The 230,686-nt window shown below is 50.4% G+C and carries 214 protein-coding genes, 2 tRNA genes, 1 other RNA gene, 4 pseudogenes and 1 other annotated feature (2 of these 222 only partly in view); of the genes and pseudogenes, 102 read left to right on the forward strand and 119 right to left on the reverse strand.

All coding sequences use genetic code 11. The features are described from left to right. The 6 genes from On2M_RS15820 to hrpA form a co-directional block, all read right to left on the reverse strand. Positions 1–546 carry the start of a Y-family DNA polymerase gene (locus On2M_RS15820; protein ID WP_151219298.1) on the reverse strand. It extends 723 nt beyond the left edge of the window, so only the first 546 of its 1,269 coding nucleotides appear in the window; it begins with the start codon at positions 544–546; its stop codon lies beyond the left edge, outside the window. Between the two features lie 2 nt (positions 547–548). After that, positions 549–968: a translesion error-prone DNA polymerase V autoproteolytic subunit gene (locus On2M_RS15825; RefSeq protein ID WP_005126708.1), complete on the reverse strand. Its 420-nt coding sequence runs from the start codon at positions 966–968 to the stop codon at positions 549–551. A gap of 171 nt (positions 969–1,139) precedes the next feature. After that, complete coding sequence (gene cybB, locus On2M_RS15830; protein ID WP_151219299.1) at positions 1,140–1,670, reverse strand: cytochrome b561; 531 nt, start codon at positions 1,668–1,670, stop codon at positions 1,140–1,142. 147 nt (positions 1,671–1,817) lie between these two features. Then, on the reverse strand, positions 1,818–3,257 hold the full coding sequence (aldA, locus tag On2M_RS15835; RefSeq protein ID WP_210905126.1) for an aldehyde dehydrogenase: 1,440 nt from the start codon (positions 3,255–3,257) through the stop codon (positions 1,818–1,820). A gap of 200 nt (positions 3,258–3,457) precedes the next feature. Next, complete coding sequence (locus tag On2M_RS15840) at positions 3,458–4,255, reverse strand: YdcF family protein (RefSeq protein ID WP_187252375.1); 798 nt, start codon at positions 4,253–4,255, stop codon at positions 3,458–3,460. Between the two features lie 79 nt (positions 4,256–4,334). Further along, positions 4,335–8,237, reverse strand: a complete 3,903-nt coding sequence (gene hrpA / locus On2M_RS15845) for an ATP-dependent RNA helicase HrpA (RefSeq protein WP_210905127.1) — start codon at positions 8,235–8,237, stop codon at positions 4,335–4,337. A gap of 200 nt (positions 8,238–8,437) precedes the next feature. Between hrpA and azoR the strand changes: the two genes are divergently transcribed. Continuing rightward, a complete protein-coding gene (gene azoR, locus On2M_RS15850; RefSeq protein ID WP_151219302.1) occupies positions 8,438–9,043 on the forward strand; it encodes an FMN-dependent NADH-azoreductase in 606 nt (201 codons plus the stop codon). A gap of 44 nt (positions 9,044–9,087) precedes the next feature. Here the strand turns inward: azoR and On2M_RS15855 are convergent, their stop codons facing one another. The 10 genes from On2M_RS15855 to On2M_RS15900 form a co-directional block, all read right to left on the reverse strand. Further along, a complete protein-coding gene (locus On2M_RS15855; protein ID WP_151219303.1) occupies positions 9,088–9,279 on the reverse strand; it encodes a hypothetical protein in 192 nt (63 codons plus the stop codon). Positions 9,280–9,377: 98 nt separating this feature from the next. After that, on the reverse strand, positions 9,378–9,779 hold the full coding sequence (locus tag On2M_RS15860) for a hypothetical protein (protein WP_210905128.1): 402 nt from the start codon (positions 9,777–9,779) through the stop codon (positions 9,378–9,380). Continuing rightward, positions 9,755–11,059: a phosphatase PAP2/dual specificity phosphatase family protein gene (locus tag On2M_RS15865; RefSeq protein ID WP_255588568.1), complete on the reverse strand. Its 1,305-nt coding sequence runs from the start codon at positions 11,057–11,059 to the stop codon at positions 9,755–9,757. The genes On2M_RS15860 and On2M_RS15865 overlap by 25 nt, the downstream gene beginning before the upstream one ends. Then, positions 11,049–12,809: a bifunctional alpha/beta hydrolase/class I SAM-dependent methyltransferase gene (locus On2M_RS15870; RefSeq protein WP_210905130.1), complete on the reverse strand. Its 1,761-nt coding sequence runs from the start codon at positions 12,807–12,809 to the stop codon at positions 11,049–11,051. Before On2M_RS15870 ends, On2M_RS15865 begins: the two co-directional genes overlap by 11 nt. Next, the gene (locus On2M_RS15875) at positions 12,802–13,443 is read right to left on the reverse strand and encodes a lysophospholipid acyltransferase family protein (RefSeq protein WP_151219306.1); all 642 of its coding nucleotides are present in this window, start codon (positions 13,441–13,443) and stop codon (positions 12,802–12,804) included. The genes On2M_RS15870 and On2M_RS15875 overlap by 8 nt, the downstream gene beginning before the upstream one ends. Positions 13,444–13,446: 3 nt before the next feature. Beyond that, positions 13,447–14,364: a phosphatidate cytidylyltransferase gene (locus tag On2M_RS15880; protein WP_187259612.1), complete on the reverse strand. Its 918-nt coding sequence runs from the start codon at positions 14,362–14,364 to the stop codon at positions 13,447–13,449. Further along, on the reverse strand, positions 14,361–14,966 hold the full coding sequence (locus On2M_RS15885; RefSeq protein ID WP_210905131.1) for a CDP-alcohol phosphatidyltransferase family protein: 606 nt from the start codon (positions 14,964–14,966) through the stop codon (positions 14,361–14,363). The genes On2M_RS15880 and On2M_RS15885 overlap by 4 nt, the downstream gene beginning before the upstream one ends. Before the next feature lie 109 nt (positions 14,967–15,075). Continuing rightward, positions 15,076–15,402 (reverse strand): YdbL family protein, encoded by a 327-nt coding sequence (locus On2M_RS15890; RefSeq protein WP_210905132.1) that lies wholly within the window; start codon positions 15,400–15,402, stop codon positions 15,076–15,078. Positions 15,403–15,409: 7 nt separating this feature from the next. Further along, entirely contained in the window at positions 15,410–15,601 is a 192-nt protein-coding gene (locus tag On2M_RS15895; RefSeq protein ID WP_003020350.1) for a YnbE family lipoprotein, read from the reverse strand. Beyond that, entirely contained in the window at positions 15,598–18,237 is a 2,640-nt protein-coding gene (locus On2M_RS15900) for a YdbH family protein (RefSeq protein ID WP_151219309.1), read from the reverse strand. The genes On2M_RS15895 and On2M_RS15900 overlap by 4 nt, the downstream gene beginning before the upstream one ends. Before the next feature lie 690 nt (positions 18,238–18,927). Here On2M_RS15900 and On2M_RS15905 point away from each other — a divergent pair. Both On2M_RS15905 and hslJ read left to right on the forward strand, forming a co-directional pair. Beyond that, the gene (locus tag On2M_RS15905) at positions 18,928–19,917 is read left to right on the forward strand and encodes a 2-hydroxyacid dehydrogenase (RefSeq protein WP_210905133.1); all 990 of its coding nucleotides are present in this window, start codon (positions 18,928–18,930) and stop codon (positions 19,915–19,917) included. Between the two features lie 112 nt (positions 19,918–20,029). After that, complete coding sequence (gene hslJ / locus On2M_RS15910; RefSeq protein WP_210905134.1) at positions 20,030–20,449, forward strand: heat shock protein HslJ; 420 nt, start codon at positions 20,030–20,032, stop codon at positions 20,447–20,449. A 13-nt stretch (positions 20,450–20,462) separates the two neighbouring features. On the opposite strand, the gene On2M_RS15915 is transcribed toward hslJ, so the two are convergent. Next, positions 20,463–20,729, reverse strand: a complete 267-nt coding sequence (locus tag On2M_RS15915; RefSeq protein ID WP_151219313.1) for a DUF333 domain-containing protein — start codon at positions 20,727–20,729, stop codon at positions 20,463–20,465. Positions 20,730–21,005: 276 nt separating this feature from the next. Between On2M_RS15915 and nifJ the strand changes: the two genes are divergently transcribed. From nifJ to ttcA, 5 genes are all read left to right on the forward strand, one after another. Next, the gene (gene nifJ, locus On2M_RS15920; RefSeq protein WP_210905135.1) at positions 21,006–24,530 is read left to right on the forward strand and encodes a pyruvate:ferredoxin (flavodoxin) oxidoreductase; all 3,525 of its coding nucleotides are present in this window, start codon (positions 21,006–21,008) and stop codon (positions 24,528–24,530) included. A gap of 364 nt (positions 24,531–24,894) precedes the next feature. Continuing rightward, positions 24,895–26,019 carry a porin OmpC gene (ompC, locus tag On2M_RS15925; protein WP_151219315.1) on the forward strand — a complete coding sequence of 375 codons (1,125 nt, stop codon included), beginning with the start codon at positions 24,895–24,897 and terminating at the stop codon, positions 26,017–26,019. A 145-nt stretch (positions 26,020–26,164) separates the two neighbouring features. Further along, the gene (locus tag On2M_RS15930) at positions 26,165–26,377 is read left to right on the forward strand and encodes a KTSC domain-containing protein (protein ID WP_005126657.1); all 213 of its coding nucleotides are present in this window, start codon (positions 26,165–26,167) and stop codon (positions 26,375–26,377) included. A gap of 81 nt (positions 26,378–26,458) precedes the next feature. Continuing rightward, positions 26,459–26,893 carry a universal stress protein UspF gene (gene uspF / locus On2M_RS15935; protein WP_003020369.1) on the forward strand — a complete coding sequence of 145 codons (435 nt, stop codon included), beginning with the start codon at positions 26,459–26,461 and terminating at the stop codon, positions 26,891–26,893. A 198-nt stretch (positions 26,894–27,091) separates the two neighbouring features. Further along, a complete protein-coding gene (gene ttcA, locus On2M_RS15940; RefSeq protein WP_016156617.1) occupies positions 27,092–28,027 on the forward strand; it encodes a tRNA 2-thiocytidine(32) synthetase TtcA in 936 nt (311 codons plus the stop codon). A gap of 105 nt (positions 28,028–28,132) precedes the next feature. Here ttcA and dbpA read toward each other — a convergent pair whose 3' ends face one another. The 4 genes from dbpA to On2M_RS15960 form a co-directional block, all read right to left on the reverse strand. Next, a complete protein-coding gene (gene dbpA, locus On2M_RS15945; RefSeq protein WP_210905136.1) occupies positions 28,133–29,506 on the reverse strand; it encodes an ATP-dependent RNA helicase DbpA in 1,374 nt (457 codons plus the stop codon). Positions 29,507–29,534: 28 nt separating this feature from the next. Further along, positions 29,535–29,702 carry a hypothetical protein gene (locus On2M_RS15950; RefSeq protein ID WP_187252367.1) on the reverse strand — a complete coding sequence of 56 codons (168 nt, stop codon included), beginning with the start codon at positions 29,700–29,702 and terminating at the stop codon, positions 29,535–29,537. A gap of 275 nt (positions 29,703–29,977) precedes the next feature. Then, on the reverse strand, positions 29,978–30,961 hold the full coding sequence (gene zntB, locus On2M_RS15955) for a zinc transporter ZntB (RefSeq protein WP_151219316.1): 984 nt from the start codon (positions 30,959–30,961) through the stop codon (positions 29,978–29,980). Between the two features lie 155 nt (positions 30,962–31,116). Continuing rightward, positions 31,117–32,226 carry a methyl-accepting chemotaxis protein gene (locus On2M_RS15960; RefSeq protein ID WP_187252366.1) on the reverse strand — a complete coding sequence of 370 codons (1,110 nt, stop codon included), beginning with the start codon at positions 32,224–32,226 and terminating at the stop codon, positions 31,117–31,119. A gap of 411 nt (positions 32,227–32,637) precedes the next feature. Here On2M_RS15960 and On2M_RS15965 point away from each other — a divergent pair, with 411 nt between their 5' ends. Continuing rightward, positions 32,638–34,752, forward strand: coding sequence for a bifunctional diguanylate cyclase/phosphodiesterase (locus On2M_RS15965; protein WP_210905137.1), 2,115 nt, complete (start codon positions 32,638–32,640; stop codon positions 34,750–34,752). Positions 34,753–34,818: 66 nt separating this feature from the next. Beyond that, positions 34,819–36,051 carry a sensor domain-containing diguanylate cyclase gene (locus On2M_RS15970; protein ID WP_187252364.1) on the forward strand — a complete coding sequence of 411 codons (1,233 nt, stop codon included), beginning with the start codon at positions 34,819–34,821 and terminating at the stop codon, positions 36,049–36,051. Positions 36,052–36,063: 12 nt separating this feature from the next. Here On2M_RS15970 and smrA read toward each other — a convergent pair whose 3' ends face one another. Next, complete coding sequence (gene smrA, locus On2M_RS15975) at positions 36,064–36,627, reverse strand: DNA endonuclease SmrA (RefSeq protein ID WP_210905138.1); 564 nt, start codon at positions 36,625–36,627, stop codon at positions 36,064–36,066. Positions 36,628–36,840: 213 nt separating this feature from the next. On the opposite strand from smrA, the gene ogt reads away from it, so the two are divergent. From ogt to uspE, 8 genes are all read left to right on the forward strand, one after another. Next, the gene (ogt, locus tag On2M_RS15980; protein WP_210905139.1) at positions 36,841–37,356 is read left to right on the forward strand and encodes a methylated-DNA--[protein]-cysteine S-methyltransferase; all 516 of its coding nucleotides are present in this window, start codon (positions 36,841–36,843) and stop codon (positions 37,354–37,356) included. A gap of 194 nt (positions 37,357–37,550) precedes the next feature. Next, positions 37,551–38,303: a fumarate/nitrate reduction transcriptional regulator Fnr gene (fnr, locus tag On2M_RS15985; RefSeq protein ID WP_003020397.1), complete on the forward strand. Its 753-nt coding sequence runs from the start codon at positions 37,551–37,553 to the stop codon at positions 38,301–38,303. Between the two features lie 416 nt (positions 38,304–38,719). Further along, positions 38,720–39,376 carry a thermostable hemolysin gene (locus tag On2M_RS15990; RefSeq protein ID WP_151219320.1) on the forward strand — a complete coding sequence of 219 codons (657 nt, stop codon included), beginning with the start codon at positions 38,720–38,722 and terminating at the stop codon, positions 39,374–39,376. Beyond that, on the forward strand, positions 39,357–40,799 hold the full coding sequence (locus On2M_RS15995) for an AMP-dependent synthetase/ligase (RefSeq protein ID WP_210905140.1): 1,443 nt from the start codon (positions 39,357–39,359) through the stop codon (positions 40,797–40,799). The genes On2M_RS15990 and On2M_RS15995 overlap by 20 nt, the downstream gene beginning before the upstream one ends. After that, positions 40,796–41,461, forward strand: a complete 666-nt coding sequence (locus tag On2M_RS16000; RefSeq protein WP_210905141.1) for an iron-containing redox enzyme family protein — start codon at positions 40,796–40,798, stop codon at positions 41,459–41,461. Before On2M_RS15995 ends, On2M_RS16000 begins: the two co-directional genes overlap by 4 nt. Then, positions 41,448–42,254 carry an SDR family oxidoreductase gene (locus On2M_RS16005; protein ID WP_210905142.1) on the forward strand — a complete coding sequence of 269 codons (807 nt, stop codon included), beginning with the start codon at positions 41,448–41,450 and terminating at the stop codon, positions 42,252–42,254. The genes On2M_RS16000 and On2M_RS16005 overlap by 14 nt, the downstream gene beginning before the upstream one ends. Further along, on the forward strand, positions 42,251–42,871 hold the full coding sequence (locus On2M_RS16010) for a hypothetical protein (protein ID WP_151219324.1): 621 nt from the start codon (positions 42,251–42,253) through the stop codon (positions 42,869–42,871). The genes On2M_RS16005 and On2M_RS16010 overlap by 4 nt, the downstream gene beginning before the upstream one ends. Before the next feature lie 279 nt (positions 42,872–43,150). Then, complete coding sequence (uspE, locus tag On2M_RS16015; RefSeq protein WP_151219325.1) at positions 43,151–44,101, forward strand: universal stress protein UspE; 951 nt, start codon at positions 43,151–43,153, stop codon at positions 44,099–44,101. Between the two features lie 46 nt (positions 44,102–44,147). Here uspE and On2M_RS16020 read toward each other — a convergent pair whose 3' ends face one another. Beyond that, a complete protein-coding gene (locus On2M_RS16020) occupies positions 44,148–44,408 on the reverse strand; it encodes a DUF2534 family protein (protein ID WP_210905143.1) in 261 nt (86 codons plus the stop codon). Positions 44,409–44,652: 244 nt separating this feature from the next. On the opposite strand from On2M_RS16020, the pseudogene On2M_RS16025 reads away from it, so the two are divergent. Next, positions 44,653–45,683, forward strand: a pseudogene (locus On2M_RS16025) (mechanosensitive ion channel family protein). A gap of 38 nt (positions 45,684–45,721) precedes the next feature. On the opposite strand, the gene On2M_RS16030 reads toward On2M_RS16025, so the two are convergent. Next, entirely contained in the window at positions 45,722–46,105 is a 384-nt protein-coding gene (locus On2M_RS16030; protein WP_151219326.1) for a VOC family protein, read from the reverse strand. 118 nt (positions 46,106–46,223) lie between these two features. On the opposite strand from On2M_RS16030, the gene On2M_RS16035 reads away from it, so the two are divergent. Further along, a complete protein-coding gene (locus tag On2M_RS16035) occupies positions 46,224–46,994 on the forward strand; it encodes a DeoR/GlpR family DNA-binding transcription regulator (RefSeq protein WP_151219327.1) in 771 nt (256 codons plus the stop codon). Between the two features lie 8 nt (positions 46,995–47,002). Here On2M_RS16035 and On2M_RS16040 read toward each other — a convergent pair whose 3' ends face one another. After that, positions 47,003–47,293, reverse strand: a complete 291-nt coding sequence (locus On2M_RS16040) for a Rho-binding antiterminator (protein ID WP_151219506.1) — start codon at positions 47,291–47,293, stop codon at positions 47,003–47,005. Positions 47,294–47,357: 64 nt separating this feature from the next. Next, positions 47,358–48,971, reverse strand: a complete 1,614-nt coding sequence (gene mppA / locus On2M_RS16045; protein ID WP_210905144.1) for a peptide ABC transporter substrate-binding protein — start codon at positions 48,969–48,971, stop codon at positions 47,358–47,360. A 184-nt stretch (positions 48,972–49,155) separates the two neighbouring features. Here mppA and mpaA point away from each other — a divergent pair, with 184 nt between their 5' ends. Next, positions 49,156–49,884, forward strand: a complete 729-nt coding sequence (mpaA, locus tag On2M_RS16050) for a murein tripeptide amidase MpaA (RefSeq protein WP_151219328.1) — start codon at positions 49,156–49,158, stop codon at positions 49,882–49,884. Here the strand turns inward: mpaA and ycjG are convergent. Next, on the reverse strand, positions 49,859–50,824 hold the full coding sequence (gene ycjG, locus On2M_RS16055) for an L-Ala-D/L-Glu epimerase (protein WP_210905145.1): 966 nt from the start codon (positions 50,822–50,824) through the stop codon (positions 49,859–49,861). The genes mpaA and ycjG overlap by 26 nt on opposite strands. A gap of 115 nt (positions 50,825–50,939) precedes the next feature. On the opposite strand from ycjG, the gene tpx reads away from it, so the two are divergent. Continuing rightward, the gene (gene tpx / locus On2M_RS16060; RefSeq protein ID WP_210905146.1) at positions 50,940–51,446 is read left to right on the forward strand and encodes a thiol peroxidase; all 507 of its coding nucleotides are present in this window, start codon (positions 50,940–50,942) and stop codon (positions 51,444–51,446) included. Between the two features lie 52 nt (positions 51,447–51,498). Here the strand turns inward: tpx and tyrR are convergent, their stop codons facing one another. The 4 genes from tyrR to pspE form a co-directional block, all read right to left on the reverse strand. Further along, positions 51,499–53,043, reverse strand: a complete 1,545-nt coding sequence (gene tyrR / locus On2M_RS16065; RefSeq protein ID WP_187252357.1) for a transcriptional regulator TyrR — start codon at positions 53,041–53,043, stop codon at positions 51,499–51,501. 147 nt (positions 53,044–53,190) lie between these two features. Further along, entirely contained in the window at positions 53,191–54,252 is a 1,062-nt protein-coding gene (locus tag On2M_RS16070; protein ID WP_008322369.1) for a YcjF family protein, read from the reverse strand. Then, positions 54,249–55,646 (reverse strand): YcjX family protein, encoded by a 1,398-nt coding sequence (locus On2M_RS16075; RefSeq protein ID WP_151219333.1) that lies wholly within the window; start codon positions 55,644–55,646, stop codon positions 54,249–54,251. The genes On2M_RS16070 and On2M_RS16075 overlap by 4 nt, the downstream gene beginning before the upstream one ends. A 142-nt stretch (positions 55,647–55,788) precedes the next feature. Next, positions 55,789–56,106, reverse strand: coding sequence for a thiosulfate sulfurtransferase PspE (gene pspE, locus On2M_RS16080; protein ID WP_210905147.1), 318 nt, complete (start codon positions 56,104–56,106; stop codon positions 55,789–55,791). A 228-nt stretch (positions 56,107–56,334) separates the two neighbouring features. Here pspE and On2M_RS16085 point away from each other — a divergent pair, with 228 nt between their 5' ends. Continuing rightward, a complete protein-coding gene (locus On2M_RS16085) occupies positions 56,335–57,345 on the forward strand; it encodes a LacI family DNA-binding transcriptional regulator (protein ID WP_187252355.1) in 1,011 nt (336 codons plus the stop codon). 30 nt (positions 57,346–57,375) lie between these two features. Here On2M_RS16085 and On2M_RS16090 read toward each other — a convergent pair whose 3' ends face one another. The 15 genes from On2M_RS16090 to pspA form a co-directional block, all read right to left on the reverse strand. Continuing rightward, positions 57,376–58,281: an OmpG family monomeric porin gene (locus On2M_RS16090; protein ID WP_210905148.1), complete on the reverse strand. Its 906-nt coding sequence runs from the start codon at positions 58,279–58,281 to the stop codon at positions 57,376–57,378. Between the two features lie 68 nt (positions 58,282–58,349). Then, a complete protein-coding gene (locus tag On2M_RS16095) occupies positions 58,350–59,432 on the reverse strand; it encodes an ABC transporter ATP-binding protein (protein ID WP_151225504.1) in 1,083 nt (360 codons plus the stop codon). Positions 59,433–59,442: 10 nt separating this feature from the next. Further along, positions 59,443–60,111, reverse strand: coding sequence for a beta-phosphoglucomutase (gene pgmB, locus On2M_RS16100; protein WP_210905149.1), 669 nt, complete (start codon positions 60,109–60,111; stop codon positions 59,443–59,445). Continuing rightward, entirely contained in the window at positions 60,108–62,384 is a 2,277-nt protein-coding gene (locus On2M_RS16105; protein ID WP_210905150.1) for a glycoside hydrolase family 65 protein, read from the reverse strand. Before On2M_RS16105 ends, pgmB begins: the two co-directional genes overlap by 4 nt. After that, complete coding sequence (locus tag On2M_RS16110) at positions 62,381–63,436, reverse strand: Gfo/Idh/MocA family oxidoreductase (RefSeq protein ID WP_210905151.1); 1,056 nt, start codon at positions 63,434–63,436, stop codon at positions 62,381–62,383. The genes On2M_RS16105 and On2M_RS16110 overlap by 4 nt, the downstream gene beginning before the upstream one ends. Positions 63,437–63,446: 10 nt before the next feature. Further along, positions 63,447–64,235, reverse strand: a complete 789-nt coding sequence (locus On2M_RS16115) for a sugar phosphate isomerase/epimerase (RefSeq protein ID WP_151225507.1) — start codon at positions 64,233–64,235, stop codon at positions 63,447–63,449. A gap of 16 nt (positions 64,236–64,251) precedes the next feature. Further along, the gene (locus On2M_RS16120) at positions 64,252–65,304 is read right to left on the reverse strand and encodes a zinc-binding alcohol dehydrogenase (protein WP_210905152.1); all 1,053 of its coding nucleotides are present in this window, start codon (positions 65,302–65,304) and stop codon (positions 64,252–64,254) included. 27 nt (positions 65,305–65,331) lie between these two features. Continuing rightward, entirely contained in the window at positions 65,332–66,174 is an 843-nt protein-coding gene (locus On2M_RS16125; protein ID WP_003020474.1) for a carbohydrate ABC transporter permease, read from the reverse strand. Then, on the reverse strand, positions 66,161–67,042 hold the full coding sequence (locus On2M_RS16130; RefSeq protein WP_151219342.1) for a sugar ABC transporter permease: 882 nt from the start codon (positions 67,040–67,042) through the stop codon (positions 66,161–66,163). The genes On2M_RS16125 and On2M_RS16130 overlap by 14 nt, the downstream gene beginning before the upstream one ends. A gap of 20 nt (positions 67,043–67,062) precedes the next feature. Beyond that, positions 67,063–68,355, reverse strand: coding sequence for an ABC transporter substrate-binding protein (locus On2M_RS16135; RefSeq protein WP_187252351.1), 1,293 nt, complete (start codon positions 68,353–68,355; stop codon positions 67,063–67,065). Between the two features lie 16 nt (positions 68,356–68,371). Further along, positions 68,372–70,078, reverse strand: coding sequence for a sugar phosphorylase (locus On2M_RS16140; protein WP_247604999.1), 1,707 nt, complete (start codon positions 70,076–70,078; stop codon positions 68,372–68,374). 163 nt (positions 70,079–70,241) lie between these two features. Continuing rightward, positions 70,242–70,472 carry a phage shock protein PspD gene (gene pspD / locus On2M_RS16145; RefSeq protein WP_151219344.1) on the reverse strand — a complete coding sequence of 77 codons (231 nt, stop codon included), beginning with the start codon at positions 70,470–70,472 and terminating at the stop codon, positions 70,242–70,244. A gap of 8 nt (positions 70,473–70,480) precedes the next feature. Continuing rightward, positions 70,481–70,840, reverse strand: a complete 360-nt coding sequence (gene pspC, locus On2M_RS16150) for an envelope stress response membrane protein PspC (protein WP_151219345.1) — start codon at positions 70,838–70,840, stop codon at positions 70,481–70,483. Continuing rightward, positions 70,840–71,064 (reverse strand): envelope stress response membrane protein PspB, encoded by a 225-nt coding sequence (pspB, locus tag On2M_RS16155; RefSeq protein ID WP_151219346.1) that lies wholly within the window; start codon positions 71,062–71,064, stop codon positions 70,840–70,842. Before pspB ends, pspC begins: the two co-directional genes overlap by 1 nt. Before the next feature lie 54 nt (positions 71,065–71,118). After that, positions 71,119–71,787: a phage shock protein PspA gene (pspA, locus tag On2M_RS16160; protein ID WP_151219347.1), complete on the reverse strand. Its 669-nt coding sequence runs from the start codon at positions 71,785–71,787 to the stop codon at positions 71,119–71,121. Positions 71,788–71,942: 155 nt separating this feature from the next. Between pspA and pspF the strand changes: the two genes are divergently transcribed. Beyond that, positions 71,943–72,932, forward strand: coding sequence for a phage shock protein operon transcriptional activator (gene pspF / locus On2M_RS16165; RefSeq protein WP_210905154.1), 990 nt, complete (start codon positions 71,943–71,945; stop codon positions 72,930–72,932). A gap of 95 nt (positions 72,933–73,027) precedes the next feature. Then, the gene (locus tag On2M_RS16170) at positions 73,028–73,672 is read left to right on the forward strand and encodes a quinolone resistance pentapeptide repeat protein QnrB97 (protein ID WP_187259598.1); all 645 of its coding nucleotides are present in this window, start codon (positions 73,028–73,030) and stop codon (positions 73,670–73,672) included. A 91-nt stretch (positions 73,673–73,763) separates the two neighbouring features. On the opposite strand, the gene On2M_RS16175 is transcribed toward On2M_RS16170, so the two are convergent. Next, complete coding sequence (locus On2M_RS16175) at positions 73,764–74,672, reverse strand: SDR family oxidoreductase (protein WP_151219349.1); 909 nt, start codon at positions 74,670–74,672, stop codon at positions 73,764–73,766. Positions 74,673–75,030: 358 nt separating this feature from the next. Here On2M_RS16175 and On2M_RS16180 point away from each other — a divergent pair. From On2M_RS16180 to sapF, 6 genes and pseudogenes are all read left to right on the forward strand, one after another. Beyond that, a pseudogene (locus On2M_RS16180) lies at positions 75,031–75,423 on the forward strand (YdeI family stress tolerance OB fold protein). 340 nt (positions 75,424–75,763) lie between these two features. Then, entirely contained in the window at positions 75,764–77,407 is a 1,644-nt protein-coding gene (gene sapA / locus On2M_RS16185) for an ABC transporter substrate-binding protein SapA (protein WP_151219351.1), read from the forward strand. Then, positions 77,404–78,369 carry a peptide ABC transporter permease SapB gene (sapB, locus tag On2M_RS16190; protein ID WP_151219352.1) on the forward strand — a complete coding sequence of 322 codons (966 nt, stop codon included), beginning with the start codon at positions 77,404–77,406 and terminating at the stop codon, positions 78,367–78,369. Before sapA ends, sapB begins: the two co-directional genes overlap by 4 nt. Then, positions 78,356–79,246 carry a peptide ABC transporter permease SapC gene (sapC, locus tag On2M_RS16195; RefSeq protein WP_151219353.1) on the forward strand — a complete coding sequence of 297 codons (891 nt, stop codon included), beginning with the start codon at positions 78,356–78,358 and terminating at the stop codon, positions 79,244–79,246. Before sapB ends, sapC begins: the two co-directional genes overlap by 14 nt. Beyond that, positions 79,246–80,238, forward strand: a complete 993-nt coding sequence (gene sapD, locus On2M_RS16200) for a peptide ABC transporter ATP-binding protein SapD (RefSeq protein ID WP_003020556.1) — start codon at positions 79,246–79,248, stop codon at positions 80,236–80,238. Before sapC ends, sapD begins: the two co-directional genes overlap by 1 nt. A gap of 1 nt (position 80,239) precedes the next feature. After that, the gene (gene sapF, locus On2M_RS16205; protein ID WP_151219354.1) at positions 80,240–81,046 is read left to right on the forward strand and encodes a peptide ABC transporter ATP-binding protein SapF; all 807 of its coding nucleotides are present in this window, start codon (positions 80,240–80,242) and stop codon (positions 81,044–81,046) included. Between the two features lie 40 nt (positions 81,047–81,086). On the opposite strand, the gene On2M_RS16210 is transcribed toward sapF, so the two are convergent. Continuing rightward, entirely contained in the window at positions 81,087–81,776 is a 690-nt protein-coding gene (locus tag On2M_RS16210) for an EAL domain-containing protein (RefSeq protein WP_210905155.1), read from the reverse strand. A gap of 449 nt (positions 81,777–82,225) precedes the next feature. Between On2M_RS16210 and fabI the strand changes: the two genes are divergently transcribed. The 7 genes from fabI to osmB all read left to right on the forward strand — a co-directional run bounded on the left by fabI (position 82,226) and on the right by osmB (position 90,340). Then, entirely contained in the window at positions 82,226–83,014 is a 789-nt protein-coding gene (gene fabI / locus On2M_RS16215; RefSeq protein ID WP_187252345.1) for an enoyl-ACP reductase FabI, read from the forward strand. A 199-nt stretch (positions 83,015–83,213) separates the two neighbouring features. After that, positions 83,214–84,359, forward strand: coding sequence for a carboxymuconolactone decarboxylase family protein (locus On2M_RS16220; protein WP_210905156.1), 1,146 nt, complete (start codon positions 83,214–83,216; stop codon positions 84,357–84,359). Between the two features lie 89 nt (positions 84,360–84,448). After that, complete coding sequence (locus On2M_RS16225; RefSeq protein WP_210905157.1) at positions 84,449–86,383, forward strand: exoribonuclease II; 1,935 nt, start codon at positions 84,449–84,451, stop codon at positions 86,381–86,383. A 266-nt stretch (positions 86,384–86,649) separates the two neighbouring features. After that, complete coding sequence (gene pdeR / locus On2M_RS16230; RefSeq protein WP_210905158.1) at positions 86,650–88,641, forward strand: cyclic di-GMP phosphodiesterase; 1,992 nt, start codon at positions 86,650–86,652, stop codon at positions 88,639–88,641. 173 nt (positions 88,642–88,814) lie between these two features. Further along, positions 88,815–89,006 carry a hypothetical protein gene (locus tag On2M_RS16235; RefSeq protein ID WP_187252343.1) on the forward strand — a complete coding sequence of 64 codons (192 nt, stop codon included), beginning with the start codon at positions 88,815–88,817 and terminating at the stop codon, positions 89,004–89,006. 95 nt (positions 89,007–89,101) lie between these two features. Beyond that, positions 89,102–89,854: a DNA-binding transcriptional regulator YciT gene (locus On2M_RS16240; protein ID WP_151225515.1), complete on the forward strand. Its 753-nt coding sequence runs from the start codon at positions 89,102–89,104 to the stop codon at positions 89,852–89,854. A gap of 267 nt (positions 89,855–90,121) precedes the next feature. After that, entirely contained in the window at positions 90,122–90,340 is a 219-nt protein-coding gene (osmB, locus tag On2M_RS16245; RefSeq protein WP_003020583.1) for an osmotically-inducible lipoprotein OsmB, read from the forward strand. Positions 90,341–90,447: 107 nt separating this feature from the next. On the opposite strand, the gene yciH is transcribed toward osmB, so the two are convergent. The 5 genes from yciH to pgpB form a co-directional block, all read right to left on the reverse strand. Continuing rightward, positions 90,448–90,774, reverse strand: a complete 327-nt coding sequence (gene yciH / locus On2M_RS16250) for a stress response translation initiation inhibitor YciH (protein WP_151219360.1) — start codon at positions 90,772–90,774, stop codon at positions 90,448–90,450. After that, positions 90,775–91,512, reverse strand: coding sequence for an orotidine-5'-phosphate decarboxylase (gene pyrF, locus On2M_RS16255; protein ID WP_151225517.1), 738 nt, complete (start codon positions 91,510–91,512; stop codon positions 90,775–90,777). Positions 91,513–91,702: 190 nt separating this feature from the next. Then, entirely contained in the window at positions 91,703–92,872 is a 1,170-nt protein-coding gene (gene lapB / locus On2M_RS16260) for a lipopolysaccharide assembly protein LapB (RefSeq protein ID WP_151219362.1), read from the reverse strand. A 6-nt stretch (positions 92,873–92,878) separates the two neighbouring features. After that, on the reverse strand, positions 92,879–93,187 hold the full coding sequence (locus On2M_RS16265; protein ID WP_210905159.1) for a LapA family protein: 309 nt from the start codon (positions 93,185–93,187) through the stop codon (positions 92,879–92,881). 149 nt (positions 93,188–93,336) lie between these two features. Continuing rightward, entirely contained in the window at positions 93,337–94,101 is a 765-nt protein-coding gene (gene pgpB, locus On2M_RS16270; RefSeq protein ID WP_151219363.1) for a phosphatidylglycerophosphatase B, read from the reverse strand. 202 nt (positions 94,102–94,303) lie between these two features. Here pgpB and ribA point away from each other — a divergent pair, with 202 nt between their 5' ends. Beyond that, on the forward strand, positions 94,304–94,894 hold the full coding sequence (gene ribA / locus On2M_RS16275; protein WP_003020601.1) for a GTP cyclohydrolase II: 591 nt from the start codon (positions 94,304–94,306) through the stop codon (positions 94,892–94,894). Positions 94,895–94,943: 49 nt separating this feature from the next. Here ribA and acnA read toward each other — a convergent pair whose 3' ends face one another. From acnA to topA, 5 genes are all read right to left on the reverse strand, one after another. Further along, positions 94,944–97,619, reverse strand: a complete 2,676-nt coding sequence (gene acnA, locus On2M_RS16280; protein ID WP_210905160.1) for an aconitate hydratase AcnA — start codon at positions 97,617–97,619, stop codon at positions 94,944–94,946. A gap of 304 nt (positions 97,620–97,923) precedes the next feature. Continuing rightward, positions 97,924–98,094, reverse strand: coding sequence for a hypothetical protein (locus On2M_RS16285; protein ID WP_187252339.1), 171 nt, complete (start codon positions 98,092–98,094; stop codon positions 97,924–97,926). 3 nt (positions 98,095–98,097) lie between these two features. After that, positions 98,098–98,259, reverse strand: a complete 162-nt coding sequence (locus tag On2M_RS16290; RefSeq protein WP_247605000.1) for a YmiA family putative membrane protein — start codon at positions 98,257–98,259, stop codon at positions 98,098–98,100. Between the two features lie 293 nt (positions 98,260–98,552). Beyond that, entirely contained in the window at positions 98,553–99,527 is a 975-nt protein-coding gene (cysB, locus tag On2M_RS16295; protein WP_151219365.1) for an HTH-type transcriptional regulator CysB, read from the reverse strand. Between the two features lie 208 nt (positions 99,528–99,735). Next, positions 99,736–102,333 (reverse strand): type I DNA topoisomerase, encoded by a 2,598-nt coding sequence (gene topA / locus On2M_RS16300; RefSeq protein WP_151219366.1) that lies wholly within the window; start codon positions 102,331–102,333, stop codon positions 99,736–99,738. Between the two features lie 398 nt (positions 102,334–102,731). Between topA and On2M_RS16305 the strand changes: the two genes are divergently transcribed. Then, the gene (locus On2M_RS16305) at positions 102,732–102,983 is read left to right on the forward strand and encodes a YciN family protein (RefSeq protein ID WP_003020616.1); all 252 of its coding nucleotides are present in this window, start codon (positions 102,732–102,734) and stop codon (positions 102,981–102,983) included. Between the two features lie 107 nt (positions 102,984–103,090). On the opposite strand, the gene sohB is transcribed toward On2M_RS16305, so the two are convergent. Next, entirely contained in the window at positions 103,091–104,137 is a 1,047-nt protein-coding gene (sohB, locus tag On2M_RS16310) for a protease SohB (protein ID WP_151219367.1), read from the reverse strand. A gap of 219 nt (positions 104,138–104,356) precedes the next feature. Between sohB and On2M_RS16315 the strand changes: the two genes are divergently transcribed. Together On2M_RS16315 and cobO are read left to right on the forward strand one after the other, a co-directional pair. Beyond that, a complete protein-coding gene (locus On2M_RS16315) occupies positions 104,357–105,118 on the forward strand; it encodes a YciK family oxidoreductase (RefSeq protein ID WP_151219368.1) in 762 nt (253 codons plus the stop codon). Next, complete coding sequence (gene cobO / locus On2M_RS16320; protein WP_187252337.1) at positions 105,115–105,705, forward strand: cob(I)yrinic acid a,c-diamide adenosyltransferase; 591 nt, start codon at positions 105,115–105,117, stop codon at positions 105,703–105,705. Before On2M_RS16315 ends, cobO begins: the two co-directional genes overlap by 4 nt. 42 nt (positions 105,706–105,747) lie before the next feature. On the opposite strand, the gene rluB is transcribed toward cobO, so the two are convergent. From rluB to rnm, 3 genes are all read right to left on the reverse strand, one after another. Then, the gene (gene rluB, locus On2M_RS16325) at positions 105,748–106,623 is read right to left on the reverse strand and encodes a 23S rRNA pseudouridine(2605) synthase RluB (RefSeq protein WP_187252336.1); all 876 of its coding nucleotides are present in this window, start codon (positions 106,621–106,623) and stop codon (positions 105,748–105,750) included. Positions 106,624–106,723: 100 nt separating this feature from the next. Further along, positions 106,724–107,344, reverse strand: a complete 621-nt coding sequence (locus tag On2M_RS16330) for an L-threonylcarbamoyladenylate synthase (RefSeq protein WP_187252335.1) — start codon at positions 107,342–107,344, stop codon at positions 106,724–106,726. After that, on the reverse strand, positions 107,341–108,219 hold the full coding sequence (rnm, locus tag On2M_RS16335; protein WP_151225520.1) for an RNase AM: 879 nt from the start codon (positions 108,217–108,219) through the stop codon (positions 107,341–107,343). Before rnm ends, On2M_RS16330 begins: the two co-directional genes overlap by 4 nt. Before the next feature lie 135 nt (positions 108,220–108,354). On the opposite strand from rnm, the gene trpL reads away from it, so the two are divergent. The 6 genes from trpL (at position 108,355) to trpA (ending at position 115,023) form a co-directional block, all read left to right on the forward strand. Further along, entirely contained in the window at positions 108,355–108,399 is a 45-nt protein-coding gene (trpL, locus tag On2M_RS16340; RefSeq protein WP_133087228.1) for a trp operon leader peptide, read from the forward strand. Beyond that, positions 108,376–108,470, forward strand: a sequence feature (Trp leader region). It overlaps the preceding gene by 24 nt. Positions 108,471–108,493: 23 nt before the next feature. After that, the gene (locus On2M_RS16345) at positions 108,494–110,056 is read left to right on the forward strand and encodes an anthranilate synthase component 1 (RefSeq protein WP_187252333.1); all 1,563 of its coding nucleotides are present in this window, start codon (positions 108,494–108,496) and stop codon (positions 110,054–110,056) included. After that, a complete protein-coding gene (gene trpD / locus On2M_RS16350) occupies positions 110,056–111,651 on the forward strand; it encodes a bifunctional anthranilate synthase glutamate amidotransferase component TrpG/anthranilate phosphoribosyltransferase TrpD (RefSeq protein WP_151219371.1) in 1,596 nt (531 codons plus the stop codon). The genes On2M_RS16345 and trpD overlap by 1 nt, the downstream gene beginning before the upstream one ends. Positions 111,652–111,654: 3 nt before the next feature. Further along, a complete protein-coding gene (gene trpCF, locus On2M_RS16355; RefSeq protein WP_210905256.1) occupies positions 111,655–113,013 on the forward strand; it encodes a bifunctional indole-3-glycerol-phosphate synthase TrpC/phosphoribosylanthranilate isomerase TrpF in 1,359 nt (452 codons plus the stop codon). A gap of 10 nt (positions 113,014–113,023) precedes the next feature. Then, positions 113,024–114,217: a tryptophan synthase subunit beta gene (gene trpB, locus On2M_RS16360; RefSeq protein ID WP_149281027.1), complete on the forward strand. Its 1,194-nt coding sequence runs from the start codon at positions 113,024–113,026 to the stop codon at positions 114,215–114,217. After that, on the forward strand, positions 114,217–115,023 hold the full coding sequence (trpA, locus tag On2M_RS16365; RefSeq protein ID WP_151219372.1) for a tryptophan synthase subunit alpha: 807 nt from the start codon (positions 114,217–114,219) through the stop codon (positions 115,021–115,023). The genes trpB and trpA overlap by 1 nt, the downstream gene beginning before the upstream one ends. Positions 115,024–115,055: 32 nt before the next feature. Here the strand turns inward: trpA and On2M_RS16370 are convergent, their stop codons facing one another. Beyond that, a complete protein-coding gene (locus tag On2M_RS16370; RefSeq protein WP_210905161.1) occupies positions 115,056–116,525 on the reverse strand; it encodes a GGDEF domain-containing protein in 1,470 nt (489 codons plus the stop codon). Between the two features lie 186 nt (positions 116,526–116,711). After that, positions 116,712–116,987: a hypothetical protein gene (locus On2M_RS16375; RefSeq protein ID WP_151225522.1), complete on the reverse strand. Its 276-nt coding sequence runs from the start codon at positions 116,985–116,987 to the stop codon at positions 116,712–116,714. A gap of 544 nt (positions 116,988–117,531) precedes the next feature. Between On2M_RS16375 and On2M_RS24270 the strand changes: the two are divergent. Further along, positions 117,532–117,672: pseudogene (locus tag On2M_RS24270) on the forward strand (DinI family protein); the annotation flags it as partial. A gap of 461 nt (positions 117,673–118,133) precedes the next feature. Here On2M_RS24270 and ompW read toward each other — a convergent pair. Continuing rightward, entirely contained in the window at positions 118,134–118,787 is a 654-nt protein-coding gene (gene ompW / locus On2M_RS16380; protein ID WP_210905162.1) for an outer membrane protein OmpW, read from the reverse strand. Positions 118,788–119,071: 284 nt separating this feature from the next. Here ompW and On2M_RS24275 point away from each other — a divergent pair. From On2M_RS24275 to yciA, 4 genes and pseudogenes are all read left to right on the forward strand, one after another. Continuing rightward, a pseudogene (locus On2M_RS24275) lies at positions 119,072–119,158 on the forward strand (YkgJ family cysteine cluster protein); the annotation flags it as partial. A gap of 28 nt (positions 119,159–119,186) precedes the next feature. Further along, positions 119,187–119,930: a YciC family protein gene (locus On2M_RS16385; RefSeq protein ID WP_151219376.1), complete on the forward strand. Its 744-nt coding sequence runs from the start codon at positions 119,187–119,189 to the stop codon at positions 119,928–119,930. 54 nt (positions 119,931–119,984) lie between these two features. After that, positions 119,985–120,524 (forward strand): septation protein A, encoded by a 540-nt coding sequence (locus On2M_RS16390; protein ID WP_151219377.1) that lies wholly within the window; start codon positions 119,985–119,987, stop codon positions 120,522–120,524. A gap of 165 nt (positions 120,525–120,689) precedes the next feature. After that, positions 120,690–121,091: an acyl-CoA thioester hydrolase YciA gene (yciA, locus tag On2M_RS16395; protein WP_151219378.1), complete on the forward strand. Its 402-nt coding sequence runs from the start codon at positions 120,690–120,692 to the stop codon at positions 121,089–121,091. An 87-nt stretch (positions 121,092–121,178) separates the two neighbouring features. On the opposite strand, the gene tonB is transcribed toward yciA, so the two are convergent. After that, positions 121,179–121,904, reverse strand: coding sequence for a TonB system transport protein TonB (gene tonB / locus On2M_RS16400; protein ID WP_210905257.1), 726 nt, complete (start codon positions 121,902–121,904; stop codon positions 121,179–121,181). A 223-nt stretch (positions 121,905–122,127) separates the two neighbouring features. Between tonB and On2M_RS16405 the strand changes: the two genes are divergently transcribed. Next, complete coding sequence (locus On2M_RS16405) at positions 122,128–122,424, forward strand: YciI family protein (RefSeq protein ID WP_151225523.1); 297 nt, start codon at positions 122,128–122,130, stop codon at positions 122,422–122,424. 52 nt (positions 122,425–122,476) lie between these two features. Here the strand turns inward: On2M_RS16405 and On2M_RS16410 are convergent, their stop codons facing one another. After that, a complete protein-coding gene (locus On2M_RS16410) occupies positions 122,477–122,650 on the reverse strand; it encodes a YciY family protein (protein WP_016153268.1) in 174 nt (57 codons plus the stop codon). A 142-nt stretch (positions 122,651–122,792) separates the two neighbouring features. On the opposite strand from On2M_RS16410, the gene cls reads away from it, so the two are divergent. Beyond that, on the forward strand, positions 122,793–124,253 hold the full coding sequence (cls, locus tag On2M_RS16415) for a cardiolipin synthase (RefSeq protein WP_151225524.1): 1,461 nt from the start codon (positions 122,793–122,795) through the stop codon (positions 124,251–124,253). 34 nt (positions 124,254–124,287) lie between these two features. After that, positions 124,288–124,617: an HI1450 family dsDNA-mimic protein gene (locus On2M_RS16420; RefSeq protein WP_151219379.1), complete on the forward strand. Its 330-nt coding sequence runs from the start codon at positions 124,288–124,290 to the stop codon at positions 124,615–124,617. A gap of 37 nt (positions 124,618–124,654) precedes the next feature. Here the strand turns inward: On2M_RS16420 and On2M_RS16425 are convergent, their stop codons facing one another. From On2M_RS16425 to ychE, 7 genes are all read right to left on the reverse strand, one after another. After that, positions 124,655–125,491 (reverse strand): ion transporter, encoded by an 837-nt coding sequence (locus On2M_RS16425; protein WP_151219380.1) that lies wholly within the window; start codon positions 125,489–125,491, stop codon positions 124,655–124,657. A 46-nt stretch (positions 125,492–125,537) separates the two neighbouring features. After that, positions 125,538–126,542, reverse strand: coding sequence for a murein tripeptide/oligopeptide ABC transporter ATP-binding protein OppF (oppF, locus tag On2M_RS16430; protein WP_151219381.1), 1,005 nt, complete (start codon positions 126,540–126,542; stop codon positions 125,538–125,540). Next, positions 126,539–127,552, reverse strand: a complete 1,014-nt coding sequence (gene oppD / locus On2M_RS16435; RefSeq protein WP_003833364.1) for a murein tripeptide/oligopeptide ABC transporter ATP-binding protein OppD — start codon at positions 127,550–127,552, stop codon at positions 126,539–126,541. Before oppD ends, oppF begins: the two co-directional genes overlap by 4 nt. A gap of 11 nt (positions 127,553–127,563) precedes the next feature. Further along, positions 127,564–128,472 carry an oligopeptide ABC transporter permease OppC gene (oppC, locus tag On2M_RS16440; RefSeq protein ID WP_151225527.1) on the reverse strand — a complete coding sequence of 303 codons (909 nt, stop codon included), beginning with the start codon at positions 128,470–128,472 and terminating at the stop codon, positions 127,564–127,566. Between the two features lie 14 nt (positions 128,473–128,486). After that, positions 128,487–129,407 (reverse strand): oligopeptide ABC transporter permease OppB, encoded by a 921-nt coding sequence (gene oppB, locus On2M_RS16445; protein ID WP_003020708.1) that lies wholly within the window; start codon positions 129,405–129,407, stop codon positions 128,487–128,489. A 121-nt stretch (positions 129,408–129,528) separates the two neighbouring features. Next, positions 129,529–131,160: an oligopeptide ABC transporter substrate-binding protein OppA gene (gene oppA, locus On2M_RS16450; protein WP_210905163.1), complete on the reverse strand. Its 1,632-nt coding sequence runs from the start codon at positions 131,158–131,160 to the stop codon at positions 129,529–129,531. A 773-nt stretch (positions 131,161–131,933) separates the two neighbouring features. Further along, the gene (gene ychE, locus On2M_RS16455; protein WP_003020714.1) at positions 131,934–132,581 is read right to left on the reverse strand and encodes an NAAT family transporter YchE; all 648 of its coding nucleotides are present in this window, start codon (positions 132,579–132,581) and stop codon (positions 131,934–131,936) included. 489 nt (positions 132,582–133,070) lie between these two features. Here ychE and adhE point away from each other — a divergent pair, with 489 nt between their 5' ends. Further along, entirely contained in the window at positions 133,071–135,749 is a 2,679-nt protein-coding gene (adhE, locus tag On2M_RS16460) for a bifunctional acetaldehyde-CoA/alcohol dehydrogenase (protein WP_151219386.1), read from the forward strand. 235 nt (positions 135,750–135,984) lie between these two features. Here adhE and tdk read toward each other — a convergent pair whose 3' ends face one another. Further along, a complete protein-coding gene (gene tdk, locus On2M_RS16465; protein WP_151219510.1) occupies positions 135,985–136,602 on the reverse strand; it encodes a thymidine kinase in 618 nt (205 codons plus the stop codon). A 622-nt stretch (positions 136,603–137,224) separates the two neighbouring features. Here tdk and hns point away from each other — a divergent pair. After that, a complete protein-coding gene (gene hns / locus On2M_RS16470; RefSeq protein WP_003020723.1) occupies positions 137,225–137,638 on the forward strand; it encodes a histone-like nucleoid-structuring protein H-NS in 414 nt (137 codons plus the stop codon). A gap of 137 nt (positions 137,639–137,775) precedes the next feature. Here hns and galU read toward each other — a convergent pair whose 3' ends face one another. From galU to rssA, 3 genes are all read right to left on the reverse strand, one after another. Further along, on the reverse strand, positions 137,776–138,684 hold the full coding sequence (galU, locus tag On2M_RS16475; protein WP_187252329.1) for a UTP--glucose-1-phosphate uridylyltransferase GalU: 909 nt from the start codon (positions 138,682–138,684) through the stop codon (positions 137,776–137,778). Between the two features lie 204 nt (positions 138,685–138,888). Continuing rightward, positions 138,889–139,902, reverse strand: coding sequence for a two-component system response regulator RssB (gene rssB, locus On2M_RS16480; RefSeq protein ID WP_151219387.1), 1,014 nt, complete (start codon positions 139,900–139,902; stop codon positions 138,889–138,891). 90 nt (positions 139,903–139,992) lie between these two features. Beyond that, complete coding sequence (rssA, locus tag On2M_RS16485; protein WP_210905164.1) at positions 139,993–140,904, reverse strand: patatin-like phospholipase RssA; 912 nt, start codon at positions 140,902–140,904, stop codon at positions 139,993–139,995. A gap of 111 nt (positions 140,905–141,015) precedes the next feature. Between rssA and On2M_RS16490 the strand changes: the two genes are divergently transcribed. The 5 genes from On2M_RS16490 (at position 141,016) to On2M_RS16510 (ending at position 142,904) form a co-directional block, all read left to right on the forward strand. After that, the gene (locus On2M_RS16490; RefSeq protein ID WP_151219389.1) at positions 141,016–141,471 is read left to right on the forward strand and encodes a YchJ family protein; all 456 of its coding nucleotides are present in this window, start codon (positions 141,016–141,018) and stop codon (positions 141,469–141,471) included. Between the two features lie 55 nt (positions 141,472–141,526). Continuing rightward, positions 141,527–142,369: a formyltetrahydrofolate deformylase gene (gene purU / locus On2M_RS16495; protein ID WP_151219390.1), complete on the forward strand. Its 843-nt coding sequence runs from the start codon at positions 141,527–141,529 to the stop codon at positions 142,367–142,369. Positions 142,370–142,524: 155 nt separating this feature from the next. Continuing rightward, positions 142,525–142,609: transfer RNA gene (locus tag On2M_RS16500), tRNA-Tyr, on the forward strand. Between the two features lie 34 nt (positions 142,610–142,643). Then, a tRNA-Tyr gene (locus On2M_RS16505) sits at positions 142,644–142,728 on the forward strand. 45 nt (positions 142,729–142,773) lie between these two features. Further along, positions 142,774–142,904, forward strand: a non-coding RNA gene (locus On2M_RS16510) — RtT sRNA. A gap of 93 nt (positions 142,905–142,997) precedes the next feature. Here the strand turns inward: On2M_RS16510 and narI are convergent. The 5 genes from narI to On2M_RS16535 all read right to left on the reverse strand — a co-directional run bounded on the left by narI (position 142,998) and on the right by On2M_RS16535 (position 151,446). Further along, entirely contained in the window at positions 142,998–143,675 is a 678-nt protein-coding gene (gene narI / locus On2M_RS16515) for a respiratory nitrate reductase subunit gamma (protein WP_187259584.1), read from the reverse strand. After that, the gene (gene narJ / locus On2M_RS16520; RefSeq protein WP_210905165.1) at positions 143,675–144,385 is read right to left on the reverse strand and encodes a nitrate reductase molybdenum cofactor assembly chaperone; all 711 of its coding nucleotides are present in this window, start codon (positions 144,383–144,385) and stop codon (positions 143,675–143,677) included. The genes narI and narJ overlap by 1 nt, the downstream gene beginning before the upstream one ends. Then, positions 144,382–145,920, reverse strand: a complete 1,539-nt coding sequence (gene narH, locus On2M_RS16525; protein ID WP_151219393.1) for a nitrate reductase subunit beta — start codon at positions 145,918–145,920, stop codon at positions 144,382–144,384. The genes narJ and narH overlap by 4 nt, the downstream gene beginning before the upstream one ends. Beyond that, on the reverse strand, positions 145,917–149,660 hold the full coding sequence (locus tag On2M_RS16530; RefSeq protein ID WP_151219394.1) for a nitrate reductase subunit alpha: 3,744 nt from the start codon (positions 149,658–149,660) through the stop codon (positions 145,917–145,919). Before On2M_RS16530 ends, narH begins: the two co-directional genes overlap by 4 nt. Before the next feature lie 394 nt (positions 149,661–150,054). Beyond that, positions 150,055–151,446, reverse strand: coding sequence for a NarK family nitrate/nitrite MFS transporter (locus tag On2M_RS16535; RefSeq protein WP_151219395.1), 1,392 nt, complete (start codon positions 151,444–151,446; stop codon positions 150,055–150,057). A gap of 336 nt (positions 151,447–151,782) precedes the next feature. Here On2M_RS16535 and narX point away from each other — a divergent pair, with 336 nt between their 5' ends. Together narX and narL are read left to right on the forward strand one after the other, a co-directional pair. After that, complete coding sequence (gene narX / locus On2M_RS16540) at positions 151,783–153,579, forward strand: nitrate/nitrite two-component system sensor histidine kinase NarX (RefSeq protein WP_151219396.1); 1,797 nt, start codon at positions 151,783–151,785, stop codon at positions 153,577–153,579. Further along, positions 153,572–154,222 carry a two-component system response regulator NarL gene (gene narL / locus On2M_RS16545; protein WP_045443652.1) on the forward strand — a complete coding sequence of 217 codons (651 nt, stop codon included), beginning with the start codon at positions 153,572–153,574 and terminating at the stop codon, positions 154,220–154,222. The genes narX and narL overlap by 8 nt, the downstream gene beginning before the upstream one ends. Before the next feature lie 7 nt (positions 154,223–154,229). Here the strand turns inward: narL and On2M_RS16550 are convergent, their stop codons facing one another. Then, a complete protein-coding gene (locus On2M_RS16550) occupies positions 154,230–155,615 on the reverse strand; it encodes a YchO/YchP family invasin (protein WP_210905166.1) in 1,386 nt (461 codons plus the stop codon). Between the two features lie 175 nt (positions 155,616–155,790). On the opposite strand from On2M_RS16550, the gene On2M_RS16555 reads away from it, so the two are divergent. Then, the gene (locus tag On2M_RS16555; RefSeq protein ID WP_151219398.1) at positions 155,791–156,144 is read left to right on the forward strand and encodes a DsrE/DsrF/TusD sulfur relay family protein; all 354 of its coding nucleotides are present in this window, start codon (positions 155,791–155,793) and stop codon (positions 156,142–156,144) included. Between the two features lie 262 nt (positions 156,145–156,406). Next, a complete protein-coding gene (locus tag On2M_RS16560) occupies positions 156,407–156,652 on the forward strand; it encodes a DUF1883 domain-containing protein (protein ID WP_003020763.1) in 246 nt (81 codons plus the stop codon). A 54-nt stretch (positions 156,653–156,706) separates the two neighbouring features. Here On2M_RS16560 and On2M_RS16565 read toward each other — a convergent pair whose 3' ends face one another. Continuing rightward, positions 156,707–157,402, reverse strand: a complete 696-nt coding sequence (locus On2M_RS16565; RefSeq protein ID WP_210905167.1) for a gamma-glutamylcyclotransferase — start codon at positions 157,400–157,402, stop codon at positions 156,707–156,709. 402 nt (positions 157,403–157,804) lie between these two features. Between On2M_RS16565 and chaA the strand changes: the two genes are divergently transcribed. After that, positions 157,805–158,905, forward strand: coding sequence for a sodium-potassium/proton antiporter ChaA (gene chaA, locus On2M_RS16570; protein ID WP_187252326.1), 1,101 nt, complete (start codon positions 157,805–157,807; stop codon positions 158,903–158,905). A gap of 97 nt (positions 158,906–159,002) precedes the next feature. On the opposite strand, the gene kdsA is transcribed toward chaA, so the two are convergent. Genes kdsA through hemA form a run of 6 tightly spaced genes read right to left on the reverse strand, consistent with a single transcriptional unit; the run spans position 159,003 to position 164,307 of the window. Beyond that, a complete protein-coding gene (kdsA, locus tag On2M_RS16575) occupies positions 159,003–159,857 on the reverse strand; it encodes a 3-deoxy-8-phosphooctulonate synthase (RefSeq protein WP_210905168.1) in 855 nt (284 codons plus the stop codon). A 35-nt stretch (positions 159,858–159,892) separates the two neighbouring features. Beyond that, on the reverse strand, positions 159,893–160,702 hold the full coding sequence (gene sirB1, locus On2M_RS16580) for an invasion regulator SirB1 (protein ID WP_187252325.1): 810 nt from the start codon (positions 160,700–160,702) through the stop codon (positions 159,893–159,895). 2 nt (positions 160,703–160,704) lie between these two features. Continuing rightward, the gene (gene sirB2 / locus On2M_RS16585; protein WP_187259580.1) at positions 160,705–161,097 is read right to left on the reverse strand and encodes an invasion regulator SirB2; all 393 of its coding nucleotides are present in this window, start codon (positions 161,095–161,097) and stop codon (positions 160,705–160,707) included. After that, positions 161,094–161,927 carry a peptide chain release factor N(5)-glutamine methyltransferase gene (prmC, locus tag On2M_RS16590; RefSeq protein WP_187259579.1) on the reverse strand — a complete coding sequence of 278 codons (834 nt, stop codon included), beginning with the start codon at positions 161,925–161,927 and terminating at the stop codon, positions 161,094–161,096. Before prmC ends, sirB2 begins: the two co-directional genes overlap by 4 nt. Beyond that, a complete protein-coding gene (gene prfA, locus On2M_RS16595) occupies positions 161,927–163,009 on the reverse strand; it encodes a peptide chain release factor 1 (RefSeq protein WP_210905169.1) in 1,083 nt (360 codons plus the stop codon). The genes prmC and prfA overlap by 1 nt, the downstream gene beginning before the upstream one ends. Before the next feature lie 41 nt (positions 163,010–163,050). After that, entirely contained in the window at positions 163,051–164,307 is a 1,257-nt protein-coding gene (gene hemA / locus On2M_RS16600; protein WP_151219403.1) for a glutamyl-tRNA reductase, read from the reverse strand. Between the two features lie 211 nt (positions 164,308–164,518). On the opposite strand from hemA, the gene lolB reads away from it, so the two are divergent. The 4 genes from lolB (at position 164,519) to dauA (ending at position 169,011) form a co-directional block, all read left to right on the forward strand. Beyond that, positions 164,519–165,142 carry a lipoprotein insertase outer membrane protein LolB gene (gene lolB, locus On2M_RS16605; RefSeq protein ID WP_210905170.1) on the forward strand — a complete coding sequence of 208 codons (624 nt, stop codon included), beginning with the start codon at positions 164,519–164,521 and terminating at the stop codon, positions 165,140–165,142. Continuing rightward, positions 165,139–165,990 (forward strand): 4-(cytidine 5'-diphospho)-2-C-methyl-D-erythritol kinase, encoded by an 852-nt coding sequence (gene ispE, locus On2M_RS16610; protein ID WP_151219405.1) that lies wholly within the window; start codon positions 165,139–165,141, stop codon positions 165,988–165,990. The genes lolB and ispE overlap by 4 nt, the downstream gene beginning before the upstream one ends. 266 nt (positions 165,991–166,256) lie before the next feature. Next, entirely contained in the window at positions 166,257–167,204 is a 948-nt protein-coding gene (gene prs, locus On2M_RS16615) for a ribose-phosphate diphosphokinase (protein ID WP_001518537.1), read from the forward strand. A 124-nt stretch (positions 167,205–167,328) separates the two neighbouring features. Then, complete coding sequence (gene dauA / locus On2M_RS16620; protein ID WP_187252322.1) at positions 167,329–169,011, forward strand: C4-dicarboxylic acid transporter DauA; 1,683 nt, start codon at positions 167,329–167,331, stop codon at positions 169,009–169,011. A gap of 96 nt (positions 169,012–169,107) precedes the next feature. Here dauA and On2M_RS16625 read toward each other — a convergent pair whose 3' ends face one another. Next, entirely contained in the window at positions 169,108–170,571 is a 1,464-nt protein-coding gene (locus tag On2M_RS16625; protein ID WP_210905171.1) for an aspartate aminotransferase family protein, read from the reverse strand. 15 nt (positions 170,572–170,586) lie between these two features. Continuing rightward, positions 170,587–171,972 (reverse strand): diaminobutyrate--2-oxoglutarate transaminase, encoded by a 1,386-nt coding sequence (locus On2M_RS16630; protein ID WP_210905172.1) that lies wholly within the window; start codon positions 171,970–171,972, stop codon positions 170,587–170,589. Between the two features lie 608 nt (positions 171,973–172,580). On the opposite strand from On2M_RS16630, the gene lysC reads away from it, so the two are divergent. Continuing rightward, the gene (gene lysC / locus On2M_RS16635; RefSeq protein ID WP_210905173.1) at positions 172,581–173,942 is read left to right on the forward strand and encodes a lysine-sensitive aspartokinase 3; all 1,362 of its coding nucleotides are present in this window, start codon (positions 172,581–172,583) and stop codon (positions 173,940–173,942) included. Between the two features lie 113 nt (positions 173,943–174,055). On the opposite strand, the gene ychH is transcribed toward lysC, so the two are convergent. Continuing rightward, entirely contained in the window at positions 174,056–174,337 is a 282-nt protein-coding gene (ychH, locus tag On2M_RS16640; protein WP_003020810.1) for a stress-induced protein YchH, read from the reverse strand. Positions 174,338–174,612: 275 nt separating this feature from the next. Here ychH and pth point away from each other — a divergent pair, with 275 nt between their 5' ends. Continuing rightward, positions 174,613–175,197, forward strand: a complete 585-nt coding sequence (gene pth, locus On2M_RS16645; protein WP_016153302.1) for an aminoacyl-tRNA hydrolase — start codon at positions 174,613–174,615, stop codon at positions 175,195–175,197. Between the two features lie 115 nt (positions 175,198–175,312). Then, positions 175,313–176,407 (forward strand): redox-regulated ATPase YchF, encoded by a 1,095-nt coding sequence (gene ychF / locus On2M_RS16650; protein WP_016153303.1) that lies wholly within the window; start codon positions 175,313–175,315, stop codon positions 176,405–176,407. A 172-nt stretch (positions 176,408–176,579) separates the two neighbouring features. Here the strand turns inward: ychF and On2M_RS16655 are convergent, their stop codons facing one another. From On2M_RS16655 to On2M_RS16670, 4 genes are read right to left on the reverse strand one after another with little or no spacing between them, the layout of a single operon-like run. Continuing rightward, complete coding sequence (locus On2M_RS16655) at positions 176,580–176,846, reverse strand: YkgJ family cysteine cluster protein (RefSeq protein ID WP_003020821.1); 267 nt, start codon at positions 176,844–176,846, stop codon at positions 176,580–176,582. Beyond that, complete coding sequence (locus tag On2M_RS16660) at positions 176,843–178,414, reverse strand: cobalamin adenosyltransferase (RefSeq protein ID WP_210905174.1); 1,572 nt, start codon at positions 178,412–178,414, stop codon at positions 176,843–176,845. Before On2M_RS16660 ends, On2M_RS16655 begins: the two co-directional genes overlap by 4 nt. A gap of 46 nt (positions 178,415–178,460) precedes the next feature. Beyond that, a complete protein-coding gene (locus On2M_RS16665) occupies positions 178,461–179,558 on the reverse strand; it encodes a chemotaxis protein (protein ID WP_151219412.1) in 1,098 nt (365 codons plus the stop codon). Between the two features lie 38 nt (positions 179,559–179,596). Further along, on the reverse strand, positions 179,597–180,517 hold the full coding sequence (locus On2M_RS16670) for a WYL domain-containing protein (protein WP_151219413.1): 921 nt from the start codon (positions 180,515–180,517) through the stop codon (positions 179,597–179,599). Positions 180,518–181,063: 546 nt separating this feature from the next. On the opposite strand from On2M_RS16670, the gene On2M_RS16675 reads away from it, so the two are divergent. After that, positions 181,064–181,720, forward strand: a complete 657-nt coding sequence (locus On2M_RS16675; protein ID WP_151219414.1) for a GntR family transcriptional regulator — start codon at positions 181,064–181,066, stop codon at positions 181,718–181,720. 52 nt (positions 181,721–181,772) lie between these two features. On the opposite strand, the gene fucO is transcribed toward On2M_RS16675, so the two are convergent. From fucO to On2M_RS16710, 7 genes are all read right to left on the reverse strand, one after another. Beyond that, on the reverse strand, positions 181,773–182,924 hold the full coding sequence (gene fucO / locus On2M_RS16680) for a lactaldehyde reductase (RefSeq protein ID WP_151219415.1): 1,152 nt from the start codon (positions 182,922–182,924) through the stop codon (positions 181,773–181,775). A 79-nt stretch (positions 182,925–183,003) separates the two neighbouring features. After that, positions 183,004–183,900 (reverse strand): dihydrodipicolinate synthase family protein, encoded by an 897-nt coding sequence (locus On2M_RS16685; RefSeq protein ID WP_210905175.1) that lies wholly within the window; start codon positions 183,898–183,900, stop codon positions 183,004–183,006. 29 nt (positions 183,901–183,929) lie between these two features. Then, complete coding sequence (locus On2M_RS16690) at positions 183,930–185,030, reverse strand: mandelate racemase/muconate lactonizing enzyme family protein (RefSeq protein WP_151225538.1); 1,101 nt, start codon at positions 185,028–185,030, stop codon at positions 183,930–183,932. A 48-nt stretch (positions 185,031–185,078) separates the two neighbouring features. Continuing rightward, positions 185,079–186,074 (reverse strand): aldo/keto reductase, encoded by a 996-nt coding sequence (locus tag On2M_RS16695; protein WP_151219418.1) that lies wholly within the window; start codon positions 186,072–186,074, stop codon positions 185,079–185,081. 32 nt (positions 186,075–186,106) lie between these two features. After that, positions 186,107–187,483: a PTS transporter subunit IIC gene (locus On2M_RS16700; RefSeq protein ID WP_151219419.1), complete on the reverse strand. Its 1,377-nt coding sequence runs from the start codon at positions 187,481–187,483 to the stop codon at positions 186,107–186,109. Positions 187,484–187,496: 13 nt separating this feature from the next. Further along, on the reverse strand, positions 187,497–188,351 hold the full coding sequence (locus On2M_RS16705) for an amidohydrolase family protein (RefSeq protein WP_210905176.1): 855 nt from the start codon (positions 188,349–188,351) through the stop codon (positions 187,497–187,499). Between the two features lie 516 nt (positions 188,352–188,867). Then, positions 188,868–189,863 (reverse strand): LacI family DNA-binding transcriptional regulator, encoded by a 996-nt coding sequence (locus On2M_RS16710; RefSeq protein ID WP_210905177.1) that lies wholly within the window; start codon positions 189,861–189,863, stop codon positions 188,868–188,870. A gap of 173 nt (positions 189,864–190,036) precedes the next feature. On the opposite strand from On2M_RS16710, the gene On2M_RS16715 reads away from it, so the two are divergent. From On2M_RS16715 to On2M_RS16725, 3 genes are all read left to right on the forward strand, one after another. Beyond that, the gene (locus On2M_RS16715) at positions 190,037–191,473 is read left to right on the forward strand and encodes a glycoside hydrolase family 32 protein (RefSeq protein ID WP_187252317.1); all 1,437 of its coding nucleotides are present in this window, start codon (positions 190,037–190,039) and stop codon (positions 191,471–191,473) included. Positions 191,474–191,503: 30 nt separating this feature from the next. Beyond that, the gene (locus tag On2M_RS16720) at positions 191,504–192,145 is read left to right on the forward strand and encodes a PfkB family carbohydrate kinase (RefSeq protein ID WP_151219422.1); all 642 of its coding nucleotides are present in this window, start codon (positions 191,504–191,506) and stop codon (positions 192,143–192,145) included. A gap of 65 nt (positions 192,146–192,210) precedes the next feature. Next, entirely contained in the window at positions 192,211–193,470 is a 1,260-nt protein-coding gene (locus tag On2M_RS16725; RefSeq protein ID WP_210905178.1) for an oligosaccharide MFS transporter, read from the forward strand. A 78-nt stretch (positions 193,471–193,548) separates the two neighbouring features. Here the strand turns inward: On2M_RS16725 and On2M_RS16730 are convergent, their stop codons facing one another. From On2M_RS16730 to ycgZ, 5 genes are all read right to left on the reverse strand, one after another. Beyond that, complete coding sequence (locus On2M_RS16730) at positions 193,549–194,097, reverse strand: LuxR C-terminal-related transcriptional regulator (protein WP_210905179.1); 549 nt, start codon at positions 194,095–194,097, stop codon at positions 193,549–193,551. Between the two features lie 32 nt (positions 194,098–194,129). Continuing rightward, complete coding sequence (locus tag On2M_RS16735) at positions 194,130–194,345, reverse strand: hypothetical protein (protein ID WP_151219424.1); 216 nt, start codon at positions 194,343–194,345, stop codon at positions 194,130–194,132. Between the two features lie 122 nt (positions 194,346–194,467). Next, complete coding sequence (locus tag On2M_RS16740) at positions 194,468–194,734, reverse strand: biofilm/acid-resistance regulator YmgB/AriR (protein ID WP_151219425.1); 267 nt, start codon at positions 194,732–194,734, stop codon at positions 194,468–194,470. Positions 194,735–194,768: 34 nt separating this feature from the next. Next, positions 194,769–195,041 (reverse strand): hypothetical protein, encoded by a 273-nt coding sequence (locus On2M_RS16745; RefSeq protein ID WP_210905180.1) that lies wholly within the window; start codon positions 195,039–195,041, stop codon positions 194,769–194,771. 42 nt (positions 195,042–195,083) lie between these two features. Continuing rightward, positions 195,084–195,320 (reverse strand): regulatory protein YcgZ, encoded by a 237-nt coding sequence (ycgZ, locus tag On2M_RS16750; protein WP_151219427.1) that lies wholly within the window; start codon positions 195,318–195,320, stop codon positions 195,084–195,086. 321 nt (positions 195,321–195,641) lie between these two features. On the opposite strand from ycgZ, the gene On2M_RS16755 reads away from it, so the two are divergent. The 11 genes from On2M_RS16755 (at position 195,642) to On2M_RS16805 (ending at position 209,732) form a co-directional block, all read left to right on the forward strand. Further along, complete coding sequence (locus tag On2M_RS16755; protein WP_151219428.1) at positions 195,642–196,853, forward strand: diguanylate phosphodiesterase; 1,212 nt, start codon at positions 195,642–195,644, stop codon at positions 196,851–196,853. A 222-nt stretch (positions 196,854–197,075) separates the two neighbouring features. Next, positions 197,076–197,807 (forward strand): MerR family transcriptional regulator, encoded by a 732-nt coding sequence (locus On2M_RS16760; protein WP_187253008.1) that lies wholly within the window; start codon positions 197,076–197,078, stop codon positions 197,805–197,807. A 373-nt stretch (positions 197,808–198,180) separates the two neighbouring features. Then, positions 198,181–198,711 carry a spore coat protein U domain-containing protein gene (locus On2M_RS16765; protein WP_151219429.1) on the forward strand — a complete coding sequence of 177 codons (531 nt, stop codon included), beginning with the start codon at positions 198,181–198,183 and terminating at the stop codon, positions 198,709–198,711. A 14-nt stretch (positions 198,712–198,725) separates the two neighbouring features. After that, the gene (locus tag On2M_RS16770) at positions 198,726–199,448 is read left to right on the forward strand and encodes a molecular chaperone (RefSeq protein ID WP_210905181.1); all 723 of its coding nucleotides are present in this window, start codon (positions 198,726–198,728) and stop codon (positions 199,446–199,448) included. A 55-nt stretch (positions 199,449–199,503) separates the two neighbouring features. Next, positions 199,504–201,789: a fimbria/pilus outer membrane usher protein gene (locus On2M_RS16775; RefSeq protein ID WP_210905258.1), complete on the forward strand. Its 2,286-nt coding sequence runs from the start codon at positions 199,504–199,506 to the stop codon at positions 201,787–201,789. Positions 201,790–201,802: 13 nt separating this feature from the next. Next, positions 201,803–202,771: a spore coat protein U domain-containing protein gene (locus On2M_RS16780; RefSeq protein ID WP_210905182.1), complete on the forward strand. Its 969-nt coding sequence runs from the start codon at positions 201,803–201,805 to the stop codon at positions 202,769–202,771. A 321-nt stretch (positions 202,772–203,092) separates the two neighbouring features. After that, on the forward strand, positions 203,093–204,367 hold the full coding sequence (locus tag On2M_RS16785; protein ID WP_151219432.1) for a Glu/Leu/Phe/Val dehydrogenase: 1,275 nt from the start codon (positions 203,093–203,095) through the stop codon (positions 204,365–204,367). Positions 204,368–204,692: 325 nt separating this feature from the next. Next, positions 204,693–205,763, forward strand: a complete 1,071-nt coding sequence (dhaK, locus tag On2M_RS16790) for a dihydroxyacetone kinase subunit DhaK (protein ID WP_151219433.1) — start codon at positions 204,693–204,695, stop codon at positions 205,761–205,763. Positions 205,764–205,774: 11 nt separating this feature from the next. Then, a complete protein-coding gene (gene dhaL, locus On2M_RS16795; protein ID WP_020996617.1) occupies positions 205,775–206,407 on the forward strand; it encodes a dihydroxyacetone kinase subunit DhaL in 633 nt (210 codons plus the stop codon). Positions 206,408–206,417: 10 nt separating this feature from the next. Then, on the forward strand, positions 206,418–207,848 hold the full coding sequence (gene dhaM, locus On2M_RS16800; RefSeq protein ID WP_151219434.1) for a dihydroxyacetone kinase phosphoryl donor subunit DhaM: 1,431 nt from the start codon (positions 206,418–206,420) through the stop codon (positions 207,846–207,848). Between the two features lie 171 nt (positions 207,849–208,019). Continuing rightward, the gene (locus On2M_RS16805) at positions 208,020–209,732 is read left to right on the forward strand and encodes an alpha,alpha-trehalase (RefSeq protein ID WP_210905183.1); all 1,713 of its coding nucleotides are present in this window, start codon (positions 208,020–208,022) and stop codon (positions 209,730–209,732) included. Between the two features lie 45 nt (positions 209,733–209,777). On the opposite strand, the gene On2M_RS16810 is transcribed toward On2M_RS16805, so the two are convergent. Beyond that, complete coding sequence (locus tag On2M_RS16810; protein ID WP_151219512.1) at positions 209,778–210,032, reverse strand: GlsB/YeaQ/YmgE family stress response membrane protein; 255 nt, start codon at positions 210,030–210,032, stop codon at positions 209,778–209,780. A gap of 201 nt (positions 210,033–210,233) precedes the next feature. On the opposite strand from On2M_RS16810, the gene ycgR reads away from it, so the two are divergent. Next, positions 210,234–210,968 carry a flagellar brake protein gene (ycgR, locus tag On2M_RS16815; protein WP_210905184.1) on the forward strand — a complete coding sequence of 245 codons (735 nt, stop codon included), beginning with the start codon at positions 210,234–210,236 and terminating at the stop codon, positions 210,966–210,968. 11 nt (positions 210,969–210,979) lie between these two features. Here the strand turns inward: ycgR and emtA are convergent, their stop codons facing one another. After that, on the reverse strand, positions 210,980–211,591 hold the full coding sequence (emtA, locus tag On2M_RS16820; protein WP_151225551.1) for a membrane-bound lytic murein transglycosylase EmtA: 612 nt from the start codon (positions 211,589–211,591) through the stop codon (positions 210,980–210,982). 98 nt (positions 211,592–211,689) lie between these two features. Here emtA and ldcA point away from each other — a divergent pair, with 98 nt between their 5' ends. Next, positions 211,690–212,604, forward strand: coding sequence for a muramoyltetrapeptide carboxypeptidase (ldcA, locus tag On2M_RS16825; protein WP_210905185.1), 915 nt, complete (start codon positions 211,690–211,692; stop codon positions 212,602–212,604). A gap of 97 nt (positions 212,605–212,701) precedes the next feature. Continuing rightward, positions 212,702–214,435, forward strand: coding sequence for a potassium/proton antiporter (locus On2M_RS16830; RefSeq protein ID WP_151219438.1), 1,734 nt, complete (start codon positions 212,702–212,704; stop codon positions 214,433–214,435). Positions 214,436–214,539: 104 nt separating this feature from the next. Here On2M_RS16830 and dadX read toward each other — a convergent pair whose 3' ends face one another. Both dadX and On2M_RS16840 read right to left on the reverse strand, forming a co-directional pair. Further along, positions 214,540–215,610 carry a catabolic alanine racemase DadX gene (dadX, locus tag On2M_RS16835; protein WP_151219439.1) on the reverse strand — a complete coding sequence of 357 codons (1,071 nt, stop codon included), beginning with the start codon at positions 215,608–215,610 and terminating at the stop codon, positions 214,540–214,542. A 12-nt stretch (positions 215,611–215,622) separates the two neighbouring features. After that, on the reverse strand, positions 215,623–216,921 hold the full coding sequence (locus tag On2M_RS16840; RefSeq protein ID WP_043016065.1) for a D-amino acid dehydrogenase: 1,299 nt from the start codon (positions 216,919–216,921) through the stop codon (positions 215,623–215,625). A 322-nt stretch (positions 216,922–217,243) separates the two neighbouring features. Here On2M_RS16840 and On2M_RS16845 point away from each other — a divergent pair, with 322 nt between their 5' ends. Then, positions 217,244–218,776: a SpoVR family protein gene (locus On2M_RS16845; RefSeq protein ID WP_187252304.1), complete on the forward strand. Its 1,533-nt coding sequence runs from the start codon at positions 217,244–217,246 to the stop codon at positions 218,774–218,776. Between the two features lie 31 nt (positions 218,777–218,807). On the opposite strand, the gene fadR is transcribed toward On2M_RS16845, so the two are convergent. After that, positions 218,808–219,527, reverse strand: coding sequence for a fatty acid metabolism transcriptional regulator FadR (gene fadR / locus On2M_RS16850; RefSeq protein ID WP_151225556.1), 720 nt, complete (start codon positions 219,525–219,527; stop codon positions 218,808–218,810). A 236-nt stretch (positions 219,528–219,763) separates the two neighbouring features. On the opposite strand from fadR, the gene nhaB reads away from it, so the two are divergent. The 6 genes from nhaB to On2M_RS16880 all read left to right on the forward strand — a co-directional run bounded on the left by nhaB (position 219,764) and on the right by On2M_RS16880 (position 226,775). Then, entirely contained in the window at positions 219,764–221,308 is a 1,545-nt protein-coding gene (gene nhaB / locus On2M_RS16855) for a Na(+)/H(+) antiporter NhaB (protein WP_151225557.1), read from the forward strand. Positions 221,309–221,449: 141 nt separating this feature from the next. Beyond that, positions 221,450–221,980, forward strand: coding sequence for a disulfide bond formation protein DsbB (gene dsbB, locus On2M_RS16860; protein ID WP_151219442.1), 531 nt, complete (start codon positions 221,450–221,452; stop codon positions 221,978–221,980). A 491-nt stretch (positions 221,981–222,471) separates the two neighbouring features. Continuing rightward, on the forward strand, positions 222,472–223,866 hold the full coding sequence (locus On2M_RS16865) for an MFS transporter (RefSeq protein ID WP_151219443.1): 1,395 nt from the start codon (positions 222,472–222,474) through the stop codon (positions 223,864–223,866). 106 nt (positions 223,867–223,972) lie between these two features. Continuing rightward, positions 223,973–225,004, forward strand: coding sequence for a LacI family DNA-binding transcriptional regulator (locus tag On2M_RS16870; protein WP_151219444.1), 1,032 nt, complete (start codon positions 223,973–223,975; stop codon positions 225,002–225,004). Further along, positions 224,979–225,998, forward strand: coding sequence for a nucleoside hydrolase (locus tag On2M_RS16875; RefSeq protein WP_247605002.1), 1,020 nt, complete (start codon positions 224,979–224,981; stop codon positions 225,996–225,998). The genes On2M_RS16870 and On2M_RS16875 overlap by 26 nt, the downstream gene beginning before the upstream one ends. A gap of 63 nt (positions 225,999–226,061) precedes the next feature. After that, positions 226,062–226,775: an MgtC/SapB family protein gene (locus On2M_RS16880; protein ID WP_210905186.1), complete on the forward strand. Its 714-nt coding sequence runs from the start codon at positions 226,062–226,064 to the stop codon at positions 226,773–226,775. Positions 226,776–226,917: 142 nt separating this feature from the next. Here the strand turns inward: On2M_RS16880 and kch are convergent, their stop codons facing one another. Continuing rightward, on the reverse strand, positions 226,918–228,090 hold the full coding sequence (gene kch / locus On2M_RS16885) for a voltage-gated potassium channel protein (protein WP_151219445.1): 1,173 nt from the start codon (positions 228,088–228,090) through the stop codon (positions 226,918–226,920). 184 nt (positions 228,091–228,274) lie between these two features. Between kch and On2M_RS16890 the strand changes: the two genes are divergently transcribed. Further along, positions 228,275–228,616 carry a DUF1971 domain-containing protein gene (locus tag On2M_RS16890; RefSeq protein WP_187258841.1) on the forward strand — a complete coding sequence of 114 codons (342 nt, stop codon included), beginning with the start codon at positions 228,275–228,277 and terminating at the stop codon, positions 228,614–228,616. A gap of 29 nt (positions 228,617–228,645) precedes the next feature. Here On2M_RS16890 and On2M_RS16895 read toward each other — a convergent pair whose 3' ends face one another. The 3 genes from On2M_RS16895 to On2M_RS16905 form a co-directional block, all read right to left on the reverse strand. Then, positions 228,646–229,092: a YcgN family cysteine cluster protein gene (locus On2M_RS16895; RefSeq protein ID WP_151219447.1), complete on the reverse strand. Its 447-nt coding sequence runs from the start codon at positions 229,090–229,092 to the stop codon at positions 228,646–228,648. Positions 229,093–229,184: 92 nt separating this feature from the next. Next, positions 229,185–229,844, reverse strand: a complete 660-nt coding sequence (locus On2M_RS16900) for a fumarylacetoacetate hydrolase family protein (protein ID WP_151219448.1) — start codon at positions 229,842–229,844, stop codon at positions 229,185–229,187. Positions 229,845–229,913: 69 nt separating this feature from the next. Then, a complete protein-coding gene (locus On2M_RS16905) occupies positions 229,914–230,207 on the reverse strand; it encodes a YcgL domain-containing protein (protein WP_151219449.1) in 294 nt (97 codons plus the stop codon). 126 nt (positions 230,208–230,333) lie between these two features. Here On2M_RS16905 and minC point away from each other — a divergent pair, with 126 nt between their 5' ends. Next, positions 230,334–230,686 carry the beginning of a septum site-determining protein MinC gene (gene minC, locus On2M_RS16910; protein WP_187252302.1) on the forward strand. 355 nt of this gene lie beyond the right edge of the window, so only the first 353 of its 708 coding nucleotides appear in the window; its start codon is at positions 230,334–230,336; its stop codon lies off the right edge, out of view.

Consider the following 230,686-nt stretch of genomic DNA (forward strand, 5'->3'; position numbering starts at 1 on the left):
ATCAACCGGAAGTGCGGCCATTAGTTTACGCTGACGTTCAATATTTGAGAGATCCACGACTCCGCCGGTTTGCTCCTGCCACTTTTTGGCTGCATGATTCGCCAGTTTGGCCAGCGTTTTGGTCTGGGCGATGCCAACCCCAACCGTGAGACGTGTTTTCTGTAAAATGGTAGCTCTGATTTCCCGACCAAAATTCGTAAGATCCCGGCAGTTTCGCACCCCCGTTAAATCGCAAAAGGCTTCATCAATACTGTACATCTCCACACGCGGCGACAACTCCTCCAGAATCGACATCACCCTGCTGCTCATATCCGCATACAATTCGTAGTTCGAACTAAAACAGAACACGCCATAACGCCTGAACAGATCTTTCTGTTTGAAATACGGTGCGCCCATATTAACGCCAAGCGCTTTTGCTTCCGCACTACTGGCAATGACACAGCCATCATTATTTGAAAGAACGACAACGGGTTTGCCTTTCAGATCGGGCCGGAATGCCGACTCACAGCTGGCATAAAATGAATTAACATCCACCAGAGCAAACATAATCAGCCCGCGGCTTTAACGATAAATGTCACCACGCCAAATATATCCAGCGTGTCCTCGCTGCTAATCATGATCGGCGCGTAGGCGCTGTTCTCTGGCTTCAGCATGATAACTGGGTGTAATTGCAGACGTTTAACGGTGAATTCACCCTCAATAGCGGCAATAACGATATCTCCATGGGCAGGCTTTCTGGCGCTGTCGACAATCAGCAAATCGCCCTCGCCGATCCCCGCTCCCCTCATGGAGTCGCCAGATGATTTAACAAAATAGGTTGCGCTGGGATGCCGTACCAGCAGGTCATTAAGGTCGATACGCTTCTCAACGTAGTCCTGTGCCGGAGATGGAAAACCACAGGGTACAAGATCGCTAAATAGCGGAAAGTGTTTAATTTCGCGGCGTTCCGCAGGCTGGAAAAACAACATAATAATCTGCCTCTCATTAACTGTGTTTATATACAGTGGTTTTAATAAGGACAGCGATCAAGTGACAAGAGTGGCGAATTGAGCGTTGTTTAACCATCTTGTCGATAAGCTTTTATGATGTCTGGAAAAATAATTGGCTAAAAAAATGCCCCACATTTGTGGGGCATTACCTCAGGAGCGTTTTCGCGGCATCATGCGCAACAACGTATTGTCCTTCCAGAAATAGTGGTGCATCAGGGCCGCTGCGGCATGCAGAGCAATGACAAAATAGCCCAGGTTGGCCAGCGTCACGTGCCAGGACTTCAGCATATCCACTACATCAAAGTTGGCCTCTGCTGCATGTGGCATAACGATGCCAAATGCAATCCACGGGTTACCCCGGTTGTACATCATTACCAGGCCAATAATCGGCAGCACAATAAACAACAGATAGATAACCAGATGCCCGAGATGCGCCATCCCGGTCATCATCGGCTTCGGTTTTGGCACAATCGGCGGTGCTGGATATTTGAGCCTGACCAGCAAGCGCGCCACCATCAGCGTTAAAATGGTGATACCGCAGGAGACGTGCACCATATTGAACACGGGGCGATAGCTGCGCGGGAAAAATCCGCGAAACTCCATGGCGCTGTAGGCCACAATGACCAACAAAAAGACCAGCCAGTGAATACCAATTTGCAGGCCAGAATACTTATTCCCCATAACATTTCCTGAATAAAAACAATAATGCGTCAACATAACGGGCTTTTGTTAAAAATTCATTAAGTTTTGTTCACCTATTTTCAGTCAGTTGCGTTTAACCTCAAAACAGCTATTGGCGCGGATGCACCGCCAGGTGTAGAGTAAAACTCAGGACTGCAGATAGACCACCTGCGTTTGCAGATATTCACTCAGACCATGTTTACCGTCTGCCCCGCCAATCCCTGACTTGCGCCAGCCCGCGTGGAACCCCTGCATCGCCTCGAAGTTTTCACGATTAATGTAGGTTTCGCCAAACTTCAGCCCTTTAATCGCCTTCATCGCCGTGTTCAGGTTTTGCGTGTAAATCGATGAAGTCAGACCATAGTCACTGTCATTGGCCATCGTCAGCGCTTCTTCCAGCGTATTAAACGCCACCACCGGCAGCACCGGACCAAACGTCTCCTCGTGCATAATCGCCATCTCCTGGCGCACGTCTAACAGTAACGTCGGCGGATAGTAATAACCTTTGCCGGCAACGGCTTTACCGCCCAACACCACTCTGGCTCCTTCCTGCACCGCGCGTGCAACTTTCTGCTCAACACGCGCCAGCGCAGCAGCGTTAATCAGCGGTCCCATTGCAATGTCATTGCGCTCCGCCGGATTGCCAAACTGCACAGCTTTCATCGCCTCACCCAGACGATTGACGAACTGGTCATAGATGCCTTTCTGCACGTACACACGCTCTGCACAGTTGCATACCTGTCCGGTATTGATCACTCGCGAATCAACAATCGCCTTCACGGCCAGTTCAAGGTCAGCATCATCCATTACTATTGCAGGCGCTTTGCCACCCAGCTCCAGACAAACTTTAGTGATGTTTTTAGCCGCCGCGGCCATAATTTTCTCGCCCGCGCCGACGCTGCCGGTCATACTCACCATCGCTACCTTCGGATTTCCAGCCAACTCCTGACCGACCGTTTCACCGCGTCCGAGCACCAGATTAAATACGCCGCGCGGCAAGCCGATATCATCAACAATTTTGGCAAAGGCGATGGCGTTATTCGGTGTGAATTCACTCGGTTTAATAACAATGGTATTCCCCGTCAGCAATGCGGGAGCCAGCTTGCGGGCAATCAGGAAAAACGGAAAGTTCCACGGCAGAATGCCCGTGGTCACGCCCAGAGCGCGCTTAAACAACAGAATATTCTCGCCCGGACGATCGCTTTGCAGGATCTCGCCTTCATAGCGACGCGCCCATTCCGCCATGTAATCGATATAGTCGGCGGTAAATGAGACTTCAACCTCAGCCAGTTGCTGGATCTTTCCACCTTCCGCCACAATCAACGCACTGATTTCATCGGCTCGCTGGCGGATGCCCGCAGAAATTTTGCGTAACCAGTTCGCCCGTTCAATGGCAGGCAGGGCTTCCCATTGCGGTTGAGCACGCTGCGCGGCATCGATCGCTTTACGCGCATCTTCGGCACGTCCATCGGGAATACGTGAGATTACCTCTTCCGTGGCCGGATTGACGACATCAATCCAGGCGTCATCGTGCCAGGTCACAAACTGCCCATCGATATACATAGGATGTTGTACGGGTACTGACATGCGGTTCTCCTGTGATTGATTTGTTTTTAACAAGTGAAACTATTGTTAATTAATATCAATCATGCATGTCAGATTATGGCTGTCATCGCTGTTCTGTGAGCGGCTTCATAAAAGCGTTTGGTAAAGTGATGATAAAGGGAAAAAAACAGTCGGGATTTCTGCCCGTTTGCCGCAAAACGCCGACAAACGGGCAGCAGGCGTTACAGAGAGCGGCTCTCCAGTAAGTCAGTCAACGCAGTGTCATTTCGCAACTGCTGCCAGGCTTGCTCAATATTCTGAGGAATATCAACATGGGCGATAAAATCGCGGCCGCAAGGCCCATAACCATCGGCATCGTCACGCAGGCGCGGAAGCTCACCGGTAATGAGAGACAGGTAGCGATCCACCGACCAAAGGCCTTCTGCGGCGGGTACAAAATCCACGCCGTTTTGCTGTTGGACCAGTTCGGGGCTGAAACCAGGGAAACTCAGCCAGCGCGGCGCATGCAGATCATCACGGGTTACGCGCTCAAACGTCGCCATCGTGCGACGTTGCATAGTAGGATCCTGCACCACAATAACGGTATGAATGTTTTCTGCCGCCTGATTCAACAATGCACAGCTAAACCGGGCATTCTCACCGCAGTTTGTTGACTGGTCTTCCACCCAAATCTTCTCACCCGGAATCAGCCAGAACTGGTGAGCGATATCGGCAAGGATCGCGGCTTCAGCGCGTCCGGTAGTGCGAATGATGTTATAGCGAGGATGCTGAGCAATCGCGTCATACAGAAAGCGCGTAGAATGACCGATGCCACCGCTAATCAATAAGGGAACCTGTTGTTCTTTCGCGATCCGACAAGCAGCGTCGATGGTCGGAATAACCGCGTTGCCCGCCAGAATCACGCAGTCTGACTGAACGGTGACATTTTCCATAAAATCATTCTGCGCCAACCATTGCCCTACGGTATTTATAGCCGCAAGGGTGGCTGCGGAAAGTATCGGAAACTGACTCATACTCATACTCCTGGTGTTTATTCTTTACCGGGTACAGATGCCGGATGGCGACTATGCCTTATCCGGCCTAAGGTCCAGCACCGTGTCACCCCGTAATCTGCTCCATCGCTTGCAGAATACGTTTATCGGAGATCGGATACGGCGTACCAAGCTGCTGGGCAAAATAGCTGACGCGCAGCTCTTCTATCATCCAGCGGATCTCTTTGACATCATCATCTTCACGCCGCGCGGGAGGTAGTTTATTGAACCACTGCTGCCAGGTCTGCAGCACGCTATCTACTTTCAGCATCTGTGCGCGATCGCGATGCGGATCGATAGCCAGCTTTTCCAGACGTTTTTCAATAGCCTGCAAATAACGCAACGTATCGCCCAGACGTTTGAAACCGTTGCCAGTAACAAACCCACGGTACACCAGCCCACCCATCTGTGATTTGATATCCGCAAGTCCCAGCGCCATGGTCATATCCACGCGCCCTTTCAGACGTTTATTGATATTAAACACTGCAGTCAGGATCTGTTCGACCTGCTTCGCAATATCCACCACCGTATCGTTCAGTTCAGCCCGAACTTTTTCATGCAGTGCCGCAAACCCCTCTTCGGTCCACACCGGACCGCCGTTAGCGTCAATCAGTTGATCCACACCGCAGGAGATACAGTCGTCAATCAAATCCAGCACTTTACCGTACGGGTTAAAATACAGCCCCAGCTTAGCTTTATTAGGCAGCTTCTCATGCAAATATTTGATTGGAGATGGAATATTCAACAACAACAGGCGGCGTAAACCGCACCACATCGCCTGCTGTTGCTCCAGCGGATTATCAAACAGTTTGATGGCAACGCTGTCACGCTCATCTACCAGCGCTGGCCACGCTTTTACCTTATAGTTACCGCGTTTTTGCTCGTAACTTTCCGGAAGGTGGCCGAAGCTCCAGATGTGCAATCCGCTCTGCTCGATACCGTCATCTGCCACCGCAGACAATGTTTCCTGAACTTTACCCTTTAGCGCATCTTTCAAATCCTGCAGCGAACGCCCTTCCTGCAGCTTCTTGTTCTTATCATCCACTACCCGGAAGGTGATTTTTAGGTGATCGGGCACCTGATCCCAATGCCAGTCTTCACGGTCAACGGTAACGCCCGTCATTCGGCGCAATTCACGCTCCAACGAGTCCAGTAACGGCAATTCCAGCGGCGTCACTCGGGCTAAAAACGCTTCCGCATAGTTCGGTGCAGGCACGAAGTTACGTCGAACGGGTTTCGGCAGCGATTTAATCAGGGCGATCACCAGCTCGCGGCGCAGCCCCGGAATTTGCCATTCAAAACCGCTCTCTTCGATCTGGTTAAGCAGCGGCAACGGAATATGTACGGTCACGCCGTCCGCATCGGCTCCGGGTTCGAACTGATAACTCAGGCGCAGTTTGAGATTGCCCTGATGCCAGAAGTTCGGGTAATCCAGCTTACTGATCTTTTCCGCACCCTCTTTGATGAGCATACTTTTTTCAAAGTTGAGCAGATCGGGCGTTTCACGGCTGACCTTTTTCCACCAGCTGTCAAAGTGACGAGCGGAGACCACATCATGGCTGATGCGTTGGTCGTAAAACTCAAACAACGTCTCATCATCGACCAGAATGTCGCGACGGCGTGATTTGTGCTCTAACTCTTCCACCTCAGCCCGTAGCTTCAGATTGTCACGGAAAAACGCATGGCGCGTTTGCCAGTCGCCTTCCACCAACGCATGGCGGATGAACAGTTCACGCGACAGCACTGGATCAATCTGGCTGTAGTTCACCTTACGGGCGGCCACAATCGGTAAGCCGTAAACGGTGACCTTTTCTGTCGCCATCACTGCGCCCTGCGCGCGTTCCCAGTGAGGTTCACTGTATGAACGTTTGATCAGATGCTGGGCAACCGGCTCCACCCACTCGGGATCGATACGTGCGGCAATACGTCCCCACAGGCGGCTGGTTTCCACCAGCTCGGCAACCATCGTCCATTTCGGTGGTTTTTTAAACAAACCAGAACCAGGGAAGATCGAGAAGCGTGCGTTACGCGCCCCGGTAAATTCTTGTTTATCGGCATCTTTCATCCCGATATGTGAGAGTAATCCGGTCAACAGCGCAACGTGAACTTCCCGATACTCAGCAGGTTCGCTGTTAACCGGAATACCCAACTCTTTCACTACCTGGCGCAGTTGCGTGTAGATATCCTGCCACTCTCGCACGCGCAGGTAGTTCAGAAAATCAAGTTTGCACTGGCGACGGAACTGGTTTGACGACAGCGCTTTTTGCTGCTCGCCGAGATAGTTCCACAGGTTTACAAACGCAAGGAAATCAGACTCTTTGTCGTGGAAACGGCTGTGCTTCTCGTCGGAAGCCTGCTGCTTATCCATTGGACGCTCGCGCGGATCCTGAATCGACAGCGCCGAGGTAATGATCATCGCCTCACGTACGCAGCCATGCTTTTGCGCTTCCAGCACCATGCGCGCCAGACGCGGGTCGACCGGCAGTTGCGACAGCTGACGCCCCAACGGCGTTAACTTATACGCGGTTGCCTGTTCATCGGTGGTTATCGCCCCCAACTCTTCGAGCAGGCGTACCCCGTCCTGAATATTGCGTTTATCCGGTGCTTCAACGAACGGGAATGCCGCGATATCACCCAGCCCCAGCGCAGTCATCTGCAAAATAACGGATGCCAGGTTGGTACGCAGGATCTCCGGGTCGGTAAACTCCGGGCGTGACAGGAAATCGTCTTCGGAATACAGACGAATACAGATCCCTTCCGAAACACGACCGCAGCGGCCTTTACGCTGGTTGGCAGAAGCCTGCGATACCGGCTCAATCGGCAAACGCTGAACTTTAGTACGGTAGCTGTAACGGCTGATACGCGCAGTGCCCGGGTCGATCACATATTTGATCCCCGGCACGGTTAGCGAGGTTTCCGCCACGTTGGTCGCCAGCACGATACGGCGGCCGCTGTGCGACTGGAATACGCGGTTCTGCTCACTGTTGGAAAGACGCGCATATAGCGGTAGCACTTCGGTATGGCGCAAATCCAGCTTATTCAGCGCATCGGCAGTATCGCGAATTTCGCGCTCGCCGCTCATGAAGATCAGAATATCGCCCTGGCTTTCACGGCCTAACTCATCTACAGCATCAAAAATTGCCTGCAGTTGGTCACGTTCCGTGTCATCTGCATCTTCAACAATCGGGCGATAACGCACTTCTACCGGGTACGTTCGACCGGAGACTTCGATAATCGGCGCGTTATTGAAATGCGTTGAAAAACGCTCCGGGTCGATGGTCGCCGAAGTGATAATAATTTTTAGATCCGGACGGCGCGGAAGGAGTTCTTTCAAATAGCCGAGCAGAAAATCGATATTCAGACTGCGTTCATGTGCTTCATCGATGATGATGGTGTCGTACTGCATCAGCAGCCGATCCTGCTGGATTTCCGCCAGCAGGATACCGTCGGTCATCAGCTTAACCATGGTGTTGTCACTGACATGATCGCTGAAACGGACTTTATACCCGATACAGCCGCCCGGCTCAGTTTGCAACTCTTCCGCAATGCGGTTCGCCACGGTGCGCGCCGCCAGACGACGCGGTTGGGTGTGGCCAATCAGCCCTTTCACCCCGCGCCCCAGCTCCATACAGATTTTCGGCAACTGAGTGGTTTTACCAGAGCCGGTTTCCCCGGCAACAATCACCACCTGATGGTCGCGAATGGCTTCCAGAATATCCTGCTTTTTCTGACTAACAGGCAGGTTTTCCGGATAGGTAATCTTCGGACGAGCCGCTTCGCGCAGCACGACTTTACCTGCTGCCTGCGCGATCTCTTTTGCCATCTCCTGGTAAATGGCCTGTTGTGCATCAGGATTTTTAACCTTCTTCACGCCGTGGAGGCGGCGAGCAAAACGCTGTCTGTCGCGCAGCATCAGTGAGTCCAGCTGTTGCTGCAGCATGTTGAAGGTTAATTTTTGTTGTTCTGTCATAGCGTTAAAAGGCAGTGTTCTGCCGGGTTAAATCTCTTGTAGATGATAGGTATAGAGTACCACATCGGCGCTTTTCATGTGTTGTTCAATAATTTCGAACATAGAATTCGATATATTGCGCTATCACTGCGACAGGATTGTGAATAAAGTGTCAACAAGCAACGGGGCCTCCCCCTTCAAACACATAAAAGGAAACACCCATGAGCAAGGTATTAGTTCTTAAATCCAGTATTCTGGCAGGGTACTCTCAGTCTGGTCAGTTGTCTGATTATTTTGTTGAGCAGTGGCGTGAAAAGCATTCCGCTGATCAAATCACCGTCCGTGACCTGGCTGCAAATCCTGTTCCGGTGCTGGATGGCGAACTGGTGGGTGCGATGCGCCCGAGCGATACGCCGCTGACGCCACGCCAGCAAGAAGCGCTCGCGCTGTCCGATGAGCTGATTGCAGAACTGAAAGCGCATGATGTGATTGTTATCGCCGCGCCGATGTATAACTTCAACATACCAACGCAGCTGAAAAACTATTTCGACCTGATTGCCCGTGCTGGCGTGACTTTCCGTTATACGGAGAAAGGTCCGGAAGGTCTGGTGACCGGCAAACGTGCGGTGATCCTCTCCAGTCGCGGCGGTATTCATAAAGATACCCCAACCGATCTGATCGCTCCGTATCTGAAAGTTTTCCTCGGCTTCATCGGGATTACCGATGTGAACTTCGTGTTCGCCGAAGGGATTGCTTATGGCCCGGAAGTGGCATCCAAAGCACAATCCGATGCGAAAGCCGCTATCGACAGCGTCGTCACTGCCTGATAACTCACCCTCTCACCATGCGGTGGGAGGGTTTTCATCTGTAGTTACTTCTTTACCTGCACTCGAACCTGCTTGCCGTGAATGCGGTTAATATCACGCCAGATGGTTGCATAATCCCTGCACTTTGCCAGATTCTCTTCCCAGCAATGGCGCAAAAACTGTTCCGGTTCAGCGACATCCCGGCTTAACAGCTTGAATACCCAACGATTCCAGACATACCACTTGAAAAGCCACATGATGTCACTCCGCGACGCGATCGGTGTTGAACTATATCAGCCTCAGTTTGATGCCGTGTGGCAACTATTGCGATGTCGATGAATAATCCTGACGAACGCTACATCAATAGCGCCAACCAGACAGCCCACAGAACCACAACCAGAAACAGTGTTTTTCGACATTGCTGCAACGCACCAGACTGGCGTTCAGCCAGCGTTAACGTTTTCAACCGTTCGCGTCGCCAGATAAAACACAGCGCGCTTCCGGCCAGCTCATTGTTTTGCGTATTAATCAGCGAAAAATAACGCTCATCGAGCCACAGTCGCCAACAACTAAACCAGACTACAGCACATAGCAACGCTATGATGGCACGCAGTACACCTGATGGAGCAACAAACAGCACCCACACCATCGGCGGGAGGGAAAACAGCAGAATAAACCGCCAGCTTGCCAGCGTATGTCGGAGCAAACCATGCTGAAGTGCTTCACTATTTGTTACGTTGTCACTTTCCGTTGCCACTGTTGCAGCATCTCCAGATGTTTATCAGTCAGTACCACTTGCGGTCGACTCGTCCGAATCTGCGCTACTGCCTGCTCTACCGTTGTCGAATGACCATAGTGTAACAGCCACGCCGCTATCACCATTGCGCTGCGCGACAGTCCTAACGCACAGTGAACCAATACCGTGCCCTGTGCCTCACGCAGAGTCTCCAGAGTGCCTACCGCCTGCTGAAGTTCAGCTTCATCCGGGATCACTAAATCCAGCATCGGTACACAGTGATACATACGCGAGGCCGTCGCCCGCCCACGCGAAAACTCAAAAGTCACGTCGAGCACCGCTTTTTGCGCGGGCACAAAGCGCGGAAAACTACCAAGATAGACGCCATGTGCTACCGAACATGCCGCGGGCAAATGGCGGGTAAACCAGCGCATTGACAGCCACATTCCTGCACGCCACGGTAATGACAGCCAGTAAACGGTACAAGGCAGTCGGCCCTGCGAATTTTTAGCCATCACGGCCGCGCCGAATCCAGCGTAACCACAGCCGACCATCAAGAGGGCCAGTGCAGGCCATAACAACCATGCCGTCAGCGACACTGCGGCAATAGAACATAATGCCGAGCCCAACAGGTACCGGCGCATCAGCCTCAGACGCGCGGCATCCGGCTTACACCAGCGCCAGCGACGCTGTTCCGGTACCAGCCAGTCAATCAGCATTCCTGCCGCCAGCCCGGTGATAACGTCAATAAAATGGTGCTGCCAGGTGGTCAGCACCGATATCGCGATCAGTAAAGACCAGCCATCGCACAGTCTGCGCCAGCCGCCGGTCAGGTGGCGATTGAAATGCCGCCACAGTAGCCAACAGAGAATGATATGTAGCGACGGCGACTGGTTATAGGGCAAATCGAACTGTTCAAGCTGTGCAAATAACCACCCCGCAGCCCCCGTCACTTCGGGGCGGGTAAAGCTAAACTGTAGCGGGAACAGTAAAAACCCCGCGCAGGCAATCACCGATGCCAGTACCAGCCTGAGCACCAGCCGACGCTGTTCGAAACGCGTGGTGCAAATAAACAGGGATAACCCGTAAAACAGATCCAGACTCCAGTAAGGGAGAATAGTCCACGGAATAAACGGAATGGCAGACTCCCAGCCGAAAACGATACTGCCAACGTTCTGATACTGAGCGTCCTGCCAGGCGGTAAACTCATTCACCTGGCCGTACGTAAGGAAAAAAAAAGGTGCCAGCAGCAATAACCAACCCACGGCCTGCACCATGACTTTACGCTGTTCAGGAAGCACGACGCACCGCCATGGAAACGGTGAAAATACCCCACTCATCAATCAATTGTGTGCACTTATCAAAGCCCGCTTCTCGGACCAACGCATCCATTTCGCCCTGCGTACGCACGCGCATCACCCACGCTTTGCCATCTTTATGACTGGTCAGCGACCAGGCAATCGTTTTAAGCTGCGGATGCCACGGCTGACCGGTGTAAATCAATATGCCCCCAGGCGCTATCGCATCAGCCAGCCCGGCCAGAGAGTTTTTAACCAGCGAATTCTCAGGAAAGAGCTCGTACAAACCGGATACAATCCCCAAACCGGGACGAGGTTCCAGCGCAGCCAGTTGTTCACGGTTGAAGGCATCGCCCTGTTCAAAACGCGCGATGTCAGTCATACCTCTGCTGGCGATCATTTCGCGCCCCTTAATCACGTTCAGCTCGCTGTAATCACGCAGTAAAATTGAACGTACAGCCTTTTCACCTTCCAATGCATCAAGCACATATCGTCCATGTCCGGCAGCAATATCCACTACATGTACCGGCGTGCCCTGCTCCGCCAGTTGCGCGACCGCCTGACCGATCCGCATCTGCAGATGGATCTTACGCTGACGGATCCCTTTCCAGCCCACGCTATTGAGGTAGTTTTTGTCAATCAAACGTCCCAGCGCGCTGCTGCCCTGCGGCTGATTACGGTAGACGTAATCCAGCGTGCTACCGGAATCAAAACCGGTTTCGAATCCCAAACGAACGCCCGTCGATTGTGTGCCCAGGAGCTTCATTCCATAGCGCAAGCCACGGTATGCAATGTCGTCGAGAGAATACGGCGCGGGTCCCCCGCTGAGCATCCGCCAGGTATCAGCACCAGGGCTCCAGCGATCTTCATTGCTATAATCAAAACGCTGTGGCGCCATAGCGTAAAGCGTGGTGATAAAATCACGCATTTTATCGAACGCCAGATGCCGGTCTTTTTCTCCCAACGTATCGTGGTAAAACCCTGGCAACACGTGCAGCTCTTTGAGCGGATTCCTCAAGCGCTGATAAAAATCAATTTGCGGCTGGCGATGCACAACAAAATCATCTCCGGATACCAACAACTGCACAGGCATCGTAATGGCGGCGGCATCACTGACAATGCGTTCTGCCGTTTTGTAGAGATCCAGCAGAATGTTCACCGCAATGGCCCGGGTAATCTGAGTATCAAGATTAAAGCTCGCCACACGCTCGGCATCGTGCGTCAGGTATTTTCCCTTAACATAAGAGTTAACAAAAAACAGGCCGCGCAATCGGTGCATTAACGCCAACCCCTGGCGCGCAAACGGCACATACAATTTTACTTTAAACGCCGGTGACGCCAGCACTAACCCGCGAATGGTGGGCGCATAGTCGTGAGCCCAGGTCGCAGCCAATACCGCGCCTACGCTCTGAGCTACCACCACCACATCTTCCATTGCTGCATGACTGTCAGCGGCGGCAAAACGCACAAACTCTTCAACATCCTGCACCGAACGCGCCAGCGAAGGACTGTAGCCACGCTGGCCCGGAGAGTGGCCGTGACCGCGCGCATCCCAGGCATAGAATGCGGTGTCAGGCATCGCCAGCTCATCGACGATATGTTGCAGTCGCCCGGAGTGTTCGTGACCGCGATGGAACATGACAATCACTTTCGGTGTCGCACCCGGCGCAGTTGCCGGCCAGTGACGGTAAAACAGCTCGGTGCTGTCGCTGGTTACAAATTGTTGTTCCTCAGGTACTCGAATATTACTCATGAGAATGCATTCCTTTAGTTTGTTGCTCCAACAGCAACAGTTGTTGCTTTAGTTCATCCATGAAGAGGTGTTTATCACCATGAAAATTCAACGTGCAGCCAATATTGACGTCTATAAACAGCGGCAGCGGTATGCGATTCCCTTTCGCCATGACAGATTCAGTGCCACGTAGCCAGACGGGAATGATCGGTACCTCCGGCACACGCTGACTGAGATGCCACAATCCAGATTTCAACGGCGACAATATTCCTGGCTCGCCCCGCGTACCTTCAGGAAAGAGGATCAGGATCTTACCGTTGCGTAATGCCTGTTCACACTGCGCCAGCGGATTGATTTCTCCGCCCTTTCGCGAAATGGGAATAATGTTGAGAATATTTAGCGCAAACCAGGCCATTGCTTTATTACGCAGAAAATAGTCTGCGGCAGCCACTGGATGAACTGACGACTGACGGCGCAGCGGAAAGAGCGAAAGCAACGCAAAAACATCCATATGGCTGTTGTGATTGGCGACAATAATTGCCGGGCCTCGTGTGGGCAAACGCTCTTTATGCCTGATACGCAGCCCAAGCCACAGCCAAATCACCGGCCAGACGATGCATAACGTAAACAGCATTCTCAGAATTGAGTTCAGCATAAGTTAATAGCAAAAGTAGCGAATGAAATGGAAAAATACCGGCGCGGTGAAGATCAGAGAATCCAGCCGATCAAGGATCCCGCCATGACCTGGCAGCAATGTTCCGCTATCCTTCACGCCAATATCGCGCTTGATTGCCGACATCACCACATCGCCACAAAAACCACTGATGCCGATAATCAAACCCGCTAACAGCGACAGCGGAATGCTTAGTGGTGTCATCAACGGCCCAAGCAGCGACGCCACCAGCGTGGTAGTCGCTACGCCGCCAACCAATCCCGCCAGCGTCTTATTAGGACTGACTCTGGGCGTTATTTTGATGCGCCCAATCGATTTACCCCACAGATACTGCGCAATATCGTTGAATTCCGTTAAGCCAACCAGAAACAGCACCAGCAATGCGCCAGTTTGCATGCCATCATCAGGCAGAACCAGTAAAAAAGCGACATGACTGAAGGCAAAAACGGTGGTCATCAGGCTCCAGTGATGCTGCGAAGCATAGCGCAAGAAACCCTGGGTATCGCCCGCAATGACCATCCGCACGGGTAAGAATAAAAATGCGTAGACCGGGATAAACACCACAAACATGCCATACCAATTGATGCCAATCAGCCAGTAGTTAATCGGAATAGCAATGAACATCCACAGCAGAGGCATGCGATCGGTCTGACGCGACGGCGCCAGCGTCAAAAACTCCTTTAACGCCATAAAGCTCACCAACGCAAAAAAGGTCAGTGCCAGCCAGTGTGGACTTAAAATAGCCAGAGAAAACAGGATGATGATGATCCACCAGGTACGAATACGTAACGTCAGTTCCCGCCAGTCTTTGTCCGGTCGTCGCCACACCAGTAATCCATTCACTGCCGTTGCAACCAGCAGCAATGCAAAAATGACTGCGAGCGACTTCTCCAGCAGCATCATTTCCCCTCCGCTTCGCGTAATGCACTTTTACAGCGATTAATTACCGTCCATAGCAGCAGGAGCGTAGCAACGCCCCACACCAGATTGTTCCATTGCACAAGCTGCGGCCACAGAACCAACGCCAGACCCCAAGCGCCAAATACCAGCGCTCGATCACTTTTACCCAACGGCCCGGCATAGCTGCGAACGCCATTAATCGTTTGTGCCAGGACGCCGCAAAACTCAGTCATTACTGCAGAGAACAACATCACCATAACCAGTATTACGTTACTGTCTGGGAGCAGCATAAACGGCAGATAAAGCGCCAGATCGGACAGAATATCCCCACTCTCGTTCAGAATAGCCCCAAGGCGTGATTGTTGGTGACATTCACGTGCCAGCATGCCATCGAGTGCATTAAGCGCCATTCGAATAAACAATACGATTGGCAGGAGAACAAAAAATTCAGGTTGGGAGAAAATCGCCAGTACGACACCGGTCACAATAGAAAGCGCCATCGCGGCGAGGGTAACGTGATTTGCTGTGACGCCTTTCTTATGGAGCCAAAACATCAATGGACGTAACAGCGCTTGAAAGGCGGGTTTGATCTGATAAAGCGTCATCATCATTCCTTGATAATATGTCTGTTTGACTATAGTAGATTAATCACTCCCCGCCTGCCTGATAGTTTTTTCGACTGAACTCAAAATCAGACTTTACTAACAAGTCAGGTTATTCTTTCCGTAACCACTTACCATTGATGCCCTGGACGTACTCTCCCGGTTTAGCGCGGGCAACCAGCTTTTGTCCGGCCATTTTCGCCACTTCATCAGCCGGAATGTTGTTGCTTTCAGCCAGTTGCTGATAGCTGGCGCTTCGCGCTTTATTAATTTCACTCACCAGCGCCAGCGTTTCGGCATCGGTTTTCAATGCCACCAGATAACCATTAAGCGTTTCGCCAACCCGCCCCTGAGTTCTGGCTTCATTCAGAGTTAAGGCCCACACATTGCCGCTGAGTAAACTCAGAGCCACCAGGATCACTGCAAGCTGTTTTTTCATCGTAACCTCAGAACAGATCGCTGCGCGATTTCAACAAGCTCTCAACGTCTTTATCGACTTTGATATGGATCTCGTGTTCGATTTTGACGTTCATATTAATCGTGATCGGTTCTTTTGGCGCAGCCACTTCGATTCTGGGTGTGCACCCGACCAGCAGAGATGACGCCAGCAAACCCAGCATCGCAGCTATCGTTTTCATTGTTGCTCCTCACATTCCTTGCCTTCCGTGCAATGGTTTTTCGGCAGCGCTGCATTTTGTTCAAGCCATGCCTGTAAATTGTCGCCAAAACGCAAACTGCGCCATAGCGTAAAGACATTTTCCTCGTGGGTGTAATTCAAATTAACCGTTCCCACTTTGCCATCCACCCGACTGTTGCCGGTCACCGTTGCCTGCATAGTTAAAACACCGAGGTTATCCAGATTTATTTTCGTCCAGGAATGGCTTATTTCCATATAACGCAGCCAGTTAATGGCCGCACCCGCCGTCATATTATCTTTGACGACGGCATCCGCCGTGTCCTTGTCAATACGCAGCGTCATGGGGCCGGGGTTGGTCAGCCAGCCGTCTTTGATGATCCACTTTTCGTTATCCAGCCATAACGGCAACGCGCCGCTGACTGGGCCAGACATGGCGAATTGTTTGGGATTAACCGCGCTGATAAGCTCGCTGGAGGATATATTCTGCACCCGCAATAATGCCGGATCGTGCTGCGGCATTCGCAGTTGTTGCATGATGACTTTGCCCCCCAGCAGTTCAGCGCTGACATCGCTTAACAGCAACGGATTGTCTTCACTCCAGGGATACGCCCCCTGCAGATCGGCGGCAATATTTTTCACCGTCACCTGATTCACCACTTCCGCGATACGCAGTGAAATAGGTCCACGGGTGCCAAGTTGCCACGCGCTTTCACTAAATCGAAACGGCAACACAAAATCGACGCCATTGATTTGGTTATCGGGCATCCAGGCGCTACCGCCTTTTAATACCCCATGACCACCCGCTTCAAAACCCTGCTCCGGCGCCGCTGAAAATGCGACCTGAGCATACAGCTCACCTTCGCGCAGCTTCATTTTCCAGTCAGGTGGGATGAGCGGTTGGAAAACGGTGAGCGATTGTTTTGGCCACCAGGCCTGACCGCGCAGGCGGATCCCGTCCCAGCGGCCATTAAGTTGTACGGGTCCAATCGCCCCCGCGTGAAGCTGGCCTTTGAACTGGAAAACTGTCGGGTCGGTACCTTCCACGCTAAATTTCAGAGTTGATGGCGGTAATACGCTTCCTCCAGTGAAGGTGGTGTTTCCTGCATCCAGCGACAGCGCGCCACTGAATGTCGGTTTGCTGGCATCTCGTACCCACACGATCGGCTCATCCATCACCAGACGCGGATTTTCCACCTGCATGGTGCCGTATTGCAGATGGTCAAAGCCGGTGGAGAGATCAAACAGCTTCAGGGTGTTGTCATGCCATTCCCCTTTACCCGCCACATCCCAGCGGGCATGCATCGGCGTAAAACTGCCTTCGCCCCAGTATCGCCACTGCCAGCGCCCCGCGTCAGGAAGAAAATCATTGGCCAGACCATCCAGATGCAGCTCAAAACCGCCCATCTGATTTTCATGCGCGCGCAAAATAGCCTGCAGACGGCCATCCACACCGCGTTGCGTTACTTTTACGCCCGCCAGCGGCCAGCGAATTTCGTCAATATCCAGCGAGTCAATCACACGTCCACTCGAACGCAGCAATGCTCCTGGCTCGAAAGCCAGCTGCGGATCGCTCAGGCTTCCGGTGAGTCTGGCAGGTAACTTGGCGTAGAAGATCAGGTCATCCTGTTTCGCCTCGCCGATCAGCTGCAACGGCATGTCGCTACTATCCACACCGAGCTTACCCGGTCCCAGAGTTAATACGGCGTTTCCTTTACCAGCATCGCCTTGCGTCAGAATGTTCAGTCGCCCGCTCACCATCGCATTTTCCAGCCCGGCCTGCCAGTTTTCAACTTTCATTCCCAACCGTCCACTGAGCGGGAATCCTTGATAAGGCCAGTTCCAGCGACCGTCGCTAATGGTGAGTTGCTGACGGGTTATTTCCCACGGAAGATCGAGCAGCGGATCGGCATTATCGCGGGCCATGACGATCAATTGCCCGCTGTTTTCTTGCCACTCCAGTTCGACGTCAACCAACGAAGGTTCCTGCGGCAAACTCAGAGAAGCAACCGCATGACCGCTCACCGGTAGTCCATCAGGAACCAGCGGCATAGTAAATTCACCGACCAGTTTTACCGGCGGCTGGCCTTCAAATGCTGCGATATCCAGCGCATTTACCGTGAGATTTTGCCCGTGCAGACGCCCCTGAAATTTAACTTTTTCACCCTGATAGCGTAGTTGCTGGGTCGAAGGCGTAAGCGAGAGAGACAGTTTCCCCTGCCACTCCTGCCAGGGAGAAAGAATAACGTTGTCGATGTTAATCCAGGTATTAGGTAGCATCGATTGCCATTCTGCCAGCGTTTTTGGCGCAACCGGAGAAGGCTCAGCCTGCGGCAATTTGGCCAGGCAAGCCGAGTCGAGCTCAATTGTCCCGACATTAAGCAACCAGCGGCTGGGATGAGAAAGATCCGCCTGAGTAACACGCGCTAGTGGGCAATCATCGACCAAATAGCGAAGTTCCGGGATATGCAGCCCATGCCGTGTCAGCCGTGGGCTCTCATCCAGCGCGATGCGCGTGCCGACAGGCAACCAGACGCCCACCAGCGTGGGAACCCACAGGCCAAGCGTCATGACCAGCGTCAACGGCACGAGAATCAATAATAAGAGAAGTGCCAGAACGGCTTTATATTTACCCTTCATGGGTAGTTAATATCCTGATTTAGCAAAAATTTAAGCCGGTTTAGGCCAGTATTGTGGCATGTTTACCTGGATATGCCCACATTAAGAATAGATGCCTAAGAGACATATGTATTATCTATGACTTTTTGGATCGCTAAGGAAATTGATAATTATTCAATAAGATAGACTATTATTTCATATGGCACGCTGTCACACGTGCCGTCTGACAGATAAAGATTCGGACTTAATGAGGCCTCAGTTGTCCATCGCTATGTTTAGGTCCTATACGGCCCGCTTCGATCAGAATTTCCTCAATAAGTTCTTCCAGGCACTCCCTACCGTGATGATCGCAGACCAGATGTACCTGTCGGGAAATCTCGTCAGGTTTCATACCATCACATAATGCCGCCTTCAGCATTAAGGTGGCCCATCGTTTTGCTTCAGAGTGAGTTAACATGACTCCTCCCGATATTTGCTACCTGTATAAGCGTAGCTGCCTGGATGTGATTCGGCTGGCTTTTTAACCACGTTGTATTGACCGTCATGAGCTGGATGAAAATTCTCCAGTTGTTGAAAACGCGTAATCTGCCCACACTAACCAGATATGCGTTGGAATTATTCATTACGTCCATGACTATCAATAATTTTTTATATTTTGTAAAATAATTTTAATTGAATTAATGTGACGTCAAAATCACTGGAGAAAGTCTTATGAAACTCGCCATCTATAGTACAAAACAGTACGACAAGAAGTATCTGCAGCAGGTTAACGAGACTTTTGGTTTTGAACTTGAATTCTTTGACTTTCTGCTGACGGAAAAAACAGCTAAAACCGCCCATGGCTGTGAAGCCGTGTGCATTTTCGTCAACGATGATGGCAGCCGCCCTGTTTTGGAAGAGCTGAAAAAGCATGGCGTGAAATATATCGCGCTGCGTTGTGCCGGGTTCAACAACGTCGATCTCGACGCGGCAAAAGAGCTGGGTCTGCAGGTAGTACGTGTACCAGCCTATTCACCGGAAGCCGTCGCTGAGCATGCGATTGGCATGATGATGACGCTGAATCGCCGTATTCACCGTGCCTATCAACGCACACGTGATGCCAACTTCTCTCTTGAGGGGCTGACCGGTTTTACCATGTATGGCAAAACGGCTGGGGTGATCGGTACCGGTAAAATCGGTATTGCGGCCCTGCGGATCCTGAAAGGTTTTGGTATGCGCCTGCTGGCGTTTGATCCCTACCCAAGCGCTGCTGCGCTGGAGTTAGGCGTTGAATATGTCGATCTGAAAACGCTGTTTGCGGCGTCCGATGTTATCTCCCTGCACTGTCCATTAACGCCAGAGAATTATCATTTGCTCAATCACGAAGCCTTTGAGCAAATGAAAAATGGCGTGATGGTTATCAACACCAGTCGCGGGGCGTTGATCGATTCGCAAGCCGCTATCGATGCGCTGAAAAACCAGAAAATTGGGTCTCTGGGTATGGACGTGTATGAAAACGAACGCGATCTGTTCTTTGAAGATAAATCCAATGACGTGATTCAGGATGATGTGTTCCGTCGCCTGTCGGCCTGTCATAACGTGCTGTTCACCGGGCATCAGGCGTTCCTGACAGCCGAAGCTCTAACCAGTATTTCTGAGACTACGCTACAGAATCTGGCACAAATCTCCAAAGGCGAAACCTGTCCAAACGCCCTCTCCTGATTTCCGTGCTCCCCTGGCTTCAGGGGAGCATTTTCAGACAATCACCGATGATAAAACACACAGTATCATTATTATATTGAATGTTTCCCCGTCACAAACCCAGAGAAATACAATGAAGAAAGTTGTCACGTTGATTGCGCTCAGCATGCTGATGGCTGGCTGTGTGAGCAATGGAAAAGTTTCCGTCAATCGCGAACAGTTGCAGCACCACCGCTTCGTTTTGCAGAGCGTGAATGGTAAAGCCGTCACCATCGCTAATAATCCACCCGAATTAAGTTTTGGCGAAAACATGACGGTATCGGGAAAGATGTGTAATCAATTCCACGGTCAGGGCAAGCTGTCCGACGGCGAGTTGAAGGTCAAAGATATGGCAATGACCCGCATGATGTGCGCCGATCCACAGCTTAACGCGCTCGACGGGATCGTCAGCGACATGTTTAAGCAAGGCGCACAGGTCGATCTGACAGCTGACCAATTAACGCTGGCGACAGCGGAACAAACGCTGACGTATAAACTTGCGGATTTAATGTAGGAAACGCGGTGGCTTAATAGTTGCCACAGCTTCCGGCGGCAAGCGACTGCTCACTACAGCGTTTGCCGTTGGGTAACGCACACATGCCGATGGCTGAACCATCCAGTTGGCGTGCAACGGAGAGCGAACCTCCAATCATGGCGCAATTTGCCTCTCCAGAACTGGACATTGCGGCCTTCATTCCCGGTGCGACATGAGCGGCGGTCGCCTGTTGAACAGGTTCATTGCTACAAGCCGATAATAATAACGCGGCACACCCTACCCAAAACGCTGCGCGCATTTTACTCCCCTCTGAATATTAACCAAACGACACAGCCATAAATAATAGGCAGCGGAAACACTGCCGTCGAGAGGCAAAATGCGCATTTATGCGCGTTGTTTACATTTTCTGGCAATTTTTTGGCTGCTCCTTTGATCAAACCATTCATTCTGATTATTCCCAGGACACAAAAGCGAAAATCTGTCTTTAGCGCTTTTGCTAAAATAGAAAGATATAACTACAGGATTCGCCGCGGTTATGCGGGTCCCTCTTTTTGCGCAATGTAAGGGTGTCAGTATGATCACAATTGACGGTAATGGTGCGGTTGCTTCGGTCGCATTTCGTACCAGCGAAGTTATCGCCATCTACCCGATTACGCCCAGTTCGACGATGGCTGAACAAGCGGATGCCTGGGCCGGGAACGGGCTTAAAAACGTCTGGGGGGATACTCCTCGCGTCGTAGAAATGCAGTCGGAAGGCGGTGCGATCGCGACCGTTCACGGCGCATTGCAGACCGGCGCGCTCTCTACATCGTTTACTTCATCGCAGGGCCTGTTGCTGATGATCCCGACGCTGTACAAACTGGCCGGCCAGTTGACCCCGTTTGTACTGCACGTGGCGGCACGTACGATTGCCACTCACGCGTTGTCGATCTTTGGCGATCATTCCGATGTAATGGCGGTGCGCCAGACGGGTTGTGCGATGCTGTGTGCCAGTAGCGTGCAGGAAGCACAGGACTTTGCGCTCATTTCGCAAATGGCCACCCTGAAAAGTCGGGTTCCGTTCATTCATTTCTTTGATGGTTTCCGTACTTCGCATGAAATCAATAAAATTGTGCCGCTGGCCGATGACACGATCCTCGGACTGATGCCGCAGGCGGAAATCGATGCTCACCGCGCCCGCGCGCTTAATCCGGAGCATCCGGTTATTCGCGGTACATCTGCAAACCCGGATACCTACTTCCAGTCGCGCGAAGCGACAAACCCCTGGTACAACGCGGTTTACGAAAACGTCGAACAGGCGATGAACGACTTCGCCGCGGCGACGGGCCGCCAGTATCACCCCTTTGAATATTACGGTCATCCGCAGGCAGAACGCGTCATTATTTTGATGGGCTCGGCAATTGGCACCTGCGAAGAAGTCGTCGAAGAGTTGCAGGCTCGCGGCGAGAAAGTCGGCGTACTGAAAGTGCGTCTATTCCGCCCATTTTCTGCCAGACATCTACTGCGCGCCCTGCCGGAAACCGTACGGAGCATCGCCGTTCTGGATCGCACCAAAGAGCCGGGTGCCCAGGCAGAACCACTGTATCTGGATGTGATGACCGCGCTGGCGGAAGCCTTTAATTGCGGCGAGCGGGAAACCCTACCACGCGTGATTGGCGGACGTTATGGACTTTCTTCCAAAGAGTTTGGACCGGACTGCGTCATGGCGGTCTTTAATGAGTTGACTAGCGCGAAGCCGAAACCTCGCTTTACGGTCGGTATCTATGATGATGTCACCAACCTGTCACTACCACTACCGGAAAACACCCTACCCGGTACCGCGAAGCTTGAAGCACTGTTTTATGGGCTGGGCAGTGACGGTAGCGTGTCGGCCACCAAAAACAATATCAAGATTATCGGTAACTCGACACCGTGGTATGCGCAGGGTTATTTCGTCTATGACTCGAAAAAAGCAGGCGGTCTGACAGTTTCTCACCTGCGCGTCAGCGAGCAACCTATTCGCTCTGCTTATCTTGTGTCACAGGCCGATTTTGTTGGCTGTCATCAGTTGCAATTTATCGATAAGTATCAGATGGCCGAGCGCCTGAAACCGGGCGGTATTTTCCTGCTAAATACGCCGTACAACGTGGATGAAGTCTGGGCGCGTCTGCCACAGGAAGTTCAGGCGGTTCTGAATCAAAAGAAAGCACGTTTCTACGTTATTAATGCGGCGAAAATCGCCCGCGAGTGTGGTCTGGCTGCGCGTATTAACACCGTGATGCAGATGGCATTTTTCCATCTGACGCAAATCTTACCAGGTGACAGCGCGCTGATTGAATTGCAGGGGGCGATTGCCAAAAGCTATAGCAGTAAAGGTCAGGACCTGGTTGAACGTAACTGGCAGGCGCTGGCCCTGGCGCGTGAGTCGGTCGCCGAAGTGGCGCTGCAGTCGGTTGATCCACATAGCGCTAACCGCCCACCGGTGGTTTCTGATGCCGCGCCTGATTTCGTGAAAACCGTCACCGCGGCAATGCTCGCCGGCCTGGGCGATGCCCTCCCCGTTTCAGCGCTGCCGCCAGACGGCACCTGGCCGATGGGCACCACGCGTTGGGAAAAACGCAATATCGCCGAAGAGATCCCCATCTGGAAAGAAGATCTGTGTACTCAGTGTAACCACTGCGTTGCCGCCTGTCCGCACTCGGCTATCCGCGCCAAGGTCGTCTCACCAGAAGCGATGGAAAACGCCCCTGCCAGCCTGCACTCTCTGGATGTGAAATCACGCGATATGCGCGGTCAGAAATATGTTCTGCAGGTTGCGCCAGAGGATTGCACCGGCTGTAATTTGTGCGTCGAAGTGTGCCCGGCGAAAGACAGGCAAAACCCGGAGATCAAGGCCATCAATATGATGTCGCGGCTTGAGCATGTTGAAGAAGAAAAAGTTAACTATGACTTCTTCCTTGATCTGCCTGAGATTGATCGCACTAAACTGGAACGCATTGATATTCGTACCTCGCAGTTGATAACGCCGCTGTTTGAATATTCTGGTGCCTGCTCCGGTTGTGGTGAAACGCCGTATATCAAACTGCTTACGCAGCTTTACGGCGACCGCATGCTGATCGCCAATGCGACCGGCTGTTCATCGATTTATGGTGGTAACCTGCCCTCAACACCGTATACCACCGACGCCAACGGCCGTGGACCCGCGTGGGCAAACTCACTGTTTGAGGATAACGCCGAATTCGGTCTGGGCTTCCGTCTGACGGTGGATCAACACCGTGTGCGCGTTATGCGCTTACTGGAACAGTTTGCCGATAACATTCCGGCTGAACTGAATGACGCCCTGCACGCCGAAGCAACGCCAGAAGTACGTCGTGAACAAGTTGCCGCGCTGCGCCAGCATCTGAAAGATGTCGAAGGCGCGCAGCAACTGTTAACCGATGCCGACGCACTGGTCGAGAAATCCATCTGGCTGATTGGCGGCGATGGCTGGGCTTACGATATTGGTTTTGGCGGCCTGGATCACGTCCTGAGCCTGACCGAGAACGTCAATATTCTGGTACTGGACACCCAGTGCTACTCCAACACAGGTGGACAAGCGTCGAAAGCCACACCGCTCGGAGCCGTCACCAAATTTGGTGAACACGGCAAGCGCAAGGCACGTAAAGATCTTGGCGTCAGTATGATGATGTACGGGCACGTGTATGTTGCACAGATTTCTCTGGGGGCGCAGTTGAATCAGACGGTGAAAGCGATTCAGGAAGCGGAAGCCTATCCAGGTCCGTCGCTGATTATCGCCTATAGCCCATGTGAGGAACATGGCTACGACCTCGCGTTAAGCCACGATCAGATGCGCCAGCTCACGGCAACCGGATTCTGGCCACTGTATCGCTTTGATCCTCGCCGTGCAGACGAAGGTAAACTGCCGCTGGCGCTGGACTCTCGCCCGCCGTCAGACGCGCTGGCTGAGACATTGATGAACGAGCAGCGCTTCCGCCGTCTGAACGCACAGCAACCGGAAGTGGCCGAGCAATTGTGGAAGGATGCGACCGCTGATTTGCAAAAACGCTATGACTTCCTGGCCCAACTGGCAGGGAAAGCGGAAAAAAGCAGCACCGATTAATACGTGTCGTTAAGTATTAGTCGAGGATAAAAAAAAGCCCGAACAGTTTGTTCGGGCTTGTCAATTTATTCGCTGGCTAATCAGTCCTGAGACAAATCCTCCAACGAAAAACAAGAAGTGACAATAAAGGCATATAACCCGCGCAGAATAACTCAACACAATTCACTTGTATAATTTTTATTTTATATATATCCATTTTATATATTCATCGTAATTATCACCATTTCTGTAGAATTATTTATTTAAGGTTATACTTAAGGCGTAACAATTCATATTTATCCCTTTACGGAACTTATCCTTTAGCATGCTTTTACTCCCCGTATGGGTAGTCACAGGTAAATAAAAAAACTAAAGGATTATTTCAATGAACAGAAAAGTACTGGCTCTCGTCATTCCTGCCCTGCTGGCTGCAGGCGCAACTCACGCTGCTGAAGTTTATAATAAAGACGGCAACAAATTAGATCTCTACGGTAAAGTAGATGGTCTGCGTTATTTCTCTGATGACGCCAACAAAGATGGCGATCAGACCTATGTTCGTGGCGGTTTCAAAGGCGAAACTCAGATCAACGATATGCTCACCGGCTACGGTCAATGGGAATATCAGGTCAATGCCAACACCACTGAAAGCAACCGCAACAACAACTTCACACGTCTGGCCTTTGCAGGTCTGAAATTCGGCGACTACGGTTCATTCGATTACGGTCGTAATTATGGCGTACTGTACGACGTAGAAGGCTGGACCGATATGCTGCCAGAGTTTGGCGGCGACTCCTACACCTATGCTGATAACTTTATGACTGGCCGTGCTAACGGCGTAGCAACTTATCGTAACACTGACTTCTTCGGTCTGGTGAACGGCCTGAACTTTGCATTGCAGTATCAGGGTGCGAACGAACAAGCGGGTGATGAACAGGAAGGCACCGGTAACGGCAGCGATCGTAACGTTCAGAACTCTAACGGTGATGGCTTCGGTATCTCCTCTACTTACGATCTGGGTATGGGTGTAAGCTTCGGTGCGGCATACTCTACTTCTGACCGTACTAACGATCAGGTTAACGCAGGTAAAGCTGGTGGCAACGTTGCCGGCGGGGATACAGCTGACGCGTGGACGACCGGCCTGAAATACGATGCCAACAACATCTACCTGGCAACCATGTACTCCGAAACCCGTAACATGACACCGTACGGCGACAGCGGCGTAGCCAATAAAACCCAGAACTTCGAAGTCACTGCACAATACCAGTTCGACTTCGGTCTGCGTCCGGCTGTATCTTTCCTGATGTCTAAAGGGAAAGACCTGAACGCTACCGACGGTGACAAAGACCTGGTTAAATATGCTGATATCGGCGCTACCTACTACTTCAACAAAAACATGTCCACCTATGTTGATTATAAAATCAACCTGCTGGACGAAGATGACAGCTTCTACACTCGTAACAACATCTCTACTGATGATGTTGTCGCATTAGGTCTGGTTTACCAGTTCTAATCCGTCAGCCCGCTGGCAACAGCGGGCTATTCTTTCTTTGGTAACCAATCTGTTTTATTCAGATCGAAATATTATATCTATTGTATTAAAACACCTCTTTGATAGATGATATCTTCATTAAGACCTGTAGTAGAGGATACCTGCAATGAATCATCATCCTGTAAAATCATCCCGTATTGCATCCGTCGGCTATGACGAATCCTCTCACACGCTGGAAATTCGCTTTCACCAATTGGCTACCCTGCAATATCAGCATGTCCCTGCGCGTATTTTTCGTGATTTCCTGAGCGTGGTCTCTAAAGGTCGATTTTACGACGGCGTAATAAGAGGCAAGTTTCCTGAAATCAAAATAAAGTGATGCCAAAATGTGATCTTTGTCATTGTACATAAAGTGCCATTACGCGGTAAGCTTTAGGTGGATGCTTAAACAGGAGGTTTTATGAACAGAACGATTCTTGTACCCATCGATATTTCAGACTCAGAATTAACTCAACGCGTTATTGCCCATGTTGAAGCGGAGGCCAAAATTGACGATGCGCAGGTCCATTTTCTGACCGTTATTCCGTCACTGCCCTATTACGCTTCCCTGGGTTTGGCCTACTCAGCAGAGTTACCGGCCATGGACGATCTGAAAGCCGAAGCAAAATCTCAACTGGAAGAGATTATCAAGAAGTTCAATATCCCAACGGACAGAGTGCACATTCATGTCGCAGAAGGTGCACCGAAAGATAAGATTCTGGAGATTGCTAAAAAATTACCGGCTGATATGGTCATTATTGCCTCACACCGACCTGACATCACCACCTACCTGCTGGGCTCTAACGCCGCAGCGGTGGTACGTCACGCGGAGTGTTCGGTACTGGTAGTCCGCTAAGCTGTCTGGCCCGCACATCGCTGCGGGCTTTTTATTTCTACCACTTATACCTCACGATTCCTGCCCTAAATGTGCTGACATTTTTCCCGCTTATCCGTACCATACACGCCACTGTTTTCATATCAGACTTTTTTTGCCGGACTATCCGGCGTGATGCATACTCTTCTGATGCCACACTATGAATTGAGCCTCTATTAAATGTCGCAAAATCAAGATATTAGCAAGAAAGAACAATACAACCTGAACAAGTTGCAAAAACGTCTGCGTCGTAACGTGGGCGAAGCCATTGCCGACTTCAATATGATCGAAGACGGCGATCGCATTATGGTGTGCCTTTCCGGAGGGAAAGACAGCTATACCATGCTGGAGATCCTGCGCAATTTGCAGCAAAGTGCCCCAATCAGTTTTTCCTTAGTTGCGGTTAACCTCGATCAGAAACAACCCGGTTTCCCGGAGCACATCCTGCCAGAGTACCTGGAACAACTGGGCGTTGAGTATAAGATTGTCGAAGAAAACACTTACGGGATCGTCAAAGATAAAATCCCTGAAGGCAAAACGACCTGCTCACTCTGCTCTCGCCTGCGTCGCGGTATTCTGTATCGCACGGCAACTGAGTTAGGCGCCACCAAGATCGCGCTCGGGCACCATCGTGACGACATCCTGCAAACGCTGTTTTTAAACATGTTCTACGGCGGGAAAATGAAAGGCATGCCGCCGAAGCTGATGAGCGATGACGGTAAGCATATCGTTATTCGTCCACTGGCTTACTGCCGCGAGAAAGATATCGAGCGCTTCTCCGAAGCGAAGGGTTTCCCGATTATTCCGTGCAACCTGTGCGGCTCACAGCCGAACCTTCAGCGTCAGGTCATTGCCGACATGCTGCGCGACTGGGACAAACGCTATCCAGGGCGCATTGAAACCATGTTCAGCGCGATGCAGAACGTTGTACCTTCACATCTAAGCGATATCAATCTGTTCGATTTTAAAGGCATCAGGCACGGTTCAGAGGTTGTGGACGGTGGTGATTTAGCGTTCGATCGTGAAGAGATCCCGCTGCAGCCTGCGGGCTGGCAACCAGAAGAAGATGATGCTCAACTGGATGAGTTGCGTCTGAACGTGGTGGAAGTGAAGTAAGTCGAGAATGCCGGATGGCGGCATAAACGTCTCATCCGGCCTACAATGTGCATACGCGCCTGTAGGCCTGATGAGCAAAGCGCCACCAGACATTTCAGTGGGCGTTTATTTCAATAAACGAACCCGGCAGGTTTTGCCTTTAATTTTACCATTTTGCAATTGCTTCCATGCCTTATGCGCTACAGTCTGACGAACAGCGACATAAACATGCGCCGGATGAACGGCAATCTTACCGATATCGGCACCATCCAGTCCAATATCACCCGTCAGTGCACCCAGAACATCGCCGGGACGCATTTTAGCTTTTTTACCGCCATCAATGCATAACGTCGCCATCTCTGCTTCAAGAGGCAGAACCGAGACGTTAGCGGGCGCAGGCAGCCAGTTCAGCTTCAGTTGCAGCATTTCTGAAAGAATATTGGCTCGCTGGGCTTCTTCTGGCGCACAGAAACTAATCGCCAGACCGCTGTTGCCGGCACGCGCGGTACGTCCGATACGATGGACATGAACTTCCGGATCCCACGCCAGTTCGAAGTTAACCACCAGCTCGAGTGATTTAATATCCAGGCCACGCGCAGCGACATCGGTGGCAATCAGAACGCGTGCGCTGCCGTTGGCAAAACGCACCAGCGTCTGGTCGCGATCGCGCTGTTCCAGATCGCCATGCAGTGAAAGAGCACTTTGCCCCGCCGCATTCAGTGCGTCACACACGGCCTGACAGTCTTTTTTGGTGTTGCAAAAAACGACACATGAAGCAGGCTGATGCTGGCTGAGCAATTTTTGCAGCAGCGGAATTTTGCCGTGGCTGGAGGTTTCGAAAAACTGCTGCTCAATCGCCGGTAGCGAATCAACGGTATCAATTTCAATGGTTAATGGATTTTGTTGCACCCGGCCACTGATGGCGGCAATGGCCTCCGGCCAGGTCGCAGAAAACAGCAAGGTCTGGCGAGAAGCAGGCGCAAAGCGGATAACATCATCAATCGCATCGCTAAAACCCATATCCAACATACGGTCGGCTTCATCCATGACCAGTGTATTCAAAGCATCCAGAGAAACGGTGCCTTTTTGCAGGTGGTCGAGTAAACGCCCCGGCGTGGCGACAATAATATGAGGCGCATGCTGCAGAGAATCACGCTGTGCACCAAAAGGCTGCCCACCGCACAACGTTAAGATCTTGGTGTTTGGCAGAAAGCGGGCTAAGCGACGCAGCTCACCCGCCACCTGGTCGGCAAGCTCACGCGTCGGACACAGCACCAGCGATTGTGTCTGAAACAGCATGGCATCAATATGCTGTAATAATCCGAGACCAAAAGCCGCCGTTTTGCCACTGCCGGTTTTAGCCTGCACGCGAACATCTTTACCTGCCAGGATTGCCGGTAATGCAGCAGCCTGAACAGGCGTCATTTCAAGATAACCCAGCTCGTTAAGATTCTCGAGTTGGGTAGCAGGTAGAACATTCAGGGTTGAAAAAGCAGTCACAATTTAATCTCGCGATAAAAACTTACATTCAGCAGGCGCGTATCCTCGCAGATCTGCGCCCACGATGCGACAATTTAATCGGCTCTTCGTCCGGTGGCGGATCCGGCATTGGCTGCGGACGAGGAATGGGATCGGGAATGGGAACCGGATCGGTCGGTAGTGAATCAGTGTGTGGCGATACAATCAGACAACTCATATACCCCTCCAGTTATTGAGACTGACTCTTTTAGGGTAGACGTTGATTTCCTGCAGGCAAAAAAAAGCCGACTAATCTAAGTCGGCGTCGTACGAATCAATTGTGCTATGCAGTAATTCAAAAAAGGAAGTAAGACAATATGGAGCGCAACGCCCATCGCTTGACGTTGCATTCACCTGCGAGAGAGATATTGCCCCGAATAGGTAGATGGTTTATTGACTTCGCTCAAAAACCAGCACGTTTTCATGCGCAAAAGTCACTAAAAAACGTTGTTGTTACAACCATTTACTACGATGCAACCATAAAGTAACACCACCAATCAGGACCACTAACAGAATACAAAAAAGTGAGAAGCCAAATTGCCAGCCACCACCAGGGATACCGCCGAGGTTAACGCCAAACAACCCGGTTAAAAAAGTGCTGGGAAGAAAAACCATTGCCATCAATGACATTGTATAAGTTCGGCGAGCCAGAGACTCCTGCATCACCTGCGCAATTTCATCTGCCATAATACCGGTCCTGGCAATACAGGCATCGATTTCATCCAGCCCTCTCCCCAGCCTGTCAGCAATATCCTGCATCCGTCGCCGATGGTCGTCAGTCATCCAGGACAACCGTTCGCTCGCCAGACGGGCATAGACATCACGCTGTGGTGCCATATAACGGCGCATCACAATTAACTGCTTACGCAGTAATGCCAAGAAGCCACGCGGCGGGATCTGCTGATCGAGCAGGTTATCTTCCAGATCGATAATTTTGTCGTGCAACTGTTCGATAAATTCGCTGGCATGATCGGTCAGTGCATCACAGACATCCACCAGCCAACCGCCACAATCAGCTGGCCCTGTACCTTCCTGGAGGTCGCTGACTACGTCATCCAGTGCCAGCACTTTGCGCTGACGCGTTGAGACAATCAGACGTTCATCCATATATAAACGCATCGCTACCAGTTGGTCAGGCCGCTCGTCTGTACTGCCATTGATACACCGCAGCGTGATTAACGTACCTTCTCCTACTCTGCTGACGCGCGGACGCGTGCTTTCACCCGCCAGCGCATCACGCACGTTATTGGGAAGTAAAGGCGTTGTCGCCAGCCATTGCGCACTTTCAGGATGAGTATAATTAAGATGCAGCCAGCAGGCATGCTGAGTGTCGATAACATCGTTATCTTCCAGTGGTTTCACCCCACCACGGCCATCCAACAGCCATGCAAATACGGCATCCGGCACATTAACATCCGTTCCCTTAATGGCTTCCACAGCGCCTCCACAAACATTCAGCTTTTTTCGTTAGTCTAGCCGTCAGAATATGTTAAGCAATATCTCATTGTCCCATTGTGCTGAAATGACTCATAAAAGTATCTGATAATAAGTAAAGCGCCGACAAATGCGGCGCTTGTTGCGAGGCGATTCTGTTAAGCCCGTTGGCGTCTCTCAGAATCAAAAGCGTGACTTAAGCGAAACTTGTGCGTTCGAGACTGGAGGTCTGTCACTTGATTTTTCAGAATATCCGAAGAGTCTGACAGTTCATCCACCATAATGGCGTTACTCTGAGTCACGTTTTCCAGTTCCGCGAGAGCATGAGTAATACTGATGATCCCTTTCTCTTGCTCCTGCGTAGTGGTTAATATCTCGCTCATCAGTTGGTTTAATTGCCCGGCACCACCAACAATATCCTGCATATTTTTTTCAGCTTCACGCACAATAGCCGCACCTTGCTGAACGTTTTCATGAGTTTGGGCAATCAGATGTTTAATATTCTTCGCGGCATCTGCGCTACGATGCGCGAGCATTCGCACCTCTGCGGCTACCACGGAAAAACCTTTGCCATGCTCTCCCGCTCTCGCCGCTTCTACAGCGGCATTCAATGCCAGAATATTTGTCTGGAATGCAATACCATCTATCATGGTAATAATTTCTGTCATCTGCTGCGCACATTCGGTGATCGACTGCATATTGGTTGCGACCTGCACCATTAAATCCCCCCCCTGCTGGGCAGATAGCGTTGCAATATTGGCCTTAGCACTCGCCATTTGCGTATTCTCTGCATTGTTACGCGTGCTGACCGCTATTTCATCCATGTTAGCAGCCGTTTGCATTAATGCACCGGATTGCTGCTCTGTCTTTACTGATAACTCAGCGCTGCGTTCCGCGAGCTGTTCAGAAAGCGCCATAGCCGTTTGCGAGGATGTTCTGATCTCATTAACCAGTGTTGAAATATTACTTGATAAACTATTAATGCCGGGTATTAATCTCCCCGCACAGTTATTGCCAAACTCTGGAATACTGATCGCCAGATTCCCGGACGTCACTTCCTCAATGCTTCTTTTAACCGTATTAATTGGCATGACCAAATATTTCGTCATGTACCACCATAGACATAATATAGAAATTAAGCTTACTGAGTTAGTCCCAATGATAATCTCTGGGGGGGCCGAAAGAAATATTTCAACGACATTTAGAAAAAACGCCGTAATGAGCAGAAATAAAATAATAAAGGTTCTGACACTAATATCATTTAACATTTTAGTCCTGTGTGCCAAGAAATAACATGGATATTATTTTTTATAGCATCTGCAATCAAGATTTCCATAGCGCTGAGACGAAAGACGAACTTTCAATGAGAGTTTGTAATCCTTTCACTTAAGGCAGGCAATTATACTGGTAGTTTTTATTAATTAAGTATTTTACCCTACAAAAAATGAGGCTGAAGCTTGTCGTTAGATTATTGTGATGGCAAGCACGCCGTGCGCACAAAATGCACAGAATCATAAACCCGATGAATATTTGTATAAGTAAAGGACTGTCATTTTCAATGTTCGCCCCTTCCCTCTAATAGTCATTGTAAAAATACAAGGACATTCCCGGTTTTATCAGGTTAACTGGACAAAACCTGCTAAATTTATCATCACGTCTTTTTTTCGATAGGTAGTAAGATGTTGCACGTGTCGTGGGACCCTGTATTGATTGGGATTTCCTTTGTGGTCGCGTTTATTGCCTCCTTTATTGCTCTCGACAGTGCGGGCAAAGTGGCAATTTCCAGCAGACGTGAATCTACCTTCTGGCGACTCTCTGGCGGCGCTACGCTGGGTATGGGGATCTGGTCGATGCATTTTATTGGTATGCTGGCCATGAAAATGAGTATGCCAATAAATTATCATTTATCCCTCACAGCGTTTTCGTTCTTTATTGCGCTCATTTCTGCGACAGTCGCCATCAATATCGCTATTTCTGGTAATACACTATCAACAAAACGCCTGATCATTGCTACCAGTATATTAAGCGCTGGTGTTGTCACAATGCACTATGTTGGCATGTATGCCATTATCGAACATGTGGCTATAACCTGGGATCGCTCACTAATCCTGCTCTCTGTGATTATTGCCGTCGCTGCATCTGGGGTCGGTTTGTGGCTGGCCTTTCATTTACGCCAAAATAACCGTCGAGCGCTAATAAATCGGCTTATTGCTGCTTTTATTATGGCGGTGGCAATAGCCTCTATGCATTACACCGGTATGGGAGCTGCTACGTTCACCCACTTTGGACACACTGCGCACGATGGTCTCAGCACGCTGGAGCTTTCTATCTGGGTCTGCGCCGTCACGCTTGTTATATTGGGGATCATGCTGGTGGTTTCGATGGTGGATTCGCAACTCCGTACCTCCCGACTGGCTGACAACCTGCATCAGTTGAACTGCCAGCTTGAGCATCAGGTTCACTTCGACGCGCTGACCGGTCTCGCTAATCGTACGCAAATAGACACCTGTTTAGTGGCCTGCCTTCGGCATTCTAAACTGCATCAACAGCATTTCGCGTTGGTATTTATCGACCTCGATCGTTTTAAAGTCGTTAACGATACCTGGGGACATCACATTGGCGATCAGCTACTGATTGCCAGTACACAGCGAATCTTCAGCTGCCTTGATGACTCAATGACGCTGGCAAGACTGGGGGGAGATGAATTTATCTTGCTGGTCCCTGACTGCAACCAGCAGGTTATCTCCACCCTGCTGACGCGGATTGCCGATGTGATCGGTGAGCCCTTTAGCTTGTTCGGGCATACCATTCGGGTTTCGCTAAGTGCTGGGAGCAGCATTTATCCTGAACATGGCTCAACGCTGCATGAGCTAAAAGTGAAGGCCGATATGGCGATGTATCATGTCAAACAGACGGGCAGAAACGGCTGGGCTATTTATCATCCTGAAATGGAAGCTATCGCGGATACGCCGCCGACATTTTTACAGGAACTGTCACAAGCGCTTGAACGCAACCAGTTTGAGCTATGGTATCAGCCCAAATATACCGCTGGAGATCATTCCCTGACCGGTTTTGAAGCATTATTACGCTGGCATCATCCGGAACGCGGCATGCTGCTGCCAGCCGAATTTCTTCCTGCGTTGGAAGATACGGGCCTGATTATTCCCGTTGGGAAATGGGTTATCCAGCAGGCATGCTTGCAGTTGTATCAATGGAAATTACAAGGGAATACAGAATGGACGCTCGCCGTTAACCTCTCACCCGCCCAATTTGAACAGCATGATATTATTGATGTTGTTTGTAATGCCCTGGCACAATATCAGCTACCACCAGCCTGTCTCACGCTGGAACTCACTGAAAGCACCGCCCTTAAAAATTTAAAACGCAGCGTTGAAGTCCTGAATGCTTTCTCTACTTTGGGGATCACCGTTTCTATTGATGATTTCGGTACGGGTTATTCAAATATATTGATGCTGAAGTCTCTTCCAGCGCGAGAATTAAAAATTGACAGGATATTTGTCAAAGATATTAGTGAGAACAGCAAAAACACAAAAATTGTGTCTACCATTATTGACATAGCTCACTCCATGAATATGCGTGTGGTGGCAGAAGGAATAGAAACCCAGGAACAGGAAATACTCCTTACACAGATGGGTTGTTGCATGCTGCAAGGTTTCTTGTTTGCAAAACCGCTACCAGCACATAAGATTCATGAACTGATACAACCAGAAACCAGCATCAAACAAATGCCAGTCGTACAACCCTTGTCTCACCGACAATCAATAACATTGTGAGACGCAATATCTAAAATATTCGCCTTTTAACGGGCAACACAGCAGATAAAGATAACGGGATTATCGATGAGCACAACCGAGCTGCATTCACTGGATTTATTAACCTTTCCGGTATGGATTGTTTTGCCACATACCGAAGAGCTGGTATTCGCTAATAACGTTGCACGGGAGCTAATGCATGATCTCTGTTTTTCCCCGCTCCGCATGGGAACATTTTCAGCGCATGTTCAAAATGATTTAACCATGTATCTCAGCGACTTGCGAAATCTTCACCATATTGTGGAAATTCTCACGGTTTATCGCGAGGGTGAGGAGGCCGCGATGGCAAGTCGCCTCTCCATTAAAGCCCTGCCGGGTATGGGTGAAGTCATCCTTTTCGAAGGTATTGAAACACCTACTGCGCAGGGTCTGAAGGCGAGTCGTTCAGCAACCTACCAGCGGAAAAAACAGGGATTTTATGCACGTTTTTTCCAGACCAACTCCGCGCCAATGTTACTTATTGATCCGTCCCGCGATGGGTTGATCGTTGATGCGAATCTCAGTGCGCTCAATTTTTATGGATACACTCATGATGTGATGTGTCAGAAACATACATGGGAAATCAATATGCTGGGCCGCCGTATACTTCCGGTGATGCATGAGATCGCCCATCTACCCGGTGGCCATAAGCCTTTGCATTTTGTCCATAAACTGGCTGATGGGACTTCCCGTCATGTACAAACTTACGCCGGACCGATCGAAATATACGGTAATAAACTCATGTTGTGCATTATTCATGACATTACCGAGCAAAAGCGGCTGGAACAGGAGCTTGAGCGTGCGGCCATGCGAGATGTTTTAACGGGATTATTTAACCGCCGACATTTTTATCAGGTAACCGAGCCGGAGCAAACGCATGCGATATCATTGACGCAGGACTACAGCCTGCTGTTGATCGATACTGATCGCTTTAAAAGCATTAACGATCTGTTTGGCCATTTGAAAGGCGATGAAGTACTTTGCGCGCTGGCACGCACACTGGAATCCTGTGCACGAAAAGACGATCTTATTTTTCGCTGGGGTGGTGAAGAATTTGTGCTGCTTCTGCCGCGAACGTCGCTGGATGTTGCTCTCAACCTTGCAGAAGTGATCCGCGCGACGGTCGCAAAGGTGACTCTCCCTGGCCTTCCCCGCTTTACCGTCAGCATTGGCGTTGCCCGACATGAAACGAACGAAAGTATTGATGAATTATTCAAACGCGTTGACGACGCGCTATACAAGGCCAAGCACGAAGGCAGAAACAGAGTCTTGGCCGCCTGATGTATACGTTGATTAGCGATTGCGCTTCGCGTGACGCTCCCAGTTTTCCTGTTTTGCCTGCGCTGTTTTACGTAATGCCACATAGCATGCCCCGCTGCCGCCGTGATGCGGCAATGCGGTGCAGTAGGCCTGCACATCGTCAAATTCTGTCAGCCAGCGCGCCACATAACTGCGAATAATATTGGCATGAGCGTTATCGTCACGCCCCTTGCCATGTATCACTAACACGTTACGTAACCCATCCTGCCGTGCCTGCAAAATAAAACTGAAGAGCATCTGACGGCATGTTTCAACGGGTTGGCGGATGAGATTAAGGCTCGCCTGCTGCGGATATTTTCCGGTTCGCAGTTTATCTGTCACACCGTGCTGCAAACCTTCGCGCCGAAAAGCCAGCGGCTCGCTCAACGGAACAATATCGAGAAACCCCGTAGAGAGAAAGTTATCCAGTTGAAGCGTGTCGATACGCGCCGGGGTGCGAATATTACGCGTTGGCTGCCAATGTACATCGGCGGAGCCCTTCAGCGGTTGAACATCCCCCATCGCATCAAGAAACAGCGAATTATCATCCAGGTTCATGTTTCATCCTCCAGCGAATTACGACGAACGTTATCATAACCGCGCACTATTATACCGACAACGGTTTACGATTATTTCCAGTAATTCACCCGCTTGACTCCACTGAAAAGATCTACTCATAACATGCAGATATCCGTTTTTAGGGGTATAGCTGCAACGGTCAATGGCGTGATAATGTGTCACCTCGCCTGAACGCTGTAATGAGAGATACGGATGCTTAACTTACTGGAAGACATCATCGACACACCGCTTGGCCCGCTATGGGTTATTTGTGATGAGCAATTTCGCCTGCGCGCGGTGGAATGGGACCAACACAGCGATCGCATGGAACAATTGCTGGATATTCATTACCGCACAGAAGGCTATCAGCGTATGGCCGTCAAAAATCCTGGCGGACTAAGCGATAAGCTGTCGGAGTATTTTGCCGGGAACCTCAGCATTATTGATTCGTTGGAAACAGCAACCGCTGGCACGCTTTTCCAACGCGAAGTCTGGCAAGCATTGCGCACTATCCCCTGTGGACAGGTCATGCACTACGGTCAACTTGCCGAACAACTGGGACGTCCAGGCGCCGCCAGAGCTGTCGGAGCGGCTAATGGTTCAAACCCGGTGAGCATTGTGGTCCCCTGCCATCGCGTCATTGGACGTAACGGCACCATGACCGGATATGTCGGCGGCGTGCAACGAAAAGAGTGGTTATTACGTCACGAAGGCTATTTGTTACTCTAGATCCCAGGCAATTAATGCCTTATTCATCACACTTCCGTACAATGCGATCCTAAATTAAGTGTTTTCAATCAATAAGATACAATCATTTATCTCAGTTATGCCTGAATTATTCTCTCTTGGGAGTAGCTCAGACTTACGCGCTCACCAAAAAGATGTTAAAATTGACAAATATCAATTACGGCTTGAGCAGACCTATGATCCCGGAAAAGCGAATTATACGGCGCATTCAGTCTGGCGGTTGTGCTATCCATTGCCAGGATTGCAGCATCAGCCAGCTTTGCATCCCGTTCACACTTAACGAGCATGAGCTTGACCAGCTCGATAACATCATCGAGCGCAAAAAGCCTATCCAAAAGGGGCAGACGCTCTTTAAAGCAGGTGATGAGCTAAAATCACTCTATGCTATCCGCTCCGGAACGATTAAAAGCTATACCATTACCGAGCAAGGTGATGAGCAAATTACCGGTTTTCATCTGGCAGGCGACCTGGTTGGCTTTGATGCGATTGGCAGCGGCCATCACCCGAGCTTTGCCCAGGCGCTGGAAACCTCAATGGTATGCGAAATTCCTTTCGAAACCCTTGATGACCTGTCCGGTAAAATGCCGAACCTGCGTCAGCAAATGATGCGTCTGATGAGCGGCGAGATCAAAGGTGACCAGGATATGATCCTGCTGTTGTCAAAGAAGAACGCAGAAGAACGCTTAGCGGCCTTCATCTATAACTTGTCCCGTCGTTTCGCCCAACGCGGATTCTCCCCGCGCGAATTCCGTCTGACGATGACCCGTGGCGATATTGGTAACTACCTCGGTCTGACGGTTGAAACCATCAGCCGACTACTAGGACGTTTCCAGAAAAGTGGCATGCTCGCAGTGAAAGGTAAATACATCACTATTGAGAATAGCGATGCACTGGCCGTTCTTGCTGGCCACACGCGTAACGTTGCGTAATCTTTTCGCAAGCATCGCAATTATCCTTCTGTCAAATCGCTAAATTTCCTGATTTACCGATCTGGCAGAAGGTTCTCCCCTCTTTCAATGATTTACCGATTATTTGATACACATAAATTTCGATGGGCTCAGACAATAGTGCTATTGTTTCGCCCAAAACCCGCCCCTACGTCTCAAAATGCACCCAAAAGTACCGTTAATTATTTCCTGTCAGCTTGACGTAATATCTTGCAGTTAAAGCACCGAAATCATGACTACCCATTTACAGAATGTACTTCCGCATAAATACATTCTGTTTATTCGGGTTCTACACATTATTGTCGCGGTATTGGATTCAATTACCAGGTTCATGCTCAACTTAATGTTAACATAATGTTGACTCGCCATACTGATAAGACGCTAAAAGAGGTCTTCCTATGCGAATCTTATCTCCTTATACGTTGCGCTGGCTTCCTGGTGAACGTGAGCAGAATGATATTTCAGTGTTTATTCGTGAAAGTTATTCTCAGTTTTATCATGCATCTCTTCCGCGTTGCATGCCATGGTTACTTGGAATGTTCGATGCCAACGGAGAATTAAAAGCAGCATGTGGCGTCCAGCCAGCCTCAATGGGTACGCTATACCTCGAACATTATCTTGATGTCCCGGTTGAAGCCGTGCTGTCTGCACGATTGTTACATCCCGTTTCACGTGACTCAATGGTTGAAATTGGTAATTTTGCCGCGAGCGACGGGGCTAGCGCCCGAATAATGTATGCGGCGCTATGCCTGCTTCTCAATCAATACTGCTATTCGTGGATTGTCTTTACCGGAACTAAAAAAATACGCAATACCTTTTTCCGTCTGAATCTTCAGCCAGTCACATTGATGCCTGCTGACCCGACAAGGCTTGGCGAAGCTGCGCGTGAATGGGGGAGCTATTACGAACATGACCCACAAATTATGGCGGGAGAGTTACATGGTGGGCAAACCACACTGAGTCAGACCAGCCTGTTGCTGGGAATGTTTGCTGATCCGCCTGCTGCTCCCTGGATAACCCCTTCCGGAGGATCTTATGTTTCTGAACATGCTTGAGAAACAGGTTACGCTTCAGCCAAATGCCCTCGCCCTGCAGGGAGACTCTCGCTCGTGGAGCTGGCAGCAATACCATGAAGCCGTTAAGGCAGTGGCCGAACAATTATCTTCCCTCAAGGTAAAACGGCTGGCACTTGAAATGGATAACAGCCCTGAATGGGCGATCATCGATCTCGCATGCCTGGTAAGTGGAGTGGTAATCATCCCTGTCCCCTCCTTTTTCAGCGGGCAACAGAAAGCCTGGGTACGATCATCAGCCTCTGTGGATGCACAAATCGGTGGGGAAATCCTGGCGGATTGGCAGGAACACGATTTTGTACTCGGAAGACTGCAAATCCGTGCAGTAAAGGACCCCGTGACTCTGCCGGCAGGAACGGCAAAGATAACGTATACCTCCGGTACAACCGGAGAGCCAAAAGGCGTCTGTCTGAGTCTGGATGGTATGGTATGGATGGCTCAAACGTTAGCAGGCGCACTGCAACCCCTGAATCTGGAAAAACACCTGGTGACACTGCCCCTCAGTATCCTGCTGGAGAATCTGTGCGGCGTTTACATCCCTCTGCTACTTGGCGTTGAGACGGTGATTATCCCGCCCTCCCGGATTGGGTTTGAAGGTTCCAGCCGCTTTAATCCAGTCCAGTTTCTTCAGGCGCTGACCACCTGGAACCCACAAAGCCTGGTGCTGGTACCGGAGTTGCTACGGGTGTTACTGCATCTGCACAAGCAGGTACCGGGCAGTACGCAATCTTTACGTTTTGTCGCCGCAGGTGGCGGCAAGGTTCCGGCTTCATTGCTGACAATGGCGATATCGAGTGGCTTACCAGTATATGAAGGGTATGGCCTCTCCGAATGTGGCTCTGTCGTTGCCCTCAATCTTCCCGACGCCATAAAAGAGAACAGCGTCGGTCGGCCATTGCCTGGTATCCAGATCCATGTTGATGACCAGCAACAATTGTGTGTCACCAGCCCGGCCAACGCGTTGGGGTATCTGGGAGCCGCGCCCGCCTCCCCCACAGTTGCTACCGGCGATCTTGGCAGTGTTGATGACCACGGGTTTGTTAGTATTCAGGGACGCCTGAAGAACGTGCAGATAAACGCCTTTGGTCGTAATTTTTCACCTGAATGGCCTGAGGCAGAGGCCATGGCCTGCCCGGCTGTACGCCGAATCGTGATTTTTGGCGAAGGCTTAAGGCATAACGTTGCACTCGTCGATGCCGTCGACGGGCAACAGACGCAGGCCCGCGAGCAACTACTGGCCGTTTCTGCTCGACTGCCTGATTATGCGCAGTTCCATCGTTTGTTATTCACTTCAGCTATTTCAGAGCCTGGCATGCTCACTGCAAATGGCCGCCCACGCCGGGAACTCATCCGGCAATCCCTCTGGCAACATATTCTCACCTGTAGTGAAGAGGAGTCATCATGAGCTTTTATAACATATTACAACAACAGACTGAGGCCGAACGCCGAAGTTTACTCTCCTCGCCTGTCATCGCGCGCTGCCAGGCTGGTGATATCTCGCGCGACCTGTATATCGCTTTTCTGACACAGGCTTACTATCACGTCAGCCATACCGTCCCCCTGTTGATGAGTGCTGGCAGCCGCTTGCCAGCCTCACATGAAGCTGTTCGGGGCGCGATTGCTGAATATATTGACGAAGAGTACGGGCATCAGGAATGGATCCTGAACGATATTCAGGCTTGCGGCGGTGATGCGCAAAGCGTTCGCAATGGCACTCCAGGGATACCGATAGAAATGATGGTTGCCTGGCTCTACTACCGCATTGAACGGATCAATCCTATGAGTATTTTTGGCATGGTACAGGTACTGGAGGGAACCAGCGTATCTATTGCTACCGCGATTGCAGCCCAGGTGGAACGGACACTGGGGCTGCCAGAACAGGCGACAACCTACCTGCGTTCACACGGTGAACTTGATCAGGGGCATCTTAAGTTTTTCGCTTCACTTATGGATACCGTGACTGACGAAGCCGATCAGGCAGCCATTATCTATGCCGCTCGTCGCGTCTATCACCTGTACACAGAGATGCTTAATCAACTGGAGCAGACCACGCATGAACCTGCATGATAAAACCGTTCTGCTGACTGGCGCCAGCGGTGGTATCGGACAAGCGCTGGCGCAAAGGCTGGCGCACAAAGGAGCCAGACTGTACCTGGTAGGACGAAATGCGCAGGCAATGATGTTTCTGAAAGAAACGCTTCCCAATCCGGAACGGCATCATATTGCGCTGATGAACAGTTATACTGATGAGGAAATCGTCGCGCTGGCCAGCAGATTCAAAGATGAGAACAAACTGGATATCCTGATCAACAATGCCGGAACCAGTCGTTTTGCACTGTTTGAACAACAGTCTTTTGAGGATATTCGGGAACAGATTAGAACCAATATCGAAATCCCCACCCTGTTAACCCGCGCCATGCTGGATAAGTTTAATCCGCAGGGCATCGTCCTGAACATTGGTTCGATATTTGGTGAAATTGGTCACCCTGCCTGGAGCGTGTATAGCGCCACCAAGGCAGCCACGCATCGTTTCTCGGAGGCGCTGGGGCGCGAATTAAAGGGGAATGGTATCTGCGTACTGTATGCCGCGCCGCGCACCACCGAAACTACGCTCAACAGTGACGAGGTTTACGCGCTTAACCGCAAACTGGGTAATGGCAGTGATTCCCCGCAATTTGTCGCCATACGTCTGGTGCATCTCCTTGAGACAGAGCAGAAACTCTACCGCTTCGGCGTGATGGAGCGTCTGTTCGTAAAAATCAATGCCTGGTTTCCCGGTATAGTAGACAACGCGTTGGGTAAAAAATTACCCGTGATCCAATCCTATACCCAGGGCTTATTCAAAGGTGAAGACAAATGAAAATTTTGAAAACGTTGCTGCTGACGGCAGCTTTTCCCGTCTCTGCCATGGCGACTACCACACTGGAAAATCTCCAGCACGACTGGTCAGTTTGCCAATATCAAACCCTTGAAGCGAAAAAAGAGAGCTGCTTTACCGCACTGAGTCAGCGGGCCCATAGTGCGAGTCAGGCGAAAAATAATGCTGATGCATCATTGCTTATCTGGTCGGCGATTATCGACAGTAGCTGGGCGGGGGCTAAAGGAGGGCTGGGTGCATTGAGTCTGGTCAAACAGGCACGTAGCGATTTGGAAAAAGCGATCAGCATCGACCCCAATGCTTTACAGGGATCTGCCTGGACCAGCCTTGGGGCGCTGTATTATCAGGTTCCCGGCTGGCCGATTGGGTTTGGTGATAAAAACAAAGCCGACGAAATGCTGAAAAAAGCACTGGCGATCAATCCTGATGGCATCGATCCAAACTATTTTTATGGCGACTTTTTGCTAAAAGAGAAAAAGACTGACGAAGGAAAACGCTATCTGGAAAAAGCGCTTAAAGCACCGCCTCGCCAGGGGCGTGAGATTGCCGACCAGGGACGCCATCGTGATATAGCAAAAGACCTGGAAAGTATTCAGTAAATATACAAACCCTTGCCTTCTATACCCTCCGGCGGACTACGCTACAACAGAAGGATCAGATCATTATGCTAAATAACCGTATGCCGACAGCGCTACACCAGGATGCCTAAAACGGACACAAATTCGGAGGAAAGTCGTTTAGTTTTAGCAAGATGTGAATAAAATATATAAATTTTCCCAATTTATTGATCTGGCAGGAGGTTATCCCCTGTTTCAATCCACATTATTGGGTTACTCTTTTAGTTACAAACTGCGATGACAGTTGTAAGGAGACCCTGTATGGCTATGTACAAAAATATGCTGGTCGTCATCGATCCAAACCAGGACGATCAACCAGCATTAAGGCGAGCTGTTTATCTGCATCAACGGATTGGTGGCAAAATTAAGGCCTTTTTGCCGATCTATGACTTTTCCTATGAGATGACTACGCTGCTGTCGCCCGATGAACGTACGGCAATGCGTCAGGGAGTTATCAGCCAACGAACGGCATGGATACGTGAACAAGCGAAATACTATATCGAAGCAGGGATCCCTCTTGAGATAAAAGTGGTCTGGCACAACCGTCCCTTTGAAGCCATCATCCAGGAAGTTATCAGTGCTCAGCATGACCTGGTCCTCAAAATGGCGCACCAACACGACCGCCTCGAAGCCGTAATTTTCACCCCCACAGACTGGCATTTATTGCGTAAATGTCCAAGCCCGGTATGGATGGTCAAAGACCAGCCATGGCCTGAAGGGGGTAAAGCTCTGGTTGCGGTCAACCTCGCCAGTGAAGAGGCTTATCACAACGCGCTCAATGAAAAACTGGTCAAAGAGACGCTGCAACTGGCAGAACAGGTTAACCATACCGAAGTACATCTGGTGGGGGCCTATCCCGTGACGCCAATCAACATCGCGATTGAACTGCCTGAGTTTGACCCCAGTGTTTACAACGATGCGATCCGCGGACAGCACCTGCTGGCGATGAAGGCGTTACGTCAGAAATTCAGTATCGATGAGAAAATGACGCATGTTGAAAAAGGTTTACCTGAAGAAGTTATTCCTGATTTAGCCGAGCACTTGCAGGCAGGTATTGTCGTGCTGGGTACCGTCGGTCGTACCGGTATTTCGGCCGCGTTCCTTGGTAACACCGCGGAACAGGTTATCGATCACCTACGCTGCGACCTGTTGGTTATCAAGCCGGATGAGTATCAAACACCTGTTGAACTGGACGACGAAGAAGACGATTAACCGCGCAACACATGCCGGATGACGATATCATCCGGCATTTCAACACCTAGTGCTGCTCCTCATCGCCGAGGAAATAAATACCAAGCGGGATAGCCAACAAAATCGTAAACACCATACTGTAGACACAAATCATTGCAGATTGAATGGCGTACATTGAGGCGGTCCAGTCGGATAGCGGAATGTCATACTGTTCAATAACGCCACCGATCGTCGCTCGCGTCACGACCGACGCTGCGATAATAAACACCCCAAGCAGGCACAACAGAAACTTCCGCCCCTTTGCTGTCTTCAGCTTAGCCATGATCATAGTACTGTCCTTTTGCAGATGAAAACTTTGTTACTTTGCGCTAACAATACCATGACATCAACTGACTGTCTGCTACATAAACCATACACAGGGTTGACGCCAGCGCGATTTCGCCGAAAATAGCGCTAATTGCATTATTTTTCTATCCTGGAGAATAATGCTCTGATCGCCTGAACTGAGTAAAATATTCAAGGATTAGGATATCAGATGATATTTCGCTAACACGGAGCTGCCTGGAAGAATCATGATCGCTGAACTGTTTATAAATAACGCGTTTAATTTGACAGTAATTCTCAGCTGCTGTGCCGCACTGATCCTGATGAGTGTCTGGTATCATCGAGGAGAGCGACGCTGCAAAGGATTCATATTTCATGCCGCGCAATTTTTTATCTATGCCGTTATCATTGGGACGTTTGGCAGTATTGCCAATAACATTATCGAAAGTTACAGCCTGAAATTTATCTCCTCCAGCGTGGTCGATTTTATCTGCACCTCGTTGATTGCGCTGATCCTGACCACCAAACTCTTTTTGATGATTAATCAGTTTGAAAAAACGCAGATTAATAAAGGCAGAGATATCACCAGTGCGAGGATCCTGTCGCGTATCATTAAGATTACTATCGTGGTCGCTATCATTTTGCTGTACGGCGAGCATTTCGGCATGAGCTTATCCGGCCTGTTAACCTTCGCGGTATTGGCGGCATCGCTGTAGGTATGGCGGGTAAAGACGTTCTGAGCAATTTTTTCTCTGGCATTATGCTCTATTTCGACAGACCGTTTAGCATCGGCGACTGGATCCGCTCCCCGGACCGTAATATTGAAGGCACGGTAACAGAAATCGGCTGGCGAATGACCAAAATAAAAACCTTCGATCATCGCCCGCTATATGTACCAAACTCGGTTTTCTCTTCCATCAGCGTAGAGAACCCGGGGAGGATGACTAACCGACGCATCAAAACGGTGATCGGGTTACGATATGAGGATGCTGATAAAGTCGGTAACGTTGTTGAATCAGTCAGACAAATGTTGCAAAACCATCCTGGAATAGACCAGAAACAAACTCTGTTGGTTTATTTTAATGAATTTGCTGATTCATCATTGAATATCATGGTGTATTGCTTCACGAAAACCACCGTCTGGCAGGAGTGGCTCGCAGTACAACAAGACGTTTATTTGAAAATTATTTCGATAGTCCAGGCAAACGGCGCCGACTTTGCATTCCCCAGCCAGACGCTGTATATGGAGAACTCCACCACACAAGCGTCTGCCAATTAAAATGATGATACGGATCCTGCACCAAATTTTTTAAGGGATTAGGCTACTATCTCAATTAAATTTCCATCAGGATCCTGTATCACTGCTTCGTAATATCCGTCACCAGTAGTACGTGGGTCAGAGACTAATATCCCCTGTTCTTTTGCCAGTGTTGCCATAGCATCAACATTTTCTCTCCCCCCCACTGACATGGCGAGATGCACCCATCCTGAAGTGTTATTGTCAGGAGTTCGTTGTGTCAATCCAGGCTTCGTCATTAACTCAATCGCAATATCCTCACCAATAGTGACAAAATAAGATTCAAATCCAGGATTGGTTTTACTGCAGTATTTTTCGTTGATCTTTGCGTCAAAAAACGTAACCCAGAACTGCGCTTGCTGTTCAAGATCCCGTGTCCATAACGCCATATGCGCAACTTTCATAGCGAACCTCTCTCATAATATCTACTACAGGACGCCCCTTTAAGGGGTGTTGACATCGTGAACCATAATGCACGATTATGCTTGTTATTGCTCGATGTTTATTTTTTCTGGAGTACACATGCTCGATTACGCCGCATTTCCGGAACAGCGCCAGGCGCTCATTTATCAGATCCTGCAGGAAAACGGCAGGGTCATCTGTTCCGAACTCGCCAGCAGGTTGGGCGTTTCAGAACACACAATCCGCCGCGACCTGCATGAGCTGAGTAAAGATGGCGTATGTAAAAAAGTCTATGGCGGCGCAGTCATTGCCCTCCCTGAATCCGAAGACATCAGCGTGCGTAAGCGTATTAATGTGGCGAAAAAGAGCAATATCGCGCAGAGATGCGCCCGGCTGGTTAAATCAGGAAGCTGCATTTTTATCGATACGGGCAGTACCAATATGGCAATGGCTGAAGCCCTGCCCGCCGAGCTGGCGCTAACCGTGGTGACAAATTCACCGGAGATTGCCGCCGTTTTACTAAAAAAACCGCTGTTTGACGTCATTATACTGGGCGGTGCAGTACAGCGATCTTCAGGAGGATGTGTGGGGGCCGCCGCTATTGCACAGGTGCAGGGTATTTTATTCGATCAGGGATTTATTGGCGGTTGTGCAATGTCGCCTGAACCCGGCTTAACGGGATTTGATTACGCGGATTGTGAGTTCAAAAAAGCAGTGATCAAGCAGTGCAATGAAACTATCGTCGCGCTGACAGCGGAGAAGATCCCGGCTGTCGCCCGTTATGTCGTCACCGAAAGCAGCAATATCGATGTGATTGTTGTCGAGGATAATATTAGCAAAGAGTATGCCACGGCTTTCCAGGCGCACGATATTCGTATTTATACCGTATAAAATCTGTACTACTGTTCTTTCTTTATGGCTCGCTGAAAACTCACCGTGCTAAATAGCGCCCCGGGCGTCAGCGCAGTGATCGTTGACAGATGATCCAGACGAATTGTTTGCTGGTCTTCATCGTGCTCCACCAGCAGAAATTCTTCTTTATCCGTTGTGGTACACGTCGTCAACGCTTTGGCATCAAAACATCTGCTATCCGTTAGCTCAATGCGTAACCAATAGTGGTACAGGCAAGCGATTTCCAGATAATCATGAAGATCGCAATCTATCGGATAATATTTTTCCGTCGCTTTCATCACTCCACTTTGCCTTGTCTGTTCGGGAAATGGCTAACACCACGTCCCGAACGTGCCTGCAATATTAGTGTTTCAAAATATACATTGTGCGACTGTATGCCACATCTTCAGGGTTAGTAATCGGATACCCTTTCAGCCACGGTTTGATTAAACGCCCGTTGGTATACTGATAGATAGGCGCAATAGGTGCTTGTTCCATCAGAATTTTCTCTGCTGCGTTATAATCGGCATTCCGCGCTTTTTCTGTATTCTCCAGAGTAGCCTGGGTCAACACTTTATCGTACGCCGGATTATTAAAGCGTGAGATATTGCCCGTATGGGTCGATGTTAATAATGACAAGAAGGTAGAAGGCTCATTATAGTCCCCCACCCAGGAAGCGCGGATCACATCAAAATTGCCGGTATTACGGCTGTCAATATAGGTTTTCCACTCCTGATTCTGCAGTTTTACGTCAACGCCGAGATTCTTCTTCCACATAGAAGCCACAGCGATAGCAATCTTTTGGTGGTTTTCAGAGGTGTTGTACAGCAGCGTCAGTTTCAGCGGCTTCTGAGGACCATAGCCTGCTGCACGCAACAGCGTTTTCGCCTGAGCATTCAACTCTTCCTGACTCATTTGCTCAAACGGCGAAGGTTCAGGTACAAATCCTGCCGTAACATCCGGCGTAAAATGCCAGGCGGGTTTTTCACCAGTCCCCAGGACTTTTTCCGCCATCAGGCGACGATCGATCGTCATGCTGAGCGCCAGACGCACGCGTGAGTCGGCAGTCGGTCCCTTCTGGGAATTGAAGGCATAATAGTAGGTGCCAAGCTGAGGCGGGGTATAAACCTGGCCCGGAATATCCTTCAACAGTTTCTGATACATGTTTTTCGGAAAGGATTCAGTGATATCAATATCACCCGCAAGGTAGCGCTTGGTGGCTGCCGACTCCTGATTAATTGGCAGAAAGGTCACTTTTTGCAGCACCGTTTTGGCGTTGTCCCAATAATGCGTGTTCGGCACAACCTCCAGTTTTTCGTTCACGACGCGATCTTTGAGCACATAGGCACCGTTACCTATCAGGTTGCCAGGTTTGGTCCACTCTTTGCCGCTCTCAACGTTGGCTTTCTGTACCGGATAAAACGCAAAGCTCGCCGTCAGATTGGCAAACCATGGCAGCGGTTTATCCAGTTGAACCTTCAAAGTACGCGCATCAACCGCGCTAACGCCGAGCTTATCCGGTGTGGCTTTTCCATCGATGATTGCCTGCGCATTGTTAATGCCTGCCAGCGCAGCAAACCAGGCAAACGGCGACAGCGTTTTTGGATCAACCAGACGCTGCCAGCTATAGACAAAATCCTGTGCCGTTACCGGCGTACCATCAGCCCATTGGGCATTGTCGCGCAGCGTAAACGTCCAGATTCGGTTATCGTTGCTTTTCCACTGGGTGGCAACGCCAGGCACAATCTCGCCCTTCTCATTCTGGTTGACCAGTCCTTCGAATAAATCACGAATAACCTGGATTTCAGGAAGCCCGACGGCCTTTGCCGGATCCAGTGACGCCGGTTCATCTTTTATATGACGCACCAGTTCTTGTTTTTCTGCCAGCACCGTTCCGCTGGGAACATCAGCAGCCCAGGATAATGACATGCTGCTAACCAACAGCGCACAACAGGTTACTGAAACAGAATACTGCATAAGATACCCTCAATTCCGGCTACTAGGTGAATGTGTAATTATTTGTATCGCCAGCAGGAAATGCAATTAACTTCCGACAAGAAAGTGATATTACACCTGAAAAGTTAAGTGTGTGAAAACGATTTGATTATCCATAAATTTTGCACAACACTGCGAGTAACTATCCAATCATTCAGAGATGACTATGACTGTTACCCGCCCCCGTGCCGAGCGCGGCGCATTTCCGCCAGGTACCGAACATTACGGACGTTCATTGCTCGGCGCACCGCTGATCTGGTTTCCCGCAATGGCTGCCGATCGTGAAAGCGGTCTGATACTGGCAGGAACGCACGGCGACGAGAACTCATCGGTCGTCACCCTTTCCTGTGCATTGCGTACGCTTAACCCTTCCTTGCGTCGTCACCATGTCGTGCTGGCGGTTAACCCTGACGGTTGTCAGCTCGGACTGCGTGCCAATGCGAACGGCGTGGACCTTAACCGTAACTTTCCCGCCGCAAACTGGAAAGCGGGTGAAACGGTGTATCGTTGGAACAGCAGCGCAGAGGAGCGCGATGTGGTGTTGTTGACCGGCGAAAACCCAGGTTCAGAACCAGAAACCCAGGCACTGTGTCAGCTCATTCACCGAATTCACCCTGCGTGGGTGGTCTCTTTTCACGATCCGCTGGCCTGTATTGAAGATCCCAGACGCAGCGAATTAGGCGCGTGGCTGGCGCAGTCGTTTGAATTGCCGCTTGTAACCAGCGTAGGTTATGAAACGCCCGGCTCTTTTGGAAGCTGGTGCGCAGACCTGAACTTACACTGTATCACCGCCGAATTCCCCCCTATTTCATCAGATGAAGCGAGCGAGAAATATCTGCTGGCCATGTCCAATCTCCTGCGCTGGCACCCTAGAGATGAAGCTGTCCGGTCGTAAAATGCAAGGCTGGTTCCGCATCGGTTGCAAGCCAGGTTGGGCCATCAAGATCGGCAAAACTAACCAGTGGCGCAAGGGGTAACGCCGCGCTAATCGCCCGGGAGGTACACAGCATACAGCCCAGCATTAGCGCAAATCCTTGCTCTCGTGCTTCAGTTGCCAGCGCGAGCGCTTCCGTCAGACCACCGGTTTTGTCGAGTTTGATATTGACCATTTCATAGCGTCCATGCAACGCTTTCAGACTGCTACGGGTGTGGCAGCTTTCATCTGCGCAGATGGGCAGCGGATGCACAAAATTTTCCAGTGCGGCATCGTCCTGTGCCGGCAGTGGCTGCTCCAGCATCGCAACCCCTAAATCAGCCAGCAGTTGACAGCGAGCCGCCAGGCCTTCTGCCCGCCAGGACTCATTAGCGTCGACAATAATCGTGGCATCGGGTACAGCGGCACGAATGGCAACCATCCGCTCGCTAATCAAGCGCTCATCCAGTTTCACTTTCAGCAGTTTTGCGCCATTACCCCATAGCGCAGCCGCGCTCGCCGCCATTTGCTCCGGCGTGCCAATCACCACGGTTTGCGCCGTCGTCACTATCTCAGCCAGTTTACTTCCTGCTAATTCTGCCAGCGACTGCTGCTGTTGACGCGCACTCAAATCCCACAACGCGCAGTCCACGGCATTACGCGCCGCTCCCGCTGGCAGCAGTTTTTGCAGATCTTCACGCGTCAGTCCGTTTTCCAGTTGTGGCGCAATGCTCATAATTTGCGCCAGCACAGAGGCATCGCTTTCGCCGTAGCGTGGGTACGGCGTACACTCGCCAATACCTGTGACGCCGTTTTCTGCCACTTCGACCACCACCACATGCGCTTCAGTTCGACTCCCACGGGCAATGACAAAGGGAGTGTGCAGCGGCCAGGCTTCCTCATATACCTTAACTGTTCTCATTTGTTTTCCTTAATACAGTCCCTGAAGCGGATATCCGCAAATAGCGTTTGCCGTGTTAACTGTTGATGGCATAAACTAGCCTCGACGTTAACTATATGTAAACAGGAAGATAACCATGTCACAAACCGTTCATTTCCAGGGCAACCCGGTTGCAGTTGCCGGCTCTATTCCTCAGACTGGAAGCAAAGCTCAGGCTTTTACCCTTGTGGCTAAAGACCTGTCTGACGTTACGCTGGGCCAGTTCGCAGGCAAGCGCAAAGTGCTGAATATTTTCCCAAGCATCGATACCGGCGTTTGCGCGGCATCGGTACGTAAGTTTAACCAACTGGCGACAGAAATCGACAATACCGTCGTACTGTGCATCTCAGCCGACCTGCCATTCGCCCATTCTCGCTTTTGCGGCGCGGAAGGTCTGAGCAACGTTATCACGCTGTCCACCCTGCGGAATGCAGAATTCCTGAAAAACTACGGCGTTGAAATCGCTGAAGGTCCGCTGAAAGGCCTGGCCGCACGCACCGTGGTTGTTATCGATGAAAATGACAACGTCGTTTTCAGCCAACTGGTCAATGAAATCACCAACGAGCCAGACTACACCGCTGCGCTGGACGTTCTGAAAGCTTAAGCCAGCCTACATACAAAAATGCCTCCGGATGGAGGCATTTTCATTTATGGCATTACTCTTCGCTTTTTTTCTGCTGACTCAGTCCATACTCTCGCAATTTGTTAGCAATCGCGGTATGCGAAACACCGAGGCGTTTGGCGAGTTTGCGCGTGCTGGGATAATTCATATAAAGCTGCGTCAGCACTGAGCGTTCAAAGCGGCTGGTAATTTCATCCAGCGATCCTTCCATCACTTCTTCTCCGACCGCTACCGTAGCCGCATCATAATCCGGCAGTAAAATATCCTGCGGACGCAACTCATAACCTTCAAGCTGGGTCAGCGCCCGATAGATAGCATTTTTAAGCTGGCGCACGTTACCCGGCCAACCATAGCGGGTTAACACCGTGCTAAGATCGGCGGACAACTTCGGACGCGGCACGCCCTGCTCGTCGGCAAAACGTGCCACAAACAGTTCGGTAAGCGGCATAATATCTTGCGGGCAATCGCGCAGCGGCGGCAGGTTTAGCGTCAGTACATTCAGACGATAATAGAGATCTTCACGGAAAAGCCCTTTTTGCACCAGCTCCACAAGGTTCTTTTGCGTCGCGCAAATCACGCGAACATCAACATGAACTTCATGATCTTCTCCCACGCGACGGAACGTGCCGTCATTGAGAAAACGCAGCAGTTTGGTCTGCATACGCGGCGACATTTCGCCAATTTCATCCAACAGAACCGAACCGCCATTCGCCTGCTCAAAGAAGCCTTTTTTGCCTTCCGGCGCATGACCAAATAGTTCGCTTTCGACCGCATCTTCAGGAATCGATGCGCAATTGAGCGCCAGATACGGCTTCGACGCACGTGGACTCGCCAGATGGCAGGCATGGGCAAAGAGATCTTTGCCAGTGCCGGTATTACCGGTAATCAGCAGCGGCGCACTCAGCGTTGCCAGCTTACGCGCCTGTTCCACAACGTGTTTCATTTTGGCGCTGACGGCAATAATCTGGCTGAACGCGCTTAGATCTTGCGTGGTCATATTTTGCAACTGACGTCCCATCCGGAGGGTGGAACGTAGCATAACAACGGCACCGGTCAGCATCTGCTCCTGATTTTCTCCCTGCAAATGGACTGGCGTAATTTCCATCAGGAAGTTCTGTCCGTTAATCACCACATGCTCGCTATGCGAATCCTGCGGATTGCTTTCGAGCCAGCGCTGGAAATTGAACCCGTTGATTAACTGGGCCGCGGTATGATTGCGCATACGATCCTGCGTGTGAGTGAAAAGCTGACAGCTCGCAGGATTCGCCATCTCAATTTTGCTTTTCATATCCAGAGAAAGGACCGGTTCTGGTAGCGCCTCAAGCAGCGCACTCAGCGCAAGATGTTCACGCTCTGAAGGCATCCAGGGTACGGTACGTACATCCGTAACGCCAGAAATACGGCGGATTTCAGCCATCAGGCTACTGAAATTGGTGAACTCCAGTTCCGCAAAATTGAGGTAAATTCGCCCGATGGGGTCAATCTCGATACCGCGCAAATCAATGCTTCTCAGCACCAGTAAATCGAGCAATTCGCGGGTCAGACCAAGTCGGTCTTCACAAAAGACTTCCAAACGCATAGGAACCTTCACCTGGACAAGGGATTATGTATTAAATGATAAGACAGTATTGGGTTTGCAGGAAGAACTCTGTCAACAAATATTGACAGCTCGTTGGAAAAACGGGCACCTGGACGTAAAGCTGTACGATCGGTGCCCGATTATTGGCTAGCTTTCGCGCGGAGATTTATTCTTTTGTAAGGTCTCTTTCACCTGACCAATCAGTTGGCGGCGAAAATCGCCCAGTCGAGGCTTATCGTCATCGATCCACGGTAGCGGGCGGCATAGTTCCATGGCTTTGATACCCAGACGCGCCGTTAATAAGCCCGCGCCAATGCCCTGAGCGGCACGTGTCGATAAGCGGGCGGCTAAATCCTGCGACATCCAGTCCATTCCCACTTCCCGCACCAGTTCACTGGCTCCGGCAAAAGCAATATTCAGCAGCACCAGACGGAACAAGCGCAGGCGGCTGTAATAACCAAGTTCAATACCATACAGCGATGCGATGCGATTAATCAGCCGCAGATTGCGCCAGGCGATAAACGCCATATCCACTAGCGCCAGCGGGCTGACGGCAATCATCAGCGTGGACTCCGCCGCTGAACGGCTAATCTCACGCCGGGCTTGCGCATCCAGAACCGGCTGCACAAGATGCGCATACAGGCTAACTACTTCACGATCGTTCTGCGTTTCATGAATTGAGGCATACCAGCGCTGAAGCGCCGGGTGGGACTGATCGATACCCGCCTGCTGCGCCAGCTTTTCACAAAATGCGCGTCCTTTCCCGGTTCCGTGGCTATGGAGCAGATCTCGCGCTTCATCGCGCTCGTGCGCGCGCTGGCGCAAACGCCATAACCGACGCCACTCTGTCGCAACCGACCCCACACCCGCGCCAATAATCAATGCGCCAGCAGCACATCCTCCCAGCGCAACCCAGTCCTGAGTCTGCCAGGCATTCATGGTCCACTGCACTCCCTGAGCGACAACGCTCACGCCAAACAGTGCCAGCCCACCCATCACCATCTTGCGCCACAGACTGCGTTTAGGGCGAAGGGCCGCATCAATGACGGCTTCTGCCTGACCTTCATCTTCCAGTGGTTCATCCACTGTCGCCGGAGAAAAAGTCTGCGCTTCCGTTTCGTTAAACATCTGCTGTGCTTTAAACGCCGCATTTTGTTCCACATCCAGCGGACCTGAGAAATCGATACGCGGTTTTAATGGCTCGCTCATCGCAATTTATCTCCTATTAAAAACTCCAGCGCGGCATCAAGACGGATATGCGGTAAGGGCTTATCTACATCCATCACCTGCGGGCGAAATGCCTCAAACTGGAACCCCTGGCTGTCCCAAAACGCTTGTCCAGGTAAACGCGCGGGTACTTCACCAGGATAGACCGTCAGCGGTTCGCCATCGCTCAGGCGATTACCACGCAGCGCGGGGATCTTCTCACCCTTCACATCGATCAGGCCGCTGGTGGTTGCCTGCACCGATGCCAGACCCAGACAATCCATGCTGATGCCTTCGAATGCGGCGTTTTGCCAGGCATCCTGGATCAACTGCTGCAGTAGCGACACCATATTAGCGTGCTGATCGACGGTGACATGGTCCGCTTTGGTGGCGGCAAACAGCAGTTTGTCGATCACCGGTGAAAACAGCCGACGAAACAGCGTGCGCTGTCCGTAATGGAAGCTTTGCATCAGTTGGGTCAGCGCCAGACGCATGTCGTTAAACGCCTGTGGCCCACTGTTGAGCGGTTGCAGGCAATCAACTAGCACAATCTGACGGTCAAAGCGCAGGAAGTGATTCTTATAAAATCCCTTCACGACTTTTTCACAGTAGTAATTAAATCTGTCGCGCAGCATACCCGCATTGGTGTGTTTATCTGCCTGCGCCAGCTTCGATTCTCCCCAGGCATCAACGTCCGGCCACGGGAAAAACTGCAACGCAGGCGCGCCCGCCATATCACCTGGCAGGACAAAACGGCCCGGCTGAATAAAGTGCAGCCCCTGCTGCTTGCATTGATGCAGATACTCCGTCCAGGCAGCAGCGATTTCTGCGAGGCGGTTTTCATCAGCAGGTGCCAGTGGATCAAGCCCGTGGCTTAACTGCCGCCATTTTGCCGACCATTCACCACGCTGCCCTTGTAATAATCCGGTCATTTGACGCGACCAGCTCAAATAGTCCTGTGCCAGCATCGGTAAATCAAGCAGCCACTCTCCCGGATAATCGACGATTTCCAGATACAGCGTGGAGGTGTCTTTAAAGTGGCGCAGTAACGAGTCATTGGACTTGTAGCGCAGCGCCAGACGTATTTCACTCACACCACGTGTCGGTGTTGGCCAGGTCGGCGGAGAGCCATACAGCTGAGCCAATCCTTCATCATAGGTAAAGCGCGGAATGCCAAAGTCGCGTTGTGGAACCCGCTTAACGCCGAGCAGACGCTCTTCGCGTACGCAACTGAGCAACGGCAGACGCGCACCAGCATGAATATTGAGTAGCTGGTTTACCATCGCGGTGATAAATGCTGTCTTACCGCTACGGCTAAGTCCGGTGACAGCCAGCCGCAAATGCCGGTCTACGCCGCGATTAACCAGCGAATTGAGTTCATTTTTAAGTCGCTTCATCGCCATCCCGTTTTGCTGAAGGAACCGAATAAATTATAACAAACAGGAAGTAAAGATAGGGGGCAATTCTTACTTATCAACTACCTGAGCGATATCAGGCGGTATAATTCTTACCGCCTGTAGCAGAAGAAATGCGAGCGGTTTACTTATTTTCTACTTTTGGCAGCGCAATCTGATTGATGCCACCTTCGTTAGTCACCTGCGTGTAGCCCATTTCAGTCAGCATGTCCTTCGCCTGCCCTGATTGACGCCCGGAGTTGCAGTAGAGCTTCACGGTATCGTTCTTATCAGGAACTTCAGTTACGATACGCGCCTTGATCTCTTTTAACGGGATGTTGACAGCCCCCTGAATATGCTGCTGTTGATACTGTTCAGGAACGCGAACATCAATCCAGTGCTCGGCAGCATAAACCGGCATGCCGATGACCAGTGCCAACGCGAATACGCTTTTCTTCAACATAATATCTTCCTGGCTGATAGTTGGATTTAACCCCTACACTATACGCCAGTTCTTAAGAAAATATTGCGATCGTATTATCACCGTCTGCGTCCGTGGACGATTGTTCATCAGCACACACATAGTGCGGTTAGCCTTTTGATTTTTCTAACCGTATTCCGAGATTGTTGTCATTCGCCAATTAACTCCATAATATGTCCGCCATTGACTCTCGGACGGAGCCTGGGAACTATGTCTCCTACCATTTATGATATTGCACGAGCCGCTGGCGTATCAAAATCCACGGTATCGCGCGTGCTTAATAAGCAAACCAACATCTCGCCAGAAGCGCTTGAAAAAGTGCAGCGCGCTATTGATGAGTTACAGTATCAGCCCAATAAACTTGCCCGCGCCCTCACCTCTTCCGGGTTTGATGCAATAATGGTGATATCTACCCGTTCTGCAAAAACAACCGCCGGGAATCCGTTTTTCTCTGAAGTGCTGCATGCAATTACAGCTAAGGCTGAAGAGGTCGGTTTTGATGTCATATTACAGACGTCGCGAAGCACTGAAGATGACTTGCAAAAATGCGAGAGCAAAATTAAGCAGAAATTGATCAAAGGGATCATTATGCTGAGTTCTCCCGCCGATGAATCATTTTTTGCAAGGCTGGATAAATACAATGTTCCGGTCGTAGTTATTGGTAAAGTCGAAGGTGACTATTCCAATGTTTATTCTGTAGATACCGATAACTATCGCGACAGTATTACGTTAACCAATGCGCTAATTGAGAGTGGACACCGCAATATAGCCTGTTTACATGCACCGCTTGACGTTCATGTTTCTATTGATCGCGTTAATGGTTATAAAGCCAGTCTTGAAGCGCATAATATCAAAATGCATGACGAGTGGGTTATTGACGGGGGATATACCCATGAAACCGCCCTGCTCGCATCACGAAAATTACTAAGCCAACAGCCGTTACCCGACGCTGTATTTGCCACCGACAGCTTAAAGTTAATGAGTTTATATCGCGTAGCGGCCGAGCAAAACATTACTATCCCGCAACAACTTGCCGTTGTCGGTTACAGTAATGAACTGCTGTCTTTTATGCTGACCCCAGTTCCTGGCGGAATTGATGTACCCACCCAACAACTGGGTGAGCAAAGCTGCAATTTGTTATTTAAGCTGATTGCCGGTGAGAAAGGATTACAGAATATCACGGTAAGCACGCAAATATCATTGGCCGATTCACTGGTGTAAAAACTGGGGCATTAAATGCCCCAGTACATTTTAGAATGCGTAATTCACACCTACACCAGCATAATGGAATCTGTCACTTTCACCTTCGTCATGATCTTCCCACTCATAAGCATATTCCAGTGACATGGATAAACCGTTCTGGAAATCATAGGCATACAATAAACCAAGACGATTAAAATCATGACCTTCGCGTTCCGGATCGTCCTGCCAGTCCCAGTTTGACCAGCGATCAAGCCCTATACGAGTATACGGTGTCAGAGTCTTATTGCCGAAAGACAGCGGCAAATAAGCACGAATTTCCTGGGTTGAGAACTCACCATTATTACGTGAATCAGCCAGATTGAAACCGCGTTCAAGATAATAGTTAACCGTTAAGCCCACCGTTTCGTTAAACGTATAATTCAGCCCAGTCTCACTCTCGACACGACTATCGGCGTAACCCGTAGTGCTCAAATCATTGACGAATTGATACATCGCCAGCCAGCCACTAAAACGCAGATCGTCGGTCAATTTAACATCCCAGTCCGGCTGAACTTTCCAACGCTGCATATTGGCGGTATCTTTTCCCGGTTCATTGACATAGTGATAACCGTAATTACGGAAACCACCGGTCAAACCGAAATTAACATCGTCGCTTTCGAGGAACTGATAACGGACTTCGAGTTCCGGGCGATCAAACCAGGTCCCACGTTTGCCCTCGCTGTAATCAACCGGTCCTTCCTGATAATAGGCCAGCGATATTTTCCACGGTCCATTGGACGCATTGAAATAGACGGACGGCTCAGCAAGTCCATCCATATCTTCGCCCTGACCTTCAACGTTTTCTATTTCGTACATAGCACCGATATTAAAGTGCCAGTCATTCTTTTCAGCAGCCTGCGCGCAGGCCATTCCTGCGCTGATTATCAGCGCAGTCGCGGACAGTAGGGTTTTCATTATTATTCCTTGTTAAAATACTCGCAAAAATGCCCCAAGGGTTGGGGGATTTTTATCCCCCCGGAATTTTATTGAATAGCCACTTCAGTTTCAGCATCAAAGAAATGGCATTTCGCCATATCAAAATGAATTGTGATGTTTTCTCCTGCGTGATAATCATTAACTGCACCGGCACGGACCACCAACTCATGCCCCCCAACAACGGTATAAAGCATAAATTCAGCGCCGGTGAGTTCTGCAACGCTAATTTTTGCCAATACACTATTTTCATTTTCAATCTGCGGATGTATATCCTCAGGGCGAATACCCAGCGTGACCGCCTGATGCTCATAGCCCTGTGCTTTTAATTTTGCCAATTTAATTTCTGGAATCGTTAACTTCAGTGTTTCAGTAACAAACTTATTTCCGTCAATCGCACCACGAATAAAGTTCATTGCAGGTGAACCAATAAAACCGGCGACAAACATATTTGCTGGGTGGTTATAAACCGTTTTTGGTGCACCAACCTGTTGAACTATGCCATCCTTCATAATCACAATACGCGTCGCCATGGTCATGGCTTCGGTTTGATCGTGGGTAACATATATCATGGTGGTATTGAGTTTCTGATGCAGTTTGCTAATTTCTGCCCGCATCTGAACGCGAAGTTTGGCATCGAGATTCGATAAGGGTTCATCCATCAGGAAAACCCCCGCCTCGCGAACAATTGCACGCCCCAGCGCCACGCGCTGACGCTGGCCACCAGATAATGCACCGGGTTTACGCTGCAGATAATCGCGAAGACCAAGGATTTGCGCCGCCCAATTGACGCGTTCCTCAATTACGGCAGGCGAAATTTTCTGCATTTTAAGGCCAAACGCCATGTTGTCATACACGGTCATGTGCGGGTACAACGCGTAGTTCTGAAAAACCATTGCTATGTTGCGTGATTTGGCCGGCACATCGTTCATCCGCTTACCGTCAATCAGCAGATCGCCACCGCTGATCTCCTCCAGACCGGCGATCATACGCAGCGTTGTTGACTTCCCACATCCGGAAGGGCCAACAAAAACAATGAATTCTTTATCTTCAATTTCCAGATTAAAGTCTTTAACGACATGCACCTGGTTATCGTATATTTTTTGGATGTGTTGCAACGAAAGCTGTGCCATGTTGAATCCTTTACTTGTCGTGTTGCCAGAAAGCCGATAAGCACGGCCACGTCAGAAATTCGGTTGCAGGAAGCTGCAAGCCTGCCTCGTTCAGCCTTGTACCGATGCCAACAGAAAGCATGCCGCAAGCATTGATCGCCTCAATTCCCGCTTGAGCATCTTCTATGCCAATACACTGCCGCGGGTCAACGCCAAGCCCCGCACAGGCTGCCAGAAAAATTTCCGGATCCGGTTTTGAGCGGGTGATCAGCGCCGCATCCGCACAAAAATCAAAATAAGAGCTAAGATCAAGCGCGTGTAAAATAGCGGGAGCATTAAGCGATACAGAAGCTAGTCCCACCGGAATCTGCTGTTCACGCAACGTCATCAACAGCTCACGAATTCCCGGTAATACTGAGTTAACCGTTAGCTGGCGCAAAGAATGGACGTAGAGTCTGTTTTTTCTCTCGGCCAATTGTGCGCAGGCTTCAGGAGAAAACGCCCCCGCTTTCCCGCCATATTGCAAAATACGCTGTAGCGATTCGCCGCGACTAATCCCTTTCAGGCTGGCATTAAATGCTTCGTCGATCTCAATTCCTATTTCATCAGCTACCTGTCGCCAGGCGAGGAAATGCAGATGTGCAGTGTCGGTAATCACGCCATCTAAATCAAAAATGATGGCCTGTGGTTTGAAGATCATTCATCGCCCCCTTCTGTGGTAGCGGTCCCATGCGTAGGCGAAATGATGCCGCTATTGCTGAATACGGTCTCTCCTTGCAACGAGACTTTTTCGCCATTGACCCAAAGGGTAATCTGCTCAGTGCTGTGAATACGGATTTCGGCATCATTGATAGTTATCTGCAGAGTGGAGCCCTGCCAACGCAGCGGAAAAGAGAGCCTCTGCCAGTGAGCAGGTAATACTGGCGCAAGATGTAACTCCCCGTAACGCACGTTCACACCAGCAAATCCCTGGATTGCCCCCAGCCAGATGGCCCCCGTCGCTGCTGCATGAATACCGTCATCGCAGCTATGTGGTGCCTCTCCGAGATCGATCAGCGATCCTTCTCGCCAGAACCGATACCCCTGAGCCGAATCACCACAACGCGCAGCCACAATCCCATGGATCGCCTTACTCAAAGAGGAGTCATGAATTGTGCGCGGCTCGTAAAAACGCAGATTTGCCAGACACGTTTGCAGACTAAATTGCTCTGGCAACATGTAGGTCAGCATCACGACATCGGCCTGTTTGAGAATTTGCATCTCATTGACTTCCGCGCGGGAGTAATCGAGCAAAATCGTCTGCTTGCCCGCCAGGGCTTTGTACTGCGTCAGATCGATAACCGGTTTGTTCAGGAAGGTATCATCCTGAGGAAGCACGCCATCGGGCTGCACTTCCGGTCGCCACAGATGCTGTAAAAAATGCTCTGCGCGATGAATAAACGTGTCATCGCCACAGCCCAACCGATGGGCAAAACCCAGCGCCTGCTCTACGTTGTACCAGGCCATGTAGTTGGTGAACGCATTGTTGTTCACATGCTCAGTGTATTCATCCGGGCCAATCACATCGTGGATCTCTAAACGACCATTAATCATGACAGCCCTGCTAATCCAGAACTTCGCCGTTTCCAGCAGCAGCGTCATGCCCTCACGTGTCATGAAGTTTAGATCCCCGGTGGCATGCCAGTAATGGATTACCGCCCAGGCCACATCCGCCACGAGGTGATGTTCAGCCTGTGCGGAGGCCACTTTTTGCCGCAACCCGGTACGAATGTTGATCGCCGCGAATTCAGGCGTTTCCTCATCACCGCTGCGAGCGCTCTCCCACGGGAACAGCGCGCCCTGCCAACCGTTGCGACGGGCTTTCTCACGCGCCCCCGGCAGATTATGCCAGCGGTAACGCAATAGACTTCTCGCGGTTTTCGGTTCGGTAAACAGGTGAAATGGTAACAAAAAGACCTCAGTATCCCAGAAGATATGCCCTTTATACCCTTCGCCCGTCAGACCTTTGGCCGCGATACTGCTGCGCTCATCGTGGTCTGGGGTCATCACACGCAGATGATAGAGCGCATAGTCCAGTGCCTGCTGATCGCTGATATCAGTACTGGTAATCTGAACACGACGGCTTTGCCACCAGGCATGCCAGTTGGTGCTCGACTCAGCCAACAGAGCGTCATATCCCTGTTGCGCGCATTCTTCAATGTTACGCAGCGACTGGCGTCCCCAGGTCTCAAGCGACAGGTTGCGTTCGCTCGTCCAGTCAACCCAACTCATTTTCGTCAGCGTGACGCGCTGCCCGGCTTGCGCCTGCACGGTGTTGTGTTGTAATAAGTGACGTTCTTTCGCAGTGAAGCAACGCTGCGCTGCGCCATCTACATCGCAATATGTGGCGATAGCGATGTCATTACGATTATCCTGGGTGGTGTAAATCCCTTGCATAAGATGCTGTCCAAAGACCCGGACCTGCGTTTCATCCAGATGCTGGCGACCATGATTGGTGATCGTGGCATCAATACCGGTCGAGATACCAATGCAGGCATCGGCATCCAGAGGCGTAATGACGATTTCCATCGCCAACAATGGCAGTTTCTGGGCCGAGGCAAAACGCCGGCTCTCAATGGCAAAACGCGCCCCATCAGATGCACACCAGATAAGCTCACGGCGAACTTCCCCGCAGGAAAAATCCAGTTCACGATGCCAGCTTTCGATAACACCGCTGGTAAGCGAGAAAATCTCACCATTGAGTGAAATCTCTACCCCCACCACATCCGGAAGATTAACCAGTTCATTAATTTCGCCTTTACCTGCCCGGTGATAAAGACCTGCAAGGTACATACCGCGCGTCTGTAAAGTGTAAGCTTCCTCGTGGCTGGCGCGGATCCCCATATAGCCATTACCGATCGTCATAAGTGACGCATATTTATTCAGATTGTGTGGGCAAAAAACTGGTTCAGTTAAATTTACTGGCTTCGTCATAAGTCTACATAGGTCCCTGTTTCAGCCGATTGATACAGTGCGGCAACCAGTTGTTGAATAACGACGCCCTGCTCTGCATCAGCAATAGTGACAGGCTCGCCCTGGACATGGTTAACGAAGGCTTCCATGCTGCGATAATGACGGTTGTCATCAGCCATCTCGCGCGCAAGCAGCACGTCAAGCGTACCATCACGGTCGGTGTAAACCTGGGCCGGGAATAACGTCGCCCCCGCCAAATCGCCGCAGAAATTAACGTTCATAATCGATTGTTCAGGAATATTCAGCGCGAAAGAGGTTTCCAGGCGCAGGATACCGCCGTTATGAAATTCAATCGTGCCGAACAAAGAATCCTCCACGGTATATGTAGTGGGATCCCATTTCCCAAACTGCCCACTGTTTTTACGCGTGCCAATACGTTGAAAGCTGTGCGCGTTAACACGCTTTACCGCCGGGAACCCCAGCACATACATGGCGGCATCCAACATATGAATACCGAGATCAATTAGCGGTCCACCGCCCTGCAGTTCTTTATTGGTAAATACCCCCCAGCCAGGCACGCCACAGCGGCGCAAAGCGCGAACATTAGTGACATAGATTTCACCCAACACGCCTGTCATCACCTGTTCACGAAGCAGTTGTGTATCCAGCGCAAAACGATGATGAAAATCATAAGCCAGCACTTTTCCCACCCGACGCGCCGTTTTACACATTTCCAACGCCTCGTCTGGCGTCATTGCCGGAGGTTTCTCGCACATCACATGGCATCCAGCGTTCAATGCCAACATGGTGTGTTCATAATGAAAGCGATTAGGCGAGCAAATGCTGACGATATCTGGCTTAGCTTCACGTAACATCGTCTGGGGATCGTCCCAAACCTGCGGATTCCCGTATTTCTCTGCAAACAGCCGCGTCTGTGCCAGGCGGCTGTCACAGACAGCCACCAGTTCCAGATCGTTGCGGGTGCAGTAGTACGAAGCATGAACTTTATCCGCCACCTGCCCGGCGCCGATAATGGCGACACGAAGCGGAGAGCTTGTCAGTGCACTTTTCACGGAAATCCTCTTAGCAGGTACGCAGCCAGGCCAGTGACTGACGATACGCTTCCGGCAGATTCTCTGCTCGTACGCGCCCTTCGTACACAACGTAACCCTGATAATTATCTTCACGTAACTGGTCAAACAGTGCAGTGAAATCCAGCGTACCGCTTCCCGGCTGATAACGATGGTTATCCGCAATATGGACGTGACCCAGCAGATCGCGATTGTCATGTAGCGCCTGTGCCATATCGTCTTCTTCGATATTCATGTGGTAAAAATCACCAATGATCTGCACATGTTTCAGGTTGTTTTCCACGATATAGCGACGGGCATCCGCCAGAGTGTTGATCATATGATCCTGATAGCGATTAAGCGGCTCCAGATACACCACCGTCCCCGTACGCCCGGCAACGTTATCGAGGTAAATCAATGAATCACTGACGGCTTTACGATCGCCCGCAAGGCTACGCGGTGAGGTCATCGGCGGTAAGCGGAAGGTAAACATGCCCCATGCAGCCGGGACAATAATGCCTTGCCCACCGACTTCGGCAAGTGCTTCGAGAATGTGAGTGATCTGCTGTAAACCGTTCAAGCGACGCTCTTCGATAAAATCACCAATCCAGCCGTCATAACCTCCACAGGCTGTGGTGACGGGAAGACCCGTTTCTTTGATCGCCGCTTTTACTTCCGCAAGGTTATTAACCAGCAATTTGCCGTCAATTTCAAAACCGTCAAACCCCATCTCTTTGATGTAACGGAATTTCTCGAGAATATTTTCCGGAAAAAAAGCCTGATTCTGTGTTCCAATTTTCATCTTCTGCATTCCTTAATTAAAACGTCACACCCATTTTGATGCTCTTTTCCGGATGGCGATCGACATACTGCATATAGCTTTCCGGGCTGCTGGCAAAAGTCACAACCGGGTCGATCAGTTCTTCACAGTTCAGGTAACCGTTCATCAACAGTTCCCAACAGGTTTCCTCGATGCGCTTGCGGCTCCAGCGCGGATAATCTGGATTCGGTTCACTGCAGGCGCGGGAGAAGACAATTTTGGCGTTGTTAAAGTGCGCTTCACGGCCAAGGTTGAAGCCTTCTGCAAAAGGTTTCGCGAAAGCGACATAGGAAATGGTGCCACCATAGGCCAGACCGCGTAACGCCGACTGCAACGCATCCGCATAGCCGCTGGTTTCGATGATCACATCCGCGCCCTGCTTGCCGGTCAGCGTTTTAATCTCTTTACCTACGTCGGTACCGATCGGGTTCAGGCAGAAGTCCGCGCCATGACGACGCGCGATATCGCAGCGATGTTCAATAGGATCAACGCCGATCACTACCGACGCGCCCGCTTTTTTGGCCAGTTGCACGGCAATCTGGCCAATTGCGCCTAAGCCCACGACGACCACAAAGTCACCAACGCGCACGTTGGCGTCGCGCACACCGCTCATGGCGAACTGGGCCGGGTCATAGCAGACGGCGTTTTTCCACGAGCTGCCCTGCGGCATTTTACGCAGCTTATAGTTATTCACCGCGTTGATGATGACTGTTTCCGACAGCGGACCGTAGCCGCAAACTGAATCGCCAACGGCGTATTCGGTCACATCGCTGCCACACTCAATAACATCGCCCACCACCATATTGCCAAGCTGGAATTTACCGAATTCGATCCCGCGCGGTGCCCCTTCCGGACGCGGCATAAACATTTGCCATTCACCGTTAAAATCTTCGTCAATAAACGGGCTGGCTGCGCGAAAATCGACCACTTCCGTGCCATGTTTCGGCGCGCCAAATTTAACGCGAACTTTAACTTCATTGGAGGATACCGCTCTGTCTTCATATTCCACCAGCGCTGCAACGCGCGGTTCTGTGGCAACTAACTTCTTCATTTACAACTCCTTAATTAAACTGGCCGCTTAACCTTTCACGCCGCCAGCGGTCAAACCACTTTTAATAAAACGTTCGGAAAGCGCATACATAATGACCACCGGCAATGCGGTGACTAACGATGCAGCCATCATGCGTCCCCAGATATAGTCAGGTGTACTGAACAGCGCGTTCAGACCGACCGGTAAGGTAAAATTGCTGGCGCTGGAAAGGAAAATCGAAGCAAACAGATAGTCATTCCACGCCACCATAAAGCAGTACACAAAGACCGAAACCAGACCAGACATTGCCAACGGCACGGTAATACGAAAGATGATCTGCAGACGGTTCAACCCATCCATCATCGCGGCTTCTTCGATCTCGTCCGGAATGGTGTCGAAGTAGCTTTTCAGCATGAATACCGCTGTCGGCAACGTCTGGGTAACCATAGTAATAATTAGCGCCATTTCAGTGTCATAGATGCCAAGAGCCGTAATGATTTTGAATAGCGGCACTACCAGCAGGATCCCTGAAAACATGTACACCGTGTAAAAGCTGGCATTGATGGTCATCCGTCCCTTAAAACGCAGGCGGGAAAGCGCATACGCGCCAAGCACGCCGAGAAACACCGCCACCACAGAAGAAGTGACCGATACCACCAGGCTATTACGGAAGTAGTCAACAAACGGGAAAATCATCGGGTTGAAGATGTCGATGTAATGTTCCAGCGTCCATTGCTGCGGTAACAGCGTTGGATGCAGCGAGATCGCCTCTTTTGCGCTTTTAAATGAAGTCATCAGCATCACAAAAAATGGAAATAACGTGATGCCCAGGAAGACAATTAATCCACAGTAAAAGCCAATGCGGCCAAGCGTGCGCTTATTTGTTGCCATTGAGGTTCACCCGTTTTCTGGTCAGCAGGATAACAGCGAAAATGATGACGAAGAGGACAACAGAGATCGCGGCCGCTTTACCTAAGTCATTAAATGCAAACGCTGTTTTATAGAGATAGACCCCGAGAATATCGACTTTCGTGGTCAGCAGATAAACATCGGCGAACATGTAGAACATCCAGATCGTACGCAGCGTGACTACGGTCGCCAGCACCGGCATAATCGCTGGCAGCGTGACGATGCGAAACCGTTGCCAGGCGTTCGCGCCATCCATTTCCGCTGCCTCATATAACGATTTATCGATAGTCTGCAAAATCGCCAGAAACGAAATAAAGGCATACGGAAAATAGCGCCAGATAGCGAACAGTACGACCAGCGCAAAGCTGCTACCGGGATTGTCGAACCACAGCGGCGCCTGATCGTAAAGATGCAACAGATCCACGCCGAGGTAGTTCACAATGCCGTAGCCGTTGTTGAACATGTATTTCCAGGCAAACACCAGCGATATTGATGGCGTTACGTAAGAGAGGATGACCAGTGAGCGCGCCGTTTTCCGCAGACGAAACTCACGGTTAAAGAACATCGCCACGCCCAGTCCCAGTATCGTGCTCCCTGCCACGACTAGCGCGGTATACCAGACCGTCATCCACAGTGAATGCCAGAATCCAGGATCGGATAAGATACGGATATAGTTGCTCAGGCCGACAAACGTTGACTCGATTTGCGGATTCAGCGGCAGACGCATAAAGCTGATTTCGATGTTAGATATCATCGGCCACGCCACTAAACCGCCCAGCAACAGCAAGCTAGGGGCCAGCAGCAGCATGGCGAATGGCATATCGGATCGGCCTGAAAAGAACTTATTCATCACGGCTTTCCATTTCCCCATTAGCGCTGTTCAATAAGGTCATCCAGTTTTGTCTGGCTTGCCTTGATAGTCGATGAAAGGTCAGCTTTTCCTACCGTCACGTTGTGCACCATGGTACTCACGACACCCGAGCCGGTTACGTCGCCCATGCGGGTAAAGTTCTTATCACCCACGGCGCCAAAGACCTGAATATTTGGCAGTTCGGCAATCAGTTGATCGGGTAATTCACCCAGCGCTTTGATGACAGTGTTATCTTTCCATGTCGGGGTATTCACCACCGCTTTGTTGACCGGCAGCGCGGCCCCTGGCGACATCATGACCCAGTCCGCAATGTTGTCGGCCTGTTCCATAAAGATGACAAATTTCTCTGCTGCTTCTGTTTCTTCAGATTTTTGGCCCGCGGTAATGGTTAGCGACGTCAACATGCCGTAAACAGCGGAAGTTTTTTCTGTCGGGACCATAAAGCCGACATTTTTAGGATCGCCCTCTTTAATCACCGCCGGAAGGATATAGGTAGAGTAAATCGCCATCGGCGCCGTGCCGTTCATGAAAGCGTCTTTAACTTCCATGATGTCGTTAGAGCCCGGCATAGTGTTCATGGCAAGTTGGCGGTAATACTGCAGCGCCTGGGTCATCTCAGGCGTGTCGAGCGTTATCTTTCCCTGCCCATCAAAAACGTTGGCCTGGTTAGAAAGCGCGAACTGGGAGAATGACTGTTCGGTCAAAACGCTTTCCGCCGTAGGCAGCGCAATACCGTATTTCTTACTGCCAGGATTATTGAGCTTCTGCGCCGCTTCCAGTAGTTGCTGCCAGTCTTTGGGTTCCTGCAGTCCGGCTTTAGCCAGCACATCTTTGCGATACCAGATCCCGCCAATCCAGGCGCTGACCGGAACTCCGGTCCATGCAGTTCCGTCTTCAGTGCGCACTATACGCAGAACGCCATCATAAAAAGCATCTTCACCTACGCCGTTGATGACTTGCGCCACCGCTTTACGATCGATAAGGGATTCTTTATCCATAACTTTCGCGTAGTCATGGCTGGTTTCAATCACTTCAGGCAATGAACCGCTGCGCGCCAGGGTAATGACTTTGGTGTTGTAAGCATCTTCTTCCACTGGAACCTGTTTGACACTGATGCCCGGGTTCTCTTTTTCAAAACGCTCAATCAGTTTCGCAATAACCGCCTGACGCTCCTGCTCTACAGAGGAGTGCATAAATTCAATCGCGACAGAGGACTTTTTATCATCCTTGCACCCGGAAACCAGGGCGCAGGAAACCAGTGCTGAAATCAGCACAATTTTAGCTTTAAACATGAAATGTTCCTTTTTATTACTTAACCCACATGACCTGCCAGGCGTGCAACGTTAATTCCTTACCCGAAATAGCTTTATCGCTAATCAAATCAAATCCATTTTCAATATCAATACTAATGGTTTGAGTATGATCGCTGACATTAAATACCCCGGTAATTTTTTCGCCTGTATCTGCCGTACGTTTAATTAGCATTACTGCCGGTGTAACACTAATAATTTGAAAATCACTATCAGGATGAAAGGCTTTATTATTACGGCGAATGACGATTAATCTGGATAATTCATAATAAACAGCATGGCGCAAACTGGTTTCATCTTTCAACTCTGTTTCTATTTGTCTTACCGAATATTTTTTACGATTAATCGCACGGTTGTACCCTAATATTCCCACCCCTTCATAGTCATTTCGTGATCCAAGAATGCTTTGAATATAAACCGCAGGTATGCCCGGAAAACTCAGCAAAATGGCATGTGCGAGAATAAATCGGGAGAACCGTTCGGCATCACTGCAATTACCAGGCGTTAGCGCATCCAGATATGTCACGTTAATTTCATACGGACTGCGGCTACCATCAGGATTATTTTTCCAGTTAACCAGCGCGCCTTCCTGCTGTAATTTTGTCACCAGTTGCGTGATTTCATCTTCAGGTAACAGACCCCGTAATGGGTTGAGACCAATACCATCATGTGATGCAAGGAAATTAAACCAGGTCGTCTCCCTGGAGGGGAGTTCCAGTGATTGTGCCCACTGACATAAAGTTGTCGTATCCTGGCGTTGTACCGCATGCAGCACCAGCGGAGGCAGCGAGAATTGGTACACCATGTGCGCCTCATCATGACCGTTACCGTAGTAAGACACGTTATCCTTATGCGGAACGTTCGTTTCAGTAATGATCGCCGTACCCGGTGCAACGACTTCTGCAATCGCGCGGAACAGTTTAATAAGCTGATGCGTTTTATCCAGATGAATACAGGTCGTCCCCGGCTCTTTCCACATAAAACCAACCGCATCCAGGCGGACATAATCCGCGCCCTGCTCAAGATAACTCAGTAGCACATCGACCATCGCCAATAACACCAACGGATTGGCATAGTTGAGATCGATCTGGTCGTCGCTAAACGTCGTCCATAAATGGCGCACGGTATTATCTTTCAGCGTAAAAGGCGTCAGTAACGGTAATGCGCGTGGACGCGTTACGTTGCTCAGGTCCATTTCAGGATCCATTGCAATAAAGAAATCCTCATAACCGTCAAGCTGTTGCAAATAGTTATTAAACCATTCACTTTTGGCTGACATATGGTTACAAACAAAATCAAACATCAGTCGACTGGATTCATCCAGTTGCTTAATATCATTCCAGTCACCGGTCTCTTCAGCAACCTGATGATAATTAATCACCGAAAAGCCATCGTCCGAAGACCACGGATAGAATGGCAACAAATGCACATGAGAAAATGTCGACTTAAGCCATTTATTATAAAACTGATTAAACGTCGGCAGCGGTTTCTGATCAGCCCCGTGGAATTGATCGGCATAGGTAATAAGAACAACATCACCCTCGTCCCAATGCGTTTTACGCTTTTTTTTAATTAATTTCTGTGATTTTTCTAAACGTGCAACCAGCGCTTGATAGTGACATGAAGTCAATGCATCACCATAAACTTCAGTCAGGCACTTTTGGATCTTTTGATTCACTTTTGATTTCCGTGGTAGCGGTCCCATGAATCAAGAGACTACTCTGACGAAAATAAGCTGTCAATCAGCCGAGGTACTCCTGAGGGGGGTATAAAAGAAATTTGGCAGCCAAAAAATCGTATTTGTGAGCTGCCGCAAATTAACTGAGGGGATGTTGATTAGTTGTTGCTTGCTTTTGCTGATTCAGATATCAGGTTTGATTACCTGAATAGCGTTTCGACAATTTTGCTGCAGCCCGACTCAATACCGGCTCCAGAATCAGCGCCAGCAGCATTTTTAGCGGGCGTCGGGCGACGGATTTCACCGCCCACCCTGCTACCCCCGCCGGGCCGTAGCGCAGCGCAGTCAGAAGCACCAGCTTACCTGCTATTTTGAAGCCCGGCTTAACCCTTTGCCCGGCACGTTGCCAGCGATTGTTCATTTCTAACCTCACAGTTGGCGGAAGCGGCTGCGTAATGAAAAGGTATCAGACGTCACATAACGCTCCATTTCACGCAAACGCTTTTCACTTGCGGCCAGCTCACGATCGACAGCGTCCAATAGTTCACCGCTTGAAGGCTGCTGCTCGCCGGAAACCACATTGTCCGGCATCGGGTCCAACACAAACGTCAGCACGATGTAGGCGACGAAGGTAAAAAAAGCCAGACCAAAAAAGACTGACAACACCACCAGGATCCGTACCAGCTTCACAGGCACATCGAGATAATGCGCAATCCCAGCACAAACCCCCTTCACCATGCCCCGCTGCGGAATACGCCACAGTTTTTTGTTCAGGTTAACGCCTCCCATTAGCGGTCCCTCCAGTTTGGATGTTCAGCATCAAGGATGTCTTCCAGCGCCTGAATGCGCTCGCGCATCCGCAGTGCGTCATCGTTGAGTTCGACCAGACGTTGCTGTTCACTTTGCGACAGTTCGCCACGACTGGAACGGTTGCTGTAATGCAGCCAGAGCCAAATCGGTAAAACAAACAACACAAAGATGGTTAACGGGATAGCCAGAAATAGCGCGCTCATGAGTACTCCTTACAGGTGATGAGCGGCGGCGCGTTCGGGCGCCGCCAGATGTTATTATTGCTTGTCTTGCTGCATTTTGGCTTTAAGTTGCGCCAGCTGCTCGCTGATTTCATCATCTGCTTTCAGGTCAGCAAATTGCTGATCCAGAGACTTCTGTTTGCCGAAGTTATGACTTTCAGCCTCAGCCTCCATATGATCGATACGTCGCTCGAAAGATTCAAAGCGCGCCATCGCTTCATCCAGCTTGCCGCTGTCCAGTTGACGACGAACATCGCGGGAAGAACTCGCCGCCTGATGGCGCAGCATTAACGCCTGCTGACGAGCCCGGGTTTCACTGAGTTTATTTTCCAGCTCACCGATCTCTTTTTTCATACGCGTCAGCGTATCGTCAACCAGCGTCACCTCATGCTCGAGAGAAGCAATCAGGTCGGTCAGTTTCTGCTTTTCGATTAACGCAGAACGCGCCAAATCTTCTTTCTCTTTGCGCAGCGCCAGCTCGGCTTTTTCCTGCCACTCTGCCTGTTGTGCACTCGCCTGTTCGATACGGCGAGATAATTGTTTCTTTTCTGCCAGTGCGCGGGCGGAGTTTGACCGCACCTCAACCAGGGTATCTTCCATTTCCTGGATCATTAACCGCACCAGCTTCTGCGGATCTTCAGCCTTTTCCAGCAACGCATTAATGTTGGCGTTCACGATGTCGGCAAAACGAGAAAAAATACCCATAATGTAATCCTCACTTACTGTTCTGATATCGGGCGATGCCCTGCTGTTTACGTAATGCACTTGGTGTGCCAACTTTTTAAGATATTGATTTTAATAATTATATCTAATTTTACCTGACGAGATAATTAGGGTAAATTGGTGAATAACACTAACAAATGGTGAATTTCATCATGGCAGGATACAAAGACAATCTACTGGGCGAAGCAAACAGCTTTATTGAAGTACTGGAGCAGGTTTCTCATCTGGCACCGCTGGATAAACCTGTACTGGTTATTGGTGAGCGAGGTACTGGGAAAGAGCTTATCGCCAACCGCCTGCACTATCTCTCCACCCGTTGGCAAGGCCCGTTTATCTCGCTTAACTGCGCGGCCCTCAACGAGAACTTGCTGGATTCCGAACTGTTTGGTCACGAAGCAGGGGCTTTTACCGGGGCGCAAAAACGCCATCCAGGGCGTTTCGAACGTGCTGATGGCGGTACGCTGTTTCTTGATGAACTGGCGACCGCACCAATGCTGGTGCAGGAAAAACTGCTGCGCGTAATTGAATATGGCGAGCTGGAGCGTGTCGGCGGCAGCCAGCCCTTGCAGGTTAACGTTCGCCTTGTTTGTGCGACCAATGAAGACCTGCCACGTATGGTCAGCGAAGGCACTTTCCGCGCAGACCTGCTGGATCGTCTGGCCTTTGACGTGGTGCAACTGCCCCCGTTACGCGAGCGTCAAAGCGACATCATGTTAATGGCCGAGCATTTCGCTATTCAGATGTGCCGCGAGATCGGGTTACCCCTGTTTCCTGGGTTTAGCGCTGAGGCCAGAGAAACCCTCCTCCACTACCGCTGGCCGGGCAATATTCGTGAACTGAAAAACGTTGTTGAGCGCTCCGTATACCGGCACGGTACCAGCGATTTCCCATTGGATGAGATAATCATTGACCCCTTCTGCCGTCACGTTTCGCAGCCGCAGGTAGCGGAAACAACACCGGCATCTTTTGCATTACCGCTGGATCTGCGTGAGTTCCAGCGGCTGCAGGAAAAAGACTTGTTACAGACCAGCTTACAGCAGGCAAAATTTAATCAGAAAAAAGCCGCTGAATTATTAGGTTTGACTTATCATCAGCTACGCGCTTTGCTGAAGAAACACCAGATTTAATCTACTTTTTTCTACGTGATATTGGATGGTTTGACGCATAACGTTAAAACAGCTTAACATGCCATTCCACTGTATAAAAAGACAGGCACCAGATTATGACGTTGTCATTAATTGGCGAAAAAATTGACAGAAACCGCTTCACCGGTGAAAAAGTTGAAAATAGCACTTTTTTAAACTGTGATTTTTCGGGCGTCGACCTTAGCGGTACTGAATTTATCGGCTGTCAGTTCTATGATCGAGAAAACCAGAAAGGGTGCAATTTCAGTCGCGCAATGCTGAAAGATGCCATTTTTAAAAGCTGTGATTTATCAATGGCGGATTTTCGCAACGCCAGTGCGCTGGGCATTGAAATTCGTCACTGCCGCGCACAGGGTGCAGATTTTCGCAGTGCAAGCTTTATGAATATGATCACCACGCGCACCTGGTTTTGCAGCGCATATATCACTAATACCAATCTAAGCTACGCCAACTTTTCGAAGGCCGTGCTTGAAAAGTGCGAATTGTGGGAAAACCGATGGATGGGAACTCAGGTGCTGGGTGCGACCTTCAGTGGTTCAGATCTCTCCGGCGGCGAGTTTTCGTCGTTCGACTGGCGGACTGCAAATTTTACGCATTGTGATTTGACCAATTCCGAACTGGGTAATTTAGATATTCGGGGCGTCGATTTACAAGGTGTCAAATTGGACAGCTACCAGGCCGCGTTGCTGATGGAGCGGCTTGGTATCGCTGTGATTGGTTAACATTCAGGGAGCGGTAAGTACCGCTCCCGCCCTTATACGATGGTGTCCGCACTCACCTTAAAAGTGACTTTAAACGCAGAGCGCATGAGCGTCAAAGAGTTCCTGTCCCCCCATCAGAGCACCAGACCTGGCCGGATGTATAGCTGTTCTCTTCAGCGGCCAAAGTGACATAAAGCGGCGCAATCTCCACCGGTTGACCAGGGCGACCCAGCGGCGCATTTGCACCAAATTTCTCCACTTTTTCCTGGGGTTGACCACCACAGCACTGCAGCACAGTCCAGTATGGTCCCGGCGCTACAGCATTTACCCGTATCCCTTTCGGGGCCAGTTGCTTCGCCAGCGATTTAGTAAATGCCACGATCGCTGCCTTGGTCTGAGCATAATCAAGCAGGATTTCACTTGGTTCATAAGCCTGTACCGAGGAGGTATTAATTATCACGCTGTCTGGTGAAAGATGGGGTATAGCCGCTTTGGTTATCCAAAACATAGCGTAGACATTGGTCTTGAATGTTGCATCAAAATCTTCTGTGGTGAGTTCATCAATTGACTCGCAAAATTGCTGACGCCCCGCATTATTGACGAGGATATCCAACCCTCCTAGTCCTTTTACCGCCTGTTTTACCAGGTTGCCGCAAAAAGTTTCATCACGGATATCTCCGGGGATAGCCAAAACATTTCTGCCTGCTTTTTTTATCAGGTCGACTACTTCACGCGCATCGTCTTCTTCTTCAGGTAAATAGTTGATCGCAACATCAGCACCTTCACGAGCATAGGCAATAGCAACAGCACGACCAATTCCCGAATCCCCACCGGTAATTAATACCTTGCGCCCATTCAAGCGACCGCTTCCCTGATAGCTGTCTTCTCCATGGTCGGGACGCGGTTGCATTTTCCCCGCCAGCCCAGGAAAGGGTTGTTGCTGCCGTGGAAAAGGCGGCGTCGGAAATCGCGCAGAATTAGTTTTATTGATGGTCTTTTTTTCCTTATTTAAGTCAGCCATTCAATTACCTCTCATTAATTATCACAAAGACTAATAAGCGTAGACCAAAATGAGTGACATGGCCTATATTACTCACCTAAACCTAATTCCTCATAATATTAATTCTCGCTCCCACACACCGCTGTATTTATAGCCACATCACGACTTCAATGTACACAATGAGATTAATCCAGGTTTAATATCAAAAATAATAAATCGATATAAATCATAGCTTTATATAAAAATCACCATTTTAATCTCAGCGCACCCATCAGCGTTAGATTTAATTTGCACGTAATCATTTGAGACTTATCCAGTTCGCTTTATTAATAAATAGCAACCATAATTAATATCTCAACCCTCTCAAAACGGAGAACGTATGAAATTATCCATAGCGCCATTATTGTGTTGTTTTTTATTGTCGCCAGCGCTTGCTGATGATATCGGCGGGTTGAAAAAGGATACTGCTCCACCGCCACCCCACGCTCTGGATGATGGTTATCGTGGGACTGAAGATGCAAGAATCATGACTGTCGAATAGGCCAAAACTATGCATGATGGTGCGACCATTTCTCTGCGAGGTAATCTCATCGAGGATCAAGGCGGAGACAAATTTATCTTTCGTGATAAAACCGGCAGTATCCATACTTTAATTCCACTCGCGGTTTTCGATGGTCGAACGGTTAAACCCGATCAAATGATCAGTATTAACGGTAGTCTCGACGCGAAAATGCAACCACCAGTAATACGAGTAAATAAACTCCAGAAGTAACGCAATAGCCGGGAAAGAAGCCACTCTTCCCGGTAGATTTTCATTATTCTCACGGTTTTGCTAATGCTCTCTTCTGCCCGTCATGGTCATTTCTCCCCCTCTCTCCCCTCACATTTTTCTGTCTGCCAGCGAATCCCACGTTTAAGCGAGTCAGATGGGTCATGAAAATGCTAAGATAGTTAATAGAGTATATTCAAAGTGGATAGTGGGTATGAATTTTGACCATGTTGCGAGGTTGAATTCGCGGTTATCACCCCTGACGTCCCCAAACACAAACGGTAATGGCAAATGTCATTAAGTATTAGTAAGATAGCCTCTTTTAAAATAACCCTTTAAAATTATGCGCCTGGTTTTATCATCTCTGATCGTGATGGCTGGATTTTTGAGTGGTCAGGCTGTTGCTGCGCCTGAGCAGGCCTCGCAAGCTGATATTCGTGACAGCGGCTTCGTCTATTGCGTCAGCGGACAGGTCAATACCTTCAATCCACAAAAAGCGAGCAGCGGCCTGATCGTCGACACGCTGGCGGCTCAATTGTATGACCGACTGCTTGATGTCGACCCGTACACATATCGACTCGTGCCTGAACTGGCTGAAAGCTGGGAGGTACTGGATAACGGCGCAACTTACCGCTTCCATCTGCGTCGCGACGTACAGTTTCAGAAGACCGCATGGTTTACCCCCACCCGCAAACTGAATGCGGACGACGTGGTATTTACCTTCGAGCGAATCTTTGATCGCCAGCATCCGTGGCACAATGTGAACGGTAGCAGTTTCCCCTATTTTGACAGTCTACAGTTTGCCGATAACGTCCAAAGCGTACGCAAACTGGACAACAACACCGTCGAATTCCGCTTAACACAACCTGATGCCTCCTTCTTATGGCATCTCGCCACACATTATGCCTCCGTGATGTCGGCAGAATATGCGGCTAAGCTGGCAAAACAGGATCGCCAGGAACTGCTTGACAGACAACCTGTCGGCACGGGCCCATACCTGCTTTCTGAGAATCGCGCTGGGCAATATATTCGACTGCAACGCCATGAAAAATTCTGGCGTGGTACTCCGCTGATGCCGCAGGTGGTTGTGGACCTTGGCTCCGGCGGCACCGGACGTCTATCGAAACTTCTGACCGGAGAATGCGACGTTCTGGCCTGGCCTGCCGCCAGCCAGCTCAGCATTTTGCGTGATGACCCACGCCTGCGCCTGACGCTGCGCCCAGGCATGAACATTGCCTATCTGGCATTCAACACCAATAAACCGCCGTTGAATAACCCTGATGTGCGGCATGCGCTGGCGCTGGCCATTAACAACCAACGGTTGATGCAGTCCATCTACTATGGAACGGCAGAAACTGCAGCATCTATTTTACCTCGCGCCTCGTGGGCTTATGACAACGAGGCTAAAATTACAGAGTACAACCCGGCAAAATCGCGCGAACAGTTAAAAGCGCTGGGGCTGGAGAACCTGACGTTAGAGCTTTGGGTTCCCACCAGCTCTCAGGCCTGGAACCCAAGTCCACTGAAAACCGCCGAGCTGATTCAGGCAGACATGGCTCAGGTAGGTGTGAAAGTGAAGATTATTCCGGTAGAAGGTCGTTTTCAGGAGGCGCGATTAATGGATATGAACCATGATCTGACGTTATCCGGTTGGGCGACGGACAGTAACGATCCTGACAGTTTTTTCCGACCGTTGCTAAGTTGCGCCGCCATCAACTCGCAGACCAACTTCGCCCACTGGTGTAATCCGGAGTTTGACCGCATTCTGCGCAAAGCCCTCTCTTCACAGCAGCTATCATCGCGAATCGATGCCTATGACGAAGCGCAAAATATTCTTGCGAAAGAACTACCGATCCTGCCGCTGGCCTCTTCACTGCGTCTACAGGCTTACCGCTACGATATCAAAGGGCTGGTGCTCAGCCCGTTCGGCAATGCCTCTTTTGCCGGGGTTTCCAGGGAAAAGAAGGATGAGGTGAAAAAACCATGATTATCTTCACCCTGCGTCGATTTTTGTTGCTGCTGGTCACCTTGTTCTTTCTGACCTTTATTGGATTCAGCCTGAGCTACTTCACACCTCATGCGCCGTTACAGGGCGCATCGCTGTGGAATGCCTGGGTGTTCTGGTTCAATGGCCTCATTCACTGGGATTTTGGAGTGTCCAGTATTAACGGCCAGTTGATCTCGGAACAGTTGAAGGAGGTGTTCCCGGCGACGATGGAATTGTGCATTCTGGCCTTTGGTTTTGCGCTAATGGTCGGCATCCCCGTTGGCATGCTGGCTGGTATCACGCGCAACAAATGGCAGGACCGTTGTATCAGTGCATTAGCCTTGATGGGATTTTCCATTCCAGTTTTTTGGCTGGCATTGTTACTGACGTTGCTCTTCTCACTGACCCTGGGCTGGCTTCCCGTTTCAGGGCGGTTTGATCTGCTCTACGAAGTGAAACCCGTTACCGGATTTGCCATCATCGATGCGTGGATCTCCACCTCTCCCTGGCGTGATGAAATGCTGATCAGCGCAATCCGTCACATGGTGCTTCCGGTGTTAACGCTTTCCGTCGCCCCTACCACGGAAGTGATTCGCCTGATGCGTATCAGCACCATTGAGGTCTTTGATCAAAACTACGTTAAAGCGGCTGCCACGCGCGGTCTGTCGCGGTTCACGATTTTACGTCGCCACGTGTTGCACAATGCCCTTCCGCCGGTGATCCCACGCCTGGGATTACAGTTTTCGACCATGCTGACGCTGGCGATGATCACCGAGATGGTCTTTAGCTGGCCAGGCCTTGGCCGTTGGCTGATTAACGCGATTCGCCAGCAGGATTACGCAGCGATTTCAGCGGGCGTCATGGTGATTGGTTCACTGGTTATCATCGTCAACGTCATCTCTGATATTTTGGGTGCTATGGCTAACCCTCTGAAACATAAGGAATGGTATGCCTTACGATAGCGTCTACAGCGAAAAGCGCCCGCCGGGTACGCTGCGCACCGCCTGGCGCAATTTCTACGGCGATGCGTCGGCGATGATCGGCCTGTATGGCTGCGCGGGATTGGCGATTCTGTGTATTTTTGGTGGTTGGTTTGCGCCTTATGGCATCGACCAGCAGTTTCTCGGTTATCAGCTTTTACCGCCTTCATGGTCGCGCTATGGTGAAGTCTCATTTTTCCTCGGAACTGACGATCTGGGGCGTGACGTACTAAGCCGCCTGCTCAGCGGAGCAGCCCCGACCGTTGGTGGCGCGTTTGTCGTCACCCTCGCCGCCACGCTGTGTGGTCTGCTGCTGGGCGTGGTTGCCGGTGCGACGCACGGTTTGCGCTCAGCGGTGCTAAACCATATTCTGGACACCTTGCTCTCGATCCCTTCGCTGCTGCTGGCGATCATCGTGGTGGCCTTTGCCGGGCCGCATCTGACGCATGCAATGTTTGCCGTCTGGTTGGCATTACTGCCGCGCATGGTCCGCTCCGTCTACAGCATGGTGCATGACGAGCTGGAAAAAGAGTACGTTATTGCCGCGCGTCTGGACGGCGCAACTACGCTCAATATCCTGTGGTTTGCCGTTCTGCCCAACATTACCGCCGGGCTTATTACTGAAATCACCCGTGCGCTGTCGATGGCGATTCTGGACATCGCCGCGCTGGGTTTTCTCGACCTTGGCGCGCAGTTGCCATCACCAGAATGGGGCGCCATGCTTGGCGACGCGCTGGAGTTGATTTATGTCGCACCGTGGACAGTCATGCTGCCAGGCGCAGCGATTATGATAAGCGTGCTGCTGGTTAACTTGCTGGGTGACGGCGTACGCCGCGCAATTATTGCGGGGGTGGAATAATGCCATTACTGGATATCCGCAACCTGACCATTGAATTCAGGACCGGCGACGACTGGGTGAAGGCGGTTGACCGCGTCAGCATGACCCTCAATGAAGGTGAAATTCGCGGCCTGGTCGGCGAGTCTGGATCCGGCAAAAGTCTGATCGCCAAAGCCATTTGTGGCGTTGCTAAAGATAACTGGCGCGTAACCGCAGACCGCATGCGCTTTGATGATATCGATCTGCTGCGTCTTTCCGCCCGTGAACGACGCAAGCTGGTTGGCCACAACGTTTCCATGATCTTTCAGGAACCGCAGTCGTGTCTCGATCCGTCCGAGCGGATCGGACGACAGCTAATGCAAAATATTCCGGCATGGACTTACAAAGGCCGCTGGTGGCAGCGCATCGGCTGGCGCAAACGCCGCGCAATTGAGCTCCTGCACCGCGTCGGAATAAAAGATCATAAAGATGCTATGCGCAGCTTCCCATATGAGCTTACCGACGGCGAATGCCAGAAAGTGATGATCGCAATCGCATTGGCTAATCAGCCGCGCTTGCTGATTGCCGATGAGCCGACGAATGCGATGGAACCCACCACCCAGGCGCAAATTTTCCGCCTGCTGACGCGGCTAAACCAAAACAGCAATACTACCATTTTGTTGATAAGCCATGACCTGCAAATGCTCAGCCAGTGGGCAGACAAAATCAACGTGATGTACTGCGGACAAACGGTGGAAACAGCGCCCAGTAAAGATCTGGTCACCATTCCGCACCATCCTTATACCCAGGCGCTAATTCGCGCCATTCCTGATTTTGGTAGCGCAATGCCGCATAAAAGCCGCCTGAATACCATGCCAGGAGCCATTCCATTGTTAGAACAATTACCCATCGGTTGTCGTCTGGGCCCACGCTGCCCTTATGCTCAGCGCGAATGCATTGAAACCCCAAGACTGACCGGAGCAAAGAATCATCTCTACGCCTGTCATTTCCCGCTGAATATGGAGAGAGAGTGAGATGGTAGAAACCCTGCTCGAAGTGCGTAATCTGAGCAAAACCTTTCGCTACCGGACGGGCTTATTCCGCCGCCAGACCGTTGAGGCCGTTAAGCCACTGAGCTTCACTCTACGCGAGCGCCAGACGCTTGCCATCATTGGTGAAAATGGTTCCGGCAAGTCCACGCTGGCAAAGATGCTGGCAGGTATGATTGAGCCCACCAGCGGTGAGCTACTGATTGACGATCACCCGTTAAAATATGGCGATTATTCATTCCGCAGCCAGCGTATCCGTATGATTTTCCAGGATCCGTCAACGTCGCTCAATCCACGGCAGCGTATCTCGCAAATCCTCGATTTCCCGCTACGTCTGAATACCGACCTTGAACCTGAACAGCGCCGTAAGCAGATCGTTGAAACCATGCGCATGGTTGGGCTACTGCCCGATCACGTAAGCTACTACCCGCATATGCTAGCCCCAGGGCAAAAACAGCGTCTGGGCCTTGCTCGTGCGCTCATTTTGCGTCCAAAAGTCATTATCGCTGACGAAGCCCTGGCCTCTCTGGACATGTCGATGCGTTCACAGCTCATCAACCTGATGCTGGAATTACAGGAAAAACAGGGAATATCGTATATCTATGTAACCCAACACATCGGCATGATGAAACATATCAGCGATCAGGTATTGGTCATGCACCAGGGCGAAGTGGTTGAACGCGGCAGTACAGCGGATGTTCTGGCCTCCCCGCTGCACGAACTTACCCGCCGCCTGATTGCCGGTCATTTCGGCGAAGCGCTTACCGCTGATGCCTGGCGAAAAGATCGCTAGCAAAATTGCAGCCCTCCTCAACCGGAGGGCCAATTTGCAATCAGTGGTAAAGACTGGGTAAGAGCAGTGTATCAACGTCAGTAAACGCAACCGAAGGGAAAAGGGTTCCCTGCATCACCCATACGCCCGCAGCGCCTGCCTCGTCGATAAGACGTGCTGTTTCCACACCCTCTACCGCAATACGGTTGCAGTATTCACGGATGTTTTTAATCAACACCGGGAACATCGGTTTTTCAACCTGTTCAAGGAAAAACCCACGATCCAGTTTCACAACGTCAAACTGGCCGCAAACCAGTGGACTGGCTCCAACGCTGCCGGATCCAAGATCGCCCAGCCATAAGGCGTTTGGGCCATCGCAAAGCGAATTAATCAGCAGATCATTCAGGCACAGGGTATTCGTCAGGAAACGTTCTGAAAGTTCGAGTGCAATAAAAGGCATTGCACGTAGTGCTGATTTGATGATCGGGTCGCCAATCGCCAGCAGCGCCATTTCTTCAATGAGGTTTAGGGTACAGAAAAGGTTGTGGTTCTCAAACCAATCACGCTTTTCAGCAATTAATCGAATTTGCTCGAGCATGAAATTACGCTTTTGTTCGCTATTCCACGCTGAAATGATGAGCTCTGGATATAACGGCAGAACCGTATCTGAAACAAACCGGGCGCTCATCTCTACACCCAGTAATGTATCAGTGGTGTCTCTCATCTGTTCCGCGATGAAATGATAGTGCATAAGACCACTCCAATTGATCATAACGTCCTGATAATGCACTTTTAATCACAATCAATCAATAATATCGATCAATGAATCAATATTGATCGATAAAAGCAATATATAATAACTTATTGAATATTATACGTTTATGTATTTTAAGAATGTTCCAGTATTGCCATAAGTTAAATCATAAGCTAGTGAAGACAGATTGTCTTTTAATACCTGTGTATCGATGCATTTTATTCTTTCTCAACTACTCCGTTGGATCGTGGGTTGGATGAGGCAGACCCCGGCCAGAGTGGTATACTCCACGCCTGTATTGGAGAGCGGAAGGTCACTCAGGACTGATTACCATTCAATAAGAGACAGGGGTGGAGATAACTTCAGACCAATGCAGGACGTTCACGCAATTCCAATGATGACTTATTGATTAATAAAAGATAAACAATCGCCATAAGGATTAAACTATGGGTTTTCTTTCCGGTAAGCGCATTCTGATAACAGGTCTTGCCAGCAAATTGTCCATTGCCTGGGGAATCGCCCAGGCAATGCATCGCGAAGGCGCAGAACTCGCTTTCACCTGGCAGAACGACAAACTGAAAGGCCGCGTGGAAGAATTTGCAGCTCAACTGGGTTCCAGTATCACACTGCAGTGTGATGTGGCGGAAGACGCCAGTATTGACGCAATGTTTGCTGAGCTGAGCAAAGCCTGGCCTAAATTCGACGGTTTCGTTCATTCCATTGGCTTCGCGCCTGCTGACCAACTGGATGGCGACTATGTGAATGCAGTCACCCGAGAGGGTTTTAAAATTGCTCATGACATCAGCGCTTACAGCTTTGTGGCGATGGCAAAAGCCTGCCGTTCCATGCTGAATCCGGGTTCTGCGCTGCTGACCCTATCCTATCTGGGCGCAGAGCGTGCCATCCCTAACTACAACGTGATGGGTCTGGCGAAAGCCTCTCTGGAAGCGAACGTGCGTTATATGGCCAACGCGATGGGGCCTGAAGGCGTGCGAGTGAACGCCATTTCCGCAGGTCCAATCCGTACACTCGCCGCTTCTGGCATTAAAGATTTTCGTAAAATGCTGGCGCACTGTGAAGCGGTTACGCCGATTCGCCGCACCGTTACCATTGAAGATGTGGGCAACTCCGCAGCATTTCTGTGCTCCGATCTCGCTGCCGGTATCTCTGGTGAAGTAGTTCACGTTGACGGTGGCTTCAGTATCGCCGCAATGAACGAGCTGGAACTTAAATAAGCCTAAGATCTCGATGGGCGGTTTTGTGCCGCCCATGACTCTCCTCTGTCAGCCACCACATATGCCTTTCTGATATTTATTATCACGTAACAATCTTTTATCCCCTCATCCGCTTACGTCAGGATATTGCAGCGCAAACGATCCGGCGTAGTAGTATGACGACGAGTCCGGGTCGCCACTTTTAGACCAAGGAACGCCCATGGAACAACGCCGAATTGAAGGTAAAAGCCACTGGTATCATGAGACGCAATCCAGCACGTATCCGCAAAAAGTTCTGCCGCTGGTGCCGGAAGCCGCTCATGTCGACGACAGCTTTTTACTGGATCTGGCATTACCTGATGACGCTCTTTCGCCCTTTGAATCCTGGTTAACCCCTGCCCGTAAACTTGCCCTGACGCTCTTCCCGGCTCATGAAAACCTGAATCAGATGCATACGTTCAGCGCCTATGAACGGATGAGTACAGCCCTGACCGTCGCTCAGGTGTATGGCGTCCAGCGATTATGTAATCACTATGCCGCGCGTTTAACACCACTTCCTGGTCCGGACTCCTCGCGGGAAAGTAACTATCGACTGGCGCAAATCACCCAATATGCTCGCCAACTTGCCCGCTCTCCTGACGTGATAGGCGAACGCGACCGTCAGCATCTGGAGGCGGTCGGACTGACCACCAGCGATAATATTCTGATGAATCAAATCATCGGCTTCGTCGGTTTTCAGGCCCGAACCGTGGCCCTGTTTCAGGCCTGGTCTGGTCACCCGCTACGGCGAATACCAGGGCTGGATATACAGCAGTTCGCTCAGGCTTCATCCTTCAGCGCCACAAACACAACCTGGCATGCTGCACCATTCCCGATCGAAAAATACCTCCCCCATGATGAGAACACTGCCAGAGCGTATCCGGATGAGCTGCAAGCCTTGGTGCCATTACTGATACATGCACCGGTCATTTTGGATTTACTCACGACGTTGATTTCCAGTGCCCGGCGCAGCGCTGTATCAGTACAGGCATTTTCACTGGCGGCGCTGATGACGTCACGAATTAACGGCAGCGTAGCCTGCTTTAACGAGCAGGCGCATACAGCAAATGAATTAGTCGACGTTATCGCCCTGCTTCGCCTGGATGAACGTGAATTACAGCGTTGGGAACAACGACATCCGGTTGAGCGCGCCACCCTGCAAGCGGTACAATGGTTGACACGAGCGCCCGACCGCTTTAGCGCCGCATTGTTAACGCCTTTGTTCGATCAGGGGCTCTCTTCGGAGCAGGCTATTAACCTGCTCACCTGGAGCGGATTGTGCGGATGGTTGAATCGCTTGAAAATCGCGCTGGGCGAGACTTGTTAACCGATCCACTTACTGAAAGAGCGCTTGCCGCAACTGATAGAATCGCGTAAAACTGTCAGCCGCTCTTTTAGCCACGAAAATAGACAATTATGCTTCAGGACAACCCGCTGCTAGCGCAGCTTAAACAGCAACTGCATTCCCAGACGCCACGTGCTGAAGGGGTGGTAAAAGCCACGGAAAAAGGCTTTGGCTTCCTCGAAGTCGATGCACAAAAAAGCTATTTCATTCCGCCGCCGCAGATGAAAAAAGTGATGCATGGCGACCGCATTGTTGCCGTTATCCATACCGAAAAAGATCGTGAATCTGCCGAGCCGGAAGAACTGATTGAACCCTTCCTGACGCGCTTCGTGGGTAAAGTTCAGGGCAAAAATGACCGTCTCGCCATCGTGCCGGATCATCCGTTACTGAAAGATGCTATCCCTTGCCGTGCCGCCCGCGGTGTTGAGCATGAATTTAAAGAAGGTGACTGGGCCGTCGCTGAAATGCGCCGCCACCCGCTGAAAGGCGATCGCACCTTCTATGCCGAGCTAACCCAATTTATCACGTTTGCTGATGACCACTTTGTTCCGTGGTGGGTGACGCTGGCACGTCATAATCTTGAAAAAGAAGCACCTGACGGTGTGGCAACTGAGATGCTGGATGAGGGTTTGGTACGCCAGGACTTAACCGCCCTCAACTTTGTTACCATCGACAGCGCCAGCACCGAAGATATGGATGATGCGCTATATGCTGAAGAACTGGCCGACGGCAAACTGCAGTTAACCGTCGCCATTGCTGACCCTACAGCATGGATTGCTGAAGACAGCAAGCTGGACAAAACGGCAAAAGTTCGCGCGTTTACTAACTATCTGCCAGGGTTCAATATCCCAATGCTGCCGCGTGAACTGTCTGACGATTTGTGTTCTCTGCGTGCAAATGAAGTGCGTCCGGTTCTGGCCTGTCGTATGACCATCGCCGAAGATGGCGCGATTGAAGACAACATCATCTTCTTCGCCGCAATGATTGAATCGAAAGCGAAGCTGGTCTACGACAACGTCTCCGACTGGCTGGAGGGCGCGGGTAACTGGCAGCCTGAAAATGAGGCGATTGCTGAGCAAATTCGCCTGCTGCATCGTATTTGCCTCAGCCGCGGTGAATGGCGTCATAACCATGCGCTGGTATTTAAAGATCGCCCGGATTATCGTTTCGTTCTGGGTGAAAAAGGCGAAGTGCTGGACATCGTCGCTGAGCCGCGCCGCATCGCTAACCGTATTGTGGAAGAGTCCATGATTGCGGCAAACATTTGCGCCGCCCGAGTACTTCGCGACAAGTTGGGCTTCGGGATTTATAACGTCCATATGGGATTCGATCCTGCGAACGCCGACGCGCTGGCTGCGCTGCTGAAAACCCATGGTATGCACGTGGATGCTGAGGAAGTTCTGACGCTGGAAGGTTTCTGCAAACTGCGTCGCGAACTTGATGCACAGCCTTCCGGTTTCCTCGACAGCCGCATTCGCCGCTTCCAGTCTTACGCTGAAATAAGTATCGAGCCAGGTCCGCACTTTGGACTGGGTCTGGAGGCTTACGCCACCTGGACCTCTCCGATTCGTAAGTATGGCGACATGATCAACCACCGTCTGCTCAAGGCCGTCATCAAAGGTGAATCCATCGCCCGCCCTCAGGATGATACCACCGTGCAAATGGCGGAACGTCGTCGCCTGAACCGAATGGCTGAGCGTGATGTGGGAGACTGGTTATACGCCCGTTTCCTGAGTGACAAAGCCGGTACCGACACCCGCTTTGCGGCTGAGATCATTGACGTCAGCCGCGGTGGCATGCGCGTACGCTTAGTTGATAATGGCGCTGTTGCATTTATTCCAGCCCCGTTCCTGCACGCCGTTCGTGACGAACTGGTATGCAGCCAGGAAAGCGGCACCGTGCAAATTAAAGGTGAAGTTGTTTACAAAGTCACGGATGTGATTGACGTAACTATCGCTGAAGTACGGATGGAAACCCGCAGCGTTATTGCGCGCCCAGCGGTATAACACACATCAAGCCAACGACCTTTCTCATTGTGTGAAAGGTCGTTTTCTTTTTTTCGCCCAAATTTCCACCACGCACTACACTTCTTTCATTCGGCTAATTTTAATTTTTTTACTATTTTCAGTTCCGCTGGCTTTGCTTTTTACGGATTCTGGATTACACATAAATATATAAAAAAAACAATACGTTCAGCCATAATCACCCTGAATGAATCATGGCTACCCATACTTTTGAGGCTCTATGCGCTTTAAACGGGATAGTACACATCATGAAAGACGTCCGGGAGCTGATTACGTTGTATAGCTATGTGGGCACTAATAACCCTTACTGGCGTTTGTCAGAGGATTGCAACATCCTGCATTTCTCTGTCGAAGAAACGTCAGAGGCCGATCAGACCATCGAATTATCCCCGGAACAAGCCGATCGCATTCGCGAGATGACGGTAATTACATCAAGTTTATTAATGACGTTACCAATTGAAGATGACAACATTCCCGTGCATCTGGTCGGCCGAAAAATCAATAAGCGTGAATGGGCCGGTAGCGCATCCGCCTGGGATGACACCCCTTCCGTCGCCCGTGATCTGGCTCACGGCCTCTCTTTTGCCGAACAGGTGGTTTCTGAAGCCAATTCAGTCATTGTCATTCTTGATCGCATGGGCAACATTCAGCGGTTTAATCGACTCTGCGAAGAGTATACCGGACTCAAAGAACGTGAAGTCATTGGCCAAAGTGTATTCACATTATTTATGAGTCGACGTGAAGCGGCCGCGTCACGACGCAATATCGAGGTCTTTTTTCGCGAAGGTAACTCGTATGAAGTTGAACGCTGGGTGAAGACCTGTAAAGGACAGCGTCTGTTTTTATTTCGTAATAAATTTGTGCATAACGGTAGCGGAAAGAACGAAATATTTCTGATCTGTTCCGGGACCGATATCACTGAAGAACGCCGCGCCCAGGAGCGTTTGCGGTTGTTGGCGAATACTGACTCGATCACTGGATTACCCAATCGCAACGCTATTCATGATCTGATCAGCAATGCGATTGAGAACGCGGGCGAAATGCAGGTCGGGATTGTGTACCTCGATCTGGATAACTTCAAAAAGGTAAACGATGCCTACGGGCATATGTTTGGCGATCAGCTATTGCAAAGCGTATCGCTGGCAATCCTCAGTTGCCTTGGCGAAAACCAGTTACTGGCACGATTTGGCGGTGATGAGTTCATTGTCCTTGCCACCGAAACATCCCAGGGTTCACTGGAAGCCACCGCGTCGCGTATTCTGACACGCCTGCGTCAACCCTTTCGCATCGGCCTGATTGAAATCTATACCGGATGCTCTATTGGTATTTCCCTCGCACCACAGCATGGTCAGGACTGCGAGAGCGTTATTCGTAACGCGGATACTGCCATGTACACTGCGAAAGAAGGCGGTCGCGGGCAGCTTTGTGTCTTCTCCCCGGAAATGAATCAGCGGGTATTTGAATATCTGTGGCTGGATACCAATCTGCGTAAGGCACTGGAAAACGATCAACTGGTTATCCACTATCAGCCAAAGATAACCTGGCGCGGCGAAGTACGTAGCCTTGAGGCTCTGGTTCGCTGGCAATCTCCGGAACGCGGCCTCATTCCACCGCTGGAATTTATCTCCTATGCCGAAGAATCGGGGCTTATCGTCCCGCTGGGTCGTTGGGTTATTCTCGATGTTGTGCGCCAGGTCGCGAAATGGCGCGCCAAGGGCATAAACCTACGTGTGGCGGTAAACGTTTCTGCCAGACAGCTCGCCGACCAGACGCTTTTTACCGCGCTTAAGCAAGTACTTCACGAACTTGATTTTGAGTATTGCCCTATCGATGTTGAGTTAACAGAAAGTAGTTTGATTGAAAATGAGCAACTGGCGCTGTCCGTGATTCAGCAGTTTAGCCAGTTAGGTGCGCAAATCCATTTAGATGATTTTGGTACCGGTTATTCGTCGCTGTCCCAACTGGCTCGCTTCCCGCTTGATGCAATAAAACTGGATCAAACCTTTGTCAGAGATGTACACAAACAATCGATTTCACAATCGCTGGTACGGGCCATTGTTGCGGTCGCACAGGCGCTCAACCTACAGGTGATTGCTGAAGGTGTGGAAAGCGCGAAAGAGGATGCGTTTCTGACCAAAAATGGCGTCAATGAGCGTCAGGGTTTTTTATTCGCCAAACCAATGCCGGCCGCCGCATTTGAGCGTTGGTATCGACGACATCTGAATAAAAAAATGCGCTAATGCAGAGAGGTTACACGTAGTGAATAATCATAAGTGGATATGAGATGAGGAACCTATCTGCATGTAATCACAGAATATATAATATTCTTCAATCGTTCTGCTTAATACTATTTTTCCCTTCTCTTTTGCCATGAAATTCTGCATCATGAAATTCAAACTCTATTGCCATTAGGATGACAACCATGTCTGATATCGACGCTCAGCGTCTGGCCGAACGTATTGATACCGTGCTGGATATCCTCGTTGCAGGTGATTACCACTCAGCCATCCACAATCTTGAAATTCTTAAGACTGAGCTGTTAAACACGATCAAAGAAGATGCCGAATCTTTGGCGAAAAAGCATAAGGCTCCGTGGGAGATCTGATGACATTGTTCTTTTGATGTCGCTGCTATCAGCGAACTGCAGGTAATGCAGTTTCCGTTTAAATTCCTATACGATATCGCAATAAAATTAATACTATGAATTCCCGACAACAATCTATTTTGCAGATGGTGACAGATAAAGGTCAGATGAGCGTCGCCGATCTGGCAAAAATCACCGGAGTTTCAGAAGTGACGATTCGACAGGATCTGAACACGCTGGAAAAACAGAGTTATTTACGCCGAGCGCATGGTTTTGCTGTTTCACTGAACAGCGATGACGTTGAAACGCGCATGATGACCAATTTCACCCTGAAGCGTGAACTGGCTGAATTCGCCGCATCGCTGGTCAGCCCTGGTGAATCCGTATTTATTGAGAACGGCAGCAGCAATGCCCTTCTGGCCAGAACGTTGGCAGAGCAAAAAGATGTCACCATCATTACTGTGAGCAGCTACATTGCTCATTTGCTCAAAGAAACGCCTTGCGAAGTGATTCTTCTCGGTGGCATTTATCAGAAAAAAAGCGAGAGTATGGTCGGTCCCTTAACACGCCAGTTTATCCAGCAGGTACACTTCAGCAAGGCCTTTATCGGCATCGATGGCTGGCAAGCTGATACCGGTTTTACCGGACGCGACATGATGCGTTCTGACGTGGTTAACGCGGTGCTGGAAAAAGGCGCAGAAGTTATTGTACTTACCGACAGCTCAAAATTCGAAGCCATTCACCCTTACACGCTGGGTCCGTTAGAGCGATTCAGTCGCGTAGTGACGGACTCTGGACTTAGTGCCAGCGTACAAATGCAGCTCGAGCATTCAGGGTTAACCGTCAATATCATTGATACCCACCCATAATATCTTCAGCAGATGGTTTGTTGACAGGCAAATCATCTGCTCTCTGAGAGTTATCTGACAGTCCAATTAAGACTTTTTACCTGTCGTTAACAGGATAAAGTCGTAAAATTAATGTTAGCGATATAACAGGAACGAACATCCAACTTCAGGATAGTGTTTGTATGCCTTCGCTAAACGGTTTCACGGAAATATCTTCGATAGTCTTAATTTAGCGCTATTCTTAAAGAACACTGGATTCCGTGAATCAATAATTCAGGAGAAAGTATTATGTTAGTAACGAGCAAAAAAATGACCGCTGCCATTCTGGCGATTACTCTGGCAATGTCGCTGAGCGCCTGCTCTAACTGGTCCAAACGCGATCGTAACACCGCAATCGGTGCTGGTGCAGGTGCAATAGGTGGTGCAGTCCTGACTGACGGTAGCACGCTTGGTACGCTGGGTGGTGCTGCAGTAGGTGGTATTATTGGCCACCAGGTGGGTAAATAATCTACGGTTGACTGGCTCGGTATAATAATACGTTTACTTTTTTCAGGTCATTACGATTAAAATCGTTATTCTTAAAAAGCCACGGATCAATACCGTGGCTTTTTTTATTAACCGCCTGCCAGCTTAACTTTCATTCCTTTGGCTTCCAGCAGCGATTTAATCAGGTCGCGTTTATCACCCTGTATCTCAATCACGCCATCCTTTACTGCTCCGCCGCAACCACACTTTTTCTTCAATTCCGCCGCTAATTTGGCCAGTTCGGCATCATCTTGATCAACACCGGTGATCAAACACACCCCCTTGCCTTTGCGCCCACTGGTCTGACGTTGGATACGCACAATGCCATCGCCTTTTGGACGCTCAGGCGCCGTTTTCGGTTCATCAATACGCCCGGAATCGGTTGAGTAGACCAGGCGAGAGTTTGAATCATTCATTTATGCACCTCGTTTCAGGGAGGCATTGATCGTCTTCAGCGTCTGAGCTGGGTCGACCGACTGCGTGACCGGACGACCAATCACCATGTAATCCACACCGGCTAACTGCGCCTGTTCTGGCGTCATAATACGGCGCTGATCGCCCGCCTCGCTACCTTCAGGACGAATTCCCGGCGTCACCAGCTTAAATGCCTGACCAAAGGCCTGCTTGAATCGTACCGCTTCTTGCGCTGAGCATACGACCCCATCCAGGCCACAGTTTTGAGTGAGACGAGCCAGTCTTTCAGCATGCTCGGCAGGTGACAACGTCACGCCAAGGTCGGCAAGATCGCTGGCTTCCATACTGGTCAGAACCGTCACCGCAATTAGCAGCGGCGCATCCTTACCAAACGGCGCTAAAGCTTCACGGGCTGCAGTCATCATACGCGCCCCACCAGAGGCATGAACGTTAACCATCCACACACCAAGATCGGCCGCAGCTGCAACCGCATGGGCGGTGGTATTGGGAATATCATGGAATTTCAAATCAAGAAAGACGTCAAAACCACGCTGCTGAAGATCGCGGACCAGCTGAGGTCCAAAAAGCGTGAACATCTCTTTGCCCACTTTCAAACGGCAATCACGAGGATCAATTCTGTCGACAAAAGCTAATGCTTTATCACGATTAGCATAATCGAGAGCGACAACGACAGGAGAATCAGTAACAGCACGAGAAGAAGATGAAGCAGTAAACGTCATGACCAGACCTTCTTGAAGATGGGCGCCGGCAGTGGCGCAAAATGGGTAAACGGCGTGCATTCTACCTGCGGTAATAGAAAATTAACAGGCGCGATTACATTTCTGCCAGGCGAATAGGCAGCGGAGGTTGAGGATGGATTTATCATACCTCAATTAGTATGTTGTAACTAAAGTGAGGTTTTTTTAAAAACTACAGCCCATCAAGTCCGCGAATAGGCTTAATGGTTGACCATGAACGGCAGGACGGGCAGTGCCAGTACAGCGTATATGCAGTAAATCCGCATTTCTGACAGCGGTAGCGTGGTTTGCTGCGCACCTGCTCCCCAACCATATCACGCAAAACCATCAGGCTCTCTTTGGCACGCCCTTCTTCTGCTTCGTTGAGATGATAATCCATCAGCTTGTGGAACACGCGCATTGTAGGATGGCGTTGAAGCTGACGCGTGATGTAAACCTGTGCGGTATCAGTCCCTTCACGTGCTTCAAGGATATCGGCCAACATTAACTCAGCAGCGGCGCCAGTATTCTCCTCAACGGCCCGACGTAAGAACTCTGCCCACTCATCGTTTTTCCCCAGATGCTGGTAGCAGCTTTGTAGCATTTCCAGCGTTTCGCTGACCAGCTCTTTATCCTGGGAAATCACCCGCTGCAGGCTTTCAACCGCCTTGGCGTAATCGCCTTTCACCATATACACGCGGCCCATCATGATGGATACCCGTGCACTGTTTTTGTCTGCCGCGGCCCCTTTTTTCAACAACGTCATGGCACGATCCATATCGTCGTTACCCATTTGCTGTAAGGCCAGTTCGCAGTAAAAATGCGCTATCTCAATGCGCTGCTTATCTTTACCAAGCTTCACCAGACGTTCCGCCACATCAATGGCTTTTTGCCATTCGCTGGTTGCCTGATAAATTTGCAGTAGTTGCTGCAATGCGCCAACGCGAAAGTCTGTTTCATCGGTAAGCTGATTGAACATGTCTTCAGCTCGGTCGTACAGACCCGCGGCCATGTAGTCGCGCCCCAACTGCTGTACGGCCAGCAAACGCTGCTCGTAGGTCAGTGAGGCACTTTCCATCAGCGTTTGATGGATGCGGATTGCACGATCGACTTCACCGCGAGAGCGGAACAGGTTTCCGAGGGTGAGATGAGCCTCAACGGTGCCTGTATCCTCTTTTAGCATATCGAGGAACAAATCCACCGCTTTATCTTGTTGGTTGCTCAGAAGGAAGTTAACCCCAGCGACATAGTCGCGGGAGAGACGGTTAGCTTCATCCTGCCGGGTTTGTTGCGCACTTCTGCGACCCATATACCACCCATAGGCAGCAGCTACAGGTAAAAGCAGAAACAACAACTCCAACATAAATAATTATTCCTTCACAACCGACGAATCGGCAGATACCGCAACGTCGGTCGCAGGCGCAAGCTGGTTTTCCAGTCGTTTGGTTTTACGTTCGGCGCGTGCAAGAGATACACGAACCTTCAGCCAGAACAGGCCGCAAATTAACCAACCAATGGCAAAACCTGCGGCAAACAATACAGCAAGCAGCGTAGAGATACGATACTCACCCTGAGCCAACAGGTAATTAAACGTAACCTGTTGATCGTTTTGCGCACCTAATGTCACCGAGATAACAAAAATCGCCAACACCAGTAAGAAAATGAGTAAATATTTCACATTACTTCCCGTTATGTGGTTTAAGCGAATAAATCGTGTACAACTTACCGCGTTGAGCCCTTTAAATTACCATTTTCACAACGAGTGCGAAATGGAAAAGCGCTTTCCGCATTCTGATTTAAGGGCAAAATTTGAAAAATCAATCATAGCTAGCTTTCTTGCTCACGTTGCGCGATTTCTTTTGCCTCCTGCACAGGCGGCGTTAATGGTCCGCATACTCGCTGCGCGAGCCATGTTGCCAGCGTCACCAGCAGCCACGAAATCAGCGTTGCAACGACCAAATCACGCGGCCAGTGCATGCCCAACAGCAAACGGCTACCCATAACACCCGTCGCCCAGATAAGCAAAAACACAATCGTCAGCGTACGTCTGCGCGGCCATAACAGTCCTACGGCCAGTAAAGCCCAACTGGCGGCAAACATCGTATGCCCGGACGGAAAGGCAAAGCCCGTTTCTTTCTGCCAGTGCTTGCGTAAAAACGTTGGAATATCCTGTTGTTCAGCCAATTGTTCTTTAACTAAGTGCCCGCGATCTTTACGATTTAAAGTGTAGAACTCATCAACCGGAATATGGTGCGTTTTTTCCAGCCACACAACAAAGGGTCTTGGCTCTTGCACTCTGTCTTTTACCCAGGACTTCACGCCCTGCCCCACTAAAATTGCCGCCGCCAGGATAGCAAACAGCATTATCGCGGCTTTAAGACGAAAACGCAGGCACCAGAGAAACCATACACAGAGCGCAACGTGAGTGATAATTCCCCACGGCTGCGTCACCGTTTCTGTTATCCAGTACAGGGTTTTTAACCACCAGACATTGTGTCCCGGCTGCCAGTTCCAGCCTGATACCCATACGGTAACCGGCATGATCAGTAGCAGTCCGGCGCCAACTGCCGTACGCTTTGCAATTGAAAGCATTGCCTCTCCTTTTGTCGATAAGTCTCACAATCATAACTGAAAAATACGTATGCTGGGAAAATTGACAATTTTGTGCCATTCCAAAAATGAATCCGTTGCCACGATTAGGTGAACGTCGCTGCCTTATGGCAAAATAGTGCAATACAGAACAGAAGCCGACAGGCGACGGCACGACGAGTGCCAGCATAATCTGGAGAATTACATGCAGCTTAAACGTGTGGCAGAAGCCAAACTGCCGACCCCCTGGGGTGATTTCCTGATGGTGGGATTTGAAGAACTGGCAACCGGACACGATCATGTCGCCCTGGTTTTTGGCGATATTACAGGCCAAACGCCTGTCCTGGCTCGCGTCCACTCCGAATGTCTGACCGGCGATGCGTTGTTTAGTCTGCGTTGCGATTGTGGTTTCCAGCTTGAAGCAGCACTCACCCACATTGCTGAAGAAGGGCGTGGTATTCTGCTTTATCACCGTCAGGAAGGGCGCAACATTGGCCTGCTCAACAAAATTCGCGCTTACGCGTTGCAGGACCAAGGTTATGATACCGTTGAAGCAAATCATCAGTTGGGATTTGCAGCAGACGAGCGCGATTTCACGCTGTGTGCAGATATGTTCAAACTGCTGGGTGTGGACGAAGTACGTTTACTGACCAATAACCCGAAGAAAGTGGAGATTCTGACCGAAGCGGGAATCAATATCGTTGAACGCGTACCGCTAATTGTAGGCCGTAACCCAAACAATGAACATTATCTGGACACTAAAGCCGCCAAGATGGGACATTTGCTGGGCAAGTAAGCGTTGTCACCGCCTGTAAAAAAGCCTGCTCTCGCAGGCTTTTTATCTTTTAATTTAACATGTTACGAATCACATAGTGCAAAATACCATCGTTCTGGTAATACGTTAGCTCCGTCGCGGTATCAATACGACAGCGGCACTGAATCACCTCTTTGCGCCCATCTGCGCGTACTATATTCACTGGAACTGCCGCGCCTGGTTTAATATTTTGTAGCTCCGTGATATCAATCGCTTCCTCACCGGTTAATCCCAGCGTCTTACGCGTGACGCCCTGCGGAAATTCCAGCGGCAATATCCCCATGCCAATCAGGTTAGAACGGTGAATTCGCTCAAAAGACTCAGCGATAACCACGCGGACCCCCAGCAAGCGCGGGCCTTTCGCCGCCCAGTCGCGACTGGAGCCGGAGCCGTACTCTTTACCGGCAATGACCGCCAGCGGAATGTTCTCCTGCTGATATTGCATCGCCGCATCATAGATAGCCACCACCACTGTTCCAGGTAAATGACGCGTCATGCCGCCTTCTACACCGGGTACCATCTCATTGCGAATGCGAATATTAGCAAACGTACCGCGCATCATCACTTCATGGTTCCCACGTCGTGAACCGTAGGAGTTAAAATCTTTACGCTCAACGCCGTGGCTTTGCAGATAGCGACCCGCCGGGCTGTCCGGCTTAATACTACCGGCTGGTGAAATATGGTCGGTGGTGACGGAATCGCCGAGCATAGCCAGAATACGTGCGCCATGGATGTCCTGAACCGGATCCGGCGTAGCCTGCATACCATCAAAGAACGGCGACAAGCGAATGTAAGTTGAATCGGACTGCCAGCCATAGGTATCAGCTCTATCAACATCAATAGCTTTCCATTCCGGTGTGCCCTCAAAAACTTCAGCATATTCTTTATGGAACATGGCGGTAGAGACCTGCTCAACGGCACGGGCGATTTCCTGGGCAGTCGGCCAGATATCTTTCAGATACACGGGGTCACCTTTTCGGTCATGACCCAGCGGATCTTTCGTCAGATTGATGTTCATATTCCCCGCCAGGGCGTAGGCCACCACCAGTGGTGGAGACGCCAACCAGTTGGTCTTCACGAGCGGATGAATACGGCCTTCAAAGTTACGGTTGCCGGAAAGCACCGCCCCAACGGTAAGATCGCCTTTTTTGATGGCTGTCTCAATAGGGTCGGGTAACGGCCCTGAGTTACCAATGCAGGTGGTGCAACCATAACCCACAAGGTTAAATCCCAGCTCATCAAGGTACGGTGTAAATCCGGCCTGTGCCAGATAGTCAGAAACCACCTTTGATCCTGGTGCCAGCGAGGCTTTCACCCAGGGCTGACGTTTCAGACCAAGCGTCACTGCTTTTTTCGCCAGTAGCCCCGCCGCCATCAATACACTGGGGTTAGAGGTGTTCGTACAGGAGGTGATTGCCGCTATCACCACTGCGCCATCAGGCAGTTTATACTGCTGACCGCTCATGGTGTACTCCACCGGCTGACGGTCTTTCAGCGAGCTATTTACCTCAAGTTCATTACTCGCCGAAAATGCTTTCGGTACATCCGCCAGCGCAACACGATCCTGCGGACGCTTCGGTCCGGCAAGGCTTGCTTCTACGCTGCCCATATCCAGTTCCAGCGAGCTGGTAAATACGGGTTCATCGCCAGGGTTTCGCCACATGCCCTGCGCTTTAGCATAGGCACTAACCAGATCAACCTGCTCCTCACTGCGTCCACTCAGACGCATATATTCAAGGGTGATGTCATCGATCGGGAAGAAGCCGCAGGTTGCACCGTATTCGGGTGACATGTTCGCAATGGTCGCTCGATCGGCCAGCGGTAAGGTGTCCAGACCATCACCGTAAAACTCAACAAATTTTCCGACCACGCCGTGCTTACGTAGCATCTGGGTGACGGTCAGAACCAGGTCGGTCGCGGTGATGCCTTCCCGCAGTTTGCCCACCAGCTTGAAGCCCACAACATCCGGGATAAGCATTGAGACAGGTTGACCCAGCATTGCCGCTTCCGCTTCAATGCCTCCCACCCCCCAGCCCAGCACACCGAGACCATTAATCATTGTCGTATGGGAGTCAGTACCGACCAGCGTATCGGGGTAAGCCACCCATTCACCGTCCTGTAATTCGCTCCAGACGGCTTTACCGAGGTATTCAAGGTTAACCTGGTGGCAAATCCCCGTCCCCGGTGGCACAACGCTGAAGCGACTAAATGCCTGTTGTCCCCATTTCAGGAACACATAACGCTCATGGTTTCGTTCCATTTCCAGACGAACGTTTTCTTCGAAAGCGTCGTCATCACCAAAACGATCCACCGTTACCGAGTGGTCAATAACAAGGTCCACTGGCGAAAGCGGATTCACTTTTGCCGTATCCCCGCCCAGACGTTTCACCGCTTCGCGCATGGCGGCCAGATCGACCACTGCCGGCACGCCGGTAAAATCCTGCATCAGAACGCGAGCAGGTCGATAGGCAATTTCGCGATCCGCATGGGCAGTTTTCAGCCAATGCGCAAGCGCATGAATATCGTCTTCAGTAACTGAATTTTCGTCCTGCCAGCGCAGCAGGTTTTCCAGCAAAACTTTTAGCGATTTGGGGAGACGGGTGATATCACCCAGTGATTTCGCGGCCAGCGGCAGACTGTAGTAGCGGTAGGTTTTATCTTTAACCTGCAATGTGTCCTTACTGGCTTCTCGTAGGGTCGACGACATAGCTCCTCCTTAAATGACAGGGTTGGATCCCCTGATTTTCCTCAGGGTTAGTATTAAAGATAACACAAACAAAATGTAACGCTTTGATAACAACTCAAATTGATAAAAAGCGGAAACAATCTAAAGTGGCAAGTGAAGTAAATGGCGAGAAGAAGAGTTTAAACGATGAAAGTTAATACGGTGATTGTGTAGCAGGTAATGGCCAATCGATAATACGCTGATTAGCGTGGCTCACGCATGTTCTAGGAATAAATTATTAGATATACAAACGACAAAATAATAATAGTTATAAAACAGATATCAATTATTGTTCCTGTTCATCATCTTCCGTAAACAGGTCGATAAACGCCCGTTGTTCAGGAGTGAGTTCCCAGGACGCAGGAATATTCGGTTTATTCTCTGCGCCACGATGGCTCTCCTGCTCATGGTCATCAGGAGATGGCGTCACGATAGAATGCTGTTCCGCTGCGGACATGACCTACCCCCACACGTTCCACGCCACGAGCGCGACAATAATCCAAAACACGGTAGAGCCAAGAAACACAGCGAACCAGGCTTTACGTTTCATCGCGGGATCCCGGCGTGCCGGCTGGTTTCCTGAAGGCATCGCTAACCTCATACTATCGAAATCACTTATCATTTAGGCACCAAACAATCGGTACAATTAATCATTAGATAAGAGGAATCCTAATAAAAAAGGTAAAAAAAAGCCAGTTAATTTTCGTACTCGACCTGATAAATAAATCAATTGTTTGATCGGTTATAAATATTTGACAGGTATTTTTGGCACGCTGAGTAATTTGAAACTACTTTAGGAAATATTTTCCATAAATAAATTATGGTTAATATAGGGAGCGGAAATAATGAATAAATTCAGAGTGTCCCGTCGGTATCACTTTATGCTTAAGGATACCGACGGAGTAACAGCAGTTATTATTTCTCAGGCAATTTAATATCTTTAAACATGGCTTCAATATCATCGTTGGAACGCAGCGCCACCGCCGTATCCACCACATCGCGGGTCAGATGCGGCGCGAAACGTTGAATAAAATCATACATATAACTGCGTAAAAATGTGCTGCGACGAAAACCAATTTTAGTGGTGCTATGGCTAAAGATATCGTGCGCATCCACGCGCACAAGGTCTGGGTCTGAGACGGGATCTACTGCCATACTGGCAATCACACCGACGCCGAGCCCCAGGCGGACATAGGTCTTAATAACATCGGCATCAGTCGCGGTAAAGACAATACGCGGCTCCAGACCCGCACGGTTAAACGCGGTATCCAGCTCCGAGCGTCCTGTAAACCCAAACGTGTAAGTCACCAGCGGATACTGCGCCAGTTCCTCAATGGATACCGAGGATTTGCCCGCCAACGGATGCTCAGGTGTGACGACGATCGAACGATTCCAGTGGTAGCAAGGTAGCATCACCAGATCGTCGTACAGATGCAGAGCTTCCGTCGCAATAGCAAAATCTGCATTTCCTTTCGAGACGGCTTCGGCGATTTGCGTCGGCGATCCCTGATGCATATGTAATGAGACGCGAGGATAGCGCTCGATAAAACCTTTAATCACGTTCGGTAAAGCGTAACGCGCCTGGGTGTGCGTGGTGGCGATATATAACGAGCCTTTGTCCGGCCAGGTATGTTCGCCCGCAACGGACTTAATGGCATCCACCTTCGACAGAACTTCTCGCGCAATACGAATGACTTCTTGCCCCGCTGGCGTAACCTGCGTCAGGTGCTTACCGCTACGAGCAAAAATCTGGATACCCAGTTCATCTTCCAGCATACGAACTTGCTTACTGATACCGGGCTGGGAGGTATAAAGCCCTTCCGCCGTTGAGGAGACATTAAGGTTGTGGTTCACCACCTCAACAATGTAGCGAAGCTGCTGTAATTTCATATTAAGCCATCCCGATTTGCGCCATCAAATCATCGTTTCAAAGCAAGCTGCTAAGCGCTGCTAATACGATTTAATAATAAAAAGTCTGTTAACTATAACCACTATATCATTTCTATGTGATCTGTATAGGCATGATAAAAAATAATAGGGCCTAAACAAAAAGGGCCGCTTATGCGACCCTTTAAGGAGAAATTCAGCCAAAATACTGTTATTTCTTCCCTTCTACCCATTTACCGTCAACGAAGAACGCGGACCAGCCGGTCGCCTTACCGTCTTTCTCAGCGGCGACGTACTGCTGCTTGGTTTTACGGCTGAAGCGAACCATGGACTTGTTGCCGTCCGGATCTGTCTGCGGTGCATCTGCCAAATAGCGCAGTTTTTCCGGTAGACGATCGCGGAAACGGTACAACTCTTCCACCAGCGGCGCACGGGTCTCACGTGATTTCGGGAACGTATTTGCCGCGAGGAAGATACCTGCAGCACCATCACGTAACACGAAATACGCGTCAGATTTTTCACACGGCAGTTCCGGCAACGGAACCGGATCTTCTTTCGGCGGAGCGACTTCACCGTTGCGCAGGATCTTACGGGTATTTTTGCACTCGTCGTTGGTACACGCCATGTACTTGCCAAAACGCCCCATTTTCAGGTGCATCTCAGAGCCACATTTCTCACACTCAACGATAGGACCGTCATAACCCTTGATGCGGAATTCGCCCTCTTCAATCTCATAGCCATCGCAGGTAGGGTTATTACCACATACATGCAGCTTGCGCTTAGGATCGATAAGGTAGCTGTCCATCGCCGTGCCGCATTTCTGGCAGCGACGTTTGGCGCGCAGAGCATTCGTTTCCGCATCGTCGCCTTCCAGCACGTTCAGTACTTCGTTTTCCGGCACCAGATTAATGGTAGTTTTGCAACGCTCTTTCGGGGAAAGCGCGTAACCGGAACAACCAAGGAAAACGCCGGTACTGGCGGTACGAATCCCCATCTTGCGTCCGCAGGTCGGACAATCAATGCTGGTCAGCACCATCTGGTTCGGACGCATACCGCCCTCTTCAGGATCTTTCTCGGCTTTATCCAGTTGCTGAGTAAAATCAGTGAAGAAGTTGTCGAGCACGCCCTTCCATTCGGCTTCGTGATTCGCGACCTGATCGAGGCTGTCTTCCATCTGCGCGGTAAAATCGTAGTTCATCAGTTCACGGAAGTTTTCTTCCAGACGATCGGTGACGATTTCACCCATTTTTTCTGCGTAGAAACGACGGTTTTCCACGCGAACATAACCGCGATCCTGAATCGTAGAAATGATCGACGCATACGTTGATGGACGACCAATGCCACGCTTTTCAAGCTCTTTAACCAGCGAGGCTTCACTGAAACGTGCAGGCGGTTTAGTAAAGTGCTGTGCTGGCGTCAGTTCGATAAGCGTCAGCGTATCGCCTTTTTCTACCGCCGGTAAAATGCGGTCTTCATCGCCCTTACGCAGCGCTGGCATTACCTTTGTCCAGCCATCGAAGCGCAGAATACGACCGCGCGCCTTCAGACGGAAATCACCCGCGTCTACGGTCAACGTGGTTGAGTCGTATTTAGCTGGCGTCATCTGACAGGCAACAAACTGGCGCCAAATCAGTTGATACAGTTTTTGCGCATCGGCTTCCATGTCTTTCAGCGATTCCGCCTGTACGGCGACATCGGAAGGACGAATAGCTTCATGCGCTTCTTGCGAGTTCTCTTTGCTGGCGTACTGGTTCGCGCTATCCGGCAAATATTTTTTGCCAAAATTATCGCTGATGTAATCGCGGACCATGTTCACCGCGTCCTGGCTCAGGTTAGTTGAGTCAGTACGCATGTAAGTGATATAGCCCGCTTCATACAAGCGTTGCGCCATCATCATGGTTTTCTTCACACCGAAACCCAGACGCGTGCTGGCAGCCTGCTGTAGCGTAGAGGTGATAAACGGCGCGCCCGGCTTGCTGCTGGTCGGCTTATCTTCACGTTCCAGAACGCTGTAGCGCGCTTTTTCCAACAGACTAACGGCGGCAAGCGTTTGTTCCCGGTTGACCGGACGGAACGGTTTATCATTCTGATGCGTCACCTCGAGCGGTAACGCGTCACCGCCTGGCGTGGTTGTGTTGGCATCAATCTCCCAGAACTCTTCTGGAACAAATGCTTTGATTTCGCGTTCACGCTCAACCACCAGACGCACAGCAACTGACTGTACGCGACCAGCTGACAGACCACGCGCAATTTTTTTCCACAGCAGCGGCGACACCATATAGCCCACAACACGGTCCATAAAGCGGCGCGCCTGTTGCGCATTTACACGGTCGATGTTCAGTTCGCCAGGTTTTTCAAATGCCTGACGAATAGCGTTTTTGGTAATTTCGTTAAACACCACGCGGCTGTAGCGGGTGTCATCGCCACCGATCACTTCCCGCAGGTGCCACGCAATGGCTTCCCCTTCGCGGTCAAGGTCGGTTGCGAGATAGATGTGGTCGGCTTTTTCAGCCAGTTGCTTCAGTTCAGAAACCACTTTCTCTTTACCGGGCAGCACTTCATAGCGCGCATCCCAGTTGTGCCACGGGTCAACACCCATACGGTTGACGAGAGCGCCACGTTCATCCTTTTTGGGCTTTTTAGCCGTTTTGGTGGAGGTTGAGTCGGCGCTCTTTTTAGTTGCTGAGCCACTGGTCGGCAAATCACGGATATGACCGACGCTGGATTTCACCACGTAGTCATTACCCAGATACTTGTTGATCGTTTTGGCTTTTGCCGGGGACTCAACGATGACAAGAGCTTTACCCATATTCACCTTTACCTAATTTGATTCTTCCAGAATGCGTCGCACGTTGATTCACCTTCCACTGGCGACGAGACATCGATATGGTCTCTGCGTCGGCGGATATCAACCCCTTAAACTGATTCGCGCTTGCAATGTAACTCTCATATAACTGAGTTAACAGGCTTTTTTGCTCACAAACGCTATAGCACGACGAAGTATTGGTCGAATGTCAAGCAAATCTGTTGCCAGATTGACGAAAGCGTCACACTGTACCTGATAAAATGCGTTACGCAACTTTATTAGCATGCAAAAACAAATATCGCCAGTTGTAACACCGCCGTAAAACCTTCATTTATGTCAGGGAATATTTGCCCATAAGCTGGGCTCAGCGTAGACTAATGTCCTTGTTTAAGGAGTAAATCATGCATAAAGACACTCAACCCATCGATCGCGAAACACTGCTGATTGAAGCCAACAAAATCATTCGTGAGCATGAGGACACGCTGGCGGGGATTGTCGCCACCGGAGTTACACAGCGAAATGGTGTACTGGTTTTCAGCGGAGATTACTTTTTAGACGAGCAAGGGCTACCGACGCCCAAAAGTACGGCTGTGTTTAATATGTTTAAACACCTGGCGCACGTACTTTCTGAAAAGTATCACTTGATCGATTAACGCGAGAAATCATTTGCCGGATGGCGACTGAGCTTAATCCTGCCTACGTTAGTGCATATCTGTAGGTCGGGTAAGACGCGTTTGCATCGCCACCCGGCAATGAAGATTTACATCAGAGGTTTCTGTCCCCGCTGCCACCAGCGCATCAGCAAACGGTCAGCGCTCTCCGCCGCACTACCGGTGAAACGATCCATCAGTTTTTTACGCTGCAGGTAACGTACGTTTAATACCTCGCGGCCTTCCATCAACCCGAGGATCACCTCATCGCTGGTATTGATCTCATCCACTAACCCATTTGCCAGTGCTTGTTGACCAAACCAATGTTCCCCTGTGGCAACCTGCTCAATGTCCAGAGTCGGACGCATGCGCTGCACAAAATCTTTAAACAGATGATGCGTTTCGTTCAGATCTTCGCGGAATTTCTGCCGCCCTTCTTCCGTGTTTTCACCGAGTAAAGTCAGCGTACGTTTATACTGTCCGGCGGTATGCAGCTCGATATCAATATCTTTCCCTTTCAGGAAACGGTTAAAGTTCGGGATCTGCGCGACGACGCCAATAGAGCCGACGATAGCAAACGGCGCCGAGACAATTTTATCCGCCACGCAGGCCATCATATATCCGCCGCTGGCAGCGACTTTATCTACCGTGACGGTTAGCGGGATCTGCTTATCGCGCAAGCGTTGTAACTGCGAGGCGGCCAGACCATAGCCATGTACCACGCCGCCCGGACTTTCAAGACGAACCACCACCTGGTCCTGAGGTTTAACGACCGCCAGCACCGCTGTAACCTCTTCGCGTAATGCGCTGACCTCATGGGCATCCATACTGCCTTTAAAATCGAGAACCCATACCCGAGGCTTATCAGATAACGTGCTGTCTCCCTGTTTCGCTTTAGCCTTAGCCGCTTTCGCCTCCAACTTATGTTTCTTTTTCTGCGCCTTGTGCCAAAGTTTTTGCTGATGCCCATCTAACAGGGCCAGCGACAGGTCTTCCTTCATCTCTTTATATTGATCGCTGAGATTAATAACCCGTAATTCTCCACGCTGACGTTTGCGTTGTGTCGCATTTACAATCAGCATCACCACCACCGCGATAGCCACGACGACAGTGACAATTTTTGCCAAAAACAGCCCATATTCAGACAACAATTCCACAAGACCCACCTTGGTTAAACAACGCTACTTTTGCTCAGTGTACAACAGCCTTGTTAACCCGTCTTGCTTCTCCATCCAGTGAGGAACCAGCAAAAAGCATGACAACGCGTTCATTTTGCGGTGTTATTGCCTTTGGCTGATTGAAAAAGAACAGGGTTTAAGGCATAAAGCCCAAAAGTTATCGCGAACGAGATGGCCAGACGTCGCCGAGGAGTAGCCGTGCATTATCAACCTAAACAAGACCTTCTACAGGACCGCATTATTCTGGTCACCGGAGCCAGCGACGGCATCGGGCGTGAGGCCGCTCAGACCTATGCGCGTTACGGCGCGACCGTTATTCTGCTTGGACGCAACGAAGAGAAACTGCGCCGGGTTGCCCGCACCATCGCCGATGAAAACGGTACGCAACCACACTGGTTTACGCTGGATCTGCTCAACTGCACATCCACTGAATGCCACCAGCTCGCACAACGCATTGCCGCGCATTTCCCGCGTCTGGATGGTGTACTGCATAATGCCGGGTTGCTCGGCGATATTTGCCCGATGAGCGAACAAAACCCGCAGGTCTGGCAGGACGTGATGCAAGTAAACGTCAATGCGACCTTTATGCTGACACAGGCATTGCTGCCGTTGTTGCTCAAATCTGATGCCGGCTCGCTGGTCTTCACCTCCTCCAGCGTCGGTCGCCAGGGGCGCGCCAACTGGGGGGCATATGCCGTCTCCAAATTTGCTACCGAAGGAATGATGCAGGTTCTGGCAGATGAATATCAGAACCGCCACCTGCGCGTAAACTGTATCAATCCTGGCGGTACACGTACCGACATGCGAGCCAGCGCATTCCCGACCGAAGATCCGCAAAAATTGAAAACGCCCGCCGATATCATGCCGCTCTATCTGTGGCTGATGGGCGATGACAGCCGCCGTAAAACCGGTATGACTTTCGATGCCCAGCCGGGCCGTAAACCAGGAATAGCCCAATGAGTGAAGAACGCTATCAACAGCGCCAGCAGCGCGTAAAAGACCGGGTTGATGCCCGTGTTGCCGCAGCGAAAGATGAGCGCGGGATTATCATCGTGTTCACCGGTAATGGTAAGGGAAAAACCACCGCCGCGTTCGGTACCGCCACCCGCGCAGTAGGTCACGGTAAAAAAGTCGGCGTGGTGCAATTTATTAAGGGCACATGGCCAAACGGGGAACGTAACTTACTCGAACCTCACGGCGTAGAGTTTCAGGTCATGGCAACAGGATTTACCTGGGAAACGCAGAACCGCGAGTCCGACACCGCTGCCTGTATGGCCGTGTGGGAACACGGTAAGCGGATGCTGGCCGATGCTGAGCTGGATATGGTGATACTGGACGAACTGACCTACATGGTGGCTTACGACTACCTGCCGCTTGAAGAGGTCATCAATGCCCTGAACGCGCGCCCAGCCCATCAAACGGTCATTATCACTGGGCGTGGATGTCATCGCGATATTCTGGAGTTAGCTGACACGGTCAGCGAGCTGCGCCCGGTCAAGCATGCGTTTGAAGCGGGCGTGAAAGCCCAGCCAGGGATCGATTACTAAAAAAGGGCCCACTGGGCCCTTTTGATCTCTACGACAGCAAAATTAACCGTTGTTGCTGCGACCGCCCGGACGACGGCTGCTGCCGACCTGAGAGTGACGCTTTACCGCACGACGGATCTGGTTTGCCTTCATGCGGCGACGATCTTTCTCGACGGCCACTTTGGAGGTCGTTTCTGGTTTCAGCTCCACCAGTTCACGCAGATAGTTGGTCTGAGCAAGATCAAGCTCTGTCCAGCCACCACGCGGCAGGCCTTTCGGCAGCGGGATATCACCGTAACGGACACGGATCAAACGGCTTACCTGCACACCTACGGCTTCCCACAGGCGACGGACTTCACGGTTACGCCCTTCGGTCAGCGTGACGTTATACCACTGGTTGATCCCTTCACCGCCGCTGAACTTGATCGTTTTAAACGCAGCCGGACCATCTTCCAGCTGCACGCCACGACTCAGATCGCGCAGTTTCGCGTCATCAACCTGGCCAAACACACGCACCGCATATTCACGTTCAACTTCGCGGCTTGGGTGCATCAAACGGTTCGCGAGCTCACCGTCGGTGGTGAACAACAGTAAACCACAGGTATTCACGTCCAGGCGCCCCACAGCAATCCAGCGCGCGTCGCGCAGTTTTGGCAGACGATCAAATACGGTCGGACGACCTTCCGGATCGTTACGGGTACACAGTTCACCTTCTGGCTTGTAGTAGGCCAGAACGCGGCAGATTTGCTCCGCAGGCTCTTTAACCGAAATCAGATGACCGTCGATACGGATTTTCAGACCCGGCGTGACTTCAACGCGATCGCCGAGCGTGGCAATTTTGCCATCAACGCTCACGCGACCCGCGGCAATAATAGATTCAATTTCACGGCGAGAACCGTGGCCAGCGCGCGCCAGCACTTTTTGTAACTTTTCGCTCATAGAGCTTCCTTTAGATGTCGCCTTCACAGGCGTCGAACAGGAGAATCAACGGCGCCAGTCAGCGCCATTTTAAGGCCGCGTAGTATAGCGGTTCGCGCCCTTATAAGAAAGGTTTAACATCGCCGACGCCTTCCCGCAGCACCACCGGAGAATCGTCGGTTAAATCGATAACCGTGGTCGGCTGCTGGCCAAGATAACCACCGTGGATAATCAAATCCACCTGTTTCTCCAGACGGTCTTTTATTTCTTCCGGATCTGACTCGGTAAATTCACTGCCCGGCAGCATCAGTGACGTGGAGAGCATCGGCTCGCCCAGCGCTTCAAGCAGCGCCAGTGCTATCGGGTTCGAGGGCACACGCAGGCCAATAGTTTTACGCTTTTCCTGCAACAAACGGCGCGGAACCTCTTTCGTCCCTTTCAGAATGAAGGTGTAGTTGCCCGGCGTGTTGTTTTTGATCAAACGAAAGGCCACGTTGTCGACAAAGGAATAGGTCGACAATTCAGACAGGTCACGGCACATCAGCGTAAAGTTGTGCCCGTCCGGCAGGTGGCGGATACGGCAAATGCGCTCCATTGCACCTTTATCTTCAATTTTACAACCCAACGCGTAGCCGGAATCAGTTGGATAGACGATCACCCCACCTTTCCGCACGATATCAACGGCCTGATTGATCAGTCGCTGCTGCGGGTTATCAGGATGAATATAAAAAAACTGGCTCATACTTTCCTCTCTGTGATCTCGGGCTGCTCCCAAAGTTCCCAGACGCCTTCTACGCCTGCGGGCAACCAGAGTTTACGCCCCAGTTCAATCCACGGGCAGGGTAGATGAAAATCCGACCCTTGCGATGCCCACAGTTGATGCTGACGCGCAAGCGTTGCCAGATGGGTTCGTTCATTGGGAGACTGCTGGCACTGTGCCACCTCCATCGCGTCGCCGCGGTGTTCAGCAAAATGCGCAACCAGTCTTTTCAGCCACTTAGCGCTAAGATCGTACCGACCTGGATGAGCCAGAACTGCCTTACCGCCAGAATGATGAATGACATCAATAGCTTGTTCTATTGTACACCACTGTGGCGGAACGTAACCGGTTTTCCCACGGGCAAGATATTTTTTAAAGACATCCGCCATGGTTGCGGCTTTGCCACATTCCACCAGGTAACGCGCAAAATGCCCCCGTGTAACCGCCCCGCCATCAGCCAGTCGCAGCGCCCCTTCCCATGCACCGGGAATGTTCGCTTTGCCGAGCCGCTCAGCAATCAGGCGCGCGCGCTGCTGGCGACGTTCCGTCTGTTGCGCCAGAAACTCGCGCATCATCGGATGAGCGATATCAATGTTCAGACCCACTATATGGATCTCATGGTTTTCCCAGACCGTTGATATCTCAACGCCAGAAATCAAATTTAACGCTAAACCTGAACGTGAAATTTCTTCTCTTGCCGCCGCAATGCCCGCTGTGGTGTCATGATCGGTGATCGCCAGTGTACCGACTCGCATCTCTACCGCACGGTGTACTAAGGCTTCTGGCGTTAACCGCCCATCAGAAGCTGTAGTATGGCTGTGCAGGTCATAAATCACTGCGTAATTCGTGTCGCTCAAGGCGGCTCCCGTTTCAATAAATGTCGTAACACGCCCATCATAACGGTTTCGACAAATATACTGAAATCAGGTGTTGACTTTACTCCATCGAACTAGTTAACTAGTACGCAAGTTCACATGAAGAAGGTATCTGAGATGAAAGCAACATTTATCCTGCACGGTTGGTGGCGCACTTCCTGATTTCGGGCAGTGTCTTACGTCTGCAATATGCAACCAGATACCCGGCCCGCCAAATGAGCGGGCTTTTTTTTGAACAAAATTAATGAGAATAACGATGCAAACACAAAAACCGACGCTCGAATTGCTTGCCTGCGATGCCGCCTACCGTGAGAATCCAACAGCACTGTTTCATCAGGTTTGCGGCGCACGTCCGGCAACGCTGTTGTTGGAATCTGCAGATATCGACAGCAAAGACGATCTGAAGAGTCTGCTGCTGGTCGACAGCGCATTGCGTATTACTGCCATCGGTGACACTGTCACTATTCAGGCATTATCCGCAAACGGCGCATCGCTGCTGCCCCTGCTGGATGCGGCCCTGCCAGCTGGCGTTGACAACGAACAACAGCCGAATGGACGTCATCTGCGATTCCCTGCCGTCAGCCCACTGCTGGATGAAGACGCCCGTTTATGTTCCCTTTCTGTATTTGATGCGTTCCGTTTATTGCAAGGGCTGGTTAATGTTCCTGCGCAAGAACGTGAAGCGATGTTCTTCGGCGGTCTGTTTTCCTACGATCTGGTTGCCGGTTTCGAAGATTTACCTCAGCTTGAAGCGGGCAACCGTTGCCCTGACTACTGCTTCTATCTGGCAGAAACGCTGATGGTCATCGACCACCAGAAAAAAAGCACCCGCATTCAGGCCAGCGTTTTTACCCCCAACGATGCAGAAAGACAGCGTCTTAATGCCCGTCTGGCGCAACTGAGCCAACAGCTTACCGAACCTGCGCCGCCGCTGCCCGTCACTGAAGTCCCGCAGATGCGCTGCGAATGCAATCAGAGTGATGAAGAGTTTGGTGCAGTGGTCCGTGGGATGCAAAAGGCCATTCGCGCGGGTGAAATTTTCCAGGTGGTACCATCCCGCCGTTTCTCGCTACCCTGCCCTTCGCCGCTGGCTGCCTACTATGTACTGAAGAAAAGTAACCCCAGCCCGTATATGTTTTTCATGCAGGACGACGAGTTCACGCTGTTTGGTGCTTCACCAGAAAGCTCGTTGAAATACGATGCCTCCAGCCGCCAGATTGAAATCTATCCCATTGCCGGGACTCGCCCACGCGGCCGTCGGGCGGACGGTTCGCTTGACCGCGATCTCGACAGTCGTATTGAGCTGGAGATGCGTACCGATCATAAAGAGCTTTCAGAGCATCTGATGTTGGTTGACCTGGCGCGTAACGATCTGGCGCGCATCTGTACGCCGGGCAGCCGCTACGTTGCTGATCTGACCAAAGTGGATCGGTACTCCTTCGTGATGCACCTGGTTTCTCGCGTTGTCGGCGAACTGCGTAGCGATCTGGATGTGCTGCATGCGTACCGCGCCTGTATGAATATGGGCACGCTAAGCGGCGCGCCGAAAGTTCGCGCCATGCAACTTATCGCCGAGGCAGAAGGTCGACGCCGTGGCAGCTATGGCGGCGCCGTAGGTTACTTCACCGCCCATGGCGATCTGGATACCTGCATTGTGATTCGTTCCGCCCTCGTGGAAGACGGTATTGCCACCGTACAAGCCGGTGCCGGGATTGTTCTGGATTCTGTTCCGCAGTCTGAAGCCGATGAAACCCGTAATAAAGCGCGTGCGGTTCTGCGTGCTATCGCCACCGCACACCACGCACAGGAGACTTTCTGATGGCTGACATTCTGCTGCTCGATAATATCGACTCTTTTACCTATAACCTGGCAGATCAGTTGCGGACTAACGGTCACAACGTGGTGATTTATCGTAACCATATTCCGGCACAGACGTTAATTGACCGCTTAGCGACTATGAAAAATCCGGTGCTGATGCTCTCTCCCGGTCCTGGTGCGCCAAGCGAAGCGGGCTGCATGCCGGAGCTGTTAACCCGCCTGCGCGGCAAGCTGCCAATCATCGGTATTTGTCTGGGGCATCAGGCCATTGTTGAGGCCTATGGTGGATATGTGGGACAGGCCGGGGAAATCCTGCATGGTAAAGCGTCCAGCATTGAACACGACGGCCAGGCGATGTTCGCCGGTCTGGCAAATCCGCTACCGGTAGCACGCTATCACTCTCTGGTTGGTAGCAACGTTCCGGCCGGTTTGACCATCAACGCCCATTTTAACGGCATGGTGATGGCGGTGCGTCACGATACCGATCGCGTGTGCGGCTTCCAGTTCCATCCGGAGTCCATTCTGACCACCCAGGGTGCGCGTCTGCTGGAGCAAACGCTGGCCTGGGCGCAACAGAAGCTTGAACAGACCAATACGCTGCAACCTATTCTGGAGAAACTGTATCAGGCGCAGACGCTGTCTCAGCAGGAAAGCCACCAGCTGTTCTCCGCCGTGGTCCGCGGTGAACTGAAACCCGAACAACTGGCAGCGGCGCTGGTGAGCATGAAAATTCGTGGCGAGCATCCGCATGAAATTGCCGGTGCGGCAACCGCGCTGCTGGAAAATGCTGCCCCGTTCCCACGACCTGATTATCTGTTTGCCGATATTGTCGGTACCGGCGGCGACGGCAGCAACAGTATCAATATTTCCACCGCCAGCGCCTTTGTTGCAGCGGCTTGCGGGCTGAAAGTGGCCAAACACGGTAACCGCAGTGTCTCCAGCAAATCGGGATCTTCGGATCTGTTAGCGGCATTTGGCATCAATCTGGATATGAACGCCGATAAATCCCGCCAGGCGCTTGACGATCTCGGCGTGTGTTTCCTGTTTGCACCGAAATACCACACCGGTTTTCGCCATGCCATGCCGGTACGCCAACAGTTGAAAACCCGCACGCTGTTTAACGTACTCGGCCCGTTGATTAACCCGGCGCATCCGCCGCTGGCGCTGATTGGCGTTTACAGTCCGGAACTGGTGCTGCCGATTGCCGAAACGCTACGCGTGCTTGGATATCAGCGAGCAGCCGTGGTGCACAGCGGTGGAATGGATGAAGTTTCATTGCATGCGCCGACCATTGTGGCAGAGCTGCATGATGGCGAAATTAAGAGCTATCAACTGACGGCGGAAGACTTTGGCCTGACGCCTTACCACCAGGAACAGCTGGCTGGCGGCACGCCGGAAGAAAACCGTGACATTCTTAGTCGCTTGTTACAAGGTAAAGGTGAAGCCGCTCATGAAGCTGCTGTGGCCGCGAATGTCGCCATGTTAATGCGCTTGCACGGTGAAGAAGATTTAAAAGCCAATGCGCAAACCGTGATTAATGTACTGCGTAGCGGTGCGGCCTATGACCGTGTCACTGCACTGGCAGCAAGAGGGTAAATGATGCAAACCGTTTTAGCGAAAATTGTCGCAGACAAGGCGATTTGGGTAGAAGCCCGCAAACAGCAACAACCGCTGGCCAGCTTTCAAAATGATGTTCAACCCAGCTCTCGTGATTTCTACGATGCGCTGCGAGGTGCGCGCACCGCCTTTATTCTGGAATGCAAAAAAGCATCGCCATCAAAAGGCGTGATCCGTGATGACTTCGATCCGGCACAGATTGCGGGCGTATATAAACATTATGCTTCCGCGATTTCCGTGCTGACCGATGAGAAATATTTCCAGGGCAGCTTTGATTTCCTGCCTATCGTCAGCCGCATCGCGCCACAACCTATTCTGTGTAAGGACTTTATTATCGATCCTTACCAGATTTACCTGGCGCGTTTCAACCAGGCGGACGCCTGTCTGCTGATGTTGTCGGTACTTGATGATGAGCAATACCGTCAACTTGCCGCCGTCGCCCACAGTCTGAAAATGGGCGTACTGACCGAAGTCAGTAACGAAGAAGAGTTGGAGCGCGCTATCGCACTGGGCGCCAAAGTCGTCGGCATCAATAACCGTGATTTACGCGACTTGTCGATTGATCTGAATCGTACCCGCCAGTTGGCGCCGCGCCTGGGCCACGGCGTTACCGTCATCAGCGAGTCAGGCATCAATACCTATGGACAGGTGCGCGAACTCAGCCACTTCGCTAACGGTTTTCTGATTGGCTCCGCACTGATGTCGCATGATGATCTGCATGCCGCCGTGCGTCGCGTACTGCTCGGCGAGAATAAAGTCTGCGGTTTAACCCGGGCTCAGGATGCCAACGCGGCGTATAAATCCGGCGCGATTTATGGCGGACTGATTTTTGTACCCACATCGCCACGCGCGGTCAGCGTTGATCAGGCGCGAGAGGTCATGACCGGCGCGCCGCTGCAATACGTCGGGGTGTTTCGCAACACAGAAATTAGCGACGTGCGTGATACAGCGGCTGCTCTGGGACTCACTGCAGTGCAACTGCATGGTAGTGAAGACCAGGCCTACGTAGACGCGCTACGCAATGCGCTACCCGCACAGGTACAAATCTGGAAGGCGCTGAGCGTCAGCGAGACGTTGCCAGCCCGTGATTATCAGTATGTCGATAAATACGTATTCGACAACGGTCAGGGCGGCAGCGGACAACGCTTCGACTGGTCTCTCTTAGGCGGACAATCGCTGGATAACGTATTACTGGCTGGCGGACTTGGCGCAGATAACTGCGTTGACGCGGCAAAAGCCGGCTGTGCCGGTCTCGATTTCAATTCTGGCGTAGAGTCACAGCCGGGCATCAAGGATGCACGTCTTTTGGCTTCGGTATTTCAGACGCTGCGCGCATATTAAGGAAAAGGACATGACAACATTACTCAATCCGTACTTTGGTGAATTTGGCGGTATGTATGTGCCACAGATTCTGATGCCTGCCCTGCGCCAACTGGAAGAAGCTTTTGTTAGCGCACAAAAGGATCCTGAATTTCAGGCGCAGTTTACAGACCTGCTAAAAAACTATGCTGGCCGCCCAACGGCGCTGACCAAATGCCAGAACATTACTCAAGGCACCAACACCACGTTGTACCTTAAACGTGAAGATTTACTGCACGGCGGCGCGCACAAAACCAACCAGGTTCTGGGTCAGGCGTTGCTGGCGAAGCGTATGGGTAAAACCGAGATCATCGCCGAAACCGGTGCGGGTCAGCACGGCGTGGCGTCTGCCCTTGCCAGCGCCCTGTTGGGACTGAAATGCCGTATTTATATGGGTGCGAAAGACGTTGAACGTCAGTCGCCTAACGTTTTCCGTATGCGTCTGATGGGCGCTGAAGTGATCCCGGTTCACAGCGGTTCCGCAACGCTGAAAGATGCCTGTAATGAAGCGCTGCGCGACTGGTCTGGCAGCTACGATACTGCGCACTATATGCTCGGGACGGCGGCAGGTCCGCACCCCTTCCCGACCATTGTGCGTGAATTCCAACGCATGATCGGTGAAGAAACCAAAGCACAAATCCTTGAAAAAGAGGGGCGCCTGCCGGATGCCGTTATCGCCTGCGTGGGCGGCGGTTCTAACGCTATCGGTATGTTCGCCGACTTTATTAATGAAACCAGCGTCGGGCTGATCGGCGTAGAGCCTGGCGGTCACGGGATTGAGTCTGGGGAACATGGCGCGCCGTTGAAACATGGTCGTGTTGGGATTTACTTCGGCATGAAGTCCCCGATGATGCAAACCGAAGAAGGACAAATTGAAGAGTCTTACTCTATTTCCGCCGGGCTGGACTTCCCATCGGTCGGGCCACAGCATGCGTATCTGAACAGCATTGGTCGCGCCGATTATGTTTCGATCACCGACGATGAAGCGCTGGAAGCCTTCAAAACACTGTGTCTGCACGAGGGGATAATTCCGGCACTAGAGTCCTCTCACGCCCTGGCGCACGCGTTGAAAATGATGCGTGAAACCCCTGAAAAAGAGCAGCTACTGGTGGTTAATCTCTCCGGTCGCGGCGACAAAGACATTTTCACCGTACACGATATTCTGAAAGCGCGAGGGGAAATCTGATGGAACGTTACGAAAACCTGTTTGCACAGCTGAAGGACCGCAAGGAAGGTGCTTTTGTCCCCTTCGTCACCCTGGGCGATCCGTCTGTTGAACAGTCACTGAAAATCATAGATACGCTGATTGAAGCCGGTGCCGACGCACTTGAGCTCGGCATTCCATTCTCCGATCCGCTGGCTGATGGTCCAACCATTCAGGAGGCTACACTGCGTGCGTTTGCCGCAGGCGTTACGCCGTCACAATGCTTTGAAATGCTGGCCCTGATTCGCCAGAAGCACCCGACGATTCCCATTGGCTTGCTGATGTATGCCAACCTGGTGTTTAGCAAGGGCATTGACGAGTTTTACGCTCAGTGTGAAAAAGTGGGTGTAGATTCTGTATTAGTGGCCGATGTTCCCGTTGAGGAGTCCGCGCCATTCAGAACGGCGGCACTACGTCATAGCATCGCACCCATTTTCATTTGCCCACCGAATGCCGATGAAGAGCTACTGCGTCAGATTGCCTCTTATGGCCGAGGTTATACCTACCTGCTTTCACGAGCAGGAGTGACCGGTGCAGAAAACCGTGCGGCACTACCCCTGCATCATTTAGTCGAAAAACTGAAAGAATATAATGCTCCGCCTTCTTTACAAGGCTTCGGTATTTCTGCGCCTGAACAGGTAGCCGGTGCAATTGAAGCTGGCGCTGCTGGCGCGATTTCCGGCTCGGCGATTGTGAAAATCATTGAGAAGAATGTTGCGGCACCAGAACAGATGCTGGCTGAGCTGAAAGCGTTTGTCAGCGCGATGAAAGCCGCTACCCTACAGTAAGTTAATTAAACCGCCAGAGGCTTCTGGCGGTTTTACTCCCTGGCCTGCTTCATTTTGTACATGGCCGTATCCGCATTCTGGATTGCCGCATCCAGATCACCCTTCACCTCTGCAATCCCCCACGACACTGACAAGGGTATAGTATTGCCTTCCACTACAAATACATGGCTGGTCACCTGTCCACTTATACGCTCCGCAATTGCGACCGCATCACTGGCCTGAGAGCGAAACAGCAGGATCATAAATTCATCTCCGCCGGTGCGAATCACAAGATCGTGGCTGGTACGGGTGTTAGACAACATTCTGTTGGCGATAATTTGCAGCGCACGATCCCCTGCTGCGTGCCCCCAGGTATCATTGACGGCCTTAAACTTATTGCAATCCAGTAACACTACCGAGCAATGTGATAAATCCCGGCGTTTGATAATGTCGAGAATTCGGCGATTAAAACAGCTGGTCAGCGTATCAATATAAACTTTCAGGTCGCTTTCATTCAGCCATGATTTTAGCGAGAAAGTAATGATGATGAAAAAGAACGGCGCCAGCAGAATAACAATACCGGCTTGCGTATCGCGCGCCATGAAACGGCCTAATGATATCGAATAGTGCAGCGCATATTTTTCTGAAAAATTGCGCACCAAATAGCTGGATTGTCCCGCACATTTGCCGGATAAGCAGAGGCTCTCTTTGTTGGTCAGATTCACCAACTCAACGTTCAATCCGGGAAGAATTTGATTATCAAACGCCTCTGCCAACGCTTCCTTCAGCTCGGGTTTCGAATGATCATAGACCAGATAGGCCACGATTTGATCTGATATCTCTTTACCAGAAAGATCGTAAATATAGCTCACCACGCTGTAGGCTTTTTCACCAGTAATTTTATCGGTATAGAAGTTTGTTGAACTTAGGGCTTTATTTTTGACGTTTTTTTGCAACAACCGGGTATAGAAATCGACGGGAGGATAGAAAAAATGAGTAATATCCATCGCCATTTCGGAGTCAGAAAAACTAAAATTGCGCGAGTCGGAAGCCATAAACCAGTAAAAATAATCTGAATTGCTGGCGATAATGTAACGGTGCGCATCGAAACTGCCTGGATTTAGCTCATTAACCATTCCACGAATGAACTCCGCTGCAGCATACATACACAGCGCATTATGGCTGGGTTGCTGAGCAATAATCGTCCCTGTTGCAGAATGAACCCGCTTTGGGTCGGCGTTAATTCCCCATTCATCTTTATTTCGTGGAACAAACTGTGCCATAACACCACACTGTTCGCCGGTTTTGATGTGGTAGTAACGCTCGCCAATCGCATCGGCAATCAGTTCATTATCGTTAAAAATATCCAACATGTGAGCTTGCAGGCGGCTAACGCCTTCACTGGCGGCCGCCATACGCTGTTCATAAATGATAAACAGAAACAACGAGGTAAAAACCAACGTAATGAGCCCAGATACCAGCAGAGCCTGCCTGTTTCGGAGCTTATCCTGCACAATCTTCACGAGTCCCCCCGATAGTTAACAGTATCACCAAACCGGTTACCCGTTTATGTTGTTGCATAACAGCGTTGTACTTGGATAAAAATGTTAACTATCCAGAGACTAATGAGTTGAAATAGTAAGCGCACTCGTGCACGAAAGTTACAGGTTTATACAATAAAAGAACATTTTTGTTAACATAAATGCAAACTAATCATCACCTTCAATCGGATACCCTGCACGACGAATGGCCTCACGACAGTCGCTCACGCCTGCGGCATAGCCCGCCTCAATCTCGCAAACCGGACTGGCGCTGCAGTAAGGCAGCGTGATCGTTACGGCAAGGCTCTTCTCTAGAATTTCAACCTTGTTCATGTATTTCAATAACTCGCGCGCAGCATACACGGCAAACTCTGCCGTATCATCGTTTATGGATGCTTCCAGAAGGGAAATTTTGTGTTGCAGCTGGTGACGGGTCAACCTCATCGTCAATCCCCTTAAAGCCAGTTTGCTTAAAGAGTAGCATCTCATCGAATTGAGGAAAGGCAGGGAGTGAAAACGGACAATAAAAAAGCTTACCAGGAAGCGATCAGCCTTTCAGCTTTTGAATCACTAACTTAGAAACGATAACCCGCAGAGAACATAAACCTCCGCTTTGGGCTGTGAGTTTTTCGTTTCATTGCAAATGTCTCCCTTGATTAAGGACAGCGTTGCATCTTTATAAGTGGGGAAGCTCTGGGGAAATAATGGGGAGAAACACCGCCCAAATACAGAATTTGCCAGACATGGTAGCTGCTGTGTGTAGTCGATGATGAAAAACCGGGTGCCTGCTGACATCCACAGACACCCGTAATCACACAGCAGTGCATATTGGATACGCTATATCCGTAGCGAGTGGGTAGATTTATAGTCATTTCGAAGCCGGTTGTCATTAAATCTTTGTGATTGATATCTAATATTTTTAACTAAAATAACAGGTGGGGCTGAGGGCGATTTCGGTATCGCTTGATCCTGAATTCCCCGACAAGCAATGTTCGTGGAACGGGTTTATGACAAAAAGAATTTTGATGGTCTGCCAGATGCAAAAGATATCATTCTGGGCGAGTTGACTGAGAGGATTCACCGGATCTTCCCCGATGCTGATGTTCGGGTTACACCGCCTTTTAGCATTATCTGAAAGTGCAGGCAGCCCCGTCATACATGGCTGAATTATTGATATTTATCATATATGTTCCCTCCTGCTCATGACATAAAGAATGGGCATCAGGAACAGTAGTGGTGCTAAGCCTGGTGAAACACGCCTTTCTTGATTGGATCATAATTGCTTTGACTCATATTCGGGCTGTGTGTGGCCCATTTTTTTAGTGTTATTTGTGGAGTTTACCTACCCGTAAATTCCCTGAATAACAATAAAAAGTTGAATAACATGCAAGCATTGGGGCGTCTTATCGCAGCCCCTTTTTTTTTATAATGATTTGCGAAAGGTATCCAGAGTATCTTCAGGGAGCAAGATGTCGACACACAAATTTTGTTGGGCCATAGCAGTAAAGTTATGACCGATCGCTACAACGACACGCGTGTAAAAAAATGGAAAAAAAACTGGTCATTTGATGACCAGTTTTGCAGAGGAACTTAAAAACGATAACCCGCAGAGAACATAAACACCCACGGATCGAGGCGTACACTGTCGCTATAACGGGCTTGCGGCAGAACAGCACCATTAGATTTGTACTTCGCAGTAGTATCGATATCCATGTACCAGACTGACATATTAATCAACCAGTCGCGGTTGATCAGATAATCCATACCAACTTGCCCTGCTGCACCCCAGGAATCTTTCAGGCTCAGATCCGATAAACCGATTTCTTTACCGTTATTGTTAAAACCTTCATCGAAGAAAGTGGTGTAGTTCACCCCGACACCAACGTAAGGACGCAGTTTGCTGCTGGAATCACCGAAATACCACTGTGCCATTAAGGTTGGCGGTAAGTGGTGAACGGTCGCAATATCACCTGTTGCGGCAGTGCCAATCTTATGGCGGAACGGCGTAGCGGCCAGGAGTTCTACACCGATATTGTCGGTTGCCATATAGGTAAATGTCAGCCCCAACTGGGTGTTATTGCTGACATTGAAGCCACCCAGACTACCCAGCGTGCCACCTGCGCCTTCCGTCGGTCTGACGGTGGCAGAACCCGCACGAATAAAGAACTCTCCGGCTTCATGCGCAAATGCGTTACCAGAGAGAAGAGTTGTTAAAGCCAATGCTGCAACTGTTAATTTTTTCATGTCCGCTCCATCGTTATGGTTATAAAAGCGGAACGAATATACCCACATTGGAGTAATAAGTGATCAAACCTGGATCACATTGACTTTGATAATTTAACATTTATTGATCCAGATTAAGTTAGAACTTGCATTCAAAATCCTGGTTAAATTAATTCAGATCAATTTTGATATATTTTCACCTCGCAAATACCCCTCGCATTTTTGCCTTTCAGACGATGTTTTTTGGTCGCGATGCGCAAATAACACACAGCGCTCTGGCATGATGCTGAACGGATAGTCGAAAATTACCAGGGCTTTACAAAGATATGCTTTTCCATACATCGCGTGATGCTGCCACTGTAGAGTTATCCAGGGTACAATTGCCCGCAAATGAACACCTGCAAAACTCAAGGAGAGTGCATGTCTATCACGGCGAAATCCGTTTACCGTGACGCGGGAAACTTTTTCCGTAATCAATTCATTACCATCTTGCTGGTATCGTTGTTGTGCGCGTTTATCACAGTGGTGTTAGGGCATGCCTTTTCTCCCACTGACGCTCAAATTGCGCAACTCAGTGAAGGCGATCAGTTAACCAGCAGTGTGGGATTGTTCGATCTGGTGCAAAACATGACCCCGGAGCAACAGCAAATTTTGCTACGCGCTTCTGCTGCGTCGACGTTTTCCGGTCTGATTGGTAATGCCATCCTCGCGGGAGGTATCATCCTGATGATTCAGCTCATTTCAGCAGGGCATCGGGTCAGCGCATTACGTGCCATTGGTGCCAGCGCGCCAGTTTTGCCTAAGTTGTTTATTCTGATTTTTCTGACTACTCTGCTGGTGCAAATCGGTATTATGCTGGTCGTTGTACCCGGTATTTTGCTGGCCATCCTGCTGGCACTCGCGCCGGTGATGATGGTACAGGACAAAATGGGTGTCTTTGCTGCTATGCGCAACAGTATGCGTCTGGCGTGGTCAAATATGCGTCTGGTTGCGCCCGCGGTGATTGGCTGGCTGCTGGCAAAAACGTTGCTGTTGCTTTTTGCGCCAAGTTTTGCGGTACTTACGCCGAATGTAGGCGCGGTCTTGGCGAATACGCTGAGCAACATGATCTCCGCCGTGTTGCTGATCTATTTGTTTCGCCTGTATATGCTGATTCGCCAATAAACCCTGAACGCATACCGGGCTTGTACCCGGTGCTTTTGATGACGGAATCGAAGAATGAAGCAGTTTCTTGATTTTTTACCGCTGGTTGTCTTTTTTGCTTTTTATAAGCTTTACGACATCTATGCGGCAACCTCGGCACTGATTGTCGCGACGGCTGTGGTTTTGATTTACAGTTGGGTTCGCTATCGTAAGGTCGAGAAGATGGCATTAATCACCTTTATTCTGGTAGCCGTGTTCGGTGGCCTGACTATCTTCTTCCACAATGATGAATTCATTAAATGGAAAGTGACGGTGATTTACGGGCTATTTGCCGGTGCGCTGCTGGTTAGCCAGTGGGTGATGAAAAAGCCGCTCATTCAGCGCATGTTAGGTAAAGAGCTTTCCCTGCCGCAGCCGGTATGGTCAAAGCTTAATTTAGCCTGGGCCGTTTTCTTCATCCTGTGCGGTCTGGCAAACATCTATATCGCGTTTTGGCTGCCGCAGAACATTTGGGTCAACTTCAAGGTATTCGGCCTGACCGCCCTGACCTTACTCTTTACGTTGCTGAGCGGAGTTTATATTTACCGCCACCTTCCACAGGAAGATAAATCGTAATTAATGTTCGCCAGATCTACGGATCTGGCGAATTTTTATCCCCTCGCGTTCCTTGTTGCTATAAACCCGGCTCACATCCGCTGCGCACGCCGTATCCCCTCTGTTCTCAGCACGTAAATTCTAGTAGCATCGCGCCTGTAATCTTTCTCTATAGTCGGTTCTACAATGACAACAACGAATAACACTCCCCAGGGCGAACTGGTTTTACGCACTCTGGCTATGCCTGCCGATACCAACGCGAACGGCGATATTTTTGGTGGCTGGCTGATGTCACAAATGGATATAGGTGGCGCTATTCAGGCCAAAGAGATCGCACACGGTCGTGTCGTAACAGTGCGGGTTGAAGGAATGAGCTTTTTGCGCCCGGTTGCCGTAGGCGACGTAGTGTGTTGCTATGCGCGCTGCGTAAAACGCGGGACGACCTCGATCAGCATTAATATTGAAGTCTGGGTGAAGAAAGTTGCTTCTGAACCTATCGGCCAGCGCTATAAAGCTACCGAAGCCCTGTTTATCTACGTGGCTGTTGATAAAGACGGTAAACCGCGTCCGATCCCAACCTTGTCCTGACAGTACGCATTAGCAGCGCCATCCAGTAGTATTTCAATCTTTCGCTCATTGCCGGATGGCGGCGTACCACCAAATCCGGCATGATGCTTACTCGATCTGCGTTGTGCCGTTCAGGCGGAAAACGATATTCACCACCAGGCCAGAACCTGGCTTACCGGCCTCATAGCGCCATCTGCGCATCGCATTTTTCACTTCACGTTCAAACATATTTGCAGGCTGCGCGGACAGAACTTCCACATTTTCGACCCGACCATCTGGGGTCACGTCAAATTTGACCTTAACACGACCTTCAATACGCAGCGCCTGGGCACGCGCAGGATACTGTGGCTGATTACGACTTAAGGCGCGCGGCCCGGAAGGCGCGCTTACCGCTGGCTTAGTGGCTGCCGGAGCAGCACTGGTCATTGGACGCGCAGGTGCCGTATTTTCAAACGGAGACGACGGACGCGGTTCTGCGGGCTTCACATCGCGTTTCGGTTTCTCTTCAACCTTTTTCACCGGTTTTGGCTTCGGCTTAGGTTTGGGCTTCGGTTTCTCAATCACTACCGGTGCTTCTTTTGGCTGCTCCGGGATCGGCTCTGGCTCGACGACGGGTTCAGGCGGTGGCTGAACCGCCTGAGGCGGTGGCTGAACCGCCTGAGGCGGTTCAAGATCGGCAGGCGCGACCATCGTAACGGAAATAGGCTGCGCTGGTGCAGGCAGTTCAATAACCTGATGTACCGAGGTATACAGCAAACCTGCCACTACAGCACCGTGAATGCCGACAGAAAGTAACGTTGGCCAGGGAAAGCGACGAGGTAAATCAAGGGTCATTGAAGTCATAATCGTTTCAGTAAAAAAACCAGGCCTCGATTTTAAATGCAAATAGCAATCATATTCAATAAGACCGTGAAGGTAACTCAGATTTAAAACGCGATTTTATGAAAAATAACCATTTTCGGAGTGTGGCCTTAACATATCAGCAATCTTTCCGTTGCAGTTACCGGGCCTTTCCAATAACGTAAATATGACTTTTACCGTTCAAGGAGCTCTACCCGTGCTGTACGTTATTTACGCTCAAGATATCGCAGATTCTCTCGAAAAACGTCTTTCCGTACGCCCTGCTCATCTGGCCCGTCTGCAACTTCTTCATGATGAAGGCCGTTTGCTCACGGCAGGTCCTATGCCAGCGGTTGACAGTAATGAGCCAGGCGCTGCGGGCTTTACCGGCTCGACGGTGATTGCTGAATTTGAATCTTTAGAAGCCGCACAGGCGTGGGCAGAAGCCGATCCGTATGTGGCGGCAGGCGTTTATGCACAGGTTTCAGTAAAACCGTATAAGAAAGTATTTTAAAAACAGAACAAAAAGCTGAGACTTTGGGCACCGCCAGCGGTGCCCTTTTAGATCAGATATTGTGGATCGCAAACAGCAACGAGTTACGTTGATGGTTGAGGATGCACTTTCTGATGGTGTGGATGCGCATATTACGACGCGATTGCCCTTCAAGCCAACGTGCTTTACGACGGCTCGCCTGACGCAGCATCCGCCAGCGTCCCACTTCCGTTCTACTACGCTTCATGTTTACTACTCTTTCAGTCACTGAGCGGCCATTATAACGCCACACCGCATGCAGACCAGTGGTTTTCCCGTGTTTTTATTTGCCAGATGAATCCTGATGCGTAAACTCTTAACAATACGCTTTCAAAAGGATTTTTAAATTTATGACAACCTTCTACACCGTGGTGAGTTGGCTGGTCATTCTGGGTTACTGGGTACTCATTGCTGGCGTAACATTACGCATTCTAATGAAACGACGCGCAGTGCCCTCCGCAATGGCCTGGCTTTTGATCATCTATATTCTGCCATTAGTAGGGATCATTGCTTATCTGTCCTTCGGTGAGCTTCATCTGGGTAAACGTCGCGCCGAACGCGCCCGGGCAATGTGGCCGTCAACGGCCAAATGGCTGAACGATCTTAAAGCCTGTAAGCATATTTTTGCGCAAGAAAACAGCAGCGTCGCCTCATCCTTATTTAAGCTGTGCGAGCGTCGCCAGGGAATCGCTGGCGTTAAGGGAAATCAACTGCAACTGCTCACTAGCTCAGATGACGTAATGCAGGCATTAATCCGCGATATTCAACTGGCGCGCCACAACATTGAGATGGTGTTCTACATCTGGCAGCCGGGTGGTATGGCCGATCAGGTCGCTGAGTCATTAATGGCTGCCGCCAGACGCGGGATTCACTGCCGACTGATGCTGGACTCCGCGGGCAGTGTGGCGTTCTTCCGCAGTCCATGGGCGGCAATGATGCGTAACGCAGGTATTGAGGTTGTTGAAGCGCTGAAAGTGAACCTGATGCGTGTGTTTTTACGCCGTATGGATTTGCGCCAGCATCGCAAAATGATCATGATCGATAACTACATTGCATATACCGGCAGCATGAATATGGTCGATCCGCGCTTTTTCAAACAAGATGCTGGCGTCGGGCAATGGGTTGACTTAATGGCGAGAATGGAAGGCCCTGTAGCTACCGCGATGGGTATTGTCTATTCCTGCGACTGGGAAATTGAGACCGGCAAGCGCATTTTGCCCCCGCCGCCGGACGTTAATATCATGCCGTTTGAGCAAGCCAGCGGTCATACCATTCACACTATCGCCTCGGGTCCTGGTTTCCCTGAAGATTTGATTCATCAGGCGCTGTTAACTGCAGCTTATTCCGCACGTGAATATTTAATTATGACCACGCCCTACTTCGTTCCCAGCGACGATTTGTTGCATGCGATCTGTACGGCGGCGCAGCGCGGGGTCGACGTCAGTATCATTCTTCCGCGTAAGAATGACTCCCTGCTGGTTGGCTGGGCAAGCCGTGCCTTTTTCACTGAGTTGCTGGCGGCAGGCGTTAAAATTTATCAGTTCGAAGGCGGTTTGTTGCATACCAAAAGCGTACTGGTCGATGGCGAACTGAGCCTCGTCGGTACCGTTAATCTGGATATGCGTAGCCTTTGGCTGAATTTTGAAATTACGCTGGTGATTGACGATGCAGGATTCGGCGGCGATCTCGCCGCAGTGCAGGATGATTATATTTCGCGTTCTCGCCTGCTTGATGCCCGTTTGTGGTTAAAACGACCACTCTGGCAGCGGATTGCAGAGCGACTGTTTTACTTCTTTAGTCCGTTGCTGTAAAACGTGCCCATCAGACAGTAAACAGGTAGTCATTATGGATATGGATTTGAACAATCGCCTGACTGAAGACGAAACGCTTGAGCAGGCTTACGACATTTTTCTCGAACTGGCTGCGGACAACCTGGATCCAGCCGACATCATTCTGTTCAATTTGCAGTTTGAAGAACGCGGCGGTGCGGAGTTATTCGACCCGGCAGAAGACTGGCAGGATCACGTTGATTTTGATCTGAACCCTGATTTCTTTGCCGAAGTGGTGATTGGTCTTGCAGATACTGAAGACGGCGAGATTAACGATATTTTTGCGCGCGTTTTATTGTGTCGCGAAAAAGATCACAAGCTGTGCCATATTCTCTGGCGCGAATAATCAAACAAAAAAGCTGCTCTCGCAGCTTTTTTCATTTTTAACCCGGCAGTTTACTTCCACAGCGGTTACAAAACTGCGCACTATGTTCATGCTGGCCTTGCTGACACTGCGGACATTTACGTAAATTCTGGCGATTCTGAAACGCGCTGCTCATATGTGTGGTAATCAATCCAGTCGGTATCGCAATCACAGAGTAACCAATCAGGATAAGCAAAGACGCGACCATGCGCCCCAATGGCGTGTGTGGCGTGATATCGCCATAGCCAACAGTAGTGACCGTGACAATGGCCCAATACACCGACGCATTTAGCGTGGTAAAACCATATTTTGGTCCTTCGATCAGGTACATCAACGCACCGAAAACAATCATCAGAATGGCAATAAAGGAATAGAACAGTATGAGCTGATGGCGGGCGCTTTTGATGGCGTTCCAGAACACTCGCAGGGAAGGCATAAAGCGCAGCAACTTCAGAATACGCAGCACACGTAGAACGCGCATCGCGCGCCAGGCGAAGACATAACTCAGACTGATTTCAGGCCACAACCACATTACATACAGCGGCAAAATGGTGGCAAGATCGATTATTCCCCAGAAGCTAAACACATACTTTGCGGGATTGGCCCAGCAGCATAAACGTAGAAAGTATTCGAGGGTAAAGACCAGAGTAATAAAGACCTCCAGCCAGATAAAAATATGCCATTCATCATACGTTAAATGGTATTGCGTCCCTACTCCGGACTCAATGAAGATAACAATAACGCTAAGCAATGCGAACAGCGCGCACATACCTTCAAAGCGACGCCCCGAACGGGTGTTTAAATCGAATAATTTGCGATAGAGCCCACGGCGGACAGAAGAGACTAGACCTGGCACAAATACCTCACCAAAAAGAAGGGCTGACCTTTGTCAGCCCTCAGGATTATAGCGGGTCTACTTTCAGGCAGGAAACAGCGTGTCGGAAACTTCCTTCAAGAACCGGGCGCGTTTTTGCACATTCCGGCCCGGCAATCGGACAGCGCGTACGAAACACGCAGCCGGAAGGAGGATTAATAGGCGACGGCAATTCGCCTTCCAGCAACTGGATAACCTTGTTCCTTTCCTGGTCAGGGTCGGGAATGGGTACCGCAGACATCAGGGCTTTGGTATAAGGGTGCAACGGATTATGGTACACCTCATCATAGGTCCCTAATTCCACCGCGTGTCCAAGATACATGACCAGCACGCGGTCGGAGATGTGTTTAACCACCGCCAGGTCGTGAGCAATGAAGATGAGCGATAATCCCATTTCACGCTGTAACTGTTGCAGCAGGTTCACCACCTGAGCCTGAATTGATACGTCCAACGCGGAAACCGGTTCATCGCAAATAATCAATTTAGGCTCAAGGATCAGCGCGCGGGCAATACCAATACGCTGACACTGACCACCGGAAAACTCATGGGGGTAGCGGTTAATCAGATTCGGTAGCAAGCCAACTTTCATCATCATCGCCTTCACACGGTCACGGACCTCCTGACCAGGCAGATTCGGATGATAAGTCCGCAGCGGTTCGGCAATAATTTCACCAATGGTCATGCGCGGGTTTAATGATGCCAGCGGATCCTGGAAAATCATCTGGATATCACTACGCACTTCCCGCCATTCATCGGGTTTCATGCCCAGCAAATCTTTACCCAACCAGGCAACCTTTCCATCGGTGGCTTTCACCAGGCCGATAATCGCACGGGCAAAGGTCGATTTACCACAACCTGATTCGCCGACCACGCCCAGGGTTTCACCTTCATACAGCCGTAGGGTCACGCCATCAACTGCTTTCAGGGTTTTAGCCGGCTGCCAGAACCACTGCTTGCCGTCTTTAATGTCGAAATGGACTTTAAGATCGGCAATTTCAAGGAGCACTTTTCGTTGTTCGGTCACCGCAGTCATACCAGTTCCTCCACCGGTTTAAAGCAGGCGCGCAGGCGGCCCGGACTAAACTCCTCCAGTGGCGGAGCACTGCTACAGATTTCCATCGCATGCGGGCAACGCGGCTGGAATGGACAACCTTTTGGCAAACGCAGAAGGTTCGGCGGGTTGCCCGGGATAGTCAGCATCTCTTCCCCTTCGGCATCCAGACGAGGTACAGCGTTCAGCAACCCAATCGAATACGGATGAACGGGCTTATAAAACACATCCCGCGCACTACCATATTCCATGGTACGTCCGGCGTACATCACCAGAACTTTATCGCAAATACCAGCCACAACGCCAAGGTCGTGGGTGATCATGATAATCGCCGTGTTGAATTCGCTTTTCAGTTCATTCAGTAGCGTCATAATTTGCGCCTGTACCGTCACATCGAGCGCGGTAGTCGGCTCATCGGCTATCAGTAGTTTTGGCCTGCACAGCAGCGCCATGGCGATCATGACGCGCTGGCGCATCCCGCCTGAGAATTCATGCGGGTACATTTTCATACGCTTACGCGCTTCCGGCATCTTCACCGCATCCAGCATTCTGACCGATTCTTCAAAAGCTTCCGCTTTGCTCATGCCTTTATGCAGCATCAGAACTTCCATCAACTGCTCGCCGACCCGCATGTACGGATTAAGAGACGTCATCGGATCCTGGAAAATCATCGAAATTTGCTCGGCACGTAGTTTGTTCAGTTCGCGTTCCGGTAAATTCAGAATTTCACGCCCGTTGAAGGTTGCAGAGCCCCCGATACGGCCATTCGCCGCCAGCAGGCCCATCAGGGCAAAGGCTGTTTGCGATTTACCGGAACCGGATTCCCCAACAATACCCAGCGTTTCTCCTGCTCGAAGAGAAAAGTTTAAATCGTTAACCGCGGTCACATCGCCATCGGGGGTAGCAAACGTCACGCGCAGATCTTTTACATTCAGCAGTGCGTTAGCCTGTTGTTGCGCGAGCGGTGCGGTTGAGGTTTCAATTACGCTCATGGCTGCACTCCTTAACGGTCTTTCGGGTCGAGGGCGTCACGCAGGCCATCGCCAATAAAGTTAAAACAGAATAAAGTTACCACCAGGAAACCTGCCGGGAACAGCAGCAGCCATGGCGAGACTTCCATCGAGTTGGCACCATCACTCAGCAGTGCACCCCAGCTACTTAATGGCTCCTGTGTACCTAATCCCAGGAAGCTCAGGAAGGATTCAAACAGGATCATGCTGGGCACCAGCAATGAAGCGTAGACCACCACCACGCCCAGTACGTTCGGCACAATATGGCGGATAACGATGCGCACGGTAGAGACCCCTCCCACTTGCGCCGCTTCAATAAACTCTTTGCGCTTGAGACTCAGCGTTTGTCCACGCACGATACGCGCCATATCCAGCCAGGAGACCATCCCAATAGCAACAAAAATCAGCAGGATGTTTTGCCCAAAGAAGGTAACCAGCAGGATCACGAAGAACATGAACGGGAAGGAGTTGAGGATTTCCAGCAGACGCATCATTACCGAGTCGACTTTGCCGCCGAGATAGCCCGACAAAGAGCCGTATAGTGTACCGACGACTACCGCCACCAGCGCTGCGGCAATACCGACCATCAGCGAGATACGTCCGCCAATCGCCACGCGAACCAACAAGTCGCGACCCGACGAATCGGTGCCGAAATAGTGTCCTGATTCCATGTCCGGCGCGCTGGACATCATGCCCCAGTCGGTATCGAAGTAGGTAAACTGCGACAGCATTGGTGCCAGCGTCACGAACAGCGCAATAATCACTAACACCACCAGGCTTGCGACCGCAGCGCGGTTATGCATGAAGCGTCGACGCGCATCCTGCCACAGACTGCGGCCTTCGACCTCCAGCTTTTCACTGAAATTCTCCAGCGCTTCGCTGTTTTTCTTACTTAACATCATAGCGAGCTCCAGTATCAGTAACGAATTTTTGGGTCGATAACGGCATACAGCACGTCGACAATCGCGTTAAACACGATGGTCAGCGTACCCACCAGAATGGTCAGACTCAGAACCAGCGAATAGTCGCGGTTTAAGGCACCATTGACGAATAGCTGGCCAATGCCCGGCAAGCCGTAAATGGTCTCAATAACCATTGAACCGGTGATAATGCCGACAAATGCCGGTCCCATATAGGACAGGACGGGCAACAGCGCCGGCTTTAACGCATGGCGGAAAATAATCCGCCGCATCGGCAGCCCTTTTGCGCGCGCAGTGCGAATAAAGTTAGAGTGCAGCACTTCAATCATCGAACCACGGGTAATACGGGCGATACTGGCGATATAGGCCAGTGACAACGCCACCATCGGCAGGATCATAAATTTCAGCGCCCCGCCGTTCCAGCCCCCGCCAGGCAACCATTTCAAGGTTATGGCAAATATCATGACCAACAATGGAGCGACTACAAAGCTGGGGATAACGACCCCGGTCATTGCTACTCCCATCACCGTGTAGTCCCAGCGCGTATTTTGCTTCAGCGCGGCTATCACCCCAGCGCTTACACCGACGAGTACCGCCAGAATAAAGGCTGCCGCACCCAGCTTCGCTGAAACCGGAAAGCTCGAGGCAACGAGATCGTTGACAGTGTAGTCTTTGTATTTGAAGGAGGGCCCAAAATCGCCATGTGCCAGCTGCTTCAGATAGCTGAAGTACTGCGTTGAGATAGGATCGTTAAGATGATATTTCGCTTCAATATTTGCCAGTACCTCTGGCGGTAACGCGCGTTCTCCGGTAAATGGGCTTCCCGGCGCAAGGCGCATCATAAAGAATGAAATCGTAATAAGGATAAATAGCGTCGGAATCGCTTCCAGACAGCGACGTAGTATGAATTTTAACATTGCCCGTACCTTCTGGCGTGTGCCTTTATACCCCTTCTACCCCGACCTTCAGGTAAAGCGGTATTAATAGTTCGAAGAAAAAAGACACTGTGGGGCAATAAAAATGCCCCACGTCTTGCCATTAATGCTTGATAATATACAAGTCTTTAACGTGGATATTATCCATCGGGTCTTTACCAGAGTATCCGCCAACCCACGGTTTCACCAGACGGGCGTTAACATAGTAATAAACCGGTACAATCGCAGAATCTTTATCCAATTGCTGTTCCGCTTTTGAATACAGTTCGCTGCGCTGTGCTTCATCAGTCACTTTCAGGGTATCGGCAATCAGCTTATCAAACGCTGGGCTCTTATAGTGCACAGTGTTGTTGGAGCTGTCGGACAGCACCATGTTCAGGAAGGATGTTGGTTCGTTGTAATCCGCACACCAACCCGCACGCGAAACATCATAGTTACCCTGATGGCGCGTATCGAGGAATGTTTTCCACTCCTGATTTTCCAGCTTCACGTTAGCACCCAGATTTTTCTTCCAGATGGATGCCGCTGCGATGGCCAGCTTCTTATGCAGGTCTGAGGTGTTATACAGCAGGTCAAAGGTCAACGGCTTTTCAGCGGTGAAGCCTGCTTCAGCCAGCAGTTTTTTCGCTTCTTCATTACGTTTTTCCTGAGACCATTTGAACCATTCTGGTTCAACCAATTTTGCCCCATCGGTGTAAGGAGGAGTAAAGCTATATGCAGGCAGGTCGCCCTGGTTTTTCACTTTATTGACGATAATGTCACGATCCAACGCCAGTTTCAGGGCAGTACGAACGCGAACATCGTTGAACGGTGCTTTCTGATTGTTGATTTCGTAATAATAGGTGCACAGGTACGGGTCAACGTGAACTTCGTTCGGGATCTCTTTTTTCAGTTTCTGGAATAACTCGATCGGCATGTTGTTATAGGTCATGTCGATTTCACCGCTGCGATAGCGGTTCACGTCAGTCACTTCAGAAGCAATTGGCAAATAGGTAACCTGGTTTATAACGGTTTTCGCGTTGTCCCAGTAGTTAGTATTACGCTCAAGCACAATGCGCTCGTTGACAACCCAGTCTTTCAGTTTATAAGCACCGTTAGTGACGATGTTAGCTGGCTGAGTCCACTTCTCACCGTATTTTTCAACTGCGGCTTTAGGAACCGGTGAAACGGATGAGTGCACAAGCAGTTTGTAGAAATAAGGAACCGGCTCGCTCAGGGTGACTTCAAATGTATGATCGTCGAGAGCTTTAACGCCGAGATCGGTGACCGGCTTTTTACCGGCGATAATATCATCAATATTGACGATGTGGCCGTACTGCAAATAGCTGGCGTACGGTGACGCGGTATTTGGGTTAGCCAGGCGCTGCCAGCTATACACGAAATCTTGCGCGGTGACTGGCGTACCGTCAGACCACTTTGCATCTTTACGCAGATGGAATGTCCAGACTTTAAAGTCTTTATTTTCCCATTTTTCAGCTACGCCTGGTGATGGTTTGCCATCAACATCACTGATTAATAAACCTTCAAACAGGTCACGGTTGATGTTGGATTCAGGCACACCTTCGATTTTATGTGGATCGAGCGACTGAACTTCCGAACCGTTATTACGCACCAGAGTCTGCTTTTCAGCAAGCTGCACACCGGCTGGCACAACTGCTGCTGTGGCAGTATTTCCAGCGACTAGCGCAGTTAGGATCCCCGCAGCTACTAAACTTTTTTTAGTGATGTTAGTCATTGTGTTTGTACTCCCTCATTATTATGGCTGGCTTTTTAACCAGACTGTTAATCCTGTCAGGATCCCTGTACGGCATCGGAGATTTTCTGCCGTCAGGTGGTTTATTGTTTTACTGCTTGCTATCACCGACTCTATTTATTCTGGCGATTCGTACGACCGCCTTGCGTCGATTATCGATCGTGTTTCCCCTGCCGGAAACACGCTGTTACCCTGTTGAGAGAAATCAATTGAAAATGATTCTCATCAACGTGAAATCTTCTGCAAAATACCTGGCCGGAAAGTATCAAATGCGTTTCTTAACCGCCAATACATTTTACAAATTTGTTAACCAATTCTCTTTTATTGAAAATAAATCTCAGTAGAAAAGTCTTTCGAATGAAGATTTATCACAAAAAACCATTAAAAATCATAACATTGAACATCAAGCATTGTTAACTACCCTGTCCGGTATCAACACCGCGCTCAAATACACATTAATTTAACAATTGGTTATTAATTAGCACATTCATCTAAAAAAAACGCTGAAATAACTAATAACATTTCGATAATCCTACAGCAAGCCCCAGAGTATGATGTTACTAAAATAACAGCGACACTTGGCCACCACAGGCGGACTGTTGAGAGTTATATCTATAAATTCAATGAATAACAAAAGAGCTAAACATAAGTTTTTATTATTTTTGTTGTGCTACTTTTCAACTTTAGTGAGAAGTTTTACTGATAATGAAAGGAAACGGAGCCGATAGTGGCTCCGTTGATGCAAAAGAGGGATATCAGGCAAGCAAACCGGGGAAAATAGACTTGATTCCAGTAACAATGAACTCAATCCCCAGAGCCATTAACAGCAATCCCATAATACGCGTAATGACGTTGATGCCCGTTTGGCCCAGCAGGCGAACTAACCATGGCGCCATACGGAACAGCCCCCAACAGCACAGGGCAAACAGTGCAATTGCCACAAAAAAACCAAACAGGTTAATCGCACTATGATACCGCGTGCCCCAAACGATAGTTGAGCTTATCGCCCCCGGCCCCGCCATCAGAGGCAAGGCCAGTGGCACAACACCGATGCTTTCGCGAATAGCGGTTTCTGATTTTTCCTGTTTATTTTGCTTATCTTCGCCAAGTTTTCCGCTAATCATCGACATCGCAATAGTCACCACCAGGATGCCGCCGGCAATCCTGAACGAGTCTATCGAGATACCGAAAAGTTGCAGAATACCGTCACCAAGGAACAGCGAAGTCCACAGGATGATGGCAACCGAAAGGTTTGCCGTAAGGTTGGTTTTGTTGCGCGCTGCAGCCGTTTGGTAGCTGGTCATGCTGATAAAGACAGGGATAATCCCCACCGGGTTGACCAACGCAAATAACCCAATGAAAAATTTAAAATAGACAGGAAAATCAAATAGCGTTTGGATCACGGTTAGCTCCGAAGCGTTAGCCGGATAAAATGAGTCATAAAAAAATTGATAAAATCCGCGCTGAAGATACGCTTTTTGTCAGCATACTTCACCTTCTATCTGCGTTTATCTACGTAAATACGCTACCAATAGTGAGTGTTATTAATATGTATTGAATATGCTAATGTCATTGGAATTCATCACATCAATTCATTAACACTTACCGATAAACGCTAAAAGGGCCTGCTGAAAGGTGTCAGCTTTGCGAAATCTTGATCCAGATCACGCAATTACTACTCAGAAGTGAGTAATCTTGCTTACGCCACCTGGAGGTAACGCGTTAGAGTTAACTGACGCTAACGCATAAGCTCTTTTAGTAAATCAAGGTAAAACGGACGTTAATTAACCGTTTGATTTTCAAAACGTTACACAAATTTTCGTCGATCTGTCTATACTCTCGTATCGAGCAGATGATTTACTAAAAAAGTTTAACATTATCAGGAGAGCATTATGGCTGTTACTAATGTCGCTGAACTTAACGCACTTGTAGAGCGCGTAAAAAAAGCCCAGCGTGAATATGCCAGTTTCACTCAAGAACAGGTTGACAAAATCTTCCGTGCCGCCGCTCTGGCTGCCGCAGACGCTCGAATCCCTCTCGCGAAAATGGCCGTTGCCGAATCCGGCATGGGCATCGTCGAAGATAAAGTGATTAAAAACCACTTCGCTTCAGAATACATCTATAACGCATATAAAGATGAAAAGACCTGTGGTGTGCTGTCTGAGGACGACACTTTCGGTACCATTACCATCGCTGAACCGATTGGTATTATCTGCGGTATCGTTCCAACCACTAACCCAACTTCTACTGCCATCTTCAAATCGCTGATCAGCCTGAAGACGCGTAACGCCATCATCTTCTCTCCGCATCCGCGTGCTAAAGATGCGACCAATAAAGCCGCTGATATCGTTCTGCAGGCAGCCATCGCTGCTGGCGCGCCGAAAGATCTGATCGGCTGGATCGATCAACCTTCCGTAGAACTGTCTAACGCGCTGATGCACCACCCGGACATCAACCTGATCCTTGCGACTGGTGGTCCAGGCATGGTGAAAGCTGCATACAGCTCCGGTAAACCAGCTATCGGCGTAGGCGCAGGTAACACCCCGGTTGTCATCGATGAAACCGCAGATATCAAGCGTGCTGTTGCCTCCGTTCTGATGTCTAAAACCTTCGATAACGGCGTAATCTGTGCTTCTGAACAGTCTGTTGTTGTTGTTGACTCTGTATATGACGCAGTACGTGAGCGTTTCGCGACTCACGGTGGCTACATGCTGCAGGGTAAAGAGCTGAAAGCTGTTCAGGACGTTATCCTGAAAAATGGCGCGCTGAACGCGGCCATCGTTGGTCAGCCGGCATACAAAATTGCTGAACTGGCAGGCTTCTCCGTACCAGAAACCACCAAGATTCTGATCGGCGAAGTGAAGGTTGTTGACGAAAGCGAACCGTTTGCTCACGAAAAACTGTCTCCGACGCTGGCGATGTACCGTGCGAAAGACTTTGAAGACGCCGTTAATAAAGCTGAAAAACTGGTTGCGATGGGCGGTATCGGTCATACCTCTTGCCTGTACACCGACCAGGACAACCAGCCAGAACGCGTTGCTTACTTCGGCCAGATGATGAAAACCGCACGTATCCTGATTAACACCCCTGCATCTCAGGGTGGTATCGGTGACCTGTACAACTTCAAACTCGCACCTTCCCTGACTCTGGGTTGTGGTTCATGGGGTGGTAACTCCATCTCTGAAAACGTTGGTCCTAAGCACCTGATCAACAAGAAAACCGTTGCTAAGCGAGCTGAAAACATGTTGTGGCACAAACTTCCGAAATCTATCTACTTCCGTCGTGGCTCTCTGCCAATCGCACTGGATGAAGTGATTACCGATGGTCACAAACGTGCGCTGATCGTGACCGACCGCTTCCTGTTTAACAACGGTTATGCTGATCAAATCACTTCCGTGCTGAAAGCTGCTGGCGTTGAAACTGAAGTGTTCTTTGAAGTCGAAGCTGACCCAACTCTGACCGTTGTACGCAAAGGTGCTGAGCTGGCTAACTCTTTCAAACCAGACGTGATCATTGCGCTGGGTGGTGGTTCCCCGATGGACGCCGCGAAAATTATGTGGGTTATGTACGAGCATCCGGAAACTCACTTTGAAGAACTGGCGCTGCGCTTTATGGACATCCGTAAACGTATCTACAAGTTCCCGAAAATGGGCGTCAAAGCGAAGATGGTTGCCGTTACCACCACTTCCGGTACCGGTTCTGAAGTGACTCCGTTTGCTGTTGTTACTGACGATGCAACCGGGCAGAAATACCCGCTGGCAGACTATGCGCTGACTCCGGATATGGCGATTGTTGATGCTAACCTGGTCATGGATATGCCGAAGTCCCTGTGTGCGTTCGGTGGTCTTGATGCCGTAACTCACGCTTTGGAAGCTTACGTTTCCGTACTGGCTTCTGAGTTCTCTGACGGTCAGGCTCTGCAGGCGCTGAAACTGCTGAAAGAAAACCTGCCGGCGTCCTACCATGAAGGTTCTAAGAACCCGGTAGCTCGTGAACGTGTACACAGTGCAGCAACCATCGCCGGTATCGCGTTTGCTAACGCCTTCCTGGGTGTATGTCACTCAATGGCGCACAAGCTGGGTTCTCAGTTCCACATTCCTCACGGTCTGGCGAACGCCCTGCTGATCAGCAACGTTATTCGTTATAACGCCAACGACAACCCGACTAAACAGACTGCATTCAGCCAGTATGACCGCCCACAAGCTCGTCGTCGCTATGCTGAAATCGCAGATCATCTGGGTTTGAGCGCACCGGGCGACCGCACTGCTGCGAAAATCCAGAAACTGCTGGGCTGGCTTGAAGAAATCAAAGCTGAACTGGGTATTCCTAAGTCTATCCGTGAAGCTGGCGTTCAGGAAGCTGACTTCCTGGCACACGTGGACAAACTGTCTGAAGATGCGTTTGATGACCAGTGTACTGGTGCTAACCCGCGTTACCCGCTGATTTCTGAACTGAAACAGATCCTGCTGGATACCTACTACGGTCGTGAGTACAGCGAAGGCCAGGCCGCAGCTAAGACTGAAACAGTAGCAGCACCGAAAGCTGAGAAAAAAGCGAAGAAATCCGCTTAATTCGACCAGATAAGTTTTAGTTTCACTCTAAACGGCCCCACATTGGGGCCGTTTTTTTATGTCCTACTCTATCGGAACAGGCATATACGTAATTCAGAGGCGTATAGAGGATGGTTCTGTTGGAGTGGGGCCAGTACGGTGTAAGAATTGCGTCAGAGAGAACCTGACAGGGTAGAGAACATTGTCGAATGTCGCGGCCTACCCTGCGTGACTAAGCGCGCGTAAGCGCTAAGGGTTAATCGTGGCTGTGTCGCTCTTGTATCGCCGTCAGAGAGCCCTCAGACTGCGCTTGTTTATAATGTTTACGACAAACCGAGACATAACGTTCATTCCCGCCAATAACGACCTGCTCGCCCTCGTTATAGGGTCTTCCAGCCTGATCAAGACGTAAAACCATACTGGCCTTACGCCCACAGAAACAAATGGTTTTTAATTCAACCAGCTTATCAGACCATGCAAGCAGGTATTCGCTGCCGCCAAATAATTCACCACGGAAATCTGTGCGTAAACCATAGCACAACACGGGAATATCCAGCCGATCGACTACTTCAGATAATTCATAAACCTGTTGCCGAGTCAGAAACTGCGACTCATCAACCAGTACACAGTGAATTCTTTGCAGCTCGTTTTCAGCACGAATCTCTTCGAACAATGATGAATTTTGGTTAAACAATTTTGCAGGTGACGACAGACCTATACGTGAACTTACTTTTCCAGCGCCAAAACGGTCATCAATTTCCGCTGTATATACAACAGCACGCATCCCACGTTCCTGATAATTGTACGAAGATTGCAGCAATGCAGTCGACTTACCGGCATTCATTGCAGAATAGTAAAAATATAGCTGTGCCATTGACCGAAGGCCCTCACCTGGGGAAATAAATATGGGCGGGATTGTATCATATTTCACGAAAGTGTCGGCGTAGCGTTGCTCCCAAAGGCGTATAAATGCGCATACAGGCGCGCTCAGTGTCGCCTTAATAACCAGTTTTTTAAGTTACATGAGAGCATGAGTACACTCTGCCATAGCCCAGATAACCTGAAACTGGATGTGTATATACATACTCTTTCACAAATAGTGCTCATGAAATTTATCCATGCGGTTTTTCATCCTGTGGCAATAAAGAAACCCTTTCCTTATTGTTATTGAATCTACCCACAGTCGCCATGTATTAGTGAATTCACGTAAGCAAAACTAATACAAAAGGTTGAAATCACTGCAAAGAGATACTATTTGTACACCATAAAATGTGACCTGAATCTTGAATTTTTACTCTCAACTGCTGAGAAGCCCCCTCACCAATAAGCCTTTTTTATGCCCAACAGCACGTGGAATTTATGACAGAAGAATTAATTCTGATACTAAATAAAGCGCAATTTTGAATTCCTTACATTCCTGGCTATTGCACAACTGAATTTATCGCTCTATTATTAGCTCAACAAACCACCCCCAATATAAGTTTGAGATTACTACAATGAGCGAAGCACTTAAAATTCTGAACAACATCCGTACTCTTCGTGCGCAGGCAAGAGAATGTACTCTGGAAACGCTTGAAGAAATGCTGGAAAAATTAGAAGTTGTAGTTAGCGAGCGCCGTGAAGAAGAAAGCGCTGCCGCTGCTGAAGTTGAAGAACGTACTCGTAAACTGCAACAATATCGTGAAATGCTGATCGCTGACGGCATTGATCCGAACGAACTGCTGAATAGCATGGCTGCTGTTAAATCTGGCACCAAAGCTAAACGTGCTGCGCGTCCGGCTAAATATAGCTATGTTGACGAAAACGGTGAAACTAAAACCTGGACTGGCCAGGGTCGTACACCGGCTGTGATCAAAAAAGCGATGGAAGAACAAGGTAAACAACTGGATGACTTCCTGATCAAGGAATAATTCAGAATTACGCTGTTCAAAATCCCGCCAATGGCGGGATTTTTTTTGCCGCTACTTCGCTCTGTCCATACCTGGATTAGGTATAAAAAAACGGCGCTGGGTTAACAGCGCCGTTCTTACCTGGTAATACCTGGAGGTTACTTCTTAATACCCATCTCTTCTTCCAGCCAGGCTTTAAATTCAGCACCCAGTGTATTATGGCGAATACCATATTCTACGAACGCTTGCATATAACCCAGCTTATTACCACAGTCATGGCTTTTGCCCTTCATGTGATAAGCTTCAACCGTTTCTTTTTCAATCAGCATATCAATAGCATCAGTCAGCTGAATTTCATCACCCGCTCCCGGAGGGGTTTTAGCCAGCAGAGGCCAAATATCTGCGCTCAGCACGTAACGCCCCACAACGGCCAAATTAGATGGCGCTACATCGGCCTTCGGCTTTTCAACAACGCCAACCATCGGTACGCTTTCGCCAGGAGCTAATTCAACGCCCTTACAATCAACAACACCATAAGCGGTAACATCTTCTACCGGCTCAACCATAATCTGGCTACTGCCTGTTTCATCAAAACGATGAATCATTTCGGCAAGGTTGTCGCGTGATAAATCAGATTCGTATTCATCAAGAATTACGTCCGGCAGGATAACCGCAACTGGTTCATCACCCACTACCGGATGTGCGCACAATACCGCGTGACCCAGACCTTTGGCCAGCCCCTGACGCACCTGCATAATAGTGACATGCGGTGGACAAATAGACTGCACTTCTTCCAGAAGCTGACGTTTTACACGTTTTTCCAGCATAGCTTCAAGTTCAAAGCTGGTATCAAAGTGGTTCTCAATCGAATTTTTAGACGAGTGAGTAACAAGCACAATTTCAGTGATGCCCGCAGCAATACATTCGTTTACGACGTACTGAATTAATGGCTTATCAACCAACGGTAGCATCTCTTTCGGGATAGCTTTCGTAGCCGGTAACATCCTGGTTCCTAATCCCGCTACCGGGATAACGGCCTTTTTGACTTTCGAATTAAGGGCAGCCATTTAAAACTCTCCTGGACTGTTCATGTATTGAACGTGTTCATCAATCTGTATCGCATCCCAGTATATCAGTACAGCGACAAGCTTCTGGTCTGAAAAGGACGCGCGTCGGTATAATTAAGATAAATACGAATAAATCTGGCGCTGATAGTAGCACCCGCAGCATGAGAGAGGTGAACCAATTTGATTCCCACACCTGTCAATTGTTCATTCCGCAGACAACATCAGGCGCAAACGACCACCAGCCCCCCAAATTTGGCATTGCCAGGACTCGCAGCGTTGACTTAGTTGATTAAGATACGCATTACCTAAAGTGCCCAGCGGAACGCCATTACTGATTTGTACGTTGTGGGAACCCGTATTTAATGTCGCATTCAGCCCTGCAGATACCAAAATCAGGTTTTTTAATTCGCTGTGGTAATAGCCCACCAGCAAGGGAAACTGTCCAGGCAAATTAGCCTGGCGCAGTAAATGGTTTACCTGCTTCAATAACGCACCGAGCTCCGGTAACCGTTGATTTTGATGTGCCAACTGTTCCTGTAACAAACCGTTAAATAGCGCACGCAGTAATAATGCTGCCAGGACACCGTTATCCCCTGCCCTTGTCACATCCAGGCAATAAAACGCAAGGTCATGGTCCGAGAGCGGCGCAATATCCAGTACTAGCCCCGGCTGATCGGCGGCCACTAACTGGCGATAATTGATTCGACAGTGTGAAATCACTTGTGACACCGGAGGCTGTAATTCTTGTAACAGCTTTGCCGCAGCAGCCGGATCGCCGACCATCGCATCCCAGTCGCGAAACAGCCGTTCTTCTTCTTCCACGCGTGAATTAAACATATTGGGATACAAGCACGCAAAGACGGTTTCACGTAGTCGGTTAAGGTCCTTTACTGGTTTCAGTAGCACATCATCCACCCCCAAGCGCAGCGCTTTAGCGATGTCGGACATGTTTTCCGTTGCGGAGATCACCAGTATCGGGGTCTGATCGCCACGATTACGCAGATACTCCACCAGTTTGAGGCCGTTCATTCTTGGCATAGCCAGATCGCAGATCATCAAGTCTGGGTTAAAGTGTCCGAGTAATTCCAGAGCTTCAAGCCCATCGCCAGCTACCGCTGTTGTCGCCCCCAAAGAGGAAAACCATGAGTCCATGAGTGAGCGAAATACCGGCTCATCCTCAACGATAAGAATCTGTTTTCCGACCAATGGCTGCGTCATATTCTCCCCCCTGACTGGCTTTAGTAAATAGTGGCATGCTATTGCTACTCACGCCTGTCAGAATTTGCTTAAGTGTTGATAAAAAATGCGTTAGACGTTGGTTTTCACCAAGGGTAGAAGTTCATCCATTTTCTTCTCGACCGCCAGTTGTCCGGCAGCAATTGCTGCGCTAGCGCGGTGGAAATCCAACGTGGATATTTGCGGACAAAACGGCTGAATCAGAATATCCGGCGGGTCGCCAGCCATGCGGTTACGTTTCAGACGGTTTTCCAGAACCTGAATAGAGGTCGTCATGATTTCCATCGCCGTCGGTGCGGTGACCGCACGCCTGGCCGTAATGTTGCTCAAACGCTCTTTCAGGCGGGCACGCCAGGAAAGCTCGTCAGTGTCACCACTCAATTCGCTATCACTGCTGACGTTGAAGGAGAGTAAATCTTGCTGCATAAGATGCGCATCGTGTTGCAGATCGACGGCAATAACGATGTCAGCACCCAGCGCGCGGGTCAGGGACACAGGTACGGGATTCACCACTGCACCATCGACCAACCAGTAACCATTATGCGCCACGGGAGACATCAGACCGGGAATACTGCAGGAGGCTCGGACAGCGAGATGCAAATCACCTTCGGTGAACCATAGCTCCCGACCCGTGCTCAGGTTTGTGGCAACCGTTGCGAAACGACGTGAGCATTGTTCAATAGCTTCTACCGGCATGACATTACGATACTGATTGAATACACGTTCACCGCGCAGCAATCCACCTCTACGCCACGAGAGATCCATCAGGCGTAAAACATCCCAATAGCTGAATGAGCAAACCCACTGCTCAAGGGCAGGTAATTTATTGCAGGCATAAGCGGCGCCCACCAACGAGCCGATAGAACAACCCGCAACGATATCAATATCAATGCCCATGTGTTTCAGGGCTTTAATCACACCAATATGCGACCAGCCTCGCGCTGCGCCGGAACCTAGCGCCAGCCCAATTTTTATTTTTCTCATTGTACCTACAGACTTCCCCTGGCTTGCAGACGTAGCAACATCACTACGGCTCAGTTAACATAGTGCCACCGTGGCGTTTTTACGCCGTTTTTTTATTCCAGGGAGTATTTTGTGTCTCAGGTTTGTCCCTGTGGTAGCGCTGTCGAGTATAGCCTATGTTGCTACCGTTATGTGTCTGGCGAACAAGTAGCACCTACGCCGTCACACCTCATGCGTTCTCGCTACTGCGCTTTTGTGATGAAGGACGCAGATTACCTGATCAAAACCTGGCATCCAGACTGTCATGCAACCGCGTTTCGCGACGACATTATCGCAGGATTTAGCCATACCGAATGGCTCGGACTGACCGTTTTTGAACAAGAGACGACAGACGCAGAAAATACCGGCTATGTCAGCTTTGTCGCACGGTTTACAGAACAAGGTAAAACAGGCGTAATTATCGAGCGCTCTCGTTTTCTAAAAGAAAACGGTCAGTGGTACTATATAGACGGTACACGCCCTCAAATTGGACGAAACGATACCTGCCCTTGTGGCTCCGGTAAAAAATTTAAAAAGTGCTGCGGCTAGTCAACGCCCGACAGTATCAATTTTGCAAACATTCTCAACAGGATCACCGCTGCAAATGCATTCATTACAACGAAAAGTACTGCGTACTATTTGCCCGGACCAAAAAGGTCTGATCGCACGCATTACGAATATCTGTTACAAACACGAGCTGAATATCGTGCAAAACAATGAGTTCGTGGACCACCGTACCGGGCGTTTTTTTATGCGTACCGAACTGGAGGGTATTTTTAACGACGTCACGCTGCTTGCCGATCTGGATAGCGCCTTACCCGAAGGCTCCATTCGTGAATTAACGCCAGCAGGCCGCCGTCGCATCGTCATTTTGGTCACTAAAGAAGCTCATTGTTTGGGCGATCTGTTAATGAAGGCCAATTATGGCGGACTGGATGTTGAAATCGCTGCGGTGATCGGCAACCACGAGACGCTGCGCTCCTTGGTTGAGCGATTCGATATTCCGTTTGAGCTGGTCAGCCATGAAGGTTTAACGCGTGACGAGCATGACCAGAAAATGGCCGACGCTATCGACGCGCACCAACCGGACTATGTCGTGCTGGCAAAATACATGCGCGTTCTGACACCTACATTTGTTTCCCGCTTCCCGAATAAGATTATCAATATCCACCATTCATTCCTGCCAGCGTTTATTGGTGCTCGCCCTTACCATCAAGCCTATGAGCGCGGCGTGAAGATCATCGGTGCGACGGCGCATTATGTGAATGATAATCTCGATGAAGGTCCAATTATTATGCAGGACGTGATTCATGTGGATCACACCTACAGTGCAGAAGATATGATGCGCGCAGGTCGTGACGTTGAGAAAAATGTATTAAGCCGCGCGCTGTATCAGGTTCTGGCTCAACGCGTCTTTGTTTACGGTAACCGAACGATTATTCTGTAATCACCAATAATATGAATTGATTAGCTTTACTGCGTTACGGATGAAAAGTACGCAAACAGTTCATGTTAAGCAAAGGAATGCTTTACAGCGGCGCATCATTTGATATGATGCGCCCCGCTTCCAACGGAAGCAGGCCAGTAAAAGCATTACCCCGTGGTGGGGTTCCCGAGCGGCCAAAGGGAGCAGACTGTAAATCTGCCGTCATCGACTTCGAAGGTTCGAATCCTTCCCCCACCACCATTATTCAGCTAGTTCACAAAATCAGTATACCCCAGGTGGGGTTCCCGAGCGGCCAAAGGGAGCAGACTGTAAATCTGCCGTCATCGACTTCGAAGGTTCGAATCCTTCCCCCACCACCATCATTTCATATAGCACCAACACCGAATTCATCTGTAGTGCCCCATGCACCTTCCCAATAGGGAAGGATGAGAAGCTTCGACTAAGGTTCGATTCGAGCGTAGCGAGAAAGCGTTGCCGCAGACAACGACCCGAAGGGCGAAGCGCGCAGCACTGAGTAATCCTTCCCCACCACCTACTTCTCCAGTAACACTTCAGCTAAATACATCTTCTTGCAAACAACCATAAAAAAACCCCGCCGAAGCAGGGTTTGTCTTATACAGATAACCGATTAGTGACGCGCTCGTACAATCTGGTATTTACGCGTCAGGTACTCGACCGGAACGCTCCAGATGTGCACCAGGCGCGAGAATGGGAACAACAGGAACAGCGTCATCCCCAACACCAGGTGCATACGGAAAATAAACGCGACACCATCCAGATATTGAGACGCTCCGCCTTGGAAAGTCACCACAGACTGTGCCCAGTTCACCAGCTTCATCATCTCGCTGCCGTCCATATGCTGGGCAGAGAACGGAATGGTCAACAGGCCCAGCGCACACTGAACCACCAGCAGGGAAAGAATCAAAATATCTGCTGCAGTCGTGGTTGCACGCACACGTGGGCTGAACAGACGGCGTTTAAGCAGTAAAACGCCACCAACCAGGCACATCACGCCGGATGCCCCGCCCGCAAACATCGCCATCTTCTGCTTCACTTCGAGCGGCAGCCACGCTTCATACATCCAGTGCGGCGTTAACATACCAAGGAAGTGACCGGCAAAAATACCCAGAATCCCGATATGAAACAGGTTTGACGCCATGTTCATCCCTTTACGATCCAGCATCTGGCTGGACGCCGCACGCCAGGTGTACTGTCCGTAGTCATAACGCAGCCAGCTGCCGATCAGAAAGACTGAACCTGCAATGTACGGATAGATGTCAAAGAAGAACGTATTCAGGAAGTGCATTATTGCTGTCCTCCGGTGGTGATATTCAGATACTGCGGCGCAACGGCCCCGGCAAAACGACGCTGATAAGCGGTGATTTCCGACTCGCCACACCCCTGATCGGCGAAGAATTTCACTTGCTCTTCTTCCCAAACTGCATCCAGCGCTTGTGGGGTATCATCACGCGCTTCATCCGCAATCTTTTCAGCCACTTTATCGCTGTCGATAACGGTATTCGCCAGTTTTAACAGCAGATCAAACAGCACCGCATAACGGCTTTCACGCTGTTGCAAACGTGCGCTGAGCAGCGCCAGAATTGGTGCTATATCCTGTAATCCAGCTAACGCTTCGCTTTTCGGCAGTTGCGCAAGGTATTCCAGATACAGCGGAAGATGATCGGGAAGCTCGCGGCTGTCGAGCTGCAAACCGTGCTGCTCATACTGCGACATCAGATCGACCATCGCCTGACCACGATCGCGGGACTCGCCGTGTACATGTTCAAACAACAGCAGCGAGGTGGCGCGACCACGGTCAAACAGTTCGCTATAGCTTGCCTGCACATCCAGCATGTCCTGCGCAGTGAGATCGCGCAGGAAAACGCCCAGGGTCTGGGCATCCTCTTTATCCAGGTTTTCAGATGACGCGAGTGCATCGAAAAGTTCCTGCTGATGCTGCCATAAGGCAGCATCCGGGTACTCGAGCAGACGCGAAACAATGACGAGTTCAATCATTGGTGCGGCTCCGTTTTGCTGGTCACATCAACAGCGTCGATGCGGCGGCTGTTGAACAGATTGAATTTAGTATCAGAACCGTGGCAACCGTCACCGAAGGTAAAGCCGCAACCGCTTTTCTCCGGGAATGCCTCACGCGCCAGTTCACGATGACTGCTCGGTACCACGAAACGATCTTCGTAGTTAGCAATCGCCAGATAACGATACATTTCCTGTGCCTGCGCTTCGCTTAATCCCACCTCTTCCAGCGCACGGGTATCAACTTTACCGTCAACGGTTTCCGCACGTTTGTAGTGACGCATCGCCAGCATACGTTTCAGCGCCAATAGTACCGGCTGTGTGTCGCCTGCGGTGAGCAGGTTCGCCAGGTATTGAACCGGGATACGCAAACTCTCAACGTCCGGCAGAATACCGTTGCTACCAAGCGTACCCGCGTCCGCGGCAGACTGAATCGGTGACAAAGGCGGCACATACCAGACCATCGGTAGCGTGCGGTATTCCGGATGCAGCGGCAGCGCCAGCTTCCAGTCCATCGCCATTTTGTAAACCGGAGACTGTTGTGCAGCGTCAATGACGCTCAGCGGAATACCATCTTTCAGCGCCTGTTCAATAACCGCTGGATCGTTCGGATCGAGGAACACGTCCAGTTGACGCTGGTACAGATCCTTTTCGTGCTCGGTGCTGGCCGCGCTTTCGATCGCATCTGCGTCATACAGCAGTACGCCGAGATAACGGATACGACCAACACAGGTTTCGGAGCAAACGGTCGGTTGACCCGCTTCGATACGCGGATAGCAGAAGATGCACTTCTCGGACTTCCCGCTCTTCCAGTTGAAGTAAATCTTCTTGTACGGGCAGCCGGTGATGCACATACGCCAGCCACGGCACTTGTCCTGGTCGATCAGCACGATGCCATCTTCTTCACGCTTGTAGATAGCGCCACTCGGGCAGGTCGCCACACACGCCGGGTTAAGGCAGTGCTCACACAGGCGCGGCAAATACATCATGAAGGTGTTTTCGAACTGGCCGTACATTGCCTTCTGCATGTTTTCGAAGTTCTGGTCTTTGGCGCGTTTTTCGAACTCGCCGCCCAGAATTTCTTCCCAGTTAGGACCGCTGGTAATTTTGTCCATCCGCTGACCGGTGATCAGCGAGCGCGGACGGGCAATCGGCTGCGCTTTGCTGCCTTCAGGTGCGGTGTGCAGATTCTGATAGTCGAAATCAAACGGCTCGTAGTAGTCATCCATGCCCGGTAGATGCGGGTTAGCAAAGATTTTACCCAGCAGCAGCGCACGGTTACCCATGCGCGGTTGCAACTTACCGTTGATTTTACGGATCCAACCGCCCTTCCATTTTTCCTGATTTTCCCAGTCATTCGGGAAACCAACACCAGGCTTACTTTCGACGTTATTGAACCAGGCGTATTCCATACCTTCGCGGCTGGTCCAGACGTTTTTACAGGTCACTGAACAGGTGTGGCAGCCGATGCACTTATCGAGATTCAGCACCATGCCGACTTGTGAACGAATTTTCATTTTACGCTCTCCTGTACCTGGTCATTGCCTTCGCCATCCAACCAGTTAATGTTCTTCATCTTACGTACAACTACGAACTCATCGCGGTTTGAACCGACGGTACCGTAGTAGTTAAAACCGTATGCCAGTTGCGCATAGCCGCCGATCATGTGGGTCGGTTTCGGCGTAATACGGGTCACCGAGTTATGGATCCCGCCGCGCTGCTGGGTGATTTCTGAACCCGGCAGGTTAACGATGCGTTCCTGCGCGTGGTACATCATGGTCATCCCGGCCGGCACACGCTGGCTGACAACCGCACGTGCGGTCAGCGCACCGTTGCTGTTGAAAACTTCGATCCAGTCGTTATCTTCGATACCCAGTTCTTTCGCATCGACTTCACTCATCCACACGATCGGACCACCGCGTGACAATGTCAGCATCAGCAGGTTGTCGCTGTAGGTGGAGTGGATACCCCATTTCTGGTGCGGCGTCAGGAAGTTAAGCGCTTTTTCCGGGTTACCGTTAGACTTCTCACCCATCACCTCTTTCACTGAACGAGTGTCAATAGGTGGGCGGTAAACCAACAGGCTTTCACCGAAATCACGCATCCATTGATGATCCTGATACAACTGCTGGCGACCGGAAAGCGTACGCCATGGGATCAGTTCGTGAACGTTGGTATAACCGGCGTTATAAGACACATGTTCATCTTCCAGACCAGACCAGGTCGGGCTGGAAATAATTTTTCGCGGCTGCGCCTGAATGTCACGGAAACGAATTTTTTCGTCTTCTTTATTCAACGCCAAATGTGCATGGTCACGTCCGGTAAATTCACTCAACGCTTTCCAGGCTTTCACTGCGACCTGACCATTGGTTTCAGGGGCCAGTGTCAGGATCATCTCAGCGGCATCAATAGCCGTGTTTAGACAAGGCTGTCCTTTCGCCGGGCCTTCCGCCTTGGTGTAGTTGAGCTTACGCAGCAGATCCATTTCGCTCTGGGTGTTCCAGGCAATACCTTTACCGCCGTTACCGATTTTTTCCATCAAAGGACCGATAGAAGTAAAGCGCTCATAGGTTGCCGGATAGTCACGCTCAACGGTCATGATGTGCGGCGCGGTAACCCCCGGAATCAGGTCGCACTCGCCTTTTTTCCAGTCTTTTACATCCAGCGGTTGCGCCAGTTCGGCGGCAGAATCGTGCTGGATTGGCAGCGTAACGACGTCGGTTTCTTTCCCGAGGTGGCCTACGCAGACTTCAGAAAATGTCTTCGCGATGCCTTTGTAGATTTCCCAGTCGCTTTTCGACTCCCAGGCTGGGTCAACGGCGGCAGAAAGCGGATGAATAAACGGATGCATATCCGAGGTATTCATATCATCTTTTTCATACCAGGTTGCGGTAGGCAGCACGATGTCGGAATACAGACAGGTGCTCGACAGACGGAAGTCCAGCGTCACCACCAGATCCAGTTTGCCGTCCAGTCCGTTGTCATGCCATTCCACTTCTTCTGGCTTCACGCCGTTCTGCTGGCCCAAATCCATCCCCTGAATACCGTGCTCGGTACCCAGCAGGTACTTCAGCATGTACTCATGTCCTTTACCTGAAGAACCGAGCAGGTTAGAACGCCAGATGAACAGGTTACGCGGATGGTTTTTACCGTTTTCAGGTTGTTCCGCCGCAAAGCGAATCGAGCCTTCTTTCAGGGATTTCACGGTGTAATCCACCGGTGTCATACCTGCATTCTGCGCTTCTTGCGCGATATACAGCGGGTTGGTACCCAACTGCGGCGCAGATGGTAGCCAGCCCATACGTTCAGCGCGAACGTTAAAATCAATCAGGTGGCCGCTATAGCGGGATTTATCTGCCAGCGGAGACAGCAGTTCCTGCGCGGTGACCGTCTCATACCGCCACTGACTGGAGTGATTATAGAAGTAGGAGGTGCTGTTCATGTGACGCGCCGGACGCTGCCAGTCAAGGGCAAACGCCAGCGGCTGCCAGCCGGTCTGAGGGCGCAGTTTCTCTTGGCCGACATAGTGTGCCCAGCCGCCACCACTCTGACCCACACAACCGCAGAAAATCAGCATATTGATCAGGCCGCGATAGTTCATATCGAGGTGGTACCAGTGGTTCAGGCCCGCACCGACGATAATCATCGAACGACCGTGCGTCTTGTCGGCATTATCCGCAAATTCACGGGCGATGCGCACAATCTGAGCACGTGATACGCCGGTAATTTTCTCTGCCCATGCTGGGGTATACGCTTTCACGTCATCGTAGCTGGTCGCGCAATTTTCATCGTTCAGACCACGTTCCAGACCGTAGTTGGCCATGGTCAGGTCGTAAACGGTGGTCACCAGTGCGGTAGAACCATCGGCCAGTTGCAGACGTTTAACCGGCAATTTATGCAGCAGAATGTTTTCCAGTTCTACTTTGCTGAAATGTTCAGTACCTTCACCGCCAAAGTATGGGAAACCTACTTCAGCGATGTCATCCTGACTCCCCAGCAGACTGAGCTGCAGTTCGGTTTCATCACCAGATGTGCCGTCACGCTGCTCAAGGTTCCATTTGCCTTTTTCGCCCCAACGGAAACCAATTGAACCGTTTGGCGCAACCATTTCGCCGTTGCTGTTGATAGCAACAGTTTTCCATTCTGGATTGTTTTCCTGGCCCAGAGCATCAACCAAATCCGCCGCACGCAGCATACGACCAGCAGCATAGTAGCCGTCGCGCTCTTCCAGCATCACCAGCATTGGCATGTCGGTATAGCGACGTACGTAGTCGGTGAAGTACTGGCTCGGATTATCGAGGTGGAACTCGCGCAGCATGACGTGGCCCATCGCCATCGCCATCGCCGCATCGGTCCCTTGTTTCGGTGCCAGCCACAGGTCGCACAGTTTGGCAATTTCTGCATAGTCCGGCGTAATTGCTACCGTTTTGGTGCCTTTATACCGAACTTCAGTGAAGAAGTGCGCATCCGGGGTACGGGTCTGAGGTACGTTGGATCCCCAGGCAATAATATAGCTGGAGTTGTACCAGTCGGCGGATTCAGGTACGTCTGTTTGCTCACCCCAGGTTTGCGGAGATGCTGGCGGTAAGTCGCAATACCAGTCGTAGAAGCTCAGGCAGGTACCGCCGATCAGCGACAGGTAGCGCGCGCCAGAAGCGTAAGAGACCATGGACATTGCCGGGATGGGCGAGAAGCCAGCGACGCGGTCAGGACCATAGGTCTTGATGGTATACACGTTAGACGCAGCAATCAGTTCGTTCACTTCCTGCCAGGAAGAACGAACGAAACCACCACGACCGCGCGCTTGTTTGAAGCTCTTTGCTTTGTCGGCGTCTTCGATAATAGACGCCCAGGCATCTACCGGATCGCTGTGTAATCTTTTTGCTTCACGCCACATCTTCATCAGACGTTTACGCATCAGCGGGTACTTCAGACGGTTAGCGCTGTAGAGATACCAGGAGTAGCTTGCACCGCGCGGGCAGCCGCGAGGCTCGTGGTTTGGCATATCCGGACGAGTGCGAGGATAGTCAGTTTGCTGGGTTTCCCAGGTTACCAGACCATTTTTGACGTAGATTTTCCAGCTGCATGAGCCGGTGCAGTTTACCCCGTGGGTTGAACGCACGATTTTGTCATGCTGCCAACGCTGGCGATATCCATCCTCCCAGTCCCTGTTAGTATTGAGAAGCTGGCCGTGCCCATCGGCAAAGGTTTCGCCCTTCTGCTTGAAGTAGCGAAACCGGTCCAGGAATTTACTCATCGGTTTTCTCCTGTAGGAGCCTGACGGCTCTCTGATAAATCGACATTGCTTGATTGAGAGCGAAGGTAACGCTCTGAAAGGACGTAAGAATTGATAACGATCAAGGCAGACAGGGATGAAAAATGAGGGACAATTTTCACATACCCCCTTAGTGGGATATCTATAAATCAGTCAACTAACTGAATTATAATATTTTTTTTAAATACACTTATCATACAAATGTTAAATTCTTTATAAGTGGGTATTAAGGGGTATCCCCCCTGCCTGGCATCGTGAAAGCACCATACTCACAGGCAGTTGTTGTGCCCCCATGATAAGTATGTTGTAACTAATGATAAGCAAAAAAAAGCGCGGTCTAACGCCGCGCAATGGATAATCAACAGTTACTGCTTTTTTACTTTTTAGAATGACGTCCGTATACCGCCCAGGTGATAACCACACAAGCGACATAGAAGATCAAAAAGACTTTCATCGCACCGACCGGAGAACCGGTTAATGCCAGGGATGTACCAAATGCTTTCGGAATAAAGAAGCCGCCGATCGCACCAATAGCAGAGATAAAGCCCAACGCCGCCGCCGTATCGGTTGCTGCTTCACGCATCGCTTTCTCTTCTGAACCGCCTTCAGCTTTTACTCTGTCCATCGTCAGTTTACGGAAGATAACGGAGATCATCTGGAAGGTTGAACCACTCCCCAGCCCGGCCGTCAGGAACAGCGCCAGGAACACTGCGAAGAAAGCAATGAAGTTGCCTCCGACACCATTTGATGGCAGCGTCAGGAACAATAAGGCACTGAAAATAGCCATCAGCACGAAGTTCACCAGTGTGACACGGGTTCCGCCCAGACGGTCAGAGATTGCTCCACCTGCAGAACGCGCCAAAGCACCAATGAACGGGCCAAAGAAGGCGTAATGCAGGATCTGCACCTCAGGGAATTGCGTTTTCGACAGCATCGCAAATCCAGCTGAGAAACCGATAAAGGAACCGAAGGTCGCCAGATACAGCAGGCTCATAATCCACAAATGCCCGCGTTTCAGCACTGGTAATTGCTCTTTCAGCGAGGCTTTGGAGGTTGCCAGTTCGTTCATACCGAACCATGCGGCCAGCGTGAAAATAGCGAGGAATGGCACCCAAATCCATGCGGCATTTGCCAGATACAACTGCGTGCCATCCGGTTGTGCAACGCCGTGGCTACCGAACGCGGCAAAGATTGACAGTGAAACCACCAGCGGAGCGACCAACTGCATCACGCTGACACCCATGTTGCCCAGGCCACCGTTCAGCCCCAGCGCGCCACCCTGTTTCTGTTTTGGAAAGAAGAAACTGATATTTGCCATGCTGGAAGCAAAGTTCGCGCCGGCAAAACCGCACAACAGAGAGATAATTATAAAGGTACTAAATGGCGTGGAGGTATCCTGCACCGCAAAGCCTAACCATACACAAGGAATGATCAGGATACCGGTACTGAATGCCGTCCAGCGACGGCCACCAAACAGGGGAACCATGAAGGAATACGGTACACGCAGCAACGCGCCGGACACCGAGGGTAATGCCGTCAACATGAACAGTTGTTCGGTAGTGAAATCAAATCCAACTTTCGGTAAATTCACCGCCACGGCGCTAAATAACATCCACACACAAAACGCCAGCAGCAAGCAAGGAACGGAAATCCACAGGTTACGGCTGGCGATTCGTTGACCACGCTGTTGCCAGAAGGCGGGATCTTCCGGCCGCCATTCGGTAATTACAGCTCCAGATGCCCTTTCCGGGGCAGATGAGTGACTCATAGACACCTCTGATACTTGTTTCGATGCCTGCAACATTAGGGTTTACAGCTGGAGGTAAGTTGATATAAATCAAAGGAAAAGGTGTCATTATTCAGGCCTAAAATTTGTCATTACCCTAAGTGAGTACATAACTTAGGTAAAAAATATGTGGTTTTTCACGCCTCTGCCGTCCCCTACTCCCCCTCGTCCATGAACACTCCCCCTGACGGCAATTAAGAGGTAGCCCGTTTGAGGTATGGGTATACTCCAGTGTATCGTCGAGAATAACGCCACTGCCTGCAGCATCGTCATTCAATAAGGTTTTCTGTTCTGTGAAATCCGAAGGAACAAGTCACCATGTTTAAACGTTGTCTCTCTCCGCTGACGCTGGTCAACCAGGTGGCGCTGATTGTTTTGTTGTCCACTGCCATCGGCGTGGCAGGTATGGCTGTCTCCGGCTGGCTGGTTCAGGGCGTTCAGGGTAGCGCGCATGCAATCAACAAAGCAGGCTCGCTACGTATGCAAAGCTATCGCCTGCTGGCAGCTATCCCGTTGGATGCTAATGATCAACCGCTACTGGATGAAATGGAGAAAACGGCGTTTAGTCCGGAATTGACGCGTGCTGCTGAGCGCGACGGACAGCAAACGCAGTTAAAAGCATTACAGGATTACTGGCATACCGAACTGGCACCGGGGCTTTTACATGCGCAGACACCTGATGCGGTCGCGCAGGATGTTACGCGCTTTGTGGTTGGACTGGATAAACTGGTTACCGCCTTTGATCATACTACCGAATTACGTATTGAACGCGTCGTCCTGCTGCATCGCCTGATGGCCATATTTATGGCATTGCTGCTGGTCTTCACTATTATCTGGCTGCGGGTGCGTCTGTTACAGCCCTGGAAACAGCTGCTGATAATGGCGCGAGCGGTCAGCCAGCGTGATTTTACCCAACGCGCGCATATTAGCGGGCGTAATGAGATGGCGGCTCTGGGTTCGGCACTGAATAACATGTCGGAAGAACTGGCTGAGAGTTATGCCGTGCTGGAACAACGCGTACAGGAGAAAACGGCGGGGCTGGAGCATAAAAATCAGATCCTCTCTTTCCTGTGGCAAGCCAACCGCCGTCTGCACTCACAGGTGCCGTTATGCGAACGCCTCTCCCCGGTATTGAACGGCCTGCAAAATTTAACCCTGCTGCATGATATAGAACTGCGGGTCTATGACCTGGAAGATGAAGATAACCACCAGGAATTTACCTGTCAGTCCGATGCCAGTTGTGATGAGAAAGGCTGTCATTTGTGTCCACGTGGGACGCTACCTGCCATTGACGGCGGTATCACACTGAAATGGCGTCTGACCGATACACATACACAATATGGTATTCTGCTCGCCACGTTGCCGTACGGACGCCATCTCAGCCACGATCAACAGCAGCTGGTCGATACGCTGGTTGAGCAACTGACCGCAACGCTTGCACTCGACAGGCATCAGGAGCGTCAGCAGCAGTTGATCGTGATGGAAGAGCGTGCCACCATTGCGCGCGAACTTCATGATTCTATTGCACAATCGCTCTCCTGTATGAAGATGCAGGTTAGCTGTTTGCAGATGCAGGGCGATGCGCTTTCAGATAACTGCCGCGAGCTGCTCAGCCAAATTCGTAATGAGCTGAATGCTTCGTGGGCGCAACTGCGTGAGCTGTTGACGACCTTCCGTTTACAGCTGACGGAACCTGGATTGCGACCCGCGCTGGAAGCCAGCTGTCAGGAATACAGCGCCCGTTTTGGATTTACGGTTAAGCTGGATTATCAGTTGCCGCCGCGTCTGGTCCCTTCACATCAGGCGATTCACCTGCTACAAATTGCCCGCGAAGCCCTGAGCAACGCTCTTAAACACTCACAAGCCAATGAAGTGGTCGTGACGGTGGTGCAAAATGGCAAGCAGGTCAAACTGACAGTACAAGATAACGGCTGTGGCGTACCAGAAAACGCCGAACGCAGTAACCACTACGGTATGATAATCATGCGTGACCGCGCGCAGAGCTTGCGCGGCGATTGCCGTGTACGCCGTCGCGAGACAGGCGGTACTGAAGTTGCTGTCACTTTTATTCCCGAAACAAACTTCACAGAAGTCCAAGGAGATACCCATGAGTAATCAGGAACCGGCAACCATCCTGTTGATCGACGATCATCCGATGCTGCGAACCGGTGTAAAACAGCTTGTCAGCATGGCGCCCGATATCACCGTGGTCGGTGAAGCCAGCAATGGCGAGCAGGGTATTGAGTTGGCAGAATCCCTTGATCCCGATCTGATCCTTCTCGATCTCAACATGCCCGGCATGAACGGTCTGGAAACACTCGACAAGCTGCGTGAGAAATCGCTGTCGGGCCGTATCGTGGTGTTTAGCGTATCCAATCATGAAGAAGACGTGGTTACCGCACTTAAGCGTGGCGCCGACGGCTATCTGTTGAAAGATATGGAGCCGGAAGATTTGCTGAAAGCATTGCAGCAGGCAGCCGCTGGTGAAATGGTGCTAAGCGAAGCACTAACCCCGGTTCTGGCCGCCAGCCTGCGCGCCAACCGTGCAACGTCGGATCGTGATGTCACCCAACTGACACCGCGCGAACGCGATATTCTTAAGCTGATCGCCCAGGGCCTGCCGAACAAAATGATCGCCCGCCGTCTGGACATCACCGAAAGTACGGTAAAAGTTCATGTGAAACATATGCTGAAGAAAATGAAGCTCAAATCACGCGTTGAAGCGGCGGTATGGGTGCATCAGGAACGCATTTTCTGATAATGCATTAACGAGGATCATTTTCCGAAACGTTAATAAACGGTTCGGTCAGTGAGAGCGTGATCTCATTGGAAGAGACACGCTGGCCCAGCTCATCTTCTACCACCACAGACAACCGCCAGCGGTTCATCGCCCCTTCTCTGCTGTCCCATTTTGGCATAATAATTGTCCAGCCCTGCGCGCTTCTGCTATTACTGCCAGCCGTTAAGCTCAACGCCTGGGTATCGCCCTGCCACGTCAGGTGGCGAATCCCATACTGACTACGTACTTGCAATTTCAGCGCCACCGTCTCTCCCCCTTTGAGATCCCACGGTGGCGTGGCCAAAAATACCGACAGGGTTTTACGCTGGCGATATTCCAGCGTCGGCAGATTGTTACGCTGCGGATCGTCATAACGACTGCCGCGCAGCGAACGGCTGTTTGCCACCTCGCTGACCATCAGTTGTTTTTTTAGCGGCACGCCAAATCGGTAATTGAGCGTGAAGCCGAGGTTATTCTGGCTGATGCCGCTTTCACCCTGCTTGTGCTGCGCTGTCACTGTGATCAGCGGCACCGGCGTATAGCTCAGCCCGAGATTCATCGCCACCGGGTTGTGGTACCCGGTGCCCGAATGAAAAAGATCTACCTGGTCGCCAAAATACTGCTCCACACTGATGCTGGTATTAAGGTGTTGGTAAAATGGCATGCGCATTTGCGCGGTCAGATCATAGCCGCGGGCCATCCGTTGTTGCTGGGTCACAGAGCGCTCCTGCCAGGAGGAAAACGGCTGATAATAGTTAGCAGATAAGCGCAAATTTTTGCCCCATACCTCTGCACCGAGACCTCCCCGGGGCAGATTTTCATCCAGCAGGTTGTCATAAAAGGTGTTGTAACCCAGTAACCAACCGTCACGTACCCAGCGCTGCCCAATCCCCGCATTACTGACCAGTCCTTCATCCTGCTGCGTCAGTCCCAGCTGGCTCCAGGTGAGATAACGTTGATTGTCTTGCCACGGGATAAACCAGCTCCCCCGACTCCCGTTAAAACTGCCTTCGTTATCAACCTGCAACCCAACGCTGGCATTTCCCCACACAGAGAGCCAGGATTCCAGTTGCTGATTCACCTGCTCGCTAACCGTATCACGCACCTGACCAAACGCGAACTGCTTCGCCTGTTCACCCGTATCAAGCCCGTTATCGGTCATGCTGGCTTCACCGAACGCTTTGACCATTTCGGCAAAGTGCTTTTCGCCCGCCCGCGACTCCGGTGCCATGCCGAGATCGGGCAAGCCATCACTATTGTTATCGAAAGGGTTTTCCGCCTGATGAATGAAAGACGATTGCGCACTGGCAGTACCGCCTGCCAACGGCAAGAGGGAGAATACAGCGAGAGATAAATAAATATTATGGCTCAAATCGTTAGCGGTTTCTTACATCAATTAGCCACAGCGGCATACTTACCTTAAACCATAACGTCTTCAGCATTGATTTTCAGCCCTTCCCACCTTTTTCGGCATTATCCTGGCATCGAGAAAGAGGTGTAACATACGTGTCAGTTATTAACGCTCATATGCAGCAAAAGGAGTAAAAATGCAAAAGATAGTGATCGTCGCGAACGGTGCGGCCTACGGAAGCGAATCGTTATTCAACAGCCTGCGTCTGGCTATCGCCTTGCGCGAACAAGAAGGCTCTCTCGACCTGCGTCTGTTTTTAATGTCAGACGCGGTAACTGCGGGATTGCGTGGCCAGAAACCCGCTGAAGGATACAATATTCAGCAAATGCTGGAGATTCTGACGGCGCAAAATGTTCCGGTGAAACTGTGCAAAACCTGCACCGATGGCCGTGGGATCACGGCGCTACCGTTAATTGACGGAGTGGCCGTCGGTACGCTGGTTGAACTGGCGCAATGGACGCTGGATGCAGATAAGGTATTGACCTTCTGATACAACGTTTTCAGGCAAGCGCACTGAAAGTGTCGATAATTTCCGGATTTAATTGTAGATGGGCGCGGTTTCGTTGAACGTTAGCACGCCCTTTCAACCCTTTTGAGGGATTTTGTCACTTTTGTTTAATCGTTATGCCATTTTTTGATCAAAATCAGCATCCTGTTGCTCCCCCTTTGGTGTTATGCAATGAGTGAAATGTGAACAACATCACGCAGCACTTTCGACAGAAAGTACGTTGTTTTCAAGAACGGGGTGAAAAATGGCATTAGTGAAGGCGAGTTTAAAGTTATTTGGTGGCGATACGGTGGTTGTGCGCTGTTCTGAGCGCTGTCATATCCATTTGATGAGCGAGAAAAATCACGTCAAAGACACGCAGTCCGACATTTTAAGCGTGCAGGATCGTGATAACGCATGGCTGACCGTGCCCTATACGGGCATCTGGAATGTGCTGATCGACAGCCACAGCCAGTCGCTTGAGCATTCGATAAGTTATATTGCAGCCTAAGCGTTAAATGCCCGAAAAGCGTCTGGCTTTCGGGCATTCAGTTCCTGGCGGGGTTCAGGCAAACCCTGGTCGCATAACGCCCTCCGGCAGATTATCTCCCAACAATCGTTTGACCGTAATCACCAGATCGTTAAGACAGTCATCCTGCATCCCCAACTTAACCAGCTCTTGTTCCAGCGAGAACAAATACTGGGCGTTGGTGCCTAAAGGCCCGCTCGCCGCAGCAATAAGCGGAGCGATCACCTGCGCACGCGTGTCTGACTCAAACAGCGGATGGCGCGGATCCATAATGAAGACCAGCGCGTTCACCGTCCGACCATCATCCAGCGCCAACTGGCACCAGGTGGGCAGATAGCATCCGGTTATCATTTCACGCTTCCACAGTAAAGAAAGCTCTTGTTCCAACGACGCGTGCGGTAAGCGGTAGGCTACGCCGGTGGTGCGTCCGCCCTCTTTCAAGGCCAACATGCGTCCTGGCTGACCCGCCGTTCCTCTCCCCGCCGTCAGGCGCAGGCAAAAAGCACGGTGCCAGCCGACTAACGTCCCGGTACAGGACTCATCAAACTCTAAGGCCGGATTCCACATCAACGATCCATAACCGAAGATCCACACCGGTCCATCATCGGGTCGGCAAGCAAGCGTGGCGGCCAGTGAAGCTGCCCGTTGTTCCGCTGACCAGAGTTGTGATTCTTCAATAGCACCAAACGCCGTCTTACAGTCGGCATTCAATAAAAAATCACGCGTTAACACCTTACACCTCCGCCACTGCTGCTTCCGTGCGACAACTTTTTTGACGCCTTCCAGGCTTTTTACTGCTCATTTTGAAACCAATAGCTGGACAATAGGCAATTCGCCGCTCGCTTGCAAGGCAACAAAGCGTCAACGGCACTTTATATCCTCTCGCGTTGCTAAACCCTGCACTATCATTTGTATCAGTACTATCAGCAATTCTTGTTGACGGTAAAATCTAATGCTTTGTTATTTAAATACTCTATAAACAAGATATGCAATTTTGTTCGCTTTGATGCAAAAAATGTTCCATGCCGTAAAATTACGTAAAATCAGATCGGAATTACCGAAAGATCTGTTATTTTTTACATTCTTTAATACTTTTATAATTATAAATACCTGCAGAGATGGAGAATTAGTTCAATGACACAAGTACATGAGGCGGTAAAAACCCGCCACAAGGAGACCTCTCTCGTCTTCCCGATTTTGGCGCTGGTAGTCCTGTTCTTCTGGGGGAGCAGTCAGTCACTACCAGTGGTCATCGGTATTAATGCGCTGGCCCTTATTGGTATATTAAGCAGCGCATTCAGCGTTGTCCGTCATGCGGATGTATTAGCGCATCGACTTGGCGAACCCTACGGGTCACTGATCCTCAGCCTGTCCGTTGTTATTCTTGAAGTCAGTTTGATCTCGGCATTAATGGCAACCGGTGATGCTGCGCCTACCCTCATGCGCGATACGCTGTATTCAATCATTATGATCGTCACCGGCGGTCTGGTCGGTTTTTCATTACTGTTGGGTGGACGTAAATTTGCTACACAGTATATGAACCTGTTTGGTATTAAACAGTATTTAATCGCCCTGTTCCCACTGGCCATTATTGTACTGGTGTTCCCAATGGCTTTACCGGGCGCGAATTTCACGACGGCGCAGGCGCTGTTGGTCGCATTAATTTCTGCGGCAATGTACGGTGTATTTTTGCTGATTCAAACCAAAACCCACCAAAGCCTGTTTATTTACGAGCATGAAGACGAAGGCGACGATGACGACCCGCATCACGGTAAGCCGTCAGCACACAGCAATATGTGGCACGCCTCCTGGCTTATCATTCATCTGATCGCCGTTATCGCCGTAACCAAGATGAACGCCAGCCCACTGGAGACATTGCTGACAGAACTGAATGCACCAGTAGCCTTTACCGGTTTCCTGGTCGCGTTACTCATCCTCTCTCCTGAAGGACTGGGCGCGCTGAAAGCGGTGCTGAGCAATCAGGTACAGCGGGCGATGAATTTGTTCTTCGGTTCGGTATTAGCCACTATTTCACTGACCGTACCGGTGGTGACGCTGATCGCATGGGCAACCGGAAATGATTTAGTGTTTGCGCTGGGTGCGCCAGAGATGATTGTGATGGTTTCATCACTGGTACTGTGCCATATCTCTTTCTCCACTGGACGCACCAATGTGCTTAACGGTGCGGCTCATCTGGCGCTGTTTATCGCCTATCTGATGACAATATTTGCCTGATGAAAAAAGCCGGACCCGACTCAACTTGTCGGGTCCGGCTTTTTATTTCCTTTCGTAGACCTGATAAGCACAAGCTCTGTCAGATATACAAAATGACTTAGTTCTCGGTATCCAGCTCGTCGAAGCTTTTCACCAGGTCATCAATGGCTTTAATCTGTGTCAGGAACTGTTCCAGTTTCGCCAGCGGCAGCGCGGATGGGCCATCGCATTTCGCATTGGCTGGATCCGGATGCGCTTCAATGAACAGGCCTGCCAGACCGACTGCCATACCTGCACGCGCCAGTTCGGTAACCTGCGCACGACGCCCACCGCTTGCTGCACCAAACGGATCGCGACACTGCAGCGCATGGGTCACGTCGAAAATCACCGGCGAGTTGCCGGAGACCTTTTTCATCACGTTAAAGCCCAGCATATCCACAACCAGGTTGTCATAACCAAAGTTCGCGCCACGGTCGCAGAGAATAACCTTATCGTTACCGCCTTCATGGAATTTATCCACGATATTACCCATCTGACCAGGGCTTACGAACTGCGGTTTCTTCACGTTAATAACGGCACCGGTTTTCGCCATCGCTTCCACCAGATCGGTCTGGCGAGCGAGGAATGCCGGCAACTGAATCACATCCACCACGTCAGCAACAGGTTGCGCCTGGCTGGCTTCGTGGACGTCGGTGATCACTTTTACGCCAAAAGTTTGCTTCAGTTCCTGGAAGATTTTCATCCCTTCTTCAAGACCCGGTCCACGGTAAGAGTGGATGGAAGAACGGTTGGCTTTATCAAAGGAGGCTTTGAACACGTAAGGGATACCCAGCTTTTGAGTAACGGTTACGTAGTGCTCACAAATGCGCATCGCCAGATCGCGGGATTCCAGCACGTTCATTCCGCCAAACAGCACGAACGGCAGGTCATTTGCCACGTTGATGTCGCCAATGCTAACCACTTTTTGTTTCATAGGATCGCCTTAAACGGTAGGTAAAGTGTCATTAATCAATGCAATACAATTTGTTTGTGCGAAATAGTATTAATCTGCGCACGAATCATTTCGCTGATCGGGTCTTCCGGACACTGTTCAACGAAATAGCTTAAATCGGTCAGCGCAACATGCTCACACTCCAGCTGCGCGTAGATTAATCCACGGTCGCGTATTTCATACGGGTCTTCAGGATTAAACTGTAATAATGCTTCGCTGGCACGCAGGGCCAGTTCCATTTGCCGCTCTTCCATCAGCGATGATTTCAGCGTGTCCAGCAGTTTGCGGATCACTTCCGCGTTATCCGCTTCATCCAGGTCCTCGTTAAATAACTCCGCAACCGGGCTGATATTCCCTTTCAACCAGACTTCCAGCGTGTGCTCATTTAACGTTTCGCCATTGAACGGATTGATTAGCCACATTTCGCCATCGAGCGATTCAATACGCAGGATGAGTTGTGTCGGGAAAATCACCGGCACCAACGGCAGTTCCAGTCGGTTGGCAATCCATAATAAGATCGCGCCCAGCGACACGGCGCTGCCCTGACGATTTTTCAGAACCTGGTCAAGCCATAGTGCATCAGAAAGACGATAGACGCCGTGGGTGTCCGTAAACCCCCATTCGCCATAAAAAAGTGCCAGCAGTTTTTCCAGTTGCTCATCCTGAGACAGGAGCTGGCTAATTTCTTCTTGCGCCAGACTAACCAGACGTTCCAGTTCGTCATAGACAGTTTGTGTTGGAAAATCCAGACGGATTGTCTCCGACGCCAGGATCATCCCATCACACAATGGCGCTTTATTAAATTCGAAATCAGCTAACGACCTCATGCTTACCCCAGTAACGGTATTTTTGTGGTGGCGAGTTTAATGATGATGTACAGCACCACCAGCGCCAGCGGAAATGCGACTAATCGCGCCTGCTGACTGCGCGCCCGACGATAATCGAGCGCAATAAAACCCAAAACGATGTAAATGATAACCCCAAACAGCTTTTCAGTCAGCCATGTCCCGTGCTCAGTGAATGGCAGGATGTGCGCTTTAAGCATTAACGCCACGCCGCTGAGTAATAAAACGGTATCCACAACTGGCGGCACAATGCGCGTCCAGCGTGCGCAGGCAAGACGTGAGTCGGTGTAACGCCACCAAAAACGCAGCGTCAACAGACCAACAGAAAGCGCAATGCTGATGAGATGGACGTTGAGTAACACTCTGAAGGAACTCATGATGGAAGGCGTCCAAGCGTAATTCGCTCGTTGCCGCCATAGTCACGGCAGGTTTCAACTGTCTGGTAACCGGCATGAGTATAGGCGTCGCGGACGGCCTGTCCCTGCTGCCAGCCGTGCTCCAGCAGCAGATAACCGCCGGGCGTTAGCATTTGTCGAGACTGGTCAATGATATGCACGATATCCGCCATTCCCTGCTCGCCCGCCACCAGTGCCGATAGCGGCTCAAAACGTACATCGCCCTGCTCCAGGTGCGGGTCTTGTTCGTCGATATACGGCGGATTGCTGACAATCATGTCAAACTGCTGCCCCTGCAAAGCACTGAACCAGTCGCTTTGCAGCACGCAAACATTGTCGATAGCCAGATGCTGTTTGTTGCGGGTTGCCAGTGCTACAGCATCGGGCATGCGGTCAACCGCGGTCACCGCGCAATCTGGACGCTCGGTTGCCAGCGCCAGCGCAATGGCGCCCGTACCGGTTCCCAAATCCAGAATTCGACACGCAGAGGCAGGCAGACGAGCCAGCGCCTGCTCAACCAGACACTCGGTATCCGGACGTGGAATAAGCGTAGCCGGAGACACAAACAGCGGCAGCGACCAGAACTCGCGCACGCCGGTCAGATGTGCCACAGGCTCCCCCCGCTGACGGCGTTCCAGTAATGTATCGAGCCGCTGACGCTGCGCCTCGGTTAACACCGTTTCGCCAAACGCCAGAATAAAGGTGCGCCCCTTACCGGTCACAAACTCGAGTAAAATCTCGGCGTCACGGCGCGGGCTTTCGCTTGCCTGTAATTGGCTTATCGCTTCACGCAGCCAGTGCTGATAATCCATTAATCCTGCTCGGACAATGCCGCCAGTTGGTCAGCCTGATATTCCTGGACAATCGGCTCAATGAGCATATCCAGTTTACCTTCCATCGCTTCATCCAGACGGTAGAGCGTGAGATTAATGCGGTGATCGGTCACGCGCCCCTGCGGGAAGTTATAGGTACGATTGCGATCGCTGCGATCGCCGCTGCCTAACAGGTTACGACGTTCAGAGGCTTCCGCCTGCTGGCGTCTCGCCACTTCCGCAGCACGAATTCGCGCCCCCAGTACCGACATCGCTTTCGCTTTGTTTTTATGCTGTGAACGTTCGTCCTGGCACTCAACCACAATACCGGTCGGCAAGTGAGTAATACGGATAGCGGAGTCGGTGGTGTTAACGTGCTGACCCCCTGCGCCGGATGAGCGGAAGGTATCAATACGCAGATCGGCCGGGTTGATGTCCGGCAGTTCTGCATCCGGTAGTTCCGGCATGACCGCAACCGTACAGGCAGAGGTGTGAATACGGCCCTGTGATTCCGTCGCCGGAACACGCTGCACGCGATGACCGCCTGACTCAAATTTCAGTCGGCCGTAAACGCCTTCGCCGCTAATCTTGGCAATGACTTCTTTATAGCCGCCTTGCTCGCCTTCACTGGCGCTCATGATCTCTACCCGCCAGCGACGCGCTTCAGCATAGCGGCTGTACATGCGGAACAGATCCCCCGCAAACAGCGCCGCTTCATCACCACCGGTTCCCGCACGCACTTCGAGGAAGGCGTTACGTTCATCATCGGGATCTTTAGGTAACAGCAGTACCTGCAGATGCTGTTCCAACTGTTCGCATTTCTCTTTTGCTTCGCGCAGTTCATCCTGCGCCATTTCACGCATTTCAGGATCGTCGAGCATCATCTGAGCGGTCTCGATATCTTCCTGAACCTGTTGCCAGTCCGTAAAACAGCGGGATACATCGCTTAATTGGGCATATTCGCGCGACAGTGCACGAAAGCGTTCCTGGTCTGCGATAGTACCCGCATCACCGAGCAGCGCCTGAACTTCTTCATGGCGTTCATGCAGGGCTTCCAGTTTGGCAACGATAGAAGGCTTCATAGGCGTAAATGCACCCTGTAAAAAATAAGATTGGTGTGCTGCTACTCCAGCCCGAGGCTGTCGCGCAGAATATTCAGGCGTTCACTATCCCCGTCACGGGCGGCCTGTTGAAGTGATTTGGTTGGTGCATGAATCAGGCGGTTGGTCAGTTTCCAGGCCAAATCCTGCATAATGGCTTGCGCATCACCACCCTGTTGAAGAGCGGCCAACGCTTTGGCGGTCAGTTCATCACGGATCTGTTCTGACTGACTGCGGTACTCGCGGATTGTGTCACTTGCGCCCTGAGCGCGTAGCCAGGCCATAAACTCGCTGGTTTCCTGCGCCACAATCGTTTCGGCTTCCACGGCTGCCGCTTTGCGCTGCGCCAGGTTATGCGAAATGATGCTTTGCAGGTCATCAACGCTGTACAAATAGGCGTTGGACAACTTACCCACTTCCGGCTCGACATCGCGCGGTACGGCGATATCCACCAGCAGCATAGGTTGGTTACGACGATTTTTAAGCGCGCGCTCCACCATTCCTTTGCCGATAATCGGCAGCGGGCTGGCGGTGGAGCTGATAATAATATCGGCATCCTGTAAACGCGCGTCGATATCACTCAGCGAAATCACCTCTGCGCCGACTTCATCAGCCAGCACCTGCGCACGCTCGCGCGTACGGTTAGCGATGATCATCTTCTTCACTTTGTGCTCGCGCAGGTGTCGCGCCACCAGTTCGATGGTTTCGCCAGCGCCGACGAGCAACACGGTTACCGTAGAGAGCGATTCAAAGATCTGCCGCGCCAGTGTACAGGCGGCAAACGCGACGGACACGGCGCTGGCGCCGATGTCCGTTTCTGTGCGTACACGTTTAGCGACAGAGAATGATTTCTGGAACATGCGCTCCAGTGCGCTGGCGTTCAGATGGCCTTTTTGCGAGTCCGCAAAGGCTTTTTTCACCTGCCCCAAAATCTGCGGCTCACCGAGCACCAGCGAATCCAGGCCGCTGGCGACACGCATCAGATGACTGACGGCGTCGTTGTCCTGGTGCCAGTACAGGCTATTGCGCAGGTCTTCTTCATTGAGATTATGGTATTCGCACAGCCAGCGAACCAGCGCTTCTTGCAGGTTATCCTGCTCTTCAACGCTGAGATACAGCTCCGTGCGGTTACACGTCGACAATACCACCCCGCCCTGCACCATTGGCTGCGCAAGCAGGCTGTCCAGCGCCTGATCGAGCGTATCCGGCGAAAACGTTACGCGTTCTCGCAGCGATACAGGTGCCGTTTTATGGTTAATACCAAGCGCTAAAAGGGTCATGTCTGCGGGAATAGTACCAGCGTTGATAAGGTTAGACTGGGTGCATCATACAGGATGCGTGCGGTCAATAAAAGAGACTGACCCCTTTTGGAGTAATAGCTTAGTGCACAAATTTAAGCGAATTAAGATAACTTGAACGTAGACGATGTCTGATGGTGGCGCTAGCATTAAGCGTTATAACTGCAACGTATCTCAAGGATTTGTCATCATTATGACCCTGCCTGATTTTCGCCTGATTCGCCTGCTGCCGCTGGCGGCCCTGGTTCTTACTGCCTGTACGCTCAACGCGCCGAAAGGTCCTGGCAAAAGCCCCGACTCTCCACAGTGGCGACAGCACCAGCAGGAAGTACGCGCCCTGAACCAATATCAGACGCGCGGTGCGTTTGCCTATATTTCCGATCAACAGAAGGTGTATGCCCGCTTTTTCTGGCAGCAAACCGGACAGGATCGCTATCGCCTCTTGCTGACCAACCCGCTGGGCAGCACTGAACTGGAACTCAATGCGCAGCCGGGCAACGTCGAGCTTGTCGATAACAAAGGTAAGCATTACACCGCCGACGACGCCGAAGAGATGATTGGAAAACTGACCGGCATGCCTATTCCATTGAACAGCTTACGCCAGTGGATCCTGGGACTGCCGGGAGACGCCACCGATTATAAACTCGACGACAAATATCGTCTGAGTGAAGTGAACTACAGCAAAGACGGTAAAAACTGGAAAGTGGTCTATAGCGCCTACGACAGCAAAATCCAGCCGGCGATGCCGGCGAACATGGAACTGTCCGATGGCTCCCAGCGTATTAAGCTGAAAATGGACAACTGGATTGTGAAATGATGACCCGTTGGCCCTCTCCGGCAAAACTGAATTTGTTTTTATACATCACCGGGCAGCGTGCGGACGGTTACCATACGCTGCAGACGTTGTTCCAGTTTCTGGATTACGGCGACACGATAGATATTGCACTGCGTAGCGACGATGAAATTCACCTGTTAACTCCGGTGGAAGGCGTTGCGCATGAAGACAACCTGATCGTCCGTGCGGCGCGTTTGCTAATGACGACGGCATCTGAAAGCAATCGCCTTCCCAAAGGAATCGGCGCGGACATCAGTATCGAAAAGCGCCTGCCGATGGGCGGTGGCCTCGGCGGTGGTTCATCAAATGCGGCGACCGTTCTGGTGGCGCTGAACCATCTCTGGCAGTGCGGACTTTCCGTGGATGAGCTAGCGGCGATCGGCCTGACGCTGGGGGCGGATGTTCCTGTGTTCGTACGCGGTCATGCGGCTTTTGCTGAAGGTGTGGGAGAAATTCTGACGCCGGTCGAGCCGAAGGAAAAGTGGTATCTGGTTGCTCATCCGGGAGTCAGCATTCCAACGCCGGTGATTTTTAAAGATCCCGACCTCCCGCGTAATACGCCAAAAAGGTCAATAGAAACGTTACTAAAATGTGAATTCGGCAATGATTGCGAGGTTATCGCAAGAAAACGTTTTCGCGAGGTTGATGCGGCGCTTTCCTGGCTGTTAGAATACGCGCCGTCGCGCCTGACTGGTACAGGGGCTTGTGTCTTTGCTGAATTTGACACTGAGTCTCGTGCTCGCCAGGTGCTTGAGCAAGCCCCGGAATGGCTCAAAGGCTTTGTGGCGAAAGGCGTCAACCTCTCCCCATTGCAAAGAGCGTTACTCTAAATCCTTCGGGTTTCAGGAAGATGGCGAAATGACGAGTCGCCAGGAGCATACCAACGTATGTCACTGGTGCGAGGAATTGATGCCAGCGCACATGAAACGTGAAGGATACCGAGTAAGCCGGGCAAGCTGAGTTGCGGTGACAACGTCACCCTGTTCCAGACGTTGCATCGCGCTCTTTAATACACCGCATGGAGAGGATTCTGCCCGGCCCGCACAGTTTTCGGCAGATTCTTTCCACCAATGGACGCATGCCTGAGGTTCTTCTCGTGCCTGATATGAAGCTTTTTGCTGGTAACGCCACCCCGGAACTAGCACAACGTATTGCCAACCGCCTGTACACTTCACTCGGCGACGCCGCTGTAGGTCGCTTTAGCGACGGCGAAGTCAGCGTACAAATCAATGAAAATGTACGCGGTGGTGATATTTTCATCATCCAGTCCACTTGTGCCCCTACTAACGACAACCTGATGGAATTGGTCGTTATGGTTGATGCGCTGCGCCGTGCTTCCGCAGGCCGTATCACCGCCGTTATTCCTTACTTCGGCTATGCACGTCAGGATCGTCGCGTACGTTCCGCTCGTGTTCCGATTACCGCTAAAGTCGTCGCTGATTTCCTGTCCAGCGTTGGCGTTGACCGCGTCCTCACCGTTGACCTGCATGCTGAACAGATCCAGGGCTTCTTCGACGTACCGGTTGATAACGTATTCGGTAGCCCGATCCTGTTAGAAGACATGCTGCAGCTGAATCTGGACAACCCGATTGTGGTTTCTCCGGATATCGGTGGCGTCGTGCGTGCCCGCGCTATCGCTAAACTGCTGAACGATACTGACATGGCTATCATCGACAAACGTCGCCCGCGTGCGAACGTTTCTCAGGTGATGCACATTATTGGTGACGTTGCTGGTCGTGACTGCGTGCTGGTTGATGACATGATCGATACCGGCGGTACGCTGTGTAAAGCAGCAGAAGCACTGAAAGAACGTGGTGCAAAACGCGTATTTGCTTACGCAACCCACCCGATCTTCTCAGGTAATGCGGCAAACAACCTGCGCAACTCTGTGATTGATGAAGTCGTTGTCTGTGACACTATTCCACTGACTGACGAAATCAAAGCACTGCCAAACGTGCGTACATTGACCCTGTCGGGTATGCTGGCCGAAGCGATTCGTCGTATCAGCAACGAAGAATCCATCTCTGCCATGTTCGAGCATTAATCGAGCCCGGCTCAAAAACCCGCTGCGGCGGGTTTTTTTATCTGTAATATTTATTTGTATGACTTTTGCCTACTTCACCTGCCATTCAGTTGACAGATGATGCGCCCATGGATGAAACATTATTGTGAACAGATTATTTTCCTCACATGTGATGCCTTTCCGCGCCCTCATCGACGCTTGTTGGAAAGAAAAATATACCGCTTCTCGCTTTACCCGCGACCTGATCGCTGGGATAACGGTTGGGATCATTGCCATTCCACTGGCGATGGCACTGGCAATAGGCAGTGGCGTTGCTCCGCAGTACGGCCTGTATACCTCAGCCGTCGCTGGGATCGTTATCGCCCTTACCGGGGGCTCGCGCTTTAGCGTATCTGGCCCAACCGCCGCCTTCGTGGTGATTCTGTATCCGGTGTCGCAACAGTTTGGGCTGGCAGGTCTGCTGGTTGCCACGTTAATGTCCGGGATATTCCTGATCCTTTTCGGCCTCGCCCGCTTTGGTCGTTTGATCGAATATATTCCGGTGTCCGTGACGTTAGGTTTTACCTCCGGTATTGGTATCACCATCGGTACCATGCAGATTAAAGATTTTCTCGGCCTGCAAATGGCCCACGTGCCAGAGCACTATCTGCAGAAGGTGGGTGCGCTGTTTATGGCCTTGCCGACCATCAACGTGGGGGATGCCGCCATTGGTGTGGTGACGCTGGGGATCCTGATTTTCTGGCCGCGGCTGGGGATCCGACTGCCGGGCCACCTTCCTGCACTGCTGGCAGGCTGTGCGGTAATGGGTATCGTGAACCTGACCGGCGGCCATGTCGCCACCATCGGATCTCAGTTCCACTATATTCTGGCCGATGGCTCGCAAGGCAATGGTATCCCACAACTGCTGCCGCAGTTGGTTTTACCGTGGAATATGCCAGAATCAAACTTTACCCTTAGCTGGAGCTCGTTACAGGCGCTGTTACCGGCAGCCTTCTCGATGGCAATGCTCGGGGCAATCGAATCTCTGCTGTGCGCTGTCGTCCTCGATGGGATGACCGGTACCAAGCATAAAGCCAACAGCGAGCTGATTGGCCAGGGTCTGGGCAATATCGTCGCCCCGTTCTTTGGCGGTATCACTGCCACGGCGGCAATTGCCCGTTCAGCGGCAAACGTCCGTGCCGGAGCGACCTCGCCAATTTCTGCGGTCATCCACGCAATTCTGGTGATCCTCGCCCTGCTGGTGCTTGCGCCACTGCTTTCCTGGTTACCGCTTTCCGCCATGGCCGCGCTGTTGCTAATGGTGGCATGGAACATGAGTGAAGCGCATAAAGTGGTGGATCTGCTGCGTCATGCGCCAAAAGACGACATCATTGTCATGCTGATGTGTATGTCGCTGACGGTGTTGTTCGATATGGTTATCGCCATCAGCGTCGGTATCGTTCTCGCTTCTCTGCTGTTTATGCGCCGTATTGCCCGCATGACGCGTCTGGCACCGGTCAACGTAGACGTACCGGATGATGTGCTGGTGCTGCGCGTCATTGGCCCACTGTTCTTTGCCGCTGCGGAGGGATTATTTACCGATCTCGAGTCGCGTATTGCAGGTAAACGCATTGTGGTGCTGAAATGGGACGCCGTCCCGGTACTGGATGCCGGTGGTCTGGACGCCTTCCAGCGCTTTGTCAAAAAGCTGCCTGAAGGCTGCGAACTGCGGGTATCTAACCTGGAATTCCAGCCGCTGCGTACCATGGCTCGCGCAGGTATTCAGCCGATCCCCGGGCGTCTGGCATTCTTCCCGAATAAAGACGCCGCGCTGGCGGACATCAACTGACGTCTATCCCGGCTAAGGGAAGCGCCGCAAGGCCATAAATGACAGGCAAAAAAATGGCTCCCGTAGTGGGAGCCATTTTTATAACAAGCTTATTGCTTACGCTTTCAGCAACTTTTCAGCCGTTACCTTAACGCTGGCCAACAGGACTTTCACATCCTCCAGACACACCGTCGGGTTCAGCAGCGTCAGCTTCAGGCAGGTGATGCCATCCGCTTCAGTCACCCCGACGTTGGCGCTACCCGAAGCCAGAAGAACGTCGCCAATACGTTGGTTCAGTAGTGCAACGAACGCCATATCGTCGCTTTCAGGACGGAAGCGGAACAACACGCTTGCCAGTTGCGGCTCCATCACCAGTTCCAGGTGCGGCTGAGTTTTGACAAACTCAGCTACATCGCGTGCCAGCGTTACGCCATTATCAATGATTTCGGCATACTGCTTTTTGCCCAGCGCTTCGAGCCCCATCCACAGCTTCAACGCATCAAAACGGCGCGTGGTCTGCAGCGACTTCGACACCAGATTCGGCACGCCAGCTTCTTCATCGAAATCAGAGTTCAGGTACGCCGCCTGATAGCGCATCAGTTCATAGTGGCGAGCATCTTTTAACAGGAACGCGCCGCAACTGATGGTCTGGAAGAACTGTTTGTGGAAATCCAGAGTCACAGAATCTGCCAGCTCAAGGCCGTTCAGGAAGTTGCGATACTTCTCAGACAGCAATAACGCCCCGCCCCAGGCTGCATCCACGTGCAACCAAATCTGATGCTCCGCCGACAACGCCGCGATATCCGCTAACGGATCGATGGCGCCTGCATCGGTGGTCCCTGCGGTGGCAACAATCGCCATCACCTGCTCGCCGTTCGCTTTCGCCTGGGCCAGCTTATCTTTCAGGTCAGCCACATCCATGCGGGAGAACGCATCGGTCTTCACCTGGGTCACTAAGCGGTAACCCAGCCCCATCAGCGCCATGTTCTTCTGCACGGAGAAGTGAGCGCTTTCTGAGCAAAACACTTTGATTTTGCTCAGATCGCCGATCAAACCATCCTGCTGAATGGAATGACCCTGGCGTGCAAAGAAAGCATCACGCGCCAGCATCAGGCCCATCAGGTTACTCTGAGTGCCGCCGCTGGTGAACACGCCGGCGTCGCCCGCCGCATAGCCCACCTGCTCGCGCAGCCATTCGATCAATTTGATCTCAATGATGGTGGCGGATGGGCTCTGGTCCCAGGAGTCCATGCTCTGGTTAGTGGCGTTGATCAGCACTTCCGCCGCCTGGCTAATCACCAGGCTCGGACAATGCAGGTGCGCCACGCACTGGGCATGGTGCACTAACAGGCTGTCTTTCAGAAAGTATTCAACCGCACGCTCAATAGCGGCCTGGTTGCCCAGGCCCTGAGACGTAAAATTCAGGTTGATGCGTTCGCGCAGCTGTTCAACGGTTTTGCCCTGATACATCTCAGGCTGCTTCAACCATTCAACCACCGCTCTCGTACTCTGCTCGATAGCATCCTGATAGGCTGCGATGCTTTGCGCCGAGCCGGACAGAATCGGGTTTAGGTCTGACATTCGATCCAACTCCGTTTAAACCGGCTTAATGCCAGCGCCCAGCAGGGCGTTTTCGAATTTATCGAGGAAAATTTCCAGCTCAGCGTTGGTGATCAGCAGTGACGGCAGCAGACGCAGCACGCAACCGTTGCGACCGCCGCGCTCCAGAATCAGGCCGTTTTCGAAGCATTTTTTCTGCAGCAGCGCGGATAGCTCGCCATCGGCCGGGTAGCAGCCCATGTGATCCTGCGCTTCGTTCGGCTTAACGATTTCAATACCAATCATCAGACCCAGACCACGTACATGGCCAATCACCGGGTAGCGTTTCTGCAGGTCAGCCAGCTTGCCTTTCAGCCACTCGCCCTGGGCAGCCACTTTATCGGCAATCTTGTCGTCTTTGAGGATTTTCAACGTTGTCAGGCCGGTCGCCATCGCCAACTGGTTGCCGCGGAAAGTACCGGTGTGGTGCCCTGGTGCCCATGCATCGAATTGTTTTTTAATACCGAGAACCGCCAGTGGCAGACCACCGCCAACCGCTTTGGACATCACGATGATATCTGGTTCGATACCGGCGTGTTCGAAGGCGAACAGTTTACCGGTACGCGCGAAACCAGCCTGTACTTCATCAATGATCAGCAGAATGCCGTGTTCCTGGGTCACTTTACGAATACGCTGTAACCACTCGACCGGAGCCGGGTTCACGCCGCCTTCGCCCTGCACGGCTTCGAGGATCACGGCAGCCGGTTTACGCACGCCGCTTTCAACGTCGTTGATCAGGTTTTCGAAGTAATAGGTTAATGCTTTAACGCCAGCCTCGCCGCCGATACCCAGCGGGCAGCGGTATTGATGCGGATACGGCATGAACTGCACTTCCGCCATCATGTTGCTGACGGCTTCTTTCGGTGACAGGTTACCGGTCACAGACAGCGCGCCGTGAGTCATCCCGTGGTAGCCGCCGGAGAAGCTGATCACGCTGGAACGACCAGTCACTTTTTTCGCCAGCTTCAGGGCCGCTTCAACGGCATCTGCACCGGACGGTCCGGTGAACTGCAGGCAATATTCTTTGCCCTGGCCCGGTAATAAAGACAGTAAATAAGATGAAAATTCATCTTTTAACGGGGTAGTAAGATCGAGCGTATGTAACGGTAAGCCGCTTGTGATGACACTTTGAATGCTCTGCAGCACTTCAGGATGATTATGACCAAGCGCCAGGGTTCCGGCACCTGCCAGGCAATCAAGATATTGATTATTTTCTACGTCGGTAATCCAGACGCCCTGCGCTTTAGCAATCGCCAATGGCAGTTTACGTGGATAGCTGCAGACATTAGATTCAAACTCAGCCTGTCTTGCTAAAAAGGTATCATTGCTCTGTGGTAATGAATTAGCACTTAAAGTATCAATACGGACTTTATCCGTCATCATATCACTCCTACAACCAGGTGTAGATTAACGCCTGATTGAATAAATGGTTATAAGGATTACCTGTAAAAAAGCGCGGCTAATATATGTTGTTTTAGCTTAGGACTCAATCATTTATTTTTAGACGTCTCAAATAATCACTTTCCCCTTAAATTTCAATATGTAAACCTCTCCGACCATTACTAAATCCTAAACAAATATAGCTATTTAATTAACAATGCCGTAGCCAATTGCAACGCATACGATGTTATAAAAACCATGAGATTTTCATGTTTTTATTATTTTTTTACACGTTTTTACCATTAATGATGTACGCACTTTCTTGTTACGACATGATTTTTCACTTATTTGCCGATAAATCGAATAAAAAAGTCGATCCCTTAATATAAATCACTTAGTATGGCGCGCTTATTTACAGGCTATGTAAATAAAATTAATGCGCAGCACCCGGTAACGCGTACAGGCGACACGTGTTATCGACAACAGGAATGCCCTGGGTTGTCAGCAGAAATGTTCGCGGGCGGACATTTCGTAAGGTGAACATCGTTCCCTTATGCCGAGAATGAAAATTTTCTAGCCATACTTTTATGGCGCCCTGATATGAGATTGTTATGACTCGCATTTATCCACCATCCGTCGTTGCCAAATTTGGCGGCACAAGCGTCGCTGATTTTGATGCGATGAACCGCAGCGCCAGCATTGTCCTTGCTGATCAAGATGTCCGTTTAGTCGTACTGTCTGCTTCTGCAGGCGTAACAAACTTACTGGTCGAGCTTTCTGAAGGTCTGGAAACGCATCAGCAATTAGATAAACTTGAGACCTTACGCGCCATTCAATACAACATTATTTCCCGCCTGAAGCAGCCCTCCGTTATCAGCACGGAAATCGATAATCTTCTCAACAACATACGCCACCTTGCACAAATGACGACGGTCTCACCATCCGATGCGCTAAGCGATGAATTGGTCAGCCACGGCGAGCTTATGTCCTCTTTGTTGTTTACTGAAGTTTTACGTGAACGATATGCCGAAGCCGGGTGGTTTGACGCTCGCAGCGTGATGTGTACCAACTCGAGTTTTGGCTGCGCCGAACCTGAACTTAGTACCCTGCACCACCAGGTCGAGGCCCATCTTCGCCCTCGTCTTGAACACGCAATCATAGTGACCCAGGGATTTATCGGGCGTGATGCCGCCGGACACACTACTACGCTTGGACGCGGTGGGAGTGATTACACGGCGACGCTTCTCGGTGAGGCGCTTCACGCCGCACGCGTGGACATTTGGACCGATGTGGCGGGGATATATACCACCGATCCGCGTATTGCGCCGCGGGCCAAACGCATTGATCACATCTCATTCTCCGAGGCCAGCGATATGGCCGCCTATGGTGCGAAAGTGCTCCATCCGGCAACACTGCTTCCGGCGATGCGTAAAAGCATTCCGGTCTTTGTTGGCTCAAGTAAGGATGCGGCTGCCGGCGGAACGCTGGTGCATAACACCACCGATAATCCGCCGCGTTATCGTGCGCTCGCCGTGCGCCGTAAGCAGACGCTGTTGCGATTACACAGTCTGGAATCACAACCGTCCTGTGCTTTCCTGGCGCAAGTATTTGCCATTTTAGCCCGCCACACGGTCGCGGTAGATTTAGTCACAACCTCGGAGAATTGTATTGCGCTGGCACTAGATGCCACTCATGCGACGTCAGGCGAAGACCATATATTAACCACGGCATTATTTACCGCATTGTCCTCCCACTGTCGCGTGGAAGTAGAAACCGGACTGGCACTCGTCACTTTGGTTGGGAATCAACTGACTCAGGCTGCGGGGGTTTGCAAAGACGTTTTTGCCTGGCTTGAAGAGCATACGGTACGAATGATTTGCCATGGAGCATCGAATGACAACCTGTGCATCCTGTTACCGGCTGACGATGCGGATAGCGCGGTTAGAGCATTACATTCTCGGTTATTCGAGTAATTCTTCTATTATTCCGTAACGCGCTATCAAGCAAGATTTATAAACCAGCAGAGCCCTGGTTTTACAACCAAGGCTTTGCATTCAGACCGCCGGACTCTTAACAGAGGGACGATTTAGTTATGACGGTGATTGGTGTCACCACGACGGCATCGTTTGTCATAATGACGTACCCACCAGTAACGGTCACTGATTTGTTCGTGCCCACCCACTCTGGCGCCTGCTAACCAGAGAATACCGCCAACAAAAATACTGAGCACTGCACCATGTGCGAAAAACTGTGGCAGATTAAATTGCGGCAGTTGGTTTAAAATTGAATAACCCACTCCCACAACCATCACCACCAACCCCAAAGCCATGAGCACGTTACCGAGTAGCGAAGCGTTTTTGCGTTTCATGTGTCACCTCCGGAACTTTTGGGTTGTTACAGGAAATACCCCTAATCCTTATGTGTAAAGTATAGACAACACTTCCATTCGCAAGTGCGCCAGCGATCACAATAACAAACACTCGCGCAACAAAACTTTACAAATAAACTACTGAACACACTAATTTTCCAATAGTCCACTCGTGCAATTATTCAGTTTTTAGTGATAAACACGCAGTTTTTTGTCAAGCGCACCTTCAGACAGTAAACTACACGTCGTTTATGGAAACACTCAGGATAAAACACGTGACGATTAAACTGATTGTCGGTCTGGCGAACCCCGGCGCAGAGTATGCGGCAACGCGACACAACGCAGGCGCATGGTATGTCGATCTACTGGCAGAGAGATTACGCGCTCCCCTGCGCGATGAGCCGAAATTCTTCGGCTACACCTCCCGAGTAACGCTTGAAGGTGAGGATGTCCGTCTGCTGGTACCGACCACATTTATGAATCTTAGCGGTAAGGCCGTCGGTGCAATGGCCAGTTTTTATCGTATTAATCCCGATGAAATTTTGGTCGCGCACGATGAATTAGACCTGCCACCTGGCGTTGCCAAATTTAAGCTTGGCGGCGGCCATGGCGGGCATAATGGCCTGAAAGATATTATTAGCAAGTTGGGCAATAACCCTAACTTTCACCGATTACGCGTTGGAATTGGTCATCCGGGTGATAAAAACAAAGTTGTCGGGTTCGTTTTAGGCAAACCACCTGTTTCAGAACAGAAGTTAATTGATGAAGCGATTGACGAAGCGGCACGTTGTACCGAGATTCTATTCAAAGATGGCCTGACCAAAGCAACGAGTCGGTTGCACACCTTTAAAGCGCAATAAGCAGCGATGTGCGGCATTTTTCTCGCGTGCTGTGTATAATGGGCAGAGTTATTTACTTTTCTACAATCTGTTTTCTATAACAGGTTGAATATCAAAAGATTAAGGTGATTTAAACATGGGATTCAAATGCGGTATCGTCGGTTTGCCAAACGTAGGCAAATCCACCCTGTTCAACGCGCTCACAAAAGCGGGTATTGAAGCGGCAAACTTCCCGTTCTGTACTATCGAGCCGAACACCGGTGTTGTCCCGATGCCCGATCCGCGTCTGGATCAGCTGGCCGAAATCGTCAAACCGCAGCGTATTCTGCCAACAACGATGGAATTCGTCGACATTGCCGGTCTGGTAAAAGGCGCGTCTAAAGGCGAAGGTCTGGGAAACCAGTTCCTGACTAACATCCGTGAAACCGAAGCGATCGGCCACGTTGTTCGCTGCTTTGAAAACGACAACATCATCCACGTTAATAACAAAGTGGATCCGGCTGACGACATTGAGGTTATCAATACCGAACTGGCGCTGTCTGATCTGGATACCTGTGAGCGCGCTATCCATCGCGTACAGAAGAAAGCCAAAGGCGGTGACAAAGACGCTAAAGCAGAATTGGCTGCACTGGAAAAATGCCTGCCGCAGTTGGAAAACGCCGGTATGCTGCGCGCACTAAAAACGCTGACTGACGAAGACAAAGCGGCCATCAAATACCTGAGCTTCCTGACCCTGAAGCCAACCATGTATATCGCTAACGTCAACGAAGACGGTTTTGAGAACAACCCGTACCTCGACAAAGTACGCGAAATCGCGGCTGCCGAAGGTTCCGTTGTGGTTGCCGTTTGTGCTGCTGTTGAAGCTGACATTGCTGAACTCGATGATGCTGACCGCGAAGAATTCATGGCGGAAATGGGTCTGGAAGAACCAGGCCTGAACCGTGTTATCCGCGCAGGTTACGAATTGCTGAACCTGCAAACCTACTTCACCGCTGGCGTGAAAGAGGTTCGTGCATGGACCATCCCGGTCGGCGCCACGGCTCCACAGGCCGCCGGTAAAATTCACACAGACTTCGAGAAAGGCTTTATCCGCGCACAAACCATCGCGTTTGAAGATTTCATCACCTATAAAGGTGAACAAGGTGCGAAAGAAGCCGGCAAGATGCGTGCAGAAGGTAAAGATTACATCGTTAAAGATGGCGATGTAATGAACTTCCTGTTCAACGTCTAAATAGAACCTGCTGTCTCATGAGGTTTCATTGAACTTCGTCGGGACCGAAAAAACTTATGAAATCCACGCAATTGCGTGGATTTTTCATTTGATAGAGTCTCAACTCATCTCGTAACAACGCTGTCAAAAATGAGTACATATTGAGGCTGACTCCTTCGTGAAGCACATAGCCCTACAGTTTCTCCAGAATTAAACACGCTTCACGATTAAGCGTAATGAACTCCTGCCAGCTATATTGCTGTTGATAGTTAAGCTGATACTGCTTCTCTACCTGGCAAATAAGCGGGCGTGTTTCATAAATCGCACACAACTTTGTCTCCATCTGATAGTGCTGACAAATGCCGTCACCGCGATCTAGAAATTGCGTTTCACTGGCGCGATCGACATGGCGACAACAAGCGCCGCACTGGTTACAGGGAAACGCGGGTGTTAGCGTCATAGCTTACTTAACCAGCTACGCACAGAGCGGGTATTCCCTGCTTCAAAGGGTAGCGCAATATTACGGCGCTCAACCTCTGCACGCAGCAACAAACCGCGCTCAATTTCACTATTCACCGCGTTAAGATGCAGCGAGAAGCGCGATAACGCAGACGTATCAATAGCAAACTCTAACGCCGAAAGCTCCAGTAGATAACGATCGAGTGCAGCATTCACCTGCTGATAATACTCTAGTGCTTTCTGATAATTATCTTTAAACGTATCCAGAAACTCCCAGACCTTTTTCATCAATTTGCTGTGTTCCAGGAAGTTGTTCATTACCAGCGTCAGAATACCTGTCGCCAGCGCACCGCAGAAAGCGGCCAGTTCCGGGCCAAAAGGAAAGACGAGCATCTTGGCTAAAGCATCATTAACCACCACCCCAGCAGCCACGGACACACCCGCAGCCACCAGCTTGCTCACCGCTTTAGCTAGCTGCCCCGGCGCTAACCCCTCAGGATTAAAGACCATAACTTTAAAGGCCTGTACCAAATTGTTCCACATCTCACGAATCAGGCGCACCATCATCTTCTTAGTCGTAAAGAAGATATTGAAGAGCGTCGTCGTAATGCTGGAGAGCACGCCACCGATGGCACCGTCTTTAAAGGACGTCAGGAAAGTGTTGAATTTACCCTGCACTCGCTGCCAGACTGCGCGTAATGCCTCCGCCGCATCTTGCAGGAAGTCTCCGGCATCGAATGAACGACGATGCTTCTCAAAGATCACGGGAATACGCTCGCGGAACTCAAACCAGGTCTCTGCCAGAACCAACCCCAACATCTGCCGCGTTCCCATGCGAAACGCATTGTTCATTGTGGCAGTGGCGACATTCTTCGCAAACTTGCTGCTGGTGTAATATTCCCGATTGATCGTACTGTTGTATTTTGCCCGCGCCTTTTTGTCGGCCTCTTTCATCCGTTCAAAATCGGCGGCGGCTTTATTTTCCAGCTTATTAAGTTTTTTTTGCTCTTGCTCGGAAAGCGTTAGCTGGCTGCGTAAACGGGCAATTTCCTGCGTAGTCGCAGCATACTGTTCTTGTAGCGTTTGCACGAAGGCATCCATCGTTTTCGCCTTCTTCGCCTTATTCAGCGACTCATTCGTGAAGGTCAGATTTGATGAATCATTAGCCAGATCGGCACCATCGCATTCGGCAAGGATACGCCCTGGATCGTTGTGAATTTCATGGGCGGCAATAATATGGTCGAGGTTCTTTTTATCATTAGCAGCAAATCTCTCACCGGTGTAGGTATCAGTCAACGTACCAGCTTCGTGCGCCTTTTTTCCCGCCCGATTGGTGGCAATGTAGTTTTCGTGGCTATGATAATGATGAGAATCATACCCTTCACGTTGCTCGTATCGTTGACGCTCGGCATCGGTAGCATACACTCCCTCGCGAGCGTTATGGATGGTATTCACATCGCCGCCGTGTTTATCCTCCAGCAAGAGAAAATCCAACCCAAAAGAGGTGGTCAGACTCTTGACCACCGTCTGATGTAACTCTTCACCCCAGTCAAACCTGGCTGTGTTCATTGTGCTCACCCATAGCAATGCCGGGCAGAATCGCCCGGCAGGTCGATTAAATACGAGAAGAAAATGCGTCAAACTCAGAAGCAGAAGCCGACAGTTTTTCGTCCAGAATCTCTTTGTTCAGCAGGTTCATACCGTTGCTGTCGGTCTGCAGTTGGATCACCCCATCTTCGATAACGGCTTCTCCGTTTTCCTGCGTCACCGGCTTGAACAGCGGCGTGGTGATCACGTCGGTCATGATGGCGGCTAATTCATAACCATGGTCGATAATCGCCATGATCTCTTCCGACTCACTAATTTCGGTGGTGATATTCTTCTCATGACGTTCAACAATGATGGCATGCATTGCTTTCAGCGGTTCAAAGTAGTGTTGAACAAAGACGCTATGCATACGGGTAATTGATTCATAAATACTATTTACATACCGCTGCACCTTCGTCAGATGCGCTTCAGCCGCATTCATTTTTTCCACCGCCGCGGTCACTTCACGAGAGCTTTGATAAGCATTGTTAAGTGCTTTTTCGGCATGGCTATCGTAAGCCCAGCCCGCAATAGCAATCAGCGGAGCCACTACCGCACCGCCGAGCACCATCGCGCCGCCCGCCATCCCCCACCCACCTGCGGCCAGGGAACCACCACCAATAGCCGCCATTGTGGCGTTATACGCCGCCGCACCAGACAGGGCGGCGATCGGCGTACCGGTAGAAGCTGCGGCAAACGCCATAACACCGCTGTACACGGCAAAACCAGCGGCAGCACCAGAAACCCCGGCACCGACGACTGTCGTCAAGTATTCCGTGGCGGAAATCGCCAGACTTTGAATTTTATTGATATTGTGCTGCGGTACCTTCAGACGAAGATCTTTATGCCCATCCTTAGCCATACGCGCCAACAGATCGTCGGCAATCGTTTTAAATTCATTGAAATCTTTACCGATTTTCAGCTCTTTTTCACCCAGTTCGGCCAGTTTTTTCGACGTTGTTTCATTTGCCTGATCAAAACTCTCTTTATGCTTATCAAAGCGACGTTGCGCGCGATCTAATACATCATCAGCTTCCGATTTTTTCTGATAGCCATCATAAGCTTTTTTGCCGCCAAACGCCGTTGCCGCTGCCGCGACGCCCAGAATAATGAATGGTAATGCCATAGATAATAATCTCCTTTGCAATAAATCGTTGTTACCTGCTACGCATCACATTCCAGAACAGGAACGGGGTCGCGATCGCCAGTGATGTAGTTATGCAGTATATTGATGACCGTTTTTTTCAACCATTCTGGTTCCAGAATTTCTATATTTGGTAACCAGAATAGAATTAGTGGAATAATTTGATTCTGATGTGCTGCCTTGCAAAGCAAAGTCACGCCATCATTCTCTTCGCGAACCAATTCTTGCTGAGGCAGTAAATCTCGTCTTGCGAAGTAGCCAGCAATGCTGTGTTTAATACGCACCCGCACTTCAAACGTATCTTCACTCACCCAGGGATCGCGATGCTCGTCAATTAATGACAGTGTGGGTATATCAACCGCAAAATGCTCTTTCCGGATATCCAACCACCGAATTTTACTTAACGAAAAAGACTTAAGTTTTCCGTCCTCAGTCGCCTGCAGATACCAAATATTTTTCTGGTTAACTAATTTATAAGGGTGAACAGTGCGCGTTTTGTCTTTATATAAAATATGACAGACTCTGTTTTTCTGAATCGCTTTTTCTAATAAGTTAAAATACTTTCGCAAATCATTTCTGACTGAATGTTCAGGGCGACCAAACTGAACTCTAACGTGCTGTTCTTCAGCTCTTTTTTCTAAGTTAAGCCAAAAATCTTCATCTCTCTCAGGAAAAACCGCATCGGCGTCCAGCAGCTTTGCCAGTGGGCCATGAAGGGCATAGGCGCTATTATTCTGCGCTCGAACCGGTATCAATCGATACTCTCCGCCACCACTCCCCTCAATAAAAGAGGAAAGCATATTAAGATCACGATAGACCGTTCGTTCAGTGATATTAAATTTTTTCATCAACTGATAGCGATTCACAACGCCACAAGTTTGTAGCTCTATTAGGATATCGACTAAACGTTCTGCTGAGCAACTCCTTGCTGAATCAGCCATAAGCACCTACTTTTCTGTTTTCCTTACACAAATTATATATAAAATACTGACATATCCTGTCAGTGTATCGGCACGCTAATCATTTTTTTTAGAGAAATCGGCAATTTATTTAACCGTTAGTCACATTAGGCAATTTTTAGGGGCAAAAAGCTCTCCTCATCAAGAGTAAATGCCAGAGGTATGACAGCAGAAAGACCGCCTGCATACATCCTCAACAAACTGGCTAACGGCTATCTCTTCCACTAAGCCAAATTCAACGTTGAGTTTGCAAAGGTGGATTGTCAGGAGAATTTCTTAATGATGGCCAGCACCGTGATATGAACGCCGGTATTTGGCTTCTTCACGCTGAGTAAAAAAACATCATCCGCAGAAGGATGTGGATGCGCTGGCAGCAGAAGAGCTAAATGGGGGATTTTACACTTCAACAACTCCCCATCTGTTTACGCGGTTGCAGCTGTTAGTGCTGCTGATTGAGGCGTTGAAACACAAGCTAATTCGTTGTAGAACCAGGCTTACCCATTGATTTCATAGTGACAAGGGGCTAATTTGTATCTCATTAAACATGATTATGACCCCCATCAAAGCCAGACTATGAACATCAGCGAAAAAACATATCATCAATTGAAGGCCAAAATCATCGCAAATGAGTTGGTAGGGGCTATCTCAGAAAATGAGCTATGTCAGGAACTTAATGTCAGTCGAACGCCGTTGCGTGAGGCTTTGTTTCGTCTGATGACGGAAGGCTGGATTGAGCCTTCCAAAAACAAAACGAAAACCATTAAGCCCATTACACTCAGTGAAATACGCGATATTTTTCAGATCCGAAAAGACATTGAAATTATGGTATTGAATTTGTCATGGGAGAACCAGGATCCGCAACGCTACCAGACAATTAAAGATAAAATTGAAGTCGGTTTTCATGATTCGAATGTGTCTTTATTACTCGAAGCTGATAACGAACTACATGAACAAATGCTATCCGATTGCCACAACGCTATCGTGACTAAAACACTGACCTTCATGTATGACCGGTTACGCATGCTGCGTTCAGACAAAATGAAAAATGATTCAATAATTGATTCATCCAAAGAACATTTGAAAATTTGCGCCGGTATTATTTCCCGTGATATAGAACAAACCCGTGAAGCCATTGCCCACCACGTCAACAACTCATACAACCGTCTGTTCTCCAGCTTTAAATAGGCATACATATAAAATGACCGGTATTTCTACCGGTCATTTGGAAAATTAAAAATTAGTAGAGCTGTCGGTACAACACTTTAATCTCTTCAATACAGGTATCTCGAGGATTTCCACCGGTACAGATGTCCGCCATTGCCGCAACGGCCAATGCATCGATATCTTCATATTTCATGCCGATATCACGCAGTCGGACAGGAATATTAACGTCTCGGTTAAGTTGTTCCACGGCTTCAACGGCCGCCTGACGCGCCTCTTCGATCGGCATCACCATGGCCTGAGTATTGCCCAGAGCCTGCGCAATCTGGCGATATTTGTCTCCTGTAAACTCAGCATTGTAAGCCATGATATGCGGCAGTAGCACCGCATTGGCAACGCCATGCGGTGTACCATAGAATGCCCCCAGAGGATGGGCCATACCATGTACCAGACCCAACCCGACATTAGAGAAACCCATCCCGGCAATATACTGCCCCACCGCCATGCCTTCAGCGTCCTGGTCTATTCCCTGTATCGAACCGCGTAGCGAACGCCCTATCATCTCAATTGCCTTTAAATGAAGCGTATCGGTTAATTCCCATGCCCCTTTCGTAATATAACCTTCAATTGCATGAGTCAATGCGTCAACCCCGGTTGCCGCCTTTAAACTGGGCGGCATGCTGGCCATCATGTCAGCATCAATAATAGCAACGACCGGAATAGCATGAGGATCGTAGCAAACGAACTTACGGCGGTTCTCTACATCGGTAATTACATAGTTAATAGTCACCTCTGCTGCCGTACCCGCGGTCGTTGGAATGGCAATCATCGGTACGGCGGCATTTTGAGTGTCAGCCCCACCTTCGAGGCTGCGGACATCGGCAAACTCAGGGTTGCTAATAATTATCCCTACCGCTTTGCACGTATCCTGCGGTGAACCACCACCAATGGCGACCAGGTAATCCGCGCCCGCCTGACGAAATGCTTCAACACCTTGCTGCACGATGTCAATCGTAGGGTTAGGTATGACCTTATCAAAAATTTGGTAAGGCAACCCTGCGCTATCAAGAATATCAAGGACCTTAGTCGCCACATTAAACTGGATAAGATCGTGGTCAGTAACTACCAGCGCTTTTTTAAAGCCTCGCTTTTTAACTTCATCAACGATAGCGTTAATTGAACCCACGCCAAAATATGAGGTTTCATTTAATATCATTCTATAAGACATATTCTATACCTTATAACAGAGATGTATAACAGCAATACTGTATTGCCGTAGCATAATGAATGCCGTTATTGATTTTTGATTATTTGATACTGAACATTATGTCGATCTGTTGCGATTCCTGACAGGTTAGTTTCCCCGCAAAGCTTCTTGATCCCCCTCCAGAATACTGAAACTTATGAGCCACCGCGGTTTTAATTGTGGTAACAAAATCATTACCAATATTATAAATAGCAGAAAGTCGGCTTATCTCACGCTGTATACCAGTAAGCTGGGTAAAATCATTTTCATCCCAGGCTTTAATTGCCCGCACAAAAAGTTCGGGACAAATATTATTTAATCCTGAAATAACTCCCGCGCCACCCGCGAGTAGATTTGGGATGAGATATTCATCATAACCGGACAGAACAACAAAATCGTCTCTAACGGACGCGACTGACTGAATGATGGCGCGAGTATGAGAGAGGCAATCAACAGTATCTTTAACACCCACAAAATTGGGAAATTCTGCCGCTAATTGCGCCACCAGTACCGCGTCCAGATCGCATCCAGTTCGGGCAGGAAAGTTGTATGCGAACCATTTTCCATTCAGGCGTTGCCCCAGATCGCGGTAGTATGCCAATAGTTGGGCCGGCGTTTGTTGAAAATAGTAGTGAGGTAGAATCATCACTGCCTGATACTCGCAATGCGAGGCCTCTTCTGCCAGACGTATCATATCCGCCATACAGGTAGCTGAGATATTTGCCACCAGCGGCAGCGATGACATTTTCCGTGTCTCACGGATAAGCATCAGTCGTTCATCCAGCGTTAATGCAGTGAACTCCCCAATACTTCCCATTAGCAATACGACACGAGTCCCTGCCTCTTTCAACCGTCGCAAATGCTGTTGCAGTGCCGATAAATCAATATTTCCTTGTTGATCAAAAGGCGTAATTGATGGGCACCATGCACCGTGAAATTGAGCATGATTTTCAGACATAATATATTCCTGAGAAAATAAAAATTGTTTTATTCAATGACATGGTAAACAACAGTATCAGCCTGTATTTTCTGCCAGTCCCACTGAATACCCAAACCAGGTTCCTCTGGTGGAAAAGCATATCCCTCGCGAATGTTCACCTTATTCAGAGTAACACTATCGAGTTGTGGGATATATTCCAACCAACGGCTATTAGTAATGGCGCAACATAATGATATATGCAATTCCATCAAGAAATGCGGACAGACAATTTTGTTAAAGCATTCCGCCATATGTGCAACTTTAAGCCATGGTGTAATACCACCAATACGAGCCACATCAACTTGAATGATATCTGCGGCATTATTCTGTAAATACTCTTTGAAGTGCTGGATGGAATAAATGGACTCACCCACAGCAACAGGAATAGAGGTTGACTCACACAATTTCTGGTGAGAATCAACATCATGCGCAAGAAACGGCTCTTCAATCCATGAAAGATTAATATGTTCCAACAACGTTGCTCGCTGTTTGGCTTCCGAGAATTTAAACGCCTGGTTGCAATCAGTCATGATCACATACTCATCACCCACCGCTTCACGTACAGCAGTCAAGCGCTCGATATCACGCACCGGACTTTCAGAACCAATTTTGATTTTAGAACCGCAGAATCCCTGCGCCTTAACGGCTAGCGCATCATCAACTAATTCCTGAGTGCTTAAATGCAGCCAGCCCCCCTCGGTGGTGTATAATTTCATGCGCGATTTCGCGCCACCTGCGACTTTATACAACGGCAAATTCATGCGCTTACACTTCAAATCCCATAATGCGGTATCAATGGCTGCCAGTGCCAGAGACGTAATGGCGCCAACCGAGGTCGCATGAGTTGAGAATAGCAATGATTCCCAGATGCCCTCAATCATCGTCGCATCCTGACCAATCAATTTCGGTAACAGATGATCTCGTAACAGCGCAACCACAGATGAGCCTCCAGTGCCAATGGTGTAGGTGTAACCTTCACCTATTTCTCCACTCGATGTTGTTAAACGAATAATCGGCGTCTCTTGTGATACAAAAGACTGAATCGCATCGACACGTTTCACTTTAGGTTTCAAATCAACCATAAAGATTTCGGCTTTAACTATTTTCATTACATCCTCAATATCTGTTTATTTTTTTCGCAAAGTTACAAATGATGCTTACTGAATACCAATACTGACCAGTTCATCCCACAATCCCTGCGGAATATCCCAGTTAGCCCATGTAAAATTAGTCAACGCCTGCTCCACGGATTGAATGCCGCAGGTTACAGTGACCACATTTTGGTTTCTTAATGGGAATTGCAGCGCCGCGGCACCAATCGGCACGGCATATTTTGCACATAGCGCTTCTATCGCATTTACTTTTTCAATAACCTGCGCTGGCGCTGAACCGTATTCATACAACGCCTTAGATTTATCTTTGGCGACTAAAACTCCGGTAGCGAAAGGTGCAGCAACAGCCACCGAAACATTGTTGCTTTCACATTTAGCAAAGAACGCCTGGCGGTCTGTTTCCAGCAGGTTGTAGCGGTTGGCGAGCATTAAGATATCCGGGGCAGCGTTATCCATCACCTCCATAAGGATTGCCTCTTCATTCGCACCTGCGCCCCAGGCTTTGATATCGCCATTGCGCTTAAGCTCTTCTAGTGCTTTCTGCCCTGACTCACAGAAGGTTCTAAAATGTTGACGTTCCAGTTCCGTATTGCCGTAGGTATAGGTACCGAGATCGTGTACATAGAGAATGTCGATAAAACGGGTTCCCAGGCGCTGGATAGAGTTTTCGTATGAGCGCATGATGCCCTCATAGGAGTAATCAGCCAGTCGGTTAAACGGGTTCTCATCATAGAAGAACTCCCCCGCCTCAAGACCAGGCTCTTGTTTCCGCGATTGCAGCAGACGACCAACCTTGGTGGACAAAACATATTCGCTACGATCCAGTCCCCGTAATCCCAGACCTAAACGCAGTTCAGAAAGTCCGCTGCCATAATGTGGTGCAGTATCAAAGTAGCGCCAGCCAACCTGAATGGCCTTATCAACAATGTCCATGGCTTCGTTATTGCTCAGCGTTCTGAATAAATTAGCCAGGCTGGCTGCACCGAAGGTTAAAGAAGGTACACTAAGCCCTACACTTTTAATTGTATTCTGAGTAATCATAATATTCCCCTGATGTTTATCAGTATTCTTAGTCAACTTTTTTTTGCAGTTAATGAGGGTGCTGTAATTGATTTATTATTAATATTGAAAATCAACTTCAGCACATAAATAATAATCCCGGTCGCTACGATAGAAAAAATACACAAGAGTGCAGGATTCATTCCTTTTAACAATTCGAACATTTTGTAGAAAATATAGGATATAGCGTGTGAGCCGCCATCGATTGATGAGGCCATCATCTCTTTTGGCACATTCAATTGCGCCTTTTCGGCCAAAGCCTGCGACACAACAGCGAGATCCGAACCAAACCATAGGATCCCACACACGATGACAATGCCATTAATTAATCCACGGAACATGTTTCCGTTGCATGCAACCGTGCCAAAGACGACAAATATCGGCAGATAAGGAATATCGGCGAATGGCATCATGGTATTAAAAGGCAAAATAGTACTAATCAGGATAGTGAGTGGTACCATCAAAATACCTACAGACAATACCGCAGGATTTTTAAAAGCAATTTCACCACTAATACCAAAATAAAGTGACTTTGTTGGAAAACGTTTCTTTACCCATTCAGAGGCAATTTCAGTAATTGGTACCAGACCACTGACCAGTACCCCCGCCATCGTCGGCAATAACACCATTACCGCCGCAAAATTCATCCCACTCTTAATAATATCGCTGAACGGTAGCGCACCAAGCATACCGATAATTACCCCCAGAATGGCTCCCATGGCTAACGGGCTACCAAAAAAACCTAGTTTGGCTTCAATTTTGCTGAGATTAAGGTCAATTTTGTTAATCAACGGAATACGATCAATTACACGATCCATTAAAAATGCCAACGGAGCCCAGGCGACGATCTCCGCCTGAGTAATAGTCACGTTCGGCGTGTCACAGAATTTCTGCACATGTGGGGCAATGTAATCGGCGATTTTTAGCGTAATAATAAATGTGATCCAACTGGCGAAAATCCCCATCCAAAATGAACCCGTCACCTGTTCAACAATGATTCCTGCAAATACAAAGTGCCAATAATTCCAAAAATCAACGTTAAGGGTTTTAGTGGTGTTGGTTGAAATCATCAACAAATTAGTGACAAAACATAACGTATAAACTATCGGTAGAGAGAGTGCAGCCAGACTGAAGGCGCTAATTAGCGGCCACCCCAGATCCAACACTTCATAATGAAGATTGAGGTTTTTTACCATCGCTTCTGTCGAACTGCTGAGTGATGTCACCATAAAACCAATCAGCAACGAAAGACCGAGAAAACCAATACCTACCGTCATTGCATTTTTCGCCGCGTCGGCAAGTTTCGCGCCAAAAAGCACGGCAAATAAAAACATAATCATTGGAATGACCACTGCCGGGCCAAATCCGAGAATATATTGAACGACTTCCATAAGTGCCCCCCTGTTACTTTAATGAGTAAACCTTCTCTGCCACGCGATAAAAGAAGTTATCGCTGGAAAGAGCCTGGTGAGATTGCAGGTAGTTCTGGTAAAGCCCTAAAGTGCCGGCGTACGGTAATGCCAGTAGAGAAACTGGCCAGTCGGATCCATACATCACTCGCTCATGGCCAAATGCGGCAAAAACCGAGCTAAAATAAGGTTCAAGCTCCTGGCTCGCCTGCTCAGGTCCCGTCCAGCGGGCGTAATCTGCTTCCGTGACCAGGCCTGATAGTTTGCAAAAAACATTGCTGTAAGCCTCACCAATCAACATTAACTGTTCACGCCAGCGGATAATTTCCCTGTCGCGAACTGCGGGTTTTGCCGCATGTTCGATAACAAAGGTCACCTCTGGACAAGCAGAAATTAGCTGATTTGCCGCCTCAAGCTGTTGGTGCGTAACCAACAGTTCATACACCAACCCTTGCTCCCCAACACTGCGAACCCCCTGAATAAATTGCGGGGTCACTAAATGACTCTCAGGCAAGCCTTGAGACATATAGCGGATCCCTTTCAGATAGCGGGATTTTCTCAGCAGTCTCTGCAAATCCTGTACGATCTCAGTCCCGTGGTTTATATCCACCCATCCAACAACACCTTTGACTTCATCGTGATGCTCAGCTATATCCAGCAGCCATTCGGTCTCCTCAATTGAAGGGATGGCTTGTACTAAAATGGCGCCTTCGATACTGTTTTCAGCCAATACCGCCTGCAAATCGTCAATAAGAAAATCACGTCGAATTGCCGCCAGGTCGTCTGTAATCCAGGAAAAATGTTCCCCCCGGCACTGCCAAACATGGTTATGGGTATCGATCACTCTCATACTCACTCTCTGTATTTTTATTGTATACAATGAGAATACAATAAAAGTCTGTGATTAAAAGGCAACCACGGAATGCACTATCTGAGTACGGGATCACAATTTTCACGGTTTATCTGTAGGCTAAAAAAGGGGGACGTAAATGCCTATAACCGCCGTAAAATCCAATGTCACTAAGATGAACTATTGCATGTGGTTAATGTGGTGGACGCTTGTACGTCCCACTGAAGTTACAGAAGCAGAGAAGAGCGATGGATGGGTAAGAACGGAAAAAAATGTAAACGTTTCGTAAGTTACAATATATTGATACGTTAACATTAATAAATAATGGTTATTTTATTGAAACCCCTAAATTACGGCGAGAGTTTAATATACGACCCAACTTTGAGCCTTGCGCGCTCAACAGTGACTAAACAGTACCCCCAAGTTTCAGTTTTATAACATCCACCAGCAAATTAGCGATACCCTCAACAGAATGCACACATCCCTCCGGTTATTGAAACGAAGCAGTTAAGCTAATCATATTGACGACCGGGGAAGCCAGGGGCTGTCGACTCGCACAGTATCCCGGTGATCGAGTCCCTGGATAAGATGCAGTGCACTGAGACGGCCAATTTCATAATGCGGCAACTGTATCGTCGACAGCGGCGGTAAAAACAACTCACCGGTGCCCACCATATTGTCATAGCCCAGCACAGCGACGTCCTGCGGAATGCGCAGCCCACGGCCCAGCAATACCTGGTAGATAACAAAAGCCACGCGGTCATTCCCGCAAACCACAGCATCAAATATCGGTCGCGCGCCATGGATATAGCGGCCGACAATCTCCGCTGCATCAATATGGTGGCTTTCGCCGGGTGGAAGATAATGGTGGAGCATGGCATCAGGGTCAACCCCCACCTCACGACAGGCGCGCTCCATTCCCGCCCGGCGGCGATCGGTCGCCACAATCCCTTTCGGCAGGTGGATGCACAGCAGCCGACGATAGCCTGCGGCTAATAGCGCCTTCACGCCAAGGTATTGCCCTTGCTCATCATCAGGAATATAGGTGGGAAAAGGACCACTGATGCTTTCGCAGTTTGCCAGCACGCAGCGATACTTATGCAGCTTTTCCGGTACCGGAACCTGACGCAACCCCATCGCGGTATAGATAATGCCGTCAGGGCGATGCGCCAGCAGCAGATCCACCATTTTCTCTGGCTGGTCATTGCTGAACATATTCACCACAAAGCTATTCCAACCGTGCGCCCGCGCGGTCTCTTCGATAGAGAGCGTTATCTCCACGGAAAATGGCGTGGTCATGGTGTCCAGCGCTAACACCCCGATAGTGTTAGCCGTGGTTTTCGCGCCACGAATTTTTTTCGCGGAGAGATCGGAGACATACCCCAGCGCATCTACCGCTTCCATCACCTTTTTATAGGTTTCTGGCCGCAGTCTCTCGGGCTCGTTAATCGCTCGTGATACGGTCATTAACGAGACGTTAGCCCGTTGCGCCACATCCTTTAAAGATGCCATACCCTCTCCTTTAACGGCGTTCACCTTGCCGGGTCTGAAAATGCGATCTTGATAACACTCGCAAAATGTTAACGTTAACTTTTGTGATTAACATCGATATTACCATCAATTCTGCGAGAAAGCTGAGAATGTTAACGTTACCTTCTACTCAATTCACTGACAGGGACACGCAAATGACGTCATTACTCTTAACGGCCAACAAGGCCCTAAACCAGCAAAAAGATCGTATCAATCCGCGCTGGTATCCGTGCTATCACCTCGCCCCTCCGGCGGGCTGGATGAATGACCCTAACGGCCTCTCCTGGTTTGATGGTTACTACCATGCGTTCTATCAGCACTATCCGTGGCAACCGGTTTGGGGGCCGATGCACTGGGGCCATGCGCGCAGCCGCGATATGGTGAACTGGGAGCACCTACCCATCGCACTGGCCCCCGAAGGGCCAGAGGATAAAGACGGCTGTTTTTCCGGTTCAGCGGTGGTTGACGGCAATAAACTGGCCCTGATCTACACCGGGCACAAATTCGACGGCGAGGCAAAAGAGGAAAACCTGTATCAGGTGCAATGTCTGGCCACCAGCACCGATGGAGTTCACTTTGAACGCCAGGGCATGATTCTGGATACCCCGCAGGGCGTTCACCATTTTCGCGATCCGAAAGTCTGGCGAGAGGGAGACAGTTGGTACATGGTTGTGGGCGCCCGGGTCGATGACGTGGGCGAAGTACAGCTCTATCATTCGCAGGATCTGCAGCACTGGCAGTTTGCGAGCACGCTTGCCCAGGCCAATGACGGCATGGGCTACATGTGGGAGTGCCCGGACCTCTTCCCGCTGGACGATAAGCTCGTCTTCATGTTCTCGCCGCAGGGTATCGCCGCCGACGGCTACGATTACCGTAACCTGTTCCAGAGCGGCTATATGGTCGGCGAATGGCAGGATAACCATCAGTTCCACGTGACCCACCCCTTCCGGGAGATGGATCACGGGCATGATTTTTACGCCCCTCAGTCATTTTTCACACCGGACGGTCGCCGCGTGGTGATCGGTTGGCTATCGATGTGGGAGTCGCCGATGCCAGAACAGGCCGACGGCTGGGCGGGCATGCTTACTCTTCCCCGGGAAGTGACGCTCGATGCAGATTTGCGGCTGCGCATGAACCCGGTCAAAGAGCTGGAGTCATTACGCGGTCAGCTTCATGTCTGGCCGGTCAGCGACCTGAACAATCGCACCCTGATGGTAGAAGAACAGGCGCATGCTCTCGAAGTCGAACTGAGCCTCGATATCGCCCGCAGCCACGCTGAACAATACGGCATCGCGCTGGGTGACGGGCTGCGCGTCTTCGTCGATACCCAGGCTCAGCGTCTGGTGCTGGAACGCCGCTATCCGCAACACGGCCTGTCGGGCTGCCGTAGCGTACCGCTGCCCGCCAATGATGTGCTGGACCTGCGCCTGTTTATCGATAGTTCGTCGGTAGAAGTCTTTGTTAATCACGGCGAGTACACCCTCAGCAGCCGTATTTATCCTGAACCGGACGATCGCCAACTGACCTTATTTAGCCAGAACGGACACGCCATTTTTAATAACGGGCATGCCTGGCCGCTCGCCGCCAAATAACCACCCGTCTCACTGCTTTGGGGAAAAATAATGACAATCTGGACGCTCGGAGATGCCGTGGTGGATTTGCTACCGCGCGACAATATGCAGTTTGAAGCCTGTGCGGGAGGCGCGCCCTTCAATGTGGCCATCGGCGTCGCCCGCCTCGGCCATGACAGCGGCTTTATCGGCCGCGTAGGCAATGACGCCTTCGGCCGCTTTCTGCACCAAACGCTGGTGACAGCGCAGGTGGACACCAAAAGCCTGGAGTTTGATCCGAAGCGACACACCAGCACCGTACTGGTGTCGCTGGATCCTGACGGTGAGCGGCAATTTGATTTTCTGGTCAATCCATCTGCCGATCAGTTTCTCAGCCCGGCGACTCTCGCCCAGGCGATGGCGGCAACTCGACGGGCAGCGGGCACGTTGAGCTTCGATATCAACCTACGCCCACAGATGTGGGGTAACCAGACGCTGATGTTTGACCTTGTTAGCGAGTTCGCCCGACAGAGTGACATTCTGAAGAGGTCCGAAGAGGAACTGCTTCGGCTAACCCGAACCGACGATTTCAACAGCGCCTGCGGTGCCCTGGCAACCAGCCAGCGTGGCGCGCTTAGCGCATTCCCCAACAGCCAACAGCTGAGCTGCTTTATTCAATCACAACCTTCGCTAAACAGAACGATAAACCCGTAATACCGAGCACGCGTTACGTCGCGGCAGCAAGACCTTACAATGACCTAATCTGGATTGGAAAAAACATGAAAATAACGATGCCGTTCAGTAATGATAAATACCGGTATTCCTCCGGGTATCTGCTCTTTTTCTTTGCCGCCTGGTCGCTGTGGTGGTCTTTTTATGCCATATGGCTAAAAAGCAAATTAGGCCTGTCCGGAACGGAGCTGGGAATGTTGTATGCCGTAAACCAGTTTTTCAGCATGCTGTTTATGCTGGGCTACGGTTTTCTGCAGGATAAGCTCGGTACCCGCAAGCCCCTTATCTGGATGATGGGGACTGTCATCACGCTCAGCGGTCCGTTCCTGATTTATGTTTATGAACCGCTGCTGGTCTCCAACTTCAAGCTTGGCATGGTACTAGGCGCCATTTTCTTTGGTCTTGGCTATCTCGCCGGTTGCGGTCTGGTGGAAAGCTTCGTCGAGAAAGTGAGCCGCAAATTCAACTTTGAATTCGGCACCGCCCGCTTCTGGGGATCGCTTGGCTACGCCGCAGGGACGTTTGTGGGTGGCATCTTCTTCAGTATCAACCCGCACATTAACTTCTGGTGTGTGTCGGTCATGGGGGTGTTATTCCTGGTGATTAACGTGGTGTTCAAAACCAACGCACCGGCCCCGGCATCCGCGGATACACGTTCGCCCGAGCCAGACGCGCTGACCCGAAAGGATTTTCTCACCATCTTTAAAGATTCGCAGTTCTGGTTTTTCGTTATCTTTGTCGTCGGCACCTGGTCGTTCTATAGCATCTACGATCAGCAGATGTTCCCGGTGTTTTACGCCAGCTTATTTGACGACCCTGAACTGGCTCCGCGCGTCTACGGCTACCTCAACTCAGTACAGGTGTTTATGGAAGCCGTTGGCATGGCGATGATTCCATTCCTGATTAACCGCATTGGGCCTAAATCCGCATTGCTGCTGGGTGGCACAATCATGACCTGTCGAATCCTGGGCTCTGCGTTGTTCACTGATATCTATATTATTTCCTTAATCAAAATGCTGCACGCGCTGGAAGTCCCACTGTTTGTTATTTCAGTTTTTAAATTCAGCGTCGCAAATTTTGACAAGCGCCTATCGTCAACGATATACCTGATTGGCTTTAATATTGCCAGTTCCATTGGCATCATCGTGCTGTCGCTGCCTGTCGGTAAGCTGTTTGATATGGTGGGCTATCAGGAAATTTTCCTGATTATGGCCAGCATTGTGGTAATAACGCTGATATTTGGCTTCTTCTCGCTGAGTAAAAAGCATCATCAGCAGGAGGGCGGGAATGAACTCGTAATGGAATAGCAAAGTTTAGTTTATACCGCGACAGGGCCACTGGCCCTGTCGTACATCCCCAACATCAAGTACAAACTGTCGGTGAGCTCAGGCATGTTTCAGCCAGTTCCGGAAAATTTGCGCTTGCAGTATCCCCTGAAAATCAATCAGCCCAGAGCAACCCAGTTTCTTGATCAAATTCTGCCTGGCCTGATAAATCGTTTTTAAGTGTAGATTTAACAGGGCAGATATCTCAAAAATGGTTCTCCCCTCCCCTAACTGCGTTAAAATATATTTATCCCGCGCGGTCAATGAGATATTTAGCTCTGATTTATTTTCGTGATTACTAGCAAAACCAGTAATATCAATAATAAACTGTTTGAGTGTGGCAACGCTAATATCTATCGGCAATCTGTAAAATGAAATCTCATTGAGATACTGATACAGATGGCCATCGATCAGCAGCACCAACCGGTGCGTATTCAGATCGTAATTTTGCTTTTTTACCGCCTCAAAGTGATTAGCGGTGAAGAACACTAGCCGCGCCTTATCATCTTCAAAAACGATATCGGCAATGATGTTCTTTAATCCTTGTCTGATAAAAATATCATCAACCCATAATTCCGCGTTTCCAGCATGTTCCTGAATTATGTTCATTTTTATGGCCCCAATGAAAAATCACCATTGACCTAACCGGGCTGCGCAGTTTTATCGGGCTGAAGATGGGCCAGAATCTGCGCATAGATATCGGTTAATATCACATTTTTCTCATTCTTCAACTGCGTACTAAATGCCTGAGCAAGAATATCGTTGTTTATATAACCCTGTTTTAACATTACTTTTCGCTCTACATCCTTATATAGCGCGCAGCGGAAAATATAATTCTCCGGAATTGAATTAGCCATATCCCCCCATAGAAATGCATTTATAAAAAAGAGGCTGCTGTGCATAGTCTTAATCTAAAAAGCGAAGCAGTAGAGTTCGCAGCATATAACAAAGTTGATTGTTATATTAATATAATAACAAATTAAACGTCATCAGCTGTATAACGCAACACTATTTCCAGGGTTTTTCTTATAATATCAGCCTGGACAACATCAGTTGTCGATTCCAGAGAACCGATCAGGCTTAAAATAATGTTTTTATTGTTAACATTATCACCTGCTAAAATAACATTTGTCACCGCCTGACCCAGTACCACAGACTCATCGGCTAAAAGCTCACCGGCATTGTGGAAATAACTTGATAACGCCTTATCCGCCATAACACTGTGGACATTAATTTCATGAAGCATAGTAACCTCGCTTGTATAGTCTGGAAAATTATCTTTAATGTAATTTAGGTTTTTTGCTGGCACTGAAATCACTCTCATCAATAGTTCTGTCCGGTTTTATTTTTATTTTGTCCGGATTAAAATTTGTGAATTCATTGATAACGCTGTCAATTAGTTGTTTGCGTGTCCTGTCCATTTCACCGGCCCGCATAAGTCGCAATTGCTTAATCAGTACCGTTAAAGAAACGTCTGTATGCATGCGTAAAATTTCTAGCACAGCCAAACCTGTAATTTCATGTTTCAAGCGTTCACTGTCAGGTTTCTTCATAACTCCTTCACTACTTACCCATTATCTTATTAGGGTTTTCATTTATTCAAAAAGCAGGCCGATCAACGCATTGTAATGTTTCTGTTCGTTCTCTCCTGATGCTTTTTCAAGACGATGAAGAAGTTTGGTGCACAGTGATTTGCGGCTGAGATTGCGCCCATCTTTTAGGATCTCAGTAACGATTTCGCCCAAGGTTTCCTGCTGGGTAGGAAGATGCGCTTTAGCAAAGTAACGAGAAATCGCGCCTGCGGAATCAGTAAGAACAGTATGCTGTTGCATGTACTTCTCCTGTAACAAAATGCTGGTGAATATTAAGTTTTATAACAGTAGCAAAGTTGTACCGAAAATGTGTACAACGTGATGAATTAATTTTTACCATAATGTGCTAATTGTTTTAAATCAGATAGTTATAATAATTACAACTTACTTAAAACACTGAACGCATTGTACAAATCGATCCTCACCCAGGGTAAGCTTTATCTTCATAAGGTCTTTAAAATGTGAAATTAAAGTTAGAATAAAGTATTAAAATCACGACATAATCAGGTTTGTCTGATACTGTCCATACTTCTTCTTCCCGCTTATAGTCCCGGAATTTCCATGCTCACAACCATAATTTATCGTAGCCATCTACGTGATGACGCACCTCTTAAAGCGCTTGAAGATATGGTGACAGCCGCAAATATTAAAAACAGACTCTCAGATGTTACGGGGATCTTACTCTTTAATGGTCGCCACTTTTTCCAACTGCTTGAAGGCCCTGAGGAGCAGGTAAAAGAGATCTATCGTTGTATTTGTAATGATCCACGACACCACAATGTCGTTGAGCTGATGTGTGATTACGCTCCAGCGAGAAGATTTGGAAAAGTGGGGATGGAGTTATTTGATTTACAAAGACATGAGCGCAATGACGTCCTGCAAGCCGTGCTGAATAAGGGAACATCGAAGTTTCAGCTCACCTATGATGACAGGGCATTACAGTTTTTCCGCACATTTGTCCTTGCGACAGACAAGTCGAGCTATTTTGAAATACCCGCACCTGATTACTGGAGTTTTATTACCGACAATACTTGTACCCTCCTGGATGAAGACACATTTCCCTCCGATGCAGATTTCAGCTTTGCTTTTCAACCTATTATCGATCCTATGTCGCAGCGAGTCATCGCACTGGAAGCGCTTATCCGCGGTAAAGACGGTGATACCCCCACAACATATTTTGGCAGCTTAAAACCTGAGGATGTGTATTCTGCAGACCTGCAGAGTAAAAAGACAGCCTTTGCGATGGCAAGCGCGCTGGGACTTAATGGCAAAATGTTGTCAGTCAATCTGCTCCCCATGACCCTGGTAAACGAACCCGATGCAGTGAGTTTTCTTATAGACGAAATCACGGCGCATGGACTGGTACCTGAGCAAATCATTGTAGAGTTTACCGAAAGTGAAGTTATTTCGCGCTTTGATACGTTCTCGCAGGCCGTGAAGTCACTCAAGGCTGCGGGAATATGTGTAGCGATAGATCATTTTGGCGCAGGTTTTGCCGGGCTTCAGCTTCTGTCTCGTTTTCAACCCGACCGAATTAAGATCAGCCGCGAGCTCATCACTGATGTGCATAAAAGTGGACCACGGCAGGCCATCATTCAGGCAATTATCAAATGCTGCGCTTCACTGGAGATTATGATTTCCGCAGTCGGCGTTGAAAAACCTGAAGAGTGGATGTGGCTTGAATCCGCGGGCATTGAAATCTTCCAGGGCAACCTTTTTGCACAAGCCTGCCTGAATGGAACACCGTCTGTTGCATGGCCTGAGAAAAAATAATTCCTCATCGTTACTAAATTCAACTAACTGTTCTTTAACAAAAATATCCCCCACACGCCTTCATGTTGAATATAAATTTCAGCATTTGCGCCATACATGATAGTAAAGTAAATCTTAATTTTGCTAGAATCATATGTCAGTTTTGTACAATTTGATGCATGTTGTACAAACTGACAGGAATTGCATATCGGTGACGGAGAATCGGGAATGTTTGGGGGAGTTATGGCGTATTACAGTATTGGGGATGTCGCAGAACGTTGCGGGATAAATCCTGTCACTCTCCGGGCATGGCAGCGGCGTTACGGTTTACTCAAACCCCAGCGCAGCGAAGGTGGTCACCGACTCTTTGATGAAGAAGATATCCAACGTATAGAGGAAATAAAACGTTGGATTAACAATGGCACGCCTGTTGGCAAAGTTAAAGCATTGCTCGAAACCAGCACTCGTGAAACTGACGACGACTGGAATCAACTGCAAGAAGAGATGATGGGCATTCTTCGCATGGTGAACCCGCCGAAACTTCGAGCCAAAATTATCTCACTCGGTCGTGTCTACCCAGTTGAAGCATTAATTGATCACGTTTTTCTTCCCGTACGTCAACGGCTGATGCTTGACCATAATACATCCCGCATTATGAACAGTATGCTTGACGGCGCATTGATTGAATATGTTGCAACACTGCTGTCTGAGACGCGACGCAAATCAGGGAAAGATGCCATCCTGATGGCCTGGGATGTTGAAGACAGAACTCGTTTATGGCTCGAATCCTGGCGATTATCGCAATCAGGCTGGCATATTGCCGTGCTTGCTGAACCCATTGAAACACCAAGACCAGAACTTTTCCCAGGGCAAACGCTTTTTGTCTGGACCGGTATTACGCCAACCCGAAGACAAAATGAGCTGCTACAACACTGGAATGAGCAAGGTTACAAAGTCATTTTCCACTGTCCGTAACTATCGAGGGTGGCCATAACAGCATCATAATGTTGATGACCCCAAAATAGGTGGGTTATCACTTGCTCATTTTTTCACACTGAAGAGAACAGATCTTACAAATTCTGATTTATGATGCTTATTTTGAGTGCCATCGAACGAATCAATTGTCCCTTTTCACCTGTCTTAACCCGCGCGTAGCACAGAAAAAAAACAAAATACTCACCCATTGGTATTATTCTTTTGTAGACGCCATCACCTTTTTCGTAAGTAAACTTCATTAGTCCAACTGGCGTACGCCTAATACTTATTCTAGGGTTAAATCATGTCTTCTTATGCCACATTGTTGTTTTTCTAAGGTAATAAATGTGGTTATTTGAAAAAGGTATAGGATATGGCCCTGGTCTTAAACAAACGCTTAATTCTTTGTTGCTGCGCCTTTTCCATTATTCCTGTGGCTCATGCAGCAACCGTTAATGGAACATTTCAGGTACTGATGACGATTCAAAAGGCCTGTACCGTGACCGCCGGTTCGGCTTCAAATATCACTCTTGGACCAGTGAATACCACGGCAACGAATACTAGCGCAAGCAACACGATTTCGGTTAATTGCTCAAAGACCACGCCTTATTTTATCGGTCTGGCGCCGTCAGCCGCTAATGGAGGGACGACGACAGGCTCAGGTGCCATGTCCTCCGTGGCTAATGCTGCCTCCAATACTGATAAAGTGCCCTATCAACTAAATCGTACATCAGCAACAGGTCCGGTGTGGGGGAACACAGCCACCGACACTGCGCCGGGAAACGGCGTAGCAGCTACGGGGACCGGCCTGGCGCAAATTTATACTGTTTATGCCACCGCACCGAGCGCCAACTTCACTCCTGACGACTATGCCGACACGGTAACAGTTAACGTTAACTACTAACTTCAGGAAACCACATGAAAGTAAAACTGCCTGTTGCGCAGTATGCCTGCGCATGCCTGTTAGGGATGGTTGCGAACGTCAACTTTGCCTCCGCCAGCGGATTGCAAATCGCACCGGTCACGTTAACGCTGCAAGCGACGCAAAATGCCGATGGTATCTGGCTGAGTAACGCAGGTGAAAATGTGCTTAATGCCCAGGTTCGGGTTTTTCGCTGGAGCCAAAGCGCTTACGACGACAAACTTTCGCCCTCTCAGGGGCTGGTCATTAGTCCGCCGATGCTGGCATTGGCCCCCGGAGAACGTCAATTGATTCGCGTTATTCGAACGGGGCCACCCTCGACACAGGCAGAAGACGCTTATCGGTTATCGATAGATGAGTTGCCGCCTGCAAAAGTTGAGAAAAACAAGCTTCAATTTGTACTGCGTTATTCCGTCCCCGTTTTCATCCAACCGGCATCATCTGCGCAAACGCAGGCAAAACTGCAATGGAAATTACAACAACTGGATGGCAAAAAATTTATTGAAGTCAGCAACCTGGGAAATGGTCATGCACAATTATCTGCGGCAACTTTTATAAGCCGTGGCGGGGCTAAAAAAGTCATTACACCCGGACTGTTAGGCTACGTTTTGCCCGGCTCAACAATGCGCTGGATAGTCTCTCCGTCAGCCAGTGATACGCATTATGGCGGGAAAGTTGAAGTAACAATCAATGGCCAAAAAACAGTACAAGACCTTTAACAGATCCTGGCTTCTGCTGAACTATTGCTTTCTCAATGGGGTATTAATTTCGGGAATGGTTTGCGCACAAACGCAGAACAATCACCAGAATGAAAACGGTGTTATTAATGGCGCATCGCGACTTGTGGGTGTCGATCTGTATCTCGACGTCACCTTAAATGGAAATTCCGTTGGACTGGTGCATCTGGGTTACGATGATCGAAAGTTCTATGCAGGAGCAGACACCCTACGAAAAATGGGCTTTCGCTTTGCGCCAGACGCCACTAATGTCGTCTGCCTGAACGATATCCCTCAGCTTACCATTGACTACAACGCTCAGTTGCAAACGCTTTCGCTTACCGCCCCGCTGAGTTCACTCAATCTTGCGACCACGCAGCTTAGCTCGCCCACAGAAACCGCGCCGACGGCGACAACCTCACGCGGAGCGCTGCTCAATTACGATATCTATAGCCAACAGGGTGATGAAAGCGCAATCAATACCTTCAGCGAACTTCGCGCCTTCAGTGCCGCAGGCGTACTCAGCACGACCCAGTTGACACAGTATTCCACCGAGGAATATGCAAATAACAGCGTTGAGCGCCTTGATACCAGCTGGCGTACATCATTTCCCGAAACGATGTTGGCGATAACCGCTGGCGATACCCTGACCAGTTCACTTATCTGGTCTCGGCCGACGCGTATCGGCGGCATTCAGATTGGAACTGATTTTGGTCTGCAGCCCTATATGCCAACTACACCCCTCCCTGCTTATCTGGGCTCTGCAACATTGCCGTCAAACGTAGAGCTGTACGTCGATGGCGTCAGGTACTATAACGGAGAAGTCCCTGCCGGTAGCTTTCAGATCAATACCCTGCCTAACATCAGCGGCGCGGGAACGGGTCAGGTGATGATGACAGACGCGTTGGGCAGAACGAGCGTACAAAATTTCTCGTTCTACAACGATCAACAACTTCTGCGAGAAGGATTAACCGCCTGGTCGGCTGAGTTAGGCGCGGTACGCGAAAACTATGGTTACTCCTCTTTCGATTATGCCAGCGCACCGGTATTGAGTGGTACATGGCGTCGCGGGTTTAGCAATACGTTCACCGCCGGAACTCACGCGGAAACCAGCGATGGACTAATTAACGCAGGCTTTAGTAACGACTGGATCCCGGGAACCCCCAGCGGCACATTTTCGACGTCACTTGCCGCAAGCACCGATTCAGGGCAGAACGGATTTCTGTACAGTTTTGGTTATCGTTGGTCCGGCGAACGGTTTAATTTCAGTACCAGTACAACGGCAACTTCTGGTGATTATCGCGATGTCGCCACCCATTATGGTGAGCCGCCTCCAACGCTTAACAGCAACACGGTCATTGGCTATTCGCTGGAATCTGCCGGTAACGTCAGCCTGAGTTACCTGCAGTTTCGTTACCCGCACGAAAATGCGGTGCGCTATGCTAACGCCAGCTGGTTAAAATCAGTTACAGACAACATCTCACTGAACGCCGGACTCAACCAGAACATTGACGACAACCGCGATCGCAGTCTTTATTTGATGGTAACGATTACCACTGATCACAATCTGAGCGCCAGCAGCACGCTACAACGCACCAACGATGAAACCAGCTACCAGCTCAACGCCAGCAAGACGCCCCCTGCCGACGGCGGTTGGGGCTGGAATCTGGCCACCAGTCAGCAAGCTTCCCGGCAAAGCGGTCAGGGCGAAGTCGGATATCTGGGGCGTTATGGCAAAGCGTACGCGGGATTCAGCCGTTTACCGCATAACCATTATGGCTATGCTGGCGCAACCGGATCGCTGGTAACCATGGGAGGCGGCCTGTTTGCAGCACGGGAAATCAACAATGGTTTTGCCGTCGTATCCACTGACGGCGTTCCTGATGTTCCGATTAAATTGCAAAATAACCTGATTGGCCGCAGCAACGACCAGGGACTACTGCTGGTCTCGCCGCTGAATAGCTATCAAAAAAACCTGATCAGTATTGACCCGATGGATCTCCCCGCCAATATGCGGATCGCACGCGTCGAGGCGAACGCTACGCCTGCCGATCGTTCCGGCGCGTTGGTCAGCTTTGGCATCACTGCCGTACGCGCCGCGCAGATCCTTCTTGTCGACAGTCAGGGTAACCCCATTCCCGAAGGCAGCATGGCTTATGCCGTCAGCGGAACGGGACAATCATCTGTCGTTGGCTTTGATGGGATGACCTGGTTCGACGCGCTGGAGCAGCACAATACGCTACGCGTTGATACGGACACTGGCAGTTGTCGCGTGCAATTTGACTATCCTGCGTCAACGAAAGGGATTGCGCAAATAGGACCGCTGGCTTGCCGACCACAATAACAGGAGTGCGCTCATGAGATTAAGACATCTGCTACTCATCGCTACCGTACTCTTTTGTCCGGCAATTAGCCATGCGGTGACCTGTTCGGTGAGCAATGTGCAGCCCATAAATTTGGGTTCGGTGAATCCGCTGTCGGCGACGGGCGCAACGTCATCAATGACGTTCAATTACACCTGCGCCAAAGAGCTTGGCGACGCGCTGGCAGGGATCAATCTCTGTTTTAATATTGATGCCTCAGCCGTCAGTGGTCAGGTAACACCCCGGAATATGTCATTAAGTGGAACACCTGCCCAAACGCTGGCATATCAGCTTTACCAGGATCCCGGACACACTAAAGTCTGGGGGAGCCAGTATCAGTCGGGAACGACTTTCCCAATGGTTCAGCTTAACCTGCTGAATCTGACGCCAGTGACAGGCTCACTCACGGTATCAGCAAAGATCGTCACGCCACAAACCTCAGCCGTTCCCGGTAACTATCAGGATACTTATACGACGGCGACAGCCTTTGTCACCCTCAATCCTGGATTACTTCTCCCGCCAACCACCTGTGGTGATACCGTTGCTGCCAGGCTTCCTTTCACGGTATCGGCGACCGTCAGCAAACAGTGCAACATCACCTCTGCTACCGACATTAGCTTTGCACCAGCCAGGGCAACCGGACGTAATCTAACGGCGTCAAATACCGTGGGCGTAGCATGTTCCAATAACACGCCCTACACCATCGGGCTTCAGCCCTCCAACGGTAATACAACAGGCAACGGCGTGATGACGGGCACGGGGTCAAATACGGACAAAGTCCCCTACCAGCTTAGCTCGACGCCAGGACCTTCCGGTACGGTCTGGGGCAATACTTCACTCAATACCGTTACGGGGAACGGTTCAGGGACAACCACCTCCTACCCGGTTTACGCCACCGTTCCCAGTGCGAACTACACGCCTGACAGCTATGCCGATACCGTCACCATCGCTGTAACCTACTGACTTCAGCTTAAACGCAATAAAGCAAATACATTTTTTTATCATATTGTTTACTTTTAGAGGTGCGTCATAAATCTGACAAATTACGATTTTTATATATTCTGCATATTAAATTATCAGTCACGCAAAACAACCCAAATACAAGCAAAAACAAAGAATAACTATTCAATAATAAGTTAAAGGCCATACTAATCATGGTGATAATCCGTGTTGGTTGGACAGACCGCCCCATGAAAAAAATGTTAAATTTAAGTTTATATGGTGAGATTCACTGTATACCACGGCCAAATTAAGAACATATTACTTTTATAACTAAGGTTTATCATGGATAAGTTATCTTACGCTTCAGATAGCAGCACATCTGCCTGGAATACCTACCTGCAACAAATCGAGCGTGTGGCCCCTTACCTGGGCGAACTTTCCCATTGGGTGGATACCCTGCGCCACCCAAAACGCGCGCTGATTGTCGATATCCCGGTGCAGATGGATGACGGTACTATCCGTCATTTTGAAGGGTATCGCGTGCAACATAACCTCTCCCGTGGTCCGGGCAAAGGCGGTGTGCGTTATCATCCTGATGTTGATCTTAATGAAGTGATGGCTCTGTCCGCATGGATGACCATCAAATGCGCAGCGTTGAACCTGCCTTACGGCGGTGCAAAAGGCGGCGTGCGCGTCGATCCGTTCTCGCTGTCCGAAGGCGAACTGGAACGCTTGACCCGCCGTTATACCAGCGAAATTGGCATTATCATTGGGCCACAGAAAGACATTCCTGCGCCGGATGTAGGGACTAACGGAAAAGTAATGGCCTGGATGATGGACACCTACTCCATGAACCACGGCACCACTGTGACCAGCGTGGTCACCGGTAAGCCAATTCACCTCGGCGGCTCGTTAGGCCGTGATAAAGCCACCGGTCGTGGCGTTTTCGTCAGCGGTCTGGAAGTGGCGCGTCGTGCCAATATCGACGTTGAAGGTGCCCGCGTCGCGGTGCAAGGTTTTGGTAACGTTGGCAGCGAAGCAGCCAGACTGTTCGCGGCAGCTGGCGCACGCGTCGTCGCGATTCAGGATCACACCGCTACGCTGTTTAACACCACTGGAATCGACATGGCCGCGTTGTCTGCCTGGCAATTGGAGCACAAACAGATAGCCGGTTTCCCGGGCGCTGAAACCATTGCCAGCGAAGCCTTCTGGAGTCTGGAGATGGATATTCTGATCCCGGCTGCACTCGAAGGGCAGATCACCCGCCAACGCGCGGAAACGCTGACCTGTAAACTGGTACTCGAAGGTGCCAACGGTCCAACCTATCCGGACGCCGACGACGTTCTGGCAAACCGCGGTATCATCGTTGTCCCTGACGTGGTATGTAACGCCGGCGGCGTAACCGTCAGCTACTTCGAATGGGTTCAGGATATGGCAAGCTTCTTCTGGAGCGAAGAAGAGATCAACAATCGCATGGACAAAATTATGACCGATGCGATGGTGCACGTGTGGGAAAAAGCCGCAGAGAAATCCTGCTCCCTGCGTACTGCAGCCTACATCGTTGCCTGCGAACGCATTCTGCTGGCACGTAAAGATCGCGGAATTTATCCGGGCTAACGCCGAAATCAACCATGCCTCCACACCACCCGCTCTGCAGGTGGTGTGTTTTCCATAAAAACCCGTTCAAATACTTTCCGCACAAATACCGCCCGACCTCTCACTTTCGCTGTTTTATGCACCATGACGTTCCAATACGGAACATTATTATGCTGCTATGTTTCGTATTGAAACGCCATTTACAGCAATTTTCTTTTGCAAACCCGTGTGCAAAATTACTTTATCGGCAGCGAGCAGTCGCCGTGGCGATGTACAAACCGATACCCTACATCAGATGGCTGCCCGAATCCGGCAGCCATCCAGGACTGTCTGCGGAGCATAAATAATGAAAAAATTGATTAACCGTGTTGAAGACGTACTGAATGAACAACTCGCCGGACTGGCGAAAGCGTATCCTTCCCTGGCGCTGCATCAGGATCCGGTCTATGTCACCCGCGCTGATGCGCCGGTAATGGGCAAAGTGGCGCTGCTTTCCGGCGGCGGCAGCGGGCACGAGCCGATGCACTGCGGCTATATTGGTCAGGGTATGCTCTCTGGCGCCTGTCCGGGAGAGATTTTTACCTCACCTACCCCGGATAAAATGTTCGAATGCGCCATGCAAATTGATGGCGGCGAAGGCGTACTGCTGATCATCAAAAATTACACCGGTGACATTCTTAATTTCGAAACCGCCACCGAGCTGTTGCACGAAAGCGGCGTCAAGGTCACCACCATGGTGGTGGATGATGACGTAGCAGTGAAAGACAGTCTGTATACCGCCGGTCGGCGTGGCGTGGCGAATACCGTATTGATCGAAAAACTGGTCGGCGCGGCTGCCGAACGCGGTGACTCACTCGAAGTCTGCGCAGCGCTGGGTCGTAAACTGAATAACCTGGGCCACTCCATAGGGATAGCCATTGGTGCTTGTACCGTTCCGGCCGCCGGACAACCGTCGTTCACGTTGCAGGATAACGAAATGGAGTTTGGCGTGGGTATTCATGGGGAGCCGGGCATTGACCGCCGCACCTTCACCTCTCTTGATCAGACCGTAGATGAAATGTTCGATACCCTGCTGGCAAACGGCAACTACAGCCGTACACTCCGCCACTGGGACAACGTCCAGGGCGCGTGGCAGGAAGGTAAAGAAAGCAAACGTGCGTTACAAAGCGGCGACCGCGTCATTGCGCTGGTCAATAATCTCGGTGCAACGCCGCTGTCAGAACTCTTCGGCGTGTACAACCGCCTCGAAAGCCGTTGCCAGGATGCAGGTATTGTCATTGAACGCAACCTGATCGGCTCTTACTGTACTTCTCTGGATATGACCGGCTTCTCAATCACCCTGTTACAGGTGGATGACGAAACGCTGAACTTATGGGATGCACCGGTTCACACCCCCGCCCTCAACTGGGGTAAATAAGGAGATTCATGATGTCCCTCAACAGAACGCAGATTGTTAACTGGCTCTATCGCTGCGGTGAAATTTTCACCACCGAAAGTGATTTTCTCACCGGTCTCGATCGGGAAATCGGCGATGCCGACCACGGTCTGAACATGCATCGTGGCTTTAGCAAAGTCGTCGAAAAGCTCCCGTCCATCGCCGATAAAGACATCGGTTTTATTTTGAAAAATACCGGCATGGTACTGCTCTCTAGCGTCGGGGGTGCCAGTGGTCCACTGTTTGGCACCTTTTTTATCCGCGCCGCCCAGGTAACGCAGGCCCATCAAAGCCTGACGCTTGAAGAGTTATATCAAATGATGCGAGATGGCGCAGAGGGTGTGATTAGCCGCGGTAAAGCTGAACCTGGCGACAAAACCATGTGTGATGTCTGGCTGCCGGTAGTGGAGTCTTTACGCCAGTCCTGCGAGCAGAAGCTGAGCGTCCAGGCGGCTCTGGAAGCAGCAAGCCAACAAGCGGAAGCCGCTGCACAAAGCACCATCACCATGCAGGCCCGCAAAGGTCGCGCCAGCTATCTTGGTGAGCGCAGCATTGGACATCAGGATCCCGGCGCAACTTCCGTTATGTTTATGATGCAAATGCTGGCTCAGGCGTCCAGAGAGTAAGGATAAAGCGATGGTAAACCTGGTTATTGTTTCTCACAGCGCCCAGTTGGGCGAAGGCGTCGGCACGCTAGCCCGGCAGATGTTAATGGGTGATGGTTGCAAAATCGCCATTGCCGCAGGCATTGACGATCCTGAGAATCCGATTGGCACCGATCCTATTAAGGTGATGGGAGCCATCGAGTCCGTAGCCGACACAGATCACGTGCTGGTGATGATGGATATTGGGAGTGCGCTACTGAGTGCGGAAACCGCGCTGGAACTGCTCGATCCTGCGATTGCCGCCAAAGTGCGTCTGTGTGCCGCGCCGCTGGTTGAAGGCACGCTGGCCGCAACGGTGAGTGCTGCCGCAGGGGCGAATATCGAACGGGTCATTTGTGATGCCATGAACGCCCTCGACGCCAAATGTGAGCAATTGGGTTTACCTTCGCCATCTGCAGCAAAGTCAACGTCTCCTGACTTAGTACCCGATGCAGATGCACGTTCAGTTGCCATTGTGGTGAAAAACCCTAACGGCATCCACGTTCGCCCAGCTTCACGGCTGGTTTCCGCGCTGTCCGGCTTTAACGCCGACATGTGGCTGGAGAAAAATGGCAAGTGCGTCGTGCCTGATAGCCTGAATCAGATAGCTCTGCTGCAGGTGCGCTGTAACGATATGCTGCGCCTGATTGCCAAGGGCGAACAGGCAGAAGATGCGCTGGCCGCATTCAAACGGCTGGCGGCAGAGAATTTTGGTGAATCGCTCGAGCCCGCGAATGCTGATAACGTAGCCACGCAGGTCCCCCCACAGGCAACGGGAACGGCATTCTGTTATACACCGTTCTCACCAGAGGTCAGCCAGCAGCCTACAGCATCACCTCAGGCAGACCAGCAGCGATTACGGGTCGCTATCCAAAACACGCTGAACGATTTAAGCGCACTAACCGCGCTTGCGGAAGAGCGATATTCCGCTGATATCGCCGCTATTTTCTCCGGTCATCACACGCTGTTGGACGATCCCGATCTGTTTGTTATGGCCTGCGATTTAATGCAGGAGACACAGTGTAGCGCTGCCTGGGCCTGGCATCACGTGCTGAGCGATCTCAGCCAGCAGTATTTACAGCTCGACGATCCCTACCTGCAGGCCCGATACATTGATATAGAAGATTTATTATCGCGTTCGCTGCAGCATTTGACGGGGGAGATCGTGCAAATTCCCGCCTTCATTCGCCCCACTATTCTGGTCGCTGATGTCATCTATCCATCTACGATCCTGCAACTCGATCCGAAGGCAGTCCAGGGCGTCTGTCTGCGAGACGGGAGCGATGCCTCCCACCCGGCAATTATCGCCCGTGCCATGGGGTTGTGTTACGTATGTCAGCAGGGCAAGGCTGTTGATAGCATCAAAATGGGTGACGCCCTGACTCTTGACTGCGTGACGCAACGAATCACCCACGCGGATTGATGACGGTTGCACACCCTTCCCAACCAAGGGTGTGCATCCTGTTTGCCCACGTCGGGAAATGTCTGTTTATTCGCAAAATGGGGCGTCAATCACACGCAACAGTCGATCCTGAACTAAGGTTTTCTCATGGTAAATGCCGCTACTTTGGCACGCCGCTAAGGAGATTAACCGATGATAACACCTGCAACTCGCCATCCAGGCCTGCTTTCTGTTGCAATAAAACTGACACTCGCCAGTACCTTTTTTGCCCTTTCCTCTTTTGCCGTCAATGCAGAAGACGCACCAGCCGCTCCGCCGCAGCCGCCAGATATCCTGCTTGGACCTCTGTTTAACGATATACAAACGGCCAAACTGTTTCCTGACCAGAAAACCTTTGCTGATGCGGTTCCTAACAGCGATCCTCTCATGATCCTTGCCGATTACCGGATGCAGAAAAATCAATCCGGATTTGATTTACGCCATTTTGTGGAGGTGAATTTCACTTTGCCGAAAGACGGCGAGAAATACGTTCCCCCGGCCGGGCAATCATTACGCGAGCACATTGACGGACTGTGGCCGGTCCTCACCCGTTCGACAACCGACGCTGAAAAATGGGACTCTCTGTTGCCACTTCCGGAGCCGTATGTGGTGCCTGGCGGGCGATTTCGCGAAATATACTATTGGGACAGCTATTTCACCATGCTGGGGCTTGCCGAAAGCAATCACTGGGATAAGGTCTCGGACATGGTGGCAAACTTCGCTTACGAGATAGACGCCTGGGGACACATTCCTAACGGCAACCGCACCTACTATCTGAGCCGTTCCCAACCACCGTTCTTTGCCTTTATGGTTGAGCTGCTGGCACAGCACGACGGGGATGACGCGCTGAAAAAATACCTCCCGCAAATGCTCAAAGAGCACACATACTGGATGGAAGGCGTCGACACGCTCCAGCCCGGTCAGCAGAATAAGCGCGTGGTAAAACTGGATGACGGCACCATTTTGAACCGCTACTGGGATGACCGCGATACGCCAAGGCCAGAGTCCTGGGTGGAGGATATCGCCACCGCTAAAAGCAACCCGAACCGACCGGCCACAGAAATCTACCGCGATCTGCGTTCTGCCGCTGCTTCTGGCTGGGACTTTAGTTCCCGCTGGATGGATAACCCTAATCAATTAGGCACCCTGCGAACCACCAGCATTGTTCCGGTCGATCTCAATGCATTGATGTTCAAAATGGAAAAGATGATCGCCCTCGCCAGCAAAGCCGCAGGTGATGATGCTAAAGCGGCACAGTATGAAGGCTTCGCCAATGCCCGACAAAAAGGGATCGAAAAGTATCTGTGGAACGGCAAAGAAGGCTGGTATGCCGACTACGATCTGAAGAGTCATAAAGTACGCAACCAACTCACTGCCGCTGCCCTGTTCCCGCTGTATGTCAATGCCGCGGCTAAAGATCGCGCCAGCAAAGTGGCCGCGGCAACCCAGGCGCATCTGCTACAACCCGGCGGCCTTGCTACCACATCGGTGAAAAGCGGTCAGCAGTGGGATGCCCCCAACGGTTGGGCCCCGCTGCAGTGGGTCGCAGCATCCGGGTTACAGAATTACGGCCAGGATGACGTTGCGATGGACGTGACCTGGCGATTCCTCACTAACGTGCAGCACACCTACGATCGTGAGCAAAAGCTGGTTGAAAAGTATGATGTGAGCACCACAGGTACCGGCGGTGGTGGTGGGGAATATCCGTTGCAGGATGGTTTTGGCTGGACCAACGGCGTAACGCTAAAAATGCTCGACCTGATCTGCGCCAAAGAAAAGCCTTGTGACAGCGTACCCGCATCGCGACCAACCCCGGCAAGTACAACACCAGCTGAGCCTAAAAAACAGACTCAACCGACGCCTTAATCAACTTTCTATTATAGAGAAACGGCCCCTTGAGGGGCCGTTCGATTAATCTCGTCGTACAAGCCGGAAGACACCCAGCACAATAATCGCGCCGACCACGGCCACCAGGAAGCTGTGGAGATTAAATCCGCTGACATCACCGCCGATACCAAACATCGTTGCCAACCATCCACCGACCACAGCGCCGACAACACCGAGAATACAGGTCAGGATAAATCCACCGCCATCGCGCCCCGGCATAATCAGTTTGGCGATAACCCCCGCAATCAGACCAAAAATAATCCAGGCAATAATTCCCATTTTCAGGCCCTCTTTCCAGTGAACGCACGCGCAAGACATTCTTGCGCCAGCCTTTAAAGTATAGGCAAACCATCGTTATATGTTGTTTTCACGCAGACTGAATTCATTGGCGTGGGTAAAAAATTTCATTCATTTGTATTAAGTTCCGTTGATTGATGCCGATAATCCAACGATAAACCAGGCATCCAGGAGTCATTAGGTGTGAGTAACTACAATGAGCAGTTCCTGAAGCAAAATCCGTTAGCGGTGTTAGGCGTACTCCGGGACTTGAATTCGCAGCAGGTTCCGCTGCGTATCTCCTGGTCAGGTGGCCAGTTCATCAGCAAAATACTGGCGGTCAGCCCGGACGAACTGATCATGGATTTTGGCAGTCAGGAATACGAAAACCAGGCTGTGCAGCGAGCCACTCATATCTCGATTATCGCCGAAACGCAGGGCGCCAAAGTGGAATTCACCCTGCCGCAGCTTAAGAAAGGCGAATATCAGCGGCTGCCAGCATTTATCTCATCGTTGCCGCCTTCCCTGTGGTTCGTCCAGCGTCGGGAGTATTTCCGCATCGGTGCTCCACTGCATCCCCCCTATCGCTGCACGGTAAAAATGCCGGACAACAGTACGCTGTGTTTTCGCTTATTCGATTTGTCTCTCGGTGGTATGGGCGGGCTGTTAGAAACGGCAAAACCGGAAGGCCTGACAGAAGGCATGCGTTTCTCGCAGGTTGAGCTGAACATGGAGCAATGGGGGGTGTATCACGTTGACGCCCAGCTTATTTCCATTAGCGAACGCAAAGTTATCGACAGTAAAAACGAAACTATTACCACTCCCCGCCTGAGCTTTCGTTTTCTCAACGTCGGCCCGGCGGTGGAGCGGAACTTACAGCGGATTATTTTTTCCCTTGAGCGCGAAGCCCGGGAAAAGTCGAACAAGGTGCGCGGTTAGCATCCCCGGAGTTACATCGCATCCAGCGCTTGCTGAAGCTTCCAGATATAACGCGGAGCCTGCGGCGCCGGATGATTATCCGCAACATGTTCAATAAATTCATCCGGGCTGAGATCGTTGATCTTATTGATGGCTTTTTTCCTGTCGGATGAGAACGTCCGCAGCAGTGCGCCCGCGCCGTTGGCGTACGAGACCACCAGTGCATATTGCATCACCTGCGGATCTTCGATCCCGGCCAGCGGTCCGGTCTCCAGAATGCTCAGGTAGGCGGCCCCCATCGAGATATTGCGCTCTGGATTTTTCAACTCGCTGGTCGACGGCTCTCCGCTCCACCCCATACGACGATAAACATCGCGGCCTGAAGTCGAGGCTTTTAACTGCATCAGACCAATCGCATTAGACTTACTGACCGCATTCGGGTTACCGCCTGATTCAATGGCGATAATGGCGGTAATCAATTGTGGACTGACACCCCAGGCCGCTCCGGCTTTTTCACTGATCGGCATCCATTGCATTGCGCGTTTAACCGGAACTTCAGCATTCCATGGCGGATTTTTGTAATCCTGTTTTGAACTACAGCCCGCAAGTAATACAACCAAAAAAGCAAACCATCTCAATTTCACGTCATCTATCCTTATAGCCGGAACCTGTCGCTGAGGTGACAACGACATACCTACGCGGCATGATATACATTTGGTTTTAGTTGTAGCAAGGAAATGCCATGTCCCGGTTTCACTTAATTGCCCCGTCGGGCTACTGTATCAACCAGCAGGCTGCCTTACGTGGGCTTGCGCGTCTTACTGAGGCCGGTCATCAGGTCGATAATACAGCGGTCATTGCGCGCCGCTGTCAGCGTTTTGCAGGTACAGAAGCAGAGCGTTTGGCTGATTTAAACTCGCTCGTAAATCTGAAATCGCCTGATACCATTGTGATGGCGGTACGTGGCGGCTATGGCGCGAGCCGTTTGCTGGCAGATATTGACTGGCAGGCACTTGCGGCTCGCCAGCAACAAAACCCATTGCTGCTGTGTGGGCACAGCGATTTTACGGCGATCCAGTGTGGTCTACTGGCGCAGGGTAATGTGATTAGCTTCAGCGGCCCGATGCTGGCGGCTAATTTCGGCGCCGAAGAGATGAACCCCTTTACCGAGCTCCATTTCTGGCAAGCTTTACGCAATGCCCAATTTACCCTCGAATGGCAGGGTAACGGCCCCGAGTGTGCGACTGAAGGGACGCTATGGGGCGGAAATCTGGCGATGATCATTTCGCTGATGGGTACGCCGTGGATGCCGGCTATCGAAAACGGCATGTTGGTACTGGAAGACATTAACGAGCATCCGTTTCGCATCGAGCGCATGCTGCTGCAATTGTATCACGCAGGCATACTGGCCCGGCAAAACGCGATTATTCTCGGCAGCTTTAGCGGCAGCGCGCCTAATGATTACGACGCGGGTTACAATCTTGATTCAGTTTGTGATTTTCTGCGCGCCAGATTGTCCGTTCCATTAATCAGCGGCCTCGATTTTGGCCATGAACAACGTACCGTAACCCTACCGTTGGGGGCGAATGCGGTGCTGAAAAATGATAAAAACAGCACTCAGCTCACCTTAAGTGGGCATCCGATACTTAAATCGTAAAAAAAGCGGCTAACAGGGCTAAGTTAAACGCTGTTTCTGTCGTTATTATGTTAGGGTTTGTTAATACGAAACAGCGTAATTCAGGAGTAACCGAACGTTGGATGCCGCAGCAATTATTAGCCTTTTTATTTTGGGTTCCGTTCTCGTCACCTGCAGTATCTTACTCAGTTCATTTTCATCACGTCTTGGTATCCCTATTCTGGTGATATTTCTCGCTATCGGTATGTTGGCGGGCGTCGACGGCGTGGGCGGTATTCCTTTCGATAACTACCCTTTTGCCTACATGGTGAGTAACCTGGCGCTGGCGGTTATCCTGCTTGATGGCGGGATGCGCACCCAGGCCAGCTCTTTTCGCGTCGCTTTGGGCCCGGCATTATCGCTGGCGACCGTGGGTGTGCTGATCACCTCTGGTCTCACTGGCATGATGGCGGCATGGCTGTTTCATCTGGATCTCATTGAAGGGCTGCTGATTGGCGCGATTGTCGGCTCAACCGATGCCGCAGCGGTCTTCTCCCTGCTCGGCGGCAAAGGACTCAACGAACGTGTGGGCTCGACGCTGGAAATTGAATCCGGTAGTAACGACCCGATGGCGGTGTTTTTAACCATTACGCTTATCGCCATGATCCAAAATCACGAGACCGGTTTAAGCTGGATGTTTGCGGTACATATAATCCAGCAGTTTGGCTTAGGCATCATACTGGGTCTCGGCGGCGGCTACCTGCTTCAGCAAATGATTAACCGTATTTCACTGCCTGCCGGGCTTTATCCGCTGCTGGCATTAAGCGGCGGGATCCTGATTTTTGCCCTGACTACCGCGCTGGAAGGCAGCGGTATTCTGGCGGTTTATCTGTGTGGTTTTCTGCTGGGTAATCGCCCAATCCGCAACCGGTTTGGCATTCTGCAAAACTTCGACGGTCTGGCCTGGCTGGCGCAAATCGCCATGTTCCTGGTGCTTGGACTACTGGTTACGCCGTCGGACCTGCTACCTATCGCAATCCCTGCGCTGATTTTGTCTGCGTGGATGATATTCCTTGCCCGCCCGCTTTCGGTCTTTGCCGGACTGCTGCCGTTTCGTGGCTTTAATCTGCGCGAGCGCATTTTCATCAGTTGGGTGGGTTTGCGCGGCGCGGTGCCGATCATCCTCGCCGTCTTCCCAATGATGGCGGGCCTGGAAAACGCGCGCCTGTTTTTTAACGTCGCGTTCTTCGTGGTACTGATCTCGCTGCTGTTTCAGGGAACGTCGCTTTCGTGGGCGGCTAAAAAAGCCAAAGTGGTGGTTCCTCCCGTTGGCTGGCCCGTTTCGCGCATTGGTCTGGATATTCATCCGGACAATCCCTGGGAGCAGTTTGTTTACCAGCTCAGCGCGGATAAGTGGTGTGTAGGCGCCGCGCTGCGCGACTTGCATATGCCAGAAGAGACGCGAATTGCCGCCCTGTTTCGTGACAACGTGCTGTTTCACCCTTCAGGCAGTACCCGCCTGCGTGAAGGCGACGTTCTGTGTGTCATTGGCCGTGAACGCGATCTCCCTGCTCTCGGCAAGCTGTTCAGCCAGTCGCCGCCGGTGTCGTTAGATCAGCGTTTCTTCGGTGATTTCATTCTCGAAGCCAGCGCGAAATATGCCGATGTGGCGCTGATTTATGGCCTGGAAGATGGCACAGAGTATCGCGATAAGCAGCAAACACTCGGTGAAATTGTCCAGCATCTGCTTGGCGCCGCGCCAGTCGTTGGTGACCAGGTTGAATTTGCTGGCATGATCTGGACTGTAGCTGAGAAAGAAGACAATGCAGTGCTGAAAGTTGGTGTTCGCGTGGCTGAAGATGAAGATGAGTGACGTGGATGTTTTTTGCCGGGTGGCGGCGCCGCCTTACCCGGCCTATGAAATGCACTGACTCCATAGGCCTAATCAGTGCAGAGCCATCAGGCACACCGTAAACGTTACACTGTCACAACCGGTACGCGCAGCGCCAGAGAACACATCAACTCATAGCCCACCGTTCCGGCAGAAGTGGCCACGTCGTCAATTTTAATCTCTTTGCCCCACAGCTCCACTGGCGTCCCTATCCCCGCCTGCGGGCACGGCGTCAGGTCTACCGCCAGCATATCCATTGAAACCGTTCCGACCGTACCGGTGCGAACGCCATCCACCAGCACCGGCGTTCCGCTTGGCGCATGGCGCGGATAACCGTCTGCATAGCCAGTCGCCACAATGCCAATACGCTGCTCGCCGCTGGCGGTATAGCGTCCACCGTAGCCCACCCGATCTCCGGCTTTCAACGTCTGTATGCCGATTATCTCGCTGCTCAGGGTCATTACCGGTTTGAGGCCGGTATTGGCAATGTCCCGCCATTGCCCCGACGGCGATGCACCGTACAAAATAATACCTGGGCGAACCCAATCGTAATGCGCTTCAGGGTGCCACAGCGTGGCGGCCGAATTGGACAGCGACCGTTTGCATTCCAGCCCTTCTGTCGCACGGGCAATGCGCGTCATGGCGTCCTGGATCCCCTCCGGGTGCTCCGCATCAGCAAAGTGCGACATTAATGTCATTTCGCCGACGTTGGGCATTGCCCGCAGCTGTTGCCAGACTGTTGATACTCTCTCTGGTAAGAAACCCAGCCGGTTCATACCACTGTTCACCTTCAGGTAAACATCCAGCGGCGCGTTGAGGCGCGCATTCTGCAACGCTTTTAGCTGCCAGTTACTGTGCACGCAGGTGGTCAGACGATATTTGTCATACACGATCAGATCATCGGCGTGGAAAAAGCCCTCCAGCATAAGTATCGGGCCTTTCCATCCTCGTTCACGCAGGGTTATCGCTTCCTCAAGATTGAGCATGGCAAAACCGTCGGTGGTGCCCAGCGCATTCCAGACACGTTCAATGCCGTGTCCGTAGGCATTAGCTTTCACCACCGACCAGACGCGGGCGTCCGGCGCTGCCTGGCGGGTAATGGTCAGGTTTTGTTTCAACGCCTGCAGGTCAATGCTGGCCAGTATCGGGCGGGTCATCTCACGTCCTTATCAGTTATGTGCGCCATGTAAATGTCGTGGACGAGACGGAGTAAACCCCGGACTGTAACGCGCCACGCTCAGATCGTCGTAAGGAATAGCCGGCGTGCGACCGGAGAGAATGTCGCTGAGCAACTGACCCGAACCGCAGGCCATTGTCCAGCCCAGGGTGCCGTGCCCGGTGTTAAGCAGCAAATTCTTGAAACGGGTTCGCCCGACCACCGGTGTACCGTCCGGGGTCATCGGACGCAGCCCGGTCCAGAAGGTCGCCTGTTCCACATGCCCACCGCGTGGAAAGAGATCGCGTACAACCATCTCCAGCGTTTCACGACGGGGTTGTAGCAATTCAGTATTGAAGCCCACAATCTCCGCCATGCCGCCAACGCGAATACGGTTATCAAAGCGGGTAATGGCGATTTTGTAGGTTTCATCAAGGATAGTTGAAACCGGAGCACCGTCATCTTGCGCCACCGGAATGGTCAAAGAATAGCCCTTCAGCGGATAGACCGGAATGTCAACGATCCCTTTCAGCATCGCCGTGGAATAAGAGCCAAACGCCATCACATAGGCATCGGCTTTGACTATCTCTTCGCCACACTGAACGCCATAAATCTGCTCGCCATCGCTCAGTAGCTTATCGACCGGGGTGTTAAAACGAAACTTAACGCCCGCCTGCTCCGCCATCAGCGCCAGACGCTGGGTAAACAGCTGGCAGTCACCGGTTTCGTCATTCGGTAAACGCAGACCGCCGGTCAGCTTGTGCGCGACTTCCGCCAGCGCCGGTTCGACTTCCGCCAGGCGGCTTGCTTCCAGGAGCTGATAGGGTACGCCCGCATCTTCGAGCACGGCGATGTCGCGGGTGGCGTTCTCATACTGTTGAGCGGTACGGAACAGCTGTAACGTTCCGCCCTGACGTCCTTCGTACTCGATACCGGTAGAGGCACGCAGCGCTTTCAGGCAATCACGGCTGTATTCAGCCAGGCGCACCATCCGCCCCTTGTTTTCCATGTAGTGGCTGGTGTCGCAGTTGCGCAGCATTTGCCACATCCATTTCAACTGGAACTGCGTCCCGTCGAGGCGAACGGCCAGCGGAGCATGGCGCTGAAACATCCATTTAATTGCTTTAAGCGGTACGCCTGGCGCCGCCCATGGTGCTGCATAACCTGGAGAGATTTGCCCCGCGTTCGCGGCACTGGTTTCCAGTGCCGGACCGGGCTCACGATCAATGACGGTGACATCGTGTCCAGCCTGACTTAAGTACCAGGCGCTGGTCACGCCAACGACACCACTTCCCAGTATGACAACTCGCATAGCCACTCCGTTAACAGTAAAAGAACAATCATCTAATTACATCTTGATAACTCAGTTGAAAATATTATTCAACATATGGCTTTTTTATGGTGACTTATCTCACATATAGCAGTAACAGCAGGGAACTCTTTGCTTTGGCATCTCCTGCTGCGCGTTATTTTTATCCAGCATAAAATTTTGCAACCATGCCTTTTTTCGACGCCTCGCTAACGTGAAATCGCAAAGAAAAAATTTCTGCCACAGCACGTTTTTTAACACCATGTTCTATGCTTGAAATGAGGTACTCCAGACAGAGAGTGCCGCCAACAATGAGGGTGCGCGAATGGCTACGATTGATTCCATGAACAAGGACAGCACACGGTTAAGCGATGGACCCGACTGGACGTTTGATCTGCTGGATGTGTATCTGGCGGAAATAGACCGCGTGGCGAAACTCTACAGACTGGATACCTACCCGCACCAAATCGAGGTGATCACCTCCGAACAGATGATGGACGCGTATTCCAGCGTTGGGATGCCGATCAACTATCCTCACTGGTCGTTTGGTAAAAAGTTTATTGAAACCGAACGCTTGTATAAGCATGGTCAGCAGGGGCTGGCCTATGAGATTGTTATTAACTCCAATCCGTGTATCGCGTATCTGATGGAGGAGAACACCATTACCATGCAGGCGCTGGTGATGGCGCATGCCTGCTATGGACATAACTCCTTTTTCAAAAACAACTACCTGTTTCGTAGCTGGACGGATGCCAGTTCCATCGTCGATTACCTGATCTTCGCGCGAAACTATATTACCCAGTGCGAAGAACGCTATGGCGTGGATGAAGTCGAAAAGCTCCTCGACTCCTGTCATGCGTTGATGAATTACGGCGTTGACCGTTACAAACGCCCGCAAAAAATCTCCCTACAGGAAGAAAAAGCCCGGCAAAAAAGCCGTGAAGAGTATCTGCAAAGCCAGGTGAATATGTTGTGGCGCACGCTGCCGAAGAAAGAGGAAGAGAAAAGCGTGGCGGAAGCCCGGCGTTATCCCTCTGAGCCACAGGAAAACCTGCTGTACTTCATGGAGAAGAACGCCCCGCTGCTGGAGTCCTGGCAACGCGAAGTGCTGCGCATTGTGCGCAAGGTCAGCCAATATTTTTATCCGCAGAAACAAACACAGGTGATGAACGAGGGTTGGGCTACTTTCTGGCATTACACCATCCTGAACCACCTTTATGATGAAGGTAAAGTCACGGAACGGTTTATGCTGGAGTTTCTGCATAGCCATACCAACGTAGTGTTCCAACCGCCATACAACAGTCCGTGGTATAGCGGAATAAATCCTTATGCCCTCGGTTTTGCCATGTTCCAGGATATCAAACGTATTTGCCAGTCGCCAACCGAAGAGGACAAATACTGGTTCCCAAATATAGCCGGATCCGACTGGCTGGAAACCCTGCATTTCGCGATGCGCGATTTCAAAGATGAAAGTTTTATCAGTCAGTTCCTGTCCCCGAAGGTGATGCGTGATTTCCGCCTGTTCACCGTACTGGATGACGATCGTCATAACTATCTGGAGATTTCCGCGATTCATAACGAGGAAGGGTATCGTGAAATTCGTAACCGGTTGTCGTCGCAATATAACCTGAGCAACCTGGAGCCGAATATTCAAATCTGGAATGTCGATCTACGCGGTGACCGCTCCCTCACCTTGCGCTATATTCCGCATAACCGTGCTCCGCTGGATAAAGGACGCAAAGAGGTGCTGAAGCATGTGCACCGGTTATGGGGTTTTGACGTGATGCTGGAGCAGCAGAATGAAGATGGCAGCGTGGAGCTGCTGGAGCGTTGCCCGCCGAGGATGAACGGTCTGTAATAATAAAACCCCTCAAATGAGGGGTTTCTAATTAGCGGCCCTGAATGGCTAAGTCGCCCGGCAAGTTCTTCTGCATACGATGCCAAATCTCGCCACTATCGTGACCATAGCGACGCACCGTATCATATACCTGCTCATGAGCACCTTGCTCACAAAGTTCTGACAGCTTACGGTAGAAGCTCAGCGCCAGCGCGCGCGCCTCCGGATTGGCGAAGTAATGACGGCCAATGCGGGTATACAATCCTTTCATGCCATTGAGAATCAAACCATAGATCGGGTTGCCGGAGGCAAATGCCAGTCCACGAAAGATGTTGTAATCCAGATCGGCAAAGGCGTCAGCGTGGTCGGCAACCTGATTTGCCGTTGCCAGGGCCTCCTGCGCTTTATCAGGATGCTGGCGAAACGCGGTGCGAATAAAGATTGTCGAAATATTGGTACGCACAGACAGCAGATTATCGATCAGCTGCGGCACACTTTCATGATCGAGACGCGCCAACGTTTCAAGGATATTCAGCCCCGAAGTTTCCCAGAAGTTATTCACCTTCGTCGGTTTGCCGTGTTGAATGGTCAACCAACCGTCCCGCGCCAGACGCTGTAATACCTCGCGTAACGTGGTACGTGTCACTCCAATAAGTTCAGAGAGTTCACGTTCAGCGGGCAAAATAGTGCCAGGTGGGAAGCGGTTATTCCAGATACTTTCAATGATGTACTCTTCCGCGAACCCCGCCGGGCTTTGCGCCTTAATGACCATAGTGATAATTCCATTACACAGCAAAACATAGTTACAGTTATCATACCAGACGGGTCACATAGCTGATAGCTGACGCAATGAAGAAAAAGTGGATCAAGGCTTCATTTTCCAGATAACGCTGAAGTACAACCAGGCTTGCCCGTCACGTGAATAGCTTGCCTGTACTCCCTCCTCCCGCTAAGCTTTGCGGTCAAACATAAAAACATGATTTCATTTTTAAAGGTAGGGAAATCACCATGGAGCTATCATGGGGCCGCGCTATGTGGCGCAATTTTTTAGGTCAATCACCTGACTGGTACAAACTTGCACTACTCATCTTCTTAGTCGTTAACCCGATTATTTTCTTCATTAATCCCTTTATTGCGGGCTGGCTGTTGGTAGCCGAGTTCATTTTTACGCTGGCGATGGCGCTAAAATGCTACCCGCTGCTGCCGGGCGGGTTGTTAGCCATAGAAGCAGTCATGATTGGCATGACCAGCGCTACACATGTGCGTGAAGAGGTTGCCGCTAACCTTGAAGTGCTTTTGCTGCTGATGTTTATGGTGGCTGGCATCTACTTTATGAAGCAGCTTCTGCTGTTTATTTTCACCCGTTTGCTGCTCACTATTCGCTCTAAGGCGTTGCTGTCACTGGCATTTTGCGTTGCCGCCGCCTTTCTCTCGGCATTTCTTGATGCGCTGACCGTCGTGGCCGTGGTGATCAGCGTAGCGGTCGGTTTTTATGGTATCTACCATCGTGTCGCCTCTTCCCGCGCGGAAGACAATAATATGCTTGATGACAGCCATATCGATCAGCACCATAAGGTCGTTCTTGAGCAGTTCCGTGGTTTTCTGCGCAGTTTGATGATGCATGCGGGTGTCGGTACGGCGTTAGGCGGCGTGATGACCATGGTCGGCGAACCGCAAAACCTGATTATCGCCAAAGCAGCTGGCTGGCATTTTGGTGACTTCTTCCTGCGCATGTCGCCGGTCACCGTCCCGGTGCTGATTTGCGGCCTGCTAACCTGTGTGCTGGTTGAGAAGTTGCGTTGGTTTGGCTATGGCGATACGTTGCCGGAGACCGTGCGTGACGTTCTGCAACAGTTTGACGATCAGAGCCGTCAGCAACGTACTCGCCAGGACAAAATCAAACTGATTATCCAGGCGATTATTGGTGTCTGGCTGGTGATTGCTCTGGCCCTGCATCTGGCGGAAGTCGGATTAATTGGTTTATCGGTGATTATTCTGGCAACCTCGTTGACTGGCGTTACTGACGAACATGCGATTGGTAAAGCGTTTACCGAATCGCTGCCTTTCACCGCCCTGTTGACTGTGTTCTTCTCAATTGTTGCGGTTATTATCGATCAACAGCTTTTCTCGCCAATCATTCAGTTTGTTTTACAATCCTCCGAACATGCCCAACTGACGCTGTTCTACCTCTTCAACGGCCTGCTGTCTTCTATTTCTGATAACGTATTTGTCGGCACAATTTACATTAACGAGGCCAAAGCCGCGCTGGAACAGGGAACTATCAGCCTCAATCAATATGAACTGTTAGCGGTGGCGATCAATACCGGGACCAACCTGCCTTCCGTGGCCACGCCAAACGGCCAGGCGGCATTCCTGTTCCTGCTGACCTCCGCGCTGGCACCGTTGATTCGCCTGTCTTATGGCCGCATGGTGTGGATGGCTCTCCCTTATACCCTTGTTCTGACACTCGTCGGTCTGCTTTGCGTAGAGTTCACACTTGTTCCGGTGACCGAGTGGATGGCCCAAACGGGCTGGTTAGCTACACTTTCATAACAATTAACCGGGCAAATCACTGCCCGGTTTGACTTTTTGCATGATAAATATCCGATTACGCAAATTTTCAATTACCGCTAGTGGCGCATAAGTTGAATTGGTTTAAACTGCGGTCTCTACGCATGTTGCAGGGAAATGATTATGTTGCGATTTTTAAACCAGTGCTCCCGAGGTCGTGGAGCATGGTTATTGTTGGCGTTAACCGCCTTTGCGCTGGAGCTCGTCGCGCTTTGGTTCCAGCACGTCATGCTGCTAAAACCGTGCGTGTTGTGTATCTACGAACGTAGCGCATTATTCGGTGTAATGGGAGCGGGACTGGTAGGGGCTATCGCGCCAAAAACGCCGCTGCGCTATGTGGCGATGGTTATCTGGATTTACAGCGCCTGGCGCGGGTTTCAGTTGGCGTATGAACACACCATGATTCAGCTTTATCCTTCACCGTTTATGACCTGTGATTTTGCCGCCCGCTTCCCGAGCTGGCTGCCGCTGGACAAATGGCTTCCGCAAGTGTTTTTAGCCTCCGGCGACTGTGCTGAACGCCAGTGGTCTTTTTTAACCCTGGAAATGCCGCAGTGGCTGTTGGGGATCTTCGCCGCCTACCTGGTGGTCGCCGTGCTGGTAGTCATAGCGCAGCCGTTTAAACCGAAAAAACGTGACCTCTTCGGTCGCTAACAGAGACGCGCATTCGGGAGCGTTAAACGTTGGTTTAACGCACTGTAATATAAAACATCCGTAAGACGTCCATCTTAGGTACAGAAAGCTCACAATGTCACCGTTGTGAGCTTTTTTTTACCGGTTAAGAGAATATGTCGTCGTAATGGCTTTCGTATGAGTTTGCTGCAATCAGTCAGCACGAGTTCAACAACGGCTTACAATCTGATTCAAGCGAAGAGCTCAAGCTCGGCATACTAATACGTCGTTGAGAGTAACTTTCCCCCGCAACGGCTAGCCCGGTAAAACTCGCGCTGCATCGAATGCCGATGATCAATTTTCTGTAACAATTCTCCGTTATAAGTGATCTACCCCTCAATTTGGAATCTTTCTACTAGTTTATCTACCCGAGTAGATCTATTAATCTGCAGTAAAAATGCAATATCTACCCGAGTAGAATAGATAAAGTTAAAGCGCGCGCAATTATTGGCAGATAACGTCAAGGAGTTCTTATGAACACGCATTCATCCTCTGTACCCGTAACTGACGGTCAGCAAGCCGCACAGCAACGGTTGGAAACACCTGAAGGACGCCGCGAATTCTGGCGAGCGGCATTATCTTGTTGGCTGGGCACAACAATGGAATATGCCGATTTCGCTCTGTATGGCCTCGCAGCTGGCATTATATTTGGCGACATCTTTTTTCCCGAAGCAACGCCTGTTATGGCGCTGTTATCCAGCTTCGCTGCCTATTCCGTTGGGTTTATCGCCCGTCCCATCGGCGCGCTGTTATTCGGCTGGATCGGCGATCGTCATGGCCGAAAAATTGTGATGGTTATCACTATCGGGCTAATGGGCGTATCAACTATGTTGATCGGTTTAATTCCCAGCTACGCGCAAATTGGCGTTTGGGCGCCGGTGTGTCTGGTTATTTTACGATTTTCCCAAGGGCTGGGCGCCGGTGCAGAATTGTCAGGCGGCACCGTCATGCTCGGTGAATATGCCCCTGTTAAACGCCGCGGTCTGGTCTCTTCGATTATCGCCCTGGGTTCAAATAGCGGTACGTTGTTGGCCTCATTGGTTTGGCTCATCGTGCTGCAAATGGATAAAGACACCTTATTAAGTTGGGGGTGGCGTATTCCTTTTCTTTGTAGTTTCCTTATCGCCGCCACCGCCCTCTTTATTCGGCGTCATATGCGTGAAACGCCGGTATTTGAACGTCAAAAAGCACTCCTGCAGGCCGAACGAGAGAATGCGCTTCGTAAAGGTGAGGAGATGCAGCAGCACGACACGCGTAGTTTCTGGCAACGCACCCGTGCGTTCTGGACTATGGTCGGATTGCGTATCGGCGAAAATGGTCCCTCCTACCTGGCACAAGGATTCATTATTGGCTATGTTGCCAAAGTGCTGATGGTTGATAAATCGGTCCCCACTTTGGCGGTTTTTATCGCTTCAATTCTGGGGTTTGCCATTATTCCACTGGCAGGTTGGCTTTCTGATCGGTTTGGAAGACGTATCACCTATCGTTGGTTTTGTCTGTTGCTTATCCTGTATGCATTCCCGGCATTCATGTTGCTGGATTCCCGCGAGCCGTGGATTGTTATCCCAACAATTATTACGGGAATGGGACTCGCTTCCCTGGGAATTTTTGGGGTTCAGGCGGCATGGGGAGTTGAACTGTTTGGTGTAACCAACCGTTATACCAAAATGGCTTTCGCAAAAGAGCTGGGATCCATTATGTCTGGCGGTACGGCCCCACTCGTCGCCTCAGCGTTACTCTCGTTTTACGGCCACTGGTGGCCTATTGCCCTCTATTTTTCGCTCATGGCTGCTATTGGACTAGTGACGACTTTCTTCGCTCCGGAAACGCGCGGTCGCGATCTCAACCTGCCGGAGGATGCGATTTGAGACCTGAGAGCGTGGGATGCGCGTTCTTTACCAAAGATTTTTGGGTCATAACACCTTATGCTGGCTGGCAAAACGAACACTCTGAACAAAATCAGGTTGGTGCCTTATGACTCAATCACATTCACAACGTGTAACCCGCTCCGATGTCGCGAAAGAAGCAGGAACGTCTGTCGCTGTAGTGAGCTACGTTATTAATAATGGTCCGCGTCCGGTGGCCGAAGCGACCCGACAACGCGTATTGCAGGCCATAAAAAAGACGGGATATCGACCCAATGGTATAGCGCGAGCCCTCGCTTCAGGCAGTACACATACTTACGGGCTCATTGCTCCTGACATATCGAACCCGTTTATTGCCTCAATGGCACACGCCCTGCAACATGAGGCATTTGCTGATGGCAAGGTGCTTCTGCTTGGTGATGCGGGTGACAATAGCGGACGTGAACGAGAATTGATTAATAATATGCTGAATCGTCAGGTTGATGGACTTATCTATACCAGTGTAGATCGGCATCCCTATATTGAGCTGATTCAGGATAGCGGTACGCCTTGTGTCATGTTGGATCGTGTAGATCCCAGTCTGAATGTGAGTGTGATTCAGGTAGATGAACAGCTAGCAGCCAGACAGGTCACACAACATCTTATTGATCACGGTTACCGTGACATTGGCATAATTTGTGGTCCACGTGAAATGTTGAACACGCAGGATCGTATCAAAGGATGGCAGTTAGCATTGGAGGAATCCTCGCTCTCTGTCAATCCCTCCTGGATCTTTTCGACTAACTATACCCGTGCCGGAGGCTACGAGGCGACGAAACGCATGTTACAAGGAGTGCCTCCACGCGCGCTGTTCGCTACCAATGAGCAGCAAGCGCTTGGGTGCTTACGGGCACTGGCAGAACAAGGGCTCCACGTTCCACAAGATGTGGCTTTGGTCTGCTTTAACGCAACACAGGAATCGGCCTACAACGTACCTTCCCTAACCGCCGTTCGACAACCGGTAGACAAAATGGCCCGGGCGGCAATCGATATGTTGAAAAACTGGAATGGAGAAGTTCGCCGCATTGAATTTGAGTTTTTTTTACAAGTGGGAGAGTCGTGTGGCTGCCAGGGACATGAAGTACAATCCGAAACCAGATAAACGTGAATCTATGCGTGTGATTATCGATTGCGATCCAGGTAATGGGATTCCCGGTGCCAATATCGATGATGGCCTCGCGCTGGCACTCGCCATTGCCGCACCGCAAATCTCTCTGGAAATGATCACCACCGTAGCCGGAAATACACCGGTTGAGGTTGGATATGCTGTAGCCAAAGACCTCGTAAAAAGACTGGATGTCCCAATCCCTGTCTATTGTGGCGCCTCACGTGCACTCAGAGAAGATCCTTTGCCATGGAGAGAAAAGCTCGATCATGGTGTGGAGCACTTTGGCTTACGCCAACTCTGGGAAGATGTTCCCACTCCTCAGGCATCTCGCCACGCCAAACCTATTGCGCCTGAAGCGATCGGTGAGCTGATATGTCACAACCCCGGCGAGATAACTCTGATTGCAACGGGTCCGCTTACTAATGTGGCTATTGCGCTGCAACTCTATCCGCAGCTTATTCATGCGGTAAAAAAGATTGTGATTATGGGCGGTGTGTTTAACGTTCCAGGGTATATGAAAGACACCAATTTTGGTTTGGATCCAGAAGCAGCCCATGCCGTGCTGACCAGCGGAGCGCCAGTAACATTAGTTCCTATGGATGTCACAACAAAAACGCAGATGCTCCATGCTGATTTAGATCGTCTGGCTTCGGCAGAAAACGTTCTGGGTCGTTATCTGGAGCAAACTATCCGTCCATGGATTACGTATTCTATGCGCACCCGAAATCTGCCCGGATGCTGGATACACGATGTGCTGACAGTCGCCTGGCTGCTTGACTCCTCTCTCGCAACAACCACAGAAGACTTTCTGGATGTCTCGCTTGAAGGACTGACCCGCGGTATGACCTGTCGCTATGGACGTAACACATTACGTCTCGACGTGGGAATACCTGAGCCCAAAGGAGTAATGATAGAAATTCTTCAGTCTGTTGATAACCAAAAACTTCTTTCACTGATTGAACACTATATCCATCGCTATCATGTGTAGCATGCCGAAACAGGAAAGAATGTATTAGCACAGTATATAAGCTCATATTGTTCCGGAGGAAAAATGAATGCGTTGGCACTCCTCTTATCCGCTGAAGGAGAATCCCTTTTAATTACGTTATGTAAAATATGTGCCGCTTTTTTTCTGGGAGGAGTCCTCGGACTTGAAAGAGAATCAAAAGGGAAGCCAGTCGGGTTTAAAACGTGCGTGATAATATCCGTCGCCAGCTGTGTGCTGACCATCGTTTCGATTCAGTCAGCCGAATATTACGCTGAGATATCGATGAATATACGTAGCGACCCTATGCGGCTTGCCGCTCAAGTCATCAGTGGTGTAGGCTTTCTGGGAGCAGGAGTTATCCTGCATCGCCATGATGATGCGATATCCGGATTGACGACAGCAGCAATCGTTTGGGCTTCTGCTGGTATAGGAATTACATGTGGGGCTGGCTTTTATCTCCATGCCATACTTGCAACAGGATTATTCCTTCTGGCAATAAAACTTAGCTATTTCGTCATCTTTTTACAAACCCGAAACCAGTCACCAGGTAAAGTTAAAATTCGAATTGTCCTGGATGATAAATCGGGGCTACAAACGCTGATTGACAGTATTCATCAGCAAAAAAATGTTATTGAGAACATCACTATTCGCGATCTAAAAAAGAGGAAAATCGAAGTTAATCTTAAGGTGATAATCAGGAAGAAAATAACTTTACCTGAACTTTACGGCAATCTGTCTGCCATTGATCATGTTTATGCTATCGCGCTGGAGCACTAATTATTTTGTACAGGGTCGAGAAACCAGATTAAAGTTAAAGGCGGTATCAAAAGTTACCCGGCTGGAAAACGAGTAAAATTACCCCCTGATTGACAGTAAACAACGCGACGAAGGGAAGCGCCCTGGCTTTTGTAGCAGATATTCACTCCTGAAAAAGCAAATCCATAAGATTCGCGTTGTCTGTTTTTTCACCATTCAATTTCCGCAACAGCATTTCTCTTGCAAGTGTTTGTAAAGAAAAAATAATATCAGGCTGAACTCGTTTCATTTTGCTGAGGTTCGCATCAGAATTCACCAGAGCAATTATTTTTGTTGTACTACCGACCAGTTCTTTAGCCGCCAGCACAATAAAAGCATTGTCTGAGTCATCATCGCGCAAAACCAGTATATAGCGTGCCTTATCGGCTTCAGCACTATTGAGCGCTTTATTATCAGATGGATCACCAACAATCACGTCAGCATTTTCTGGATAGTCATGAGGAATGCCCGGAGGCACTATTACGGTGACCTTCTCATTTTGTTCGCAAAGCCCATGATAAACACTGACAGCAAGCGGGGTAGTGCCAATAATAATGATATGGTTTTTACGCATCACGTGTGAAATTCTTCCTTTAATCATACGCCGGAGGTTCCCTCCGAGCATTGGACCGATTATAGCACTGATCGAAGTTGCGAAGACGGTGATGCCGAGAATAATGATCGATACTGTAAATAGTCGGGCAGTCGATGTTACCGGAACAATATCTCCATAACCCACAGTGGACATGCTTACTGTTGAAAAATACAGCGCATCAGATAACTCACTTATTACTGGCCTGAACTCCTCTCCTAAATAGAGTGACCCACAAAGTGCATAAAGCAGTAGCGAAACGAAGCTCACTAACGCGAACAGTGTTCCAGCAGCCAGGCTGGACTGGTTAAAAACACGCCAGAACCAAATTAGAAAAAGACAGTCCACTACCGACAGCAACCCAATATGATAAGAACTGTTCGGCATTAAAAAGCTGAAAAGACTTATGGCAATAAGAAGAATTATTGTAAACGTCCATGCCACTCTGGCACGCAAAAAAAGTCCGATACTCATGAGCACTATCGCAATGCCAAGCATCACCTGCGGTAGCGTTAATAACCCTAATGTGGAGATAATCTCTTTCCAGCCAGAAAACTGTCCGGTGGACTGCAACAAAAAATGCCAGACCTGAGTCAAGAGTGGCCTGAGAAATACGCTGCCAATAAACAGCGTCAGCGTCGCAAGCCACAAGTTGGGTGTAAGGAAAACAGACAAAAATTTGAGTCTGGTAGAAAGTGTTTTCATCGAAAATCTCCAGAAAACCTCAAAAATGAGAATGGAGGGTATGCCAACCAGACCTTCATCTCAAGCACAAGCTCCTTTTTCTAACCGCCTATGCAATGAAAAACAGCGCTTGGACATTGCTTGCTGGCATCTATAAGATGCATATTTAATGCATCTTATAGATGCCACATTAAGGAGATGTCTTATGTCCCATTTACGCATCCCGGCAACCTGGAAAGTAAAACGCTCTACTCCCTTCTTCACCAAAGATAACGTCCCGGCAGCACTGTTGTCTCACCACAACACCGCAGAGGGCGTCTTTGGGCAGCTCTGCGTGATGGAAGGTACGGTAACGTATTATGGCTTTGCTAATGAAGACGCAAAAGTGCCTGAAGTGAAAGTGGTGATTAATGCCGGTCAATTTGCGACCAGTCCACCGCAGTACTGGCATCGCGTTGAATTAAGCGACGATGCGCAATTCAACATTAACTTCTGGGTGGAAGATGATAACCACTCCGATGAGATGTATCAGGCGAAAAAGTCTTAACCCTCAACGCCGGTTAGTCGATGGGCGGCTTAGTCCGCCCATGATGGTTTGTTCAGGATATGATCCTGCCAGTCACGCACTTCCGATTCTTTCACCGCTATATGACGGACTGAAATACGTTCACCGTGCATCGCCGCTTTTGAACCCGTCAGCAGCGGATGCCACTCCGGCAGCCCTTTCCCTTCAGCGAGCAGACGATAAGCGCAAGTCATCGGCAACCATTCAAAAGTGGGCAGATTATCACGCGTGAGTTTGATGCAATCAGGTTCATACTCGAAGCGACGCTCATAGTTACGGCACTGGCAAGTTTTGATATTGAGCTGCTTACAGGCAACGTTGGTGAAGTAAATTTCATCGGTGTCTTCATCCATCAACTTGTGCAGACAGCACTGTCCGCAGCCGTCGCACAACGACTCCCATTCGGCGTCGGTCATTTCATCAAGGGTTTTACTTTGCCAGAAAGGTAATTCGCTCATCGGGATGTCCACATCAAAAATCAGGTTGCACCTTATAACCAGTCTGGCACGCTGATGCAAGTTTTGCCGCCCGAAAAGGCGGCAATGAGGATTTACAGTACGCGGGTGGATAACGTATAACCGTTGAAATTGACTTCCAGTTCGTCACCATTATGCAGCGGCCCGACGCCTGCTGGCGTTCCCGTAAGCACAACATCGCCCGCTTTGAGAGTAAAGAAACGGCTCATATAGGCAATCAAAGGAACGATGTGATGGATCATCTCCGCCGTGGAGCCATGCTGGCGCTGTTCGCCGTTTACCGTCAACCCGAGCATCGTATCCTGCGGATCGCCGTTAAACTCCGCCACCGGAATAAACCCCGACAGCGGACAAGAGTTATCAAAACCTTTCGCTTTTTCCCACGGCTGCCCCGCTTTCTTCATTTTCCCCTGAATATCGCGCAGAGTCAGATCCAGCGCTACGCCATAGCCAGCGATGGCTTTACGCACATGTTCTTCGGTCGCCTGACGTAAGGTCGCGCCAATCAGTACGGCCAGCTCAACCTCATGGTGAACCGCCCCCATATCGGATGGGATCACCAGCGGCTGGCGTAAATCACACAGCGCGGTTTCCGGTTTAATAAACAGAACCGGTTCTTCCGGCGTCGCACTGCCCATTTCCTGGATGTGTTTGGCATAGTTACTGCCCACGCAAACCACCTTACTCACCGGATAATCCAGCAGAGCACCATGCCAGTTGTGATGTTGATACATTACTTTCCCCTAACGTAGTCATAGATTTCAGGTACTGCATCGATGGAACGTGCTGCTGCCGGATGCAGTTTAGCCTTTAGCGTCTGGTATATTTTGTTTTGCCGTGGCCAGATGCTGTTTGAGTAAATCTTCTGGCGGCGGTGGTATTTGTAAATAATAGCCCTGCTCGGTTAAGGCCTGTTTTACTTTTTCAAGATCGGCATTAACCAGTTTTTTACGGCCATCAAGCGGCAACATCATTGCCAGCGTCGGTTGACCAAATCCTTTCATCAGTTCTTCAGGAACGCGTGAAAAATCGTCTTTTTTTTCGACATATAAATAGGTCTGGTCACGTTTGCTGCTTCGGTAGATCACACAAAACATATCTTTTACTCTGAATTCACGGAATGGTGGCTTGCCTCAATATAATACTGACTATAACATGCCTTATAGTCTTCGGAATATCACCCCGCGCTGGGGATGATAAATAGCAAATTGAGTAAGGCCAGGATGTCAAACACGCCAATCGAGCTTAAAGGCAGTAGCTTCACCTTATCAGTGGTTCATTTACATGAAGCAGAACCCGAGGTTATTCGTCAGGCGTTGGAAGACAAAATCGCGCAGGCACCGGCTTTTTTAAAACATGCTCCCGTCGTAGTTAACGTGAGTGGTCTTGAAAGCCCGGTAAACTGGCCAGCGCTGCAGAAAGTTGTCGCGTCTACCGGATTGCGCATTATCGGCGTTAGCGGATGCAAAGACGCCAGACTCAAAGCTGAAATCGACGAAATGGGTCTTCCTTTACTGACTGAAGGTAAAGAAAAAGCGATTCGTTCAGCTCCCATTGAGGCTTCGCCCCCCGTCGC

It is taken from the genome of Citrobacter sp. On2M, assembly GCF_018035235.1.
Taxonomy (GTDB): domain Bacteria; phylum Pseudomonadota; class Gammaproteobacteria; order Enterobacterales; family Enterobacteriaceae; genus Citrobacter; species Citrobacter meridianamericanus.

What these genes read in the sequence shown, in the direction of transcription:
- On2M_RS15825 (WP_005126708.1), bottom strand. Translation starts at nt 968, where the DNA reads ATGTTGTTTTTCCAGCCTGCGGAACGCCGCGAAATTAAACACTTTCCG.
- cybB (WP_151219299.1), bottom strand. Translation starts at nt 1,670, where the DNA reads ATGGGGAATAAGTATTCTGGCCTGCAAATTGGTATTCACTGGCTGGTC.
- aldA (WP_210905126.1), bottom strand. Translation starts at nt 3,257, where the DNA reads ATGTCAGTACCCGTACAACATCCTATGTATATCGATGGGCAGTTTGTG.
- On2M_RS15840 (WP_187252375.1), bottom strand. Translation starts at nt 4,255, where the DNA reads ATGAGTATGAGTCAGTTTCCGATACTTTCCGCAGCCACCCTTGCGGCT.
- hrpA (WP_210905127.1), bottom strand. Translation starts at nt 8,237, where the DNA reads ATGACAGAACAACAAAAATTAACCTTCAACATGCTGCAGCAACAGCTG.
- azoR (WP_151219302.1), top strand. Translation starts at nt 8,438, where the DNA reads ATGAGCAAGGTATTAGTTCTTAAATCCAGTATTCTGGCAGGGTACTCT.
- On2M_RS15855 (WP_151219303.1), bottom strand. Translation starts at nt 9,279, where the DNA reads ATGTGGCTTTTCAAGTGGTATGTCTGGAATCGTTGGGTATTCAAGCTG.
- On2M_RS15870 (WP_210905130.1), bottom strand. Translation starts at nt 12,809, where the DNA reads ATGAGTAATATTCGAGTACCTGAGGAACAACAATTTGTAACCAGCGAC.
- On2M_RS15875 (WP_151219306.1), bottom strand. Translation starts at nt 13,443, where the DNA reads ATGCTGAACTCAATTCTGAGAATGCTGTTTACGTTATGCATCGTCTGG.
- On2M_RS15880 (WP_187259612.1), bottom strand. Translation starts at nt 14,364, where the DNA reads ATGATGCTGCTGGAGAAGTCGCTCGCAGTCATTTTTGCATTGCTGCTG.
- On2M_RS15885 (WP_210905131.1), bottom strand. Translation starts at nt 14,966, where the DNA reads ATGACGCTTTATCAGATCAAACCCGCCTTTCAAGCGCTGTTACGTCCA.
- On2M_RS15890 (WP_210905132.1), bottom strand. Translation starts at nt 15,402, where the DNA reads ATGAAAAAACAGCTTGCAGTGATCCTGGTGGCTCTGAGTTTACTCAGC.
- On2M_RS15895 (WP_003020350.1), bottom strand. Translation starts at nt 15,601, where the DNA reads ATGAAAACGATAGCTGCGATGCTGGGTTTGCTGGCGTCATCTCTGCTG.
- On2M_RS15900 (WP_151219309.1), bottom strand. Translation starts at nt 18,237, where the DNA reads ATGAAGGGTAAATATAAAGCCGTTCTGGCACTTCTCTTATTATTGATT.
- On2M_RS15905 (WP_210905133.1), top strand. Translation starts at nt 18,928, where the DNA reads ATGAAACTCGCCATCTATAGTACAAAACAGTACGACAAGAAGTATCTG.
- hslJ (WP_210905134.1), top strand. Translation starts at nt 20,030, where the DNA reads ATGAAGAAAGTTGTCACGTTGATTGCGCTCAGCATGCTGATGGCTGGC.
- On2M_RS15915 (WP_151219313.1), bottom strand. Translation starts at nt 20,729, where the DNA reads ATGCGCGCAGCGTTTTGGGTAGGGTGTGCCGCGTTATTATTATCGGCT.
- nifJ (WP_210905135.1), top strand. Translation starts at nt 21,006, where the DNA reads ATGATCACAATTGACGGTAATGGTGCGGTTGCTTCGGTCGCATTTCGT.
- ompC (WP_151219315.1), top strand. Translation starts at nt 24,895, where the DNA reads ATGAACAGAAAAGTACTGGCTCTCGTCATTCCTGCCCTGCTGGCTGCA.
- On2M_RS15930 (WP_005126657.1), top strand. Translation starts at nt 26,165, where the DNA reads ATGAATCATCATCCTGTAAAATCATCCCGTATTGCATCCGTCGGCTAT.
- uspF (WP_003020369.1), top strand. Translation starts at nt 26,459, where the DNA reads ATGAACAGAACGATTCTTGTACCCATCGATATTTCAGACTCAGAATTA.
- ttcA (WP_016156617.1), top strand. Translation starts at nt 27,092, where the DNA reads ATGTCGCAAAATCAAGATATTAGCAAGAAAGAACAATACAACCTGAAC.
- On2M_RS15950 (WP_187252367.1), bottom strand. Translation starts at nt 29,702, where the DNA reads ATGAGTTGTCTGATTGTATCGCCACACACTGATTCACTACCGACCGAT.
- On2M_RS15960 (WP_187252366.1), bottom strand. Translation starts at nt 32,226, where the DNA reads ATGTTAAATGATATTAGTGTCAGAACCTTTATTATTTTATTTCTGCTC.
- On2M_RS15965 (WP_210905137.1), top strand. Translation starts at nt 32,638, where the DNA reads ATGTTGCACGTGTCGTGGGACCCTGTATTGATTGGGATTTCCTTTGTG.
- On2M_RS15970 (WP_187252364.1), top strand. Translation starts at nt 34,819, where the DNA reads ATGAGCACAACCGAGCTGCATTCACTGGATTTATTAACCTTTCCGGTA.
- smrA (WP_210905138.1), bottom strand. Translation starts at nt 36,627, where the DNA reads ATGAACCTGGATGATAATTCGCTGTTTCTTGATGCGATGGGGGATGTT.
- ogt (WP_210905139.1), top strand. Translation starts at nt 36,841, where the DNA reads ATGCTTAACTTACTGGAAGACATCATCGACACACCGCTTGGCCCGCTA.
- fnr (WP_003020397.1), top strand. Translation starts at nt 37,551, where the DNA reads ATGATCCCGGAAAAGCGAATTATACGGCGCATTCAGTCTGGCGGTTGT.
- On2M_RS15990 (WP_151219320.1), top strand. Translation starts at nt 38,720, where the DNA reads ATGCGAATCTTATCTCCTTATACGTTGCGCTGGCTTCCTGGTGAACGT.
- On2M_RS15995 (WP_210905140.1), top strand. Translation starts at nt 39,357, where the DNA reads ATGTTTCTGAACATGCTTGAGAAACAGGTTACGCTTCAGCCAAATGCC.
- On2M_RS16000 (WP_210905141.1), top strand. Translation starts at nt 40,796, where the DNA reads ATGAGCTTTTATAACATATTACAACAACAGACTGAGGCCGAACGCCGA.
- On2M_RS16005 (WP_210905142.1), top strand. Translation starts at nt 41,448, where the DNA reads ATGAACCTGCATGATAAAACCGTTCTGCTGACTGGCGCCAGCGGTGGT.
- On2M_RS16010 (WP_151219324.1), top strand. Translation starts at nt 42,251, where the DNA reads ATGAAAATTTTGAAAACGTTGCTGCTGACGGCAGCTTTTCCCGTCTCT.
- uspE (WP_151219325.1), top strand. Translation starts at nt 43,151, where the DNA reads ATGGCTATGTACAAAAATATGCTGGTCGTCATCGATCCAAACCAGGAC.
- On2M_RS16020 (WP_210905143.1), bottom strand. Translation starts at nt 44,408, where the DNA reads ATGATCATGGCTAAGCTGAAGACAGCAAAGGGGCGGAAGTTTCTGTTG.
- On2M_RS16030 (WP_151219326.1), bottom strand. Translation starts at nt 46,105, where the DNA reads ATGAAAGTTGCGCATATGGCGTTATGGACACGGGATCTTGAACAGCAA.
- On2M_RS16035 (WP_151219327.1), top strand. Translation starts at nt 46,224, where the DNA reads ATGCTCGATTACGCCGCATTTCCGGAACAGCGCCAGGCGCTCATTTAT.
- On2M_RS16040 (WP_151219506.1), bottom strand. Translation starts at nt 47,293, where the DNA reads ATGAAAGCGACGGAAAAATATTATCCGATAGATTGCGATCTTCATGAT.
- mppA (WP_210905144.1), bottom strand. Translation starts at nt 48,971, where the DNA reads ATGCAGTATTCTGTTTCAGTAACCTGTTGTGCGCTGTTGGTTAGCAGC.
- mpaA (WP_151219328.1), top strand. Translation starts at nt 49,156, where the DNA reads ATGACTGTTACCCGCCCCCGTGCCGAGCGCGGCGCATTTCCGCCAGGT.
- ycjG (WP_210905145.1), bottom strand. Translation starts at nt 50,824, where the DNA reads ATGAGAACAGTTAAGGTATATGAGGAAGCCTGGCCGCTGCACACTCCC.
- tpx (WP_210905146.1), top strand. Translation starts at nt 50,940, where the DNA reads ATGTCACAAACCGTTCATTTCCAGGGCAACCCGGTTGCAGTTGCCGGC.
- tyrR (WP_187252357.1), bottom strand. Translation starts at nt 53,043, where the DNA reads ATGCGTTTGGAAGTCTTTTGTGAAGACCGACTTGGTCTGACCCGCGAA.
- On2M_RS16070 (WP_008322369.1), bottom strand. Translation starts at nt 54,252, where the DNA reads ATGAGCGAGCCATTAAAACCGCGTATCGATTTCTCAGGTCCGCTGGAT.
- On2M_RS16075 (WP_151219333.1), bottom strand. Translation starts at nt 55,646, where the DNA reads ATGAAGCGACTTAAAAATGAACTCAATTCGCTGGTTAATCGCGGCGTA.
- pspE (WP_210905147.1), bottom strand. Translation starts at nt 56,106, where the DNA reads ATGTTGAAGAAAAGCGTATTCGCGTTGGCACTGGTCATCGGCATGCCG.
- On2M_RS16085 (WP_187252355.1), top strand. Translation starts at nt 56,335, where the DNA reads ATGTCTCCTACCATTTATGATATTGCACGAGCCGCTGGCGTATCAAAA.
- On2M_RS16090 (WP_210905148.1), bottom strand. Translation starts at nt 58,281, where the DNA reads ATGAAAACCCTACTGTCCGCGACTGCGCTGATAATCAGCGCAGGAATG.
- On2M_RS16095 (WP_151225504.1), bottom strand. Translation starts at nt 59,432, where the DNA reads ATGGCACAGCTTTCGTTGCAACACATCCAAAAAATATACGATAACCAG.
- pgmB (WP_210905149.1), bottom strand. Translation starts at nt 60,111, where the DNA reads ATGATCTTCAAACCACAGGCCATCATTTTTGATTTAGATGGCGTGATT.
- On2M_RS16105 (WP_210905150.1), bottom strand. Translation starts at nt 62,384, where the DNA reads ATGACGAAGCCAGTAAATTTAACTGAACCAGTTTTTTGCCCACACAAT.
- On2M_RS16115 (WP_151225507.1), bottom strand. Translation starts at nt 64,235, where the DNA reads ATGAAAATTGGAACACAGAATCAGGCTTTTTTTCCGGAAAATATTCTC.
- On2M_RS16120 (WP_210905152.1), bottom strand. Translation starts at nt 65,304, where the DNA reads ATGAAGAAGTTAGTTGCCACAGAACCGCGCGTTGCAGCGCTGGTGGAA.
- On2M_RS16125 (WP_003020474.1), bottom strand. Translation starts at nt 66,174, where the DNA reads ATGGCAACAAATAAGCGCACGCTTGGCCGCATTGGCTTTTACTGTGGA.
- On2M_RS16130 (WP_151219342.1), bottom strand. Translation starts at nt 67,042, where the DNA reads ATGAATAAGTTCTTTTCAGGCCGATCCGATATGCCATTCGCCATGCTG.
- On2M_RS16135 (WP_187252351.1), bottom strand. Translation starts at nt 68,355, where the DNA reads ATGTTTAAAGCTAAAATTGTGCTGATTTCAGCACTGGTTTCCTGCGCC.
- On2M_RS16140 (WP_247604999.1), bottom strand. Translation starts at nt 70,078, where the DNA reads ATGGGACCGCTACCACGGAAATCAAAAGTGAATCAAAAGATCCAAAAG.
- pspD (WP_151219344.1), bottom strand. Translation starts at nt 70,472, where the DNA reads ATGAACAATCGCTGGCAACGTGCCGGGCAAAGGGTTAAGCCGGGCTTC.
- pspC (WP_151219345.1), bottom strand. Translation starts at nt 70,840, where the DNA reads ATGGGAGGCGTTAACCTGAACAAAAAACTGTGGCGTATTCCGCAGCGG.
- pspB (WP_151219346.1), bottom strand. Translation starts at nt 71,064, where the DNA reads ATGAGCGCGCTATTTCTGGCTATCCCGTTAACCATCTTTGTGTTGTTT.
- pspA (WP_151219347.1), bottom strand. Translation starts at nt 71,787, where the DNA reads ATGGGTATTTTTTCTCGTTTTGCCGACATCGTGAACGCCAACATTAAT.
- pspF (WP_210905154.1), top strand. Translation starts at nt 71,943, where the DNA reads ATGGTGAATTTCATCATGGCAGGATACAAAGACAATCTACTGGGCGAA.
- On2M_RS16170 (WP_187259598.1), top strand. Translation starts at nt 73,028, where the DNA reads ATGACGTTGTCATTAATTGGCGAAAAAATTGACAGAAACCGCTTCACC.
- On2M_RS16175 (WP_151219349.1), bottom strand. Translation starts at nt 74,672, where the DNA reads ATGGCTGACTTAAATAAGGAAAAAAAGACCATCAATAAAACTAATTCT.
- sapA (WP_151219351.1), top strand. Translation starts at nt 75,764, where the DNA reads ATGCGCCTGGTTTTATCATCTCTGATCGTGATGGCTGGATTTTTGAGT.
- sapB (WP_151219352.1), top strand. Translation starts at nt 77,404, where the DNA reads ATGATTATCTTCACCCTGCGTCGATTTTTGTTGCTGCTGGTCACCTTG.
- sapC (WP_151219353.1), top strand. Translation starts at nt 78,356, where the DNA reads ATGCCTTACGATAGCGTCTACAGCGAAAAGCGCCCGCCGGGTACGCTG.
- sapD (WP_003020556.1), top strand. Translation starts at nt 79,246, where the DNA reads ATGCCATTACTGGATATCCGCAACCTGACCATTGAATTCAGGACCGGC.
- sapF (WP_151219354.1), top strand. Translation starts at nt 80,240, where the DNA reads ATGGTAGAAACCCTGCTCGAAGTGCGTAATCTGAGCAAAACCTTTCGC.
- On2M_RS16210 (WP_210905155.1), bottom strand. Translation starts at nt 81,776, where the DNA reads ATGCACTATCATTTCATCGCGGAACAGATGAGAGACACCACTGATACA.
- fabI (WP_187252345.1), top strand. Translation starts at nt 82,226, where the DNA reads ATGGGTTTTCTTTCCGGTAAGCGCATTCTGATAACAGGTCTTGCCAGC.
- On2M_RS16220 (WP_210905156.1), top strand. Translation starts at nt 83,214, where the DNA reads ATGGAACAACGCCGAATTGAAGGTAAAAGCCACTGGTATCATGAGACG.
- On2M_RS16225 (WP_210905157.1), top strand. Translation starts at nt 84,449, where the DNA reads ATGCTTCAGGACAACCCGCTGCTAGCGCAGCTTAAACAGCAACTGCAT.
- pdeR (WP_210905158.1), top strand. Translation starts at nt 86,650, where the DNA reads ATGAAAGACGTCCGGGAGCTGATTACGTTGTATAGCTATGTGGGCACT.
- On2M_RS16235 (WP_187252343.1), top strand. Translation starts at nt 88,815, where the DNA reads ATGACAACCATGTCTGATATCGACGCTCAGCGTCTGGCCGAACGTATT.
- On2M_RS16240 (WP_151225515.1), top strand. Translation starts at nt 89,102, where the DNA reads ATGAATTCCCGACAACAATCTATTTTGCAGATGGTGACAGATAAAGGT.
- osmB (WP_003020583.1), top strand. Translation starts at nt 90,122, where the DNA reads ATGTTAGTAACGAGCAAAAAAATGACCGCTGCCATTCTGGCGATTACT.
- yciH (WP_151219360.1), bottom strand. Translation starts at nt 90,774, where the DNA reads ATGAATGATTCAAACTCTCGCCTGGTCTACTCAACCGATTCCGGGCGT.
- pyrF (WP_151225517.1), bottom strand. Translation starts at nt 91,512, where the DNA reads ATGACGTTTACTGCTTCATCTTCTTCTCGTGCTGTTACTGATTCTCCT.
- lapB (WP_151219362.1), bottom strand. Translation starts at nt 92,872, where the DNA reads ATGTTGGAGTTGTTGTTTCTGCTTTTACCTGTAGCTGCTGCCTATGGG.
- pgpB (WP_151219363.1), bottom strand. Translation starts at nt 94,101, where the DNA reads ATGCTTTCAATTGCAAAGCGTACGGCAGTTGGCGCCGGACTGCTACTG.
- ribA (WP_003020601.1), top strand. Translation starts at nt 94,304, where the DNA reads ATGCAGCTTAAACGTGTGGCAGAAGCCAAACTGCCGACCCCCTGGGGT.
- acnA (WP_210905160.1), bottom strand. Translation starts at nt 97,619, where the DNA reads ATGTCGTCGACCCTACGAGAAGCCAGTAAGGACACATTGCAGGTTAAA.
- On2M_RS16285 (WP_187252339.1), bottom strand. Translation starts at nt 98,094, where the DNA reads ATGTCCGCAGCGGAACAGCATTCTATCGTGACGCCATCTCCTGATGAC.
- On2M_RS16290 (WP_247605000.1), bottom strand. Translation starts at nt 98,259, where the DNA reads ATGATAAGTGATTTCGATAGTATGAGGTTAGCGATGCCTTCAGGAAAC.
- cysB (WP_151219365.1), bottom strand. Translation starts at nt 99,527, where the DNA reads ATGAAATTACAGCAGCTTCGCTACATTGTTGAGGTGGTGAACCACAAC.
- topA (WP_151219366.1), bottom strand. Translation starts at nt 102,333, where the DNA reads ATGGGTAAAGCTCTTGTCATCGTTGAGTCCCCGGCAAAAGCCAAAACG.
- On2M_RS16305 (WP_003020616.1), top strand. Translation starts at nt 102,732, where the DNA reads ATGCATAAAGACACTCAACCCATCGATCGCGAAACACTGCTGATTGAA.
- cobO (WP_187252337.1), top strand. Translation starts at nt 105,115, where the DNA reads ATGAGTGAAGAACGCTATCAACAGCGCCAGCAGCGCGTAAAAGACCGG.
- rluB (WP_187252336.1), bottom strand. Translation starts at nt 106,623, where the DNA reads ATGAGCGAAAAGTTACAAAAAGTGCTGGCGCGCGCTGGCCACGGTTCT.
- On2M_RS16330 (WP_187252335.1), bottom strand. Translation starts at nt 107,344, where the DNA reads ATGAGCCAGTTTTTTTATATTCATCCTGATAACCCGCAGCAGCGACTG.
- On2M_RS16345 (WP_187252333.1), top strand. Translation starts at nt 108,494, where the DNA reads ATGCAAACACAAAAACCGACGCTCGAATTGCTTGCCTGCGATGCCGCC.
- trpD (WP_151219371.1), top strand. Translation starts at nt 110,056, where the DNA reads ATGGCTGACATTCTGCTGCTCGATAATATCGACTCTTTTACCTATAAC.
- trpCF (WP_210905256.1), top strand. Translation starts at nt 111,655, where the DNA reads ATGCAAACCGTTTTAGCGAAAATTGTCGCAGACAAGGCGATTTGGGTA.
- trpB (WP_149281027.1), top strand. Translation starts at nt 113,024, where the DNA reads ATGACAACATTACTCAATCCGTACTTTGGTGAATTTGGCGGTATGTAT.
- trpA (WP_151219372.1), top strand. Translation starts at nt 114,217, where the DNA reads ATGGAACGTTACGAAAACCTGTTTGCACAGCTGAAGGACCGCAAGGAA.
- On2M_RS16375 (WP_151225522.1), bottom strand. Translation starts at nt 116,987, where the DNA reads ATGAGGTTGACCCGTCACCAGCTGCAACACAAAATTTCCCTTCTGGAA.
- ompW (WP_210905162.1), bottom strand. Translation starts at nt 118,787, where the DNA reads ATGAAAAAATTAACAGTTGCAGCATTGGCTTTAACAACTCTTCTCTCT.
- On2M_RS16385 (WP_151219376.1), top strand. Translation starts at nt 119,187, where the DNA reads ATGTCTATCACGGCGAAATCCGTTTACCGTGACGCGGGAAACTTTTTC.
- On2M_RS16390 (WP_151219377.1), top strand. Translation starts at nt 119,985, where the DNA reads ATGAAGCAGTTTCTTGATTTTTTACCGCTGGTTGTCTTTTTTGCTTTT.
- yciA (WP_151219378.1), top strand. Translation starts at nt 120,690, where the DNA reads ATGACAACAACGAATAACACTCCCCAGGGCGAACTGGTTTTACGCACT.
- tonB (WP_210905257.1), bottom strand. Translation starts at nt 121,904, where the DNA reads ATGACCCTTGATTTACCTCGTCGCTTTCCCTGGCCAACGTTACTTTCT.
- On2M_RS16410 (WP_016153268.1), bottom strand. Translation starts at nt 122,650, where the DNA reads ATGAAGCGTAGTAGAACGGAAGTGGGACGCTGGCGGATGCTGCGTCAG.
- cls (WP_151225524.1), top strand. Translation starts at nt 122,793, where the DNA reads ATGACAACCTTCTACACCGTGGTGAGTTGGCTGGTCATTCTGGGTTAC.
- On2M_RS16420 (WP_151219379.1), top strand. Translation starts at nt 124,288, where the DNA reads ATGGATATGGATTTGAACAATCGCCTGACTGAAGACGAAACGCTTGAG.
- oppF (WP_151219381.1), bottom strand. Translation starts at nt 126,542, where the DNA reads ATGACTGCGGTGACCGAACAACGAAAAGTGCTCCTTGAAATTGCCGAT.
- oppD (WP_003833364.1), bottom strand. Translation starts at nt 127,552, where the DNA reads ATGAGCGTAATTGAAACCTCAACCGCACCGCTCGCGCAACAACAGGCT.
- oppC (WP_151225527.1), bottom strand. Translation starts at nt 128,472, where the DNA reads ATGATGTTAAGTAAGAAAAACAGCGAAGCGCTGGAGAATTTCAGTGAA.
- oppB (WP_003020708.1), bottom strand. Translation starts at nt 129,407, where the DNA reads ATGTTAAAATTCATACTACGTCGCTGTCTGGAAGCGATTCCGACGCTA.
- oppA (WP_210905163.1), bottom strand. Translation starts at nt 131,160, where the DNA reads ATGACTAACATCACTAAAAAAAGTTTAGTAGCTGCGGGGATCCTAACT.
- adhE (WP_151219386.1), top strand. Translation starts at nt 133,071, where the DNA reads ATGGCTGTTACTAATGTCGCTGAACTTAACGCACTTGTAGAGCGCGTA.
- tdk (WP_151219510.1), bottom strand. Translation starts at nt 136,602, where the DNA reads ATGGCACAGCTATATTTTTACTATTCTGCAATGAATGCCGGTAAGTCG.
- hns (WP_003020723.1), top strand. Translation starts at nt 137,225, where the DNA reads ATGAGCGAAGCACTTAAAATTCTGAACAACATCCGTACTCTTCGTGCG.
- galU (WP_187252329.1), bottom strand. Translation starts at nt 138,684, where the DNA reads ATGGCTGCCCTTAATTCGAAAGTCAAAAAGGCCGTTATCCCGGTAGCG.
- rssB (WP_151219387.1), bottom strand. Translation starts at nt 139,902, where the DNA reads ATGACGCAGCCATTGGTCGGAAAACAGATTCTTATCGTTGAGGATGAG.
- rssA (WP_210905164.1), bottom strand. Translation starts at nt 140,904, where the DNA reads ATGAGAAAAATAAAAATTGGGCTGGCGCTAGGTTCCGGCGCAGCGCGA.
- purU (WP_151219390.1), top strand. Translation starts at nt 141,527, where the DNA reads ATGCATTCATTACAACGAAAAGTACTGCGTACTATTTGCCCGGACCAA.
- narI (WP_187259584.1), bottom strand. Translation starts at nt 143,675, where the DNA reads ATGCACTTCCTGAATACGTTCTTCTTTGACATCTATCCGTACATTGCA.
- narJ (WP_210905165.1), bottom strand. Translation starts at nt 144,385, where the DNA reads ATGATTGAACTCGTCATTGTTTCGCGTCTGCTCGAGTACCCGGATGCT.
- narH (WP_151219393.1), bottom strand. Translation starts at nt 145,920, where the DNA reads ATGAAAATTCGTTCACAAGTCGGCATGGTGCTGAATCTCGATAAGTGC.
- On2M_RS16530 (WP_151219394.1), bottom strand. Translation starts at nt 149,660, where the DNA reads ATGAGTAAATTCCTGGACCGGTTTCGCTACTTCAAGCAGAAGGGCGAA.
- On2M_RS16535 (WP_151219395.1), bottom strand. Translation starts at nt 151,446, where the DNA reads ATGAGTCACTCATCTGCCCCGGAAAGGGCATCTGGAGCTGTAATTACC.
- narX (WP_151219396.1), top strand. Translation starts at nt 151,783, where the DNA reads ATGTTTAAACGTTGTCTCTCTCCGCTGACGCTGGTCAACCAGGTGGCG.
- narL (WP_045443652.1), top strand. Translation starts at nt 153,572, where the DNA reads ATGAGTAATCAGGAACCGGCAACCATCCTGTTGATCGACGATCATCCG.
- On2M_RS16555 (WP_151219398.1), top strand. Translation starts at nt 155,791, where the DNA reads ATGCAAAAGATAGTGATCGTCGCGAACGGTGCGGCCTACGGAAGCGAA.
- On2M_RS16560 (WP_003020763.1), top strand. Translation starts at nt 156,407, where the DNA reads ATGGCATTAGTGAAGGCGAGTTTAAAGTTATTTGGTGGCGATACGGTG.
- chaA (WP_187252326.1), top strand. Translation starts at nt 157,805, where the DNA reads ATGACACAAGTACATGAGGCGGTAAAAACCCGCCACAAGGAGACCTCT.
- kdsA (WP_210905168.1), bottom strand. Translation starts at nt 159,857, where the DNA reads ATGAAACAAAAAGTGGTTAGCATTGGCGACATCAACGTGGCAAATGAC.
- sirB1 (WP_187252325.1), bottom strand. Translation starts at nt 160,702, where the DNA reads ATGAGGTCGTTAGCTGATTTCGAATTTAATAAAGCGCCATTGTGTGAT.
- sirB2 (WP_187259580.1), bottom strand. Translation starts at nt 161,097, where the DNA reads ATGAGTTCCTTCAGAGTGTTACTCAACGTCCATCTCATCAGCATTGCG.
- prmC (WP_187259579.1), bottom strand. Translation starts at nt 161,927, where the DNA reads ATGGATTATCAGCACTGGCTGCGTGAAGCGATAAGCCAATTACAGGCA.
- prfA (WP_210905169.1), bottom strand. Translation starts at nt 163,009, where the DNA reads ATGAAGCCTTCTATCGTTGCCAAACTGGAAGCCCTGCATGAACGCCAT.
- hemA (WP_151219403.1), bottom strand. Translation starts at nt 164,307, where the DNA reads ATGACCCTTTTAGCGCTTGGTATTAACCATAAAACGGCACCTGTATCG.
- lolB (WP_210905170.1), top strand. Translation starts at nt 164,519, where the DNA reads ATGACCCTGCCTGATTTTCGCCTGATTCGCCTGCTGCCGCTGGCGGCC.
- ispE (WP_151219405.1), top strand. Translation starts at nt 165,139, where the DNA reads ATGATGACCCGTTGGCCCTCTCCGGCAAAACTGAATTTGTTTTTATAC.
- On2M_RS16625 (WP_210905171.1), bottom strand. Translation starts at nt 170,571, where the DNA reads ATGTCAGACCTAAACCCGATTCTGTCCGGCTCGGCGCAAAGCATCGCA.
- On2M_RS16630 (WP_210905172.1), bottom strand. Translation starts at nt 171,972, where the DNA reads ATGATGACGGATAAAGTCCGTATTGATACTTTAAGTGCTAATTCATTA.
- lysC (WP_210905173.1), top strand. Translation starts at nt 172,581, where the DNA reads ATGACTCGCATTTATCCACCATCCGTCGTTGCCAAATTTGGCGGCACA.
- ychH (WP_003020810.1), bottom strand. Translation starts at nt 174,337, where the DNA reads ATGAAACGCAAAAACGCTTCGCTACTCGGTAACGTGCTCATGGCTTTG.
- ychF (WP_016153303.1), top strand. Translation starts at nt 175,313, where the DNA reads ATGGGATTCAAATGCGGTATCGTCGGTTTGCCAAACGTAGGCAAATCC.
- On2M_RS16655 (WP_003020821.1), bottom strand. Translation starts at nt 176,846, where the DNA reads ATGACGCTAACACCCGCGTTTCCCTGTAACCAGTGCGGCGCTTGTTGT.
- On2M_RS16660 (WP_210905174.1), bottom strand. Translation starts at nt 178,414, where the DNA reads ATGAACACAGCCAGGTTTGACTGGGGTGAAGAGTTACATCAGACGGTG.
- On2M_RS16665 (WP_151219412.1), bottom strand. Translation starts at nt 179,558, where the DNA reads ATGGCATTACCATTCATTATTCTGGGCGTCGCGGCAGCGGCAACGGCG.
- On2M_RS16670 (WP_151219413.1), bottom strand. Translation starts at nt 180,517, where the DNA reads ATGGCTGATTCAGCAAGGAGTTGCTCAGCAGAACGTTTAGTCGATATC.
- fucO (WP_151219415.1), bottom strand. Translation starts at nt 182,924, where the DNA reads ATGTCTTATAGAATGATATTAAATGAAACCTCATATTTTGGCGTGGGT.
- On2M_RS16685 (WP_210905175.1), bottom strand. Translation starts at nt 183,900, where the DNA reads ATGTCTGAAAATCATGCTCAATTTCACGGTGCATGGTGCCCATCAATT.
- On2M_RS16690 (WP_151225538.1), bottom strand. Translation starts at nt 185,030, where the DNA reads ATGAAAATAGTTAAAGCCGAAATCTTTATGGTTGATTTGAAACCTAAA.
- On2M_RS16695 (WP_151219418.1), bottom strand. Translation starts at nt 186,074, where the DNA reads ATGATTACTCAGAATACAATTAAAAGTGTAGGGCTTAGTGTACCTTCT.
- On2M_RS16700 (WP_151219419.1), bottom strand. Translation starts at nt 187,483, where the DNA reads ATGGAAGTCGTTCAATATATTCTCGGATTTGGCCCGGCAGTGGTCATT.
- On2M_RS16705 (WP_210905176.1), bottom strand. Translation starts at nt 188,351, where the DNA reads ATGAGAGTGATCGATACCCATAACCATGTTTGGCAGTGCCGGGGGGAA.
- On2M_RS16710 (WP_210905177.1), bottom strand. Translation starts at nt 189,863, where the DNA reads ATGGCATCTTTAAAGGATGTGGCGCAACGGGCTAACGTCTCGTTAATG.
- On2M_RS16715 (WP_187252317.1), top strand. Translation starts at nt 190,037, where the DNA reads ATGACGTCATTACTCTTAACGGCCAACAAGGCCCTAAACCAGCAAAAA.
- On2M_RS16720 (WP_151219422.1), top strand. Translation starts at nt 191,504, where the DNA reads ATGACAATCTGGACGCTCGGAGATGCCGTGGTGGATTTGCTACCGCGC.
- On2M_RS16725 (WP_210905178.1), top strand. Translation starts at nt 192,211, where the DNA reads ATGAAAATAACGATGCCGTTCAGTAATGATAAATACCGGTATTCCTCC.
- On2M_RS16730 (WP_210905179.1), bottom strand. Translation starts at nt 194,097, where the DNA reads ATGAACATAATTCAGGAACATGCTGGAAACGCGGAATTATGGGTTGAT.
- On2M_RS16735 (WP_151219424.1), bottom strand. Translation starts at nt 194,345, where the DNA reads ATGGCTAATTCAATTCCGGAGAATTATATTTTCCGCTGCGCGCTATAT.
- On2M_RS16740 (WP_151219425.1), bottom strand. Translation starts at nt 194,734, where the DNA reads ATGCTTCATGAAATTAATGTCCACAGTGTTATGGCGGATAAGGCGTTA.
- On2M_RS16745 (WP_210905180.1), bottom strand. Translation starts at nt 195,041, where the DNA reads ATGAAGAAACCTGACAGTGAACGCTTGAAACATGAAATTACAGGTTTG.
- ycgZ (WP_151219427.1), bottom strand. Translation starts at nt 195,320, where the DNA reads ATGCAACAGCATACTGTTCTTACTGATTCCGCAGGCGCGATTTCTCGT.
- On2M_RS16755 (WP_151219428.1), top strand. Translation starts at nt 195,642, where the DNA reads ATGCTCACAACCATAATTTATCGTAGCCATCTACGTGATGACGCACCT.
- On2M_RS16760 (WP_187253008.1), top strand. Translation starts at nt 197,076, where the DNA reads ATGGCGTATTACAGTATTGGGGATGTCGCAGAACGTTGCGGGATAAAT.
- On2M_RS16765 (WP_151219429.1), top strand. Translation starts at nt 198,181, where the DNA reads ATGGCCCTGGTCTTAAACAAACGCTTAATTCTTTGTTGCTGCGCCTTT.
- On2M_RS16770 (WP_210905181.1), top strand. Translation starts at nt 198,726, where the DNA reads ATGAAAGTAAAACTGCCTGTTGCGCAGTATGCCTGCGCATGCCTGTTA.
- On2M_RS16775 (WP_210905258.1), top strand. Translation starts at nt 199,504, where the DNA reads ATGGTTTGCGCACAAACGCAGAACAATCACCAGAATGAAAACGGTGTT.
- On2M_RS16780 (WP_210905182.1), top strand. Translation starts at nt 201,803, where the DNA reads ATGAGATTAAGACATCTGCTACTCATCGCTACCGTACTCTTTTGTCCG.
- On2M_RS16785 (WP_151219432.1), top strand. Translation starts at nt 203,093, where the DNA reads ATGGATAAGTTATCTTACGCTTCAGATAGCAGCACATCTGCCTGGAAT.
- dhaK (WP_151219433.1), top strand. Translation starts at nt 204,693, where the DNA reads ATGAAAAAATTGATTAACCGTGTTGAAGACGTACTGAATGAACAACTC.
- dhaL (WP_020996617.1), top strand. Translation starts at nt 205,775, where the DNA reads ATGTCCCTCAACAGAACGCAGATTGTTAACTGGCTCTATCGCTGCGGT.
- dhaM (WP_151219434.1), top strand. Translation starts at nt 206,418, where the DNA reads ATGGTAAACCTGGTTATTGTTTCTCACAGCGCCCAGTTGGGCGAAGGC.
- On2M_RS16805 (WP_210905183.1), top strand. Translation starts at nt 208,020, where the DNA reads ATGATAACACCTGCAACTCGCCATCCAGGCCTGCTTTCTGTTGCAATA.
- On2M_RS16810 (WP_151219512.1), bottom strand. Translation starts at nt 210,032, where the DNA reads ATGGGAATTATTGCCTGGATTATTTTTGGTCTGATTGCGGGGGTTATC.
- ldcA (WP_210905185.1), top strand. Translation starts at nt 211,690, where the DNA reads ATGTCCCGGTTTCACTTAATTGCCCCGTCGGGCTACTGTATCAACCAG.
- dadX (WP_151219439.1), bottom strand. Translation starts at nt 215,610, where the DNA reads ATGACCCGCCCGATACTGGCCAGCATTGACCTGCAGGCGTTGAAACAA.
- On2M_RS16840 (WP_043016065.1), bottom strand. Translation starts at nt 216,921, where the DNA reads ATGCGAGTTGTCATACTGGGAAGTGGTGTCGTTGGCGTGACCAGCGCC.
- On2M_RS16845 (WP_187252304.1), top strand. Translation starts at nt 217,244, where the DNA reads ATGGCTACGATTGATTCCATGAACAAGGACAGCACACGGTTAAGCGAT.
- fadR (WP_151225556.1), bottom strand. Translation starts at nt 219,527, where the DNA reads ATGGTCATTAAGGCGCAAAGCCCGGCGGGGTTCGCGGAAGAGTACATC.
- nhaB (WP_151225557.1), top strand. Translation starts at nt 219,764, where the DNA reads ATGGAGCTATCATGGGGCCGCGCTATGTGGCGCAATTTTTTAGGTCAA.
- dsbB (WP_151219442.1), top strand. Translation starts at nt 221,450, where the DNA reads ATGTTGCGATTTTTAAACCAGTGCTCCCGAGGTCGTGGAGCATGGTTA.
- On2M_RS16865 (WP_151219443.1), top strand. Translation starts at nt 222,472, where the DNA reads ATGAACACGCATTCATCCTCTGTACCCGTAACTGACGGTCAGCAAGCC.
- On2M_RS16870 (WP_151219444.1), top strand. Translation starts at nt 223,973, where the DNA reads ATGACTCAATCACATTCACAACGTGTAACCCGCTCCGATGTCGCGAAA.
- On2M_RS16875 (WP_247605002.1), top strand. Translation starts at nt 224,979, where the DNA reads ATGAAGTACAATCCGAAACCAGATAAACGTGAATCTATGCGTGTGATT.
- On2M_RS16880 (WP_210905186.1), top strand. Translation starts at nt 226,062, where the DNA reads ATGAATGCGTTGGCACTCCTCTTATCCGCTGAAGGAGAATCCCTTTTA.
- kch (WP_151219445.1), bottom strand. Translation starts at nt 228,090, where the DNA reads ATGAAAACACTTTCTACCAGACTCAAATTTTTGTCTGTTTTCCTTACA.
- On2M_RS16890 (WP_187258841.1), top strand. Translation starts at nt 228,275, where the DNA reads ATGTCCCATTTACGCATCCCGGCAACCTGGAAAGTAAAACGCTCTACT.
- On2M_RS16895 (WP_151219447.1), bottom strand. Translation starts at nt 229,092, where the DNA reads ATGAGCGAATTACCTTTCTGGCAAAGTAAAACCCTTGATGAAATGACC.
- On2M_RS16900 (WP_151219448.1), bottom strand. Translation starts at nt 229,844, where the DNA reads ATGTATCAACATCACAACTGGCATGGTGCTCTGCTGGATTATCCGGTG.
- On2M_RS16905 (WP_151219449.1), bottom strand. Translation starts at nt 230,207, where the DNA reads ATGTTTTGTGTGATCTACCGAAGCAGCAAACGTGACCAGACCTATTTA.